Raw genomic sequence first — 221,545 nt, 5'->3', positions numbered from 1 at the left:
GGCGCATGCCGACTGGCCCGACAAGGAGGTCGCGTCCACGGTCCAGGTGGCCTTCTACGACGCGACCAACCCGGAGGCCCGGGAGTTCGTGTGGTCGAAGGTGAAGGAGAACTACCTCGACCCGTACGGCATCACGGCGTTCTGGCTGGACGCCTGCGAGCCGGAGCTGAAGCCGGGCTTCCAGGAGAACCTGCGCTACTGGGCGGGCCCGGGCCTCGAGGTCGGCAACGCCTACCCGGCGGAGAACGCCCGCACCTTCTACGAGGGGTTGGCGGCCACCGGCGAGGAGGAGATCGTCACCCTCAACCGCTCGGCGTGGGCGGGCAGCCAGCGCTACGGCGCCGCCCTGTGGTCCGGTGACATCGGCACGGACTTCCCGACCCTGCGCCGGCAGATCGCGGCCGGTCTCAACACGGCCCTGTCGGGCATCCCGTGGTGGAACACCGACATCGGCGGTTTCCACGGCGGCGACCCGGACGACCCGGCCTACCGGGAGGTGATGGTCCGCTGGTTCCAGTTCGGCGCGCTGTCCCCGCTGATGCGCCTGCACGGCTTCCGCGACCCGGGCATGCCGCTGGGCCCGGAGATGACCGGCGGCCCGAACGAGGTGTGGTCGTACGGCGAGGAGGCCGGGGCGATCCTGGAGCGGTATCTGCGGCTGCGCGAGCGGCTGAAGCCGTATGTGCTGGATGTCATGCGGGCAGCCCACGAGGAGGGGCTGCCGGTGATGCGGCCGCTGTTCCTGGAGTTCCCGGACGACGAGGCGGCCTGGTCGGTGGACGACTCGTACCTGTTCGGCCCGGACCTCCTGGTCGCCCCGGTGCTGACGCCCGGCGCCACCGCCCGCACGGCTTACCTGCCGGCCGGGGCGTCGTGGACGGACGCGTGGACGGGTGAGACGTACGAGGGCGGCCGGGCCGTGACGGTCGACGCCCCGCTGGACCGCATCCCGCTGTTCCTGCGGGACGGGGCACGGCTGCCTGTAGCGGAGTAGCCGTGTCGAAGGGGATGGCCGGATCGATGGAGGTCTTCCGGCCATCCCCCGTTCGCCCGTCCGTCCAACCTCCCTCCAGCGCAATTGAGTTCAAGGGAGTAGGTTTCCCGCGTGTCCTCGTCTCCGCTCGCCCTCACCCTCGCCAACCTGGCGCTGCGGCCTGCCTTCGGCTCCCGCCGGGACCCCGGCCGGATCTTCGACCGCATCGTGGTGGAGGCCGGGGAGGCGCCGGGAGACCGGGACTTCGTCGACGACTTCCGGGCCCTGCTGGGCTGGTGGGCGAAGGCCGAGCACCTCACCCCGGTCGGCTGGCAGGCCGCGCAGGGGCACGTCCGGCGGCATCTCGCCAACCGGGCGCGGGTGCGGCGGCTGATCGCCGAGCACCCGGAGATCGAGCGGGAGCCGATCGAGAAGCCGGTGTTCGTCGTGGGGCTGCCCCGCACCGCGACCACGGTCACGCACTCGGTTCTGTCGATATCGGACGAGCACCGCTGCCCCCTGCTGTGGGAACTGCTCGCGCCCGACCTGGAGTTGCCGTCCCGGCAGCGGCGCAGGGCGATCACCGCAGGGCGCCGGATGGTGCAGGGCACGGACCTGTTCGCGCCGCGCTTCCGCGACATCCACGCGATGGCCGCCGAGGGCCCCGAGGAGTGCACGTTCGCCCTGCCGCACGCCCTGATGCCGTTCTCCCAGGCCCGTATCCCCGAGTACCTGGCGTGGCACTGCGCGCGGGACTTCACCGCCGACTACCGGTACCTCAAGCAGGTCTACCAGGTGCTCCAGTACGGCCGTCCACGGCGGCGCTGGATGCTGAAGTCCCCCATGCACCTGGAGAACCTGGACGCGCTGCTGACGGTGTTCCCCGACGCCACGATCGTGTGGTGCCACCGCGACCCGGTCACCGTCGTGGCGTCCTTCTGCTCCCTGATCGAGCACGGCATGGCCGTCAGCACCCGCCCCGTCGACCTGACCGGCATCGGCGCCACCTGGCTGGGCCTGCTGAGCCGTGCCATGACACGCGGTCTCGCGGCCCGGGCCGCCATCCCCGCGCAGCAGCTGGTGGACGCCCCTTACTCCTGGCTGGGCTCCCATCCCGCCACCGGCGCCCCGAAGCTCTACGCGGCCGTCGGCGCCCCCTGGACCGACGCCGACGCGGCCCGGCTCCCCGCGGCCGTCGCCCGCCCCAAGGGCACCCGCAAGCACACCTACGACCTGTCCCGCTACGGCCTGAGCCGTGACGAGGTCGAGTCGGCCTTCGCCGGGTACAACGCGCTGCGGGCCGAGGTCGACCGCGCCTGACGGCACGGCCGGGCCCCGGCCCCTCGACGATCAGCTGCTGCTGACCGTCAGGTTGTTGGTGGTGAAGTTCAGCCCGCCGGACGACGAGGTGACCTCGTAGCCGAACTGCACGTCACCGATGGTCTCGTTGCCCATCCACTTCTTGGTGTCCTTGATCCACTTCAGGATCGGCAGGATGTTCACGGTGCCGGAGCTGGAGTTGGAGGTGCGGATGAACGAGAACACCTCGTTGGCGCCGTTGGTGCCCTTGAAGACGTTCCAGGAGTGGCCGCCGAGGCTGACGCTGCCCTGCGACGTGCCGATCGGGCCGACGGGTCCGGTCTTGTTGACCCAGAGCATGATCTCGTAGTCGTGGTCGGTGTCCCAGATGTCGTACGACGTGTTGTACGCGCCGGACGACGGGACGCTGACGTTGTAGCTGCTGGAGAGCGAGCCCAGCGAGGTGATCGACTTGTTGATCGCCTTCGTCTGGTTCGGGTAGGACTTGATGCCGCCGGTGTTGGGGTGGTTGGCCCAGACACCCCAGTTGGTGCCGGAGTTGGCCCAGATGCACTGGCTGCCGGCGCCGCCGCCCCAGATGTTGTTGTAGAGCGTGTAGCCGTTCAGGTTGGTCTGGCCCCACTGGGCGCAGGAGTTCCAGACGGCGGCGGAGGCGGGTGCGGAGGCGAGGCCGACGGTGGCGCCGAGTGCCAGGGCGGGGGCCAGCAGGGCCTTGGTGACCCTGCTCAGCGTGCGTGCTGCCATGGTGTCCCTTCCATGGGTGGGGGGGTGGGGGGAACTACCACGTCCTCAGGGTGAGGACGTGGTCTTCTCCGGCGACCAGGTGGAGGGATTCTGTGCCGGAGGAAGTCCGCAGTTCGACGCGGTGGGTGCGGCCGGGTCTGATGACGGCGGTGGCGCCGTCCCGCGTCCAGGCGAGGTCGAGCTCGGCCCCGAACCGGGTGCGCACCCCGCGCAGCGCGCCGCTGGGGTACGCGGGAGGCAGCGCGGGCAGCAGGACCAGCCGGTCGGGGGTCGACTGGACGAGCATCTCGATCAGCACGGCGGGCAGGGTGTGCGCGGCGTCGGCGTTGTAGACGTCGCGCTTCGGGTAGTGGGCGCTCATCAGGGAGGCGTGGAAGAAGTCGCCGTCCAGGACCTGGCCGAGGGCGTGGGCGACCCGGTCGCCGTCCCGGAGCCGGGCCGCGACGAGGGCGTGGTGGAGATGGCCGTGCGCGGAGTCGTTCTCGGCGCCGCGCAGTTCGAGGGCGCGCTGGGCGGCGGCTGCGAGTTCGGGGGTGTCGTAGGGGGTGATCTCGTCGAGCGGCCAGACGCCGTAGAGGTGGCTGAGGTGGCGGTGGTCGTAGGAGTCGTCGAGGCCGGGCCAGGCCCATTCGGCCAGGGCTCCGTCCTCGTTGATCCGGTGCGGCGGCAGCCGGTCGGCGAGGGCGTTCCAGCGTTCGGCGCCGGGGCCCGGGTGGTAGGCGGCGGCCGTGCGCAGGGCGTGGCGCGCCGCGGAGAGGTCCATGGCGGCGTTGATCGTGCCCCAGCTCGCGTTGGCCGGCCGGTTCTCGGGTGAGTAGGAGGGGACGACGACGAGGTGGCCGTGCTCGTCCGTCCTCGTGAGGAAGTCCTCGTAGAACAGGGCGACTTCGGCGAGTGCGGCGGCGGTGCGCGGGTCACGGATGCCGTGCGTCTCGTCGTGGTCGACGAGCGGCTTGAGCAGCCAGTCGGCGCCGGCGGTCCACAGGTGCAGCGGGTACTCGCGGTTGTAGTGGTAGGAGTGGCCGGACTCGCCGTCGGTGTGGGCGGGGGCGACGACGCCCCGGGCGCCGAAGATCGCACGGGCGTTGTCGCGCCAGTCGGGGCGCTGGCGGTGGATCAGGTTCGCGTGGGCCTCGGTGACCTCGGGGAGGGCGGCGGCTGCGGCCGAGGCGGTCTGGAGGTTGAGGTTGGCGTCGTTGGTGAACGCGCCCGACCACGCGGTGTTCCAGTCGCCGGTCCACAGTCCGGTCAGGCGGGGCGGGAAGAGGCCGCTCGCGCTGAGCAGGTGGTAGCGCCCGGCGGCGAAGAGACGCTCCAGCAGGGCGGCGCTGCGCGGCTGCTCGAGCAGCTCCGAGCCCGGCAGGGCCCGTTCGGCGGGGTCGGCGGCCAGGTCGAGGGTGACGCGCTCGTAGGCGGTGCGGTGCAGGGCGGTGTGGCGGTCGAGGAGGTCGTCGTACTCGCCGGGCAGGCCGCGCAGGGCACGGCCCTCGGCGACCACGTCGAGTTCGCCGGGGTGCCGGTGCACCCGGGTGAGGAGCAGCACGGACCGGGCGCCCTCGATGTGCACGCCCGGCGGCACCAGGGTGGTCGTGCCGCCGGTGACGGTGACCTGGGTGACCCCGGTGCAGGCCAGGTCGCTGTCCGGGTAGCGGGCGCGCAGGCTGAGCAGGGCGCCCTCGGGGGTGAGGACGGCTCCGTGACCGATGCCCAGTCCGGCGGGGGCGCCGGGCAGCCGGGGGTCCAGGTCGATGTCGAGGGTGAGTCCGGGTCCGCTGACGTGCTGGACGATCACGTCGTCGGCGCGGGAGACGAAGACGCGGCCGGCCCACCCGGCACAGGTCGTGCTCACCACTCCCGTGGTGAAGTCGACGTCCCGGCGGTAGTCGTGGCAGTCGCCCGGCGGCCGGCGCAGCCGAACCTGGAAGGCGGGGTGGAAGGGCTGCACCCACTGGTGCGGGCGGCCGTCCGTGAAGTCCTCGGCGGCTCTCGTGTCGCCCGCCAGGAGGCGGTCCCGGAGCCCGGGCAGGTCACCGGCGAGCCGCGGGGGGCGGCTGTCCCGGCCGCCCGGCCGCACCAGGGTGTGATGCGTGACGACGACCCGCTCGGCGTGCGGATCACCGAACACCAGGGCGCCGTGCCGCCCGTTGCCGCTGAGGAAGGCGTCCTCCCAGCGGGCGGCCGGGTGCGGCTCCCAGGTGCCGTGGAGGGGGGCGGAGGCGGTCATGGCCGGAGCACCGCCGCCTCGTAGCGGCCGAGGGTGACCCGGTCGGTGACGTCCTCCCCGGTCAGCAGGTCGCGGTGGGTGCCGGGCACCTCGACGGTCACCGGCTCGCGGCCGTGGTTGAGCACGAACAGCAGCTCGCCCCGGCGGACGGCCTCGACCTGCTCGGGCAGGCCGTCCAGTACCGGACGGGCACCCGCGCCCTCGGCGATCGAGGCCAGCAGGTCGCGCAGCGGCTCAGGCTCCGGAAGGGTGGAGACGTACCAGGCCCGGCCCTTGCGCAGGACGGCGGGCATTCCGTCGAGCTCGCCGCCCTTGTAGGGGACGGTCTCCTCGGCGGTGCCGTCGCCCTCCAGTTCCTCGGACCACAGCGTGCCGCTGAAACCCTCGCAGGCGACGGTCTCCCCCGCGTCCAGCGGCCACCACTCGTGCAGCGTGCGGATGCCGAACAGCTCGCGCAGCCGGGCGTCCATGCCGCCCGGGCGCACACGGTCGTCCTCGTCGGCGACGCCGGTCTGGAAACCGCAGACGAGGGTGCCGCCCTGCCGTACGTAGGCGAGGAGGTTGTCGATCGCGGCGTCGGAGAGCGCGTACAGCTGGGGCACGACGACCACCGAGTACGGCGTGAGGTCGTGCTCGGGATGGGCGAAGTCGGTGGTGAGGTGCGCCTGCCACAGGGCCCGGTGCCAGGCGCGCAGGACCTCCGGGTACTCCACCCGGCTGGACAGGCGGCCGTCCTGGGCGCCGGCCCACCAGGCGTGCCAGTCGTGCAGGACGGCGACGTTCGCGGTGATGTGCCGGCCGGTCACCTGCGGAGCGATCCGCTCCAGGTCGGCACCGAGCCGCTTGACCTCCTGGTACGTGCGGCCCTCCGCCCCGGCGTGGCTGACCATGCCGGAGTGGAACTTCTCCGCGCCCTGCCGCGACTGCCGCCACTGGAAGTAGCAGACGGCGTCGGCTCCCCGGGCGACGGCCTGGAGGGACCACAGCCGGTTGAGGCCGCGCGGCTTGGGGTGGTTCACGCCGCGCCAGTTGACCGGCCCGGCCGCCTGCTCCATCAGCATCCAGGGCCCGCGCGCCTGGGAGCGGGTCATGTCCTGGACCAAGGCGCCGCTCTGGGCGCCGAGCGGGTCGCGCGGGTCGGGGTAGAGGTCGACGGAGACGACGTCCTCCTCCTCGGCCCAGCGCCAGGCGTCCTGCCCGAACCACAGCGGCATGAAGTTGCTCGTGACCGGCAGGTGCGGGGTGTGGCGGCGGACGATGTCCCGCTCGGCGACGAAACACTCCAGGAGCATGTCGGAGGTGAAACGCCGGAAGTCCAGGACCTGGGCCGGGTTCTTCATGTAGTGGGGCTGCCGGGGAGGCAGGATGCCGTCCCAGGTGTCGTAGCCCTGGCTCCAGAAGGCGGTGCCCCAGGCCTCGTTGAGGGCGTCGAGCGTGCGGTACTTCTCACGCAGCCAGCGGCGGAAGGCGGCCGCGGCCTCGTCGCCGTAGTCGAAGGTGCAGTACTCGTTGTTGATGTGCCACATGGTGAGGGCCGGGTGGCCGCCGTAGCGGGCGGCCAGGTCCTCGGTGATGGCGGCGGCGTAGCGCCGGTAGGTGGCGCTGGAGTGCGAGAAGTGCTGCCGGCCGCCCCACCACTCGGTGCGGCCGTCCTCGGTGACGGGCAGCGTGTCGGGGTGCAGCCGGCCCATCCAGGGCGGGGGCGCTGAGGTCGGGGTGGCGAGGACGACGCCGATGCCGTTCTCGTGCATCAGGTCCATCAGCGTGTCGAGCCAGCCGAACTCGCGTGCCCCGGGCTCCGGTTCGAGCGTTGACCAGGAGAAGACGCCGAGGGTGACCGAGTTGACTCCGGCGGCCTTCATCAGCCGGACGTCCTCGTGCCAGGTCTCCTTCGGCCACTGCTCCGGGTTGTAGTCCCCGCCGAAGAGGAGACGGCCCCGGGTGGCGTCGCTCAGGGCAGGCCCTTTCCGCTCCGCCATCAGACGGGTTCCCCGTACTGCACGCCGCGTCCGTTGGTGGCGATGTACACACGGCCGTAGACACGCGGGTCGCCGGTGATGGCCGCGCCGATCCAGCCCCACTGGTGCCCGTCGTCGTTGATCCGCGTCCAGGTCTTCGCCTCGTCGTCGGAGCGGTACACGGCGGTGATGGTCTCGGTTGAGCCGACCAGGTAGATCGCCGGGTAGGAGGCGCCCCGGGCGGCCTTGCCGAAGCCGAGGGTGTACGAGGCCCGGCAGCCGGGGACCTTGGTGAAGGTCGCGCCGCCGTCGGTCGAGCGGTACAGCCCGTTCCCCTTCAGGCTCAGCCACAGGTCACCGGTGCGGCCCGGGGCAGCCGTCAACTGGAACTCGCTGTCGCCCGAGTTCAGGCCGGTGGCGCGCACCGTGAAGGTCTCGCCGCTGTCGGTGCTGGCGAACAGCGTGCCGGTCGTGGTGTCGAAGGCGTAGAAGCGGGCCGGGTCGACTGGGTCCGCGACCGGGGCGGCGCCCTTCGGGAAGGAGGCGACCTCGGACCACGTGGCGCCGTTGTCCGCCGAGCGGTAGCCCGGGTTGGCCGTGCCGAAGGACCACAGCAGCACACTGCCGTCGGCGTTGGTGGCGATCGGCCCCGGCGCGGACCTGGCCACGTCCGGCTGGGCCTCGAAGGGGGCCCAGGTCCTGCCGCCGTCGTTCGAGAAGGCGCCGTTGCCGTGGTCGCCCCAGCCGGCCCGGACCACGTACGACGGCTTGGCCGCGGCCAGCGACAGACCCGTCGCCGTGCCGAACACGGGGTTCGACGCCATGCCGCGCGAGGGCGATGCCGTGAGCCGCTCGTGGTACATCACACCGATGTCCCCGGACCCGCTGAGCAGGTGCGCCTCGCCGGTCGGGGGCGAGATCAGCTGGCGTATGGACGCCTCCTCCACACCGCGGATCTGCGGGGCCCAGCGCTTGAGGTCGCGGGTGCCGTAGAGGGTGGCGCCGGTGCCGAAGACGACATGCCGGGAGTCGAACGGGTCGAGGCCGACGGCCTGGATCCACCAGCCGAACTTGGGGGCGTCGCCGCCCCACTTGAGGTACGGCGTCTCGGAGACGTCGAGGACGGCCTTGTCCTTCAGGGACGTCCAGGTGCGGCCGCCGTCGGTGGTCCGGTACAGGGTGTCGATCAGCGACCAGCGGTTGTTGGTGGAGACGACGACGGTGCCGGGGTGGCGGGCGTCGACGGCGACGCCGCCGTAGCCGAAGGAGTCGGTCCCGCCGTCGGTCGTGGCCCCGCCGGGCTTGACGGGCGTGACCTCGGTCCACTTCCCGGTCGTCGTCCGCAGCTTGTGCACGCTGCCGTCGGACTGGCCGTTCGGGCCGGGGGCGTCGGCGTACGTCACGTACAGCTCGCGGGTGTGCCGGTCGTAAGCGGCCCGGACCGGGACCTTGGCGGCGGCGCCGGCGGGCTGCCCGGGAACGGCCTGCCAGGTCGTGCCGTCGGACGTCCGGTACAGGTTGGGCTTCCCGGCGGTGCCGTCGGAGTCGCCCCAGCCGGCGTAGACGCTGCGGCCGACGGCGACCAGGAGGGTGACGCCCTGGCCGGTGGCGCTCGGCGTGGCCGGGAAGCTGACGGCCTTCCATGTGGCGCCCCGGTCGGTGGACTTGAGCAGCCCGTCGTGCCGGGTGCCGAGCCACAGCGTGTCGCTGTCCCGCGGGTCGACGAGCAGCCGCTCACCGCAGCCGCGGCCGTCCTCGTTGGCTCCGAGCTTCACGGTGAGGTCGGTGCGCCGCCAGGTCGCGCCCCGGTCCTCCGACCGCAGCACGGCCCCGTTGCCGGCCCAGGACTGCGCGTAGGTGCCGAGGGCGAGGTACACCCGGTTCGGATGCGCCGGGTCGACGGCCATGGCCTCCACGCCGAGCAGGTTCCAGTCGTCCCAGCCGAGGTGGTCGGTGAGCGGGATCCACCGGTCGGTCCGGTCGTCCCACCGGTAGGCACCGCCGATGTCCGTACGGAGGTAGGCGAGTCCGCGCACGGAGGGGTGGAACAGCACTCCGGTGATGAATCCGGTGCCGCCCTGGACGGCGTTGCGCCAGCGGTATCCGCGCTTCGCGGGAGTGGCGGCGGCTTGCGCCCGCCCCTGGGTCATCGGAAGGGAGACGGCCGCGGCGGCGACAGCGGTCCCGGCGAGAACGGAACGTCTGGAGAGGCTGGACGCATGCATGACACATACCTCGTCGTTCTGAAAAGGAGGGGGGGAGCGCCCCGGAAGGGGCGCGGGGAACGGCGCGAACAGTGACGAGCCGGCCGCAGTCGCGGAACAACGGGAGCACCCCACCGAGTGGGCGTCGCTCAGCCCTTGACGGCCCCGGTGAGCATGCCCTTCTTGAAGTGCTTCTGGACGAAGGGCGACAGCACGGCGACGGGAAGCAGAGCCATGACCATCACCGCCATCTGGATGGAGAGGGCCGAGATCTGGCCGGTGTTGATCTGCGCGGCGAGCCCGACCGGACGCTCCTGCTTCTGCACGAGCTGGATCATGACGTTCTGCAGCGGCATCATGTCCTGGTCGGTGAGGTAGATGGAGGCGTTGAACCAGGCGCTCCAGTAGCCCACCGCGTAGAACAGGGAGATCACCGCGATCACGGCACGCGAGAGTGGCATGACGATCTGCCACAGGATCCGGAAGTCCCCGGCCCCGTCGATCCGTGCACTGTCGGTGAGTTCCTGCGAGATGTTCATGAAGAACGCCCGCAGGACCAGGATGTTGAAGACGCTGACCGCGCTGGGCAGGATCAGCGCCAGATAGGTGTCGGTCAGCCCGAGCGCCTGCACCAGCAGGTAGGTCGGGATCAGCCCGGCGCCGAAGAACATCGTCGCGAGCAAGGTCATCAGGATCCAGCGGTGGCCGAGCGAGCCGGAGCGCGAGAGCCCGTAGGCGCACAGCACCGACACCGTCATGCTGAACAGCGTGCCCACGAGGGTGACGCCGAGGCTGACAAGCGCCGCGCGCTGGACCTGGCCACCGCTGAGCAGTTCCTGATAGGCGATGAAGGTGATGTCCTTGGGGATCACCACCAGCCCGCCGGCCGCGTCGATGGTCTTCTTCGAGGACAGGCTGGTGACGATCACGATCCACAGGGGGAACAGGATCGCGAAGCAGGCGAAGGCGAGGACGATGCCCTTGGCCGCGAGTCCGGCCTTGGCGGGCTCCTCCTCCCAGGACGGGCGGGGCGGGGCGGCCCAGGGACTGGGCTTCTTGGCCACCTCGGTCAGCGACGGCCGGTCGACGACTGTGCTCACTTCTTGTACACCCCCTGCTCGCCCATGAGGTGGGCGACCTTGTTCGCCACCAGGACGAGGGTCAGGCCGACGATGCCCTTGATCAGTCCGGCGGCGGCCGCGTAACTGAAGTCCTGGTTACGGATGCCGTTCCACCACACGTACGTGTCGAGCACGTCCGACGCCTCCGGCCCGACCGCGTCGCGTTGCAGCAGCAGCTGCTCGAAGCCGACGGTGAGGGCGTCGCCCACCCGCAGGACCAGCAGCAGGGCGATGACCGGCCGCAGCGCGGGGAGCGTGATGTGCCACATGCGGCGCCAGCGCCCGGCACCGTCCATCGCGGAGGCTTCGTACAGGTCGTTGCTGACGGAGGCGAGGGCCGCGAGGAAGACGATGACGCCCCAGCCCGCGTCCTTCCAGATGCCCTCGACCGTGACCAGGTACTTGAAGATCTCCGGGTCGGTCATGATGTCGAACCCGCCACGCCCGTGATCGCGCAGGGTCTGCGCGATGATGCCCGCGCCGCCGAAGATCTGCTGGAAGACCGTGACCACCAGGACCCACGAGAAGAAGTGGGGGAGGTACAGGACCGCCTGGGCGACGGCCCGGACCCGGGGCCTGATCACGCTGTTGATGAGCAGCGCGAGCAGGATCGGCACCGGGAAGAAGAGCACGAGCTGGAGGAAGAACAGCACGAAGGTGTTCTGCACCGCGTGCCAGAACTCGGAGTCGGAGAAGACCCGTTCGAACTGCTCCAGGCCGACCCATGGACTCTCGAACATGGCGACGAAGCCGTTTTCGCTGAGATACGGGTCGTAGTCCTGGAAGGCGACGACGTTGCCGAGGATCGGCACGTAGTTGAAGACGAGCACCAGCAGCACGGCCGGCACGGTCATCAGGACGAGCGTCCGGTCACGCCGGAAGCGGATCCGCAGGCTCAGCTTTCCCGCACGTCTCCCCTTGCGCTCTCCGGCCGGCCGGCCCCGCCCGGGGGACCCGTCCGCCTTCGTCGTACCGTCCGTCGTCTGCGCCTCGGCCCTGCTGCGAGGCACCGTGCTGTGCGACACGGCCTTCTCCTTGCCTCAGCGCCGGGTTACTTCGCGGAACCGTTGTCGTCGAGGAGCTTCTTGTACCAGGCCCGCAGGTCGTCGCCGCCCTGCTTCTTCCAGTCCGAGACCGCCTGCTGCACGTCGCTGATCTTCTTGCGCCCGCGCACGACGTCGTCCTCGAGCTGCTCGAAGTCGTCGGCCAGGTTGGTCCACCGGTTGGGCTCGGTGATGGTCATGCCGTGGAAGGAGGACTTCTTGGTGAAGGCGCCCATCCGCTGCTGCCACTCGACCTGCTGCCTGGCTATCTCGGGCAGGTCCGGGTGGGCGATGTAGGCGGCGGGGTCGCCGGTGTAGTCGAAGGCGCCGTTGACCTCGTTGACGCCCCTGGTCGTCTTCGTCGGCACCCCGTCCTTCACCGTGTAGTCGGTGCCCTCGACGCCGTAGACGGTGAGCATGTACTCCTTGGTGCCGTAAGGCGACGCACAGTAGTTGGCGAGGGCGAGGAAGTCCTGGACGACCTGCTTGGACGCCTTCTTGTTGACGAAGGTGAAGATGTTCGCGGGCTGGACCGCCCACAAGGTCGGGTCACCGCCGTCGTGACCGAAGATGTCCATCACACCCATGCCGAAGTCCTTGTTCTGGGTGCGCTGTTCGGCCGTCTTGCCCCACAGGGCGGAGAGGTCGTCGTTGTAGACGAGGGACTGGCCGGCGGTGAACCGGTTGCCCGCCAGGCCCTGGTTGGCCGCCTTGGCATCGGGGTGGACCACGCCGGCCGCGTAGAGCTTGCGGGTCCACTCCAGGGCTTCGAGATACGCCTCGGTCTCGATCCGGTTGATCAGCTTGTCGCCCTCGAGGTTCCACCACAGCGCCTTGTCGGCCCCGCTCAGCACGCCGAACACACTGAACGCGGTCCACTTCATGTCGTCGCAGGCCCACACCTTCGCCTTGGCGTTGGTGGCCTCCTTCGCCCAGGCCAGGAACTCGTCCGCCGACGTGGGGAGCGTGTAGCCCTCCTTGTCGAAGACGTCCTTGCGGTAGAAGGGGGCGACGTTCACGACGGGCGAGGCGGGCATCGGGATCGCGCGCAGCTGGCCGCCGAAGATGGAGCGCTGCCAGGCGTCGGTGGGGACGGCCGCGAGGTTCGGGTAGTCCTTGACCTTGTCGCCGGAGAGGTACTCGCCGAGGTCCGCGAACTTGGCGTTGATGGCGCTCGGTATCTTGCCGTTCAGGTTCCAGCCCGGGACGACCACCACGTCCGGGATGTCGCTGGAGGCGAGGATGGCCCCCAGCTTCTCGTCGTAGGTGTTGCCGTCCTGGTTCTGCCAGCTGACCTCGACCCCGATGGCCTGGTTCATGGCCTTGTAGTACGGGTTGTTGTTCGACGGGGGCGTGCCCCAGAACGGGGCCATGATCTTGATCTTGCTGCCCTTGCCGAGCTTCTCCGGCACCGCGGTCTTCAGGGTGCTGAGGTCCAGCGGCCGGGTGAACCCCGCGGCCGAGCCGTTCTTCGAGGGGATGTCGGGGCTGACGACGTTCCGCGCCACGAAGGCCGGAAGGAGCTTCTTGGCGTCCTTCCCGGAGGTGGTTCCCTCCTTGCGCCCTTCTTGCGACCCCCCGCAGGCGGCAAGCAACGGCATCCCGCCCGCCACCGCGGCGGTGGCGACCGCCGTGGAGGCGAGGAAACTTCTCCGGCTCGGTCCGGAGGAAGCGGAGGCGGCGTTCGGCGTCATTGCGTCAACCCTTCATGGCGCACCAGGACACCCGGCGGAGGCCGTCGGCTGCGGTGTCTCGAGTGGAACTGGCTGAGCCGAAGCGATACTCCGACGCGTGACGCGGAATGCGCACCGCCGGGCGGCGGACCTCACAGTCGAAGCGCTTCGATGTTGCTGCGAGGTTAAGTGAACACCCAGGGGTGCACAAGGGGCGATTCCAAGATTCCTCCGAGGTGTTCACCAGCGCGTGCAGCTCTCGTGGGGCGTTGTAATGCCGCCCGAAGCTCGGAGATGTTGCACCGGGGTGTCTTGACACCCACCCCTGCGCCGATCGAGCATCGAAGCGCTTCGAAAGGGCCTCGCCGCTCCATCGCAAAGGGATTCCCACGTGACCGCACTCACGCCGCCCATGCCGCCGTTCCGCGATCCGCGTCTGCCGTTCGCGAAGCGGATCGACGACCTCCTGTCGCGGCTCACCATCGAGGAGAAGACCGCGTTCCTGCATCAGTTCGCGCCCCCCGTGGAGCGGCTCGGCGTCGCCGCGTTCCGCACCGGCCAGGAGGCCCTGCACGGTGTGGCGTGGATGGGCCCGGCCACCGTCTTCCCGCAGGCGGTCGGTCTCGGCGCCACCTGGAACCCGGAGCTGGTGCGGCGCGTCGGAGACGCGGTGTCCAAGGAGATCCGCGCGATGCGCGCCAAGGACGACCGGGTCGGCCTCAACGTCTGGGCCCCGACGGTCAACCTGCTGCGCCATCCCTTGTGGGGCCGCAACGAGGAGGGCTACTCGGAGGACCCGAAGCTCACCTCGGCGATCGCCACGGCCTACACGCACGGCCTGCGCGGCGACCACCCCGTCTACTGGCGCACCGCGCCCGTGCTGAAGCACTGGCTGGCCCACAACAACGAGACGGACCGCTCCACGACGTCGAGCTCGGTGCGACCGCGTGTGCTGCACGAGTACGACCTGCGGGCCTTCCGCGAGACGGTCGAGGCGGGCGCGGTGGCCGGGGTGATGCCGGCGTACAACCTGGTCAACGGCCGCCCCAACCACGTCTCCCCGTACCTGTCCGAGCACCTGCGGACCTGGACCGAAGAGGACCTGCTGGTCTGCTCGGACGCGGGGGCGCCGAGCAACCTGGTGGACTCCGAGCACTACTTCGACACCCACGAGGAGGCCACCGCCGCCTCCCTCGTCGCGGGCGTCGACAGCTTCACCGACCACGGCACGGACTCCTCGCAGATGACCGGGCGGCTGCGCGGCGCCCTGGAGCGCGGCCTGCTGACCGAGGCCGATGTCGACACCGCCGTCCGCCGCCAGCTCTCGGTCCGTTTCCGGCTCGGGGAGTTCGACCCGCAGTACGACCCGCACGACGCGACCGGCGAGTTCGACACCCCGGCGCACCGTGCCCTCGCCCAGGAGGCCGCCGAGCAGGCCGTGGTGCTGCTGAAGAACGACGGCGTGCTGCCGCTCGCCCCGGACACCCGCGTCGCGGTGGTCGGGCTGCTCGCCGACGAGTGCAAGCTCGACTGGTACAGCGGCACGCTCCTGCACCGCTCGACCCCGCTGGAGGGCCTGTACGAGCGGTTCGGCGCGGATCGGGTGGAGTTCGCGGAGGGCGTGGACCGGGTCCGGCTGAAGACCTCCGCCGGTGCGTTCCTGCGCGTGCCGGCGGCCGAGGGCGCCGCCGACGAGGTGCGCGGCGCCGAGGGCGCGCTCGACCCGGCGTTGCTCGCGGGCCGCACCGACCTGCCCGCCCTCACGGCCGACGCCGAGGGCACCGAACTGGCGCTCGCGGACTGGGGCGAGGGCGTCCTGACCCTGCGCGCCCCCGACGGCCGCTACCTCTCGGTCGCCGACGACGGCTACCTCCGCGCCTCCGCCGACCAGCCGGGCGGCTGGTTCGTGCAGGAGACGTTCCGCCTCGAACCACACGGGAACGGGCACCTCCTGAAGCACCTGGGGACGGGTCGCCATGTGTGTGTCTCCGCCGACGGCGTGAAGGTTGCCGAGAAAGATCCCGAGGTCTTCGAGCTGGTCGTCGCCGAGCGCGGCGAGGAGGCGGTGGCGCGTGCCGCGGCGGCGGCCGACGTGGTCGTGGTGGTCGCGGGCAACGACCCGCACATCAACGGCCGCGAGACCGAGGACCGTACGACCCTGCGTCTGCCGGAGCACCAGGAGCGGCTGCTGCGGTCGGCCCGCGCGGCGAACCCGGCCACCGTGCTCGCGCTGGTCTCCGCCTACCCCTACGCCGTCGACCCGTCCGATCTCCCGGCCGTGCTGTGGACCGCGCACGGCGGCCAGGCGGGCGGCACCGCCCTGGCCCGCGTCCTGGCCGGTGACGTCTCCCCCGCCGGCCGTCTCCCGCAGACCTGGTACGCCGACGACACCGACCTGCCCGACCTCCTCGACTACGACGTGATCGGCGCCCGTCAGACGTACCTGTACTTCGAGGGGACGCCCCTGTTCCCCTTCGGGCACGGCCTGTCGTACGCGTCGTTCGCGTACGGCGACCTGACGGCCCGGGTCGAGGATGCGACGGTGCGGGTCTCCTTCTCCGTCACGAACACCGGTGCCGTCACGGCCGACGAGGTGGCCCAGCTCTACACCCGGGCCGTCGACGCGTCCGTGCCGCGTCCGCGCCGCGAGCTGCTGGATCACCGCCGCGTCACCCTCGCCCCGGGGGCGACGGCCGAGCTGAGCCTCGAAGTCCCGCTGACCGCGTTCGCCTTCTGGGACGTGGCCCAGGACCGGTGGCGCGTGGAACCGGGCGGGTACGAGCTGCTGGCCGGGGCGTCCAGCGAGGACGTCCGGCTGCGGACGACCGTCACGCTCGACGGCGACCCGACCCTGCCGCGCGCGGTCGTCGCGGACGGTCTCGCCGCGGCCGGGTTCGACGAGCAGAGCGGCATCGAGATCGTCGACCGGACGAAGGTCTCGGGCGACGCGGTGACACCGTCGGGCACGGAGCCCGGCGAACTGGTCTTCCGCTCCTGCGACTTCGGACGGGGCGTCTCCGAGGTGACGGTGCAGGTGGCCGGCGAGGGCACGGTCGAGCTGTCCCTCGACGGCGGCCCGGTCCTCGCGGTGCTGTCGCCCGGCACACCGACCTCGGGCCCGTACGACTACGTCACCCTGGGCGCGTCCGCGGTCGCCGCGGGCGTCCACGACGTGCACCTCAGGCTGCGCGGCCCGCTGCGGCTCGCGCACGTCGGCTTCTCCGGTTGAGGGTCCGGAGCAGGCCGGCACAGAGAAGGGGCCCGGCACCGGAAGGCATCGGTGCCGGGCCCCTTCGCAGAGCCTATATGGAAATGGTTTCCATAAGCTAGAGCGTGAGCTAGAGAGTGATGCCGGTGAGGACCAGCACACGCTCGTACGTGTAGTCCTCCATGGCGAACCGCACGCCCTCGCGGCCCACGCCGGACTGCTTGACGCCGCCGTACGGCATCTGGTCGGCGCGGTAGGACGGCACGTCGCCGATGACGACGCCGCCGACCTCGAGGGCCCGGTGGGCCCGGAAGGCGGTCTGGAGGTCGTGGGTGAACACGCCCGCCTGGAGACCGTACTTGGAGTCGTTGACGGCGGCGAAGGCCTCGGCCTCGCCGTCCACCTTCTGCACGGTGAGGACCGGCCCGAAGACCTCCTCGCAAGAGATCGTGACGTCGGCCGGGACCTCGGCCAGGACGGTCGGCGCGTAGGAGGCGCCGTCGCGCTTGCCGCCGGTGAGCAGCTGCGCCCCTGCGTCCACGGCCTCCTGGACCCACGTCTCGACGCGCCGGGCGGCGTCCTCGCTGACCAGCGGGCCGACGTCGGTCCTGTCGTCGCTCGGGTCACCGGTGACCTGGGCCTCGACGGCGGCGACGACACGCGGCAGCAGCCGGTCGTACACCGAGGCGTCGGCGATGACCCGCTGCACGGAGATGCAGGACTGGCCGCCCTGGTAGTTGGAGAAGGTGGCGATGCGGTTCGCCGCCCATTCCAGGTCCTCGTCGCTCGCCCAGTCGGCGAGGACGACGGCCGCGCCGTTGCCGCCCAGCTCCAGGGTGCAGTGCTTGCGCGGCACCGAGTCCATGATCGCGTAGCCGACCTTCTCGGAACCGGTGAAGGAGATGACGGGCAGGCGCTCGTCCTGCACGAGGGCGGGCATCTTGTCGTTGGCGACCGGCAGGATGCTCCAGGAGCCCGCGGGCAGCTCGGTCTCGGCCAGCAGGTCGCCGATGATCAGGCCGGACAGCGGGGTCGCCGGGGCCGGCTTCAGGATGATCGGGGCGCCGGCGGCGATGGCCGGGGCGATCTTGTGGGCGCAGAGGTTCAGCGGGAAGTTGAAGGGCGCGATGCCGAGCACGACGCCCTTGGGGAAACGGCGGGTGAGGGCGAGCCGGCCCTGGCCGCCGAGGTCGGTGTCGAGGCGCTGGGCGTCGCCGCCGTTGAACCGCCGGGCCTCCTCGGCCGCGAACCGGAACACGGACACCGCCCGCCCGACCTCGCCGCGCGCCCACTTCAGGGGCTTGCCGTTCTCGGCGGAGATCAGCTGCGCGATCTCCTCGGTGCGCTCGGCGAGGCGCTTGCTGACGTGGTCGAGGGCGGCGGCCCGGACATGGGCGGGGGTGGCGGCGAACTCGTCCAGAACGGCGTACGCGGCGGCCACGGCCTCCTCGACCTGCGCGTCCGTCGGCACGCTCACCGTGCCGACGAGCCGCCCGTCCCACGAGGACGTGACGTCGAAGGTGTCCTCGCCGGTGGCCTGGCGGCCGGCGAGCCAGAAGGCGTGGGTGGAGGTCATGTGGGTTCCGGCCCTTCGGCGTCGGGGGTGATCCTGTGCTGCTGCGGGATCAACGGTAGGCGCGAGGCGGCCGAAGGGCGTTTGTCCGAGCCGTAGCAGTGGGGGACGTGGACACTCCGGTTTGGCTATTCGGTGGTGGCGGCCTTCAGGGCCAGCCACAGCTCCATCCGGACGTCCGGGTCGTCCAGGGAGCGGCCGAGGATCTCCTCGACCCGGCGCATGCGGTAGCGCAGGGTGTGCCGGTGGACGCCGAGGTCGGCCGCCGCCGCGTCCCACTGGCCGTGCTTCGACAGCCAGGCGCGCAGCGAGGCCACGAGGTCGCCGCGGCCCGTGGCGTCGTGCTCGTACAGCGGCCGCAGCATGCCGTCGGCGAAGGCCCGTACCGCGTCGTCCGCCAGCAGCGGCAGCACGGATCCGGCCGCCATCTGCTCGTGCTCCACGAGGACGCGCCCGCGCCGCCGCGCCACCGACAGCGCCTGCTCGGCCTGCTTGTACGCGGAGGACGCGGCGATGGGCCCGGCCGGTGCCGACAGGCCCACGACCAGTTCGTCCTCCTCGCCGCCGGGCACCTTCTCGCGTATGCCGGTCCGGGTCGTCTCCAGGGCGGCCGCGTACTCCCCGCAGGCCGCCGCGGCCGCACCACCGTCCGCGGCCAGCACCACCAGTCGCTCCCCCTCCGGCACCACCAGCACGGCCTCACCGGCGCGGGCCGCAGCGGACTCCACGACGTCGGCGAGCGCCGCCAGGGGGTCCACGCCGGTGTCGGCCGCGGCGAGCGCGGCGGCCGAGGGCCGCTCGACGGGCGGCGCGCCCTTGCGCGCCTCGGCACGGGCCAGCGCGGCCGACGCCGACACCGGCACCCGCTCCGCGACCATCATCCGGAACGGCGCGTCCAGCAGTTCGCCGTACAGGTCCCCGGCGACCGCGCGCGCGTGGTCGGGCTCCCCGGCCAGCAGCATGCGCAGCACCGCCGCACCGACCCGCTGCTCGGCCGCCTGGAGGGACCGGGAGCGTTCCGTGGTCAGCGTCAGCAGCGCGATGGCCGAGTGGACGGCGTAGCGCTCGGCGGTGCCCGGGGCGGCGGCGGTGCCCACGGCGAGGGCCGCCCGGGGGCGCCGGCCGGTGCCGATGGTGTGCAGCTCGACCCGGTCCTCGTTCTCCGGCCCGCCCACCACGGAGGAGGCGGGCGCGGGGCGGTCGCGCAGCTTCTGCACGTCACCGGTGAGCCGCGCGGCGCGCCGCCCCGCCCACTCCGGCGCCGTGGCGACGACCGCGCCCGAGGCGTCGTACAGCGCCGCCCATCCGTCGACCTGCGAGGCCAGCGCGGCCAGCAGCCCCTCCGGCCCGCCGGCCTGGGCCTGCCGGGTCAGCTCGCGCTGGGCGGCGAACCCGGCGGTGACGGCCCGGTACTGGTCGGCGGCGATCGCGGCGGACACGGCCTTGCTGATGGCGAGGAACGGCGTGCGCCGCGGCACCTCCAGCAGCGGCAGACCCTCCTCCTCGGCCGCGTCGACGAGCGCCTCGGGGATCTCCTCGTAGTGGACGCCGACGGCGAAGCCGAGCCCGACCACACCGGCCCCGGCCAGCCGCCGGACGTAGCGGCGCATGGCATCCCGGTCCTCGGCGTCCAGTTTGAGTGCGGTGATCAGCAGCAGTTCCCCGCCCTCCATGTAGGGCACGGGGTCGGCGAGCTCGCTGCCGTGCGCCCAGCGGACCGGCACGTCGAGGCGGTCTTCGCCCGCCCGCACGGTCAGTTTCAGCGCGGAGTGGTGGACGAGCGAGGCGAGCGTCAGGGGCATGAGGCCTTCTGCGTCAGGGCGGTGTGATCGGTGTGGTGTTTTGGCCGCCGCGTATGAACGACCTGTGACGATTCTGCCTCACCGTACGATCCCCGCGTACCCGCACGGGCCCTGCGGGGTCAGCCCCGCAGATCGACCAGCAGCGGTGGCGCGTGCTCGCCCTTGACGTCGGTCAGCGACAGCACCGCGTGCCCCGCCGGAACGCCGTGCGCCAGCTCGGAGGCGGACCAGCGCTCCCGCTCGACCTGCCGTACGGTCACAGCCCGTGCGGTCGGGGCCTTGCCGGTGATCACCCGGCGCAGCATGTGCACGGCCTTGCCCGCCGGGGTCTCCGCGATGATCTGCCGGTCGGTGACGTCCCGGGCCTCGGTCCACTCCTTGCCCCACACCTCGGCGAAGTCCTGCCCGTCCCAGGGCGTGAGCCCCGACAGGGCCATCCGGCATCCGGTGGCGCCGAGCAGCGGTCCGCGCAGCGGCCGGGCCACGTCGTCCAGCGTCCGCAGGGTGAGCACGACCCCGGCGTTGCCGGACCGCAGCCGCTGGATGCCGCGCACGGCCTCGGGCGTCACCACCCCGGTCGCGTCGTCCAGCAGCAGGCAGGCGAACAGCGACCGGTCCTCCCGTACGGCGACACTGGCCGTGAACTGCGCGAGCACCAGCCGCGCCAGCATCCGGGAGGCGTCGGCGTGCCCGCGCTGGGGCAGGTCGATGCGCACCCGCACCGGGTGGTCGAGGGCCTTGAGCGTGAAGGGCCGGGACTGCCCGGAGGTGTCGAAGAACCCGGCGAAGGCGGGCCGGTCGAGCAGCGCGACGCGATCGCCCAGCACCCCGCCGACGTCCCCGGGCTGCCCCATCTGCCGCTCCCGGGCGTCCAGTTCCCGCAGCAGCGAGTCCTGTCCGGCCTCCTGAAGCCCCTGCCGCAGCGCGGCGAACGGCCCCGGCGCGCCGTCGAGCAGCTGCCGCAGCTCCGGTACGGAGGGGAAACGCCCGTGGACGGCCCGGAACGGCCCGAGCAGCTGGGCGAGGACGGTGGTCGAGCGCCGGCTGTCGCTGCCGGGATGCGGATCGGCGAGATCCCCGACGAGCGCCTCGGCGAGCACGGCCGCGGCCTCGTCCGGGTCGGTGGTGCCGCCGTACAGGTCGAGGTCGTACTCGGACTCCTGGTTCCCGATCCGCACGACGACGTCGTACGCGTCGGCGGGCCCGAGTCCCGCCCCGGCCGCCCCGACGACGACCACGGCGGCCCGCCCGGCGAGGGCGTGCAGACACAGCGACTCGGCGAGGGGCCGCACGACGGTCCCGGTCTTGCCGGAGCCGGCGGGTCCGACGGCCACCAGCGAGGTGCCGAGCAGGTCGGGCCCGAGGGCCAGTCCGGTGCCGCGGTAGGTGTACGGGTTGCGGGCGTCGTCCACGGTGGTCCCGAGCCGCACCTGCCCGGTGACCAGGTCGTGCCGGGCGAGCCGGGCGGGCAGGTCGCGCTCCCCGGAGGGATGGAGGCACGCGGCGGCGCCGTCCTTGAGCACGGCGCCGCTGAAGGTGGCGAGGCTGTGCCGTCCGGTGCGCACGCCCTGCCAGGCACGGAGGATCCGGGCATGGTCGACGTCCCGCATCAGCCCGGAGCGGGCCTCGGCGGCGAGCCGCTCGGCGGCGTCGACGGCCCCGGCGGCGCGCAGCTCGTTCCACTGGGCCGGGTCGTCCTCGGGAGTCGCACGAGTCTCCGGGGCCTCCGGCCGGCGGAAGCGGGGGGTGACGAAGCGACGCCACACCTCGCCCCAGCGGCCGAGCCGGGCCGCCCCCACCATGATCGCCAAGGCGACGAGCAGTTCGTACCCCTGGTAGACGATGAACGTCCCGGTCTCGCCGAGGTCGCTGTCGCCGCCCCGCCAGGCGTCGGGAACGATCAGGTCGAACGGCACCCACCACCAGGTGCCGAGGTAGCCGTTCTGGAGCAGCGACCAGATCAGCCAGCCCACGAGGAAGGCGATCAGTGCCCCGCTCAGCAGCTGCCGGGTGGGGACCTCCTCGGGTTCCTCCGCGGGCCGCGGCCGGTGCCCGAACCGCCACACGCCCGGCGCGGCGTCGGGCCGTGGCGTGCGCAGCCAGGCGAGGAAGGCCGACCCGTCCGGCAGCGGCGGTGTCGCCGGCGCCCGGGGCGGCCGGGGAGGCATCGCGGGCACCTCCGGCGGTCCCGCCGGGCGCGGCACGGGACTCGCATGCGTACCCCGCGCGTCCTGCGTCCCGTCGCTGTCCATCGCCCTTGCCCCCTGACCAGCCGCTCCGTCCACCATCAGCGAGCCAATCTAACGCCCTCCCCTGGGGAGTTCACCGCTTACGCGGCCGGGTCGTGGGCACCGGCCCACGAGACTGCCATGTCCACCCCGGACAAGCCGTCCCACCGACAACGCCCACATGGAGCATGCCCACCCCCCTTCCCCCGCCCTAGCCTGCGAGAAAAGAACCCGAGCGTCCGTAACAGACCATCCGCACCACCCAGGAGCCCCGCATGACCGCACTTCCGCAGGAGCGCCGCGTCGTCACCGCCATTCCCGGTCCGAAGTCGCAGGAGTTGCAGGCCCGCCGCACCGCCGCGGTCGCGCAGGGCGTGGGGTCCGTGCTGCCCGTGTTCACGGCGCGGGCGGGCGGCGGGATCATCGAGGACGTCGACGGCAACCGTCTGATCGACTTCGGGTCGGGCATCGCCGTGACGTCCGTGGGCGCCTCCGCCGAGGCCGTCGTACGGCGGGCGTCGGCGCAGCTGGCCGACTTCACCCACACCTGTTTCATGGTCACGCCGTACGAGGGGTACGTCGAGGTCGCCGAGGCGCTCGCCGAGCTGACCCCCGGTGACCACGCCAAGAAGAGCGCCCTGTTCAACTCCGGCGCCGAGGCCGTCGAGAACGCCGTGAAGATCGCGCGGGCGTACACCAAGCGACAGGCCGTCGTGGTGTTCGACCACGGCTACCACGGGCGCACCAACCTGACGATGGCGCTGACCGCGAAGAACATGCCGTACAAGCACGGCTTCGGCCCGTTCGCCCCCGAGGTGTACCGGGTGCCGGTGGCGTACGGCTACCGCTGGCCGACCGGGCCTGAGAACGCCGGCCCCGAGGCCGCCGCGCAGGCCATCGACCAGATCAGCAAGCAGGTAGGCGCGGAGAACGTCGCCGCGATCATCATCGAGCCGGTGCTCGGCGAGGGCGGCTTCATCGAGCCGGCCAAGGGCTTCCTGCCGGCGATCAGCACGTTCGCGCAGGACAACGGCATCGTCTTCGTCGCCGACGAGATCCAGTCCGGCTTCTGCCGTACGGGCCAGTGGTTCGCGTGCGAGGACGAGGGCATCGTCCCGGACCTCATCACGACGGCGAAGGGCATCGCCGGTGGTCTGCCGCTCGCGGCCGTCACCGGGCGCGCCGAGATCATGGACGCCGCGCACGCCGGCGGCCTGGGAGGCACCTACGGCGGCAACCCGGTCGCCTGCGCGGGTGCGCTCGGCTCCATCGAGACGATGAAGGAGCTCGACCTCAACGCCAAGGCCAAGAACATCGAGGCGATCATGAAAGCCCGCCTCACCGCCATGGCCGACAAGTTCGACGCCATCGGGGACATCCGTGGCCGCGGCGCGATGATCGCCATCGAGCTGGTCAAGGACCGCGCCACCAAGGAGCCGAACCCGGAGGCGACCGCCGCGCTCGCCAAGGCCTGCCACGCCGAGGGCCTGCTGGTCCTGACCTGTGGCACCTACGGCAACGTGCTCCGCTTCCTGCCCCCGCTGGTGATCGGCGAGAGCCTGCTGAACGAGGGCCTCGACATCATCGAGCAGGCGTTCTCCCGCATCTGAACCTTCGGCGCGCGCATCTGAGCCGCCGTCCGGGCAGGTGAGCCGCCTCGGTTCCGCTACCGGGGCGGCGAGCGGAAGAGCGTGTGAAGAAGGTGTGCGAGGTGGATGACAGGGGGCCCTACGGCCTGTCCTGCGCCCTGCCCCTGTCGTAGGTTCTACCCAGATGAGAGATACACCCCGCCCACAGGGGACTGTGGGTGACATCAGGCCGGGGCCTCCCCAGCTTCGACCTGGTCGTGCCCTCGCGCACACAAACGGAGCCTGAGGCTCTGGATCTCCTCACCGATCGGACAGTCGCCCGCCCCAAACCCCCCGGGGCGCGCGACGTTCCGGTCCGGACGGCCGCCCCGGAACCACCCCCCCTGTTCCGGGGCGGCCGACCTCCATTTCTGCCCCCCTTGTGCGGCATCGCGCCTCTTGGTCAGGCCTTCTCGGCCGGCGCGGGCTCAGGGCGATGGATCCCCCGTGGGCGGTAGCCCAGGATGTCGGAGAGGCCCAGGACGTCCGCGAGCAGCCAGATGATCGCGAGCCACATCTCCGTGCCCTGGAGGCCGGGTTCACGTCCCGGGCCGGTGCCGTCGGGCGTCGGGCCGAAGCCGAAGCCCTGGCCGGGGTGCCAGCGGCGCAGGGCGGCGGTGAGCTGGTTCGCTGCCCAGGAACGGGCCTCTTCAAAGCGGTAGGTGGTCTGCCGGGCGCAGAGCCACAGGGGGTGGATCACGTCCAGGACGTTGCATGCGTTCTCGCGGCCGGGTGCGAAGTGGCGGGGGTCGCGCGCGTGGTCCAGCACCGTGTCGATCACCCGCTCCGCGTGCGGTACGGGCAGGCCGAACTGGGCGAAGGAACCGCGGGTGAGCCGGTAGTAGCCGTTGACCATCTGCAGGCGTCCGGCCTCCCGGGTGGGTGAGCCCCACATCCCGGTCCACGGGTCGGCGTGGGTGTGCAGCCAGCCGAACAGCGCCTCCAGCGCGCCCGGCGCGGCCGCCTCGCCACCGGCGCGCAGGTTCCAGTGCGCGGCGGTGGCCCAGGAGTCGATCCATGCCCCGGCGTGCCAGGCACGGTCGGCCCAGGGCAGTTCGGCCAGGTGCCGGACCAGCCGGTCGGCCGTCGTGGTCCGCACCGCGTGGACCGGGTGGGCGAAGGAACCGCCGAGCAGGTCCAGCGCGTAGCCGACGCACAGCACGTGATAGGCCGCGGCCCCGTCGTCCTCCGGCAGTCCGGCCGGGCCGGGGAGCGGCGGGGCCGCGCCGTACTCGGGGACCAGGCCGGTGGCGGGGTCCTGCAACGCCCTGAGCCGCTCGACGTGTTCGGCGGCCGGCAGGTGCGACGGTACGTGTCCCAGGAGCAGGTCGGCGATCTCGACGGCGTCGCAGTGCGCCCGCACGGTCGGCTCGGTGCCGGGCCGGTCGGCATAGCGGCCGGTGTCCGGACGCCAGGAGCGGTCCAGCAGGCCGGCCGCCTCAGCCCGGGCGGTCCCGGCGACGTCCGCCAGTCGCTCCGCGAGGGCCTCGGCGCCGGCGGGGCGCTTGACTCCCCGCGGCTCTCGCCGGTCCCGGATCCGGCGCGCCGGGTTGCCCGCCGCCACCGTCCACGCGGGCAGGTCCTTCGTCACGACGGCCCCCGCGCCGATGACGCAGTGGTCGCCGATGGTGACACCGTCCACGACGATCACCTGCGAGCCGATCCACACGTCGTCACCCACCGTGATCCCCCGGCTGGTGACCGGCTGCTGATGGACCGGCAGGCCGGGCGCGGAGCCGTGGTCGAAGCCGAGCAGCGAGCTGTGGGCGCCGATGCGCACCCCGTCCCCGAGGGTGACGGTGCCCCGCACCACCGTGAAGAGGTTGAGCATGCAGTCGGCGCCCGTGCGTATGTCGCCGGTGACGTAGGCGTGGGCCGCGATGTACGAGCGGTCGCCCAGGTGCAGGACGTCCGGGTGCACGGCCGCCGTCTCGGCCACGAAACAGCCCTCGCCCAGGCGCACCTCCCCGGGCCCCGCGAGCAGCCGCTCCCGCCGCTGTTCCTGTGCCGCGCGCTGCCCGTCGGAGGCCTGCTCCGCGAAGAGCCAGGGGCAGTGGTCGAAGAGGCCGGCGTCGTTCGACGGCTGGTTCACGTGATCCTCCGCGAGGGCGGCGAGTGGGCGTTCGTGCTCGTGCCAAGCTGTGCCCCATGCCGATCTCCGCGAACCGGGAACGCGCCGCGCTCCCGGGCTCTACGGGCTCTGCCGCCCTCCTGCTCGCCCTTCCGGCTCTCCTCTTCGCCCTGATCACCTGGCAGGTCGTCGCCCACGGCCCGCTCGTCCGGCTCGACGAGCGCCTCAGCCGCCTTCTGGTGAACCCGGACCGCTGCTCCGAACTCCTCGCCGACCTGGGCAACGTCCAGGTCGCGGTCCCGGTCCTCGCCGTCGCGCTGGGGTACGTCGCCGTACGCGACCGGCGCGCCGGCACGGACCGCTGGTGGCTGCCCGTCGCCACCGCGGCCCTGCTCATGGCCCTGGTTCCGGCGCTGGTCGTTCCGTTGAAGGAACTCACGGCCCGCCCGGGCACCCCGGCCGAACCGCCCGGCACCGGCTACTACCCGTCCGGGCACACCGCCACGGCCGCCATCGCCTACGGCTCCGCGACCCTGCTCCTGCTTCGCCGGCTCCGCACGGACCTCGCCCGCCGCACCCTGATCACCCTGTGCGTCGCGCTGGTCCTCGGCGTGAGCTACGGCCTGGTCCGCCGCGGCTATCACTGGCCACTGGACGTGGTGGCCAGCTGGTGTCTGTGCGCGGTGCTGCTGTCGTCGCTGTGGCTCTTCGTCCGGGCGGTGACGACGCCCGGCGGGTCTCAACCACCTGGGCCCTGACCGTCGTTCTGCGTCGCCGGCCCGGCCGCCGCCTCGTGCATCGCCAGTTCCAGCAGGGCCGGGTCCGTGAGCATGCCCGAGCCGTCCGGGGGGACCAGCCAGCGGACACCGCCGGGTGAGGAACGGCCCGGGTACGGCACGACGATCCAGGTGCCGGCGCCCGCCGTGCGGATGCCCGTTCCGAGCCATCGGGCCGCGGTGCCCGGCGGCACGAAGAACCCCATGCGGGCGTCGCCGAAGTCGACGAGCACGGGGCCCGGCCGGTCGAGGACGCGGGTGAGTACGTCGAGCGTGGCGTAGCCGAGTTCGCCGGGCAGGATGAGCACGTCCCAGGCGCTGCCGGCCGGCAGCAGAGCGACCCCGAGCGGGTTGCGCTCCCACTCCCAGCGGCAGGCCTCGGGATCGGGTGCGACGGATGCGAGCCACTCGACCGCCGTCTTCGCACCGGTCATCGGAAAGACCCCCTTTACTCTCGCGGACCTCGCGGACGCGCGGGGCGTCCGGAGGGCATCACGAGGGAGAAGGGGGTGTCCCCCCGGTCATTACGCGGGTTCCGGCACCCCGTTGGAGTGAACCGGATCACACCCGGTCGATCAGCTGTCGAATCCCAGTCCCAGCCGGTCCATCGTGCGCAGCCACAGGTTGCGGCGGCCACCTTGGGCGTCGGCGCGGGCCAGGGACCACTTGGTGAGGGCGATGCCGGTCCAGGCGAACGGCTCGGGCGGGAACGGCAGCGGCTTCTTGCGGACCATCTCGAGTTCGGTGCGCTCCGTGGGCTCTCCCGCCAGCAGGTCCAGCATCACGTCGGCGCCGAACCGGGTGGCGCCGACCCCGAGGCCGGTGTACCCGGCGGCGTAGGCCACCTTGCCCTGGTGGGCGGTGCCGAAGAACGCCGAGAAGCGGGAGCAGGTGTCGATCGCGCCGCCCCAGGCGTGGCTGAAGCGGACGCCCTCCAGCTGCGGGAAGCAGGTGAAGAAGTGCCCGGCGAGCTTTGCGTAGGTCTCGGGGCGGTCGTCGTACTCGGCGCGGACGCGGCCGCCGTAGGGGTAGATCGCGTCGTAGCCGCCCCACAGGATGCGGTTGTCGGCGGACAGGCGGAAGTAGTGGAACTGGTTGGCGCTGTCGCCGAGGCCCTGGCGGTTCTTCCAGCCGATCGAGTCGAGCTGCTCGGCGGTGAGCGGCTCGGTCATCAGGGCGTAGTCGTAGACCGGGACGGTGTACGAGCGGACGCGTCTGACCAGGTTCGGGAAGATGTTGGTGCCGAGGGCGACCCGGCGGGCGCGGATCCGGCCGTAGGGGGTGCGTACGGCCATGCCGGGGCCGTACGGCTTCAGGGTCAGGGCAGGGGTGTGCTCGTAGACGCGCACGCCCAGCTCCACGCACGCCCGCTTCAGGCCCCAGGCGAGCTTCGCCGGGTTCAGCATGGCGACGCCCCTGCGGTCCCACAGGCCCGCCTGGAAGGTGGGTGAGTCCACCTGCTCCCGTACGGCGTCGGCGTCCAGGTACTCGACGCCCTCGGCCAGGCCCCGGCGGGCCGTCTCCTCGTGCCACTCGCGCAGCTCCCGCGCCTGGTAGGGCTCGGTGGCGACGTCGATCTCGCCGGTGCGTTCGAAGTCGCAGTCGAGACAGTGCCGGGCGACCGCCGCCTCGATCTCGTCGAGGTTGCGGGCGCCCAGCTCCTGGAGCTTGTGGATCTCGTCGGGCCAGCGGGTGAGGCCGTTGGGCAGGCCGTGGGTGAGGGATGCGGCACAGAATCCGCCGTTGCGGCCGGAGGCGGCCCAGCCCACCTCGCGGCCCTCCACCAGCACCACGTCCCGCTGCGGGTCGCGCTCCTTGGCGATCAGCGCCGTCCACAGCCCGCTGTAGCCGCCCCCGACGACCAGCAGGTCGCAGGTCTCGGAGGTGGTGAGGGCGGGTTCGGGGCGGGGCCGGCCGGGGTCGTCCAGCCAGTACGGGACCGGCTGGGCGTCCGAGAGCGAACGGATCCACTGATTCATGGCGCTCGGGGCCATGATGTCAACTCCCTACGGTTATGCCTTTTGTCTGTTGCGGCGGTTTCCGGCAATCATGGAAACCAGGACGAACAGTACGGCGACGACGAACATGGTCGTCCCGATGACATTGATCTGAACGGGCGTTCCGCGCTGCGCCGAGCCCCAGACGAACATGGGGAACGTGACGGTCGAGCCGGCGTTGAAATTCGTGATGATGAAGTCGTCGAAGGAGAGCGCGAAAGCGAGCAGTGCGCCCGCCGCGATTCCGGGTGCCGCGATCGGCAGCGTGACCCGGACGAAGGTCTGGAACGGGCCCGCGTACAGGTCCCGTGCCGCCTCCTCCAATTTCGGGTCCATCGACATCACACGCGCCTTGACGGCTGTCACCACGAAACTCAGGCAGAACATGATGTGGGCGATGAGAATCGTCCAGAAGCCGAGCTGGGCGCCCATGTTGAGGAACAGGGTGAGCAGCGAGGCGGCCATGACCACCTCGGGCATCGCCATCGGCAGGAAGATCAGCGAGTTCACGGCGCCGCGGGCGCGGAACCGGTAGCGGACCAGGGCGAACGCGATCAGGGTGCCCAGGAGGGTGGCGCCGAGTGTCGCCCAGAACGCTAGTTGGAGGCTGAGGGACAGCGAGCCGCACAGCCCGGAGACGCCGCACGGGTCCTTCCAGGCGTCGAGGGAGAATCGCTGCCATTCGTAGTTGAAGCGCCCCTTCGGTTTGTTGAAGGAGAACACCGTGACGATGACGTTCGGCAGGAGCAGATAGCCGAGGGTCAGCAGTCCCGCCAGGACGACGAGATTTCTCTTGAGCCAGTTGACGAAGGGCATTTAGACCAGATCCTCCGTCCCGGACCTGCGGATGTAGAGGGTGACCATGAGCAGGATGGCCGCCATGAGAATGAAGGAGAGTGCCGCGGCCGTCGGATAGTCGAGCACTCTCAGGAACTGCGTCTGGATGACGTTTCCGACCATGCGGGTGTCGGTGGAGCCGAGCAGGTCGGCGTTCACGTAGTCACCGGCCGCCGGAATGAAGGTGAGCAGCGTGCCGGAGACGACACCCGGCATCGACAGCGGGAAGGTGACCTTGCGGAAGGTCGTCGAGGGGCGTGCGTACAGGTCGCCGGCGGCCTCGTGGAGCCGGCCGTCGATGCGCTCCAGCGAGGTGTAGAGCGGCAGGATCATGAACGGCAGGAAGTTGTACGTCAGACCGCACACCACCGCGAGCGGGGTGGCGAGGACGCGGTCGCCGGCGGTCCAGCCGAGCCAGCTGGTGACGTCCAGGACGTGCAGCGTGTTGAGCGCGCCGACGACCGGGCCGCCGTCCGCGAGGATCGTCTTCCAGGCCAGGGTGCGGATCAGGAAGCTGGTGAAGAACGGCGCGATCACCAGGATCATGATCAGGTTCCGCCAGCGGCCGGCCCGGAAGGCGATCAGATACGCCAGCGGGTAGCCGAGCAGCAGGCACAGGATCGTCGCCGTGCCCGCGTAGAGCACCGAGCGGACGAACTGCGGCCAGTAGGCGGACAGCGCGTCCCAGTAGGTCGCGAAGTGCCAGGTGACCTTGTAGCCCTGCTCCAGGGAGCCCGTCTGCACGGACGTGGAGGCCTGGTAGATCATCGGCAGCGCGAAGAAGACGACCAGCCACAGGATGCCGGGCAGCAGCAGCCAGTACGGCGTCCAGCGGCCCCGGCGCTTCGGGGGCTTCGGCCCGGGTGCTTCCGGTGCGAGGGGCGGTGGCGCCTCGGTGAGTGTCGACATCAGGCCGCCTCTTCCACTCCGGCGTCGGCGTCCTGGGCGGCGTCCAGACCGAAGGTGTGGGCCGGGTTCCAGTGCAGGACGACCTCGGCGCCGGGCACCAGTCGGGGGTCGCGGTCGATGTTCTGGGCGTAGACCTCGAAGTCGGAGCAGACCGGGCTGTCGACGACGTACTGCGTGGAGACGCCGATGAAGCTGGAGTCGGCGATCCGGCCCGTGATGCGGTTGCGGCCCTCCGGGATCTCCCCGGCGTCGTCCGCGTGGCTGAGGGAGATCTTCTCCGGGCGGACGCCGACCAGCACCTTGCCGCCGGTGGAAGCGGGCGCGGAACAGCGCGCCCCGGGCAGGACGAGCTTGCCGCCGCCCGCCTTCAGCACGATCTCCTCGCCGCTCTTGGAGTCGACCTCGGCCTCGATGAAGTTCGAGGTGCCGAGGAAGTTCGCGACGAACGTGGTGCGCGGGTTCTCGTAGAGGTCGGCCGGTGAGCCCAGCTGTTCGACGCGGCCCCCGTTCATCACGGCGACCGTGTCGGCCATGGTCATGGCCTCCTCCTGGTCGTGCGTGACGTGGATGAAGGTGATGCCGACCTCGGTCTGGATGCGCTTGAGCTCCAGCTGCATCTGGCGGCGCAGCTTCAGGTCGAGGGCGCCGAGCGGCTCGTCGAGGAGCAGCACCTTGGGGTGATTGATCAGGGCGCGGGCCACGGCGACGCGCTGCTGCTGGCCGCCGGACAGCTGGTGCGGCTTCTTGCGGGCCTGCTCGCCGAGCTGCACGAGCTCCAGCATCTCCTCGACCTGCTTCTTCACCGACTTCAGACCGCGCCGGCGCAGGCCGAAGGCGACGTTCTCGAAGATGTCGAGGTGCGGGAAGAGGGCGTACGACTGGAAGACCGTGTTGACCGGCCGCTTGTACGGGGGCAGCGCGGTCACGTCCTGGTCGCCCAGGAAGACGGTGCCGGCGGAAGGTTCCTCCAGGCCGGCGATCATGCGCAGGGTGGTGGTCTTGCCGCAGCCGGAGGCGCCGAGCAGGGCGAAGAAGGAGCCCTGAGGCACGGTCAGGTCGAGCGGGTGGACGGCGGTGAAGGCGCCGTAGGTCTTGGCGATGCCCGTGAGGCGGACGTCGCCGCTGGGGTCGGTCTTGTTCGTCATGGTGGTCACGCCCCCGTCAGCTTCGCGAACTTCGCTTCGAACTCGGTCTCTTCCTTCGAGCTCAGCGAGCGGAAGGCGTGAGACTTGGCGGCCATGGCCTTGTCGGGAATGATCAGCGGGTTGTTCGCCGCGTCCTCGTCGATCTTCTGCAGCTCGGCCTTCACGCCGTCGACGGGACACACGTAGTTGATGTACGCGGCGAGTTCGGCGGCCGCCTTCGGCTCGTAGTAGAAGTCGATGAGCCGTTCGGCGTTGGTCTTGTGCCGGGCCTTGTTGGGGATCAGCAGGTTGTCGGTCGACGTCACGTAGCCGCTGTCCGGGATGAGGAAGTCGATGTCGGGGCTGTCCGCCTTGAGCTGGACGACGTCACCGGCCCAGGCGACACAGGCCGCGAAGTCGCCGCTGGTCAGGTCCGAGGTGTAGTCGTTGCCGGTGAAGCGGCGGATCTGACCCTTGTCGACGGCCTTCTGGAGGCGGGCGATGGCCGCGTCGTAGTCGTCGGCGGTGAAGTCCGCCGGGTCCTTGCCCATGTCGAGCAGCGTCATGCCGATGCTGTCGCGCATCTCCGACAGGAAGCCGACCCGGCCCTTGAGTCTGGGGTTGTCGAGCAGGTCGGATATCGACGTCACCTCGACGCCGTCGAGGGCCTTCTTGTTGTACGCGATGACGGTGGAGATGCCCTGCCAGACGTACGAGTAGGCGCGGCCCGGGTCCCAGTCAGGGCTGCGGAACTGGGCCGACAGGTTGGCGTAGGCGTGCGGCAGGTTGGCCGGGTCGAGCTTCTGCACCCAGCCGAGGCGGATGAGGCGGGCGGCCAGCCAGTCGGTGAGGACGATCAGGTCGCGGCCGGTGTCCTGGCCCGCGGCCAGCTGCGGCTTGATCTTGCCGAAGAACTCGTTGTTGTCGTTGATGTCCTCGGTGTACTTGACCTTGATGCCGGTGCGCTGGGCGAACTGGTCCAAGGTCGGGTGGTGCTTGCCGCTGTCGTCGACGTCCATGTACTCGGTCCAGTTGGAGAAGCTCACCGTCTTCTCCTTGGCCGAGTGGTCCTCGGCCGAGACGCCGCCCTGCGACTTGCCGGCCGCCGGGATGCCGCAGGCGCTCAGCGTCCCCAGTCCGCCGGCCGCGAGCGCCCCGCCCGCGGAGGCGCGCAGCAGCGACCGCCGGGTGAGGGCGGCCCTGCCGTTCTTGAAACTGCGCCGCATGGCGGCCACTTGGGCCGCGGACAGGCGGTCGGGCTCGTACTGCTCCATGCGCGTGGTGCCCTTTCGGAGGGTGGACGGCCGTTGGTCAGGCGGCCTGATGCGGCTATCGATCCCCGAAGACGGTGCGGTGCCAGTCCTTGGCCGCTACCGCGGTGTTGTCGAACATGACGTGCTTGATCTGGGTGTACTCCTCGAACGAGTACGCGGACATGTCCTTGCCGTAGCCGGAGGACTTGTAGCCGCCGTGCGGCATCTCGCTGATGATCGGGATGTGGTCGTTGATCCAGACGCAGCCGGCCTTGATCTCGCGCGTGGCCCGGTTCGCGCGGTACACGTCCCGGCTCCAGGCGGAGGCGGCCAGGCCGTACGGGGTGTCGTTGGCGAGTGCGAGGCCCTCGTCGTCGGTGTCGAACGGCAGCACGACCAGGACCGGGCCGAAGATCTCCGACTGGACGACCTCGCTGTCCTGGGCCGCGTCGGCGATCAGGGTGGGACGGTAGTAGGCGCCCTTGGCGAGCTCCCCCTCGGGTGCCTCGCCGCCGGTCACCACGCGCGCGTAGGCCCGTGCCCGGTCCACGAAACCGGCGACCCTGTCCCGCTGGACGTGCGAGATCAGGGGGCCGAGGTCGGTGCCGGCGGTGAAGGGGTCGCCGAGCCGGACCGTCTCCATGAGTTCCGCGGTCCGCTCCACGAAGGCGTCGTACAGCGGCCGCTGGACGTACGCGCGCGTGGCGGCCGTGCAGTCCTGCCCGGTGTTGATGAGGGAGCCCGCGACCGCGCCGTGGGCGGCGGCCTCCAGGTCGGCGTCGTCGAACACCACGAAGGGCGCCTTGCCGCCGAGCTCCAGGTGGAGGCGCTTGACGGTGGCGGTGGCGACCTCGGCGACGCGCTTGCCGACGGCGGTGGAGCCGGTGAAGGACGTCATGGCCACGTCCGCGTGGCCGACGAGGTGCTCTCCGGCCTCCCTGCCGGTGCCGGTGACGATGTTGATCACTCCGTCCGGGATCCCGGCGTCCGTGGCCGCCTGGGCGAAGAGCAGCGAGGTCAGCGGGGTGAGCTCGGCGGGCTTCAGGACGATGGTGTTGCCCGCGGCGATCGCCGGGAGGATCTTCCACGCGGCCATCTGGAGGGGGTAGTTCCAGGGCGCGATCGACCCGACGACCCCGATGGGCTCGCGCCGGACGTACGAGGTGTGGTCGCCGGAGTACTCACCGGCTGACTGCCCCTGGAGGTGCCGTGCGGCACCGGCGAAGTAGGCGGTGTTGTCGATGGTCCCGGGGACGTCGAACTCGCGGGTCAGCTTGAGCGGCTTGCCGCATTGGAGCGACTCGGCGCGGGCGAAGTCCTCGGCCCGGTCGGCGAGGACCGCGGCGAACCGGTGCAGGGCGTCGGACCGCTCGCCCGGGGTCGTCCCCGCCCAGCCCGGGAAGGCCGCGCGGGCGGCGGCGACGGCCCGGTCGACGTCGGCCCTGCCGGCCAGCTCGTAGGTGAGGACCTCCTCGCCCGACGCCGGATCGACGACCGCGTGCGTGCGGCCGGAGGTGCCCCTGGTCAGACGGCCCGCGATGTACTGCGCGCCCTCCGCGAAGCGCTCCTCGGCCGGAAATCGGTCCGGGGTGGCAGTGCCCGGGTAGTGCATGTCGCTCTCCTCCGTGTCCCCTGATGGGGCCGGCGTGGCTCAGGCTCGATTTGAGTGCCGATCCTGACAGAGGTATGCCACTCCAACAAGGGATTCCGTTGTTGATTTTTGGTTACGCGACGGAATCTGTCGACCAGGTGTCGAGTCCCCCGCGAAAAGCAGGACGCTGTGTCAGTGGTGCGTGCCAGACTCGCGTGCATGGAGAAGATCACGGGGGCGGTCGGCTCGCAGGAGGCTCTGATCAGGGCGGTCCGCGCGGGGGCGAAGATCAAGTATCTGCACTTCTGGGGGCACCGCCCGCGGCCGGACGGCCGGATCGGGGCGAGCTGTCTGAGCCAGTGGTGGCCGGCGCCGTTCGCGGTGGACGGCGTGGTCTACGCGACGGCCGAGCACTGGATGATGGCGGAGAAGGCCCGGCTCTTCGAGGACGCCGCGGCGGAGCGTGCCGCGCTGGCCGCGGGGCATCCCGCCGAGGCGAAGAAGGCCGGACGACTGGTGCGCGGCTTCGACGAGGCGACCTGGCGGCGGGAGCGGTTCCGGATCGTCGTGGAGGGCAGCGTCCACAAGTTCGGCGCGCATCCCGAGCTGCTGGCGTACCTGCTGGGCACGGGCGACCGGGTGCTGGTGGAGGCGAGCCCCGTGGACCGGGTGTGGGGCATCGGTCTTGCCGCGGACGACGAGGCGGCGGCCGATCCGCAGCGGTGGCGAGGGCCCAATCTGCTGGGCTTCGCGCTGATGGAGGCGCGGGAGCGGCTGCGGGCGACCGGAGCATGAGTGAGGGGCCGGTCCCGTGGACCGGCCCCTCCCGCACTCCGGGAGCTCCGCTCAGGCAGCCGCGCCGAGCCCGCCCATGATGCCGGCGAACAGCAGGAAGCCCAGCAGCGGCAGGATCACGGTGGCGATGATGCCGCAGACCAGGCCCGCGGTCGCCGCGCCCTTGTTGGTGGCCTCACCGCGGGTGGCCTTGCCGCGGCCGATGGCGCCGAAGATGATCGCGAGAATGCCCAGGATCACGCCGAAGAACCACAGCAGGAAGGTCAGGCTGCACACCACGCCGATGATGCCCAGCACCAGTCCCGTGGTTCCCATGCCGTTGCTCGGCTGCGCGGGCATCCCGTAGCCGGGCGCCTGCGGGTAGCCCACGGGCGGCGCGGCCGGGTAGCCGGGGCTGCCCTGGGGGTAGCCGTAGCCCGGGCCGGGCTGCTGCGGATAGCCGTACCCCGGGGCCGGCTGCTGCGGCGGCTGGGCCGGCGGGCCGAAACCACCCGGGGGCGGGTTGGTGTTGGACATGGACGATCTCCCCTCCGTTGTCAGACCAGGGCATCGTAGTGGCCAAGTCGGCCGTGGAGGGCGGCAGTTTCAGCGGTGCGACGGGGCGGTGGCCACCGGGCCGAGGCTGCCGTAGTACGGGTCGTCGTCGGAGCTGTCGCTGTTGATCGCGGCCGTGATGCCGACGGCGATCAGGACGATCACCGTGATGCCGAGGATGATCCCGATGATGCCCATGATCAGACCGGCCTGGGCCTGACCGTGGTTGGTGGCCACTCCGGCTTCGGCGCGCTTGCGGCCCTTGATGCCGAAGACGACGGCGAGGATGCCGGTGACCAGGGAGACCACGCCGTAGAGGCAGAAGAGGGTGCAGGAGATGATGCCGAGCACCATCGCGGCGACGCCCATGCCGTTCTGGGGGGCCGGGGGCATGCCGGGCCAGCCGTAGCCGGCCTGGGGGTAGCCGGGGTATCCGTAGCCGCCGGTCGCTCCGGGGCCGGTGGGAGCCACGGGCGGGGGCGGGACGGCACCGGTGCCGGCACCGGACGGGTCGAACTGCGGTGTGCCGGTGGGCGGGGTGAATCCCGGCATGGAGGTGACCGTGGCCTGGTCGTGCACGGACGGTGGCTGCGGCGCCGGGTTCTTGTCGAGCGAGGGCGTGCTCTCCGGCGGCGCCCACGGGTCGTGGCTGCCGCCGTCTGGCTGCGTCGCGTCCGTCATCGTGCATCCCCCCTGGGTGGATCGTGCCGCCATGCTACGGGGCCGTTCGTGCGGGCCACAGTGCGGGTGCGGGGCCGGCCGCGCCCTCGCGGCGCGGCCGCGGATCGCTACGGCCCCGCCCCCGGGAAGCGGCATCGCCCCACCGCATACGATGAATCCGAGTCATCGATCAGCCGATCACCCGCGCCCGCCAGCCCTGTGCCGGCCGGGGCGCCGTTCCGGGGAGGAACCTTGACCCAGCATCTCGTCGACCCCCACGCCCCGCGCGATCTCACGGACTTCATCGCCGAACTGCCCAAGGCCGAACTGCATGTGCACCACGTGGGCTCCGCCTCTCCCCGGATCGTCTCCGAACTGGCCGCGCGACACCCCGACTCGAAGGTGCCGACCGACCCCGAGGCGCTGGTGGACTACTTCACGTTCACCGACTTCGCGCACTTCATCGACGTGTACCTGTCGGTCGTCGACCTGATCCGCACCCCGGAGGACGTCCGGCTGCTGACGTACGAGGTGGCCCGTGACATGGCCCGGCAGCAGGTGCGGTACGCCGAACTGACCATCACTCCCTTCTCGTCCACCCGCCGCGGCATCGACGAGCGCGCCTTCATGGACGCGATCGAGGACGCCCGCAAGGCCGCCGAGGCCGAGTTCGGGACCGTGCTGCGCTGGTGCTTCGACATTCCCGGCGAGGCGGGCCTGGAGGCCGCCGAGGAGACGACCCGGCTCGCCACCGACGACCGGCTGCGCCCGGAGGGCCTGGTCTCCTTCGGTCTCGGCGGACCCGAGGTCGGCGTGGAGCGGCCGCAGTTCAAGCCGTACTTCGACCGGGCGATCGCCGCCGGCCTGCACTCCGTACCGCACGCCGGCGAGACGACCGGCCCGCAGACGGTGTGGGACGCGCTGACCCATCTGCGCGCCGAGCGCATCGGGCACGGCACCAGCTCCGCGCAGGACCCGAAGCTGCTCGCGCACCTCGCCGAGCACCGGATCCCGCTGGAGGTCTGCCCCACCTCGAACATCGCCACCCGCGCGGTCCGCACCCTCGACGAGCACCCGATCAAGGAGTTCGTGCGGGCCGGGGTCGTCGTCACCATCAACTCCGACGACCCGCCGATGTTCGGCACCGACCTCGACAACGAGTACGCGGTCGCCGCCCGGCTGCTCGACCTCGACGAGCGGGGCCTGGCCGAGCTGGCGAAGAACGCCGTCGGGGCGTCCTTCCTGGACGCGGCGGGCAAGGCCCGGATCACCGGCGAGATCGAGACGTACACCGCGCAGTGGCTCTCCCGGTGACGCCCGCCCCGGTCGCCGTGGCCCACCGGGGCGACCCCTACCGCGTCCGCGAGAACACCGTCGCCTCGCTGCGTTCCGCGCTGCGCCGGGGCGCGGACGCGGTGGAGGTCGACGTACGGCTCACCCGTGACGGCGTGCCGGTGCTGCTGCACGACGCGACGCTGAAGCGGCTCTGGGAGCACGAGCGGCCGGTGCTCGCCCTGTCCTGGGAGGAGGTGCGCGGGCTGACCGGCGGCGGGGTGCCCACCCTGGCCGAGGCACTGGCCGCGACCGTGGGGCACCGGGTGATGATCGACCTGCCCGGCTCGCCCGGCGTGCGGGCGGTGCGCCGGATCACGGGAGTCGTGGCGGAGGCCGGGGCGGCGGACCGGGTCTACTACTGCGCGGGCGCCGACGCCATGCTCGCCGTGCGCGCGGCGGACCCGGCCGCCGAGATCGCGCTCACCTGGACGACGCTGGCCCCGCCCCGGCCCGTCCTGCTGGAGGCGATCCGCCCGCGCTGGCTCAACTACCGCTTCTCGCTGGTGGACCGCCCCCTCGCCGAGCGCGTGCACCGCGACGGCTACCTGTTGTCCGTCTGGACCCCCGACACCCGCCGCTCCATGCGACGGCTGCTCGAGGCGGGCGTGGACTCGATCACGACGAACCGCGTCGACGTGCTGTGCGCTACACGCGCGAGCGCTGCGGCACCGTCGCCGGATCGGACGGGGTCGAGCGCGTGACGTACTGCGGCACCGGCGCACTGTCCGTGCCGGTGTCGCGGACGAGCCCGTAGCGGAGGGCGCCCTGGCCGGGCCCCTCGTTGACGTCCTCGTCCACGGCCTCCCAGCTCGACGGGAAGACGGTCAGGCCGTAGTCGCAGCCCCGTTCGTTCTGGGTGAGGGTGACGGTGCCGTCGAGGTAGAAGTACTCGTTCTGCCACATCTGGCCAGCTCGGTCAGGGCGGATTGTGCGGTTGCCGGGCCCTTGCCGCTCTGGCCTGCTGCCTTTCAATACCTTTGAGTTCCCGCAAGTGCCTTTGAGTTCAACTTCTAGCCCTCCCCATACGCTCCCCTGCGGTCTCGGCTCCCCAGATCCTCCCCAGGAGTCCGCCCTCAGCGGGGTCCGGACCTGCGGCTATGCCCTACAAGTCGCACTCGCCGATGTGCCCCGGCTCGTACTTGCTCCCCGCCCGGGCGGCGGCCTCACGCCTTATGTCTTCCATACCGATGACGCAGTCTCCGCAGGCGCGCACTTGGTGCTGGCCGACGCCGCGGGGGTGGAGAACCTTGACGCAGGCGGTGGGGATCGTGCCTCGGTTGGGGTGGCGGAAGCAGACGCCGTCGTCCCACTCGTACAGGTCGAGGATCTGCTGGCGCTCCATCGCGTCTCCTAGGTAGTGCTGGTGCGGGGTGCGTGGGGGGCGCATAGCGCTGGTTCCCGCTGCCCGGGGTGAAACACCCTGCTCACTGGACGTTCACTCGATCAGGTGAACACACGTTCGAATCATGCACACTACAGCGAGCCCTGCGACATATGCCAGATAGCCGCAGGGCTGAGGGTGCGATGAGGGGTCAGAAGCGACAGTTTAGGTACTGACACATGATCGACTTCCCTCAACGGTTTGTCGAGTGCCAGCCCGCCGCAACCCTCGCCCCGACTGGGTCCGCTCTGAACAGCTCGCCCTCGGCGACCGCATCGCCGAACGCCGACGTGCCCTCGGCCTGTCGCAAGACCAGTTAGCCGACCGGATGGGGGTCGAGCGGCGCACCGTCCAGCGGTACGAGCGGGCCGTCAGCGACCCGCGGTATGCGGACCTGCTGCTCCTCGCGCGGGCGCTGGAGATACAGCCGGCGGCTCTTCTGCCTCCGGGTGAGTGACGTTGCTCAGCTGCCGCCGGGCGGTCTCGTCGACCTCTCGGTAGGCGCGGTGCAGCCCCTCGCCCACGCCGCATCGCTCGTCGATGGCGCGACATGTCCAGCAGCGGGTGGCGTGCCCTGTGTAGCGGCCGTAGGCCTCCTGCACCTTGCTGAGGCGGACGCCGGCCGCCGCTATGGGCGGCCCGCTTCCGCCAGCTGGTGGATGCTCTCTACCCTCGTCCACGTCGACGCACCACCTTGTGCTCGTCGGCCATGCCCCCGGGCCGTGTCCGCGGCCGCGGGGGTCCTGCATTGCAGGGTACCGCTGCGAGATAGGCGGTATAGGTCGTATGGGTCGTCTGATCTCGCGTGTCCGGGTAGGTCGTCCTAGCTTCGGGATCATGAAGTGGGAGCCGGAGATTCCGAGGTGGCGGCAGGTGTACGCCGTGATGTCGGAGCGCATCCTCGACGGCACGTATCCGCCCGAGGGCCGGCTGCCGTCGGCGATGGGGATCTGTGACGAGTTCGGGATCAGCCAGGTGACCGCGAAGCGCGTGTTGACCGAGCTGCGGAAGGCCGGCCTGGCGGAGATGCAGCCAGGGATCGGCACGTTCGTCACGGAACTGCCCCAGCCGCCGAAGTCATAGCCCGCTGTCAGAGGGGAGCACTACCCTGATCGGCATGCCCACCACTCCCCCGCCTTCGGGCCCCGCGCGCTCTGTCGAGGAGCTGAACGCGGCGATCCGTGCGCTGTTCTCGCACCGGGATGCCCGGCTGAGCGATGAGCAGCGGGAGGAGTACCGGCGGCTGCTGGCCGAGCTGAGGCAGGTCGAGCGCGGGGATGTTACGACCGCCGCTTAAGATCCGCTCGTGAGCGACATAGAGTTCCCCGACGATCTGATAGCCCTGGAGCGCGCCGCCTGGGAGGAGCACCGGGCTGGGCGGCTCACCGTCGCCACCGCCAACGCCGTCCAGGACGCCATCACCGCGCACGCCGAGGCGGTTGGGATGTCGCGCTACGACGTGGAGATGGCGCTGAAGAAGGCCGTGCGGCACGCGGAGGCCGACGCCTGAGCTGCGGCAGGGGGATAGCGTCTCAGACAAGCCGCCGATCCTGTGTCACCGTCAGGACATGAGCGATCAGAGTGAGATGCCCTTGTCAGAAGCCCTACTGCTGAAGCCTCGCCGCTGCACCGAATGCGGCGGCACCGAGAAGCCTCGTAGGGCGGACGCATCCGGCGCCTTCGATACCGATCCGGACCCGAAGGTCGTCGTCAGCTATGTGTGTACGAACAGGCAGTGCGGCAACAGCTCGGGCTGGTGACAGCAGCAAGCCCCGCCTCGGTGCATCACGCCGCGGCGGGGCCAGAGCAACCCGGCTTGTTCGTCGGGATGTTCCTTGCAGCTTAAGCGCCGCCACTGACAACGCTGAGGCGTCGCGTCGACAGGCGGTACTCGCCGGCAGGCCCCTGTAGCGGGCGGGCGGCGGGCAGCAGGTGCGGCGGGAGTTCGTTTCGGTGCCGGCGCATGATCTGCCGCAGGGCGCGCTCGGGGACCGGGTATGGGCGATGGGCCATGATCCCCAGCATGCCAGCAGATCACGCCTCGTCCGGCCAGGTCGTCAACACCGTGCCGGTGCCCTCGTCGACAAGGGTGATGCGCGCCCCGGGGCGGCCCCACTGCCCGATCCAGCCGGTGACCTTGCCGCGGGCGACGACCTCGCTTCCCCACCAGCCGTGCATGGCGGGGTGGCCGTCGGAGGTGAGGGTGAGGTGGTAGCGGCCGGGGTTCATGCGAGCCGGATCCCTCTGTGCCGGTTCGGCTCGCGGACGATCGCGCCCTTCGTCTCCAGCTCGACCAGCTGGTAGTGCACGGACGACGGCTGCATGCTCATGGCGGCGGCGAGCTCGGCGACGGTGGGAGCTTCGCCCTGGTCGGTGATGGCCGTGCGGATGTGGCGGAGGAGCTGCTCCTGCCTGTCGGTGAGGTACTCGACCCGGTGTCTACCCATGACCACAGTAGAAACCTTGTTCGATTTTTGGTGCAAGCTGGAGACGTGACCGACCTGCCGCCCGACCTGCCCCGCCTCCGCACCCTGGAGACGTGGCTCCAGCTCACCCTCGACCAGGTACGGCGGGCCATCGCGGCGGCCGAGACGCGGGAGCAGGAGCGGCAGACCGGCATCGAACGGCGGCCGGCACCACCGGACTGGCTGATCGAGCTCGGCCTCAACCGCGACAGCCCGCCCGTGCAGGTGCACGTCGGCGACTGCTGGAACAGCGGCAAGCGGGTCAAGGGCATCCGGCGGGACGAGGCGCTGCGGGCCCTCGCCGACGGGGTCAAAGCCTGCGGGGCGTGCCGGCCAGACAGTGAGCTCGGGTTCCTCGACTAGGCGCTGCGCGGCTCAGGTCACAGTCCACTGGCCGATGCTCCTAGCAAAGCCGCTAGCCAGCGCGAACTGGATCCTGGCGATCTCTGAACCGGTCGGGACCTCGAAGGTGACGAACCCCAGCCCGGTATCGCCAGGGGTAAGCGTCAGGCTTCCCCCGAAACCCGGACCAGCTGCCGTGTCGTCAACCGTCGAATTGAACTGCTGACCCTGACGGTCCCGGAGCTTCGCGCCATTGTCAGGCGCTTCGTCAAGCACCTGGGTGCCGATGTTCTTCAGTCGGAACTGCACGGCCACGAACCGCATCCCCGAGTCGGGGCTGGAAAATTCGTTCTCGGGCTGCGCTGGATCGACCACCTTCACGACGGTGACGGCGACTCTCTCGCCTTCCTCCGTGCCGGTCAGGTTGATTGTGTCGCCCACCGAAGCGACCGATGGCGTGTCGCTCGGGGCCGGGCTCGGCTGCTGAGGCACTGTCGTCGTTGTGTCAGCCGTGCGAGTCTCCGGTGTGGTGGCGACCTCCTTGTCGCCGCAGGCCGCCACCACGGCGGCGATCAGCATCGCCACCACGAGGTAAACCAGGCGATACATCTCTACTCCTCGACTCAGGCGCTCCGCGGCCGGCGCCCAGATTCCTTCTTCGCCGCGGCCTTCTTCGCTGGCTGCTTCTTCGGCGTCTTCTTGGCCGCGGTCTTCTTCTTGGGCATCTCGTGCACGTCGGCGTCCTCGCCGCGGCCCGCCCGCGCCTTCTGCACGGACTCGTTCAGGGCGGCCATGAGGTCGACGATCTGGCCCGGCTTCTGCTCCGGCTCCGGCACGGCGGGCGGCTCTTGGCCCTCCCGCTTGGCCTCGATGATCTGCTCCAAGGCCTCCGTGTAGGTGTCGCGGAACTCAGGATCCTCCAGGTCCTCGCGCGTCATGGAGTCCATGAGGGCGAGCGCGCCTTCGACCTCGTCGTCGGACAGCTCGACCGGCTCCGGCAGGAGCTCGGTGGGGTCGCGGATTTCGTCGGGCCAGCGCATGGCGTGCAGCACGATCACGTGGTCGCGTACCCGGAGCAGGCCGAGGCGCTCGCGTCCGGACCAGGCGTATTTTGCGACGGCGACTTTGGAGGAGCGGGCGAGGGCCATGGCGAGGAGCTTGTACGGCTTGGCCGCGACCTGGCCGGACGGCTGGAGGTAGTAGCCCTCGCCGATCCGGATCGGGTCGACCGACTCCAGCGGTACGAACGCGGCGATCTCGATCGCCTTCGCGGTCGGCAGGGGCAGGTCGCGCAGCTCCTCGTCGCTGATGGGGATGACCTGCTCCTTGGTGAGCTGGTAGCCCTTGCCGATCTCGTCGCTGGTGACCTCGCGGTCCTCGACCTCGCAGTACTTGCGGACGCGGACGCGTCCCATGTCCTCCAGGTGGTACTGGTGGAAGCGGACGGAGTGGTCTTCGGTGGCGCTTTGGACGTTGATCGGCACGGTTACGAGGCCGAACGAAATGGCACCTGACCACACGGTTCGGGGCATGGGGCACCTCCGCAGTAGCCCCGAGCAGCACCAGCCTACGAGCGGTCACGAGCATCCGCACGGCCACGCCACTCCCGCGTAGCGCAGACGCGCATCAAGCTGGGCATCGTGACTGAAGCATGGGGCGCCGTCATCGCTGGCATAGCCGCCGCCCTTGGGGCGGCCATCGGCTCGTGGGCAACCGCTCGCGCAGCGGTCAAGCAAGCCCTCACTCAAGGGCGCGAACAGCAACGCAACTGGCTCCTCGACCAGCGCCTAGCCGCCTACACCGAAATGCTGGTTGCCTACGACTCCATCAGGGAGGGCCTTACCAGGCTGGTCGAAGCCCAGGCCGACCCCTTTCACGATGCTGGCGATCCACCAACCATGGACATGCTCCAAGCCACAGGAAGACTTCACGAAAGCCGTGAGGTCCTGGCGCGGGCTCTACAGCGCATCGACCTGGTTGGACCGCGATCCATCATGCGCCCAGCCGTCGAAGCGGTCACGCAGGCAGTGGAAGAAGTGTTCCGCGCACGCATCGGCTACAGCCCAACCGATCATTCCGCCGAGGAGCGGACAGAGTGGCACCGAGCAGTAGGTGAGTTCAATGCCGCTCAGATCCTCTTCGTCGACCTGGCGAACGAGGCTCTCCACTCAAATGAGCTGTAGCGCCCGCCGAGACGGGGGGATGCTCGGCGGGCGCTGCGCTCAGTGTGGCACCCCGAGCGCAGGAAGGCCGGTATTCGGCTGCCGAGTTACCGCAGATAGCGGCACACTATCTGCGGTAGCAGCGGAGGCGACCTGGAGAAACGGGCGCACCGGAGGCTGCCGACTCGGGAAACTATCTGCGATAGACGAGGAGTGTCCTTGGGAACCGTCCACGCCCTGCCCGCGCGCAGCGCCACCCCGGCGCTGCGGAATGCCGCCGCCACCTACCTGGCGACCATCGCCGACGCCGGAACCGCCCGCACGTACCGCGTCGTCCTCGACCGGCTCGAGCAGCACTACGGTCCGGACGCCGACCTCGATACGCTCGCCGACCCTGACCGGCTCGCCGCCTGGTTCACCGCACAGTGGGGCGGATCGGCGCCGCGCACCTGGAACACGCGAATGAACGCGCTGCACTCGGCGACCGGCTACTGGCGCGAGCAGGGCTGGCTCACCGGCGACCCGACCATCCGCCTGCGCATGCGGCCCACGCCCGCCGACCGCGACCGCGCGCTCGGGCGCGACCAGGTGCAGGCCCTGCTCGGCGACAAGACCCCGGCCCTGCGCGACCGCGTGCTGTGGAGCCTCCTATACGAGACCGCGGCGCGAGCCGAAGAGGCCCTTCGTCTCGACGTGCCCGACCTCGACATGCCCGCCCGGACCGCCCGGACCCGTCGCAAGGGCGGCGCCCGGGACGTCATCGCCTGGCAGACCGGGACGGCTCGGCTTCTCCCCCGACTGCTGTCCGGCCGCCGCTCGGGCCCGGTGTTCCTCACCGACCGGCGGGCCCGGCCGTCTGTGGCCGTCGCCGACGTCGATCCGACAACCGGCTGCGCGCGGCTCTCCTACCGGCGCGCGGCCGAGCTGTTCGAGAACCACAGCGTGCGGGTGCTCGGCGAGAAGGCCACCCTGCACCAGTTGCGCCACTCGGCTCTGACCCACGCGGCGGAAGACGGGGCGAGTACGCCGATGCTGATGGCGTTGTCCGGCCACACGTCGGTGCGCTCGCTCGCGAAGTACGCACGGCCGTCCGCCGAGGCGCTCGCGCGGTGGCAGGCTGAGCGAGACCCAGCCCGGCGGTAGGGCATGTTATCGAGAGCCGCACTGCCGAACTCGGCACCGCTCTGCCCCCTTTGAGGTGAGCCTGCTGAGCAAGCCACCCGCCAAAGGCGCCCCAAAGACGAAGCGCCCCGCTCCCCTGCCGAAGCAGAGGGGCGGGGCGCTGTCGTTCACGCGGGTTCGTCGTCCGGCGGCCAGTCCGGCGCCAGGAACGGGTTGGTGGCCGGCGCGGGGATCGGCTGGGGCTCAGCCTCCCCCAGCTGCACGAGGGACCGCATGTCGGCGGCGGTGTCGTCCCGGCGCGGCCGGAGCGGGATCGGATCAGGCATGGCTCAGACTCCAGTTCGGTAGTAGTTCTCCACGTCGTCCGGTGTCTGCCGTGGCGTGCCGCCCAGCTCCAGCACCTGATCCCGTAGTGCGAGCGCCCAGCGGGACACCGAGTACAGCACCCCGCGCACCCGCACGATCTCCTGCTTCGTCGAGGCGAGATCCTCGCGAAGCTCCTTCTTGATGGCCTCGAACGCCGCCCGGTCCTCCGCCCGCTGGTTCGGTTCGGCCTGCGCCTGCGCCGCCGCCCGGGTGGCTTCCGCCGTTGCGGCGGCGGCCTGTCTCGTGGCCCGGGCCGCGAACAGCCCGGCGACCACCATTCCGACCGTGCCGAACGCGGTCACGATCCCCGCCCAGATACTCACCCGGGCCTGCCTTTCCGGGCAGGCCGCGGCACGTGGGGGACCGAATGCTCGGGCACCGTGGCCGCCCACATGATGACCCCGACATGCGAGGTGAGATACCAGACGGCGAGGAACCCTCCGCGGGTGAATTCGCCGGTGACGACAGCGGATGTGTAGGAGATCGCCCACACGGTGGGGGGAATCAGGGCGGCGACGAAGCCTGCCCAGTCGCGGCCGACGCGGAGGAACGCGGACGCGGTGGTGATGAGCCCGCAGGTGATCCACAACCAGGCCCAGGAGCTGAGGGGGCACATCTCCAGCAGGAGCCGGAGGCCTTGTGGTGCGGGCTGCGGGGCGACGATCATGCCGATGCCCCAGCAGGTTTTGCCGGTGCCGAGGATCGCGAGGAAGGCGCCGCGGCGGCCCAGCGTCGTCTGCAGCCGCCGGACCACCCGGCGCGGCACCTACACGCTCCGGACGGATGCGCCGCCGCCGAGGGCGGACTGTGCCTTGTTGCTGACACCGGCCGGCTTCCACAGGCCGAAGTGCATGAGGACGCCGGTGGCGAAGGAGACGAGCGACAGGACGACGGCTGTGCCGAGGTCGTAGTCGGGGCCCGGGTGGGCGAGCTCGGTGAGGAAGCCGGTGAGGGTGCTGAGGGCGAGGAGGAGGGTGGCCTTCACGCCGGGGTGGGTGACGTGCTTGGTGACCAGGCCGACGAGGACCGGGAGTACGACGGAGATGGCGAGGCCGATCCAGTAGGCCTTGTCGAGGGACGCGTTCATGGAGTTCTCGTTTCAAACGGGCTGCGCGAGGGAGCGGCAGCCGATGACGGTCCCGGAGGCGTTGCGCACCTCGCGGTAGGGGACGAGCAGGTCGCTGCGACGGTCGGCGAGCGCGAGGGCGACGACGAGGGAGACGATGTACTGCACGCCGTCGCGCTTCGGTGGGAGGTTCTGGGCGTGCCCGAACTCGACCAGCACGGGCCACATGCCGCTGCTGACTTCGAACGTGGCTAGCCGTGCGGGGGTCGCCTCAGGCGGGATGACCTCCCGCAGGTGCGGTTCGAGGTCGTCTATGCCGTCCTCGCGCTCGTTCGAGTAGAGGCGGATCGGGTGCGGGGTGAGGTTGAGGATCATTCCGCGAGCCGTTCGGCGAGCTTGATGGCGACCTTCTCCGCGATCTGCTCGGCGAGTGCCGGGTTCGAGGCGACGGCGGAGGCGAGGGCGGAGATGTCCGCGTCGCTCATGTCGACCGCGCGTGCAGAGCCCTCCAGGTTCCGCAGGCGGGCGACCGCCTCACGCACACCCTCAACGGTCGTCTGCAGGGTGTACTTCGCGGTCCACGTGTCGTTCGCGACGGTCTTCCCGTCCGCCCCGTAGTAATCGGGGTTGTTGTACGGCGGCCGGGCGGCCGGGATCACGTCCCGGGTCCAGACGCGGTCCAGGTCGCTGTTCTCCAGCGCGCCGCCGCCCGCGATGAGCTTCGCCACCACGGCGTCGGCGACCTTCCGCACGTCGCTGTCGGTCAGGGCCATGTCGTCGTTTCCTTCCCACTGTCCCGCCGGGAGCGCCAGGCACGCGGCCAGGTCGCGGCGGAAGTCGGTCATGTCGAACCCGCGCGGGTCGACCTTCCAGTCGGACCACTCCAGATGTCCGATGCCGCTCTTCGCGCTCCAGCCGTGCTCACGGCAGATCGCGGCCGTGGCCTTGACGATGGCGGCGTACTGGACGCGGGGCCACGGGTCCTTGCCGTCGCCCTCGTTCTCGCACTCCCAGCCGTAGAAGCGGGCGTTGCCGTCGACCGCGCCAGGCGATCCGTCGTGCTTGTGTGTCGCCGGTGGGCGGTCGGCGTAGGACTCGTTGATGACGGCGTCGAGCACGTCGCCGTCGCCGCCTCCGGCGTGGTTGGCGCGGCCGTTGCTGGTGAGGTGGACGACGCCGTCTTTGGTGATGCAGCCGGTGGAGAGTGGGCCGGGTAGTGCGCTGTGACCGTCGTAGATGAGGTTGACGACATCAGTGCCCGGGCCGGTGACGGTGTGATGGATCATCACGCCGTGCACGGGCCCCCACGCTCCGCGGTGGTTACGGTTGTGGGTGCGCCAGCTGCGGACCTCGTGCACGGTTACGCCCTCGGCACGGAGGACTTCCACCAGCCTCGCCGCGGACAGAGGTGTGGCCATGAGGCCTCCGGTCGTGAAAGGCCCCGGTCCGGGGCGCGGGTTTGGGGTGGCGGCTACAGGCTGACGGTGACGCCGTTGAAGCCGATCCACGGGGGTTTCGTCGTGCTGCTGAATCCGAACACCTCGAGGTAGCCGTCGGTGCGGACGTCGAGCTTGAGGGAGATGCGGTCGCTGGAGACGTCGGAGCAGGGGATCAGCACGGTGCGCAGCGTCGACGGCCGCACGATGCTCGGCAGGGCCGTGTTGTTGACGACATAGCTGCCCGCCGGTGACGTCGGGTACGAGGCCCGGGCCAGCGCCCCGCGGAACTGCAGGGACTCCTCGCCAGAGATGTTGAGGAGCCGGTACTGGAAGGTGCCGTTGTCGTTGCCGTTCTGCGTCCACGGCGACGCCGGTGTGATGGTCGTCCACGAGGAGCGGCCCACCGACACGGCGACCCATGCGGTGCTGTCCCACACGTCGAGGCGGTTGACGTCCTGCAGCCACGTCAGCATGCCCTCGGTCGGTGCGGTGAGGGTGGCGCCCCGCGCGGAGGCGGAGGCGAAGCGCAGTACGCCGCGCGGGATGACGCCGTCGGCGAGGGCCTTGATGGCGTCGGGGATGGACGGGGGATCGGTCATCTGCCAGAGGGCGATGCCCTGGCCCCACTGGTCCGGCGCGGTCACAGGCCCTCCTAGATGGTGTAGCTGATGCCGTCGAGGGACACCCACTGCGGCAGGTTGATGGACTGGAAGGTGCGCAGCGCACCGGCCGCGGTGATCTCCAGGCGGCACACGGACGGCATGGTCGACGCGTCGCGGGCCACCGCCCACGCCGCGGCCACGCCCGGGCGGATCGCGGTGGGGATGGTGGCGAGGGTGTCGCCGTCGGGGATCGTGCCCGAGGTGGGTCCGATGCGGCCCCGCATCCAGATGCGACGTCCTTCCCGCAGGTAGGAGGCGGTGTAGCCGTGGCCCGGGTTGGTGTAGCCGGCCGAGAGGGTGAGCGGCACCCAGTCCGGATCGACCGTGGTGGTCCGCCCCAGGGCGAGCCAGTTGCCGCTGCTGGACTGGGTGATGACGATGACGTCACCTACGGCGGGCTGGCTGTAGGTGTCCATGCAGCGGATGTCGTCGATGCCGTCAGCGTCGACGGTGCCGTTGCCGTTCTCCGCGGTGACCGTGGCGGTTCGCCAGTCGGCGCCGCGCACCGATGGGGCGCGTTCGCCGACTCGCTGCGCCTTGCGGGAGATCGCGGCGCTCAGGTCGCGGTGAGCGCTCGGCGCGGGCTTGCTCACGCGTCCTCCTTGGCGCTGATGGTGGAGATCGGGAAGTCGCCGGCCTCGCTGAGGGGCACGGTGAACGCGGCGGCCTGGTGCAGTTCGCGGGTGCCGTCCTCGTGCGTCACCCGCAGCACATCGCCGGGTTCGAGCGCCGGGTTCGGCAGGGAGCTGATATCGCCGGAGGCGTTCGGCGCCCGGCTCTTGGCGAGCTCTGCGTTCGCGGCCTGGGCGCATGCGCTGAGAGTGGTGTAGGCGCTGGAGGAGACGAACTTCGGGCGGCGGCCGAACGGTCCGCCCCAGTACGTCGGCGATCCCGGATCGTCATCGACAGCCAGGTAGCTGATCGGCGGGACGTTCTCGCTCGTGTTCTCACCCCTGGCCAGGACGCCGTTGCGGACGCCATCGCTGCTCATGGCCCGGTTGGCGGAGATGTAGACGCCGCCCTCGACAGCTTCGATCGCCCACACCGGCGGCGTGGTCAGCGGGTTGGGCAGCTGGCTGATGACGAACACGCCGTCGGCGTTGCAGTAGACCTCGGCTCCGGCTGCGGCGGCGATCTCCTGCGCACCGGCCCACGGGTCGCCCTCCACGTCGAAGACGCGGGAGCCGATCGGGGTGTCGGCAATGAGGCTGATGACGTCGGCGGTGGGGATGCTGCGCTGGATGAGCGCCGTGACCGCGCCGACCACGGTGCCGGACACCTTGTACGGCTCCGTGAATTGGTCGTCGGTGACGATCGCGGACAAATCCTTGCCCTGCAGACTGACGGGACCTTCGGAGACGTCACCGTCGGCAGTGTCGAGCCTGAACAGGCCCAGCGGCACCAGCTCCTGCGTGCCGTCGCCGTAGTCGATGCCGCGGGAGATCCGCAGCCTGGCCCCGTAGGTGGCGAGCTGGTCCGTGGGCGTGCGCGGGATCAGGGACGGGTCGGCGACGGTGACGGTGCAGGTGCGGCGGATCGCCTGGGCCCGGTCGACGGTGACGCTGCCGCCCGTGTGCTCCAGGTTGAGCACGCGGCCGTCGGTGAGGAACAGCTGCACGCTGGTGGCCACCCGGTGCGGCTCGGCGAGCCGCCGCAGGAAACGCTCCGACACCGGATACACCGCATCACCCCCGGCGGTCGAGCAGCAGGTCCTCGCTGGTGGCGTACACGTCAAGCAGGTCGGCGCACGTCGCGAACTCGGTGACGACGTCCTGCCACGTCCTGCCGGCGGCGCCGTTGACGCCGGTGGTGATGGGCATGTCGGCCTCGGTGAGCGGCAGGGTCCAGGCCCGCCACTGCTCCTGAGCGAGCGCGCCGACCCGGGCTTCGGTGACCTGGCCGACGGACACATACATGTCGGCCACGCCCATGCCGGGTGCGGCCTGCCAGAGCAGGGTGTTGCCGGAGTCGAGCAGCAGGTGCAGGGCTGCCCGCTCCTCGTCCGAGCGGGTCCAGATGGCAAGCTCCCCTTCGAGGCCCTGCCTCCGGCCGCTGAGCACGACCTTGTTGCGGCGGCCCCGCACCACGAACGCGGCCTGTTCGATGGGGCGCTGCCAGTCCGGTGCGCGCTGCATGACGACCAGGCAGCTGCGCTGCGGGTTGCCCGGGTCCTTCAGCCAGGCCGTGTTGGCGTCGGCAAGCGTGAGCGAGACGGTCTCCGACGTCCTGCTGGAGGCGGTGGTGCCGTCGGCGTTGCGGATCGCGGCCTGGTAGTAGACCGGCACCCCGAGGGGCGCCTCGTGGTCCTCGACGATGAGCAGGTCGGAGGTGATGGGCTGCATGTCGATGAGCCCGGATGGCCCGCGCACCAGGGTGCGGGCGCCGTCCGGGGTGACCCGGTGCAGCGACAGGTAGAAGTCGAGCGGCAGTTCCCGCAGTGTGAGCGTGATGTAGCCGTCGTCGGAGTGCTCTTCGACATCGGTCTGCGGCAGCACCTCCCACAGGGTGACCAGGTCCACGTGCAGCACGCTCGCCGTGGCCGTCGCGGTGACGACCAGTTCGATCGCCGCCTGCGTCGCCCCGGCCGGGGCGTCCCCGTCCGACGGCATGGCGTACCAGGACGTTCCCGGGACCACGTAGTTCACGCCGACGCTGGCGCCTAGATCGGCGTTGGCCGCGTCGTACCAGCGGATGCGGACCAGGACGTGGGACCACGTGCCCGCGTCCGGGTGGGTGACGACCTGGGCCCGCCAGTTCACGCCCTCCGTCACTGGAAAGCGTGCGGAGCGAATCGTCGACGCGGACGCGGTGCTGCTGGTTACGGCCAGCGCGTAGGCGCCCTCGAAGAAGCTGTCGCCCCACGGGCTGGTGCGAGCGATTGTCGCCACGCCGGAGGCCACGGTCCATCCGGCGACGCCCTGCTCGAACGAGCCGTCGGCGTAGGGCACGACGGTGCCGGCCTGCAGCGCGGGCGCGGCTGCGATGACGATGGTCTCCAGCCGCAGCACCTGCCCGGCGCTCGCCCCGTCCAGGCCGGCGGCCAGCGAGCAGGAGGCGGCGTTGGCGGGCGCCTTGTCGGACACGCGCTGGCGGTACATGCCGGTCGCCGGGGTGGGCGGTGCCAGCGTCGAGCGGGTGGCCTGGATCTGGTTGCCGTTGACGTCGTAGAACCTGAGCTCGATCCACGCCGTCGATGCGACCGTCGGCGGCTGCAGGTAGGCGTAGGCCAGATACTCCTGGCCCGGGGTGACCGTGGGCCGGTCCACCGCCAGGATGCTGGCGTTGCCCGCGGCCACGGCGGTCACCGCCAGGGTCTGCCCGCCGGCCAGGTAGTTGTCGACCGCCCAGCCCATCACAGGCGTCTGCCGGCTGATCGACGCGTTGACCACCGGCGCCCAGCCGCTGGCGTCCACCTCGGACGACTCGGTGTTGAACGGGAAGAGGTTGCCGACGGTCCTGATCGGGAGGCCGAGGTAGATGTTCTCCCAGAAGTGGGAGACGGCCCCCGCAGTTTCCGTCGACGACAGCAGCACCTGCGCCTGCGTCGCTCCGGACGGAGCTACCCCGGCGACGGATACGCGGTGCCATGACGAGGAGGAACCGGTCGTTGGCACCGACCAGGTGATGCCGAGCTGGATCGCCCCGTACATCCAGCGGATGCCGATCCGCTCCCCCACCACCCCGGCGGTGTCGGCGAACGCGTAGTACGTCGTTCCGGCGGTGATCGGGTAGGAGGAGACGGTGCGGGCCTGCATCTCCCCTGCGGCCACCGACCGGGCAGCCAGGCAGCCGCCACCGCCCGTCCGGCCACCCGCACCCATGTTGATCGTGCAGTTGAGGTGGGACGTCCAGCCCGACGTGTTCGGGTCGATGGTCTCCGTGGTCGGGCTGAGGAGGTTCCCGGGGATCGGCAAGAGGTCCTCCTCAGCTCGCGTTCAGTACCTGGATGAGCTCGCCCTGTGCGGTTCGGACCTCTGCACGGGCGATGTCGGTGATCTGCTCGTTGCCGACGTACACCGCCACCTGCAGGTCGCCGAGCTGCTGCTGCCCCGACCGTGCCGCCAAGGAGGTGAGCGCGTTGGCCTGTGCCGTCGTGAAGACCGGCTCGGGCCGCCCGGTGCCGTTGTAGGCGAGGTTCATGCCGGGCTGGAGGTAGCCGCCGCTGTCATAGCTGCCGGGCTTGAAGCCGTACCAGTCGGTGAACAGTGGGCTGTTGTATCCGCGAGCCCGCGGTCCCACAACGACGCCTTCACCGCCTCGAGACTCCACCTTGGTCTTACCGAGGGTTCCTGCCGTATGGCCGACGCCCGCGTTCGTGATGCCAACACGGAATGGGCTGCTGCCGTTCTTCACCCAGCCGGGAGGCGCGGTGCGGCCGGAGAACGCCCCGGTCGCCCAGCGGCGCCGGTTGGGCTTCTGGCCGCGGATGACGTTCTCGATCGCTCCCATGAAGCCGGAGCAGTCGAAGCCCTTTGGGCCGACTCCACCCCAGATGTACGGCTTGCCGGCCTGAGCCTTTGCCCACCGCAGCGCCGCCTGGATACGAGGGCCGCCGATACCTCCGCCTCCTCGTTTGTCGGCCTCCTTGCTGTAGCCGAACAGGGCGTCGATGATGCGCGTCGGGATGCGGCGGATCATCTGGCCGAAGCCGGTATCCATGCCGGGGAAGTTCTTCAGCAGCGGGTTGACGATGTTGCTGACACCGGCCCGGGCCGATGCCTCAAGCGTGTCCTTCAGCCACGAAGCGCCCTCCTTGACCTTGTTCCAGGCTGCGGATCCGGCGCCGAGCGCGGCCGACGCCTTGTCCTTGATCCAGCCGAAGATGCCGCCGTCCGCGTAGCGCAGCGTCGTATCGGTCGGCGTCGCAGGATTGCCGCCGAGCATCGGCGCCAAGGCCGCCTTGACGCCCTGAGCACCGCGAGACTTGGCGATCGAGTTCATTGCCCCGACGAAGCCCGAGCCCACGGCTCGCGTGAACTCCGGCCTCATGATGGCCTCGCCACCGCTGAGCTCCAGCCGTCCACCCGTCGGAGAGACGAAGCGGTGCACGTCCTTACCCGGCGTGTAGCCGGGCATGACGCCGCCGGACGCGAACTTATAGGTGGACAGCTTGGGCGCACCGAACGCGGAAGCGACCTTGTTCCAGACCGCGACGATGCCCTTGTTGTAGACGGTGTCGACGACGAACTGGACGGGCTTCTTCGAAATGGACTTGATCTTGTCCCAGGCCGTCCGGATGCCGCCGACCGCGGTGTCGAAGGCGCTCTTCAGGCTCTTGACGATGTCCTTGAAGCGATCGAAGACGGGCTTGATGCCCTTCTCCCAGGCCCACTTCCCCGCTGAGACGATGCCGTTCCAGGCAGGCTTGATGGCGTTTTGCCACAGCCACTTGCCCCAGCGGCCGACCTCCTGCATGCCCTCCCAGATGAAGCGGAAGACCGGCCGGAGGACCTTCTCCCACATCCACTTGGCGCCGGTCTGGATCCCGGCCCAGGCCGGTTTTATGGCGTTGTTCCAGAGCCATTTCGCCTTGTCGCCGATCCACTGGAACGTGGGTCGGAAGACGTTGTTCCACAGCCATTTGGCGAGCCAGGCGATGCCCTCGAACGCAGGCTTGATCGCGTTCTTCCACAGCCACATCGCGACCCAGGCGATCAGCTTGAACGCCGCGTACAGCGGCAGGAAGACGATCGTAACCAGGGCGGTTAGCAGAATCTTCCCGATGAGGACGATGCCGTTGAAGGCGGGCTTGATGGCGTTGTTCCAGAGCCACATGGCCCAGCGGCCAACGGTCTGCAGGCCACCCCAGATGGCGGTGAACGCCGGCTTGAGGGCGTTGTTCCACAGCCACAGGGCGCCCGTCTTGATTGCCGACCAGACGGCCTGTACGGCCGCCCGGAACCACGCGAAGCGCCGGTACAGGTAGATGACCGCGAGCACCACGCCCGCGATGGCGAGGGCGATCCAGCCCCACGGGCCGGCCATCGAGATCAGGTTGAAGGCGGCCATGGCACCGTTGACGAGGACCATGGCCAGCCGCCACGCCCGCGTGGCCGCCCACAGCCCCCACAGGCCGATGACCAGCTCAGGCACGTGGGTGGCCAGCCAACTGACCCCGTCGGCCATCTTCCCGAGCAGCTCGAGCAGCGGACCGGACACTGGCGACAAGGCTTGCCCGAGGTCGATGAACGCCTTGGAGATCTTGCCGAGCGTCTCGGCGACGAGCGGGCCGTGCTCCGAGGAGTACGACAGGAACCGCTCGAACGCCGGGCTGCCCTTCAGGCTGGTACCCCAGTTCGCGAAGCGCTTCGTCACCCGCTGCATGCGCTCCGAGATGGAGTCCATGTGCGGGAAGAAGGCCTGCAGCACGCCGGCCATGCCCTTGAAGACGTTGCCGAAGGAGACGCCAAGCCCGGTGATGGCGGGCTTGATCGAGCCCTGCAGGTCGGCCTTGAAGGTCTTCCACCAGGGCGACTTGAACCCGGCGGAGGCCCGGTCCTGGAGCCCCTTGATGGCGTCCGCCGCCTCCTTCACGAACGGCGTCAGGCCGGGCAGGGAGTTCTTGAGGCCCTCCAGGGCCCGCGTGAAGATCGGCATCACGGCTGGCTGGAGGGCACGGGACCAGTCCGAGAAGGCGGACTTCAGGTCGAGGAACGCGTCGAACGTCTCCCGCGCTGCCGGGGTCAGCTTCGCCAGCTCAGCCTGGTACTTGGCCTGCGCGATGGCAGCCTGATCCACGCCCCCGGCCGCCTGAAGCGACGCGGAGGCAATCCCACGCTGGGCTGATGCGATCGAATCCGCAGCCGACTGCTGCGCCTCGGCAAGCTGCTCCTGGGCGCGGGCCACGGAGCGGGCCCCGTCTTCCTGGGTGCGGGCAACGTTGCGCTGCGCCTCGGCGACCGCCTGCTGGGCTTCGATCTGCTGGCGAGCCGCGTCCTGCCGCGCTTGGGTGAGCTCCTTCTGCTGGTCAGCGACCGCCTTGTCGGCCTGCCGGAGACGCTCCTGCGCGTCCTGCACGGTCTTGGAGCCTTCGACGCCAGCCTTGTCGGCGGCCTTCTTCTGCTTGGTCAGGCTCTTCGTCTCGGCCTGCTGCTCCGCCAGGCGCTGCAGGGCCTGATCGTAGGCGAGCTGCGCACGCTGCTGCTCCAGCAGGGACGCCTTCGACCCGGACGCCTGCACTGCGGCCAGCCGCTGCCGGGCCTCCTCAACCGACAGGACCGCGTCCCTCTCGGACAGCTGCGCGTTGGTGAGGCGGGTCTCCAGGTCGGCGAGCTCCTGGGCTGCGTCACGACGGGCCTGGTTCAGGTCCTGCTGCGCCTGCCGCGCAGCACGCTGCGCATCCGCGAGCGAGTCCTCCGCCCGGGCTACCTGCTCGGCGGCCTGCCGCTGACGGTCCGCAGCCTGCTGTACCGCGTCCGCCAACTGCTGCTTGGCCCGAAGGTTCGCCTCCGACGCGGACCGCACCGCGTCCGCGACGCCTTGCTCGGCCTGCCGGATTTGCCGTGCCGCGTTCCGGTGAGCGGAAGCCAGAGACTGCTGCGCGGAGGCCATCTGCAGCGCCCGCTGAGCACCCTGAGACGCGGCCTGGCCGCCCCGCATCGTGGCGTTCGTGGCCGCATCCTGGGCGGCCTTCTGTGCCTGCATGACCTTGCCCATCTGGACGAAGGCAGGCACCGCGACCAGAGCGATGGATCCGATGCCGACGGCGGCAGCCGACGCCGCGGCGGCGATCGCTCCCAGCCCAGCGGCGACCACCGGCAGGGCGGGGATAATGGCCGGGCCGAACGTGATCGCGGCCGTCGACAGCAGATTCAGGTTCGCCGCCGCCGAGCGGGTGTCGACATCGACGTTGGCTGTACGGCCGTCCAGACGGTTGATCTCCGTCCGCAGCGCCTCCAACTCAGCGATGGCTTGGCCCGTGTCGACGCGGACGTTGATGTCAGGGTGGTTTGCGCCAAGGCGGCGCAACTGCTCCTGGAGCCGCTCGACCTCGGCCAGCGCAGTGGCCGCATCGACGTCCACGCCGATCCGCTTGTTCGACAAGGCTTCCAGCCGCGCCCGAAGGCGTGCCATGTCAGCATCGAAGCCGGTCGTCGACAGGCGAACGTCCGCTCGCGGCAGGTTCTGCATGGCGGCCTGGAGGCGGCTCCGGAACGCGCGGCCGAACGCACCGCCCGTCTGCTCACCCGCCCGAGTTGCCGGGGCCTGCGCGGTCCGCCCACCGGTGGTCACACCGTTGCGGATGGCCTGCGCCACCTGAGTGGAGACGTGCCGGCCGATGATGCGGCCGACCTCCTCGCCCACCTCGTCAGCCGCAGGGACGAGAGCGCCCTGAAGGCGGGCCCTGATTCCCTGAGTGTTGGGGACGACATCGACCTCGACGGAACCCACGCTGATGGCGGCCACGGAGCCTCCCTCCGCGGCGCTACTCGGCGCCCCCCTGGATGAGCTGGAACAGTCGGTTGGCGCTGTTCTCGTTCAGCTTCGGTTTCGCCTTGCGTGGCGAGGCGCCGGGACGGCGGATCGGCTCAGGCGGATCCGGGCGCTTGCTCTTCTTGTCGATGTTCACGCAGAGCAGCACCCACTCCAGGCGGGCCACCCGGTCCGCGACGACGGCGACGAGCTGCTCCAGCTGGGACCAGCGGGCCTTCTCCGGCTCGCCGCCTTCGGCCTGCTTGGCGAGCTCCTCTGCGGGCGTGTCGTTCCGCATCGCCGTCATCGTCCGGGAGTGAGGCGGCAGGCCCTCGATGAGGATGCGTAGACGCCGCCAGGACAGCCGCCCCCTGTGCAGGTCAAGCAGATCCACCTTGGGCAGCAGGTCGTCCTCTAGCTCCTCCGCGTACCGCTCCCAGACCTGGAACGTCCACTGGACTTTCCCAGTGCCTCACCGCTGATGCGGCTGACGTCGGCGACGAACTTGCCGAAGCCGTCCATGGTCGGATCGAGTTCCTCGTAGACGTCGAAGTCGTCCGGGTGGAGGTTCGTCTCCATGAACGTGTCGACGTCGCCGGAGTTGAGGGCGCGGATCGTCGAGGCGCGCCACCGCCCTGAGGGGATGCAGCGGACTTCCTTGGTGACGCCGTCGTGCCCGGCGAGCGGCACGGTGACGTACTCCAGGTCGTCGGCCTCGGCTTCCTGGGCACGAGCGGCTTCGATCTGGTCTTTGGTGGCGGGCATGGCGCGGGCCTCCTTCTACTGGTGGCGCGGGCGGATGGGGAAGGTGGACGGGCCGGGCCCGCGCCAGGGTGGCGGCCCGTCCACCAGCTCAGGACCCGGTGTATGCCTCGGTCTCCGGGACGCGGTCGAAGTGGTAGACCGTGTTGCCGGCGGTGTCCGGGTAGGCGGTGATCGTCCACTCGAAGCCGGCGATCTCGTCCTGCTTGTGGGTGACGTCCGAGCGCTCCGTGATCTCACCCTCGGGGACGTAGAACCCACGCTGGAAGTTGTCGCCGTCGAGGACGACGAACCAGAACGCGCGCCGGTCCGGGACGGGGCTGGCGGTCTCGGCGAACGTCGTCAGTCCGCTGGTCGGGGCCAGGTCGGCGGCGTCGATGCGGTATTGCAGCGACTGCACCGTGGTGCGGCCGGTCTCCCACACCGTCAGCCCGAACGTGCGCAGGGACGACGTGATGGTGGTGCGGATCGGGGCGGTGTATCCCCAGGGGGTGAAGGACTGGGTGTCTTCCTCGAAGCCCTGCACCAGGCCGTCGTCAGAGATGGCGCCGAGGGGCAGCCACGGCGACGCCGGCTGAATGGCCGGGTCTCCGGGCGAGGTGCTTCCGAGGGGGGCGACCCAGCCGCCGCCGTTCGCGCCGACTTCCAGGAGGTCCGCCGCGCGGGTGATGTTGACCATGAGGGTCTCCAGACATGCGAAGACCCCGCGTGCGGCGGGGTCGGATGACAGGGTCCGGCGCGGGCCCAGCCGGTCAGGAGACCGGGTGACTGTAGATCTCGTAGACCGCCCCGACGCGTCGCAGAGCGGTGTTCTCGTAGGGGCGGACGCCAGGCGCGCTGATCGTGCCTACCCGGCTGACCACGGCCGCCTGCGTAGAGGTGCCGCGCAGCTCGGCGAGTAGCAGACCGCGGATCGTCGCCGACAGGGCGATTGCCTCAGCGCGCGTCGCGGCGTACACGTCGATGTCGATGAAGGCCCGGTCGAGGCGGATCCCGTCATCACCGCCCGACGGGATCCGCTGCACCTGCACGGTGGGAAGCTCGTTGAGGAGGTTGTTGTCCGTCTCGTCGCGGACGACGACATCGGGGTCGAGGTGGGCGCGGAGCCACACGATGACCTCCAGCTCGACGTCGACGGAGCCGACGGCAGCCATCAGTCGCCACCCGCGGCGGCAGCCCGCAGCAGGACGTGATGCGCGGGGACCCGTTCAGTTCCGTACTCCACCCACCGGGCGTAGTACGTCGGGTTCCGCACGTAGGCGACGGCTCGGTCACGGCGTCGGCCGCCGCGGCGCGTGCTGTCAACTTCCCAGGCGCCCTTGTACTGGCCCGGGTGCGGGTCGCCTGAGCTGCCGACCGGGGAGAGGGCGACGGCGGAGGCTCGGATGTCCTCGGCGCGGCGCACCAGGTCGGCCCGGATCATCTCCGACTTGAGCAGCTGGCCCACGCCTTTCCGCTTCATCTTGAACCGCGCTGCCATACCCTCAACTCCTCACACTCAAGGGGGGCGTATGGACGTCAAAGGCGTGCTCGGCCGCATCAGCTTCGATGGTGAATGGGTCACCATCACGAAGACGCCGATCGGGCCGAAGCCGGCACCGGTGCGGATCAGAGCCGCGGACGTGACCGGCAGCCGCTTCAAGCCGGGCAACCGGCTGTTCCACGGCTACGTGCAGTTCGTCCTGCCGGACAGCCAGCCCGCCCCGGAGAAGCCCACCGGCTCCTTCGGTGGCGGCCGGCCACCGTATGAGGACCCCTACAGCCTGTCCATCCCGCGCAAGAGCAACGACGCCGCCGAGAAGCTGATCGCCGCGGTCGAGCAGGCCCGCGGCTAGCCGGTCACCCGGTCCGCAGCGAACTGCACCACGCCACGGAGCCCGGTGAAGGGGTTGCGGCCCCAGTCGCCGGGCTCACCCGTGATCTCGCAGACCACACCGCGGATGCGAGCCTTGTCGGTGGTTCGGATCTGCGTCCCGGCAGGGGCGTACACGGTCCAGCCGACGATGACCGTGTCCCGGCCCTGCTGCTCCGAGCCGCCCACCGTCGGTGCCGACTCCCGAGGGGCGACGACGCAGCCCGGGACATCGAACGACTCATCCGGGCCTGGCAGCGGCTGCCCACGGGGATCCCGCCCGGGCGAGGGGCCGGTGCGCAGGATCCGCACCGTCTCCCCGAACGGATACGGGGCAGGCACCTACACCCACCCCCAGCCCGGCTCGTACTCCAGCGGCGGCCCGTAGCCGTCGTCGACCGGGTAGGTCGGCGACGGATCCGCCGTGGTCGGCGTCGGGTCCACAGTGAACGCCCCGCCTCGGCCAGCCGCGCTCTTCAGGGCGGCCTTGTCGGCCCGCGTCAGATACAGGCCGCCCGAACCGGACGGACGCTGCACCGACATGGGGCCGATCGTCTCGTAGGACACCTGCTGCGGATTGACGTAGGCCCGGCCCGCCGCCGACAGCACCACCGCGGTGGCCTGCTCCGGCAACGGTTTCACCACCGTCTCGCACAGCGCAACAGCCTGTTCGATCAGCAAGTCTGCCCGGGTACCGTCGATCTCAGCGAGGCCGAGGTACAGGCCGAGCTGCTCCGCTGTCGGTGCCACGAACGCCACAGTGCCCTCCTAGGCCACGGCCTCCACGGCGTCACACCAGGCGGCCAGTTCAGCGGTCGGATCCAGCTCAGCAGACCGGGCCTTGGCCCGCTTCGACGCTAGCCGGTACTCCGCCGGCGTGAGCAGCTTGCGCAGCACCGCCTCGTAGCCGGTCACGTCGTTGCGGTCCACGAACACCCCGGCCTCGCCCAGCGACTCACACAGCCCCGGCGTGGGGTGGGCCACGACGGGGATACCGGAGGCGAGCGCCTCGACGCCGGTCCGCCCCCAGGATTCGTAGGAGGACGGCATCAGCAGCACCTTCGTGCGGCCGTACACCCGATCCCGCATGTCCTCGCCGCGGACGTGCTCGACGATCTCGACGTTCGGCAGATCGGGGAGGATCTGCTCGCCATAGGCGCCCTTCACGGCAAGGAACTGCTGGTCCGGCATGCGACGGGCCAGAGCCTCGAGCACCTTTCCGCCCTTCTCCGGGTTGCAGTTGACCAGCGCGATCGCCTTGCCCGGCCTGGTCGCGTACTCGTCTGAGAACACCGGCGGGCGCACGATCAGACTGGCGGCCGGCCGGACCGCCTTCGGGTATTCGGCGAAGAACAGCTCCGCCTCCCGCCCCATCCACTGGCTGTTGTAGACCGCCAGCGCGGTGCCGCCCGCCGCAACGTCCCGGAAGGTCGGCCGGTGCGTGTTGTGGCAGAGGACCACCACCGGCTTGCTGTAGCCGCGCGCCAGGGCGGTCGCGTGAGGCACGCACTCCAGGTGCGAGATGAGCACATGCGCCTTGCGGACCGCCGTGGGAAAGTCGAGGCGGGCCTCCAGCGGCACCACACGGATACCCCGATACTCGTAGACCTTGCTGGCCTTGCCGTACCGGGACAGCCACACAGACACGTCGTGCCCGCGCTCCACCAGCGGTCGAAGCATGGACACGAGCATGTGCTCGGCGCCCGCGTTGTGCTCCGGCGGCATCGCATGCACGCGGGCCACGATGCTGAGCGGCGCGGTCCCGCCCGGCGCGGAAGCCGGGACCGCCCCCATCAGGAACCGCTCGGGGTGCCGGTGAACTTGACGAACGCCTCGGCGTCGCCCAGAACGAAGCCGTAGTACGCCTCCGCCAGGAGCAGCACCAGGTTCTCCTGGAACGCCGAGTGGACGCCGCCGTCCTCGTCGATGTACGTCGCCTCACGCGACAGCTTGACGGAGATGTCCATGCCCACGCCGTAAGCAGCCTGCGAGAAGTCGCCGCCGATCGCGCGCAGCCCCGAGTCCGCGGAGGTGGACTGGCGGCGCAGCTTGCCCGAGACGCTGCGGGAGTAGGCGATCGGCTCGCCGATCAGCTCACCCTGCAGAGCCGCACCGGTGCCGGCGCCAGGCTGGCGGGTCGCCACGAACAGCGGCTCACCCGTGGTGGACGTGGCGGCGAGGAGCTTCGGCTTCAGCCGGTTGTCGGCGACGGTACCGGTGTAGTCCCAGTCGTCGTCGATGATCTCCTCCATGCCGGCGACGAAGTCGCCCCAGATGCCACCCTGGTTCTGCGCCGTAGTGCCCAGAGACACGCTCTTGGACGTGTCGGCCAGGAAGTCGGCGAAGGGGCCGGTGCCGCCCTTCATGTTCTTGCCGTGGATCGTGGCCATGTCGAAGGCCCGGGCGAACGCCGTCGGGAGATCCCGCTGGAGCTGCGTCCACAGGCCGGCCGCGTTGGACTGGGCGACCTCCATCGACACCGGGATGAGAACGGCGATCTTCTTGCCGCTCATCTGCTTGACCTCGACACCGCCGGAGCTCAGCGGCTTGCGGCCACCCTCAGACACCCAGTCTGCGGTCGGCACATCCAGCGGCACCGGCACTGCGGTGTTCGCCGTCATCGACAGCGGCACCCGCCGGGCCAGGCTCATGACCGCGGAGCCCTCGACGGACTTCTCGAAGATGGGGCCGACCAGCGTCTCCGGAAGGAAGATCGGGTCGATGGTGGACAGCTTGATCGGATTCGTGGCTGCCATCGGGGGCTACCTTTCTCAGTGGCCCCGTGCGAGGCCCTGGGTCATGAAGTCGGCGAACACGGCCGCCGGATCGTTGGGGGTTCGGTTGCCGTTGCCCGAGGAGCCCTGCGTGCGGTCCGCCTTCGGGGCCCGCGGCGAGGTGTCGGCCGGCTTGGCAAGGTGCGGCTTGCGCTTCAGCAGGTCCTTCAGGTCCTGCTGGATCGCCGCCGTGTCGACGTCGCCGTCGTCGTCCACGTAGGTGGTGAGGTCGAGGAACGCGTGTGCGTCTTCCGGGTCGGCGAAATCGGCAGCCGCCAGGGCCTTCACCTCGGATCGGACCGCGCGCTGCCGGAAGGACTGGATGCGCTGCTCGGCGACGCTGAGCTGCTCGGTGAGCCGCTCCTGCTCCGTCTTTTTGGCATCCTCCAGCTCCTGCGCCTTCTGTGCGAGGGGCTTGGTCTCCTGGTACTTCGTGCGCCAGCCGGCGGACTCCTTGCGGAGCTTCTCGATCTCCTTGCGGGCCTTGGCGGGATCCGCCCACGGATCCGTCGAGTCCTGCTCCGCCTCCGGGGCGGCCTCGGACTGCTGGGGCTCCGTCTCGACCTGCTCGGCCGTCTCCTCGTTCTCGGGCATGGCTAGTTGGCCCTCCAGGGGCTGAGAAAGGCCGCCACCAGGGCAGCCAGAGGGTTTGGTCAGTGCGAGCCCGGCAGCGGATTGCTGTCGTGCTCGGCGAGAGCCCGCCTGAACAGGCGAAGCTGGTCGCCGGAGTGGCCCTGCGCGTACTCGCGGTAGATGCGCTCCCACTCGCGGGCGTGTGGGGACAGCTCGAAACGCTGCCCCTTGAACACCGGGACCACGCCGCAGTGACAGCCGTCGTGCGCCCGGAAATCGGATGTGTCCTTCTCGTAGAGGGCGCCGCGCAGGGCGAGCATCTTGCAGAAGGCGCACGCCCCGCGAGCCGCCGAGCGCGCCCAGGCGGTGGCCTGCTGGTCCTGCCGCACCGCCTCCCGGACAGTGCCGCGGCCCGTATCGGCCACCAGCTTCTGGGCGACCTGCTCGGCCTTCTTCTCCGCCTGCGCCAGCCGCACGTCCAACGGCTGCAGCTGCGCCGGGGTGGCCTCCTCCGGGGCCCGGGGCCACAGATCCTTCGTCGCCCAGCGCAGCGAAGTCTCCGTCTGCTCGGGCGGAGGCGGATCCGCAACGGGCACCGTGAACGGGCCTGACACGCCGGCCGCTTCCCGCTGGGCGTCGTAGAAGTCCGCTGCCAGGGCGGCCGAGGCCCGTGCGTACTGGGCGACGATGGTGTTCATCGCGGTCAGCCAGTCCGGGACACTCTCACGCAGTCGCGACGGCAGGATCAACCGCCGCACACCGCGCACGTCCCGCACCAGAAGCCGCGTAAGGCCGACCTGCGCCGCCCGATAGCGGCGGGCCTCGTCGCCGCTATCCGAAACCGTCGTCGCCACCGGTCACCTCTGCTGCGGGAGGCGGCTCGTTGCCTCCGCCCAGGGACGCCAGGCGCTCCATGAGCTGCCGGCTGGCCGCGTTGCTGGTGCTGCGGCGGCGCTCGGCCGCCACTCGGCGCCGCTGATCCTCCGACAGACCCGCCATCTCCAGCACGACGTCCCCGTCGGCCGGCAGAATGCCCGCCTGGACCATCTTCACCGCGGCGTCCGTCTGGGCGGCGATCGTGGGCGTGGCCGGGTTGCGCCACACGCACTCGATTCGGCGCTCCTTCGGCGGCGGCTCCCCGTCTCGAAACCACAACGCGAGGCGCATGTAGTCCCGGTGCGTCGCCCCAAATCGGCGAATACGCCGCTCGGCCTTCTTCACCAGCATCGCCTCAGACGAACGGATCGCATCCGCCGACGCCGGGTTGTCGCTGGTATAGCCGAGCATGTGCGGCGGCAGGCCCAACTGGGTGGCCATGATCCGCGCATACAGGTCGATGATCTTCGTCTGCCCGGACGGATCGTGAGCAGTGAACGCACCCACCGTCGGGACCTGGCCGTCCTCATCCCGCTCCAACGCCAGCACACGGCCGATGTACGTCTCCCACGCCGACTTGGCGTTACCCTCCGCGTCCTGAAAGGCCGACTCGGACGCGCCAAGGATGTACCGCTGCGGGGCCCCGAAGAACTCTGCGGCTACCTCAATGCCCATCAGCCGCCGGCACGCCGCATCCGTGATGGACATGACCTCGGGCGTTATCTCCGACCTGCCCACCCGATCCGCAGTGCGCTGCCTGTTCGCCATCCGCAACACCGGCACGATCCCCAGGCGGTGCTCATCCCGGTCGAAGACTTCCCAGCCACCCTCCACCTGCGCCGCGTACACCGTCTGGTCCGGCAGGTACAGGGTCGCGATCTGCACCCCGTCCTCGACGGACTCGCGCAGCGCCGCAGTGGCCAATCGAAGGCGCGCGTCCCAGATCATCGTCATGTCGAGCGGTGACTCGAACGTGATCAGCGGTGGGTCGTCGCCCTCGCCCGAGCCGACCGCCACATACTCGCGGCCGTAGGTCAGAGCATCGAGGTGCGCCAGGCTCGCCTCGTCGTACAGGTCGTTCGACTCGGCGATCTCCTCCAAGTCCGATGCGCCAGAGCCGTCCGCCCAGCGAAACGCCTCCAGGTCGAGCCGTTGCTCCAGGGCCTCCACACCGATACGCGGCCAGCCGATCACCGTGTGCAGGGTCTTCAGCTGCGGCGGGATGCTGATACCAAGGTCGCGAATGACCTGCTCGCCGTTGAAATAGGAGTCGAGAAGCTCCAGCTTGAACCGCTGCGACAGCAAGTCCGTGCGCAGGGCGGTGAGTAGATCCAGTTCTTCCGGCGAGAGCGACAGCAGCGGCAACTCAGGGATGACAGCGGTCATCGCAGCACCACCACCCTCCCCGATCGGGCCCTCTTCTTCTTGCCCAACCCCTTGGCGACCGCGTCTACACGGCACTGCCACGCCAGAACCGCCGCCACCGCTGCGTCAATCTTGCGAGGCGACTCCGGGTGCTCCTTGGCGATCTGGATGCCCGACCGTGACTCACGCCTCCGGGCATTCAGGATGTGCCTGGTCAGTACGCTCGAACCGTCGTGCGTCAGCTCACCGTCCACGACCGACGACCGGAACTTCTCCAGAGCCCGCACGATCAGATTCGACCGGCCACCCGTCATCCACCACTCGATCGGATGCTGCGCCGTCGCCTTCACCTTCAACCGGCGCCCATGCTTGGCCTCCCACGTGGCCACGTGGGACTCCCACTTCGCGGGGTCCGCGTACATGCCCACCACGCGGTACGCCTTGAACGCGTCCTCCACCGCGGCCAGCACTTCCACTGTCGGCACCTGCCACTCCACGCCGAACGGGCCGTCCGGCTGCTCCCAGCAACCCAGCAGGAAGAGGTGACCATCGCTGACGCGGCAGCCGACGAGCGCTGTCGCATCCGTGACGCCGTGAGAGCGGCGCCGCGAACCGTCGAAGCCGAGCACGATCTCCTCGCCATCGGTCACCACCTTGTCGGCTGCCGCGACCCCAGCCCACTCCGGCTGCGAGATCCACGAGTCCGAGGCGTGAGTGATCTGGTTGAGATAGAAGCGCCTGGCGTCCTGTGGGTGGGTCGCTGGGTCCCACACCTCTGAGGCGATGCGCTCCAGATCCACCCAGCCGCCAGCCACGTCGGCTGAATCCCCGTACACGTACCGCAGGCCGGCCAGGAGCGACTCGCGGTCCGCCATATCGGTACCGGCGTCAGCCTCGCGGTGGTCGTACAGCAGGCCGTCGTCCTTGGCCCGGCCTTCGACGATCCGCTTCCAGTACTCCGCCGAGTCCTCCGCCACACTGCCCTCGCCCGGAAGGTAGGCGTTCGGCGACTCGATGGAGCTGCCGTTTGTCTTGCCGAGGTTGCGGCGCAGGGTGGCGGCCAGCTTCACCCCGCCGTTCGACGGCCGCCACTCCTCCGTCTGGTCCAGCACACAGAACACAGGCCGGTTGCCCTCACGGGACGTGGCCGCCGAGGTGACGAACTCGATCCGCCCCTTCGGCAAGTTCACGAAGGTATCCAGAGGCTCCAGGCCCGGATACTCATCGATCGCCGGCCCCTCACGGAGCATCTCCAGCAGCGGAGCCCACGCGTTCCGCGTCTGGTCCTCGCTCACCGCCGCCAACTGGACCCATGGCGTGCGCAGATCACCCCACGGACGCCCTACAGGCTCGCCGTCCGCATCCCAGCCGTCCGGGACGACCGGGGCCAGCGCCTCAGCGCAGGCAATGGCGGCGAGCACCGGGCTTTTCCCCACCCCTTCGGGCGAGACAAGACCCCTCGCCGGTACCTCCTCCGCCCCATCCGAGGATCGATCGCGTAGAAGTTCAAGATGAACTGCGCCTGCTCACGCGTCAGAACCAGCGGCTCGTACTCCGTCCGGTCCGGCGCCGCGAGCATGTCGCCCATCCAGTCCAGCACCGCATAGCCCAGGGTCGGCAGCTCACCCGGGTAGCTAGGACCCCGCCACGGCATCGCCACCCCCAGGAAGAACCTTCAGGTCCGCATACCGCTGCTTCGACGAGCTCGACGCCGGCCGCTTCGAGTCCGCCTCGTCGGCCTGGGCGAACTGCATGCGCAGCCGGGCCCGGTCCTCCGGGGTGGCACCGAACTTCGCCACCCGCAGCCGCAACTCGGCTGCCGCGGACATTTCCCCCGACCAGAGACGGGCGTGCACCACGGCAGTATCCAGCAGGAAGTCCCAGTCAGTCGACGAGAAGTGCTCCGCCTGAGGCGACGCCTTCCACATCTCCCACCAGTCCAACGTCCGCGCCGGCCACTGATGCTCGACGAGCTCGCCGTCCTTCATCACCTGCAGCGTCGGCAACTCCGGCGGCTCGGCCTGCTCGAAACGCAGCAGCGTCTGCGGGTGCGGATCTTTGTTGGCGCGCGCCCGGCGCCCCGGGTCCTTCGGCTGCGGGCCGCGGCCGGCCATACGGACCACCACCCTTCAAGATCCAAAGTTCCCAGTCCCGTAGCCACAGACGGCGCGTACACGGCTCCGATCCGGAAAGATCACCGGGAGGGATCTTCCCCCAGGTCAGGCTGCCGCAGACCAGCCGTCGGCAAGATCACGCTTGACGCTGTTGCAGTAGAAGTGGGCCGTCTTGAGGTTGCCCTCGTCGTGCGTTCCACCTCGCGCCAGCGGCACAACGTGATCAAGGACTGGTGCTGCAAGGTCAGGTACGACAGCATCACGGTCTACAGGGTCACCGCATATGTGGCATGTCCAGCCGTCACGCTGGTAGATGGCGATGCGTGACACCGTGCCCGCATCCAGGTCGTGCTGTAGCGCACGTCGTAGCGTCAGCCTCTCCCTGCGTCGGCATGCAGTAGAGCAGTACGCAACTGGCGTGCCGAACGAGTGACGCATGAACCCAGCGCCGCATGAACCGCACCTGCCTACGGTCCATACGCCCTTGCCCCGCACGCCGGCCGCCGCTCGCTCAAGGCGTGCGAGAACCCTGGTGCGTCGCCTCAACCGTCCAGCTTCTCGGGCATTCTCACGAGGCCGCTGATCTCCGTAGCGTGCGTCGTAGAAGCACGCGTGCGAGCAGTACTTGGCCTCGGCCTTGGTGACTGTTGCCGCGTTGCCGCACTGTGCGCACGTGATCGGATACGCCTTGACGCGGGGTCGGTCGTACTGACGGGTGTGGTAGGCGCCGTGCTCTTCCTTGTACCGGAGCTGGAAGTCGCGCTGCCGATCGTTGCGGTACTGCCTCTTACATTCGGGCGCCCCGCATTGAACGCGGCGGGGGTTGGTCATCGGGGCGCTGCAGTATGGGCAGGCGCGTGTAGCCTCGGGCATGTCGGTCCTGTCGTCTCAGGGTCGGCCGTGACCCCGGGAGTGTTAGCGCACTCGCCGGGGTTCTATCGTCTCAACTGCCACTGACAGTGGCCGGGTTCACCGACGCCGGCCGACGTTGCGGCGGTCGCCGGGCCAGACGCCGGTTCGTTCGCGGTGGAGGCGGGCGCAGTAGCCCTTCGCCCGGGCGCCGAGGTACTTGTGCAACTGCTCCGTACACCTGGTGTAGTCGCCGGGCGAGCCCCACCTGATCTTGGCCGCACCTCGGCCTTGGCCCCAGTACCGCTTGAGCGTGGAGGCGTTGCCGCCTTTGCTCCTTGCCACAGTGGATCACTCCTCGTGCGGCGCGGGCTCCTGTACGTCTACCCGCTCAATGTGGGCTTCTTGCCCAGACGGGACGGCGAAGCAGACGCCTTCCTCGTCCCGGAAGACAGCCCACCCGGATTCGAAGGAGAGGGTCAGTGCGGGGTCTTCGAGACGGACGTCGTCCTTGTGCTGATCCCGAGGGTGCACGATGACGTAGACGGCCATGTGTCACCTCAGTCCAGGATGCGGCTCGCTCGGTCGCGTCCGACCCTGCCGGCTGGCTGCAGCGGCTGTGCCCCCTTCACTGCTGCTCTTCCTCTTGTGGCACGGGTAGCAGACGCCTTGCAGGTGGCTGTGGTCATCCGTCTTGGGTTTGACGTGATCGACCTGGGTCGAGGGGCGCTGGCCGCAAATCTTGCACGTGGGATCCCGTTCGAGCACGGCAGCGCGTATGCGGTCCCATCCGCTCGGCAGGCGCCGCTTCCGATCAGACCCGACCCATCCCCCGCTCATGCGCGTCGGCTCCACCACCACACGCCGAGCGTGTCGCCACGCATCGGCTGGACGTTCCCGCCGAGTTCGGCGAGGACGGAGTCCATGTCGTCGGCGTCCCAGTGGTGGACGTGCTCCTCGTGCGGGTTGCCGTCGACTTCACCTTGCGGCGCTTCGACGATCGGCAGGCTGACGAGGATGTTCCACGCCCCGGCCGCCTCGGCCTTGCGCAGGAGGTCGCCCGCGTCTCCCCAGGCCATGTGCTCCAGGACGTCGCCGAAGATGACGAGGTCCCGGTGGAAGAGGTGGTCGGGTGCGACGCGGGCGTCGAGGGTGTGGACCTCGTCGTACATTTCCTTGCGCTTGGCCGTGTTCTTCAGTCCGTAGCGCCGGATGTACGGCTTGTAGATCTCGATGGCGGTCCACCACACGCCGTGATGTGCGGGCCGGAACAGCTTGGCGTAGGTGCCTTCGCCCGGGCCGACGTCGCACACGGTGTCCGGCTGGTGCTGCACGAAGAGGCGGAGGGACCAGTCCTTGCCCTCGGCAATGCTGGTGGGCATGGCGGTCTCCTACATCGGGACGATGGTGATCTGCGGTTGCGTGATCTGCAGCTTGCGCCCGTACTTGGCGAGCACGGCTTCGAGTTCGGCGCGGCAGGCTTCGTCCTGCTGCCGCTCGTGCTCAGCGAGGAGGCTGCGGGCTTCGGCGAGCGGGTCGGTCTCGGGCTGCTGGTCCTCGGTGTGCGGGTAGCCGGGGCACGGAACGACGTTGCCCTCGCCGTCGGTGTGGAGCGCGGCGCAGGCGGTGGTGACGTGCGAGGTGAAGCGGTCGGTCTCAGGCTCGTCGCTCACGGCGACACCTCGTTGGCCGGGATCGTGACGGTCTCCTCGAAGATGAGGATCGCCCTGGCGCCGAGGCGCTCTCGCGTGGCCTCCCAGTCGGCGGCCTTCATCATCACTTGCCCGTCCGGGTCAGTGTCGACTTCGTCGATGACGAGGACAAACGGCGTGATCATGTCGTCGCCGTGATGCTCGGTGGGCAGTTCGAGGATCTGCAAGCGGGCCATGGGCGCGGGCCTTTCGGGATGCGGGTTAGGTGGTGCTGTCGGTGATGAGCCCGATCGTGGCGAGCTGCGTGAGGAGCGAAGCCAGAGCGGCGTTGCCGCCTCGGCTGCCGGTCACGGTGCGCCGCGTGGTGTCGAAGACCACGCCGGCCGCCGAGCGGACCTTAAACACACCGCCCTGCGAGTAGGCGATGACCCCGCCGGTCGGGTTCGTCGTGGGCGCCGTGGTGGCGTCCTTCATGCTGATGACCGAGCCCCCCGAACCGCCAAGGTCGCTGCTCGTCGAGCCGAGCTGGAGGCTGTTGGTGTAGAAGCTGACGGCCCGGTGCACGATCGCCCCGCTGCTGCCGACCTCCAGCGTCGCGGTGCCTGCCGACGTCTTCGTCTGGAACAGCGGCGAGGTGGTGGACGCGATACCAGTGACGACGAGACCGGGCGTGGTGGTGTCGGGCTGCTTCACCTCGAGTGACGCTTCGGGCGCTTCGCCGATGTCCATGCCGACGCCCGCGCGGCCGGTGCCTTTGACGACGAAGTCGTCGCGGCCGTTGTTGCGGAGCACGATGAGGTTGCCGGTGGTGGCGCCTTCGGTCGCGGTGACGAAGATGCCCTGCGCGGCCGTGCCGCCCTTGCCGTTGCGCTTCAGGTCCAGGCTGAGGGCCGCTGCGCCCGCGTCGGAGGTGGCGTCGGGGCCCGGGTTCAAATGGCTGATCTTCGCAGTGCCGAGCGCGGTCTCCGTGCCGGACAGCTGGAACGCCGAGCCTTGCGGATTGTCGGAGACGACGTTGAGCGCGGACACGTGCGCGCCCGACGTGCCCGCCTGGTAGAAGGTCCCGGCATGCTGCGTGGTCGAGGTGGTCTTCGCGAAGAGGACCCGGACACCAAGGTCGGCGAACAGGCCCCCGGCGAGCGTGCCGCCGGCGAGGGGAAGGAATGTGGCGGCGGCGTAGGCGCGATCACCGTGCGGGTCGGTGGCGGCAATGTGCGCGTCGACCTTGGCGGTGGCGTCGGCCGCCGCTGTGCTGATGGCCGCTGCCTGCGCGGTTGCTGCGGAGCCTGCCGGGTCGGCGCCGACGATCTCCGCGGTGAGCTCAACACCACCGGTGCGGCCGTTGACAGACGAGACGAGCCCGGCGGACACCTCAACAATACGGGCCTGCTGGCCGGTGGTGACCTCGATGGCGTCGTCGAAGGCTTCGCCGGTGACTTCGATCCTCACCGGGTCACCTCCAGCGACATGACCACGCGGCCCTGCAGCAGCCGCACGACGGTGCCGCCGCTGACCATCTCTAGGTCCCACAGGCCGTTGCGGGTGAGGGGTTCGGTGACGCTGGCCGGGATGGCGAGCCGCACCGTGTCCCCGATGATCGCCAGGTAGGGGGTGAGGTCGAGCAGCAGGTCCCCGTTGTCGGAGGCTGCCGCTGATCGGATCTGGGAGCGCGCCGTCCAGCCGTCCCAGGTGAAGCCGGGGCCGTCGACCGCGCGGAAGTTCTGTACGTAGGTGGCGCCTTGTTCGATGTGGAGGTCGAAGATGCCTGCGGCCAAGCCAGCCACCTCCGGGATTTCACTGGACGCGGCGTCGGCGGTGAGTGTCGCCTCGCCGGACAGGGCGGCTGCTGCGTGCGTGGACAGGACGGGCGCCGCGGTGAGGCTGCCGTCGGCGCTCAGTGCGGCTGCGGCGCTGGCCGAGACGAGCGCGACGGATCCGAGCGTGGTCTGCGCGGACAGGTCCGCCGATGCGGTCCACACGGCCCCGTTGGAGAGCGTGTTGACCAGGTCGAATTCGGCGTAGTCGGCGGTTCCGGAGTCGCGGTGGGCGCTCATGTCGAGCGCGCACGCTTCCGCATCGGTGTCGATCCACGCGGGGGTGGCGAGGGTGCGCCTGGTCGTCCACGTCGTGCCGTCCGGGCTGGTCGCCCACGTGAGGTTGGTGCCGTCCTCGGCGAGCCGCAGGAACAGGTGCGCGACCGGATCGTAAGTGAGCTCGACGGCTGCATCGTCCCAGTAGTCCGTCTCGGACACGCAGCGCAGGAGGCCGCTGACGGCGTTCATGCTGAAGCCGACCCTCGTGCCCGCGGTGGCGCCTTGGACGGTGACCGCAAAGTACGCCTCGACGGCCGCCCCGCCCGCTGCTGGTGCGGTCGGCACCTGCACGAAGAGGGAGGCGCCGGCCAGGGTCCACGCGTATGCGGTCTGGCAGCCCGCGTATCCGGTGGTGCACGGCACCCGGGCCCGCCCACTGACGACCGCCGTGCCGCCGTAGGAGTTTCCCCACTCGGGGCCCAACGACCCCGCGTTGAAATTATCGATCAAGGTCGAGAGGCTCGGCATGCGGGCCTCCGATCAGGCCAGGGCGAGCGTCAGGGATCCTGCGGTGAGCACCAGTTCATCCCCCGCCGAGACGGTGCGCGAAGCGGTGAGCGGCCCGTACCAGAGCCGCACCGGGGTGCCCGCCGAGTCCCAGATCTCCACGCCAACCACCGTTGCGGCTGGCATGCCTGTGAAGACCAGGTCGGCCGAGTTGCTGGTGGCCCCGCCGACCGCGGCGGCCACCGCGAGGTTCTGCCGTGCGTAGGAACCGCCGGTGACCTCTGTACCCGCCGCCGTGTCCGTGCCGTTCGCCGTGACGAGCGCGACCTTCAGCGGGGTGGTGGGCCGGGTCGGTGTGCCGACGCCGAGGACCCAGTCGAGCGCCAGGTTCTCCGCGGTGTTGCTGAGGTTGTCGGCCATGGCGCCTCCGTCAGTCGTAGCGGTAGATGTCGGAGACCGGGAGGACCTTGATGCCGCGGGTCTGGATCCCGTCCATGATCGAGTTGAAGTCCGTCACGCTGCACTGGTTCGTCGTGGCCGCAGTGCCGCTGACGATCTCGTGGAAGGTAAGGAGCGTCCACGCCCCGGTCGACGCCGTCCGATCCAGCGCCCCGCCAGCGGCGAGCATCGTGGTCGGGTTAGCGGGACTGGCCCCGCCAGCCAGCGAGCCGATACCGCTGATCGACCGCATGCGGAACGCCTGCCCGGGCGGATGCGTCTCGGACGCGTTGTCGGCCGAGCTGATACCGCGGCCCGTCGAGAAGTAGCGGGCCACCAGCTGGTCGATCGGATCCCCGTCGGTGGTGGGGCCGAACCAGCCGCCCGGATAAGCGAAGTGCTCGGACGGGAAGCCGCGGGCGACCATCCAGGCGCGGAGGTTCCGCAGCTCATCCAGCACGGCCTGCGTGCTCAAGGTCGTGTATTTGGCGTTGTGCGCGGCCACCGTGTAAGCGTGCCCGGCAATGTCCCAGCCGGCGTCCTGCATGGCCCGCAGGTTGGCGGTAGTGAGGTAGGTGCCGCTGCTGTCGATGACGTCGGCGATCGTGTAGATCGTGCCGCGGTAGCCGAGCGCGTCCATCTTGGGCCGGGCGAGGGCGTACTGCGACGAGTAGCAGTCATCGAACGTGATCGACACGGCCCCGTTGGGGAAGGTCGCGACGGTGCCGTCGATGATCTCGACACTCTGCAGGTTCACGGTGGCCGGTGCGCTGCCGCCCTTGTCGACGACCTGGAACGCCATGTCGGTCAGCGAACCCGTGTTGGACGGCACGCCGGTCGGGCCGACGGTGAACGTGCCGGTCGGCGAGCGGACGCCGGACCACTGGAGGGTGACGGTCACCCACTCCCCCGATTGCACTTGGTTCTGCGCCGTCGTGGCGTGCGTAAAGACGCGCCAGCTGTACGAGTTGGCGAGCGACGAAGTGCCGACCAAGAAGTTGATCTGGTTGATGCGGCTCACGTCCGCGACGCGGAACGTCAACCGGATCGCCTTGCCGGTCAGGTCGAACGCTGTCGCGCCGTAGCGGCGGATGTTCGCGACCGCCCCAGTGCCCGTCGTGACCATCTGGAACGACTGCGAGCCTCGGATGAACGTCGCCGTGTCGTTGACGTTCGACGACGCCACACCGGAGCCGGATGCCGTCCAGCCGTGCCCCGACGCGAAGATCTGCCGCCAGGTCGCCTCGCGGTGACGCGGCGCCCGGGTCGCACGCGGCAGCATCGGCAGCGTGAACCCGTCGGCCGTCAGCCGACCGGACACCTGCGCGTGGCCCGACACATTCAGCCCGGACAGCCAAGCGGTGCCCAATTCGATCGCCGAGACCCGGTTGAGGGCGTCGTTCAGGTAGCCGTCGATCGCCGCGACCGTGCTGCCGAGCGCGAACTTACTGTCTGCCCAGGAGCGGTCACCGTGCGGATCGGCTGCGGCCACGTGCGCGGAGACGGCGGTCGTAGCCGTCCCGGCCGGGTCGGCGTCGACGTCGGCGGCGCTGAGCGACACTGCGCCCTGCTCGCCGTTGACGGACTGGACCAGGTTCGTCGCCGGATCGCCCGGGTCACCCTTCGGGCCTTGCGCTCCAGCGGGTCCAGCCGGGCCGGTGACGACGACGTACTCGCCCTCGGCCGGCGCGGTCGGCACCACATCGGCGATGTCCACGGTCGGAGCCGCGGCTGGCAGAGACAGCGGGTAGGAGCGGCCCGGCGTGTCGTACCAGCGTTCCGTCACCCGGTACGTCCACCCGGCCGGCGTCACATCTGGATCGTCCGTGGCGAGCAGGCTGACGGTGAAATGGCCGTTGTTGTCGAGGACGACCTCGACGTCGCCGATGACGAGCGTGCCGTGCACCGCCGACGTGAGCACCTCCGGCTCGGGCCGGAACACCAGCCGGCCGGAGTAGGCCGTGCCGTCGGGGTGGAGGTAGGTGCCGGTGACCGTGACGGTGGAGAGTCCGGGAGGCAGCGGCATCGACAACCTCCCAGACGGTTGGGCCCCGCCGTCCGCGGGACCGGCACGAACTGCGGGACGATCAGGCGGCGCGGGCGGCTTCGCGTTCGGCGAGGATCCGCTTCACCTCGTCGAGGTCGGGCCGGTTGTACAGCGTCGGCGCCCCTCTGCCCTCGCCGCGCATGGCGGGTTCGAGGAGGCCGCGGTGCACCCATTGCCGGATGGTCGAGGGGGCGACCCCCGCGTATTCGGCGGCCTGCTTGTTGTCGAGTAGGTCGCGCGGGTAGAGGTCGTGAAGGCTCGTCATGACACCCCCTGACATGCGGAAACCCCCGCCGAGACGACGGGGGTTCACGTGGTTTCTGAGGCATAGAGGTTCTGCCTGCACTCAGTGTTACAGCAGGTCAGAGAGTTTTGCAAGTAGATCCCTAAGTGGCGCTCTCAGCATGGCGCTGCTTGCCGAGCGCTATGGCCCGGTCTGCTTCGGCGTCGGTGAGCTCGTCGGGCTTCTTACCGAGTTCGGCGGCCACCTCGTCGGCGGCCCGCATGATCTCCTCGAAGGCGGGGCTCCACAGGCCGCCGGGCCCGAGGCGCCGCACGATCGCATGCTGGCTCGCCGACGGCTCCGACACCTGGCCGGGGACGTAGGGGCGGGAGACCATCGGCTTGCCCTTGCGCGGCTTCATGCGTCCATTCTCCTACTACTGCTGGTTGGTGACGTTGGCCCGGCCGAGCCACTTCTGTGTGACGTGGGTGTGGGCCTCGTTGTGGATGTTGGTGATGCTGCGGCCTCGCATGCTGGCGGCGGCGAGGAGGAGCCCGGCGAGGATGGCGACTCCGGCGGTGCCCATGAGGGCGATGCCAGCGGCGAGTTGGCCGAGGCCCCAGCCGACGCCCGCGCCGGCAGCTCCGACTCCGACTCCTGCGCCGAGCCAGCGCTGCGCGACCGGGTCGAGGAGCGGCTGCGGCGTGAGGTCGCGCGGCGGGGCGGGCTCAGAGCGCTGGATGAGGCGGGCGTCGACGGCGACGGAGCGGGCCGGGTTATAGGGGTCGGCGACCCAGGCGATCGGCGGACGCTCCTCGTAGCGGTCGATGGGCTGCGGCTGGTAGATGGCGGTGGGCTGGTGCGGCTGCCCGGCGGCCTGGTTGGCGTAGGGGCGGTACCGCTCGGGCAGGGCGGACATGGCGTGGTCTCCTAGTCGATTTCGCCGGTGCCGAGGCACACGGAGCAGCGGACGGTCGTGGTCTCGTGAAGGCGGCTTTCGATTTCGACGCGGCCGTCGATGCAGACCGGGCACGCGTTGATCGGCTCGGGCGTGTAGTCGGGGTCGGTCTCGTAGCCGCCGGCTTGTGCGGTCCATGCGGCTTCGAGCGCTCCGGCCTTGGCGGCGGCCACGCTGTTGCGCGCTGCCTTCTCGATCGGCCGGGTAATGGCGCGCTTGGCCCGGGTCTTCTGCTTGCGGATGGCTGGCTTGAGGAGGCGGCCCCAGTAGACGCGCTTCCACGCCTGCTTGAGGTCGTCGAGGGTGACGTCGGGGTGAAGCACGCCGGCGAGAACCGCGCCGCCGATGACGATCTCGAACGTGTCGTCGTCCTCGGCGCGTTCGCGGCCGGTGGACGCCTCGTTGATCCGCTTGAGATCGCCGAGGGTGATCACCGGCTCTTCCCAGCTGTGCGACTGCCAGCAGTTGCCCTGGACGGGCATCGCGTCGATCCATCCGGCGCCGTCGAGCGTGAACGCCTCAGAGAGGCACTCAGGGCAGGTGTAGGGGTGCCCGTCGACGGTCATCTGCTGGATCTTCAGGGTGAGCATCGGATACGGACCTTCCTCGCATATAGGTCGGACAGAGGTTGGACGGGGAGAGGAGACGTGCAGGTGGGGGGTTGGACAGAGGTTGGACAGCGGCGGCCAGTCGACGGGTCAGCTGTCCGCGCCTGTCCGACCCGTGCCCAACCTCCGACCTGCTGCTTTGCGGCCGGTGTCCGACCTCTGTCCGACGTCAGGGCCGGGCATTTCGGGCGTCGAGGATGTCCGTGAGGGTGTAGCCGAGGGTTCGCTCTCCGTCCGGTCCGGTGACCTTCTTCGCCTCCAGAGCGGCGCCGAGCGTCTCAAGCTCGTCCTTCAGGAGCTTGCCGACCCGGGACGACCAAGCCCGATCCGTCTCCCCGTCACGCTGCCCGTACTTGGCGGCCTGCGATGCGGCGAGCGCCCGGAACACTTCGGCGTTCGTCGCGCAGTCACGGCCAGTCCCGCGGGCCACGATCTCCAGCTGCTCCAGCAGGGTGACGCGCGTGATCCGACCGTTGCCGCGCTCGCCGCCAGCCGCCGACGAGACGCCAGTCCAGGCGGTGAGCTTCTCCTCGATCGGGTCTCGCCACTGGCCGGGCAGCCTGCCCGCGGCCTTTCGCAGCTCGTAGGCGTCGGCGAGGATCGGCGGCTTGTCGTCGTCCTCGACGAGGAACGAACGAGTGCCGATCGTGCCGGTGTCGGGGGTGGCCATCCAGTTGCGGCCAGGCTGGTTGAGCGGGATCTGCGAAGCGTCGTAGCCCTGCCCGGCCATACCGTCACCCATGATCGTGTTGGAGGCGCCGGGCGACTCCGTGTTCATCGCGACGCGAGCGATCAGGTTCTGCCGGAGCCGGCCGCGCACGACATCGACCTCGGGGACCTGGGTGGCGCACACAAGGAGCACGCCGAGGCCAGCGCCGACGGCGGCGATCTGGCACAGGTTCTCCACGATCTCGTCGACGAACCTGCTGGTGCCCCTCGCGGTGTAGGTGGCGAGCTCGTCGATTTCGATCAGCTCGATACCGCCGATCTCCTCGATGAGGTCCTCCGTCAGCTTGGCCTTGCCGCGCTCGTCGAGGAAGTCGGAGCGCCGGTCAAGGTCTTCGAGCACGGCCCGCAGGAACAGGGCGAGCCGCTCCGGGTCCTTCTTGACGAACGTGGCGAGGATCCGGCCGAAGGCGTTGTGCTCGCCGGACGCCTTGCCATCGAATAGCCGCAGGTTGACGCGGACGTCCTTGGCCGCGGCCAGGTTGAGGTTGGCGATGAGCATGCCCTTGCCTCGGCGGGTTGCCCCTCCGACCAGCATCATCGTGTCCCGCACGCGGATGGAGACGGTGTTGCCGCGCTTGCCGAACACGATCGGCGCGCCGTCGTTCCACAGGTCGAGGGCTCCCTTGTGGCCGACGAGCGGGGACCGGCGGACGACGGAGAACGGGTCCTCGCTGGACACCCAGATCGACAGGCGGGAGGCGTTGGAGCCTGCGCTGCGGTCGAGTTCGAGGTCCATCCAGTCCTGGTGAACACCGAGCGCGGATGCGATCTGTTCGCGCTTGCCGAGGGCGGTGGAGGCAGGGATGCCGGAGGGCAGGTCGACGGTGTAGGCGATGCCGGGCCCGTCGGTGTGGGGGATGCCGACGCCGCGGATCTCGGTCGCGCGCCGCTCGGGCACGACACCAGCTTCGACGAGGACGCGCCGCATGGTGTCCTCGCCCAGGTGGCTGGTGCGGGTCGGGGCCTGTACCGGGGCGACGACGGGCTCTTCGGGCCGGCCGAACCAGGCTCCGGTGAGGATGACGGCGAGCGCCATGAGGATCTGCACCCAGAGCCCGCCGGCCAGCACACCGGCAGTGCCGGTGCCGCCCAGGATCAGACCGCTGATGCCGGTGCGGATCCAGTGCCGCTTCTTGTGCGCCTTGAACTCGGCCCGGCGTACCTCCAGCAGGGCGCGGGCCTTCGACTCGGAAGCCGCGCGCACCTCGCCGCGCGGGAGTTCCTTCGCCTGGCGCAGCATCAGCTTCGCCGTGGCGATCTGCTGCCGGTAGTCGTCGTGCCGGGCTGCCCACCACCTGAGGCACAGGCGCCGGTAGCCGCGCACCGACCAACCCAGGTAGTAGGGCGAGTGCGTGACGTGGAAGCGGACCGCGTCGACCGTGTTGTCCTTCGCGTACACGGCCCACTGCTTGAGCTGCTCGCCGGACATCATCCACGCCGGCCGGGGGCGCTTCTCGAACTCGTAGACGCGGGCGGTTTCGGGGGTGTCCTTGACGAGCGTCAGCGGCGCGCGCTCGTCGCTCAGCGGGGTGGCCATGGCGGGTCAGTCCTTCTTCTCGGCGCGGACTGCGTCGCGCAGTCGGAGGGCGTATTCGTTGCGGCAGCCGATGGCTTCGCGGACGTTGCGGGCGGACAGGCGCTCGGTTCCGCCGAGCGCACCGGCGAGCTTCCTGACGGCTTCCAGATCCGCCTCGGCAAGGGGCTTCTGCGGCTCCGTCTCGGCCGTACTCCGATCGGGCCGCTTCCCTTTACCCCCAAGGGCTGTACGCCCCTTGGAGGCACCGTCACGCGGCCCGCCACTGGGCTTACCGCTGAGCGCTCCGGTTGAGCCGCCGTCGCCACCCTCGGGACCGAACACGTCGGCGAGGAAGAGCTCCACGGCGAGCCGCTCCGGGGTCTTCTCCGCGTAGGCGAGGACGGCGGACACGTCGGCCTCGGCGTCGAGCCGGTCGGCGATCACGTCAGCGGTAACACTGACGGGCGCGCCCTTCACGTCCCACCACGCGCGGGCCCACGCGTCTTCCGGCTTGAGCGTTCCGAAGGGGGCCGCGAGCAACAGCTGCTCCTGCCGGGTCGCGACGTCCTTGAACTTCCTCCCGCGCTGCTTCTCGTGCTTGGCGCGGGCCTTCGCCTCAGCCTGCTTCTTCGGGTCTGCCGTCGACGCGGTCAGCGTCAGTACCCACTGGCGCACTTCGAAGAACAGCGGACCACCGAGGGTGACCGCGGCCAGACCGAGGCCGGCCACCTGAGCGTTGCCGGGGCTGACGCCGTGCTCGGTGAGACTGAGCCCGTACTTGTAGTTGATGTTCGCGGCGAACGCGGCGGCGGCCAGGGACAGACCACGCAGCAGCCACCGCACCCAGACGGGGAGCTTCCGCTCGTCGGCGTAGGCGACACCGGCCGCCATCACCCACGCCGCGCCCTCGACGGCGGGGCCGATGGGGAACAGCATCCAGTGGATTGCGACGAAGTGCAGCACCTGCGCGGGCAGGGAAGCCAGCGCGGACAGGGCGACCAGGAACAGGGTGCCCTTGCGGTACACGTTGCCGGGGGTGAGGGTCTTCTCCCGGCGGGCGGCGCGAGCCTGACGGCGGGCTGCACGGTCGCGGCGGGCCTGCGCCTTGTCGTCGCGGCGTTCCTTCTTCAGCTCGCGGCGTTCATCGCGACGCAGCTTCGCGTCGAACGCCTTGTTGTTGCGGCGCTCCTCGGCCTCGGCGGCGTTGTCACGCCGACGCTCTTCTCGCCAGCTGCTCACGGTGATCTAGTCCTCTCTGGGTTCAGCTCGCGGTGACGCGGGCGCGTCGGTACAGGCGGACGTCTTCGCCCTCGCGGGCGGACGGCTGGGGGGTAAGGCCGTTGAAGTTCGACCCGCCGGGCCCGGTCGACTGCCAGGCATGGCCGGGCTTGGGGCCTCGGTTGTCGTCGGTGCGAGCCGAGCCGCCCTCGGTCTCGTTACGCCAGGCCATCAGGCGGCCCTCACTGGGGCGGGCCGGCGCGCCAGCCAGGCGATGCCGACGGCCAGCGCCCACACGGAGCCGGGCACGGCGGCGAGAACGGTGGCCGTGCCGGCGAGCGCCAGCACGATCGGGGCCGCGGCCGACGCCCACAGGCCGATGACGATCAGATACGTCGCGAGGAGCGACCACAGCAGGACACGACGGAACATGACGACCTCTTTGGTCGGAACGGACGGGGTGGGGGTGGTGCTGCGCCAGTTCTCCTTGGCGCCCGAGCGGGGCCGGGCGCCGCGGACAGCCGGTCAGCGGCCGGAGATGCGGTCCCGGAAGCCGCGGAGCGTCTGCGGGTGGGCGTTGAGCTCGGTCAGCAGTTGCTCGTGCTCCGCGACCTTGCCCTCGCGGACGGCGCGGTCAGCGCGGTCCTTGCCGCTGCGGTAAGCGGCCTCTTCGTTGCTCTTGCGGCTGAACATCAGTGGTGCTCCTCGGGTTGGTGGCGGAACGCTGAGCGGTTCCCCTCACCGCCCGGCACGTGTCCGGGCGGATCGGGCAGCCGGTCAGCGGCGGTGGCTGGCCTTGTGCTGGCGCAGCAGGCCCTTGCAGGGCTGGCACTTCCGCTCCGGGCCGGTGCCGACGATGGCGGGCGGGATGATCTCGCCGCAGATGGCCGGCGTAACGCCGCGCTTGAGCTGCGGATGGCAGTCGGGGCAGTGGAAGTGCGTCATCGGGACCGAGGCGCTCACGACCCGTCCCCGTCCTCGACGCAGTGACCGAGAATCCGCATCGCCGTCTCCTGCCGGTAGTCACCGGAGTGAGCGGCAAGGTCGTAGGCGGCGTGGTGGCTGCCCGCGTTCAACTGGGCGGCAGCGGACTTCACCTCGGCCTCGGTGGGGCGGTAGCCCTTCGGCTCGGGAGTGCGGCGGAACAGGGCCACGGTGGGCTCCTCTCAGGGTTGGGAAACCGGGCGGGGCAGGGGGATGAACCCCGCCCGGCGGATCAGGGGGTCAGCGGGCGAAGATCGCGACCAAGATGATGGCCAGACCGATCAGCCCCGGAACCACGAAGCTGAGGACCTCCCACGTGGACTCGCGCATCAGGCGGCGGCCGGGTAGTCGAAGCCGTCCAGCTCGGCGACGAGGGAGTCGTCGAGGCCGGCCGCGTACTCGCGGACGGCGGCCATACGAGCCGGGTCACCGGAGCGGCGCGCCTCGGCGTACTCGGCGAACACCTCCGAGATCGACATGGTCAGCGCCTCAGCCACGGTGATCGCGGTACGGAACCGGCGGCCCAGGTCGGAGTGAGCGTGGTCAGCGGAGAACAGGAACGGAGACATGACGGTGGTTCCTCACTGGTCAGGTGGAGCGGAAAAGGGGATGGGGGTCAGGCGGTGGGCAGTTCGGTGAACGTGAACTCGACGAACGTCACCTGCTCGGGGCGGCAGCCACGCTGCTCGGCGACCTGGCCAGCGATCGCACGGCGCAGACCCTCCTCGGTGGCGGGCAGGTTCGAGTCGATGCGGCCGTAGCGCGTGGCCCGGGCGGTGGTGCCGCTGACCGGAAACTCGACGAGGGCGTTCACGGCGTAGCAGTGCTGAGGCATGGCTGATCTCCTCGGTTGGTCATGCCGGGATGAAGTGGGAAGCCGCGGGAGGCGGGACGGGGGCGGACACCGCCACCCGCGGCGGATCAGGGGCCCTACTTGGGCCGGGACTCGCTGCGCTTGTTGGCCTCAGCGACTTTGCGGGACAGCTCCGCGCGCTCGGCGTCCGTCACGACGCGTCCTTGACGAGTCGCAGCGACGGGCGGTCGATCTCGTAGCCCGCGAAGGCCGTAACGAGACGCGTGTTCGTCACCGGGTCGATCACCGCGACCAGCAGCCGCGGCGCATCGCTGCCGTCGTGGTCGGCGACCTGCGAGGCGATCGCATCCGCCTTCTTCTGCGCCGCATCGAGACGAGCCAGCTCGGCGCTCACCGGGTCTCACCGGCCGGGACGACGATGAACCGGTCGGACTCCAAATCCATGCGGACCGTGGCCGGAGTGCCGGAAGCGGTCAGCTCAGCCGCCTTCTCCTCCGCCGGCCACGAGCCGCGCGGATGCGAGGCCGGGAAGTGGTCGAGGATCTCGCTCACGCCGCCACCCCGATCAGGTCCAGGCGGCCGGCCTTCTCCAGCTGGCAGCGGCACATCGCCATCTCGTCCTGCGCGGCCAGACAGCCATCGAAATCCGAGGCGGCAGACGCGGCCTGGCAGCGAGACGACGCGTTCTCGAAGCGGATCACTGCGCGCCGCACCTCCGGCGTCATCCGCGAGTACGAGTGCATGTCGTGCACCGGAGCGAACGCACGCTCCAGACGAGCCAGCGCCACGGCGGCGGCCGAGGGCAGCGGGGCGGTGAGGATCGTCGTCACCGGAACCACCGCCGCTTCGGCATCGCAGCCGGCTCCCGCAGGGCGAGGAGATCGGCGTGGAAGCCCTCGTGCAGGCCACCCCAGAACTGCTCCAGCTCTGCCGTTGGCGCCTGAACCGCCAGCGTCAGCGTCTCGTCCGCCAGCTCGGCGAACAACTTCACCCGGGACTCGCGGTCCGTCGCCGACACCAGAGCGGCAGCCAGAGACGCACAGTGAGACGTGGTCGGGGTGGGGGGCGGGGTCGAGTTGGTCATCAGGCCACCTCCGAGGGGGCGATGAGCGAGTCGGCGAGGTAGGCCTCGACGGCGGACTCGGCCACGCGAACGCCACGGGGGCGGACCTTGCCGCCTCCGTTGCGGTGAGCGGCCAGTCGGCCGGAGGCGATCAGGTTGTAGACGGTAGAGCGGGAGACGCGAAGGCGCTGAGCAACCTCGATCGCGTTCAGGAACTTGGGGGCTGCGGCCACGGTGTCCGCGGCCGGGGCGTCGTGGCTCAAGGGAGCTCCCGGTGGGTAGGCAGGTTGGGTCATCCGCTTCAACTTCCACGTGGAAGTTCCGCGTGCTCCAAGAGTGCTCCTACTTCCACGTGGAAGTCAACGCCCAACACGCCCCCGAGACGCAAAAAGGCCCCCGCCGCAAGGGCGAGGGCCAAGACTCCGCAGGTCAGGAGGGGATGACGTACTCCAGGACATAGCTAGAGGAGTCCAAAACCATCTCATTCACCTCGACGATGCGACCAGACTCGTCCGCGGCATAGCGCACGATCTCGATGACCGGCGTACCGCGCTGAATGTCGAGCCACTCCTTCTCGGCCTTTGTCGGCATGCGCGACTTGACCTCCTCCCGGAAGACAGTCGGCGCATGGCCGACGTCTGCGAGTCGGGCGTAGGTGCCACCCGGACCGGTGTCCTCCTCCGCGATTGACGTACCGTCCGCGAGATCGGCCGGGATGTGGGACACGGCGCGCATCACCGGCTTCGGGCCGATCGCGTAGCGCCTGCTGCGACGCCATGCCGGCTCACCCTCTCCCGCACCCAGCAGTCGAGCGACCCGGGCGTCGAGCTCCACCCGCTCCACCTCGATATCCAGCGCGGTCGGCTGCTTGTCGACCACATCCACAGACCACATGGACTTTCCCTCACCCCAGATTTGGCGGGAGAGGCGGCGGTTGGCCGGCCGGACGATGCGCTCGAACTGGCGGACCTTCGTCGGCGCACCCTGCCGACTCTCGGTCAGGCCCTGGTCGCGCAGAACCTGAAGCGCCTTCCATGCCGTGTCACGGCTGACCCCATAGGTCGTGATGAGCTCCTTCTCGCCGGGAACTCTGTCGCCGGGAGCGAGCTCACCGCTGTCGATCTTGGCGCGCAGTTCATCGGCGATCGCCTCGTAGCCGATGCTGCTGTCGCGCTTCTTGCCTGCCAAGGACACCTCCTGGACGAGCGTGTGCGCGCTCGGCGACGCCAGATTCGACGAGCCGCTTGACTTCCACGTGGAAGTCGGCAACCGTCTATTCCAGTAGTTCCACGTGTACGCACAGCCACTGACACCTTTGGTGCAGGTCAGGGGCCACTCCTGCCCTGCATATGGCACCACTGTACGCACAACGTCCACGTGGAACACCACTCGCCGACTAGGCGGCGAACGCAAACGGCCGGACGGTCGCCACCGTCCGGCCGAGAAGCAGCGGGTCGCCACCCGCTACAGCAACTCAATCCTGTGAGATTGGAGCTCTGCCCATGAGCGTAGCAACTTCCGAGTCGTCCGTCTCTGCACAGCCCCTCACCTGGTCGTTCATCGACCGTCGCACCGGCGAGACCGTCGAGTACACGTGCATGCAGGGTTGCACCCTCGACCACACCCACGAGATCGGCAACCGCGTGTTCCGCGAGGACGTGTGGTGCTGGGTCTACGCCGAGCCGCTGTCGCTGCCGGTCAACAGCAACGGGGCCCCGGAGGAGCTCCGGGTGCTGGACACGCTCATCAAGGTCGAGCCGTGGTCGCCCAAGGTCGCCGAGCGTCTACCGTTCGCCGTCATCGAGCTGGTCGACGACCACTACATCGACGGTCTCGACCCCGACGGCCTGGAGACGGTCATCAACACGCTCGCCGGCCGCCTAAAGCAAATGCGGGCAACACACCGCCAGCTCGTGGAGGTCCGCGAGGAGTACCGCAGGCGGGTAAGTAACCAGCATGACTGAGCTTGAGCAGCACTCGTGCTCCGAATGCGGCAAACCCCCTAAGAGGCGACTTGTTCGCGGCCTGTGCAACACCTGCTTGCAACGACTCATCAGGACGCAGCGCAAGGTTGGCACATTTGAGCGACGCACGACGAAACGCCCCCTCATGGAGCGAGTCGAAGAGAAGACGTCACGCCAGGTCAACGGCTGCATCCTCTGGACGGGGTACTTGACCGAGTACGGCTACGGACGTCTGGCAGTCGACGGTAAATCGGTCTTCGTTCACAGAGCGGTCTACGAGGCGACTTTCGGTCAGATCGCAAAGGGGGCTCAGATAGACCACACCTGCCACAATGGAGACTTGAGTTGTGCCGGTGGGCGGGAATGCCTGCACCGACGTTGCGTGAATCCTGACCACTTGGAGCAAGTGACAGCTGAAGAGAACCAGCGCCGATCACACCTCACGAATGGCGGGAAGGAGAAGTGCGCGAAGGGTCACCTCCTCCCACCTCGCAGCCAGGCTCCACAGGTGGGAGGAGCACGACGTCGCTGCCCTGAATGCCAGCGCGAGTACCGAGAGAAGGACGTGCGCAGTGCGCCTACGAAGCCGCTGCGTAAGTTCTGCCGCAACGGACACGAGATGACTGAGTCCAATACCCTTATCCACGGCTACAGGGCGGCCTGCCGCGCCTGCGCCCGGGAACGGATGCAGAGGTTCAGGCGCAAGTCCTAGTCATAGATCCGTATGCCCCCGCATCCTCCTGGGTGCGGGGGCATACGCGTTGCGCCTCTTGCGCGCCCTTGTGGTCACACTGCGCTGCCCTGACCGTTATGTGTAGGTGTAGTTGCGCGTCGACGACTTGGGGGCTTGGGTGCGACGAGAGCTAAACAACATGCTGGGCCGGTTACTCCTCACGCTGGCCGCGGTTCTGGAGCGTGGGGTGGCGAGCAAGACCGCGGTGAAGGGCTGGAAGCTGCGCCGGAATGAGGTGTTGCGGGCGGCGCACCGGCGAGGGGTGCCGGTTGAGGTGTTGGCGTCGCGGCTGGGGTTGACGCAGTCGTGGGTGCGGTACGTGATCAAAAACCCGAAGAAGGCGGCACTCGAAGAAGCCGCGTAGGCGGACATGCGTGAAGGCGCCCGCCGCGGGTTGCGGCGGGCGCCTTCGTCATACCTGATGGCTAAGGGGCCAGTCGGCGGCTGGGATGGGGGCAAGGCCGCGTGCGTCGCGGACGGCTTCGTCTTCGCCGCAGGCGGCACAGATGATGATTCTGCGGTCGAGGGTGGTGCGGGATCGGGCGCCAGGGTCGCGCGGAAAGCACTGAAGGGGGCCGCGGCAGCGTGGGCAGCACTTCGGGACTTCCGTCATGCTGCCACTTCAGCCTCACGAACGATCTTTGCTAGTTCCGAGTAGTGCTCGGAGTCGACGTCAACCGCTTCGGCGGGTGCCCAGATCTCGGTGTTCTCTGGTCCGATGCCTTCGATGGATAGCGCGCCGACCTTGACCTGGGTGCGCCAGCGTTTCCACATCGGGACTCGTACCCGGATCCAGAATTGGTCGCTGGGGCGGATTTCCACGGCGACGAGTGCGCCTTGGATCTCGCCGCCGAGGCCGGGGAGGCGCACCGTTGCGTCGATGGGGTCGTCGAACTCGACGACCAGGGGTTCGCTTTGCATGGCGTAGGAATACCGGTCAGACGGTGTCGCGGCGGGCGCAGCAGCCGCGTGTCTGAGGCTGTGCGCCCGATCGCGTGAACCTACGCCGCCCGCCTCTCCGCGACCGTCAGCCTGAGCGCCTCCGAATGCCCGTACTCCGTCCCGCAGCCGCTGCATTGGAATCCGTCGGTGTCGAGGGTGACCGTGCGGACGGTGCCGCAGGGGCAGGTGACGGGGATGCGTCGGGGTGCCCGTTCGCCGCTGATGATCGTCTCCGCCTGAGCCCTGATCTTGTAGACCTCTTTGCTGAAGTCGTCCAGGGCGGGGTGGCGCGAGGCTGCGTGCGGCAGGTTGAGCCGCAGCGTGGTGATGGCTTGGTCGACGCGGTGCTGAAGGCGGCCGCCGGTGCCGATGGTGGCGAGCCCGTAGGTGGCCCAGTCCCGCACCCAAGTCTCCAGGTCGGAGACGATGCCGCCGTTGGCGGTGAGGTTGAGCGGCTCACCGCCGGGGAGTTGGCGCCCCGGCGTGCCGCTGACGACGGGCCCGTCGCTGCCGCCGCGGCCGGGCTGGATGCGCAAGCAGAGCCGGGCGTACAGACCGGCGGGCCCGGCGAGCTTCCGCAGGTCCTGGTCGATGCGGTGCTCGCACGGCAGGCAGATGTACCGGCCGGTCTCGTGGTCGAGCAGCTGGCGCGGGCAGATCACGCAGCGGGGCGACGGGGCGTCGTTCACGGAGGGCTCCTTGGTGCGGGCGGTGCGGGTTATCGGCGGGGCTGGTTGGCGCGTGCTGCTCGCCGCCGCTTCCGGGCCTGCCGGTCGTGGCGGGCGAGGAGCGGCCAGGCGGTGAGGGCGGCGCCGAACGCGGCGGCGAGCACGGGCCAGGTCATGGGCGGTACCTCGGGTCCCAGGCGAGGTGCGGGGCGAGGATGTCGAGGGCGCGCTGGACGTCGGTGTACTGGGGCGGCTGGGGCGGTAGTCCTTCGAGGGCCGCGGCGAAGGCCGTCTCAGCGAGGGCGGCGGCCTGGTGGGCGCGGGTGAACAGCTTCCAGTTGGCGCGGAGCATGTCGCCGAGGACTTGGTCACGGAAGCGGATCCACTCGTCGGCTTCGTCGCAGGTCTGGCCCGGGTGCGGCTGGTTGTGCCGTCCGGTCTCACAGCCGGGGATCCAGTGGCCGATGACTCTGATCTCGGTCGGCTGCTCGCGCTGGATGGGGTGCTGTCGGGAGAGCTGGACGGCTTCGGCGTATTCGCCTTGGCAGAGGGCGCAGCCGTCGGTGAGGGCGTCGTGTCCGTGGGCCCACCGTTCGGCGAGCGCGGCGTACTGCTGGGCGAGGTTGGGGTCCATCACTCGCCTGCCTTCTCGCCGTTCCCGGAGGGCCGCCCGGACGACCCGCCACACCGCCGCGGCGATGTCGTCGGTGTAGCGGGCGGGGGTGTCGCGGATGGCGGCGGTGATGCGCTGCTGAAGGTCGCTGGCCGCGGGCTGCGTCTCGCGTTGGTCGGCGTAGTGGCGGGCCCAGTCGACGGGGCCGCGGGGCTGCTGGTCGGTCATGGATGCCTCTTCTCGGTGTCTGGTGCGGCCTCTGACGGCCTTTCGGGGGCGAAGTGGGGTTGCGGGCCGGGGCGGGTCTCCTGGGCGCTCCTGTGGCCGCCCGTCACGCCGCCGCCTCCCCCGGATCGGCCCTGTGCCCGCCTGAGCGCCTCGCGGACCCTCGACCCTCCCGAGCCCCACCCGCGCCCTTCCGGCGCCCCTGCGGCCCGTCCAGCGCCTCTCGTGGCCCCGGGAAGGTCGCCTCGGGCAGGTCGAGTTCGTCGAAGCGAATAGCGGCCCGCCTGAGCGCGATCACCACGGCGTGGGTGCGGGAGCGAGCCCCCAACCGCACCTGGGCCTCCTTCAACCGGAGATGCACGGCCTGCTCGGTGGTGCCGAGGCGGGTGGCGATCTGCCGGCTCGTGAAGCCCGACGCGGCCAGGCGCAGCGCGGCGAGCTGGCCAGGGCTGAGGGGCTGGCCCTCAACGCCGGGGCGCCTCACGGCCGCCTCCCCTGCCGGGGTACGCGTCCGCGGATGTCGAGGACCCCGTCGGCGCGGGCGAGGAGCAGCAGGGCGCGGCGCAGCACCTTCCCCGCGGGTTCGCCGCGGCGGGCGTAGGCGGAGAGGATCGCGGCGGAGGCGTCGTCCGGCTGCCACTGCAGGCGCGGGCGGGTCACGGCCGGGCCCCGTCCTGCTGCGCCTCGTCGGCCATGCGGCGCGGCTCGGCTTGCACGGCCATCCCGCGAAGGAACGTCGCGACCTTCGGCGCCTCCAGCCCGTCGGCCACGTCGGCGGCTTCCCGCAGCACGGCGGCCCGGTCGGTGGGCGCGGGCAGAACGGCGGCGAGTGCGGCGACGGCGATGCTCCGCGGGTCGTCGATGACCAGCCCGCTGTCGTGGCGCTCGCAGCGTTCCCACACCGCGGCGGCGATGGACTCCAGCTGCGGGTGGCCGTCGATCCACTCGGCGGGCTGAGGGGCGGTCTGGTCGGTCACTGGTCCTCCAGGGGTGGGGCCGGCCGCGCGCGAGACGGCCGGCGATACGGTGGGTGCCAGGCCCGGGGCGGTTCGAGCGCCCCGGGCCGTCTACGGTCACGGGGCAGGGGTGGCGGTCGCGGCGAGGCATGCGGCGACGATCACGACGGTCGGGGTGCTGCCGGGGAACTCGATGACGGTTCCGTTCGGGCAGTCGAGGCCGGAGTCGTCGGACTCGTTGATCACGGCGAAGGTAGCGCCGGATGGATGCCGCAGGATGCTCAGCGGCATGTCGGCGTCGCCAGTCCAGCCCGCGGCTTCCAGGGCTTCGACGACGTCGAGGCGGCCGAGCCACTCCCCAGGCTCCGGCTCGTTGATGATCAGGTGCAGGCGGCGGTCGGTGCTCACGGTGTCTCCTCGTGTGGGCGGTCAGGCGGGCGTCAACGCGCGGCGGGCATCAGGCGGCTGGGCGGTGTTCGGCGGGCAGGTCGGCGTCGCAGTAGAAGCCGATGCTCAGGTGCAGGCCGTGGTCCTCGACGACCTTCCAGACGGCCGTCGCGGTGCACGGCGGGCGGCCGCCCTGCTCGCGGTGGAAGTTGGTGGTGCAGTCCGCCAGGTCGCTGTAGTCGGGCAGCACCCAGCCGCCGGGGCGGTGGCCGACGCGAACGGTGGGCTTGTGGCGGGTCATGCGGCGTCTCCGATCTGGCGGTGGGTGGTGTGGCTGTTGGGGTTGCCGCCGCACTTGGCGCAGGTGCACTGGCCGGGCGGCGGGGTCGGGCCGGTAGCTGCGGTGCCGAGGGGCCAGCCGCCGGTGTGGGTGATCCGGTAGCCGGGGTCGGGGGCAACGGCGAGCGGGGCCGGCTCGGGTTCGGATCGGACTTCGCGGCCGGTGATGTGGCGCAGGTAGTCGCGGAAGCTCGCAGGGTCTTTGCGGAGCTCGGCGATCTCTTCGACGCTGAGTTCGGTCACGATGCCAACAGCCCTTCGCCTGCCGGGAGCAGGCCGATGAGGTGGCTTATCGCGACGTGCCAGGCCTCTTCTGACTCAAGGTGCGGGTGGGCGCCGGTGTCGCGGTCCCAGCCGACGAGGGGGCGGATGGCGGGGCGAAGCGTCCGGGACCAGTAGATCGAGAACGACCATGAAGGGTCGGCCTCTGCCTTCTCCGCCTCGACTCGAACCTCCTTCTCGAGGTCGAGGAGCCGCGGCTCGGTGTCCGCGAGTTCGGGCCAGGTGATCACGTGTTTCTCCTTGTCAGTAGCCGCGGTCCATGGACTGCAGACGGCCGTAGTGGCCTTGGAAGACGAGCGGGATGATCCGGCCGGAGATGCCGTTGCGGTTCTTCGCGACGATCAGGTCGATCTCGCCGGTGCGGTCCGGGAGGTCTTTCGTCTCCGGGTTGTCCGGGTCGGGCTGGGGCGGCCGGTGCATCAGGACGATCACGTTGGAGTCCTGCTCGATCGCCGACGAGTCCTTGAAGTCGGTGACGAGCGGGGGCCGGCCAGCAGCGTTTCGGTTGAACTGGGCGAGGGCGATGACGGGGATCTCGAACTCCATCGCCATGAGCTTCAGGCCGCGGCTGATGGTGGCCACCTCCTGTGCCCGGTTGGCGTTGCTGCTCGAGCCTTCTGGGGTCATGAGCTGGAGGTAGTCGGCGACGACCATGGCGGCGGGCTGGCCGTGGCTGGCCATCCAGCGGAGCCGGGCCCGGATCTTCGACAGGGTGAGGTTCGGGGAGTCGTCGAGGATGAAGTTGCTGGCGTTCTGCATCCGGTCGGAGACCTTGATGACCTTGGCCCAGTCGTGGTCGGTGAGCTTGCGCCGGATGAGCCGGTCGAGGTCGACGCTGGCCTCGGCCGCAGTGAGGCGGGCCATGAGCTCGCTGCCGCCCATCTCCATGGAGGCGACGAGGACGGGGCGGCATCGCGTGAGGGCGACGTGCGTGGCGAGGTTCATGCCGAACAGGGACTTGCCGCCGCCGGTCGCGGCGCCCACGGTGACGAGCTGGCCGGGCTTCAGCTCGACGACGTCGTTGAGGTCGTGCCAGGGGGTGTCGAGGGCGTTGGGGTCCTTGCCAGCTTCGAGTTCGTCGACGAAGGCGGCCCAGCGGTCGCCGACGGACAGCTTGACCTCGAGGGGTGAGGCTCCGGTGGCCGCGCCTTGGAGCTCGGCCATGGCGTCGTCGAGGATTTCGGTGGCGGCGTCTTGCTGCGTGTAGGCGCGGGCGGCAGCTCGGGTGGCGGCTTCGATGACGGCGCGGAGCATGGCCTTGTCGCGGACGATCTCGGCGTACTTCTCGGCGTGGGCGGTGGAGGGTACGGCGGCAACGATGTGGTGGAGGTAGGCCGTTCCGCCGATCTTGTTGAGGTCGCCGGTGCGGCCGAGTTCTTCGCCGACGGTGATGGGGTCGACCTTGGGGGTGCGGCTGCGCCCGTACAGGTCGGTGATCGCCGTGTAGATGGTCTGGTGTGCGGGCCGGTAGAAGGCGGTCGGCTCGACGGTGGCGATGATCCGGTCGATGCAGTGCTGTGACAGGAGCATGCTGCCGAGCACGGCCTGCTCTGCTTCAACGTCGTGTGGCGGGGTGCGGGAGAAGTCGTCGTCCTGGTCGAAGTCGTTCATGCAGCGGAGTCCTTACGGTTCGGGTGGCATTCGGGGCAGGGGCGCAGGGAGCGGAGGCCGTTGCCGTCCTCGACCTGGCGCATGCGGGTGATCTCGTCGCAGTCGGGGTCCTTGCACCAGTCGGGCAGGACTCGGAGGTGCTTGGGCTGCGGAGCGGGCTTGGTGCTCTTGGGCGGGAGGCCCAGCCAGCCGGCGCGGAGGTAGAACTTCGCGAAGCGGATGGGGGTGCGAGATTTGGCGCCGAGGGCGAACTTGACCATCTGCTCGACGCCGGCCCGCTGCTGGATGCGGGCGACGGTCTGCCAGTCCTCGGCGGTCATCTGCCAGGAGACGACTAGCCCGGCGTCGGTCATGGCTTTGATGAGGGGCTGGCAGTAGGCGAAGGCGTCCGGGATCCGTTCCTCGTTGCCTGCCTGCTCTCCGTCTCCGGTAGGTGAGGAGGAAGTACTAGAGGAAGGAAAGACTCTTGTGGTCGCCTGGCGACCTAGGTTCGATCCGGACTTAGTACCTTTCGCCCCTTTAGGCTGGGTCGTCTCGCGACCTAGGTCTAGGTCGTCTCCCGACCTAGGTTCGCGTCGCTTACCGCGCCTCTTGTCCGTTTTAGCTAGGTCGCCTGCCGACCCAGCCTTACCGTCCGGAATATGGATGGAGTAGACATTCTGGGCGTGCTCCTTCTGAGCCTTGATCCGTTCCGGCGACAGGCACTGCAGCCAGCCCTCTTCCAGCAGCGTCTTGCGGTGCGCGAGAAAGGCAGACTTCGAAAGCCCGGTCGCCTCGAGCAGCACCGACTGCGCCGGCTGATAGCGGGCGGCGATGCGGCCGGTCTCGGTGTCGGCCCAGGTGGCCACGGTCAGGGCAAGCAGTCGCGCCAGAGGCGGCAGACCGCTGCGCCTGATCGCGCGCTCGAACTCGAACCGAGATGGCATCGGGCTTCTTCTTCCTGACAGTCACGGATGGGTGTGGTCGGTGCTGGCGGGTCAGGGTCCGGCGCGCGGCCGGCGGACCGCGGTCACGCGGCAGCTGCGAGGCTGTGAGTGGCGCGGGCGTAAAGCAGGCGGAGGGCGTGGGCGCCTTGCTGCCAGACGACGCCGTTGCCGATGGCGCGCAGCTGATCCTCACGGCTGAGGCCCGGCACGGCGGTGATGTGGCCGCGGGGGGCGCCCATCATCCATTCGCTGAAGACCGGGTTGAGGCGCCGGTTGCCCTTGCTGCCGGGCTCGGTCGGTTCGGGTGCGGGGCGGCCTACGACCTGCTCCCAGCGGCGGATGGCGGGCCCGTAGTCGATTCCGTTGGTGCCGATCCAGTCGCCGCGGCGAGGTAGCCAGTTGACGGCGAACTCGTTGAGCGGCCTGGAGTTGGCGTCCATGAGGTTGGAGGCGCCGGACTTCCAGTCCCGCGCCGCCGGCGTCGGCAGCAGGGTCACGTTTCCTGCGGCGGCAGCAGCGTGACCGCGGTCCGCAGGTTCATTCCGCCCTTGCGTTTCGGCGAGGTGCCCGGTCCGCCCGTCCCGTCGGAGGTCGTGGGGGTCGGCATCAGCGCGCCAGGCGAGGAGGATGACGCGCCAGCGTTCGTGACACGCTCCGACGGCGGGATGGCTGGCGGGTAGACCGATCCATTCCGCATCGAGCCCGAGGTCGGCCAGGTCGCCGAGTACGGCTCCGAGTGCCCGCAGAAGATGCTCGCGATCGGCGTCTCCCATACACCACGGGCAGGGTTCCACGTCGCAATGAGCTGGGCGGGAGAGGAGGCCGCGGACATTTTCGATCACCACGTATCGGGGGTTGAGGGCGTCGATGGCGGTGGCACAGTGCAGCCACAGGCCGGAGCGGGTGCCGGGGGCGATGCCCGCGCCGAGGCCGGCGAGGGACAAGTCGGTGCAGGGGAAGCCCATGGCGGCGATGTCGATCGGCCCGTACTGGCGGACCGTGCGGGCCCAGTGGACGAACCGGATGTCGCCGAGGTTCGGCACCTTCGGCCAGTGGTGGGCGAGGATCTTCGAGGCGCCCGGGTCTGGGTCGGCGTGGAAGACGGTGTGCCCGCCGAACGCGGCCTGCACAGCCATTTCCAGGCCGCCGAAGCCCGAGCACAGGGAGCCGATGCGGAGGGTCATGCCGCCACCCCCATCTCGGCCCGGCGGCGTGCGCGGACGACGCTGCGCTTGTGGCAGCCGATCTCCTGGGCGATCTGGCCAGCGGACAGGCCCTGCGCGGTGAGGCGGGCGACGCGGGCCGGGTCGGCTCGCACGATGCGGCGCCGCGATGCCGAGCTGCCGTCGCGACCACTGGTCTCCGGCTTGGCCGCAGGGTCGTCGATGTCGTCCCAGGCGAGTGGCCCGTGCCAGCCCTTGTTGCGGGCGGCCGTGGCGATCTGCTTCATCCGGCCGGGTGTCGTGGAGAGCGCTCGGTAGGTGGCGGCGATCTTGCGGGCCTCTTCGGGGCGGATGGCGTCGACGACGCCGCGGGCGATCACACCGAGACGGTCCTCCGTCATGCCGGTGCGGTCGCCGACATCCCTCCACGAGTGGCCGAGCCAGGCGAGGCCCCGAAGCCGCCGGACGGCACCGGTGGCGTCGACGCGGCGCCCCCGGTTGGTGCGAGCTACGGGAGTAACGGGGATGGACAGGATGGCGAGAGCGGTCCGCCTGTTCGTCTGCGGCTGACCGTTGACGATGACGCTGACGTTGGACCTGGGCACCTCGGCCACTCGGGCGATCTCCGCTTGCCACCATCCGTTGGCGAGCAGGCGTTCGATGTGGGCGCGAACCTGGTCCGCGGGGTGCATTCGGCGCGTCCCGCGGACGTGCTCCACGGCCAGCTGCTTGCCGTATCGGTAGTTGGCTTGGCGGCACTCCGGGAGGCGGCATCCGCGCAGATAGCAGGCGCGAGACGGCGCGTGGTCGGTGGTCACGGCTGCGGGTTCTCCTTCCGGCTGGCGGTGGGCAGTGCGTTGATGCGGCGGCAGGTGAGGTAGGCGTCGATGTCGGCGGGCGGCAGGTTGTCGGGGGCAGCGGGGAGGTGGCGGCGCTGGCGCCAGGCGGTGCGGGCGGCCATCACGGCGCTGGCGGCGTACCAGGTGATGGGAATCCAGACGAGGTTCCTCATGCCGCCCTCCGCTGCTGTTCGGCGCGGGCGGTCTGCCGGTCCTGGATGTACTTCCGGCCGGCGCGGGTCAGCAGGTAGACGTTGACCTTCTTGCCGTGGGCCTTCGGGTTGATCGACGGCTCCTCGCCGACCTTGCGCAGGAGCTGCGGCTCGTCGGGGTGGAGGGCGTCGTGGCCGGTGAGGGCGGCGAAGTACAGTCCGGCTTTGCGGCAGTCGTCCTCGGGGGCGAGCAGCCGTATGTCGTTCATGCCGAACGGGCGGCCGGTGTCGGCGAGGTGGAGGACGGCCTGGTCGAGGACGGCGGTGGTCCACTGGGTGACGGTGGGCTGCAGTTCGGCGAGGATCTGCGCGGCGCGGGCCTTCGCCTCGGCGGGAGTCAGCTGCATGTGGTGTCCTTGGGGTGAGAGGCCGCCCGCACTGCCCGCGGGCGGCCGTTCGCGTCTGCGGGCTACTGCTCGTTCTCGGGCTGCCAGTCGACGGAGTCGTCGGCGGCGTCGGTGTCCCAGTCGCCGTTGCCGATCTGCACGCTGTAGGCGCTGTCGGCGGCCGGTGCGGGCTCGGGCTGCGGCGTCGGAGCGATGAGGGCGGCGACCGACAGGGGCGCCTTGGCCGGGACGACCTCAGCGTGGACGGTGCCCTCCAGCTCCTCGGAGACGTAGGGCATGCCGTGCAGAGCGTCGGAGGCGATGAGGCGGCACAGCTCCCCGGTGGCGCGGGCGACGAGCATGTTCTGCGGCTGCTTCTTCCACTCGCCCTTGTCGGTGAGCTTCATCTGCGCGGCGCGCTGGATGGTCCACTCGACGGTCTGCCAGTTCTCGGAGCCCTTGCGCCGGCCGCGCATCACGCAGTGCGCGGGGTCGGAGGCGACGAGTTCGATCTCGTGGCCCTGCTTCTGGACGACGGCCCGCATGGCGTGCGCCCGCAGCGCGGGGGTGCCCTGGATGACGTCGATGCTCTTGAGCGTCGCCATGGGCTTCAGCCCGAGTTCGGCGCCGGCGAGGATGGCGGCGGTGATGTCGCCGGGCTTGCCGCGCAGGGACTGCGGGACGAAGGAGGTGGCGGCGAGTTTCTGCGCCATCTGGTAGGCGAGGTCGGCTTCCTGCGCCCACTGCATGAGCGCGGTGCTGCCGGCGGTCGGCTCGGGCTCATGCTGGGCGACGGCCTGCTGTTCGTCGCGTGGGGCGATCTCGTTGCTGGTCACTTCAGGTACTCCTCGGCCTGGCGGAGGGTGGCCCAGGTCGGCAGTCCGATCTGGGGGATGGTGTCGATGGGCCCGGTCCAGTCGGGCCACTCGTTGCGGGCGACGCAGTCGGCGTAGATCCGCAGGGCGCGCTCGTTGCGGGCGCGGCCGATGTCCTGGTCCTGGTCCTTCAGCTCGCGGACCGTCACCAGGTAGGGCGGCTTCTTGCTCTGGAAGATGAAGAAGAACCGGGCGCCTTCGGGGGCGAGCCCCACGGCCTGAACGCCGTCGACGTAGAGGGCGCCCGCCTGGTGGTAGCTGTACGACTCGATGGCCTTGCTGCAGGCGTCGGGGTTGGCGTCGGTGGTGGTCTTCAGGTCGACGATGGCCGTGACGTCGGGCCGGATCATGAGCCAGTCCGGGCGGCACCGGCAGCGCACCACGGTCGCCGGGTCGGTCCAGTAGATCGACCGTTCGGCGACGCCCATGCCCGGCGCGAGCAGCGCCCCGGCCTGCGGGTGCTTGCGCACCGCCTCGGCCATCGCCTGGACCTGCTCCCACTCGTGGCGGAGGAGCGGCACGACGCCCATGTCCCGGGCCTCGTCGCGCGCCTCCTTCGCCGCCTTGGTGAGGTAGTTGTCGAAGGGCAGCACGTCCACCTCCGGGCCCTCGCCGAGCACCTCGGTGTGGACGACGTGGCCGAGGTCGAACTCGCGCTTTGGGGCGGGCGGGTTGTCGCGGTCGTACTTGAACTGGGCGGGGCAGCCCGGCGGCAGCAGGGCGCGCAGCCCGGACGAGGAGATCGTGGTGCGGTCGGCGTGGTAGTCGTCGGCGGAGAGGTCGTCGACCCAGCCAGGGTGGCCGTCTTCGCAGTTCTCGCAGAGGCCGTCCCGGGTGAACGGCCCGTCGGTAGCGCCGCACTGGCGGCAGGCGAGGGGGCTCATCAGAACGGGTACTCCTTCGCGGGGTTGCGGCGGGGCCAGAGGCGGAGGCTCCAGGTGCGGAGCCAGGCGAGGCAGTGGCAGTCCTCCCAGTCGCCGTCGCCGGCCGGGGTGACGTAGCCGTGGCCTCCGCGGCCGTGGCAGGACTGGCAGTTCAGGTCGGGCTTCGGGTGCGTGGTGAGGTAGATCGCCCGCTGGTGCAGTTCGATCTGCCAGCGTCCGAAGGTGCGGGTGAGGTACATGAGGCCCCGTTTCTGGGTGTCGTGAAGGAGGGCCGCCGCCTGTTGGCGGGGGGTGCCGCGAGGCGGCGGCCCTGGGTGCCGCGGAGCACTGGGGGTTGCTCGACGCGGCCGTCTTCGGTTGCGGATCAGGCGGCGGCCGGCGTGGCGGCCTCGGGCTCCTCGCGCTTGGCGGCCAGCCAGGCGTCCATCTCGCGGCGCAGGGTGAGGTCGTCGCCGTCGCGGCGGACCGGCATCTGCATGCCGACGAAGTCGGCGGCGACGATCACGGTGGGGCGGCCCTCCCCGGTGGACCACATGCGGACCGGTCCGGGCAGGTCCTTCCAGGCGCCGAAGTACTTCGGGGTCATCGCCATGTCCGACTCGGCCGCGGGCTTCTCCAGCGCGTCAAGGAGCGGCTTGCGCCAGTCGAGCGGGTCCTTGTCCGGCTGGGTGAGGTCGATGGCGATGCGGCTGCCGCGCTCCCCAGACAACACCAGCTGGGTGTCGGTGCGCTCGAGGTTGACCTTGGCCGTGTCGAGGAGGCGGATGGCGGCGCCGAGCTCGGCGACCTGGGTCCGGTGGATGATGGCGGTCCATCGCTCGTCAGTGCCGCCCATGATCTGAGTGCGGGACACGGCGAGGGTGTACCGGTTGGTGGCCATGGCGTACAGGTAGCGGCCGTCGTGGTCGAAGCAGATCGACTGAAGGGTCTCGGGGTCGTACTTCCCCGCTATATGCGGCTTGGTCTGAGCGACGAGGCGGCTGAGGGTGTGGTCAGCGATGGTGATCACGTCTGGGTCTCCTGGCTACTTGAGGCGGACGGGCATGCACACGGCCCGGTAGGTGTCGTCGTCGACCGGCTGGATCAGCACCGGCTTGTTGGGGGTGAACAGCCAGATCCGCACTGCTCCCTCGATGGGGGCGATCAGCGAAGCCAGATAGTCCGGGTTGAAGGCCATCTCGAAGTCGGTGACGTCGCAGTCGGCGTCGAGTTCGCTGCTTCCGCGCTGCCCGTCGACCCCGCCCCGCACGGTCACCTTGCCGTCGTCGAACGCCGCCGTGACGGGGACCTTCTCCTCGATGACCAGTGCCGCCCGCTTCACGGCGGCCAGCAGTTCGGCCGCCTCGACCAGCGCCGAGCCGGCCGCCGTGTCTGGGTCCGGGAAGAAGCGGTCGATCGCCGGGAACCCATTGGCGATGGTTCGGCCGGTCACCGTCAGCTTGTCGGTGGCCAGCGAGGCGACGGCCCCACTTGTGTCAGCGAAGCCGATGCGCACGGCGCCCCCGGCCGTCTGCTTGACGGTGGCAGCGAACTCGTTGGCCGGGATGAGCAGTTCGCCATCTCCTTCTCCGTCGGGCTGCCACGGCAGGGTGCGGCGGACGATGCGGTAGCGGTCAGTGGCAGACACCACGAGCCGGTCACCGCTGGCCTCAACGTGAACGCCCATGAAGCCGGCGAGGGAGCCAGCCGCCTCCTTGACGGGCAGCGCGCACTGGGCAGCGTGGCCCACTGCGGCTGCCAGCGCGTCACCGTCGACAGTGCCGGCCGGTCCGGGGGGCGTCGGCAGGGCCGGGTAGTCGCCGGTCGCCATCGTCGGCAGGGTGAACGTGGTGCCCGGGGCCGACACGGTCATCTCGCGCTCGTCGGCGACCACGTCCACGGGGCCGGTCGGGAGGGCGGACGCGACGTCGGCGAGCAGTCGTCCCGACACCAGGGTCAGTCCGGGCTCCAGCGGCTCGGCGTCCAGAAGGGCGCGGGTGCTGGTCTCGTAGTCGAACCCGGACAGGGTCACGGCATCCTCGGTCGCTTCGATGAGAACGCCGGCCAGGATGGGCATGGACGGATTGTTGGGCAGGCGGCGGTGTGCGCGACGCGCGGCTTCCGCGAGCTGCTTCTGGTCGATGCGGAGTTTCACGCCGCCTCCGCCACGGTCTGGTCGTCGGCGACGGTGTCGTCCTCGCGCGGCTCGGGCTGGGCGTAGCCGCGGGTCTGCAGGTCGGTGACGGGGAACAGTTCGGGCTGGATGAAGTTCACGGTGTCCTCCGTGGGATGCTGATGGTTGACCCCCGCCGACTTGACCTCGGCGGGGTCTTTGCGTGAGGTCAGGCGGCCTGCTCGGTGGGCACGTCGCCCACGGCCCGGATCGGATCGATCGGCCGCGCGTCGACGAGCTCGGCTGGTACCGCGAAGTTGCGGATGACCAGCAGCTTGCGCGCGATTCGGCGAACGTCGGCGTCCTGTGGCAGCTCGCGCCACTCGGCGCGGCTGCGGGCCGGCGACAGCGTCGCCCACACGAACATGTAGGCCTCGAAAGCCTCTTGGGTGAATCGACCCTGCTGGTATCGGCCCTCGACTTGACCGAGGTTGAGCCGGGCCAGCCGCCGCGCGTCGCAGTCCTCGCAGTGCACTTCGAAGTGGAGGTTGCCGGGCTCGGCGAAGATGGGGCAGGTGATCAGTTCATCGGTGTGAAGCATGGGTGCTCCTTGCGGTGGTTGTGCGCCGGCCCGGTGTTCATCCGGCGGGCGGCGAGATCAGTCGGTCTTCGCCCAGCTGGGCGTCTTGGCCTGCGGCGACTGGTGCAGCGGCACGACGGGGGTGATGGCGGGCATCTCCTGTGTGCGTTCGGCCGCGGTCTCGGCGAGTTTGCGGATGTCGAGGCGGCGTTCGGCGTCGGCGAGGCGCCCTTCGAGATCGGCGACCCACCGGTTGCGCACGTCCAGGTCGGCCCGGGTGGCGGCGTGGGCGCGCTTCTCCTGGGCGAGTTCGGCCTCCAGGTCGGTGGCGTACTGGTCCTGGATCACGAAGAAGTCGTCGGCGGCGGCCTGCCGGTTGAGGAGGACGACGTTCTCCTCGCGCAGCTGGCCGACGAGCTCCTCCAGTTCGGCGATGCGGTCGTGGGCCCGGTGGCTGCCGGTGCCCTTCAGGCCGGGGATGCGGTCGACGATGCTCACTGCCCCTCCCGGAGGCGTTCGTTGATGGCCGTGGCGGCGGCGAGCCGGGCTTCGAGCTCGGTCGCGCGGCCCTGCAGCCGTCGGATCTCGGCGCGCACCCGGGCGTCGGCTGGCTGCTGGCTGATGCGGTCGCAGAACTCCTCGAACGACTCAAGGAGCCCGGCGTCGATGGAGGCCTGGTAGTTGGCCCGGCCGAGCCAGCCGGCGATCCCGGGCACGACCACCGACGGGGGCAGTGCGGCCAGGTCGACGGCGGTCTCGGGGGCGGGTGCTGTCATGACACGGCCTCCTCGGTCGGAGCGGGGGCCAGTTCGAGTGCCTGCCGGATGGCGCCGACCCACTCGGGGACCGGCAGCGGGTTCTCCCAGCGGAGGGCCTGCTGCTCTGCCTTGTCGCAGGCGTCGGCCACGGCCTGGACGCTGCGGCTGAGGTAGGCCATCTCCTCGACGACGGTGGGCTCCTGGCCGATGTACTTCGCCAGTGCCGCCTCCAGCTCGGTGATGCGGTCCCGCTGCCCGCGCAGCGCCTGCACTGCGTCGTCGAGGGCCTCGTTCGTGGTGTGCCGCTCCACCTCCAGCTCGGCGACACGGGTCCGCAGTGCGTCCGCCTCACGCTTCGTTGTGCGGGTCTCGTTCTCCGCCCGGGGAGTCAGACGCTCGCTCATGCGGCACCTCCGGCGGTGTCTGCGGGGATGTGGGTGCCGCCGTCGCGCCAGGCGTAGGCGCGGATGGCGTTGGGCGTGTACGGCTGGCGGACGATCGCCATCACGTCGTCGTCCCAGTAGCCGAGGAAGATGTCGTCGACGTCCGCGACCAGCTCCGGGGACGGGGTGGGGGCGGTCATGACGCCTCCTCGCTGACGCAGGTGCAGCGGGTGGTCATGCCAGAGACGTATGCGCAGGTGGCGTCGTGGCCGCCGCGGGGCGGGAAGGGCTCCTCCGTGCGGGCCGCGTACAGGGCCTCGCGGTGGTCATCCATCGCGGCCTCGCGGTTGCCCGCCTTCTTCGACGAGCGGTTGATGACGTAGCCGCCCAGGAAGAACCCGGCGTGCCGCTTGTCTTCGCTCTCGTCGAAAATGACGGTGTCGTAGTAGCCGCCGCCGATGCGGACGGTCGACACGAGCAGGTTCTTGGTGTCGGACTTGACGGGCGTCTGCCGGACGATCTTCGGTGAGCGGAGCTGTGGAATCATGGACACGGCGGTCCCTTTCGTTGCGTGCTCTGGATGGGGACTGCGAGGTCGCCCGGACTTGGCCGTTGGGGCGGCCTCTTTGCCGCTCAGGCGGCGGCGCGGGCCGGCTTGCGCGACATGCGCGGCTCCGGCGGGCGGGACTCGTGGGCGCGGCCGGTGTCGGGCTCGCCGTCGATCTCGGTCTGCAGGAACTCGTCCAGCTCGGTGATCTTGTAGGCGAGCTTGCGGCCGATTCGGACCGGCTTGGGCCCCTTGCCGAGGTGGGCGTAGTTCCAGAGGGTCTTGACGCTGCGGCCGATGCGGCGGGCCGCGTCGGGGGTCCAGAGGTAGCCGGCGGGCGGGGGCGTGGGGACCTTGGCGGGCCTGGGCACGTCCTCTCCTTCCTATGTGGGGGTCATTCCGATGTCAGCATGTCCCTGTTCTGGGGACGACGGAGGCATGAAAAGCACCAGCACGGCGACACCGAGGGCCTCCGCGACTGCGTGAGCGTCGTTGACGTCGAGATTGTCGAGCTCTCCGGCGAGCAGGCGGTGCACCTGAGAGCGGGATACGCCACTCGCTTCCGCAAGAGAGCGGACGGTGTATGGGACCCCCCGACCTGGGCTTTTCATTATCTTTCTGAAGGTGTCCAGGTCTCTCAGGACGTAGCGCACACTCATGGATCTCCCCGTTGCAGAGGTGCCTTTCACTGCCCTTGAGTTAACCGCCACAGGGACGATCTGTCAACAGAATCGGGACAGACTACCGGCGAGTATCGGCAAAGTTCCCGTCTGGATAGCATCGTCCCGTGGACGATCTGTCCCAGATCCGAGATGGTTGTAGGGACTGAGCTGGTACTTTTCCCGCGCTATCCGATACCTAGAGAGACAGCCGGTGTGACAGTGACGCGAGAGGAAGACGACATGACGGCAGCGGCCACCGCCCCTGACCAAGGCGCGGCCCAGCCCAACCCTGCGACAGGAGCGCTCTCACGGCTCATCCTGGAGGCCAACAAGTCCGGCATCACCTACCAGGAGATGGCCGACCGTGGCATCGACCCGGACGGCAAGAAGCTCCCGAAGCAGTGGTACCAGAAGCTCGTCAGCACGCCCCCCGTGAACCCGCCGTCCCCGAACCAAATGCGGGCGATCGCGGCTGCCATCAGCAAGCCTTTCCGGCGAGTCCAGGAGGCTACCGCCGAACAGTGGCTCCTCTACGAGGCCACCGAACTGGCCGGCTATGACGAGGAGGTCCGCCTCATCGTCGGCCACCTCGCAGGCAAGCCGAAGGCCGAGTTGATGAAGTGGCGCTACATGATCGAGGCCGAGGAGCGCGCGAAGCGCGAGTCGGGCGAGTAGCTGGCGGCGCCCCACCGGGCGCCACCTGATCACTCTTGTCTCTATGTAGACATTTCTTCAACGGATTGTCGACGACTCTCAGTAGACGTACCCTTCACCAACCGTGCAGTTTCGGCCGTTCTGGCTCAGAGTGCATCGCTGTCCCTGGGGAGGGCTCATGCTTCACGTCACCTACGAGGCCGTCAACGACCTACCACCCGGCAGGCTAGTCCACGTCGACGAAGACCGAGGAAGAGTCGCGATCCGCTTCGACGAAGACGCACCCCTGCAAGACGTCGTCCGCGACTTCAACATAGAGGTCGACCGCATGGTGCGGTCCGCACGCTGGTTCCAGCTGTGGGACGACGAGATCGTGTCCTCCAACAGCCCCAGACACCCCCTCCGGATCGAATTCATCCTGGAGAAGAGGGAGCGCCGAGGGGTGCTCTTCGAGGAACGCAAGGGAGATCTCAAGGCGTTCGTCGACCCAGACATCGACGTGACCCGCTTCGCCGCCGTCATGAACACCCTCACCGCGCAGCACCTCTCCGGAGGGCGCTGGTTCCAGCTGTACGGTGGCGAGATCCACGACGCTTCGCCGGGGTCGATGAGCAAGGTCTGAACGAACGGGGGCCACGTTGCCCGGATACATTGAAGACCGCTGGTACAAGAAGGGGCCCGACGGCAAGCGCAACGTCCCAACCGAGCGGCACGGGCAGGGGAAGCGGTACAAGGTCACCGGCATCCCGGGGGTGCGCTCGCGCTCCTTCCCGGACGGCAAGCTCGCCGCGGCCAAGAAGTGGCTCGCCGAGGCTCAGACCGACAGCGGCCGAGGTGACTGGTACGACCCGCGGGACGGGTCCATCACCCTCGACGACTACGTCCGCAACCACTGGTGGCCGCACACCCGTTACCCGCCCACCAGCAAGGTGGCGGTGCGGTCGAAGGTGTTCAACCACATCCTCCCGCACATCGGCACGCTGCCGCTGAGCCGCATCGGTTATGAGGAGATCCTGGCCTGGCAGGCGCGGGCCGAGCAGAGCATCGATACTCGCACGCTCGTTGTGGCCTGGGCGCACTTCTCGTCCATTTTGCAAGCCGCGCACAAGGCGAAGAGGATCCCGAACAACCCCTTCCGGGACCCCGACCTTCGGGCTCCCCGTCTGCCCAAGTCGAAGGCGCTCGCCTGGGATCAGCAGACGGTCAGCGCTGTACGTGCCGCCATGCCGGAGCGCTACCAGATCCTGGTGAACCTGGCCGTTGGCGCCGGCCACCGGCAGGGCGAGGCGCTGGGCTTCTCACCTGACGATGTGGACGGCGAGAACATTCACGTCGTGCGGCAGATCGTGAAAGTGAACGGCAAGTTCGGGTTCGCGCCGCCGAAGGGTAACAAGGAGCGCGTCGCGCCGTGCAGCCCCGAATTGGCGGAGGCGATCAAGGAGCACGCCAACCGCTTCCCGACCCTGGAGGTGACGCTCCCCTGGGTGGATCCGGACCGGCCGAACCTGGCATGGGGGGATCGGCCGAAGAGGACTGTGCGGCTCTTGGTCACCACTGAGTTCACTGCGGGCCTGCGTGGTGGGGCGATTAACAAGGACGCCTTCAATGACGGCATCTGGAAGCCTGCCCTGGCTGACGCCGGCCTCATCTCGCCGGGCGAGGTGACCTACGTGCAGCCCAAGAGCGGCAAGACGGCGTGGCGCAAGCGGGTGTGGGAGATGCCGCGGGAGTTCGGCTTCCACGTCCTGCGGCACACGTTCGCTAGCGTGGTCCTGGCCGAAGGTGAGACCATCACTCAGCTGGCCGCGTGGCTGGGCCACAGCGACCCAGCGTTCACGCTCCGGACTTACGTGCACTTCATGCCGAAGTCCGGCAGCCGCGGCAGGGCGGCGCTCGGGCGTTTCATCTCTCAGCCCCCTACTAATGGATCTCCCCAGATCCTCCCCAGTGCTGATTGATCATGAAGCGATAGGCCTGCAGCACCTCACAGGCGCGAGCGCTGAGGGACGGTAGCCGGGTCCGCTGGGGTGCTTCGGGTCGCGTATTGAGGGACGGGCGCGGCATCGGTCCCTGTGTCTCTGACCAGCCCATATCTCAGGGCGCCCTGGCCGGGCCCCTCGTTGACGTCCTCGTCCACGGCCTCCCAGCTCGACGGGAAGACGGTCAGGCCGTAGTCGCAGCCCCGTTCGTTCTGGGTGAGGGTGACGGAGCCGTCGAGGTAGAAGTACTCGTTCTGCCACATCTGCTGGGTGCCGGGCGGGAGGACGGCGTAGCCGATGCCGGGGCCGCCCATGCCGGTGGCGTAGCCGTTCGGGGCGCCGGGCAGCGGGTCGTCCATCCGCCGCCAGCCGCCGGACGCCACGTGGAACAGCTCGCCCTTCAGACCGGTCCAGGACGGCATGACCAGCGCGCCGGGCCGGGATTTGGGCGAGATCTGCCAGCGGACCAGGACGTAGCCCCGGCCGCTGAGCGTCACGCTGTCGCCGCGGTGCTGCATGACCGCCTTCGGGCCGCCGGTGCTGGTGATGCCGGACTCGGGACGGCGCGGCAGGGCGGCGGGCCGGGTGTCCGGGTCGGGGGCGCGGTCGACGGCGTCGACGACGGTGCCGTACGGGTCGGCCTTCTTCGTCGCCGACGGCGAGGACGTGGGGGTGGGGGCGGGCGGTGCGGACGACCGCGGCGGTTCGGAAGTGGCCGCGGCCGTGGGCGCGATGGCGGCCCGGGGCGGCGGGGCGTCCGGCGGCTGGGTGACGACGTAGGCGCCGCCCGCGACGATCGTCGCGCCCGCCGTCACCGCGAGGGCCGGCTTGGTGAGCGCGCCGAGCAGCTTGGCGGACCACCCGGCGGAGGTGGCGGCCACGGCCGTCTTGCCTCCGAAGGCGAGCGACAGGGTGAACCCGACGGGCAGCGGGACGAGGGCGATGCCGGCCAGGAGGCGTTCGGCCGGGACGACGGACTCGCGGGTGCCGCCGCAGTAGCCGCAGCCGCGGATGTGCCGGGCCAGCCGCTTGCGCCACACCGAGTCGGGCCGGCCGTTCCAGCGGCCGGTCAGCTCGCGCAGGTCGGGGCAGGCTCCGTCGAGGGCGCGCACGATGCCTCGCGAGGTCTCCAGGCGCTCCTTCATCCGCTGGACGCGCACGGCGGCGTGCTGCCGGGTGATGCCTACGGCGGCGGCCATCTCGCGCCGGGTCAGTTCGCCCGCGACCTCCAGCCACCACAGCGACAGCAGCTGCCGGTCCTCGTCGTCGAGCCACCGCACCGCCTCGGCGACCTCGCGCCGCTGCCCCTCCAGCTGGAGCCGCAGCACGGTCAGTTCGGCGAAGTCGGCGGCCACCGCCTCCTCCAGCCGGACCGGGGTCCTGCGCCGGGCGCGGTCCCGTATCTGCCGCATGGCGATCGCCACCAGCCAGGACCGGAAGCTGTCGGGGTCGCGCAGCGAACCCAGGTTGCCGACGGCGCGCAGCATGGTCTCCTGGACGACGTCGTCCACGTCGGCGTGCCCGTTCAGGGCCCGGCCCACGATGTTGTAGACCAGCGGCAGCCAGCCCGCGACCAGCTCGTCCAGCGCCCGCCGGTCACCGGCCTGCGCGGCCGTGATGACGGCGCGCCAGTGCTCACTGTCCACGGGAGCCTCTCGCCGGCTGAGATCGGTACTTCTCCGCACGCACCCTCTCAGGCAGGACGGGGGTCTTGGCTATGTGGGGGATCACATGCGGGGAGACGGCGTGAAGGTTCTCGGGATAACAGTTTTTGTCAGCGGCCGAACGCCGGGGCGGCCGTCGGCTCGGTCAGCGCCTCCAGCCGCTTGATCCGCTGCCGGACGACGTACAGCGGGATCACCCCGAACATCCCGAAGGCCATGTCGATCACCGACCACCAGAAGGGGATCCCGCGGAGCGGTCCGCAGATCAGGGCGAGCGGGACGATCCCCGCGCAGGCGATCATGCCGAACTCGACGACCCAGATGTTGCGGACCGGGTCACGGTAGGGCCCGTAGAAGGCGACCGCGATCACCAGGTGCGCAAACGCCAGCCAGTCCGTGCCGTAGAGGAGGAAGGGGTATTCGGCGTCGGCCTGGTCCAGGCCGGCCCGGACCCGCTCGATCCAGTCCGTCAGCCCGGGCAGGTACTCGCCGACGGAGAGCGCGCGCAACAGGTCCTCGGTCCACCGCAGTTCGTGGACCAGGGGAAAGGCCGTGGCGCCGCTGAGCACCAGGCACACGACGAAGAAGACCAGCCAGGCACGGATGCCCTTCACCAGGGCGGCTCTGTCGTTCATGGAGGCACTCTACGCCCGTGTTGAACGCGTTCAAAAATGGGGTCCGGGCAACGGAACGGCCCCGGGCGGCAGCGCCCGGGGCCGTTCACGACCGAACCGCGTGACTACGCGTCCAGCGACGTCATCACGTGCTTGATCCGCGTGTAGTCGTCGAAGCCGTACCCCGAGAGGTCCTTGCCGTAGCCGGACTTCTTGAAGCCGCCGTGCGGCATCTCGGCGACCAGCGGGATGTGCGTGTTGATCCACACACAGCCGAAGTCGAGCTTCTTGGACATCCGCATGGCACGGCCGTGGTCCTTGGTCCACACCGAGGAGGCCAGCGCGTACTCGACGCCGTTGGCCCACTCCACCGCCTGCTCCTCGTCGGAGAAGGACTGCACGGTGATGACCGGGCCGAAGACCTCGTTCTGGATGATCTCGTCGGTCTGCTTCAGGCCCGAGACGACGGTCGGCGCGTAGAAGTAGCCCTTGTCGCCGACCCGCTTGCCGCCGGCCTCCACGCGCGCGTGCGCGGGCAGCCGGTCGATGAAGCCCTCGACCTGCTTGAGCTGGTTGGGGTTGTTGAGCGGGCCGTACAGCACGTCCTCGTCGTCCGGCTGCCCGGTCTTCGTCTCGGAGGCGGCCTTCGCCAGTGCGGAGACGAACTCGTCGTGGATGGACTCGTGGACGAGCACGCGGGTGGCGGCGGTGCAGTCCTGGCCGGCGTTGAAGTAACCCGCGACCGAGATGTCCTCGACGGCCTTGGCGATGTCGGTGTCCTCGAAGACCAGGACCGGCGCCTTGCCGCCCAGCTCCAGGTGGACCCGCTTGACGTCCTTGGCGGCGGACTCGGCGACCTGGATGCCGGCGCGCACGGAACCGGTGATGGAGGCCATCGCCGGAGTCTCGTGCTCCACCATCAGGCGGCCGGTCTCGCGGTCGCCGCAGATGACGTTGAAGACGCCCTTGGGGACGATCGAGCCGATGATCTCGGCGATGAGGACCGTCGAGGCCGGCGTGGTGTCGGACGGCTTCAGCACGACGGTGTTGCCCGCCGCGATCGCCGGGGCGAACTTCCACACGGCCATCATCATCGGGTAGTTCCACGGCGCGACCTGCGCGCAGACACCGACCGGCTCCCGGCGCACGATGGAGGTCAGGCCCTCCATGTACTCACCGGCCGAGCGGCCCTCCAGCATCCGCGCCGCGCCCGCGAAGAAGCGGATCTGGTCGACCATCGGCGGGATCTCCTCGGAGCGGGTCAGCCCGACCGGCTTGCCCGTGTTCTCCACCTCGGCCGCGATCAGCTCCTCGGCGCGCTCCTCGAAGGCGTCCGCGATCTTCAGCAGGGCCTTCTGACGCTCGGCGGGCGTGGTGTCGCGCCAGCCGGGAAAGGCCTCGGCGGCCGCCGCCATCGCGGCGTCCACGTCCGCCTGCCCGGACAGCGGAGCGGTCGCGTACGCCTCGCCCGTCGCGGGATTGACCACCTCGGTGGTCCGTCCGTCGGCGGCGTCCCGGAACTCACCGCCGATGTAGTTGCGCAGACGACGCAGCTCGGTGCTCACTGCCGGCCCTCCAGTTCGGATGTCCAGTACTTGAGACACCCACCCTAGTCGGCCGACCCACGTTTTCAACACCCCCACTCCCTTCGATCGTGCGGAATCCGCAGGAGTCGGGGACTCAAACAACGGATTTCATCGATCTAGGCTTGCGGAAGTGTCGAGACCTCGTGCACAGTGACCTCGTGGCCAGTCGAAGCGCAGACCAGAAGGGCTCGCGGGAGCACCGCGAGTCCTCCCGCGAGTCCAGGAACGGCAGCTCGCCGCAGCTGGACGCCGTCTCCCTCGCCATCATCGAACAGCTCCAGGAGGACGGCCGCCGGCCGTACGCCGCCATCGGCAAGGCCGTGGGCCTGTCGGAGGCGGCCGTGCGCCAGCGCGTCCAGAAGCTGCTCGACCAGGGCGTGATGCAGATCGTCGCCGTCACGGACCCGCTCACCGTGGGCTTCCGCAGACAGGCGATGGTCGGCGTCAACGTCGAGGGCGACGTGGAGTCGGTCGCGGACGCGCTGTCGGCCATGTCCGAATGCGAGTACGTGGTGATGACCGCGGGTTCCTTCGACCTGATGGTGGAGATCGTCTGCGAGGACGACGACCACCTCCTGGACGTCATCAACAAACGCATTCGGGCCGTGCCCGGAGTGCGCTCCACCGAGAGCTTCGTCTACCTCAAGCTCAAGAAGCAGACCTACATGTGGGGAACCCGATAACCGTGAGGACCCGATAGCCGTGAGCAAGGACCTCTCCCAGACCGCGTACGACCACCTGTGGATGCACTTCACGCGCATGTCGTCGTACGAGAAGGCCCCCGTCCCCACCATCGTCCGGGGCGAGGGCACGTACATCTACGACGACAAGGGCAAGCGCTACCTGGACGGCCTCGCCGGTCTCTTCGTGGTGCAGGCCGGGCACGGCCGGGTCGAACTCGCCGAGACCGCCTTCAAGCAGGCGCAGGAACTGGCGTTCTTCCCGGTGTGGTCCTACGCCCACCCCAAGGCCGTCGAGCTGGCCGAGCGCCTCGCCGGGCACGCGCCGGGCGACCTGAACAAGGTCTTCTTCACCACCGGCGGCGGTGAGGCGGTGGAGACCGCCTGGAAGCTCGCCAAGCAGTACTTCAAGCTGGTCGGCAAGCCCACCAAGCACAAGGTCATCTCCCGTGCGGTCGCCTACCACGGCACCCCGCAGGGCGCCCTGTCCATCACCGGCCTGCCGGCTCTGAAGGCCCCCTTCGAGCCGCTGGTCCCGGGCGCCCACAAGGTCCCGAACACCAACATCTACCGCGCCCCGATCCACGGCGACGACCCCGAGGCCTACGGCCGCTGGGCCGCCGACCAGATCGAGCAGCAGATCCTCTTCGAGGGCCCGGACACGGTCGCGGCGGTCTTCCTGGAGCCGGTGCAGAACGCGGGCGGCTGCTTCCCGCCCCCGCCCGGCTACTTCCAGCGGGTCCGCGAGATCTGCGACCAGTACGACGTGCTGCTCGTCTCGGACGAGGTCATCTGTGCCTTCGGCCGTCTGGGCACCTACTTCGCCTGCGACAAGTTCGACTACGTGCCGGACATGATCACCTGCGCCAAGGGCATGACCTCGGGCTACTCCCCCATCGGCGCGTGCATCATCTCCGACCGCCTGGCCGAGCCGTTCTACAAGGGCGACAACACCTTCCTGCACGGCTACACCTTCGGCGGCCACCCGGTCTCCGCGGCCGTGGGCCTGGCCAACCTCGACCTGTTCGAGCGCGAGAACCTCAACCAGCACGTCCTGGACAACGAGGGCAACTTCCGCGCCACCCTGGAGAAGCTCCACGACCTGCCGATCGTCGGCGACGTCCGCGGCAACGGGTTCTTCTACGGCATCGAACTGGTGAAGGACAAGCACACCAAGGAGTCCTTCAACGACGAGGAGACCGAGCGCGTCCTGTACGGCTTCCTCTCCAAGGCGCTGTACGACAACGGCCTGTACTGCCGCGCCGACGACCGCGGCGACCCGGTCGTCCAGCTCGCCCCGCCGCTGATCTCCGACCAGTCGACGTTCGACGAGATCGAGCAGATCCTCCGCGCCACCCTTTCGGAGGCGTGGACCAAGCTCTGATCGTCCGTCGCTCCGATCGTCTGCCTGGATGATCAACACCGGCCCCGGTGCCGCCCGTCCGAGTGAGAAACGGCGGCCCGGGGCCGCGTGCTGTCCGGCGTCCCGCCGCCTTCTGCCTAGCGTGCCCAGTGACCGATCGGCCCTGCCTTCGTTCCCCCGCACGGGGGATGGCACGGGAACTACGGATCTGAACCGAGGTGTACGCGCATGGAGGCCCCGCCGGACAACGACGTGCTCTGGGCACGCGCCCTGCACTTCCAGCACGAAGACGGCTCGCCCGCGCTCTGCGGCGTCTCGCTCGGCGTGCGGGAGGGCGAGATCCTCGCCCTGAGCGGCCCGCGCGGCAGCGGCAAGACGACCCTGCTGCGGTGCCTGTCCGGCCTGGTGCCCGTCCGGCGCGGCGAGGTCTGGTTCAACAGCGTGCCCGTGCACACCATGGGCCCGCTCACCCGGGAGCGGCTGCGCCGCGACCGCTTCGGCTGGATCGACCCGGCGCCCTCCCTGGTCCCGGAGCTCAACGCCTGGGAGAACACCGCCCTGCCGCTGATGCTGCGCGGCACCAGCCGGCGCCGCGCCAAGAAGGCGGCCCTGGAGTGGCTGGAGCGCCTGGACATCGGCGACAGCGCCCGCAAACGCCCGCATCAACTGGTGCAGGCGGAGCGTCAGCGGGTCTGCATCGCCCGTGCCCTGGCCCCCGCGCCGTCGGTCCTGTTCGCCGACGAGCCCACGGCGCCCCTGCACCGGGCCGACCGGACGCATGTGCTGCGCACCCTCACCACGGCGGCCCGCTCCCACCGCATCACCGTCGTCCTGGCCACCCACGACGCGGAGACCGCGGCGCTCGCCGACCGCACGGTGTCCCTGCTCGACGGGCGGCGCGTGCAGACCGTGCACCTGCCTCCGGTCAGCGACAACGCCGAGCCGGAAGGCCGGGCAGCGTGCTCGCTCTCCGTCTGACCCGCGGCGCCCACCCCGCCGTCCAGCTGCGCCGCCTCCTGGTCGCGGCCGCCTCGGCGGGCACCGGCTTCCTGTTGCTCTGCGCCCTCGGCTACGCGCTGGGCCACCCCGGCTCCCCCGGCTCCGCCGTGCTGCGGCTGGCCTGGTGCACCGCTCCGATGGCCGCCACGGTGTACTTCGCGGTCGCGGTGGCCCGTACCGACCCGGGCACCAAGCCCCGCCCCGGTCTCTCGGCGATCGGTCTCGGGCCGGTGCGCCTGATGGCCGTCTCGGCGACGACGACAGCCCTGTCCTGCACCCTCGGCTCGATGCTGGCCCTGCTCGTCTTCCTGCACCTGCGGGGCGACCTGACGGGCATGCCCTTCGACGGCGCCGCCGCCGAGTGGCTCGCCGCCGGCCAGCCCCTGCCGCTGCCGGGCGCCCTGACCCTGCTGGCGCTCGTGCCCCTCGGCGCGTCGGTGGCCGTGGCGCTGACCCTGCGGCCGCGCGAGGCGGTGCCGGCCGGGCCCCGGGCCTCCCGGATGTACGGCCGCTTCGGCGCGTACCGGCGCACCAGCAACCGCGAGACCTTCGGGGCGTACGGCCGGTTCGGCCGGCAGATCGTCCGGCCCCCGCACGGCCGTACCGCCGTGCCCGCCGCGAAGAAGGGCGGCCCCCCGCCCGCCCGGACGGGCCAAGCGGCCTCCGCGGCGACGGTCGCGGGCCCCGGCGGGACGGTGAGCGCGGTCGCGGACCCCGCGCAACCGCCCGCGGCACACCCGGGCACCGTCGACCCGGCCGGGGACCTCCCTCCCGGCGCCCCGCACCCGGCCTCGGCGGAAGCGACGGGCAAGGGCCCGGCCGGTGATCCCGCCCAGTGGCTCAGCCCGCGTGCGGCGGCGCCGGACGCGGCCGGCGCCATCAGCCCCGCCGGGGCCCTGGCAAGACACGCCGACCCGAGCGTCGCCGCACCCGAGGCCGCCGACGACCCCGCAGCGCCCGACGCGGTCCTGCCGGACACCACCGCCGCCCCCTCCGGTCTCCCCTGGGGCATCACCGTGCTGGCCGCGGGCCTCGCCGTGGTGAGCTACACGAGCCGCACCGCCCCCACGCCACCCGACCTGTCCTTCTCCGGCGCCTCCCCCGGCGTGATGGCGGGCTGGGCGCTGGCCGCCGCCGGGCTGGCCCTGGCCGGTCCGGGCCTGACCCACCTGTGCGGACGGCTGCTCCAGTCGGCCCGCCCCGGCGCCCTGCGGCTCCTGGCCGGCCGCATCCTCATGGCGGAGGCCCTCCGTATCGGGCGCCCCCTGGGCGTCGTCAGCGCGGTCGCGTCCGCCGCGTGGGCCATGGCGCTGCTGCACGCCCCGGACGGGCTCTCGCTCGGCCCGCTCACCACCCTCGGCGTGCTCCTCGTGGCCGGCTGCACCGTGGCGACGCTCCTCACGGCCGCCGTCGAGGCCCGCCAGGCGCGCGCCGGCACCACCGCCGCACTGGTGCGCCTCGGCGCCCCGGCCACGATGCTGCGCAGCGCCGCCGCCCTCCGCGCGGGCGCGCTGCTCGCCCTGTTCGGCCCGCTCACCCTGACGGTCGCGGAACTGGCGGCGCTCCCCCTGGCACACTGAGCCCCGCGAACAGCCGCTGGAAAAGTCGTACGAAAAAAATCTCCGTACGGCGATGAGTTCCGGACCGGCACCCGGTCTATCCCCGCGTAACGGCACGGACTTGATGGGAGAGACCTCGCATGTACCAGCAGATGATCTTCGTGAACCTGTGCACCGGCGACCTGGACACCTCGAAGAAGTTCTTCACGGAGCTGGGCTTCACGATCAACGAGCAGTTCAGCGACGACACGACCGCCTCGGTCGTGATCAGCGAGACCATCGTGGTCATGGTGCACACCAAGGAGAAGTACTCCCAGTTCACCAAGAAGGAGATCGCGAACTCGACGACGACCAGCGAGGTGCTGCTCGCGCTGAGCGCCGAGAGCCGCGAGAAGGTCGACGAGCTGGTCGAGAAGGCGGTCGCGGCGGGCGGTTCCGTCTCGGGCGAGACCCAGGACCACGGCTTCATGTACGGCCGCGCTTTCGACGACGTGGACGGCCACACCTTCGAGGTCGTGTGGATGGACCCGGCGGCCGTCGAGGGCTGAGAGTCGCTGTGCCAGCATGGGCGGGTGCAGACGATGCCCGCCCATGCGGCCCACCATGACGACCGTGAGATAGAGACCCTCGAGGAGTTCGACGCGACGGTCTCGGCGCGCGGCACACTCGCCGGATACCGCGTCCAGGCCGTCGACCTGACGGACCGCACCCGCGAACTGCTCGGCACGGACACGGCGGGCGCGGTCTTCCTCGGCTGCGCGATGCGCGAGGAGGCGGCGGCGAAGGTCCGCGGCGACGGCGCCCTGGTCTTCCCGCCGGTCCCGGGTCTGCCCTTCGACCCGTACCGCGGCCTGGTCTACTCGCCGGACGAACTCTTCGCGTCACTGGCCGACGGTTACGAGGCCACGCCCGACGCCCTCGCCTACGCCTGGTTCCAGCGCACGAAGGCGGATCGCGACATCTACGCGTCCATGCTGCGCGCGGTCCACGACGACTCCGTGTCCGACGCGCTCGACGAACTCCTGTCCGGTGCCCGGGTGGTGGGCGTGATGGGCGGTCACGCGATGGCCCGCGGCACCGAGGAGTACGCCGGCGCCGCCCGGCTCGGCCGGGAACTGGCCCGCGCCGGCTTCACGATCGCCACCGGCGGCGGACCGGGCGCGATGGAGGCGGCGAACCTCGGCGCGTACGCGGCACCGTTCGGCGACGAGATGCTCACCGAGTCGCTCGAACTCCTCGCCAAGGCACCGCACTTCACTCCGTCCATCACCCAGTGGGCCTCGGCCGCCTTCGAGGTACGCACCCGCTGGCCCCAGGGCGGCCGTTCGGTCGGCATCCCGACCTGGTTCTACGGCCACGAGCCGCCGAACGCCTTCGCCTCCCACATCGCCAAGTACTTCGCCAACGCCACCCGCGAGGACGGCCTGCTGGCCCGGTCCGACGCGGGTGTGGTGTTCCTGCCGGGCGCCGCCGGGACCGTACAGGAGATCTTCGACAACGCGACGCCCAACTACTACGAGTCGCGCGGCGAGCCGACGCCGATGGTGCTGGTGAACCGCGCGCACTGGACGGAGAAGCTGCCCGCGTGGCCGCTGCTCCGGTCACTGGCCCGGGAGCGTTCGATGGAGGCGCGCATCGCGCTGGTGGAGCGGATCGAGGAGGCGCCGGAGGCGTTGAAACGTCTCGGCGGTTAATAAGAAGGCAAAGCAAGTGCTTGCAAGCTGCATATGCGTTGACACTACTTATGCAGCGCTTATAGACCTGTGAGCCTCCCGGTAGTGCTGATGCTCAGTCACGCTGCCTCAACCCCCCGCTTTAGCAATCCTGTAAAGGACAAACGTGGCAGTTCTGTCCGTATCCCGCCGCGCACGCGCCGTGCGCATCCTCGGTGTCGTCTCCGCCTCGGCCGCGCTCGCGCTCGGCACCGCCGGCAACGCGCTCGCCTGCAACATCAACGAGTTCTCCGCCGAGGCGAAGTGCGACGGCGACAAGGGCGTCATCACCGTCACCGACGTGGACCCCGCCGGTGTCCCGGCGACGGTCACGGTGTACCTGGAGAACAACGGCGCCGACGTGAAGAAGATCGGCGAGCAGGAGGTGAAGGGCTCGCGCGAAGGCACCACCATCACCTTCGCCGAGGACTGGAAGCCGAACGCCGAGTACCGCATCCACGTCAAGGCCGCTCCGTACGTCGACGAGGACATCAAGCCGAACCTCGTCACCCCTGCCACGGCCTGCAAGAAGGAGGAGGAGCCCCCGGCTTCGACTCCCCCTGCGACGCCCACCCCCTCGGCCTCCCCCTCCCAGCCGGCCGAGGAGACCGAGACCCCGGCTCCGGAGCCGTCGGAGAGCCAGAGCACCTCCCCGGCGGGCAACGCGCCCGCCCCGGCCGGTGACTCCAACCTCGCCGAGACCGGCGCCGACTCCAACACCGGCCTCATCGCCGGCATCGCGGCGGCCCTGGTCGTCGTCGGTGGCGGTGCGGTGTTCCTCGGCATGCGCCGTCGTGGGGCCGACAGCGACAGCTGACGCCCGCTCACACCGTGACGTGGCCCGTCCCCGATCCGGGGGCGGGCCACGTCCCGTTCACCCGAAAGTCGCCCGCTCCAGCCAGAACTCCAGCAGTTCCCGGTCGCCCAGCACCTCCAACTGCCGGGCATTCAACGGTAGTCGGCGGTAAAAGGCCAGCAACACGGAGGTCAGGGGCCCGCGCAGGGCGACCGTGGCCTTTTCATGGCCCCGGCGCCAGCGGACACCGTCCTCGGTGAGTTCGACGACCCACTCGGCGTTCAGGTCGGGTCCGGTGTCGGTGGCGTGCAGATGGATGCTGCGGCCCGGGCCGACCAGCTCCCCCACCACGTCGTGCGGTTCCGTCCGCTGCACGTACTCCACGATCTGGAGCCATTCGTCGATCGCGTCGGCGGCGACATCGGGCGCGACCTCGTAGGGCAGCCCGGCGGCGAGTGCGGCGTCGGCGCGGTGCACGGTGATCTCGTGCGTCATCCTTCGGGCCCAGAACCCGGAGCTCGCGATCCCCGCCCAGCCCCACACCTTCGTGTCCGGTCCGGCCTCCCGCAGCGTGGCGACGACCTGCTCGCCGGTCTGCGCCAGCCAGGCGTCCAGCGCGGCGGCGTCGCCGACGGCCTCGGGACCGGCCGCGCCCGGCACCTGCTCTTCGGGCACCTCCTCCTCGGCCCGGGTCCGCACCATCAGCTCCGCCCAGCGCAGGGCGCCGCCTGTGTGCCGGACGAGTTCCTCCAGCGACCAGTCGGGGCAGGTCGGCACGGTGCCGGACAGGTCGGCCCCGGAGATCACCACCTTCCTCAACAGGCCGATCTGGTGGGCGATCTCGTCGCAATAGCGGTCGTGTGCGAGTGGCGTCATGCCCCGCACCCTAGGGCGCGGACGATCAGGCGAGCACCACGATTTCCATCGCGTCGAACTCCACCCCGACCCGGTCCCCCACCTCGGGAGCGGCCCGCAGCGCGCACGCCGCCTCCAGACGGGGGGCGTCCTCCGGCTGGAGGCGGACGGCGACATGGGTGCCCTTGAAGGTGCGAGCGGTCACCGTGCAGCGCAGCCCCGAGTCGGCGGGCACCAAGCGCACTCCGGCGGGTCGCACGAGCAGCGTGCGCGTGCCCTGCGGGGCTCCCTCCGGCACCGGCACCTTGCCCCACGGCGTGTCCGCGGCCTCCGTCCCGACCGTCGCCTCGACCACGTTCTCGAAGCCGAGGAAGCGAGCGACGAACGCGTCGGCGGGCCGCTGCCACACCTCAAGGGGCGTACCGGACTGGGCGATCCGCCCGTCCCGCATCACCACGACCCGGTCGGCCAGCGCGAACGCCTCCCCTTGGTCGTGTGTCACGGCGAGCACGGTCGTGCCCAACCGGCCGAACAGTTCCCTCAGTTCGACGACCAGCCGTTCCCGCAGCGACCGGTCGAGCTGTCCCAGCGGCTCGTCCAGCATCAGCAGCCGGGGGCTCGGCGCCAGCGCCCGGGCCAGCGCCACCCGCTGCTGCTCCCCGCCGGACAGCGCGGCGACGGCCCGGCGGCCCGCGCCCGGCAGCCCCACGAGGTCCAGCAACTCCCGCACTCGTTCAGCCTGTTGTCGCTTCGACTCGCCGTGCATCCGCAGCCCGAAGGCCACGTTTCCGCCCACGTCCCGCTGCGGGAACAGCTGGTGGTCCTGGAACATCAGCCCGACCCCGCGCTTGTGCGCCGGCACGCCTGCCTGGTCGCGCCCGTCGAGCACCACCCGCCCGGAGTCGAGCGGCTGGAGCCCGGCCACCGCCCGCAGCAGGGTCGACTTGCCGCTGCCGCTGGGTCCGAGCACGCACACGATCTCGTGGTCGGCGACCTCCAGATCGACGGCGTCCAGCACGGCACGCCCGCCGAAGCGGACCGTCGCACCCTGCAGAGCCAGCAGCATCAGAACTCCCCCGTCCGGTCCGTGCGGAGCCTCTCCAGCACCAGCAGGGCCACGGCGCACACCACCATCAGAATCGTCGAAAGGGCCATCGCCTGGCCGTAGTTGAGGTCCCCGGGCCGCCCCAGCAGCCGGGCCACGGCCACCGGCAGCGTCGGCCGGTCGGGCCGTGCGATGAACACCGTCGCGCCGAACTCCCCGAGGGACACGGCGAAGGCGAACCCGGCCGCGATCAGCAGCGCCCGCCGCACCATCGGCAGGTCCACCTCCCGCCACACCCGCCAGGGCGAGGCACCCAGCACCGAGGCCGCCTCCCGCAGTCGTACGTCCACCGCCCGCAGCACGGGCAGCATGGTCCGCACCACGAACGGCACTCCGACCAGCGCCTGCGCGAGCGGCACCAGGATCCAGGAGGACCTGAGGTCCAGCGGCGGCTCGTCGAGGGAGATCAGGAACCCGAAGCCGACGGTCACCGCGGACACCCCGAGCGGCAGCATCAGCAGCGCGTCGAAGCCGCGCACGAACCGCCCGGCGTCCCGGCGGGTGAGCGCGACCGCGGCGAGCCCTCCGATCGCCACGGCGATGAGCGTGGCGGCGACGGCGTACGCCAGCGAGTTGCCGATCGCCTCGATCGGCGGGACCAGGAACACTCCCCCGTCCTCGCTGGTCAGCGCCCGGTAGTAGCCAAAGCCCGGCGCACCGAGGGACCGCTGCACCAGCACGGCCGGCGGCAGCACGAGCAGCACGGCGACGGTGACGAGAACCCCGCCCAGCAGCGCCCACTGCCCCGCGCCGCGCGGCCGGCGCGCGGTCACGGACGCGTCCACCAGCCGCAGCGCGGTCTCCCGCCGCCGCACGGTCCAGGCGTGCAGGGCGAGGATCGCGCCCACCGCGACGAACTGGATCAGCGTCAGCACGGCGGCCGTGGACAGGTCGAAGATCTCGGACGTCTGCCGGTAGATCTCCACCTCCAGGGTGGAGAAGGTGGGCCCGCCGAGGATCTGCACGACGCCGAAGGAGGTGAAGGTGAACAGGAAGACCATGAGTGCGGCGGCGGCCACGGCCGGGGCGAGCGCGGGCAGGGTGACCTGCCGCCAGGCCTTCAGCGGGGACGCCCCGAGCATCCGGGCGGCCTCCTCCTGCCGCGGGTCCAGCTGCCCCCAGAGCCCGCCGACCGTCCGGACGACGACCGCGTAGTTGAAGAAGACGTGCGCGAGCAGGATCGCCCACACGGTGGTGTCCAGCCGTACGCCCCACAGCTCGTCGAGCAGCCCGCCCCGCCCGACCAGCGCCAGGAACGCCGTACCGACGACGACCGTCGGCAGCACGAACGGCACGGTCACCACCGCCCGCAGGACCTGCTTGCCCGGGAAGTCGAAGCGCGCGAAGACGTACGCGCCGGGCAGCGCGACGAGCAGGGTGAGCGCGGTGGAGACCAGCGCCTGCCAGGTGGTGAACCACAGGACGTGCCGGACGTCGGACTGCGCCAGCACCTCCCCGATCCGTGCGAGGTGCCAGGTCCCGTCGGCCTTCAGACCGCGCGCGACGATCGCGGCGACGGGGTAGGCGAAGAAGACGGCGAAGAACGCGACCGGCACGGCCAGCAGACCGAACCGCGCCGCCGCGCCCCGCCTCCGAACGGCTACTTCAGTACGAGTGAGGTCCACGACTTGACCCACTGGTCGCGATGGTCGGCGATCTTCGCCGGGTCCATGGTCTCGGGGTCCTTCGCCTGCGGCCCGTACTGCACGAACTCCGGCGGCACCTGGGCGCCCTCGCGCACCGGGTACACGAACATGTTGAGCGGCATGTCCTGCTGGAACCGCTCGCTGATCAGGAAGTCCAGGAACGCCTTGCCGCCCTTGGTGTTCTTCGCGTTGCTGAGCAGCCCCGCGTACTCGACCTGCCGGAAGCAGGTGCCCTCGGCGACCCCGGTCGGCGCCGTGCTCGGCTTCGGGTCGGCGAAGACGACCTCGGCGGGCGGCGAGGAGGCGTACGACACGACGAGCGGCCGGTCGCCCTTGGCCTTCTTGCCGCCGGCCGAGCCGGAGAACTCCTCGTTGTAGGCCTGCTCCCAGCCGTCGACGACCTTCACGCCGTTGGCCTTGAGCTTCTTCCAGTAGCCCTCCCAGCCGGCGTCCCCGTACTTCGCGGCGGTGCCGAGCAGGAAGCCGAGCCCGGGCGAGGAGGCGGAGGCGTTCTCGGTCACGAGCAGGTTCCTGTACTGCGGCTTGACGAGATCGTCGAAGCTCCGCGGCGGTTCCAGCTTGTGATCGGCGAAGTACTTCTTGTCGTAGTTCACGCAGATGTCGCCGGTGTCGACGGGCGTGACGCGATGCTGTTCCTGATCGACCCGGTACTCGGCCTTGATCCGGTCGGAGCCCTTCGCCTCGTACGGCTGGAAGAGGCCGTTGTCGAGGGCGCGGGACAGCAGGGTGTTGTCGACGCCGAAGAAGACGTCACCCTGCGGGTTGTCCTTGGTCAGGATGGCCTTGTTCACGGCCTGCCCGGCATCGCCGTCCTTCAGGACGTCGACCTTGTAGCCGGACTGCTTCTCGAAGGCCGCGATGACGTCCTTGGACGCGGCCCACGAGTCGTGGCTGACGAGCGTCACGGTCTTGGAGTCACCGGACCCCTGACCGCCGTCGGACGACCCGCACGCGGCGAGCGTGCCGGCCATGCCGAGTCCGACGACCGCCGCCGTCAGCCGCTTTGCGTTGATGTTCACTGGATTCCTCCTGGAGTGACCAGGAGAAGACGCGGTCCTGCCCGGGACTTCCGGGGTCCCGGGCAGGACGCAACAGCTCGAGTGGTGACCGATCTCCCTACCCAGAATGACCTGGGCCAGGTTCGGAGGGTCTGCGGCCGTGTGCCGCACTCTCAGCGCTGTGGCGCTCCCCTGTCGGAATATGCAGATGTTCTTACGGCGGTCAGACTACCGTTCGGTGGCGGCGAGCTGACCACACGCCCCGTCGATCTCCTGACCACGAGTGTCCCGGATCGTCACCGGCACACCATGCGCGGCGATGGCCTCCACGAACGCCTTCTCGTCCTCCGGCCGGGAGGCCGTCCACTTCGACCCGGGCGTCGGATTCAGCGGAATGAGGTTGACGTGCACCGGCCTGCCCTTGAGCATCCGGCCGAGCCGGTCACCGCGCCACGCCTGGTCGTTGATGTCCCGGATCAGCGCGTACTCGATGGACAGCCGCCGCCCGGACTTGGCGCTGTACTCGAAGCCGGCGTCCAGCACCTCGCGGACCTTCCAGCGCGTGTTCACGGGGACGAGGGTGTCGCGCAGCTCGTCGTCGGGGGCGTGCAGCGAGATGGCGAGGCGGCACTTGAAGCCCTCGTCGGAGAACCGGTGAATGGCCGGGACGAGCCCGACGGTGGAGACGGTGATGCCGCGCTGGGACAGGCCGAGGCCATCGGGCTCAGGATCGGTGAGCCGCCGGATGGATCCGATGACCCGGTTGTAGTTGGCGAGCGGCTCACCCATGCCCATGAAGACGATGTTGCTGAGCCGCGCGGGACCGCCGGGCACCTCCCCGTCCCGCAGGGCCCGCATGCCGTCCACGATCTGGTGCACGATCTCGGCTGTGGACAGATTGCGGTCCAGCCCGGCCTGCCCGGTCGCGCAGAACGGGCAGTTCATACCGCATCCGGCCTGCGAGCTGATGCACATGGTCACCCGGTCCGGGTAGCGCATCAGCACCGACTCGACGAGCGTCCCGTCGAACAGCCGCCACAGCGTCTTACGAGTGGTGCCCTGGTCGGTCGACAGATGCCGCACGACGGTCATCAGCTCGGGCAGCAGCGCCTCCTGCAGCCGCCCGCGAGCACCGGCCGGAATGTCGGTCCACTGCTCCGGATCATGCGCGTACCGCGCGAAGTAGTGCTGCGAGAGCTGCTTGGCACGAAACGGCTTCTCCCCGACAGCGGCGACGGCCTCCTTGCGCTCGGCAGGAGTGAGATCGGCGAGATGCCGCGGCGGCTTCTTGGCTCCGCGGGGGGCGACGAAAGTGAGTTCTCCGGGTGCAGGCATAACCCTCCCAGTGTCGCAGATCAACTCCGGTTGCCCAGGCCGGAGTGGGGTGGGGGCGGTCACCCGTGGGTGCCACCTGTCAGCGTTGGTCGGCTTCGCACGGCTCAGGACCGCCCGACGTGCTCGGTTGCCGCGATCACCGCTGCTGAACGCTCGCGTCACTTCGAGGTCGTGCCGGGTCCGGCGCTCGGTCGACAGCCAGTGGATCGCCGCGTTCGTGGGACCGAAAGCGGTCCAGACGCACGGCAGACAGGAACCGAGGATTCGCTCAGCCTCGCGGAACCGAGTGTTCCTGCGCATGACGCCGGGCACGCGCGAGCAATGATGTCCTTCTACACGGCTTCGATGCACCTGGCGGAAAAGTGGCAAGGCCCCCCGTGGTTCAAGTGGGCCTTCCTCGGGGTGTGGGCCCTGTGCGGGGTGTTCGTCGTCTTCAAGCTGCGCCGGAACGGCTGGAGGTTCCCCCGGCGGCGCTCAGCCGAGCCGTCGGAGCCGCCGGGGGCGGGGCGCTCTACTCGCCCGTGTGCTCGAGCCGGTCCTTGAGGAGTTGCTCGTTGCGCGGGAGTTCCTTGCGGACCTGGGGGCGTACGACGAGCGGGACCAGGACCTTGCCCATGCCGTGGCCCTCGAAGTCGATGTCGATCGTGACGCGCGAGCGGCGGCCCTCGTCGTAGGGCTCGACCTCGCCGTGCACCTGAGCCCGGACCGGCCCGTCGACGCCGCGCATGCCCCAGCTGTGCGGCGGATCGTACTCGGTGACCTCCATGGTCATCGGCATGACGCGGCGGCCGATGTGCCGGGTCACCCGGACCTTGGTGCCGACGCCGACGGGCCCCTCGTTTAGGCGCTCCGCGGACACGGCGCTCAACTGCCACTCCGGCATGCGCGGAGCGTCCATGACGTACTGGTAGACCTCCTCGGGACGGCGGTCGACGTCGATACTCTCTCGGATGATGGCCATGATGGCCTCCTTTGGGAGGTACATCTGCATCGTCCCACTTCAGGCCCTCGGGCGTCTCCCCGAGACGACGGCGAGCCCCTGCCCGGCGGGGCAGGGGCTCGCCGTCGAAGGTCGCTTCAGCCGGACCCGACGAACAGCACGAGCAGCAGCCACACCACCGGAGCCGTGGGCAGCAGCGAGTCGAGCCGGTCCATGATGCCGCCGTGGCCCGGCAGCAGCGTGCCCATGTCCTTGATGCCGAGGTCCCGCTTGATCATGGACTCGCCGAGGTCGCCGAGCGTGGCGGTGACCGCGACCGCGAGGCCCAGCACCAAGCCCTGCCACCAGGCACCGTCGTCGATGAGGAACTGCATGCACAGTGCCCCCGCGACCATGGCGAAGGAGACCGCGCCGAGCAGGCCCTCGCGGGTCTTGCCGGGGCTGATGCGCGGGGCGAGCTTGTGCCGGCCGAACCGCCAGCCGACGGCGTAGGCCCCGGTGTCGCTGACGACCGTGAGCAGCAGGAAGGTGAGCACCCGCTGCGGCCCGTCGTCCGCGGTCAGCATCATCGCGACGAAGGTCGCGAGGAACGGCACGTAGAACGCCGCGAAGACGCCCGCCGTGACGTCCCTCAGGTAGCCCTCGGGCGGTTCGGTCATGCGCCAGGCCAGGACGGCCAGTGCGGTGAGCGCCATCGCCACCCACGCGCCCTCGGCGCCCCGCACGTACCCGGCGATGACCATGGCGGCACCGCCGAGCGCGAGCGGCACGAGGGGCGCCCGGATGCCCTTGCGTTCCTCCAGCCGCTTGGTCAGCTCCCACAGGCCCACCACCACGGCCACCGCGACGACGCCGACGAACACGGCCTTGACGACGAACAGCGACGCGACGATCACCGCACCGAGCCCGACGCCGACCCCTATCGCGGCACTCAGATCGCGACCCGCGCTCTTCTTCGGCGGCTTGGGCGCCGGCTGCGAGGCGTCGGGCATGGGCTCCGGATTCGTGTCGTTTCGGACCGGGCGGCCGCTCAGCCGAGCAGCCCCCCGGTCGTCATCCTGGTTACCGCCGAATGCGGTCACGTCGGGCACGATGGGCATGGGGCGAGTCTGAGGCGCTTCATACGCATCGTATGCGGGACCCGCCGGAGCGGCCCTCTGGACGTGCCCGTGGCCTGGACCCTGGACGTGCCCATGACCATGCCCTTGGTCGGTGGGCCCCCAGTACCCGGCCTGTGGCGGCGCCCCCCAGGAAGAGTCGTTCATCAGACCTCGAGCAGCTCCGCTTCCTTGTGCTTCAGGAGCTCGTCCACCTGCGCGACGTACTTCGCGGTGGTGTCGTCGAGCTCCTTCTCCGCACGGCGGCCCTCGTCCTCGCCGACCTCGCCGTCCTTGATCAGCTTGTCGATGGCCTCCTTGGCCTTGCGGCGCACGGAGCGAATCGAGATCTTCGCGTCCTCGCCCTTGCCCTTGGCGACCTTGATGTACTCGCGGCGGCGCTCCTCGGTCAGCTCGGGGAACACCACACGGATGATGTTGCCGTCGTTGCTCGGGTTGACGCCCAGGTCGGAGTCGCGGATCGCCTGCTCGATGTTGCGCAGCGCGCTCTTGTCGAAGGGGGTCACCACGGCCATACGCGGCTCGGGCACGGAGAACGAGGCCAGCTGGTTGATCGGCGTCGGCGCGCCGTAATAGTCGGCCACGATCTTGTTGAACATCGCCGGGTGCGCACGGCCGGTGCGGATCGCGGCGAAGTCCTCCTTGGCGACCACGACGGCCTTCTCCATCTTCTCCTCGGCCTCGAGGAGGGTCTCTTCGATCACCACTTGCTCCTGCGTGTCTTGAGTAGGCCCGGCTGCGGTTCCATGTGGGGCGGCGGCCGGCTGCGTCGCGTCTTCTTCCTGCACGGTTCCCGACCGGCAGGACATTGTCCATCCCCCGGCCCGGCTCCGTCCCGTCCGTCCCCCGGACGGGGTTGTTCCCGGGGTGTCAGTCCCGGCTGCCGGGGTCCCCCACCAGCGTGCCGATCTTCTCACCCTTGACGGCGCGTCCGATGTTGCCCTCCGCCAGCAGCTCGAAGACCACGATCGGGAGCTTGTTGTCGCGGCACAGCGTCACGGCCGTGGCGTCGGCGACCTTCAGATCGCGCGTGATGACCTCGCCGTAGCCGAGGTGATCGAACTTCACCGCGTCGGGGTTGGTCTTGGGGTCGGAGTCGTAGACCCCGTCCACGCCGTTCTTGCCCATCAGCAGCGCCTCGGCGTCGATCTCCAGGGCGCGCTGGGCGGCGGTGGTGTCGGTGGAGAAGTACGGCATGCCCATCCCGGCACCGAAGATGACCACACGGCCCTTCTCCAGGTGCCGCACGGCGCGCAGCGGGATGTACGGCTCGGCGACCTGGCCCATGGTGATGGCGGTCTGCACCCGGCAGTCCACGCCCACCTTCTCCAGGAAGTCCTGGAGGGCGAGGCAGTTCATGACGGTACCGAGCATGCCCATGTAGTCGGAGCGGGCCCGGTCCATGCCGCGCTGCTGGAGTTCGGCACCGCGGAAGAAGTTGCCGCCGCCGATGACGATCGCGATCTCCGCACCGTCGCGCACGACGGCCGCGATCTCACGGGCGATCTTGTGCACCACGTCGGGGTCGACGCCAAGGCCGCCGCCACCGGAGAAGGCCTCTCCGGACAGCTTCAGCAGAAACCGGCCGCGTACTTTGCCGTCGTCGCTCTTCTGGGCCTTGGTGGTCATGGGGGATCCCGCCTCTTTCACGTGTTGCACATACCAAGAAGGCCATTGCCGGTGGGGCGTGTTTCGCATCCCATACGGCAATGGCCTCCTCGTCAGATCTGCTGTCGTCCGCCACTCATGTGACGGCGTACGCGGACGACTGCTGTCGACCCTATCGGGGTCGGGCGTCGAGCGCGGTACGGACTCAGATGCCGACCTTGATGCGCGTGAAGCGCTTCAGGGTGACACCGGCCTCGTCCAGGACCTTCTGGACGGACTTCTTGTTGTCGAGCGCGTACGGCTGGCCGAGCAGCGTGGCGTCCTTGAAGAAGCCGTTGAGGCGACCCTCGACGATCTTCGGCAGGGCGGCCTCGGGCTTGCCCTCGGCGCGGGTGGTCTCCTCGGCGACGCGGCGCTCGGACTCGACGACCTCGGCCGGCACGTCCTCCTTGGAGAGGTACTTCGGCGCGAAGGCGGCGATGTGCTGGGCGACGCCCTTGGCGATCTCCGCGTTCGGCTTGTCCAGCTCGACGAGGACACCGATCTGCGGGGGCAGGTCGGGCATCGTGCGGTGCATGTACGCCGTCACGAAGCCGTCGGCGTACTGCGCGAAGCGGTCCAGGACGATCTTCTCGCCCAGGTTGGCGTTGGCCTCGTCGACGAACGCCTGGACGGTCTTGCCGGCCTCGATCTCGGAGGCGAGCAGAGCCTCGAGGTCGGCCGGGGAGGTCTTGGCGACGTGCTCGGCGATGGTCTTCGCCACGGCCTGGAACTTGTCACCCTTGGCGACGAAGTCCGTCTCGCACTTCAGCTCGACCAGGACACCGGAGGAGTTGTCGTCGGCGATGATCGAGACGACGGCGCCGTTCTCGGCGGACCGGCCCTCGCGCTTGGCGACGCCCTTCTGGCCCTTGATGCGGAGCGCCTCGACGGCCTTCTCGACGTTGCCCTCGGCCTCGTCCAGCGCCTTCTTGCAGTCCATCATGCCGGCGCCCGTGAGCTCACGGAGCTTCTTGACGTCGGCGGCGGTGTAGTTCGCCATGAGTCTGTGAATCTCTCTCGAAGTCTGGAAGATCGAAGATCTGCGGATCCTGCGGTTGCGCCCCCATGGAGCCGGAGGGCGCTGTCCTTCCGCTGACCTACGGGTGAACGGCGGGAGCGGACTTCACCGCGCCGGAGGCGCTGGTGCGGTGCCGCTCCCGCCGTCAACTCGGACTGACGGGTCAGGCCTGCTCGGCCTCGGCCGGCTTCTCGCCCTCGGCCGGCGCCTCGGCCTCAGCGGCCGGAGCAGCCTCGGCGGCCGGAGCGGCCTCGGCGGCGGGGGCGGCCTCGTCGGCCGGAGCGGCCTCGGCGGCGGGGGCGGCCTCGTCGGCCTTCTTCTCGCCCTCGAGCAGGTCGCGCTCCCACTCGGCCAGCGGCTCGCCCGCGGCCTTCTCGCCCTTGCCCTCGGTGGCGACACCGCTGCGGGAGATGAGGCCCTCGGCGACGGCGTCGGCGATGACGCGGGTGAGCAGGGTGACGGAGCGGATCGCGTCGTCGTTGCCCGGGATCTTGTAGTCGACCTCGTCGGGGTCGCAGTTGGTGTCGAGGATCGCGACGACCGGGATGTTCAGCTTCCGGGCCTCACCAACGGCGATGTGCTCCTTCTTGGTGTCCACGATCCAGACGGCGCTGGGCACCTTCTGCATCTCGCGGATACCGCCGAGGGTCTTCTCCAGCTTGGCCTTCTCGCGCGAGAGCACGAGAAGCTCCTTCTTGGTCAGACCGGACGCGGCGACGTCCTCGAAGTCGATCTGCTCGAGCTCCTTGAGGCGCTGCAGACGCTTGTAGACGGTCGAGAAGTTGGTGAGCATGCCGCCCAGCCAGCGCTGGTTGACGTAGGGCATGCCGACGCGGGTGGCCTGCTCGGCGATGGCCTCCTGCGCCTGCTTCTTCGTGCCGACGAACATGACCGTGCCGCCGTGGGCGACGGTCTCCTTGACGAACTCGTAGGCGCGGTCGATGTACGACAGCGACTGGAGCAGGTCGATGATGTAGATGCCGTTGCGCTCCGTGAAGATGAAGCGCTTCATCTTCGGGTTCCAACGACGGGTCTGGTGACCGAAGTGGACGCCGCTCTCCAGCAGCTCCCGCATCGTGACGACGGCCATGGCCGTATCTCCTTGAATTTCTCGGTTGTGCCGCGGATGCCGGACGGCTTCCGCGCCTGACGCCCACTGCGCGCCGTTCCACGAGGGACCGAGGGGCGCTGATACGGGCCCGTTGCCGGGGTTCATATCGGGGCGTGCGAAGTCGACCCGATGACTCGGGTCGCCACCAGAAGTGTACGGGACCCTCGGGGTGCCGGGTGACGCCGTTGTCCACAACCGGGCGGCGGCCCACAGCCGCCAGCGGCGATGCCGGTACTCCGGGACGCTCTTCGCATGCGAGCGAACCGATGTGCGCGTGTCTGTGCACGCCTGATCCTGCTGCTGATCGTCACGACCACGGCCCTGCTGGCCCCACCGCCACCGCTGTTCGCGGCGGATGCGCCCCGGGCGGACGCCACCGTGCCGGCGATCGGCCGCACCTGGCCCGTCGGCTTGCGCCCCCGGGTCCTGCGGGGCTGGCAGCCCCCGGCGACGGCATACGGCCCGGGCCACCGGGGCGTGGACCTGGCAGCACCCCCTGGAACATCCGTTCGTGCGGTGACTCCTGGCAGGGTCTCCTTCGCGGGCCGGGTGGCGGGCAAGGGAGTCGTCTCGGTTGACCTCACGGGGACGGGCGACCCACCCCTGCGCACGACCTACGAACCGGTGACGGCCTCGGTCGAGGAGGGCGAGGAGGTGGAACCGGGCGAGGTGATCGGCACGGTGGACGCGAGCGGCTCCCACTGCACGGCCACATGCGTGCACTGGGGCCTGCGCCGCGACGAGACGTACCTGAACCCGCTTTCGCTCCTGCCGCCCTGGCTCCTGCACAGGGGCCCGTCGAGGCTGCTGCCGGTACTGGGCACCCAGCCGCCCCACTGAAGGCGATCCACCCCGGGCCCCCAGCTACGGCGCCGTCAGCCCCGCACACCCCGCAGAGCCATGGAAACGGCCGCCTCGGTGATGGCGGCCGGCTCCTCCGCGGCCCCCAGCTCGATCCTCCGCACGGCCGCGTCCACAACGCCCTGCACCAACATCGCCGCCATCCGGGGCTGCGCGTGCCCCAGCTCGCCCAGCGCCTCGACGATCATCGCGACCAGCCCGCCGTGCGCCGCCCGGATCTTCTCCCTGGCCCCCGCGTCGAGCTCACTCGCGGAGATCGCGACCACGGCGCGGTGCCGCCGGTCGCCGACCAGCTCCAGCTGCTGCCGCACGTACGCCTCGACCTTGGCCTCGGCCGTCCCGGCCCGCTCCATCGCCGCCGACACATCCGCCGCCCAGAGCGGGAAGTCGACCTCGCACAGCTCCTCGACCACGGCCGCCCGTGAGCGGAAGTACTCGTAGACGGACGATCGCGCGAGGCCCGTCCGCTCGGCGAGGGCCGGGAAGGTCAGCGCCTCCGTACCGCCCTCGGACAACAAGGAACGAGCCGCGTCCAGCAGGGCGGCTCGCTGCATCGACCGGTGCTCGGCCACGGAGGCCGCTCGAATCCTTGGCACGTCAACACTCTACGGACGCGTCCCGCCGGACGGGAGTGGTTGATGCCGGCCCGAGGGCATCCGGCCTGGTCAGCGGCCGAAGCTCGCCAGTTTCGCTCTCAGTTGCAGCACCGACTTGGTGTGGATCTGACTGACCCGGCTCTCGGTCACGCCCAGCACGTTCCCGATCTCCGCCAAGGTGAGGCCCTCGTAGTAGTACAGCGTGACCACGGTCTTCTCCCGGTCCGGCAGGGTGCTGATCGCCCGCGCCAGGAACCTCCGCAGTTCCCGGTCCTCGGCGACCTCGACGGGGTTGTCGGCTGCGGTGTCCTCCAGCGTGTCCATCACGCTGAGCCCGTCGCCGCCCTCGCCGCCCCCGTGCAGCAGCTCCTCCAGGGCCACCACGTTGGCCAGCGACAACTGGCTGAACACCGCGTGGAGGTCCTCGACGGCGATGCCCATCTCCGAGGCCACCTCGCCCTCGGTCGGCGTCCGCCGCAGCCGCGCCTCCAGCGTGGCGTACGCCCGCTCCACGTTGCGCGCCTTCTGCCGCACCGAACGGGGGATCCAGTCCAGGGCCCGCAACTCGTCGATCATCGCGCCGCGGATCCGGGTGATCGCGTACGTCTCGAACTTGATCTCCCGGTCGATGTCGAACTTCTCGATCGCGTCGATCAGCCCGAACACCCCGGACGAGACGAAGTCCGCCTGCTCGACGTTGGACGGCAGGCCCACGCTGACCCGTCCCGCGACGTACTTCACGAGCGGCGAGTAGTGCAGGATCAGCTGCTCCCGCAGCCGCTCGTCCCCCGTCGCCTTGTACGACCGCCACAGCTCGTCGAGCGTCGAGGGAGCGGGCGGCCGCACGCTGCCACCGTCACGGGCGGCTGGGGGGATCGCCGCCCGGTCGGACCCGGAGGTGTGCTGGGGCATTCGTCGCCTTGTGCCGTTCTGCTGCGGAGTGGTGCTGCTGGGAGGAGCTGTCTGTCTGATGTCGAGTTGCCTGTCCGTGTCGGGATCCTCGTGAGCGTAGCGTGACTGCGGTGTCGCGGTGCGCGAAGGACGGAGGCCGAGGCGGGCGGAGATACGTTCCGGAAGACGTCCCGCCGGGGCGGCGCGGTCGCTCGGTGTGATCACCGGAGAAGCCCAACTGGGCGGATTTCCAAGGGATGTCGGGGTTCCCCCGGACGGCCGAACACAGACGGTCAGCACGGCCCGCGGCCGTCGCGGACCGACATCACCGCCTGGCGTGTCAACTTCCAGCCATCGCCGTGTCGTTCGACGTAACCGAGTGCCCGGAGTTCGTACAGTCTCGCGATCGCGTCGTCCTGTGTGGTCTGGGCCGAGCGGGCGATCTCGTCCGGCCGGGCCGCCCCGCGCCCCGGCAGTGCGGCGAGCACCTGCCGGGTGGCCGGTTCCAGGAGGTCCCGGGGCAGGACCGGGCCGCGCCGGTCGGGCGCCAGCTCTCCCATGTCACCGACCAGTTCGACGACGTCCGTGACGTCGGTGACCAGGGCGGCCTCCCCGCGCAGCAGATCGTGCACTCCGGCGGAGAGCCCGCTGGTGGCAGGGCCCGGCACGCCCATCGTGTGCCGGCCGAGGCGCTGCGCCGCCCGCGCGGTGACCAGGGAGCCGCTGCGGTGGGCGGCCTCGACGACCACCGTGCCGCGGGTGAGCGCCGCGATCACTCGGTTCCGCAGGAGGAACCGGCTCGGCGTCGGGTGATCGCCGGGCGGCAACTCGCCGATCACCAGCCCCTGCTCCGCGATTCTGCTGATCAGCTGGGTGTGGCCGCGGGGGTAGGGCCGGTCGACGCCGCAGGCGAGGACGGCGACGGTGGCGCCGCCGGCACCGAGCGCTCCGCGGTGGGCGGCGCCGTCGACTCCGTAGGCGCCGCCGGACACCACGACCCAGCCCTGCTCGGCGAGGCCGGCGGCGAGGGTCGCGGCCATGTGGGCCCCGTACTCCGTGCAGGCCCGGGCGCCGACCACGGCGACCGACTTCAGCGCCCACATGCGCAGACTGGGCCGCCCGCGCACCCACAGGCCCAGGGGCCGGGTGTCCCCGAGATCGTCGAGCTGCCCCGGCCACTCCGCGCCCCCGGGACTCACGAACCGCACCCCGGCGGCCCGGGCGGCCTCGAGGTCCCGGCGCGGCCGGGCGGCCTCGGCCCTGGCCACCAGCCCGGCCCACCGCTTCCCGCTCACGCCTGGCAGCGCGACCCCGCCCTCCCGCAGTCGCCGCACCACTTCCCCGACCCCGAACTGCCGCACCCACCGCCCGCCGACCTCGTCGCCGGGCTCGATGACACGGGTGAGCAGGACGCGGCCGAGCAGTTCGCCGTCCGGTTCGTCGACGACGTTCACGTCAGGGCCCCGATGGCCATGGGGACGCCTCGCGGCACTCCGGTGCGCAGCTGGAGCGCGAGGGCGACGTCCGTCGCGTCGGGCCGGTCGTGGCCGACGAGGTCGGCGACGGTCCAGGCCACGCGCAGGACGCGGTCGAGTCCGCGGGCGGTCAGGACGCCCCGCTCCAGGTTCCGCTCGGCCTCGTCCATCGCGCCGGGCACGGCGTACCAGCGGCTGCGCAGCTCACGGCCGGGCACCTCGCTGTTCGTGCACCAGGGCGTGCCGGCAAGGCGCTCCGCAGCCCGCCCCCGGGCCGCCCGCACCCGGTCGGCGACGGTCGCGGTCGACTCGCCCCTGGCCCCGGCGGCGGTCAGCTCGGTGCGGGTGACGCGGTCCACCTCGACGCGCAGGTCGACCCGGTCGAGCAGCGGGCCGGAGAGCCTGGCCTGGTAGCGGCGGATCGCCGAGGGCGGGCACTCGCACAGGTCGTCCCGCTGCGAGAACCGGCCGCACGGGCAGGGGTTGGCCGCGAGCACCATCAGGAACTTCGCCGGGAAGCGCACCACCCCCGCACTGCGCGCGATCACGACATGCCCCGCCTCCAGCGGCTGTCGCAGCGCGTCCAGGGCCCGGCTGGCGAATTCCGGCGTTTCGTCAAGGAACAGCACCCCGCGATGGGACAGCGACACCGCCCCGGGCCGCGCGATGCCCGGGCCGCCGCCGACGAGTGCCTGCATCGTGGCCGAGTGGTGCGGGGCGCAGTAGGGGGCGACGTCGATCAACGGCTTGCCCGGGGGCAGCAGGCCCGCCACCGAGTGGACCGCGGTGACCTCCAGCGACGCCTGCCGGCCGAGCCGGGGCAGGAGGGACGGCAGCCGCTCCGCGAGCATCGTCTTGCCGGCGCCGGGCGGCCCTACGAGGAACAGGTGGTGCCCGCCCGCCGCCGCCACCTCCACGGCCGTGCGCGCCGAGGTCTGCCCGACGACGTCCGCCAGGTCGTGACCGTGGTCGTGCTGGGCGGCGCCGACGCTGTGCATGCCCGTGGCCGCGCCCGTGCCCGGCATGCGCAGGCCGGCGAGGAGCGGGTCCGGGCGGCCCTGTTCGTCCTGTTCCTCGTCGGGCACGGGTTCGTCGGCCAGGACGGCGATCAGCTGCCGCAGACTGCGGACGCCCAGCACCGACACCCCGGGCACGAGGGAGGCCTCGGCGGCGGCGCACTCCGGCACCACCACCTGCTCATAGCCCGCATCGGCCGCCGCGAGCACTGCCGGCAGCACGCCCCGCACCGGCCGCACCCGCCCGTCCAGCCCCAGTTCCCCGATCATCACGATGTCGGCGAGGACCCGCGGGTCGATGCGTTCCGCCGCGCCGAGGACGGCCGCGGCGACGGCCAGGTCGAAGCCGCTGCCGGACTTCGGTACCGAGGCCGGGCTCAGGCCGACCGTGAGCTTCTTCTGGGGCCAGGCCGCGCCCGAGTTGACGACCGCGGCGCGCACCCGGTCCCGGCTCTCCGTGAGGCTCTTGTCGGGCAGTCCCACCAGGGTGAACGCCGCGACCCCGGGTTCGAGGTCGGCCTGGACCTCGACGACCACGCCCTCGACGCCCACCAGCGCCACCGAACACGTACGGGCGAACGCCATTCAGGCCACCCCCCGCACATGCTCGACCACGGCGGCGCCGCGGGCCGGCAGCAGCACCCCGACCACGTCGATGCGGACCCCGCCGGGCGGTGCGCCCCCGTGTGACTGGATCCACCGCTCGGCCAGGTCCCGCAGCCGCTCCGCCTTCTGCGGGGTCACGGCCGCCATCGGATGCTCGAAGGGACCCTCCCTGCGGGTCTTCACCTCGCAGACGACCAGGACGTCCCCGTCTCTGGCCACGATGTCGATCTCGCCGGCACGGCCGGAGCGCCAGTTGCGCTCCAGGACCGTCAGACCGGCCTCGGCCAGCCGTCGTGCGGCCAGGCTCTCCCCGTACTTGCCCATGGCACTGCGGGCCAGATGTGCGTTCATGTCGGCACCACCTCCGGCGCCAACGATCACGCACCCGCCGCCGCCAAGTGGATCTTGGTGGACAGCTCAGCGGCTGTGGACAACCTCGCCACCCTCTCGGGTGACGGGGAACGTCACCCGCTCGGCAGCTCCAGATCGCTCTTGTTCAGCTCCTCGATGTTCACGTCCTTGAACGTGAGCACCCGGACCTGCTTCACGAAACGCGCCGGCCGGTACATGTCCCACACCCAGGCATCCGCCATGGACACCTCGAAGAACACCTCACCCTGGACCGAGTGCACCTGCATCTCGTAGTCATTGGTGAGGTAGAAGCGCCGTTCGGTCTCGATCACGTATTTGAACAGACCGACGACATCGCGGTACTCCCGGTAGAGCTTCAGCTCCATCTCGGTCTCGTACTTCTCGAGGTCCTCGGCGCTCATGGCATGTTCCCCTTCAGCCGTGCGATCCCCCCATTGTGCGCCAGTCCCGTGAGCCCTCAGACGATTTCCGGGTCAAGGATCACGGGCCTGGCCGGGGGACCCTCGTCGAGCAGCGTGTGCAGCAGCCCGGCGAGTCTGGTCGGATACACCGTCTCATGTGCCCGGCTCAGTTCCGGACACGTCCACCAGCGCGCTCCGGCGACACTGCGCCGTTCCAGCTCGGTCAGCCCCGCGGCGGCGACGGCCGTGCGGTCCGTGCGAGCCAGGTAGTACCACTCGTCCTGGTCCCACCGTCGGCCCGCGAACGGGAAGGAGCACATCCGGCGCCACAGCACCGGGCCGAGTTCGACCTCGGTGATGCCCGTCTCCTCGGCGAGTTCCCGCAGGGCGGCCTGTTCACGGGTCTCGTCGCCCTCGACTCCCCCGCCGGGCGTGAACCACCAGTCGTCGGCCGGATCGTCCGGCTCGTGCCCGTGCAGCAGGAGGATGCGGTCCTGCGGGTCGAGCAGCACGACCCGGGCGACCTTGCGCAGTCCGCCCTCGTAGGTGTCCTGGCCCGGCGTCACGGCCTCAGCGGGCACCTGCGGGCTCCGTACCGGCCCGTCGGGCCCGGGCGGCTCCGGCGCGCTTGGCGATGGGCCCGTAGGCGCCTCCGCCGAGGACGAGCACGGCGCCGGCGATCACGAGGAGGATGATCGTCCGCAGCGGGCCGGGCGAGGAGAGGGTGCTGAGCGCCTCGAAGCCGGTGGGGCGCTCCAGCATGCCCTTCATGGGCCAGACGACGGCGTCGACGCGGGCGTCCACGGCGGAACGCGCCACCGTGCCGCTGGCGGCGTCGGTCAGGTGGGCGGTGGAGTCCACGGAGTTGCCGCGCTCGTCGCCGAGCAGGAAGAGACGGCCCTTGGGGACGGTCACGGTCGGGAAGTTGCTCATCTCGGCCGGTGTGCCCTTGGGCAGGTACGTCTCGTCGATCTCCTTGCCGTTGACCTTCAGCTTGCCGTCCTGGCAGCAGGAGACCGTGTCACCGCCGACGGCGACCACCCGCTTGACCATCGGCGCGTTGGCCCAGGTCGCGTCCTTGAAGACGACGACGTCCCCGCGGTGCACCTCGGCGCCGTCGACACGCTGCGCCAGGATCCGGTCGCCCGCGTCGATCGTCGGTGTCATCGAGCTGGTGGGGACCGTGTACGGCCGGTAGACCACCGCTCCCCAGGCGAAACCGCCGAGGAACAGCACAAGGCCCAGTGCGACGGCCAGCCCGGACATCCGCTGTCCGGTCCGGCTGCCCACCGGGCCCGTGCTCGAGCCACCGCTGCGCGGGGCCGTGTGCGTCGTGCTCTCGCCACCCATGGGTCCGCACCCTACCCGGGGGTACCGGCCGGGGTCAGCCCATGGTCGGGATCACTGCTTCCGGCGACGCCACCACACCACCGGCACCACACCGGCGAGCGCCAGACCCTGCGGCGCGACGGTCCAGCCGGCGGCGGCCGGCTGGGCGTTCAGACCGGACTGGTCGAAGGTGTCCGGCACCGGCAGGGTGTCCCAGCGGTTGATCGGCCAGGCGACGACGACGGCGCGTCCGACGACGTCCTTCACCGGGACCATGCCGTGGTTCTTGTCGGACTGGTTGTAGCGGGAGTCCCGCGAGTTCTGCCGGTGGTCGCCCATGACCCAGATGTAGCCCTCGGGGACCTTCACCTTGAACTGGCCGCCCTGGTCGTCGACGCTGCACGGCGTGTTGCCGGCGTAGACGTACGACCGCTCGTCCAGCGCCTTGCCGTTGACCGTGAGCGGGCCGGTGCCCTTGCACTGGATCGTGTCGCCGCCGACGCCGATGACGCGCTTGATGAGGTCCTTCTCCTCCGCGGACGGCATGAGGCCGATCCAGCTGAGGAAGGTCTGCAGGGCGTTCGGATCCGTGGTCGGCTCGCCCGCCAGCCAGTTGTCCGGGTCGTGGAAGACGACGACCTCGCCGCGCTCGGGCTCGGAGCCGAACCAGGGGGTGAGTTTGTCGACCAGGACGCGGTCACCCTGCTGGAGGGTGTTCTGCATCGAGTCGGAGGGGATGGAGAAGGCCTGTACCAGGAAGGTCTTGATCAGCAGCGCAAGTACCAGCGCGATGCCGATCAGGATGGGCAGCTCCTTCCAGAAGGAGCGCGGCTTCTTCGGCGTCCGGGCCGGTCCGCCCGGCCCCTGGTCCTCGGCTGTCGTGTGTTCGCCCGTCACCCTGTCGTCCTCGGCTGCCCCGGAGTCACTCCCGGAGGTCACGGCGCTGTCCGCGGCCGGGACGGCGGATTCCGCGGGGCGTCCGCGATGCTCCTCGCCGTCGTGTCCGGACCGTGCGCCAACCGCCACATCCCCCACGCCAACTCCTCACTCTGTGCCGCCGCCTGCCCCATACACGGCGCAGGCCCACCACTCCCATAACGAGCGGGAGTTCCGCAGGGGTCGGGAGCTGGATCGTTCCGTTCGGATCGTAGGGGGCAACCCTATGCGACAGTTCGGGAGCAGCGGTCGACCCGGTGGCCGAGTCGGACACGGAGGCGTAGGTATTCGGTTCCTCCAGCATGGTCCAGTGCCCGAAGGGCCAGGCGATGACCATGGCGCGCCCGACCACCTCGTCCTCGGAGACCGTGCCCCCGTAGTCGGTGTCCTGATGGGCGCGGGAGTCCGCGGAGTTGTTCCGGTGGTCGCCCATCACCCACAGCCGCCCCTGGGGGACGGTGATGTCGAACGGCGTGTCGGACGGGGCGATACCGGGATACAGGTAGTCCTCGTTCAGCGGGACGCCGTTGACGGTCACGCGCCCCTGCGTGTCGCAGCACTGGACGCGGTCGCCGCCGACGCCGACGACCCGCTTGATGAGATCCTTCTCGTTCTCCGACGGCAGCAGGCCGATGAAGGTGAGCCCTTCCTTGACCTGCTTGATGACGACGGGGTCCGTCTTCTGCGTGGTGGGCTGTTCGTCCTTGAGCCAGCCGCCGGGGTCCTTGAAGACGACGACGTCCCCGCGCTGCGGCTTCGAACCGAACCACGGGGTGAGCTTGTCGACCAGAACGCGGTCGCCGATCTGGATCGTCTGCTCCATGGAGCCGGACGGGATGACGAAGGCCTGGACGAGGAACGTCTTCAGCACGAGCGCTATCAGGACGGCGACGCCCACGAGGAGCGGTATCTCCTTGACCGCGCCCCGCCTGCGGCGCCGCTTGACCTTGCGCTGGAGCTTGCGGCGCTCCGCGCGCGTACGGCCGCCGCCCGACGGGCCTGCGGCGCGCCGGGCGCCGGTGGGCAGCAGGTTCTCCGCGGGGCTGGCGGGGACGCCGCGCGGTTTGCCGCGGTTACCCATGGGCGCCCGCCCTTGCGGCGGCGGGCACGCGCGCGTAGGCGTCGGGCCGGTGCAGCCGGGTGGCGTGAGCGAAGGGCCAGATGATCCAGTCGGCGCGGCCGATCACCTCGCCGACGGGGATCATGCCGCCGCCCGGCGAGCCGAGGTGATCGCGGGAATCGCTGGAGTCGCTGCGGTGATCACCGAGGACGAACAGGGTGCCGCCGGGCACGACGAGGTCGAAGGGCACCGTGGACGGGGTGTCGCCGGGGAACAGGAAGCGTGACTCGTCGACCGGCCGGCCGTTCACCTGGATCCTCCCCTCCCTGTCGCAGCAGACCACGTGGTCTCCCCCCACGCCGACAACGCGTTTGATGTAGTCCGCGTGCCCGAAGTACCCGGTCCCGTCGAACACGACGATGTCTCCCCGCTGCGGCGCGGCACCGAAACGGTACGCCAACCTATTTACGAGAACCCGGTCCCCGATCCTCAATCCCTGCTCCATCGATCCGCTGGGGATCTGGAACGGCCGCAGCACGAACGTGCTGACCATCAGCAGGGACGCCAGGAAGACCAGCAGGGTGAGAGTGATCCGGCCGCCCGGGACCAAGGAGGCGATCCGCGCCGGCAACGCGAAACGCGACCGGTCCTCCGGCCCTGCGGCTTCCGAGGTCGTTCCCTCGGATCCGGAAGGGCGGGAGGAGCGGTCGCGCTCCGTCTGCTGTGCTTCGGTGTCCATCGGAGCCAGATGCTATCCGGCCCCGACGCGAACCCCGGAGAGCGCTCAGTTCTCGCGCTTCTCCTTGATCTTCGCGGCCTTGCCGCGCAGCTCGCGCAGGTAGTACAGCTTGGCGCGACGGACGTCACCCTTGGTGACGAGCTCGATCTTCTCGACGATCGGGGTGTGCACCGGGAAGGTGCGCTCGACGCCGACCGAGAAGGAGACCTTGCGGACCGTGAAGGTCTCGCGCACGCCGGAGCCCTGGCGGCGGATCACGACGCCCTTGAACTGCTGCACACGGGAGCGGTTGCCCTCGATGACGCGGACGTGGACGTTGACGGTGTCGCCCGGGCGGAAGGCGGGGACGTCGCTGCGCAGCGACGCGGCGTCGACGGTGTCGAGCAGGTGAGACATTTCGTCTGCTTTCCTCGCTGATGCCACAGGTCATCAACGGAAACTAGGTGTTTCGGGATCAGGTGTGTGCGGGTCGGGGCGGACGTCGTCTCCCCCTGTGGCAGGGGCGCACGCCGGACGGACGCACAACAGCTGGCTATTCTTCCACGCCCTCGGTCCTGCGCCAAAATCGGCCGTACGGCTCCCCCGCCGGGTCCGGTGCCCAGCCGAGGATGGAGAGCATCTCGCGGTCCTTCTTGTCGAAGGCCTTGGGCTCGCACCGCTCGATGAGGTCGGGCCGGTGGGCGGTCGTGCGCTTGAGGGCCTCGTCGCGCCGCCAGCGGGCGATCTTCCCGTGGTGGCCGCTGAGCAGCACGTCGGGGATGTCCCGGCCGCGCCACTCGGGCGGCTTGGTGTAGACGGGCCCCTCCAGCAGGCTCGCCATGGCGCCGGGCGCGAAGGAGTCGTCCCGGTGGGACTCGGCGTTGCCCAGGACGCCGGGCAGCAGCCGCGCCACGGCCTCCGTGACGACGAGGACGGCCGCCTCGCCGCCGGCCAGGACGTAGTCGCCGATGGACACCTCGTAGACCGGCATCCGTGTCGCGTACTCGTCGACGACGCGGCGGTCGATGCCCTCGTAGCGGGCCGGCGTGAAGATCAGCCAGGGGCGCTCGGAGAGGTGGACGGCGAGTTCCTGGGTGAAGGGGCGGCCGCTGGGCGTGGGCACGATGAGGGCGGGCGTGCGGGAACCCGTCTCGTAGCCGTCGGCCAGGACGGAGTCCAGTGCCTCCCCCCAGGGTTCGGTCTTCATGACCATGCCGGGGCCGCCGCCGTACGGGGTGTCGTCGACGGTGTTGTGGCGGTCGTAGGTCCAGGAGCGCAGATCGTGGACGTGCACGTCGAGCTGTCCACGCGCGCGTGCCTTCCCGACGAGGGAGACGTTCAGCGGTTCGAGGTACTCGGGGAAGATCGTGACGACGTCGAGACGCATTACGACTCGTCCCGGCTGGAGGCGATCTCGGCGCGATCGTCGATCAGGCCCGGCGGCGGGGTGATGACGGCCTTCTGCTCCTCCAGGTCGATCTCGGCGACGATCTCCTCGACGAAGGGGATCATCACCTCGCTGCCGTCGGGACGCTCCACGATGAACAGGTCCTGGGTGGGCAGGTGTGAGATCTCCGTGATCCGGCCGACCTCCGTGCCGTCCGCGGTGACCACGTCGAGGTCGATGAGCTGGTGGTCGTAGTACTCGTCCTCGCCCTCCGGCAGCTCCTCCGGGTCGACCTCGGCGATCAGGAGGATGTTGCGCAGGGCCTCGGCGCCGCTGCGGTCGCTGACGCCCTCGAAGCGCAGCAGGAGGCGGCCGCTGTGGACGCGGCCCGTCTCGATGGTGAGCGGTCCCGCGGTGGCGGGATCGGTGGTGAGCACGGCACCGGGGGCCAGCCTCAGCTCCGGCTCGTCGGTCCGTACCTCGACGGTGACCTCACCCTTGATGCCATGGGCGCGGCCGATCCGTGCGACTACCAGCTGCACGTGTCCATTCTCCTGTCATACGACTGCGGGCCGGGGACGGCCCTCAGGCCGTCCCCGGCCCGAGCCGGTTGCGCGATAAGCGTCAGCGGACGTGGTCCACGTCGACGAGGTCGACGCGGACGCCGCGACCGCCGATGGCGCCCACGACGGTGCGCAGGGCGCGTGCGGTGCGGCCGTTGCGGCCGATCACCTTGCCGAGGTCGTCCGGGTGGACCCGGACCTCGAGCACGCGACCGCGGCGCAGGTTGCGCGAGGCGACCTGCACATCGTCAGGGTTGTCGACGATGCCCTTCACGAGGTGCTCGAGAGCCTCCTCGAGCATGCTCAGGCCTCGGTCGAAGCGGACTCAGCGGCGGCCTCGTCCTTCTTCTCAGCCTTCTTCTTCTGGGTGATCGCCTCACCCTTGCCCTCGTCGTCGCCGCCGATGGCCTCGAACGACGGGCGCGCGGCCTTCTCGGGCTGCGTCAGCAGCGGAGCCGGGGCGGGCTCGCCCTTGAACTTCTGCCAGTCGCCGGTCTTCTTGAGGATGGCCATCACGGGCTCGGTCGGCTGAGCGCCGACACCGAGCCAGTACGCCACGCGCTCGGCGTCGACCTCGATCACCGACGGGTTGTACGTCGGGTGGTACTTGCCGATCTCCTCGATGGCCCGGCCGTCACGGCGGGTACGGGAGTCGGCGACGACGATGCGGTAGTGAGGCGAACGGATCTTGCCCAGACGCTTCAGCTTGATCTTGACTGCCACGGGAGTGGGTTCTCCTGGTTTTGACGTGGTTGGGCACGGCGGAGATGCCGCGTGGGGTTGCGGTACCCGAGTGCCCGATGGACGCGTCAGCCGGAGGCGAGAGGGTTCCTGTGCGGCTGTCGAGTACAGCTAGCCATTGTGCCACACCCTGTGGGTCGCTCCGGGCCGGGGGCAGGAGCCGCCGTGCGGGCATGCCGTCGGCGCACCCGGCGTGGATGAGGCACGTCGGGTGCGCGTCACGGCCCGAGCCCTGCGCCGCAGACCGGCAGCCACGAGATGCCGGTGCAGGGCGTCAGCTCGCTACCGCTCCCACGACGTCCGGGATCCGGAACGGCTTGCCGCAGCCGCCGCAGACGATCGGGGCCTGGGCGAGGACGGACGGGACGACCCGGACGTTGCGGCCGCAGTCGCAGACCGCCTTGACGCGTACGCCACCGCCGGAGGAGCCGTGGCGGGCGGCCGGGCCCCGAAAGGTGCGGGAGGTGTCGGAGGAGGTCGCGGCGGTGTGGGCCTTCAGGGCGCGCTGGAGACGCTCCATGGTCGGGCGGTAACGGCGCTTCGCCTCGGGGGTGAGCGTGACCAGGGAGAAGCCGCTGCTGGGATGCGGTTCCTCGGGGTGGTCCAGGCCCATCTCCTCGGCGATGGCGAGGAATCTGCGGTTGTGGTAGCGGCCGGCACGGGAGGTGTCGCGGACGCCGCGGGCGGCGGCGATGCCATGGACTGCCTCATGGAGCAGTCGCTCGAAGGAGAGCTCGTGACCGCACGCGGACGACGACTCCCCGATCAGGGACTCTGGCGCGGCAAGGTCGGGCAGCTCGGGGTGGTACCGCTGAATGTCGGCCCACGCCTGTGCCAGCTCTGCGGCGAGTACAGGTGGTGTCTGTGTCGTGCTCACGTAATGACAACGAGCCGGGGTGCCCCAGTGTTCCGATTCCGGGCCATCCCAAATAATTTGCACGTACCCGTCAGTTGCCTCTGATGCGTCCTGACGAGGGCGGGTGCGCTGATCTGTGGAGAAGCCTCACAGCTCACCACAAGGTGGTGCGTAGTCACGCGTACGCGCCGGCGCGTAGAGCCTGTCCGCGCGCCGGGGCGACAGGGATCCGCCGGTTCGCAAGAGGTGTTTCGGTCGCCTTGCACCCCACTCGGTAAGCGCGTGCACACCTCAGTAAGCGCGTGCGACGACCGCGACGTTACCCGGTGCGCCGCCGGCGTCCGGCACCGCCCCGTCCTCGACGACCGGACACCGTACGGTCGCCCTGCCGGGGGCCGGACGGGGCGGGTCATGGTTGCCGGAATGTGAAATCTCGCCATAGGCACATGACAACTCTCGAAGCGGGGCGCATTCCACTGGACGACAGGTCGAGGGGGGAGTTTCCTGGCATACGGGGGTAGTGCGAGCGCACTGTCACGGGGGCCATGGAATCGGGCAAGAGGCAACTCTCGGCGGATTGGGGCGCTTACTTATGACACCTACGCTCGTGCGGCAGCACCTGCCTCACGCGGGGGCCGCACCCCGCGTGGATTTGCGTGCACGCGCGCGTGACTGGTCCGAGATCCAGGAGCGGATGCTCGTACCGCTCTACGAGGCCGTCTACGAGCGACTGGAAGTGGGTCCCGCCACGCGGCTGCTCGGCCTCGGCTGCGGTTCCGGGCTCTCCCTGCTGATGGCCGCCGCCCGGGGAGCGGCGGTCACCGGTGTCGACGCTTCCCCCGAAAGAATGACCCTGGCGCGGGAGCGGCTGCTGCCCGAGACGCCGGGCACGCATCCGCGTCCCAACGCCCGGCTGGTCGACGGTTCGCCCCGGGACACCGCGGAGCCGGGCGCTCCGGGGTACACCCTGGTGACCGCCTTCGAGCCGATCGGGTGCCTGGCGGGCGACTCGGAGGGGCTGGGCGGACTGCTCGCGGAGGCGACGCCGCTCGCCCGGCGCGGAGCGGCCGTGGTGCTGGCCGGCTGGGGTCCGCCGGAGCGCTGCGCGACGGCGTCCGTGATGCGGGTGGCCACGAAGCTGGCGGAGCCGCTGCGCAACTCGGGCAGCTGGCGCCCCGCCTGCCGGGACGACCTGGAGGACGTCGCCCAGCGGGCCGGGCTCGAGCCGGACGGGTCGGGGCGGGTGGCGTGCCCCTTCGGCTACGCCGACGTGGACAGCGCGGTACGCGGCCTGAAGTCGACGGGGCTGTTCGACGCGGCGATGACGGCGACGGACCAGGTGCAGGTGGACAAGGAGCTGACCGAGGCCCTGCATCCGCACCAGCGGCAGGACGGGACGGTGTGGATGCCGAACGTGTTCCGGTACCTGATCGCCCGGACGCCCTGACGCCTTGACGAACGAGTTTCCGATGCAGGTGTGAATGGTGTGAAGATGCACCATGGGGTGCTTTCGGTTTCACCAAGTGGATCATGAACGCTTGATGTGATCCACCGCTCGGGGGACCTACACATCTGCATACAGGAGCTGCTGTGCCGCACCACCAGACCGCGCTGCGTCTCGTCGCGCCCGTCGCCGTCCTCGCCCTCACGCTCACCGCCTGCGGTGGCGGCGACGACACGGCCGACACGAAGAGCACGGGCACCGCCCAGGCCAAGGCCTCACCGTCGCCGGAGCCGAGCTCCGGCGGTGAGATGGGGGCCGGCGAGAGCGCCACGGGCAAGGTCGCGGAGGACCCGGGCGAGGTCACCTACGAAGTCCTGGCACAGAAGGTCGGCGTGGGCACCGAGGCGGAGGCGGCGAAGGCCGTCTCGGAACCCGACAAGGTCAAGGGCATGGTGCTGGCCGTCGCGCACCTGAAGTACACGCACAAGAGCGGGCCTGCCCTCACCGACGGTTCCGATGTGCACGACGGCACCACGGTCTTCGCCGACGGACAGCGCGGCACCGTCCTCATCGGCGCGTCCGAGGACGCCGCGGGCTGCGAGGACCCGTACGACGTCGAGAGCTGGAAGCAGGGCGAGAGTCATGTCTTCTGCGAGACGTACGTGATCCCGGCGAACGCCAAGAGCGTCGAGGTCCACTGGTCCGAGGAGGACGGCGAGCCGTTCATCTGGAAGTTCCCGAACAGCTGACCGGCGGGCTGCGGAGAAGCCGCTGAGGGCGCCCCCTTCCGGAAGGGGGCGCCCTCACTGCGGTTCGAGACGGGCCGTCAGCCCATGAACTTCTTGAACTCGTCGGGGAGTTCGAAGTCCTTGCCGCCCTGCTGGGGCAGTCCGAAGGCGCCGCCGGCCTCGGCCGCGGCGGCCCGGCGGGCGGCCTCCTCCTGCTCCTGCTGCTTGCGCTTCATCGGGTTGCCGGAGCGCTGCTTGCCCTTGGCCTGCTTCTGCTTCTTCTTCGTCCGGCCGGGGCCGCCGCCCATGCCGGGCATCCCCGGCATCCCGGGCATGCCGCCGCCCTGGGCCATGCGGGACATCATCTTGCGGGCCTCGAAGAACCGCTCGACCAGGTTCTTGACCGCGCTGACCTCGACGCCGGAGCCCTTGGCGATACGGGCGCGGCGCGAGCCGTTGATGATCGTCGGCTCCTGGCGCTCGGCCGGGGTCATCGACTTGATGATGGCGGCCGTGCGGTCGACGTCGCGCTCGTCGAGGTTGTTGATCTGGTCCTTCATCTGGCCCATGCCCGGGAGCATGCCGAGCAGCTTGGAGATGGAGCCCATCTTCCGGACCTGCTCCATCTGGGCCAGGAAGTCGTCCAGGGTGAAGTCCTGGCCCTTCTTGGACGCCAGCTTGGAGGCCATCTTCTCGGCCTCTTCCTGGCTGAACGTCTTCTCCGCCTGCTCGATCAGGGTGAGCAGGTCACCCATGTCGAGGATGCGGGAGGCCATCCGGTCAGGGTGGAACGCGTCGAAGTCGTCGAGCTTCTCGCCGTTCGACGCGAACATGATCGGCTTGCCGGTGATCTGCCGGATCGACAGGGCGGCACCACCGCGGGCGTCGCCGTCGAGCTTGGAGAGCACCACGCCGTCGAAGCCGACGCCGTCGCGGAAGGCCTCGGCGGTGTTGACGGCGTCCTGGCCGATCATCGCGTCGACGACGAACAGGATCTCGTCCGGGGAGACGGCGTCGCGGATGTCCGCGGCCTGCTGCATCATCTCCTGGTCGATGCCGAGGCGGCCGGCGGTGTCCACGATCACGATGTCGTGGACCTTGGACTTGGCGAAGTCGATGGAGTCCCTGGCGACCTTGACCGGGTCACCGACGCCGTTGCCCGGCTCGGGGGCGTAGACCGCGACACCGGCGCGCTCGGCGACGACGCTGAGCTGGTTGACGGCGTTGGGGCGCTGGAGGTCACAGGCGACGAGCAGCGGCGAGTGGCCCTGCTCCTTCAGCCAGCGGCCGAGCTTGCCCGCGAGGGTGGTCTTACCGGCACCCTGCAGACCCGCCAGCATGATCACGGTGGGCGGCTGCTTGGCGAAGCGCAGGCGCCGGGTCTCGCCGCCGAGGATGGTGACCAGTTCCTCGTTGACGATCTTGAGGACCTGCTGGGCGGGGTTCAGCGCCTTGCTGACCTCGGCGCCGAGGGCACGCTCCTTGACGTTCTTGATGAACGTCCGGACGACGGGAAGCGCCACGTCCGCCTCGAGGAGCGCGATCCTGATCTCGCGCGCCGTGGCGTCGATGTCCGCCTCGGAGAGCCGTCCCTTGCCGCGCAGGTTCTTGAAGGTCGCTGAGAGGCGATCGGAGAGAGTATCGAACACGGCGCTCGCGGTCCTCGGGGTCGGTGGCTACAGGGAATCGCCCTCCAGGGTATCCCGGCGCGACAAGTCGCCGGGTCGGCCTCACCCCCGCAGTGTCTCCTCCAGCTTCCGCGCCACCGATGCCGCCTCGTCCCCGGGCAGGGGCGCGCCCTCCGGCCCGGTCACGTAGAAGGCGTCGACGGCGTTGGCGCCGAGCGTGGAGACATGCGCGCTGCGCACCCGCACGCTCGCGTCCTCCAGGGCGCGGCCGATGCGGAACAGCAGGCCCGGGGCGTCCTGGGAGCGGACCTCGATGACCGTGGCCAGCCGGGAGGCGGCCGGGTGGACCGACACCCGGGCCGCGGGGGCGATCACGCCCCGGCGGCGCGGATAGGCCGCGTCCCGTTCGGCGAGGCGGCCGGCGATGTCCAGGGAGCCGTCCAGGGCCCGGACGAGGTCCGCGCGCAGGCGGGCGGCCTGCGGCAGCGAGCCGTACTCGGCGGCGACCCGCCAGTCCAGCAGCAGGACGGAGCCGTCGACACCGTCCGGGAGGTGCAGGGAGCGCAGTTCCGCGGTCCGGACGGTCAGCCGGTGCATGGCGAGGACGCCGGCCACCGCGGGCAGCACCCCGGGCTGGTCGGGTACGGCGATGAGCAGCTCCACGCCGAGCGGCTCGGGGTCGCCGGACGGCTCCTGCCCGGCGGGCGGCTCGGTCTGGGCCCGCAGTGAGAGCACCGGGCTGCCCGTCGCGGCCGCCTCCAGGGCGAGCCGCTCCTGCTCGGCGGTGGGCGCGGCCTCCTCGGGGTCGCCCGGGGCATCCCCGGCGAGCACCGCCGAGACCCGTTTGACCAGGTCGGCGACGAGCGAGCCGCGCCAGGACGACCAGGCGGCCGGGCCGGTCGCGAGGGCGTCGGCCTCGGTGAGCGCGTGCAGCAGCTCCAGGGTTCCCTGGGAGCCGACGGCCTCGGCGACGGAGCGCACGGTGGCCGGGTCCTCCAGGTCGCGCCGGGTGGCGGTGTCGATGAGCAGCAGGTGGTGGCGTACGAGGGTGGCGATGACGGTCACGTCGTGGCGGTCGAAGCCGATGCGGGCGGCCACGTCCTTGGCGATGATCTCGCCGGCGACCGAGTGGTCACCGGGCCAGCCCTTGCCGATGTCGTGCAGCAGCGCGGCGACCAGCAGCAGGTCGGGGCGGCTGACCCGGCGGGTGAACTCGGAGGCGCGCACCGCGGTCTCGATCAGGTGCCGGTCGACGGTCCACAGGTGCACGGCGTTGCGCTGCGGGCGGCAGCGGACCCGCTCCCAGTCGGGCAGCAGCTGGGTGATCAGCCCCTCCGCCTCCAGTGCCTCCCAGACCTCGATGGTGGGGCGGCCGGAGCCGAGCAGGGTGACGAGCTGTTCGCGGGCCTCGGCGGGCCAGGGGGTGGGCACCGGGCGCACGGTGGCCGCCAGGCGCCGTACGGCGTGCAGGGAGAGCGGGAGTCCGGCCTGCGCGGCGGCGGCCGCGGCGCGCAGCGGCAGCACGGGGTCGCGCTCGGGGCGCGCGGCGCGGGCGAGCACCACCTCGCCGTCCTGCTCCACCACGCCCTCGGCCAGTGGAGACCGTTCGGCGGTCGGCTTGCCGCCGCCCAGCATGGCGCGCAGCCGGGGCCGCACGGCGCGCGAGCGCAGGACGCGCCCCACCTCGCGCCAGGTGACGTCACTGGCGTACGAGACGAGCCGCGCCGCCTCGTACACCTGCCGCAGCAGCGTGTCCGCGTCGAGCAGGCCGAGCTCGGCGGCCACCTGGTCCTGCTCCTGGAGGGCCAGCCGGTCGGTGGCGCGCCCGGTGGCCAGGTGCAGGGCGTCGCGGACGTCGAGGAGCCGGCGCCGGGCGTCGGCGAGGCCCTCGCGCGGGGCGTCGGCGAGCCAGGAGGCGGCGACGGCCCGCAGCGCGGTGGCGTCCCGCAGGCCGCCGCGGGCCTCCTTCAGGTCGGGCTCCAGCAGGTACTGCAGCTCGCCCTGGCGCTCGGCACGCTCGGCGCACAGTTCCTGGAGTTCGGGGAGGCGTTTGGGCGCCTGGTTGCGCCAGTCGGCGAGAACGGCGGTGCGCAGTCCCGCCGTGAGGCCGAGGTCGCCGGCGATGTGCCGGGCGTCCAGCAGGCCGAGCTGCACCTTGAGGTCCTCGCCCGCGGTCTTGCGGGCCTCGGCGGGTGTGCGGACCGAGTGGTCGAGGTCCAGTCCCAGGTCCCAGACGGGGTACCAGAGCCGGTCGGCGAGGGCGGCGACCGCCTTGGTGTCGCTGCCGTCGTGCAGCAGGAGCAGGTCGAGGTCGCTGCGCGGGGACAGCTCACCGCGCCCGTAGCCGCCGACGGCGACCAGCGAGGCCCCGCGCAGCCCCTCGGCGCCCGCGCTGAACAGACCGGTCAGCCAGTCGTCCGTCAGTTCGGCGAGGGCCGCACGGCGCGGCGGCCCGGACCGCGCCTCCTCGGTGAGGAGACGCAGCCGGGCCGCCGCGTAGCCGCTGGGTCCCGAGTCCTCTGCTTCCTTGTGCACGTCCGTACCCGTCACCCAGTGGCTCCTGTTCCGTTCGCCTGCCTCGAGGGCCTTCAGAGCGCGTCGGGTCCGCGTTCGCCGGTCCTGACCCGTACGGCTGTCTCGACCGGGATGGACCAGACCTTGCCGTCACCGATCTTGCCGGTGCGGGCCGCCTTGACCACCACGTCGATCAGCTGCTCGGCGTCGTCGTCCTCGACCAGAACCTCGATGCGGATCTTGGGGACCAGGTCGACGGTGTACTCGGCACCGCGGTAGACCTCGGTGTGGCCCCGCTGACGACCGTAGCCGCTGGCCTCGGTGACCGTCAGGCCGTGTACTCCGAAGGCCTGGAGGGCCTCCTTGATCTCGTCGAGCCGGTGCGGCTTCACGACGGCGGTGATGAGCTTCATGCGTCCACCTTCTTGCTCGCGGCTGCGGCGACCGGGGCCGTGACGGCCGTCTTGGCGGCACCGCCACCGGCGCCGCTGAAGTCGTATGCGGTCTCGGCGTGCTCGGCCTGGTCGATGCCGGCGACCTCGTCGTCCTCGGAGACCCGCATGCCGATGGTCTTGTCGAGGATGAAGGCGAGGATCGCGGAGACGATCAGGGAGTAGGCGAGCACCGCGAAGACACCGGCGCACTGCTTCCAGAACTGGGTCAGGCCGCCGCCGTAGAAGAGGCCCTCGACCTCGGACTGGCCCTTGCCGCTGGCGAAGAAGCCGATCAGCAGGGAGCCGAGGACACCACCGACCAGGTGGACGCCGACGACGTCGAGGGAGTCGTCGTAGCCGAACCTGTACTTCAGGCCGACGGCCATGGCGCACAGCACACCGGCGATGGCGCCGACGGCGATCGCGCCGAGCGGGGTGACCGCGCCGCCGGCGGGGGTGATGGCGACCAGGCCCGCGACCGCGCCGGAGGCGGCGCCCAGCGTGGTGAACGCGCCGTGGCGGATCTTCTCGTAGATGAGCCAGGCCAGCATGGCGGCGGCGGTGGCGACCTGGGTGTTGACGAACATCAGCGCGCCCACGCCGTCGTCGTTGCCGAGCCAGGAGCCGGCGTTGAATCCGAACCAGCCGAACCACAGCAGACCGGCGCCGAGCATGACCAGCGGCAGGCTGTGCGGACGCATCGGGTCCTTCTTGAAGCCGACGCGCTTGCCGATGACGAGGATCACGCCGAGCGCCGCGGCACCCGCGTTGATGTGCACCGCCGTACCACCGGCGAAGTCGATGACGCCCAGCTCGAAGGCCCAGCCGCCGGTGCCCCAGACCCAGTGCGCGACCGGGAAGTAGACGACCGTGGCCCACAGGGCGATGAACAGCGCCCACGCGCTGAACTTGACGCGGTCCGCGAGGGCACCGCTGATCAGGGCGGGCGTGATGATCGCGAACATCAGCTGGAAGACCAGGAACACGAACACCGGGATGGTGTAGCCGGGCCACAGCTCCGTCAGGCCGATGTTGCTCAGGCCGACCCAGTCGGAGTTCCAGCCGATGAGGCTGCCGGAGTCGGTGCCGAACGCCATGGAGAAGCCGTACAGCACCCACAGGATGGTGACGATCCCGAGGCTGATGAAGCTCATCATCAGCATGTTCAGGGTGCTCTTGACGCGGACCATGCCTCCGTAGAAGAAGGCCAGACCCGGCGTCATGAGCATCACCAGGGCGGAACAGATGAGCATGAACCCTGTGTTCGCGGCAGAGAGCTTGGGCGCTTCTGCGGCAAGGGTGATGGCTGGTGCCATCGGCGTCTCCTCGTCATTGGTACGGCCCCGTGCGGGCGAAGCCTCGAGCGGAATGAGGGGTGGGCCGGTTATGCGCCACGAGATTGGCGCAGCGCGGTTTCGGTGGAAGCCCCTCGTTGTTTCGCGGCCGTGACGAAGGCGCCTGCTGTGTTACGCGTCGATGAACTGCCGGATTACGGGCCCGCCGATCGTTATCGTGGCGCAACCTTCGGTTTCAGGCAGCCGTGGGAACACGGACCGGCCGCGGTCGGCCTTCCGATGACCTGGCATGGGGGAGCCGAGTCGGGCAGTTCGGGAGGGCCGGCCGCGGCCGGGGTTCTGAGGGTCGTGCGGCTTCTCAGACCGCCTCGGCGGTCTCGGGCAGTTCAGCGGCGAGCCGCTCGGTGAGGTCGACGACTTCACCGAGGTCACCGAAGTCGCGGGCGGCGGTGTCGACGGTCTTGCGGATACGGGTGTTGACACGCTCGGAGCGGACCTTCTTGGCGACCTGCATGGCCTCGGTGGCGAAGACCGTGCTCTGCTCGGGCTCACGCCGGAGGAGGTGCACCGTGGCCATGCCGATCAGATTCAGTGCGTACGACCGCTGGTGCTCGCCGTCCGCGGCGAAGAGCTCCACCGCCCGCTGCATCAGCGGCTCGGCCAGCGAGGCGTACGTGGGGCTGCGGCCGGCGACGTAGGCGAGGTCGCGGTACGAGTGGCTGTTCTCCCCGTAGAGCTCGGCCTCGGAGAAGAAGCGGATCCAGTCGGGGTCCGGCTCGTCCCACTCGTCGGCCTCGGAGAAGGTGTCCTCGGCCATCCGGACCGCCCGCTTGCACTTGCCGGGCTGCCCCATGTTGGCGTAAGCGCGGGCCTCCATCGCATACAGCATCGACTGGGTGCGCGGGCTCGCGCAGTCCCGGCTGCCGTACTGCGCGAGGTGGATCAGCTCCAGCGCGTCGTCGGGCCTGCCGAGGTGGATCATCTGGCGGCTCATGCTGGACAGCACATAGGACCCCAGGGGCCGGTCACCGGCCTCCTTGGCGGCGTGCAGCGCGAGGACGAAGTACTTCTGCGCGGTCGGCTGGAGCCCGATGTCGTACGACATCCAGCCGGCCAGCTCGGCGAGCTCGGCGGCGACCTTGAACAGCCGCCGGGTGGTGGATTCGGGCTGGGGCTCCTGGAGCAGGTCCGTCACCTCGTGCAGCTGCCCGACGACCGCCTTGCGGCGCAGGCCGCCGCCGCACTGGGCGTCCCACTGGCGGAACATCACCGTGGTGGACTCCAGCAGGTCGAGCTCCGGCTTGGAGAGGCGGCCGCGGGCCCGCCCGGAAGCGGCCGCGGGGTCGGGCTCGGAGCGCGGGGCCGGGGGCGAGGGGACGAGCCAGCGCTGCATGGGCTCGATGAGGGCCGGGCCCGCGGACAGGACCAGCGAGCTCCCGAGGAAGCCGCGCCGCGCCAGCATCAGGTCGCTGCGCGAGAACTCGCTGAGCAGGGCCACGGTCTGCGGGCCCGTCCAGGGCAGATCGACGCCGGTCGCGGAGGGCGCCCGGCGCGCCGTGCGCAGCCCCAGGTCCTCGACGGAGACGACGACGCCGAAGCGCTCCGAGAACAACTCGGACAGGATTTTGGGGATCGGCTCCCGGGGGTTCTCGCCGTCGAGCCAGCGGCGCACGCGGGAAGTGTCCGTGGAGATGTGGTTGGCGCCCAACTGCCGTGCCCTGCGGTTGACCTGGCGGGCGAGCTCGCCCTTGGACCAGCCGCTGCGCACGAACCAGGAGGTGAGCAGCTCGTTCGGGCGCTTGTCAGCGTGGTTCGCGCCCGCAGCGTCCGTTCCGCCTCCGCCGTTGCCGCTCACTGGAACGCCCCCATCCCTGAGACCACTTGTCGCCGAGTGCGCCAAGCCCTATCAGCATGCCGGTCCGTAGGGCCGTCCGTCCGGCCCTTGTCACCCTTCGAACGGAATGACGACTTGCCTCCGGCATACCCACGAGCGCATGTGCCCCCAGGACTCATGCACACAGAGTAATCCTACGATCACCCGTCCAGCCACGGCTCACACGGAAACGCCACCATTCGCCACCCCATCGAATGAACTCCTGTACGCCTGGGCGCGATTCACTTGACACAGCACAACCAGGAGCGGGTGCAGCGATGCATTCGGGGGCGCGCGTCGCCGGGCACGCCACCCCGGGCACATCCGGGCGCTGAATGAACCGACCGCCGCCGGGAAGCCGGAAACAGAGAGTCACGCATCGCGTCCGCAGCGTAACCACCGGTGCGTCGGACCCGTTGGAGGGGGCATGGGCTTCACGATCGGCATCAGCCGGGGCATGCGCGACATCCGGTCCGGCTCACGCCGCCGCCGCACGTCGGACGGCACGGCCGTGGCCGAGTACACGGGACTGTGGGGCTGGGACGTGGTGCCGGGTGCCCGGGCCTCCGCCGGCGCCTGCTCCTGCGGCCGCGGTGACTGCCCGGCGCCGGGCGCGCACCCGCTGGACTTCGCGCCGGTGCTCCCCGCCGGGGCGACGCTGGACGACGTGACCGAGACGTGGGGCGAGTTCCCCGGCGCCTCGGTGATGCTGCCGGTGGGCCGGGCGTTCGACGTCATCGAGGTGGCGGAGCCCGCCGGCTGCCGTGCGCTGGCCCGGCTGGAGCGCATGGGCCTGCCCGTCGGCCCGGTCGCGGCGACGCCCGACGGCCGCGCCCACTTCTTCGTCGCCCCCGGCGCCGCCGCCGACCTGCCCGGTCTGCTCTACCGCATGGGCTGGGACGACCCGGACTCCCTCGACCTGCGCGGCCTCGGCCCGGGCGCGCACATCACGGCGCCGCCGTCCGACCGCGGCGGCCTGGGCCCGGTGCGCTGGCTGCGCTCCCCCGCCCTGGACTCGGCGTCCCGTCCACCGGAGGCCCGCCTGGTGCTGGGCACGCTGGCGTACGTGGCGCACCGATCACGCGCCTGACCGCCGCAGGGACACACAGCGAAGCGCCCGGCCCCGACTGCACCTCGGGGGCGGGCGCTTCTTGTGCACGTACGGATGTCCGGAGGTCTTCCTCGGCAGGTGCCGAGCTCACTCTCCGATAAGGGCGTCAACGAACGCCTCCGGCTCGAACGGCGCCAGGTCGTCCGGACCCTCGCCGAGCCCGACGAGCTTGACCGGGACACCCAGCTCGCGCTGCACCGCGACCACGATGCCGCCCTTGGCCGTGCCGTCGAGCTTGGTGAGCACGATGCCGGTGATGTCCACGACCTCGGCAAAGACCCGAGCCTGGACCAGGCCGTTCTGGCCGGTGGTGGCGTCCAGGACGAGCAGCACCTCGTCGACCGGGGCCTGCTTCTCCACGACCCGCTTGACCTTGCCGAGCTCGTCCATGAGGCCGGTCTTGGTGTGCAGGCGGCCGGCGGTGTCGATGAGCACGACGTTCGCGCCCATCTCCTTGCCCTCCTTGACCGCGTCGAAGGCGACGGAGGCGGGGTCGCCGGCCTCCGGTCCGCGCACGGTGTGGGCGCCGACGCGCTCGCCCCAGGTCTGGAGCTGGTCGGCGGCGGCGGCCCGGAAGGTGTCGGCCGCGCCGAGGACGACGCTCTGGCCGTCGGCCACCAGGACGCGGGCGAGCTTGCCGGTGGTGGTGGTCTTGCCGGTGCCGTTGACACCGACGACCATCACGATGCCCGGCTTGCGGTCCTCCGGCTCGGTCTTGACCACGCGGTCCATGTCGCGGCCGACCAGGGTGAGCAGTTCCTCGCGCAGCAGGGTGCGCAGTTCCTCGGGGGTGCGGGTGCCGAGCACCTTCACGCGCTCGCGCAGACGCTCGACCAGTTCCTGGGTGGGCTGTACGCCGACGTCGGCGGTGAGCAGCGTGTCCTCGATCTCCTCCCAGGTGTCCTCGTCGAGGTGCTCGCGCGACAGCAGGGTGAGCAGCCCCTTGCCGAGGGCGTTCTGCGAGCGGGAGAGCCGGGTCCGCAGCCGGACCAGGCGGCCGGCGGTGGGTTCCGGGATCTCGATCGGGGGAGCTTCTGCGGGCGGCTCCTCGACTACGACCGGAGCCGAGCCGTCCGGGAGATCCACCTCCTCTATCGTGCGCCGCGGTTCCTCCCGCGGCGTCTCGGCCTCGTCGCCGACGTGCGGCTCGGCCGGTGGGGCGGTGATGTCGGGCGCTGCGGGCGGGGGCGGGGGCAGCTGCTTCTTGCGCCGGCTGCCGACGATGAGCCCGCCGAGCGCGCCGAGCACGACCACGGCGATGACTACAGCAAGGATGACGATGTCCATAACGCGTCCAGTATCAGTCATGGGGCCCCGGGTCACCTTGCTCGCACCGCCCCGGAAGGCCGCGGGCCGCCGGATCTCCACACCTCTGGATGTCTGACGCCTCGTCAGCTAACGTCCCCCGGACACCCGCCCGGTGGAGGGAGACGCCCCCATGCCCGTCACGGTCGTACGCTTCAACCTCGTCGCTCCCGGGGCCGTCCCCGCCGAGCTCGGTGCCCGGTACCGGGCGGCCCTGGAGATGGCCGCCTACGCCGACGACCGGGGCGTCACCACCGTCCAGACGGAGGAGCACCACGGGGCCGCCGACAACTGGCTGCCGTCGCCGTTCGCCTTCGCGGGGGCCGTCTTCGGCGCCACCCGGCGTGTCGCGGTCACCGTCTCGGCGATCATCGGCCCGCTGCACGATCCGCTGCGGCTGGCCGAGGAGATCGCCGTGCTGGACCTGCTGAGCAACGGCCGGCTGGTGACGGTCGCCGGGATCGGCTACCGGCCGCAGGAGTATGACCTATTCGGCGTGGACTTCGCCCGGCGCGGCAAGCTCCAGGACGAGCTGCTGGAGACGCTGCTCGCGGCGTGGACCGGCGAGCCCTTCCCCCACCGGGGCCGCACGGTCCGCATCACCCCGCGCCCGTTCACCGACCCGCACCCGTTGCTCCTGGTCGGCGGCTCCTCCCGGGCCGCCGCGCGCCGCGCCGCCCGGCTCGGTCTGCCCTTCTTCCCCAGCGCGCATCTGCCGGAGCTGGAGGCGTACTACAAGGAGCTGCTCGTCGAGTACGGCACCGAGGGCTGGGTCATGATGCCCGCCGCCGAGACGCCCCTGCTGCACGTGGCCGAGGACCCGGACCGGGCCTGGGCGCGGTACGGCCGGCACTTCCTGCACGAGGCCCGGACGTACGCCTCCTGGCAGTCGGGCGGGGTGCGCTCGGCGGTGAGGTCGGCCGCGACGACGGTGGCGGACCTGCGCGCGGAGGGCGTCTACCGGATCCTCACGCCGGACGCGTGCGTGGCGCTGGGGCTGGATTCCTATGTCCTTCATCCGCTGGCGGGCGGTATGCCGGTGGAGGAGGGGTGGCGGAGTCTGCAGCTGTTCTGCGAGCAGGTGCTGCCGCGGCTGGAGAGCTGACGCTCATGGATATCCGGTGGTCGGCCGCGGCTCCATGGTGATCCACTGGCGCCATGAGCCTCTCGGTCGATGGGTTCCTGCGCGAGCCGGACGGACAGCGGCGGATCCTCGACGTGCCCGAAGGGCGCGACCACTCGGGCGGGTTCGAGTCCTGGCGCCGGACGGTATGGGGATCGGAGCCGGTGCGCGCCCTGGGCGCCCGGTTCCTGCCGGTGCCGGCCGACGACGACCTGGACATCGAGACCGAGGAGGTCGCGGAGTTCCTGCGCGAGGTGGCGCTGGAACCTGGAGGTGGCCGCCCTGCACGCCCGGGTGATCCAGGGCGGCGTGCTGATCTGGTGAGACGACACACCGCCGCCCCGGCTCGGGCAGTGGCCGGACCGGGGCGGCGGCGGGTTACGGGGAGAGGGGCAGCGGGGACTTTGGCCCTTCTCCCCGAGTGCGCGGGACGGGCCTAGCCCATCTCCTCCAGGGCCTTGCCCTTCGTCTCCTTGACGAACTTCAGGACGAACGGGATCGAGAGCGCGGCGAACGCGGTGTAGATCACGTAGGTCAAGGAGAGGTTCCAGTCGGCCAGCGACGGGAAGCTCGCGGTGATGGCCCAGTTGGCGATCCACTGCGCGGCGGCGGCCACGCCCAGCGCGGCGGCCCGGAGCCGGTTCGGGAACATCTCGCCGAGCATGACCCAGACGACGACGCCCCAGGACAGGGCGAAGAAGAGGACGAAGATGTGCGCGGCGATCAGGGCGATCCAGCCCTGCGTGGCCGGCAGCTTGCCGTCGACGAGGTGGTGGGAGAACGCCCAGGCCTCCAGCGCCAGGCCGACGACCATGCCGACCGAGCCGATGATCGCGAGCGGCCTGCGTCCGATGCGGTCGACGAAGATCATCGCGATGACGGTGCCGAGGATGTTGATGATCGACGTGGTGAAGGAGTAGAAGAACGAGTCCGTCGGGTCGACGCCGACCGACTGCCACAGCGTCGAGGAGTAGTAGAACGCGACGTTGATGCCGACGAACTGCTGGAAGACCGACAGGCCGATGCCGATCCAGACGATCGGCTTGAAGAAGAAGCTGCCGCCGAGCAGGTCCTTGAAGCTCGACCTGTGCTCGCTCTTCATGGCGCCCTCGATCTCGGCGACACGGGCGTCGAGGTCCACGTCCTTGCCCTCGACCTCGGTGAGGATCTCCCGGGCGCGCTCGTGCTTGCCGACGGAGATGAGGAAGCGCGGGGACTCGGGGATGGCGAAGGAGAGCAGCCCGTAGAGGACGGCCGGGACGACCATGACGCCGAGCATGACCTGCCAGGCCTCCAGGCCCATCAGCTTGCCGCGCTGGTCACCGTCGGCGGCGTTCAGCAGACCCCAGTTGACCAGCTGCGACACGGCGATGCCGATGACGATCGCGGCCTGCTGGAAGGAGCCGAGCCGGCCGCGGTAGGCGGGCGGGGCCACCTCGGCGATGTAGGCCGGGCCGATCACGGAGGCCATGCCGATGGCGAAGCCGCCGACGACCCGCCAGAAGGCGAGGTCCCACAGCGCGAAGGGCAGCGCGGAGCCGACGGCGCTGATCGTGAAGAGGACCGCGGCGATCTGCATGCACCGGATGCGGCCGATGCGGTCGGCTATCCGGCCGGCGGTCGCGGCGCCGATGGCGCAGCCGATGAGGGCGATGGCGATGACCTGGGCCAGGGCCGCGGAGCCGACGTCGTAGCGGTCACGGATTGCCTCGACGGCTCCGTTGATCACGGAGCTGTCGTAGCCGAAGAGGAAACCGCCCATCGCGGCCGCCGCCGCGATGAAGATGACGTGCCCGAGATGATCGGGGTGAGCCGTCCTGGCTCCTGACTTGGGTGCCTGCGCTGTGCTGGTCACGTGTACTCCTCGGGCCACCGGCAACGCTGCCGGAGGGGATCAGCCCTTCGAGGTGCCACCTGAAGGTACCTGAAGGTAAAAGGAACGTTGCCGAGACTATGCCTTCAAGTTTCGAAGTCAATACAGGGCTGCTGTGAATCTGCGGCAGGGGTGTGTCGGTGATGTGTTCAAGAAATGAAGCCACTTAGAGGCGCAGGTGAGACCGGTGTAGGGCGCACCTATTCAGCGGAGACGCTGGGAGATGACCTTCGACACACCGTCGCCCTGCATGGAGACGCCGTAGAGCGCGTCGGCGACCTCCATGGTGCGCTTCTGGTGCGTGATCACGATCAGCTGGGAGGCTTCCTGGAGCTCCTGCATGATCCGGATGAGCCGCTGGAGGTTGGTGTCGTCGAGAGCGGCCTCGACCTCGTCCATGACGTAGAACGGGCTGGGTCGCGCCTTGAAGATCGACACGAGCATCGCCACCGCCGTCAGCGACCGCTCCCCGCCCGAGAGCAGTGACAGCCGCTTGACCTTCTTGCCCGGCGGACGCGCCTCGACGTCCACGCCCGTGGTGAGCATGTTGCCGGGGTCCGTCAGCACCAGCCGCCCCTCACCACCGGGGAACAACCGGCTGAAGACGCCCTCGAACTCCCGGGCCGTGTCGCGGTAGGCCTCGGTGAAGACCTGCTCGACGCGCTCGTCGACCTCCTTCACCACCTGGAGGAGGTCCGCACGCGTCTTCTTCAGGTCCTCGAGCTGCTCGCTGAGGAACTGGTGGCGTTCCTCAAGCGCAGCGAACTCCTCCAAGGCGAGCGGGTTCACCTTGCCGAGCTGCTGGTAGGCACGCTCGGCGGCCTTGAGGCGCTTCTCCTGCTCGGCCCGGACGAACGGCCTGGGCCGGTTGCGCGGGTGCTCCGGGTCCTCCGGCAGTTCCTCGCCCTCGGCGGGGGGCGAGGGCGGCACGAGCTGACGCGGACCGTACTCCGCCACCAGCCCGGCCGGTTCGACACCCAGCTCCTCCAGCGCCTTGGTCTCCAACTGCTCGATGCGCAGCCGCTTCTCGGCGCCGAGTACCTCGCCCCGGTGAACCGAATCCGTCAACTTGTCGAGCTCTGCCTTGAGATCGCGTCCCTCTGTGCGGGCGCGGACGAGTTCCTGCTCCCGGCGGGCCTTGGCGGCCTCGGCGGCGGTGCGCTCCTCGTCGGCGCGGCCGACGGACACCTCGACATGTGTGAGCAGCTGCCGGGCACCGGCGCCGACGGCCTCGGCGACGGCCGCCTCGTGCCGCAGCCGGGCCCGCCGCTGCTCGGCACGCGCGCGTGCCTCGCGTTCCGCGCGGGCGGCCCGGTCCAGCGAGTCGGCCCGTCCGGCCAGCGCCTTGACCCGTTCCTCGTGCGTACGGACCTGGAGGCGGGCCTCCATCTCGGTCTGGCGTGCGTTGGCACCGTCGGCTGCGAGCCGGTCCCGTGCGGAGGTGTCGGGCTCCTCCTCGATCGGCATCTCCTCGGCGACGGCGAGCCGCTCGGCGAGTTCCTCCACCTCTTGGAGCGCCTTGTCGAGGGCGTCCTGGGCACGGGCCGCGGCGGCGGTGGACCGCTCGGCCTCCCCCGCCGCTCCGCGTGCCTGCCCGGCGAGGCGGCCGAGCTGCTGGGCGACGGCCGACTTCTCCCGGTCGGCGGCCCGGCGCCGCTCCCCCAGCTCCTCGACCAGCGCGGCGCACTCCTTGCGCCGCGCCACGGCCGAGGCCTGGGCCTCGGTGAGCTCCTCGCAGCGGTCGGCCAGCTCTTCCAGCTCCGCGGCGGCCTCGTCGACGGAGGCCTGTACTTCGAGGAGGCTGGGGGCGCCGGCGGAGCCGCCGTGGGCGAAGTGTGCGCCGAGGAGGTCGCCTTCGGCGGTCACGGCGGTGAGGTGGGGGTGGGAGTAGACGAGGTCTTCGGCGTCCTCCAGGGTGCTGACCACGACGATGTCGTGGAGCAGCCGTCGGACGGCGGGCATCAGGTCCGACGGGCCGCGGACCAGGTCCGCGGCGAACGTGTGTCGTGCGTCTGCGGGTCCGTGGTGGCTGTTCGCGCGGTTCCCCGCGCCCCCGGGGTGAGGATCTCCTGCCAGGAGCAGAGTGGCCCGGCCTCCGTCCTGTTTGCGCAGGAGTCTGATCGCGTCGGCGGCCGATGCCGGGCTCGTCACCGCGATCGCGTCCGCGGCTGCTCCGAAGGCGGCGGCGAGGGCGACCTCGTGGCCCGGGGTCACCGTCAGGAGTTCCGCCGCCGGACCGAGGAGACCGGTGAGGCGGTCCTTCGCGGCGAGCAGTGTCCCGGTGCCGTCCTTACGGCGCAGGCCGAGGGCGAGTGCCTCGTGACGCGCCTGGGTGGCGGCGCGCCTGCGTTCCGCCGCGGTGAGCTCCTCGCGGGCGGCCGTGAGAGCGGCCTCGGCGTCGGTGAGCTGCTGCTTGGCTGACTCGTGCTGCTCGGCGAGGTCAGCGTCACCGGCGTCGAGGCCGTCGACCTCGGCCTTGAGCGCCTCGTACTCCTCCTGCGCGGCGACGGCACGTTCCTGCGCCTCGTCGCGGGAGGCGGCCAGGCGTTCGATCTCGGCCTGGGCGGAGGCCGCGCGGGAGCGGGCGGCGTTGACCTGGCCGCTGAGCCGGGCCAGGCCCTCACGCCGGTCGGCGATGGCACGGGCGGCGTCCTTCAGGCGCCGTTCCTCCTGTGTGAGCGCGCGTTCCAGCTCGGCGCGGTGGGCGACCGTGTCCTCCAGGGCGCGTTGGGCCGCCTCCAGGGCCGCTTCCAGCTCGGCCTCCTGCTCGCGGATGCGGGCGGCCTCGCGCTCCATGTCCTCGGGGTCGCGGCCGCGCCGCTCCTCGGGGGGCGCGGAGCCGGCGCTCTTCACGCGGGCGTCGGCCAGCGAGATCGTGCCGCGCACCCGCTCGGCGAGCTGGGAGAGCTCGTACCAGGTCTGCTGGGCGCGCTGGAGCCGCGGCGTGAGCTGCCGTACCTCGTCCTCCAGGAGGGCCTCGCGCTGGAGCGCCTTGCGCAGCTCCTGCTCGGCGGCTTCCTTGCGCTCCTTCAGCGCGGCCTCGTCGGCGACCTCGGCGTCGAGGGCTTCGCGGAGCCGCACGAGGTCGTCGGCGAGGAGGCGCAGGCGGGCGTCGCGCAGGTCGGCCTGGATGACGGCGGCCCTGCGGGCGACGGCGGCCTGGCGGCCGAGCGGCTTGAGCTGGCGTCTGAGTTCGTCGGTGAGGTCCTGCACGCGCGCGAGGTTGGCCTGCATCGCGTCCAGCTTCCGCAGCGCCTTCTCCTTGCGCTTGCGGTGCTTGAGGACCCCGGCGGCCTCCTCGATGAAGGCGCGGCGGCCCATGGGGTCGGCGTGCAGCACGGAGTCGAGCTGGCCCTGCCCGACGATCACGTGCATCTCCCGGCCGATTCCGGAGTCGGAGAGGAGCTCCTGGATGTCGAGGAGGCGGCAGGTGTCGCCGTTGATCTGGTACTCGCTGCCGCCGTTGCGGAACATGATCCGCGTGATGGTGACCTCGGCGTACTCGATGGGCAGGGCCCCGTCGGAGTTGTCGATGGTCAGGGACACCTCGGCACGGCCCAGCGGGGGGCGGCCGGTGGTGCCGGCGAAGATGACGTCCTCCATCTTGCCGCCGCGCAGGGACTTGGCGCCCTGCTCGCCCATGACCCAGCTGAGCGCGTCGACGACGTTGGACTTGCCCGAGCCGTTCGGTCCGACGACGCACGTGATCCCCGGCTCGAACCGGAGGGTGGTCGCCGAGGCGAACGACTTGAACCCGCGGAGGGTCAGGGCCTTGAGGTGCACGCCGCCGGACTCTACCGCCCGGGTTGGTCTCACTCCATGAACCCGCGGTTTCGCCGTTGAACGCGCAGGGCACATCAGACGTTAAGACGGTGAAAGGATGCGGGGGCAAGAAAGAAGGGACGCCGACAGGGCGTCCCTTGCACTTCTGACAACTAGGCGGTTGTGACGGGCGGCCCAACCACTGCTGTGCTGTTGTGGAGCGTGCAGTGATCAGGTGAGCGCAGGCTCCGCCTGGTGTGCGTCAACGCTCTCCATGATCCTGTCGTGAGAAGCGGCAGCCGTCAGCGCTTCGTTCTCCGCCTGGATTCGTCCGAGCTCGGATTCCAGGTCCTGGACGCGCTGCTGGAGCCGTCGCATCTCGGCGAGGAGTCGAGGGTCGGAGCCGCCGACGTAACCGAGAAGCGCCTTTGCCATGATGGATGGTCCTCCACAATGAGTGACCGACCGCTGCGGTGTGGGTCGTGAGGGATTCGCACCCGCGGTTATGGCAGGGCCTGGAGTTGTGCTGCCGTTCAGCCATGCCAAACAGCTAAGGTGCGCGGGGCTTTCAGCGTCTCACCAAAAAGTTTGACGGTCAACACGATCACGCCCCGTATTGGGGGCGACCCGGGCACGCGCGGCCTGGAACGGCCGTACTGCGGCTTCTGCGGGGCCCTCGGGCCGTGGCGATCATCCTTGCGTGTGGAGCCTGCCAAGGCAAGCGGTTCTCGGCAATCACCAGCATGTTTCCGTCCGGGGCGGCAGTCCGTGACCCGTCCGCGGGCGGCCTCGGGGCCGCCCGGCGGGGGGTGCTCAGCGGATGGCGAAGCCGTCGTAGCCGCCGCGAGGTGTGTCCCAGATCTCGGTGACACCGTCGACGCGGCCGGGCGTGTCGTCACTCCGGAGCCACTCCAGCAGGCCCTCGCAGCCCTCACGACCACCCTCGGCGACGACTTGGACCCGCCCGTCGCCCAAATTGAGAGCAAAGCCACTCAGGCCGCCGATCTCCAAAGCCTTGGCCCGCGTGAACCAGCGGAAACCCACACCTTGGACGCGCCCACGCACCCAGGCGACCAGTCGCACATCCTCGCTCATGACTGCAACCTAACCGCCCGATCTCCCTCCGGGCACTTCCTCCACTTGCGCCATGCGGTACCGTCCCCCCTCAACGAATCTCATATGAAACTCACACGATCGAGTGAGTTTGGTGTTGATCTCGAGGACGAGTCGACCGCCAGGACGAGGAAGGCCAGGACATGGGACGCCACCGACGCTCCGACGCCGGCCGCGCCGCCACGGGCCGCGCCACGGGGAACACCCACGCCGACGGCTTCACGGAGGGCCACGATCCGCTCTACTCCAGCGCGGACGACGCCCCGACGATGGGTATCGCGCCCTATCTGAACCCGGAGGCGTACGCCGACAGCTACGCCAGGAGCGAGGCCTACCTGTTCGGGGCGCAGGCGTCCGCCGCGGGTGACCGCTACGACGACGCGGCCGTCTTCGCGAGCGACGGCTTCACGCCCGACGGCGGCGCCCGGCGCGCGGGTTCGCACCGCCGCCGCAAGAAGACCGCCCGACCGATGCGCACCGGACTGCTCGGTGTCTCCGCCGCCGTCGCCCTCGGCACGGTCGCCGTCGCCACGGGCGCCGTGCCCGGCCTGGACAACTACCAGCTCGGCGGTAACGGCGGGGCCGACAAGGTCCAGGCCGGGGACACGCCGACGAACACCCCGATCGAGCAGGGCGGCACCTCCGGCAGCGCCGAGAGCCGGGACGAGGCGCCCACCAGCCGGGACGCCCAGCGTTCCGTCTCGCCGTCGCCGTCCGCCTCGAAATCGTCGGCCTCGCCGACCAAGACGCCGGAGAAGCCGGAGAAGACGCGGGAGAAGACCCCGGAGAAGAAGAAGCCGGCGGCCACTCCGAGCGAGAAGCCGGACACCACGCCCTCGCGCACGGCCACGAAGGCGCCCAAGGCGCCCAGCGCCTCCGCGGCCCTGTCCGGGGAGTCCGCCGCCGCGGCACAGGTGCTCAGCCTCGTGAACGAGGAGCGGGCCAAGGTGGGCTGCAGCCCGGTCGCCGCCAACAGCGCCCTGACCGACCTGGCCCAGAGCTACAGCGAGGACATGGCAGCCCGGGGCTTCTTCGACCACACCGACCCGGACGGCCGCACGCCCTGGGACCGGGCCGAGAAGGCCGGGATATCCAACCTCGGCGGCGAGAACATAGCCCGCGGCCAGGCCGACGCCGCGGCCGTGATGGACGCCTGGATGAACAGCCCCGGCCACCGCGCCAACATACTGAACTGCGACTTCAAGACGCTGGGCGTCGGTGTCGAGCTGGGCTCCGGCGGTCCCTGGTGGACACAGAACTTCGGCTACTGACGCCCGTCGCGAGCCTCAGGCGGCGGCCAGGCCCTTGAGGAAGACCCTGGCCGTCTCCGTCACGCGGCGGCCCAGCTGCTCGGCCGTGGCGATGTCGGCCTTGTGGACGGCGTCCGGGCCCTCGTCGGCGTTGGTCTGGGCGGCCGCGCCCAGGAAGACGCCGAGACGGTTCAGGTCGTGCTCGGAGCCCGTGCTGCTGTTCCAGCCCGGGAGCAGACCGAGGCTGACCCAGTGCATGCCGAGCTGCGCGGCGAGGATCTGGAAGTACTGCAGGGTGTGCAGCTTGTCGCCGCTCTTGGAAGCGGAGTTGGTGAAGCCCGCGGCCAGCTTGTCCTTCCAGGCCTGGGTGGCCCAGCGCTTGGAGGTGGCCTCCGCGAAGCCGTGGAAGGCGCCGGACGCGGTGCCCATGTAGGTCGGCGAGCCGAACACGATGGCGTCCGAGCGGTCGAGGATCGCCCACTGCTCCTCGGTGATCTCGTCGACCTTGATCAGATGCACCTCGGCACCGGCCTCGACGGCACCGGCGCGGACGGCCTCGGCGATGACGGCGGTGTGGCCGTAGCTGGAGTGGTAGGCGAGAGAGACGACAGGGGTGGTCACGTGAGTACTCCTGAAATAGGCAGGTCGCTGAGGATGACCAAAGGAAAGCACTAACTTCTGGTTAGTGCAACCTGTCGGTTAGCGCTGCGCTGGCGTAGGCTGGGCCTATGACCACCACCCAGGAGCTCACGGAGGGGCTGGACGACCTCCCGTACAACGTGTTCGCCAAGGCCTGTCCGTCGCGCGGCACGCTGGAGCACGTCACGGGTCGCTGGGGCGGCCTCACGCTCGGCGCCCTGTACGAGGGCTCGCTGCGCTTCAACGAGCTGCGCCGCCGCGTCGACGGGGTGAGCGAGAAGATGCTGTCCCAGACCTTGCACGCCCTGGAGCGCGACGGCTTGGTCCACCGCGAGGCCCAGCCGACCAATCCGCCCCGGGTGGACTACGAACTGACGCCGCTGGGGCGCGACGTGGCCCAGCGTCTGCTCGCGCTGATCCACTTCGTGGAGGGCAACATGGACGAGGTCCTGGCCGCGCGCGAGCGGTACGACTCCGCTAGGGCGTGATCCGCGGCGGACGCTGGCACTTCGGGCAGTAGTAGCTCGACCGGTTCATCCAGGGCCGCCGCCGCATGGGCGTGCCGCAGCGCCGGCAGGGCAGGCCCTCGCGGCCGTACGCGTCGAGCGACCGGTCGAAGTAGCCCGACTCTCCGTTGACGTTGACGTACAGGCTGTCGAAGCTGGTGCCGCCCACCGCGAGGGCGGCGTTCATCACGTCCCGCACATGGCCCAGGAGCAGCAGGGCGCGCGGGCGCGTGAAGGTCGCGGTCGGGCGCTCGTAGTGGATGCGGGCGCGCCACAGGGCCTCGTCCGCGTAGATGTTGCCGACACCGCTGATCAGCGACTGGTCGAGCAGGGCCCGCTTGATCGTGGACCGCTTGCGGCGCAGTGCCCGGTGGAAGGCCTCGTCGTCGAAGAGCGGGTCCAGGGGGTCGCGGGCGATGTGCGCGATGACGTCGGGCAGGCCGTCGGGGGTGTTGTCGTGCAGCGAGAGGCCGCCGAAGGTGCGCTGGTCGACGAAGCGGAGTTCGATGGCCAGGGCGTCGGTGAAACGGACGCGGATGCGCAGGTGCTTCTCGTCCGGGGCCGTGTGCGGCTGGACCAGCAGCTGGCCGCTCATGCCGAGGTGGGCCAGGATCGACTGGTCCGTGTCCTCCAGGGGCAACCACAGGTACTTGCCGCGGCGGCTCGGGACGCCGATGCGATGGCCCTTCAGTCGGTGCGCGAAGTCGTCGGCGCCCGCGAGGTGGCGGCGCACCGCACGCGGGTGCAGCACCTCGGCCTCGGCGACCGTCCGGTGGGCGACCCACCGCTCGAGACCGCGCCGTACGACCTCGACCTCGGGCAACTCAGGCATGCCGTCCCCCGTCACGAACCTGTGGATGACGCGAGCGCCCGCCCCGGGCAGGGGCGGGCGCTCGGGTGCGCTGTGCATGCCGACGCCCGGTGAGGGCGGCGGCGGTCAGCCGTCGACGCTGCCGTCGACGGCCGTGTGGGCGGCCTGAACAGCTGCCGCCTGCGTCGCCTCGGCGGCCTGGGCCGCCTTGGCACGCTCGTCCGCCGCGGCCCGGATGGACCGCCATGCGGACTCGGCGGCCTGCTGCTCCGCCTCCTTCTTGCTGCGGCCGGTGCCGGTGCCGTACGAGACGCCTCCGACGCGGGCGGCAGCAGTGAAGGTCTTCTCGTGATCGGGGCCGGTCTCCGTGACCAGGTACTCGGGCACGCCGAGCCCCTCGGTCGCGGTGAGCTCCTGGAGACTGGTCTTCCAGTCCAGGCCGGCTCCGAGGTTCGAAGACTTCTCGATCAGGGGGTCGAACAGGCGGTGCACGAGCTCCGCCGCCGAGTCCAGGCCCTGGTCGAGATAGACCGCGCCGATCACCGCTTCCAGGGTGTCGGCGAGGATGGACGCCTTGTCCCGGCCGCCCGTGCCCTCTTCACCGCGGCCCAGCCGGATGAAGGAGCCCAGGTCGAGCCCGCGGCCCACCTCGGCGAGCGCACGCGAGTTCACCACCGCGGCCCGCAGCTTGGCCAACTGGCCTTCTGGCAGGTCGGGGTGGGTGCGGTACAGCGTGTCCGTGACCACGAGGCCGAGGACGGAGTCCCCGAGGAACTCCAGACGCTCGTTGGTCGGCAGACCGCCGTTCTCGTATGCGTACGACCGGTGGGTCAGTGCGCGCACCAGAAGGGCGGACTCGAGCTTGTAGCCGAGCCGCCCTTCCAGAAGCGTGTGGGACGAGGCCTGGTTGTCCGCCGGAGCACTCCCGCTCACACGGGAAGACTTGTTCTTAGGCGTGGACACAGTGCCTCTCACCAGCCGCTCAGACCTCGAGGACCTGGCGCTTGTTGTAGGTGCCGCACGACGGGCACGCGATGTGCTGCTGCTTGGGCTCGTGGCAGCGCTCGCACGCAACCAGGGTGGGGACCGCAGCCTTCCACTGCGACCGGCGGTGGCGCGTGTTGCTGCGCGACATCTTCCGCTTCGGAACAGCCACGGCTACTTCTCCTGCTTCTCGTCGACGCCCGCTTCCGCTTCGGCGCCGCTCATCTCGTCCTTCTCGCCGTCCTTCATGGTGCCGGCGAGTCCCTGCAATGCCGCCCAACGGATGTCGACGGCGTCGTGGTGGTGGCCGGGGTCGTCCGCCAGCCGCGCGCCGCACTCGGCACACAGACCAGGGCAGTCTTCCCGGCACACCGGCTGCATCGGCAGTGCGAGCACCACCGCATCACGCAGCACGGGCTCGAGGTCGAACAAGCCGTCCTCGAGGAAGAGCCTGTCCTCGTCGTCCTCGGCGTCGTCGCCCGGTTCCGCGATCACGCGGCCCCGGTCGTCGGCGTCAGGGTACGAGAACATCTCCTGGAACTCCGCTTCGAGCTCCTGCTCGAGCGGCTCCAGACACCTTACGCACTCCCCCTCGGCCGCGGCACGGGCGGTGCCTGTGACGAGCACCCCTTCCATGACCGACTCCAGGCGGAGTTCGAGCTCCACCGGGGCGCCTTCCGGCACTCCGATGACTCCCTTGATACCGAGGTCCTTGGGAGCGTCGACCGTGCGGGTCAGGCGCTGCAGCGCACCAGGCCGCCGACCCAGCTCGTGCGTGTCGAACACGAGGGGGTTGCGGTGGTCGAGGCGGGCGTTCAGAACCATTCCTGCTTTCGATCTGCTGAGCTCGGGGGTACGCCGCCCTTCGGTGTTCCGGGCAGCGTTGATCACGGACGTACGCGCGACCGAAGAGCCAGGATACTGGACCTTTCGCCGTCGGCCCAATCCGGTGCTCAGCCCTGGCCGCGGCCCTGCTCGTAGGCCCGCAACTGCTCGGCGCTGATCATGCCGGTGTCGAAGAGACTGGTCTCGTCCAGGGCGTACCCCTGCTGGGCCTGCTGCTGGGCCTGCTGCGGGTCGTAGGCGGCCTGCTGGGGGTCGTAGCCCTGGAAGGGGGCACCTCCGGCCGGAGCGTAGCCGGAGGCGGGGGAGTAGGGACCGGCCTGCGGGTAGCCGTACTGGTCCTGGTGGGCGGCGTAGGCCTGCTGCGGGTAACCCGCGTACGGGTCGGTCTGCTGCTGGTAGCCGTACGCCGGCTCCGGCTGCGCGTAGTCCTCCTGCGGCGCGGGCCGCTCGGCCGGGGGCTTTTCCGCGAGGGCGGCCAGGTCGGCGAGGTAGTCGGCGTCGCTGGAGTGCTGGACGGTGCTCGCGTCGTCCGCGAGGGCGCCGAGGTCGTCGGTGGCGATCCGGCCGTGCAGCTTCTGCCGGCCGCGGCCCACGGCCTCCAGGGTCTTGGCGAGGACCGCCTCGAAGGCGCCGAGCTTGACGTCGACGTACTCGTCGGCGCTGCGGCGCTGGGTCTCCGGGTCGTGGCTGCGCTCGGGGGCGTCCTCGTCCTCGTAGCCCTGTTCGTCGGTGCCGGGGCCGGTGCCCAGGAGCTTCTCGCGGCCGCGGCCGACGGAGCCCAGGGTCTTGGTGAGGACGACCTCGAAGTTCGCGAGCTTGGAGTCGACGTACTCGTCGGCCTCGGCGCGGATCTCCTCGGCCTCCTGGCGGGCCTCGGCGAGGATCCGGTCGGCCTCGGCCTGGGAGCGGCGGGCGACTTCGGTGCCGGAGATCAGCGAGCCGCGCTCGGCGTGCGCGCTCTCGATGATCCGCTGGGCCTCCTGGCGGGCCTGCTCGACCATCTGCTCACGGCCGCCGATCAGCTCCTGGGCCTGGGCGAGGGAGTCGGGCAGCGCCGCACGCACCTCTTCCAGCATCGCGAGCAGGTCGGCGCGGTTGACCACGCACGAGGCCGACATGGGCATGGACCGGGCGCCGGAGACCGCGGAGACGATCTCGTCGAGCTTCTTCTGCACGTCCACCGTGTGCTCGCCACTCTCTACAGATGCGTTGGAGACGGACGGGACGACTGTACGGCCATGGGGTCGCCGCGGGACACCGGATGACGGGCAGTCAGGCCCCGGCGGGACGCCCGGGGCGGGTTCAGTCCCTGCGCAGGCGCTCGGTGAGCTCCTGGAGGACCTCCGCCGGGACCAGGTGGGAGACGTCGCCGCCCCAGGTCGCGACCTCCTTGACCAGGGAGGACGACAGGAAGCTGTAGGTGGGGTTGGTGGGGATGAAGAGGGTCTCCACGCCCGAGAGGCCGTTGTTCATCTGGGCCATCTGCAGCTCGTAGTCGAAGTCGCTGACCGCGCGCAGGCCCTTGACGATGGCGGGGATGTCGCGCTGCTTGCAGAAGTCGACGAGCAGGCCGTGGAAGGCCTCCACGCGGACGTTGCCGTACTCGGCGGTGACCCGGCGGATCAGGTCGATCCGCTCCTCGATCTCGAACAGGCCCTTCTTCGCCTGGTTGATCATCACCGCGACGTAGACCTCGTCGTACAGCCTGGAGGCGCGGGAGATGATGTCGAGGTGTCCGTTGGTGATCGGGTCGAACGACCCGGGACAGACGGCGCGGCGCACTTGTGATCCCTCGCTCTCCGGTCCGGTCATCGTGCGTCTTCGCACGTAGAGGCGGCGCGACCGTACCAAAACGTTCCCTCGCCGTAGCGACGGGCCCGGAGGGGTTCGAAACCCTCGGGCCACCGGAATTCACCGCCTCTGGTGCTGCGCTCCACGGTGACGAGGGCTTCTTCGGTGAGCCAGCCCTCCGTGCGGAGTGTGAGGAGGATCTCCCGAAGATCGTCGTCCGTGACGGCGTAGGGAGGGTCGAGGAAGACGAGGTCGTACGGCTCGCCGGGGGGTGCGGAGCGGATGATCTGTTCCGCTTTGCCCGATCTGACCTCGGCGCCGGGGAGTCCGAGGTTCTTCACGTTCTCGCGGACCGTGCGGACGGCTTTGGCGTCGGCCTCGACGAGGAGGGTGTGGCCGGCGCCTCGGGAGAGGGCCTCCAGGCCCACGGCGCCCGAGCCGGCGTAGAGGTCGAGGACGCGTTCGCCTTCCAGGGGGCCGCCGAGGAGGGACTGCCAGGTGGAGAAGAGACCTTCGCGTGCGCGGTCGGAGGTGGGGCGGGTGCCGGTGCCGGGGGGCACGGCGAGTCGACGTCCGCCGGCTGTGCCGGCGATCACGCGGGTCATCTTCGGTCCTTGCTCGTGGGCGGCTTTCAGTATCAGTGTGGCTGGTCGCGCGGTTCCCCGCGCCCCTGAAAAGAGGTCAGTCCCCCTCATCCCTTCTCCAGGTACTGCTCCCTCTCCTCGTCCAGGAGGGCGTCCAGTGCCGTGCGCAGGGCCGGGAGGCGAGTCAGCTCCGGGTCCTGGGCCACGACGGCTGTCGCCTCCTGTCTGGCCTCCGCGATGATCTCCTCGTCCTCGATGACCGCGAGCATCCGCAAGGAGGTCCGGGCGCCCGACTGGGCCTGGCCGAGGACGTCGCCCTCGCGGCGTTGTTCCAGGTCGATGCGCGAGAGTTCGAAGCCGTCGAGCGTGGAGGCGACCGCGTTCAGACGCTGGCGGGCCGGGCTCGCCTCCGGCATCTCGGTGACCAGGAGGCACAGGCCGGGGGCCGAGCCACGGCCCACGCGGCCGCGCAGCTGGTGGAGCTGGGAGACGCCGAAGCGGTCCGCGTCCATGATCACCATGGCGGTGGCGTTGGGGACGTTGACGCCGACCTCGATGACCGTCGTGGCGACGAGGACATGGGTCTCACCGGCGGCGAAGCGGCGCATGACGGCGTCCTTGTCGTCGGGATGCATCCTGCCGTGCAGCACCTCTACCTTGAGGCCCTGGAGAGGTCCCTTGGTCAAGTGCTCGGCCACGTCGAGGACCGCGAGCGGCGGGCGCTTCTCGGCGGCGTCCTCGGGGGACTCCGGGGGCTTCTTCCGGCCCGCCTTGTTCGGCTCGTCCTCCTCGTCGCCGATGCGGGGGCAGACGACGTACGCCTGGTGGCCGTTCTCCACCTCCTCACGGACCCTCTCCCACGCGCGGGACAGGAAGTGAGGCTTGTCGGCGGCCGGGACCACATGGCTGGCGATCGGCGAGCGGCCGGCCGGCAGCTGGTCCAGGACGGAGGTCTCCAGGTCGCCGAAGACGGTCATGGCGACGGTGCGCGGGATGGGCGTGGCCGTCATGACCAGCAGGTGCGGAGGCTGTTTGCCCTTGCCTCGCAGGGCGTCGCGCTGCTCGACGCCGAAGCGGTGCTGTTCGTCGACCACGACCAGGCCGAGGTCGTGGAACTGCACCTTGTCCTCGATCAGCGCGTGCGTGCCGATGACGATGCCGGCCTCGCCGGTGGTGAGGTCGAGCAGGGCGTGGCGGCGGGCGGCGGCGCCCATGGAACCGGTCAGCAGCACGACCTTGGTGCCCTGCTCGGCCCCGCCCAGCATGCCGCCCTCGGCCAGCTCGCCCATCATCTCGACGATGGACCGGTGGTGCTGCTGCGCGAGCACTTCGGTGGGCGCGAGCATGGCGGCCTGGCCGCCCGCGTCGACCACGGCGAGCATGGCGCGCAGGGCGACCATGGTGTTGTGGGTGACGGTGAAGTTGTCGGTGATGTAGGCATGGCTCGGGTGGGCGACGCTGATGCACTGGACAGGCTTCCGGCCCACGTACTCGACGGCCCGGATGCCACGTCCGAACGTGTCGTACGTCGGCCGGGGACGCATGCGAGCGGCCTTGCGAGTGAGCCGGAACGGGGCGTACTCGTCGGGCAGGGCCACTGACACGGTGTAGGCGGCTCTCTTCGGGAGCACCCGTGCCCGGCCGCCGAGGGAACGTACGAGCCAGGCGGCATCCTCCGCGAGCCGGCGTGAAGCGGAGCAGAGGGAGATGCTCATGCCGTCGGCGTGGACGGTGCCGTCCGTGTCCATGAGTCCTTGCAGCAGGGCGAGACGGTCCTTGATCGACGCGTTCTTGAACTGGTCCGGGACGTACGCGCCCTGGGATGTCGCTCCCCAGAGGCCCAGGTCACGCAACGCCTCGATCACAGGGTTCCGGATGCCTCCGGCCCGCTCCGCGAGCTGGATCGTGTAGTCGCAGTGTGCTCCGGTCACCGGTACCAGCCGGCATGCTGGCGCCACCGCCGCTGCCACCGCGTCGTGAATCTCCGCGTCGATGGTGGACAGCCGGAGTTCGTGACGGCACGAACCGTCTCCCAGCAGCACACCGAGGACGTACGGGTCGAGGGGCAGCCCCGCGTCGCCGCCCAGGTCGACCGGCTTGGCCGCTGGGATGTACCACTTCGAGGAACCGTCGGCGTTGAACGTGTCGCGACGGATTTCCCGAGTCGTCATGACCTTCGGTGCCTGACCGCGCCGCCGCCCGCATCCGGTGCCGACGATCCAGAGGTGCTCGTCATCGCACTCGACGGAACTTCCGTCGGACAGAGCGATGCGCCACACGTCGCGTTCCCCCTGCGGGAAGACGCCGTCGATCAGTGCGATCTCCCCGTCCGGCACCACCACCTCCTCCCCGACCCGCAGGTCGCCCATGCGACGAAATCCCGTGGGGGTGAGGACCAGGGAGTCGAGGGGCTGTGCCTTGCCCGAACCGACCTCTCCCTGCAACAGCCGGTGCATCGGGTGGTCCGTGGCCAGGTCGTCGAAGATCTCCCGGGAGACGCGCTGCTGGCCGTCGGTGAGGGTGAAGGGGAGGCGGGCGTCGAAGGCGGTGAGGAGGCCGTCGGGGGCGGGCTTGCGGGGGACGGCGGGGAGTTGGGCGTCCGCGTGGCGGCGGCGGGCCAGGGCGACCTGGAGGACGAAGGCCTCGTCCCACTTGAGGCGGGAGCGGGCGTCCTCGATGTCCGCCTTGGTGTGCGGGCGGTGGATCTTGAGGAGGGCCTCGGGGAGGGGCACCAGGCCGCGGCCCTGGCGCAGGGTGTCCGGGAGCGGGTCGACGGCCTCCTGGGCGGTGGGCAGGACCGTCTGGATCGCCTTGCCGATCTTCCAGGACTCGAGCTTGGCGGTGGCGGGGTAGATCGGGATCAGGGCGCCCGCCCAGGTCTCGACGGACTCCTCCGGGTCACCGCGCAGCAACTCGTAGGCCGGGTGCGCGAGTTGAAGACGACGGTTGAAGACGGAGACCTTGCCCGCGAACATCGCGCGGGTGCCCGGCAGGAGTTCCTTGTGGGGCTTGTGGACACCCGCGCCGAAGAAGACGAGTTGGAGCCGGCCGCTGCCGTCCGTGATCGTGACCTCCAGGCGCTGGCCCTTGCCGCGCGGGGCCTTGGCGGAGGCGAAGGTGTGCAGGCGGGCGTCGGCGACCTGCGCGACCACCGTGACGTGCTCGTCCATGGGGAGGTCGGCGAGGTGGGTGAGCTGGCCGCGCTCCTCGTATCTGCGCGGGTAGTGGTGCAGGAGGTCGCCGACGGTGAGCAGGCCGAGGTGCTCGGCCATCACCTTCGCGGTGGCGGGGCCGAGCACCGACTTCAGCGGTTGGCGCAGGGGTTCTTCCAGTGCGGGCACGAGATCCATTGCACACCACCCCACTGACAATGCCGTAGAGGCCGCGGCCCGGATCGCCGTAAAGATCCCGGAAACCCCTGGTCAGGCGGCAGGTTCGGGCCTTAGGATGACGCGCTCCCGGCCCTTCTTCGCGGTCACCGCCTCACCGGGACCGCCCGACCCCGCGCCGTCGCGAGTCCCCCACCGGCGCCGTGATGATGGACTCCCAGACCTCACAGGCATCCCAAGCATCCCATCCGCCCCAGTCACCTCATACGTTCCAGGTCGACCTGCGTGGTCTGGTGGACCTGCTCTCCCACCACCTCTACTCCAGTCCGAAGGTGTATCTGCGCGAGTTGCTGCAGAACGCCGTGGACGCCATCACGGCCAGACGCGCGGACGAGCCCGGCGCCCCTGCCCGGGTCCGGCTGTACGCGGAGGGCGGCGCCCTGCGTGTCGAGGACACCGGCGTGGGGCTCACCGAGGCGGACGTGCACAGCCTGCTGGCCACCATCGGACGCAGTTCCAAGCGGGCCGAGGGGCTTCAGGAGGTTCGGTCCGACTTCCTCGGGCAGTTCGGCATCGGGCTGCTGGCCTGTTTCGTCGTCGCCGAGCGGATCCGGGTCGTCAGCCGCAGCGCCCGCACGCCCGGGGCGCCCCCGGTGGAGTGGACGGCGTCCGACGACGGTTCGTACACCGTGCGGACGCTGCCGGACGCCGAGCGGCCCGAACCGGGCACCACCGTGCATCTGGTGGCCCGGGCGGGTGCCGCGGAGTGGCTCACGCCCGGGCGGGTCGAGGCGCTGGCCCGGGACTTCGGGTCGCTGCTGCCCTACGACGTCCGGGTCGGCGACGAGGCGGTCACCGACCTTCCGGCGCCCTGGGACCGTCCGCACCCGGGCCCGTCCGCCCGCCGCGTCGCCCTCGCCCGGCACTGCCACGACCTGTTCGGTTTCACTCCGCTGGACACGATCGACCTGTCCGTGCCGCTGGCCGGCATCCGCGGGGTGGCGTACGTGCTGCCGTCGGCGGTGAGCCCGGCCCAGCGCGCGGGTCACCGGGTGCACCTGAAGGGCATGCTGCTGACCGAGCGGGCCGAACAGCTGCTGCCCGACTGGGCGTTCTTCGTGCGCTGCGTGCTCGACACGGACAGCCTGCGGCCCACGGCGTCACGTGAGGCACTGTACGAGGACGAGACGCTGGCCGGTGTTCGGGAGGCGCTGGGCGAGCGGATCCGCGCCTGGCTGACGGGGCTGGCGGCCGGTGATCCGGAGCGACTGGCCGCGTTCCTGTCGGTGCACCACCTGGGTGTGAAGGCCCTGGCGCGGCACGACCGGGAGATGCTGCGCACGATGCTGCCGTGGCTGCCCTTCGAGACGACCGACGGGCGGCTGTCCCTGGAGGAGTTCGCGCAGCGGCACCCGGTGCTGCACTTCACGCGGACCGTCGAGGAGTACCGGCAGGTCGCGCCGATCGCGTCCGCGCAGGGCATCGGCGTGATCAACGGCGGCTACACGTACGACAGCGAGCTGGTTCAGGCGCTGCCGTCGGTGCGGCCGGGCACCGTGGTGACCGAGCTGGACGCGGAGACGGTCACCGCGCACCTGGACGCGGTCGACCCGGCCGAGGAGCTGGCCCTGTCCGGCTTCCTGGCGGCGGCCCGCGCCCGGCTCGACCCACTGGGCTGTGACGTCGTACTGCGGGCCTTCCACCCGCTGTCCGTGCCCGCGCTGCACCTCGACGACCGGGACGCGCGGCACGAGCAGGCCCGGGCGGACGCCGAGGCGCAGGCGGACGACCTGTGGGCGGGCATCCTCGGCTCCCTGCGCGGCAGCGCCCCCCGCGCGCGTCTGGTGCTGAACCATCTCAACCCGCTCGTGCGGCGGATCAGCGCGCTGCCCGACCCGGAGCTGATCGGCACCGCCACGGAGTCGCTGTACGGGCAGGCGCTGCTGATGGCGCAGCGGCCGCTCAGGCCGGCCGACTCGGCCCTGCTCAACCGCGCGTTCATCGGTCTTCTGGAGTGGGCCACGCACAGCGAGGACGGTCAGGCATGAGCGAGATCACGGACTTCGACGCGCTGCGCGAGGCGATGGCGGACAACGCCGAGCAGCCGGAGGGGCCGGCCCGCAACGCGCGCGCGGAGGAGCTGCTGACGGCGGCCGAGAAGCTGAACATCCCGCTCGCCGTGATCGAGGCGCTGGGCCACCAGCTGAAGGTCTACAACTACAGCTCCGAGAAGGGGAAGATGTTCGTCCCCTTCGCGCGTCTGCTGCGCCTGTGGGACGAACGGCCCGAGGACTTCGACGAGTACGAGACCCACTCGCTGCACTGGGTCTTCAAGTGGGTCTCGGCCGGCATGCTGGACCAGCCGCACATCCCGCTCGCGTCGATCGAGAAGTGGCTCGGCGAGATGGAGCACCGCTACCGGCTCGCCGGGCACTCCGAACGGGCCGTGCGCAGCGCCGAGCACAGTGTGGCCGCGCATGTCGGGGACGTGGCGCGGGCCGAGCGGGCGTACGCCGCGTGGCTGGCCGCCGACCGGGACGGCATGGCCGACTGCCACGCCTGTGAACTGCACGGGCAGGGCTGCTGGCAGGCGGAGCAGGGGCGGGACGCGCAGGCCCTGGAGCTGTGGCGGCCGGTCCTGGAGGGCGAGTACGCCTGTGCCCACGAGCCGCACTCGGCCCTGGCGTCCTCCCTGGTGCCGCTGCTGCGGCTGGGCCGGCTCGACGAGGCCCGGGCCCACCATCTGCGGGGTTTCCGGCTCGTCCGGGCGATGGAGAGCATGCGCGGCGCGTACGCGGACCACCTGGAGTTCTGCACGCTGACCGGCAACGAGGCGCGGGGCCTGGAGCTGCTCGCGGAGCGGCCTGCGTACTTCACGGACGACGGGCAGCCGCGGAGCAAACTGGACTTCCTGAGCGTGGTGGCCCTGCTCATGGACCGCCTGACCGGGCTCGGGCTGGGCGACCGTCAGGTGCCGGGCCCGGCCGGCCGGGAGTGGACCGCCCGCGAGCTCGCCACCCACGCGCGCGGGGAGGCCCTCGTCCTGGCGGCGCGCTTCGACGAGCGCAACGGCACGACACACGTGAGCGAGCGGGCCCGCGCGCGGATGGCACGGCAACCGCTGGTGGAGCGCCTGCCGCTGGGCGTCCGGTCGGTACGGCCGGCTCCCCCGCCCGCTCCCCCCACGCCTCCGGTCCCCGTCACCGGGCAGCCGGATCTGCCCGCCCTGCTGGCCGAGGCACGGCGGCTCTCGGACACCCTGCGGCCGGGGGCCGTGGAGGCGTGGGCGGCGGTCGCCGAGGCCGCGCAGGGCGTCGAGCTGGACCCGCGCGACCGTGCGGAGATGGCCGACCACGAGGCGATGTCCCTCGGCCCCGAGGGCACCGAGCTCTTCGAACGGGCCGCCGGCCTCTACACGGAGGCGGGCGACCCGGGTGAGGCCCTCGCCGCACGCGCGCGTGGGGCGTACGTCCGCGCGCTCGCCGGCGACGTGGCCGGCGCCGTCACGGCGGTGACGGGCCCGTACGACGAGGTCCTCGCGCTGTACGCCGCCGACGGCACGGGGATGCCGCAGACGGCGGCCGTCCTGATGAGCCGGGCGCGCATATGGACACGGCGGGCGCATGACGGCGAGGGTGACGGGGCGATGCTCGCCGAGGCCGAAGCGGCCGTCCGGGAGGTCCTCGCGCTGGTCGACGGCCGGACCGGGGAGGACGTGCGGCTGGCCGCGCGGGCCGCCGAGGCCCGGGCGATGCTCGGGGAGCTGGCCGGGCTCGCCGGGGATCTGGAGTCGGCGGCGGAGCTGTTCGCGCGGGGGGCGGCGGCGTTCGTCGCGGCGGGGCTGCCGTGGTTCGCGGTGGAGTACGAGGCCCGGCTGGCCTCCCTGGCCCACCACCTCGGTGACATGGCGGAGGCGGAACGGGCATTGCGGGCGGCCCTGGAGCACGGCGGAGCGCACCTGGAGGCGCCCGGGCGGGCCCAGCTGCACCTTCAGCTCGCCGAGGTCGTCGGCGGCCGGGGCGAGGCCGGGGAGGCCGCCCGGCACGCCCTGGAGGCCGCTCACTGGGCCGACGAGGCGGGCGAGGGAGCGACGCTGGGCGCCTGGGCGCGACAGCAGCTCGGCGGCCACCTGCTGCGGCAGGGCAGGTGGGCCGAGGCCGCGGAGGTGCTGGAGTCGGCGCTGCCCGACCTGACCGCCGAGACGCACGGCGACGGGGCGGTCGTACAGACGCAGTGGTGGCTCGGCGACTGCCTGAGCGAGCTGGGCGAGCACCGTGCGGCCGCCGAACGGCGTCTGCAGGCCGCCGAGATCGCCCGTCACTGGCCCGAGCAGCACGACCACGCGACCCTCGCCCACCTGGCCGGGGAGTCCCTCGGGCAGGCCGGGCTGCCCGCCGAGGCGGACCGGGCCTACGCGCGCGCGGGCGGCCTGTGGCGCGAACTCGGCAACACCCAGGGCCTGATCCGCTCCCTGCGCGCCCGCGCCTGGCTGGCGCTGCACGCCGAGGACGGGCTGAGAGAGGCACGGGACCTGATGGCGGAGGCGGTCCGGGAGTGCGAGGAGGCACGGGGGGCAGCGTCCGACGAGGAGGACCGGCAGCAACTCGTCGCCGAACTCGGCCACACTCACGGCCAGTTCGGCGACCTGCTGGCCCGTTCCGTCTCCGAGCACGCCGGAGACGCCTCGGCCCGGGCCGTGTTCGAGGAGGCACTGACCCAAGTGGTGCGGTCGGCCGAGGTGTTCGCCTCCCTCGGGGACGGCGCCCTGCACAGCCGCACCGGAGCGGAACTCGCCGCGGGCCGGCTGGAGGCCGACCTGGGCCGTCCCGCCGACGCGGTGGCACGCGCGCGTGCGGTGCTGGCCGCGTACGACGGACACGGCGAGGGTGAGGGCGATGCGGTGCGGGCCCGCCGGGCGGAGGCGGAGCAGCTGCTCCGTCTGCTGGCGGAGCGGCCGGACTGAGGAGGCCCCGGCCTGCCCGGCCACACCGATGACCGGACCCGGCCCTACTCCACGCCGATGAGGAGCAGGGCCCCCTGCCGTCCGCCCCGGTACAGAACCGTGTCGACGGCGAGGTACCTCTCGCGGACCCGGCCCTCCAGATGCTCGGCGAGGGAGTCGGGGGCCTCGTCGCCGAGGACCAGGGTGACCATCTCACCCCCGGCCGCCAGCATGCGGTCGAGAACGGTCCCGGCGGTCTCGGCGACGTCCGAGCCGATCACGGCCACGTCCCCGTCGATGAGACCCAGGACATCGCCGGCCTGGCAGATGCCGGCCATCGTCCAGGACTGGCGTTCGGCGACGGTGACCTCGGCGTAGCGGGTGGCCCCGGCGGCCGAGGTCATCGACACGACGTCCTCGTCGAAGCGGCGGTCCGGCTCGTGCACGGCCAGCGCCGCGATGCCCTGGACGGCCGAGCGGGTCGGGATCAGCGCCACGCGGATGCCCTCCGTGCGGACCTGCTCGGCGGCCGCAGCGGCCGTGTGGCGCAGGTCGGCGTCGTTGGGCAGCAGCACCACCTCGCGCGCGTGGGCGCGCCGTACGGCCTGGACGAGCTCGCCGCTCGCGGGCGGCTCACCGGGGCGTGCGAGCACGGTCGTCGCACCGGCCTCGGTGTACAGACCGGCCAGACCCTCACCGGGCACGACGGCCACGACGGCCCGCTGGGCGCGTTCCCGGGGCGGCCGCTCGGCGCCGGTGGTGTGCACGTCGCCCGCGCCGAAGTGCGTGATGCGGATCCGGTGGGGCCGCCCGGCCTCGACGCCGGCCTCGACAGCGGCGCCCGCGTCGTCCACATGGACGTGGACGTTCCACAGTCCGTCGCCGCCGACCACGACGAGAGAGTCCCCGAGGGCGTCGAGCCGCTCCCGCAGCCGCTCCACTGCCAGGTCCCCGGCCTCCAGAAGGTAGATCACCTCGAAGGCCGGCCCCTCCTGACCCGGCACGGCAGGGGCGCCGTCGCCGCACTCACCCGAGACGCCGTCGGCCGGTACGGGGTCCGCGGCGGAGTCCACGCGCGCGCGGGGAATCTCTACGGGGCCGGTGTACGCACTTTCCGCCACCCCCCGCGCCCTCTCCCCCGTGAACGTCTCCACCAGCGCCCCGAGCACCGCCACCAGCCCCCGCCCCCCGGCGTCGACCACCCCGGCGCGCTCCAGGACGGGCAGCTGGCCCGGGGTCGCGGCGAGGGCCGCGCGGGCTCCGTCGTAGGCCGCCCGGGCCACGGTCCCGCAGTCGCCCTCCGCACCGTCCGCGGCGTCGGCGGCGGCCGAGGCGACCGTGAGGACGGTGCCCTCCACGGGGTGGGCGACGGCCCGGCGGGCGGAATCGGCCGCCTGCCGCAGGGCGAGCCGCAGGCTCTGGCCGTCCGCGTGGGCGATGTCGTCGTCGGCCAGCACCTGGGCCATGCCGCGCAGCAGCTGGGCGAGGATCGTCCCGGAGTTCCCGCGGGCGCCGATGAGCGCCCCGTGCGCCATCGCCCGGGTGGCGTCGGCGAGCGTCGGCCCGTCCGGGCCGGACCCCGCCGCGTGCCCGGCGAAGACCGCCTCGACCGCCGCGACGGCCGACTCCACGGTCAGATACAGGTTCGTGCCGGTGTCCCCGTCCGCGACCGGATAGACATTGATCGCGTCGATCTCCTCACGCGCCCGCCCCAGGGTCTCGAGCGCGAGACCACACCAGGTGCGCACCGCGAGAGCATCGAAGAATGTCTGCGGCACCTGCGCCACCGCGCCTCCCTGAGCTGCTGGACGTGGCACGCAGCGTAGACCCCGGGGCGGTGTTTCACCGGAAGAGGGAGGGGACCGGGCCCCTGAGCTGCCGTGGTAGTTTCGTTCTACGGGTGCAGCCGTTGTATGCTGCTCCGGTTGCCCGATCTGATCGGGCCTTCCCCCTGGCAACGCCACTCAGATTTCGACCGGCTCCTCAAAGCCCGAGAATCTTGATTCCGGCCTGCCGGGATCAACCGTAAGTGCATCTGAAGTCTTTGGAGTGACCCGTGGCTGCCAACTGCGACGTCTGCGGCAAGGGGCCGGGCTTCGGCAACAACATCTCGCACTCGCACCGCCGTACGTCCCGCCGCTGGAACCCGAACATCCAGCGTGTGCGTACCGTGGTGGGCGGGACGCCGAAGCGCGTGAACGCTTGCACCTCGTGCATCAAGGCCGGCAAGGTCTCGCGCTGACGCTCAGCTAGCGCGCGGCCACTGCTGGTTCGCTGCAAAGCCGGTCCACCTCGGTGGGCCGGCTCTTTGCCGTGCCTGGACATCAGCGCTCGGGCCCCGCCCGGAAGCGCCAGCCGTGATCCACCGGCCCGATCCCCCCACCGCGCGCGAACCCGGCCGCGACGGCCCCCGTGACGTACCGCTTCGCCGCCGCCACCGCCTCCGGCACGGACTGCCCCTTCGCGAGCTGGGAGGCGATCGCGGAGGCGAGCGTGCAGCCGGTGCCGTGGGTGTGGCGGTTGTCGTGCCGCGGCGCCCGCAGCCAGTGCTCCTCGGAACCGTCGGTGAGCAGGTCGACGGCGTCGCCGGGGAGGTGCCCACCCTTGATCAGCGCCCAGCGCGGCCCGTACGCGAGGACGGCCGCCGCGGCCTCCCGCATCTCCCCCTCCGACGCGACCCGTACGCCCGTGATCTGGGTCACCTCGTCGAGGTTCGGTGTGGCGACCGTCGCCACCGGCAGCAGCTTCGTACGGACGGAGTCCAGCGCGGAGGCGGCGAGCAGGGCGTCGCCGTGCTTGGAGACGCCCACCGGGTCGACGACGGCCGGGGCGTCCGTCCCGGCGATCAACTCGGCGACCGCCTCCACGAGTTCCGCGGAGGCCAGCATCCCGGTCTTGACGGCCTGGACGCCGATGTCGTCGACGACGCTGCGGTACTGGGCCCGCACGGCCTCCACGGGCAGTTCCCAAGCCCCCTGCACACCGAGGGAGTTCTGCGCGGTCACCGCCGTGACGACGCTCATGCCGTGCACGCCGAGCGCGAGCATCGTCTTGAGGTCGGCCTGGATGCCCGCTCCGCCGCCGGAGTCGGAGCCCGCCACCGTGAGGACGTTGGGGATCATGACTCTATGTCCCCGAAGTGGTCCCAGCCGCCCTTGCTGGTCCACGGTGCCCCGTCGACCGTCACCTGAGGCAGCGCCGAGGGGTTGAGGACCTCGCCGATGACCTTCCAGCGGGCGGGCAGCTTCACGTCCGGCGGGAACGTCGCCACGATCGCGTGGTCCTCTCCCCCGGTCAGCACCCACTGCATCGGGTCGACCCCGACGGCCTGCCCGATGTCGTTCATCTGGGACGGGATGTCGATCGCCCCGGAGCGGATGTCGATGCGGACCTTGCTCGCCTCGGCGATGTGCCCGAGGTCGGCGATCAGCCCGTCGCTCACGTCGCACATCGCGGTCGCCCCGAGCCCGGCGGCGGCGGGACCCGCGTGGTACGGCGGCTCGGGCCGCCGGTGGGCCTCCACGAACGCCCGCGGCGAGCGGAACCCACGCGACAGCACCGCGTACCCGGCGGCCGACCAGCCCAGCCAGCCGGTCACCGCGACGAGATCGCCGGGCCGGGCGCCCGCCCGTGTCACCGGCTCCTGGTTGCGCAGATCGCCGAGCGCGGTGATCGACACCATGATCGAGTCGCCGCGTACGACATCACCGCCGACCACGGCGGCGCCCGCCACCTGGCATTCGTCGCGCAGGCCGTCCATCAGCTCGCTCGGCCAGGTCACCGGCAGCTCGGCCGGGACGACCAGGCCGAGCAGCAGCGCGGTCGGTACGGCGCCCATGGCGGCGATGTCGGCGAGGTTCTGCGCGGCAGCCTTGCGGCCCACGTCGTAGGCCGTCGACCAGTCCCGCCGGAAGTGCCGGCCCTCCACCAGGATGTCCGTGCTCGCCACGACCCTGCGGTCGGGCGCGGCCACCACGGCGGCGTCGTCGCCGGGGCCGACCCGGACCGCCGGGGTGGTGGTCAGACGGGAGGTGAGCTCCCTGATGAGCCCGAACTCACCGAGCTCACCAACAGTGCCCTTCATTGCCCTTTCTCCCCTTCTGTCCCTGTCCGTTCCCGGTCGCGAGGCATCTCGGTCCTCGCTACGGTCGAAGTGACCGTCCAGTTCTGCCGGACCTGCACCCCGGCACGCAAGACCCGGTCCCCGCAGGTCTCCCCGCGGCGAGCGGCGACGCGATACCGTGGCGTTCCTTTTCCCCACATGATCCTCGTGGCCGCCCTGGAGGTTCCGTGGTACAGGCGTACATCCTGATCCAGACGGAGGTCGGCAAGGCGTCGACCGTCGCCGAGACGATCAGCAAGATCCCTGGCGTCATCCAGGCCGAGGACGTGACGGGACCGTACGACGTGATCGTGCGGGCGCAGGCCGACACCGTCGACGATCTCGGTCGCATGGTGGTCGCCAAGGTTCAGCAGGTGGACGGCATCACCCGCACCCTGACCTGTCCGGTCGTCCATCTGTAGCCCCCGTCTACCCTGTGCCGGTGAACTCTTTCCGTCACCGGCACCGTTGTGTGTTCCGCGTGTTCCGCCTGCCCGCTGTCGCGCTGTTGATCACTGCTGCGGGCTGCTCATCAGCAGACGACAGCGCGGCGGCGGCGGTTCCCAGTCCGGACGCGAAGGTCGCGGAACTGTGCCGGAACCTGGACAAGGTACTGCCCGCGAAGGTGGACGGTGAGCGCCGCGATGATCCCGAGCCCGCGTCGGCGCTGACGGCGGGCTGGGGCAGCCCGGCGATCATACTTCGCTGCGGTGTGCCGCAGCCGCCGAAGATGATCGACCCGAAGGTGGCGGACGGGCGGGATCCGGATGCGGTCGCCGGGGGCGTGAACGGCGTCGACTGGCTGATGGAGAAGCAGGACGGCGGGGGGTACCGGTTCACCACCGCCAACCGCGAGGCGTACGTCGAGGTCCGGGCGCCGCAGGGCGTGGACAGCTCGGGGGTGCTGATCGATCTGGCCGCCGCTGTGAAAAAGGCGATCCCCGAGGGGATCGCCTCCTGAAGCCCGCGTTCCGGGGCCGGTTCACCGCAGGCCGGTCGACCTGCGCAGTGCCGCCTGCACCAGCAGGTCGATCAGCTCCGGGTAGCTCACCCCGCTCGCCTGCCACATCTGCGGATACATCGAGATGGGCGTGAAGCCGGGCATCGTGTTGATCTCGTTGATCACGAACTCGCCGTCCTCGGTGAGGAAGAAGTCCGCGCGGACCAGGCCCTCGCAGGACGCCGCCTCGAACGCGTCGACCGCCAGGCGCTGGACCTCGGCCGTCTCCTGAGGGGTGAGGGGCGCCGGGACGAGACCCGGTGTGGAGTCGATGTACTTGGCTTCGAAGTCGTAGTAGGCGTGCGTCTCGGGCGAGGGGATCTCCGCCGGGAGGGAGGCCCGGGGGCCGTCCTCGAACTCCAGGACGCCGCACTCGATCTCACGGCCGCGCAGCGCGGCCTCCACCAGGATCTTCGGGTCGTGCCGCTGGGCCTCGGCGATGGCCTCGTCGAGCCCGGAGAGGTCGTCGACCTTGGTGATGCCGATCGAGGAACCGGCCCGCGAGGGCTTCACGAACAGCGGCCAGCCGTGCTCGCCGGCGAAGTCGACGATCTTCTTGCGGGCGGCGGCCTGATCCCGATGCCACTCGCGCGGGCGCACCACCACGTACGGGCCCACCTTCAGCCCGAAGGAGGTGAACACCCGCTTCATGTACTCCTTGTCCTGGCCCACGGCCGAGGCGAGCACACCCGAACCCACGTACGGGACTCCGGAGAGCTCCAGGAGGCCCTGGAGGGTGCCGTCCTCGCCGTACGGGCCGTGCAGCACCGGGAAGACCACGTCGACCTCGCCGAGGGCCTTGGGGACCGAACCCGGCTCGCTGTAGACGACTTCGCGGCTGGCGGGGTCGACCGGGAGGATCACCGCGCCCTCGGCGGACTCGGCGAGCAGGTCGACACTCGGCGGGCGCCTGTCGACGATCGCCATCCGCTCCGGTTCGTCCGCCGTGAGCGCCCAACGCCCGTCCTGGGTGATGCCGATCGGCAGGACGTCGTACTTCGTCCGGTCGATGGCCTTGAGGACGGCGCCGGCGGTGACCACGGAGATCCCGTGTTCGGAGCTGCGCCCGCCGAACACGACGGCCACACGCGGCTTGCGAGGCGGCTGCTCGGGGCTCTGGGGGAGGTTCTCGGTGCTCATATCGCGTCGAGAGTACCCGCCCGTAGGGCGGTGAGTAAGCGCGTGCGGCCTCGCGTCGCTCAGCGTCGTTCGGGCTTCGCGCTGCGCGACATCAGCTCCTTGAGGGCCACCACCGGAGCCTTGCCCTCGTGCACGATGCCGACGACCGTCTCCGTGATGGGCATGTCGACGCCGTGCCGCCGGGCCAGATCCAGCACCGACTCGCAGGACTTGACGCCCTCGGCGGTCTGCTTGGTGACCGCGATGGTCTCCTGGAGGGTCATGCCCTTGCCGAGGTTGGTGCCGAAGGTGTGGTTGCGCGACAGCGGCGAGGAGCACGTGGCCACCAGGTCGCCCAGGCCCGCGAGTCCGGAGAAGGTCAGCGGGTCGGCGCCGAGCGCCATGCCGAGCCGGGTGGTCTCGGCGAGGCCGCGGGTGATGAGGGAGCCCTTGGCGTTGTCGCCGAGACCCATGCCGTCCGCGATGCCGACGGCGAGGCCGATGACGTTCTTCACGGCTCCGCCCAGTTCGCAGCCCACCACGTCCGTATTGGTGTACGGGCGGAAGTACGGCGTGTGGCAGGCGGCCTGGAGCCGCTGGGCGACGGCCTCGTCGGTGCAGGCCACCACGGCCGCCGCCGGCATCCGCGCGGCGATCTCCCGGGCCAGGTTGGGCCCGGTGACCACGGCGATCCGGTCCGGGCCGACCTTGGCGACGTCGTCGATGACCTCGCTCATCCGCATCGCGGAGCCGAGTTCGACACCCTTCATCAGCGACACGAGGACCGTGCCGGGGGCCAGCAGGGGGCTCCACTCGGCGAGGTTGCCGCGCAGGGTCTGCGAGGGGACCGACAGGACCGTGAAGTCGGCGTCCGCGGCGGCCTGCGCGGGATCGGTGGTGGCCCGCACGTTCTCCGGGAGCTCGACGCCCGGGAAGTAGTCGGGATTGGTCCGCGTGGAGTTGATCGCCTCCACGACCTCCGGGCGGCGCGCCCACAGGGTGACCTCGCACCCCGCGTCGGCGAGCACCATACCGAAGGCCGTACCCCACGAACCGGCGCTCAGCACCGCCGCCTTGACCGCCTTGCTCACTTGCCCAGCCCCTCTTCCTGCACGGTCTGTCCGGACTTCGTCTGCGTCTGCGCCTGCGTGCGGCGCCGCTGCTCGATCCGCTCCCGGCGCGGGTCGTACGGCGTCTCGGGCGCCTTCTCGCCGCGGATCAGCTCCAGCTGGGCGGTGACGGCGGCCATGATGACCTCCGTGGCCTCCTTCAGCAGGTCCGCGGTCATCTCCCGGTCGTAGAACCGCGCGAGGTCCACGGGCGGCCCGGCGAGCACGCGGTGCGTCTTGCGCGGCAGCAGATGCGGCTTCTTCGCGTACGGCGGCAGCAGCTCGTTGCAGCCCCACTGGGCGACGGGAATCACCGGGCACTTGGTCTGCAGGGCGACGCGCGCGGCACCGGTCTTGCCGGTCATGGGCCAGCCGTCCGGGTCGCGGGTGAGAGTGCCCTCGGGATAGAAGGCGACGCATTCCCCGCGGTCCACGGCGTCGATCGCGGCCCGGAAGGCGCTCAGCGCATCCGTGCTCTCGCGGTAGACGGGAATCTGTCCGGTACCGCGCATCGCGGCTCCGACGAATCCCTTCTTGAAAAGCCCGCTCTTCGCGAGGAATCGCGGGACGCGCCCGGTGTTGTACTGAAAGTGCGCGTAAGCGAAGGGGTCGATGTGCGAATTATGGTTCACCGCGGTGATAAATCCACCCTCGGCCGGAATGTGCTCCATTCCACGCCAGTCCCGCCTGAGCAGAACCACCAGCGGCGGTTTGCAGATCACCGCGGCGAAGCGGTACCAGAAGCCGATTCTGCGGCGGGGCACGCGGACACCTTCCTCTAGGGCGTGAAGCCGGGGCCACGGGGGGCCGCACAAGTGTCGCCCCGGGCCGCCGGTCTGTCGAGAACACCGTACGCCCCGACACACCGCCCGCCCGATGCCCCGGGTGACAATGACCGCGACAAGAGGAGGACGGAACACCCGTGCAGTGGACCCTGGTCGTACCCCTGAAGCCCCTGGCCCAGGCCAAGAGCAGGCTTGCGGACACCGCGGACGACGGGCTGCGGCCGGACCTGGCACTGGCCTTCGCCCAGGACACGGTGGCGGCCGCGCTGGCCTGCCCCGCGGTACGTGATGTGGCAGTCGTCACGGACGACGCCCGGGCGGGCCGTGAGCTGGCCGCACTGGGCGCCGCGATCATCCCCGACGAGCCGGGCGGCGGCCTCAACGCCGCCCTCGCACACGCGACGGGGGCCGTACGGTCCGCCCGCCCGGCCGGTGCGGTGGCCGCACTGAACGCCGATCTGCCGGCCCTGCGCCCCGCGGAATTGTCCCGGGTACTGGAAGCCGCCGCTGAATTCCCGCGCGCATTTCTTCCGGACGCGGCCGCAATCGGCACCACCTTGCTGGCCGCCGCCCCGGGCCGTGAATTGCACCCGGCCTTCGGGCCGGATTCCCGGACCCGGCACCGTGCCTCCGGGGCCGTGGAACTGCCCCTCACCGCAGTGGATTCCGTACGCCAGGACGTCGACACCGGCGACGACCTGCGCAGCGCGCTGGCCCTGGGGGTCGGTCCTCATACGGCCGCGGCCGCCGCGCGGTTGCTGATCCCCGGGCAGTAGGCTGCGGCCATGCAGGCGACCGCGTACACGTACGACCCCGAAAGCCGCAGCGGGCAGGTGCTCCTGGACGACGGCACCCCGGTGCCCTTCGACGCGGCCGCGTTCGACGCGGGGGGTCTCAGACTGCTGCGCCCGGGCCAGCGGGTCCGTATCGAGGTGGAGGGCGCGAAAGACGCCCCGCGGATCACTCTGGTGACCCTGCAGACCCTCTGATCACTTGCTGAACACGCCGCGGGCCGGACTCCATGCGGAGTCCGGCCCGGCGCGTGAGTGCCCCAGCGCCCTTACTTCTTGCGGGCGGTGGTCTTCTTGGCGGTGGTCTTGCGCGCCGTCGACTTCTTGGCGGGCGCCTTCTTGGCGGTGGCCTTCTTCGCCGGGGCCTTCTTCGCGGTGGTCTTCTTCGCGGCGGTGGTCTTGGACGTCGCCGTGGTCTTCTTGGCGGGCGCCTTCTTCGCGGTGGTCTTCTTCGCGGCCGCCGTCTTCGTGGTGGCCTTCTTCGCCGTCGTCTTCTTGGCGGTGGTCTTCTTCGCGGCGGCCGACTTCGTGGTCGCCTTCTTCGCGGCGGCCTTCTTGACCGTCGCGCCGGCGCCTCCGGTCAGACTGCCCTTCGGCGCCTTCTTGACGGAGACCTCGCCGCCGCGCGGCAGCTTCTTCGAGCCGCTGACCAGGTCCTTGAAGCCCTGACCTGCACGGAAGCGCGGAACGGAGGTCTTCTTGACCCGAACCCGCTCGCCGGTCTGGGGGTTACGGGCGTACCGCGCCGGACGGTCGACCTTCTCGAACGAACCGAAGCCGGTGACCGAAACCCGCTCACCCGAGACGACCGCGCGGACGATGGCGTCCAGTACATGGTCGACAGCGTCGGCGGCCTGCTGGCGGCCGCCCATCTTGTCGGCAATCGCTTCTACGAGCTGCGCCTTGTTCACGTCTTCCCCTTCGGAGACATCGCCAGAACGAAAGTGTTCAAGCTTTTCGCACGTTAGGCAGATATATACCGCAAATCAAACACGAAACGGGCTTATCACCCTTGTGCCGCAACGAACTCGACGGTGTCGAGGGGTTCAGCTTTCCTCGTCGGGGAGACGTCCCTCGTCGAGGTCCGCGGTGAACCGCTCCAGCCGCCTTGCCGCGTCGGCGAGATCGTGCTTGGCCGCGGCCGTAATGACCAGCAGCTTCCGGGTCAGCGCCATCCGTACGCCCTCCGGGACTTGCAGTGCGCGCACCCTTGTGTGCGCTTCCTTGAGTTGGTCCGCGACTGCCGCATAGAGCTCGAGTTGGCCGTCGTGTTCCATGCACAGATTGTGCCATCTGGGGCGAGTTGTCGCCTGCGCAGGGGACAACTGCCGCGTCGAACGGCCTTCCCGGCACACGTGGAAGTCACGGCTGTACCACTCACGTACCCCGACAACCACCGGCATAACGCGGGAAGTTGGCAGCTGAACAGGGGGTGGGCAGGGCCGTTCGGGTGCAGACACGGCTGTACCCCCGATCGGGCTGATCGGGGGTACAGAGGGGGTGTTGCGGTGGCCGAAAGTCGCCTTGTCAGGGGCGGCGGATCGTGCCCGGGGTCAGACCGGGAGCGTCCTCGGCTTGAACGCCGGGCGCTTCGCCTCGTAGGCGGCGATGTCGGCCTCGTTCTGCAGGGTGATCGAGATGTCGTCGAGGCCGTTCAGCAGCCGCCAGCGGGAGTTCTCGTCCAGCTCGAAGGAGGCGGTGATGCCCTCGGCCCGCACCTGGCGGCTCTCCAGGTCGACGGTGATCTCGGCCTGCGGGTCCTTCTCGGTGAGCTCCCACAGCGCGTCCACGGTCTTCTGCTCCAGAACGACCGTGAGCAGGCCGTTCTTGAGCGAGTTGCCGCGGAAGATGTCGGCGAAGCGGGAGGAGATCACGGCCTTGAAGCCGTAGTTCTGCAACGCCCAGACGGCGTGCTCACGCGAGGAGCCGGTGCCGAAGTCGGGGCCGGCGACCAGGACGGTCGCGCCCTGCCGCTCGGGCCGGTTGAGCACGAACTCGGGGTCCTTGCGCCAGGCCTCGAACAGCCCGTCCTCGAACCCGTCGCGCGTGACCTTCTTGAGCCAGTGGGCGGGGATGATCTGGTCGGTGTCGACGTTGGAGCGGCGCAGCGGGACGGCCCGGCCGGTGTGGGTGGTGAAGGCTTCCATGACTGATCAGACTCCAGCGGGCGTGACGGCGTCGGCGGACAGGTCGGCCGGGGAGGCCAGGTGGCCCAGGACGGCGGTGGCGGCCGCGACCTGCGGCGACACCAGATGCGTCCGGCCGCCCTTGCCCTGCCGGCCCTCGAAGTTGCGGTTGGAGGTGGACGCGGAGCGCTCACCGGGGGCCAGCTGGTCGGGGTTCATGCCCAGACACATCGAGCAGCCCGCGTGCCGCCACTCGGCGCCGGCCTCCTTGAAGACCACGTCCAGCCCCTCGGAGACGGCCTGCAGACCCACCCGTGCGGAGCCCGGAACGACCAGCATCCGTACGCCGTCGGCGACTTTGCGGTCCTTCAGCAGCTCGGCCGCGGCGCGCAGGTCCTCGATGCGGCCGTTGGTGCACGAGCCTACGAAGACGGTGTCCACCTTGATGGAACGAAGCGGCTGCCCGGCCTCCAACCCCATGTACTCCAGGGCCTTTTCGGCGGCGTAGCGCTCCGATGCGTCTTCGTACGAAGCGGGATCGGGGACGGACGCCGAAAGCGGCGCGCCCTGCCCGGGGTTGGTGCCCCAGGTGACGAACGGCGACAACGCGGAGGCGTCGATGACGACCTCGGCGTCGAACTCGGCGTCCTCGTCCGTCCTCAGTGTCTTCCAGTACGCGACGGCCGCGTCCCAGTCCTCGCCCTCGGGGGCGTGCGGGCGGCCCTTGAGGTAGGCGAAGGTGGTCTCGTCCGGGGCGATCATGCCCGCGCGGGCGCCGGCCTCGATCGACATGTTGCAGATGGTCATCCGGGCTTCCATCGAGAGCTTCTCGATGGCCTCGCCGCGGTACTCCAGGACGTAGCCCTGGCCGCCGCCCGTGCCGATCTTCGCGATGATCGCCAGGATCAGGTCCTTGGCCGTGACGCCGTCGGGCAGTTCACCGTCGACCGTGATCGCCATGGTCTTCGGGCGGGACATCGGCAGCGTCTGGGTGGCCAGCACGTGCTCCACCTGGGAGGTGCCGATGCCGAACGCCAGCGCGCCGAAAGCACCGTGCGTGGAGGTGTGCGAGTCACCGCACACGACGGTCGTGCCCGGCTGGGTCAGGCCCAGCTGCGGGCCCACGACGTGCACGACACCCTGCTCGACGTCGCCCAGCGGGTGCAGGCGCACGCCGAACTCGGCGGCGTTCTTGCGCAGCGTCTCCAGCTGCACCCGGGAGACCGGGTCCGCGATCGGCTTGTCGATGTCGAGGGTCGGGGTGTTGTGGTCCTCGGTGGCGATGGTGAGGTCCAGGCGCCGCACGCCGCGGCCGCTCTTGCGGAGGCCGTCGAAGGCCTGCGGGCTGGTCACCTCGTGCAGCAGGTGCAGATCGATGAAGAGAAGGTCGGGCTCGCCCTCCGCGCGCCGGACGACATGGTCGTCCCAGACTTTCTCCGCGAGTGTCCTACCCATCGCTGTTCCCTCCGGCCGACGACGATCCGCCGGCCCAACTAGAGATCTTGAGGAAGCGGTGCCCGTACCCCTGATCCCGGGCACACACCACCAGGCCCTTACGTCACGGGCCGTTGTGACTTCGTGATTCCAGGGTGGCGCGTTCCACGGAAATTTGAACTTGCGTTTCACAGAGTGAGACGCAAGTATCGTTTCATGGACAACAGTAGCGGCGTCGGCGTTCTGGACAAGGCGGCCCTCGTCCTGAGCGCTCTGGAGTCCGGTCCGGCCACCCTCGCGGGTCTGGTCGGTGCCACCGGACTGGCACGACCCACGGCCCACCGCCTGGCCGTGGCCCTGGAACACCACCGCATGGTGGCGCGCGACATGCAGGGTCGTTTCATTCTCGGCCCTCGCCTGGCAGAGCTTGCCGCGGCCGCGGGTGAGGACCGTCTCCTCGCGACCGCCGGCCCGGTGCTCACACATCTGCGTGACATCACGGGCGAGAGCGCGCAGCTCTATCGCCGCCAGGGCGACATGCGCATCTGCGTCGCCGCGGCGGAGCGCCTGTCCGGCCTGCGGGACACGGTCCCGGTCGGTTCGACGCTCACGATGAAGGCCGGTTCCTCGGCGCAGATCCTGATGGCCTGGGAGGAGCCGGAGCGGCTGCACCGCGGGCTCCAGGGGGCGCGCTTCACGGCGACGGCGCTGTCAGGTGTGCGGCGGCGGGGCTGGGCGCAGTCGATCGGCGAGCGGGAGCCGGGCGTCGCGTCCGTCTCCGCGCCGGTGCGGGGGCCGTCGAACCGGGTGGTGGCTGCGGTGTCCGTGTCCGGGCCGATCGAGCGTCTGACGCGGCACCCGGGGCGGATGCATGCGCAGGCTGTGATCGATGCCGCGGGGCGCCTCTCCGAGGCACTTCGGCGGACCGGCTGAGCGTTTCGGGGAAGGCCGGCCTCAACGCCGCGGCAGGCTTTCCCCGAACAGGCGCCATGACAGCTTGGGGTTCGTGTCGGCTGACGGCCGGCCGTGGTTGATCGCGCAGTTCCCCGCGCCCCTGAGCACATACGAAAAAGGCCCCCCACAGAAGTGGAGAGCCTCTCTCTTACGTACCCCCGACCGGATTCGAACCGGCGCTACCGCCTTGAGAGGGCGGCGTGCTAGGCCGCTACACAACGGGGGCCTGGACACTGCGTTTCCGCAGGTCCGAGCTGGTCTACCTGGACTCGAACCAAGACTAACTGAACCAGAATCAGTCGTGCTGCCAATTACACCATAGACCAATGTGGTTTAGACCAGTCAGTACCCCCGACCGGATTCGAACCGGCGCTACCGCCTTGAGAGGGCGGCGTGCTAGGCCGCTACACAACGGGGGCCCCTAGCGGTCCCGAGATGATCGCCGATCACCTGGAACCAGTACCCCCGACCGGATTCGAACCGGCGCTACTGCCTTGAGAGGGCAGCGTGCTAGGCCGCTACACAACGGGGGCGATGCAGATGAGCTCTGCGAGCTGGCCTACCTGGACTCGAACCAAGACTAACTGAACCAGAATCAGTCGTGCTGCCAATTACACCATAGGCCACTGGAACGCAAGCCCCGGAGGGTTCGTGTTCTAGCTGTGCGCCTGGGATTCCGGCCTTCCGGCCCGCTCCCCGCGGCGCAGGAAGAACATTACCCGAAGGTGGACGGGGCTCCAAAACGACTATCCGAGCCGAGCAGAGACGGCAGTTCGCCCAGGGACGCGATGCGGTGCGGCCCGACGGGCGGGTCGATCGTGGCGTAGAGGCCGCTGCGGTCGATCCACACCGACAGCAGTCCGGCGTCGGCGGCACCCCGCCCGTCGATCTCCGGGTGGTCGCCGACGTAGGCGACCTGGTGCGGCGGCAGCCCGAGGAAATCGCAGGCCGCGAGGAACGCCCCGGCCTCGGGCTTGGAGACGCCGAGCTCGGCCGCGCACAGGATGGTCTCGAAGCGGTCGTGGACGCCGAGGGCGCGCAGCTTGCGGTCCTGGACGTGGAGGCTGGAGTTGGAGAGCACGGCGTGCCGGTGGCTGGTGGAGAGGGCGTCGAGGACGGGCAGGACGTCGGGGAAGAGCGCCCAGACCGCCTCGTAGTGGGTGACGTACCGCTGGAACCACGCGTCGGCCTGGGCGTCGGTGAGGTCCTGGTCCAGGAACACCCGTACGCGGTCGCGCCGCTGGTCCTCGAAGGTGGCCTCGCCGGCCGAGAAGCGGGCCCACTGCAGGTGGGTGATCTCCCGCCAGTGGTCGATGGCCTGCTCGACGCTGTCGTAGCGGTCGAGCAGGCCCTCGGCCGTGAGGTGGGCGCGCATGCCGAGGCGGTCGGCGGTGGTGTAGTCGAAGAGGGTGTCGTCGACGTCCCAGACCACGGCTTGGATGCTCATGCTCCGACCGTACCCACCGCGGTGTGCTCTCAGCCCAGGGTCATGGTGCCGGAGAGCGTGAGGTCCGGGCCATGGCCGTCGCGGGGGTGTGCGGTGAGCTTCCAGGTGTGGGCGCCGCCGGTGGCGCCGCCGCTGTCGGTGGTGCCGTCCCAGGCGGGGCGTACGGCGGCCCCCGTGGAGCTGCCGGTCAGAGTGCGGATGAGCTTGCCGGAGGCGTCGGTGAGGGTCAGGGTCCACGTGGAGGGCTTGTTCAGCTGCCACACCGGGGTCCAGGGGAACGCCTTGCCGATCACGGACGGCGAGGGGACCTGGGCCTCCATCTGCGCCAGGGGCGAGGTGGGGACGCCGCTGGGGACGATCGACACCTCGCCGTACGTGCCGTTGAGGTAGGCGATGTGGCCGCCGAAGCGGTCGACGGCCCAGCGGCCGTTGCTGCCGCCGGTGTTCTGGTCGGTGGCGGGCAGCTTGACCAGGGTGCGGGTGGTGGCCGTGCCGGTGTGGAAGTCGGTGAGCAGCAGTTCGTGGGTGGTGCGGTTCTCGCGGAGCAGGAAGCCGTCGGCGAGGCGGGCCGGGCCGGTGTCGGCCGGGACCGTGATCCTGCGGTGGGTGGCGCGGTCGTAGACGCCCGCCGAGCTGCCGCAGGACCAGTACAGCCAGGTGTTGACGGCCTGGATGTCGGTGGGGGTGCAGGGGGCGCCGGTGGCGATGGTGGTGGCCGTGCCGGTCTTGAGGTTGCGGCCGGTGACCGCGCCCGGGGTGCTGCCCGGGGCCCACAGGGTCTGCCCCCAGACCGCGGCGGCGGTGCGGTCGCGGGTGAGGGCGGTCTCGCCGGCGGTCGCGGCGCGCGGGAAGTCGACCACCCGCTGCTTGCCGGAGCCGCCGTTGTAGAGCACGTACCGGCCGGTGCCGCCGCCGATGCGGCCGGTGGAGTCGCCGTCCGTGGGCCCGCTGAGGACGGTGGTGGTGTCGAGACCCACGGTGACGACGGACTCCTCGCCCGTCTCGCTGGTCCACAGGTGGCTGACCCGGCCGTCGCCGAGGGCCTCCAGCTGGGGGCAGGCGGCGTCGCCGGTGAGGCAGGCGGACGGGCTCATGGCGGGGCTGCGGCGCGTCTGGGGGCCGTCGGGCCGGCCGGTGGCGTCCAGCTGGAAGCTGTTGTAGCGCAGTGAGGCGCCCGGCGTCGCGCCGTGGAGGAACAACTCACCGCCGGCGACGGCCAGTCCCTGCACGCCGGTCGCGGCGGCGGGGACCCGGGCCACCTCGGCGGTGGTGAGGCCACCGCTGCCGGTGGGAGTGATGCGGTGGATGTTCCAGTCGAGGCTGGTGGGACCCGCGGTGGCCAGGGCGCCGCCGTCCAGGGTCGGGCCGATACCTCCGAACGACGAGCTGAGCACGGTGCTGGAGGCGCCGGTGACCAGGGAACGGGCGGTCAGTGCGGCCTCGGTGCCGCCCAGGACGAACGTCGGGTTGCCGAGCAGGAGTTGGTCGCCCACGACGGCTTCGAGCTGGGCGTCGGTGCGGGTGAGGGCGGTGGGCTCGGTGCCGGGTTCGGCGTCCACCCGGATCGCCTTCCAGTCGGCGACCAGCCAGCGGTCGTTGAAGGCGAGCTGCGGGGTCGCCGTGTCGCCGGTGACGTAGGTGCGGAAGGCGCCGTCGGAGAGGTCGACCAGGCCCACGGACGTCTTGCCGTCGAGCGTGTAGACGATCGCGAGACGGCCGACCGAGCCGCCGGTGCGGTAGAGGACGGGCCGGGCGCCCGCGGGGAAGCCGGTGACCGGGGTGTCCACGGTGAGGGTGCCCTCGACGGTGCGCAGCACGTGCAGGGCGCCGATGCCGTCCATGGTCAGCGCGCTCCAGCCCGCGGCGGCCCGGAAGGCGTGGCCGGAGGGGATCGTGACGGTGGCGGTGACGCCGGTCGAGCGGTGCCGCTGCGTGACGGTCTGCCCGGTGTGGGTGTTCACGACGTCGGTGCCGCTGGCCAGGTCGTCCGGGCCGGCGTGGGCGGGCGGGACCGTGTCGGGGTAGTCCACCGTGGTGACCGCACTGGTCCCCGGCCGGTACTGGAAGCCGGACGCGCCGGCCCACGGGTAGTCGACGGTCACGCGCTTCTCGGTGACGAGCCGCACCGTGCCGGCCGGCTCGTCGGCCTGCGGCACCGCCTGCGCGGGTGCGGTCAGCACGGTGCAGGACAGGGCCACCACCCCGCCGACGGCCGCGTGGACGAGTCTTCGCGAACGGATCATGCTCTCTCCCCCGGTACCAGGGCGCACAGGCGCACCGTGCGCACAGAGGGCATCCAACGTCCATACGGGGGACGAGAGTTGGCCGGAAGGGTGAACTCCGGGTGACGGCTGGACGGACACGGCCGAGGGCGGCGCCCGAACCGGACGCCGCCCTTGCCGTGTGGGTGCTTCGCGTTACGCGGCCAGCTTCGCCAGCGCCGCGTCGATCCGGGCCAGGGTGGTCTCCTTGCCCAGGACCTCCAGGGACTCGAACAGCGGCAGCCCGACCGTGCGGCCCGTGACGGCGACGCGGACGGGGGCCTGGGCCTTGCCGAGCTTGAGGCCGTGGGCCTCGCCGGCGGCCAGGACGGCCTCCTTGAGCGACTCGGCGGAGGTCCAGTCGGCGGCCTGAAGCTTCTCGCGGGCCGTGCGCAGCAGGGCGTCCGAGCCCTCCTTCATCGCCTTCGTCCAGCTGGCCTCGTCCGCGACCGGCTCCGGCAGGAACAGGAAGTCGACGTTGTCGGTGATCTCGGAGAGGACCTTGAGGCGGGTCTGCGCGTGCGGGGCGATGGCCTGCCACTTCGCCTCGTCGAAGGCCTCCGGGGCCCAGGGTGCGAACGGGGCCTGGAGCCACGGGCGGCAACGCTCCGTGAAGTCCTTCACGTCCAGCAGGCGGATGTGGTCGCTGTTGATGGCCTCGCACTTCTTCAGGTCGAAGCGGGCCGGGTTCGGGTTCACGTCGGAGATCTCGAACGCGGCGATCATCTCGTCGGTCGAGAAGATGTCCTGGTCGGCCGAGAGGGACCAGCCGAGCAACGAGAGGTAGTTGAGCAGGCCCTCGGGGAGGAAGCCGCGCTCCCGGTAGAGGTTGAGGGAGGACTGCGGGTCGCGCTTGGAGAGCTTCTTGTTGCCCTCGCCCATCACGTACGGCAGGTGGCCGAAGGACGGGATCTCCTTGGCGATGCCCAGCTCGATCAGCGCCTTGTACAGGGCGATCTGGCGCGGAGTGGAGGAGAGCAGGTCCTCGCCGCGCAGGACGTGGGTGATCTCCATCAGGGCGTCGTCGACCGGGTTGACCAGGGTGTACAGCGGGGCGCCGTTGGCGCGGACGATGCCGTAGTCCGGGACGTTCTCCGGGGTGAAGGTCAGCTCGCCGCGGACCAGGTCGGTGAAGGTGATCGTCTCGTCGGGCATCCGGAAGCGGACGATCGGCTCGCGGCCCTGGGCCTTGTACTCCTCGACCTGGGCGTCGGTCAGCTCACGGCAGTGGCCGTCGTAGCCGGACGGCTTGCCGGCGGCGCGAGCGGCCTCGCGGCGGGTGTCCAGCTCCTCCTGGGAGCAGTAGCAGTGGTAGGCGTGCCCGGCGTCGAGCAGCTTGGCGGCGACGTCCTTGTACAGGTCCATGCGCTGCGACTGGCGGTACGGCGCGTGCGGACCGCCGACCTCGGGGCCCTCGTCCCAGTCGAAGCCCAGCCAGCGCATCGAGTCGAGCAGCTGGGTGTACGACTCCTCGGAGTCGCGGGCCGCGTCGGTGTCCTCGATGCGGAACACCAGGGTGCCCTGGTGGTGCTTGGCGAACGCCCAGTTGAACAGGGCGGTGCGCACCAGGCCCACGTGGGGGTTACCGGTGGGCGACGGGCAGAAACGGACACGGACTGCTGGGGCGGATGCGCTAGCCACGCTTGACAACCTTGTTGGTGAGAGTGCCGATGCCTTCGATGGTGACGGCGACCTCGTCGCCGACGTTCAGGGGGCCGACCCCAGCCGGGGTGCCGGTGAGGATCACGTCGCCGGGGAGCAGCGTCATGGCCTCGGAGATGTTGACGATCAGGTCCTCGACGGAGTGGATCATCTCGCTGGTCCGGCCGAGCTGGCGCTGCTGGCCGTTGACCGTGAGCTGGATGGTGAGGTCACTCGCGTCCAGGTCCGTCTCCACCCAGGGGCCGAGCGGGCAGGAGCTGTCGAAGCCCTTGGCCCGGGCCCACTGCTTCTCGCGCTTCTGCACGTCGCGGGCGGTGATGTCGTTGGCGCAGGTGTAGCCGAAGATGACGTCCTTGACGCGCTCGCGCGGGACTTCGCGGCACATCCGGCCGATCACGACGGCCAGCTCGGCCTCGTGGTGCACCTCCTCGGAGAAGGAGGGGTACTGGATCTCGTCGCCCGGGCCGATCACCGAGGTGGACGGCTTGAAGAACGCGAAGGGGGCGTCGGGGACCTCGTTGCCCAGCTCGCGGGCGTGCTCCGCGTAGTTGCGGCCGAAGGCCACGACCTTGTTGGGGAGCACCGGCGGCAGCAGCCTGACCTTGCTCACCGGCACCTTCGTACCGGAGAGCTCGAAGTCCGCGAACGGGATGCCCTTGATGATGTCCAGGACGAGTTCGTCCTGCTTGTCGCCCTCGATGGCGCCGAAGGCGACGTTCCCGTCGATGGAGAACCTGGCGATGCGCACGGGATGCTTGGCCCCTTGACTGAAGCGGCTGGAGTCTGACGGTCCAGGCTAACGCGGGGAGGTCCCCCAGCCCCGCGCATTACGAAGGGGCGCCCCGTCACGGGGGGCGCCCCTCGGAAATCCGTGTCCTTCCGCCGTGAGCATCCGGCGGCCGGCACGCGTACTTGCTGGTGTCACTCCGCGGCCGCGGCGGCCGCGACGGGGATCTCCATGAGGACGGTGCGCTTGGGGTTTGCGGTCTGGGCCGGGAGGTCGACGGGGTGCTCCGGCTGCTCCGGCGTCCGCAGTTCGTCGGCGTCGTCCAGGTGCGCCAGCGTCGTGCGTCGCGGGTTGGCGATCTTGTGGAACATCGTCGTCGTCTTCACTGTTTACTTGACCCTGTCCTGTGACGGGCGCCGGGAGGGTGGTGAACCCCCACCCGGGCGCGGGTTGTCGGTTGTGCCATCGCTGTAAAGCGTCAGGCTAAACATGCGATTCCCCGGCGCAGTCGCCCGGAGGCCATGATCAGCATGTGAGTTTTCTCACGAATCAGAGGGCAAATCGGTCAATTCAGGCTCGCGCCCCACCCCAACGAAACGGACATTGGCTCACTGAAGCCATCATTCCGCTCCTGATCATGGCGACTGGGACACCTGACAGGTCTCGGCGACTCGCGGGCATACGCCCGGAATGGGCGAACTCGCTTTCTACGTCCGGTGATCCGGCACTCACGTGGTGTCACCTAGGTCACGGCTCGGCCTACGGGCCTTGTTGGAGATCCTGTGCTGTGCTGGAATCTCACGGACCGCCGCAGGATCGAGCCGGCGCACAGGGGGCGCACAGACGCGCCGAGCGGCGGTGAGAAGGGGGAACCAGCGCCGGTCACCCACGACCACCACGGGGGCGTTTTTCAGGGCGTCCCCAGTACGCCGACACCGTGCCCTGCCGTTCAGGCGACGGGGTGCCTGGTCCAGAGGTTGCGACGCTAGTGCAGGGACGTTTCAAGAGGGATGGCAGCGCTTCGGCGGAGCCGGAGCCGCACGGCGGGACTGGCCCCGTGAAAGGCGGCCCCGCGCCCCAGCACGCCCAGAACCAGGGCCCGGCCGGTGACGGCGGTGAGCGCTCCGGGTCGGCCTCCGCGGGGTCCACGAGCCCGTCCACGGGCCTCAAGCCGCCGACCGGCCCGGTGGGCCCCGGCCCGCGAATAGCCCTGCGCAACTGGCGCATCTCCACCCGCTTGGTCTCGCTGCTCGCACTCCCCGTGGTCGCCGCCACGTCGCTGGGCGCACTGCGCATCAACGACTCCATGGACAACATCCAGCAGCTGGACAACATGAAGCTGCTGACCGATCTGACCAAGCAGGCCACCGAGCTGTCGGCCGCGCTCCAGGAGGAGCGCGACCAGTCGGCCGGTCCGCTCGCGCACGGCGGCAAGGCGACCGACTTCACGGTCAAGGGCCTGCGCGAGAAGACGGACCGGGCGAGGAAGAACTTCCTCGACAGCTCCGAGGAGATCGACAGCACCAGCAAGGACGGCAACCTCAAGGGCGTCCGCGAGTACCTCGTCCAGCTCGCCGGCGAACTGGGCGACCTGGAGCAGATCCGCAAGGGCGCCTACGCCGCCGACGGCAACTCCACCCAGACGATCGAGGCGTACCACCGCCTGATCGAGAACCTGATCGACCTCTCCCAGGACATGGCCGAGGCGACCAGCAACCCGGACATGATCCAGCGCACGCGTGCGCTCGCGGCGTTCTCCTCCGCCAAGGAGTACTCCTCGATCCAGCGCGCGGCCCTGGCGGCGGCGCTGCCCGCGAGCAACACCACCACCGGCAAGCTCTCGCCGAACGACCGGCTCTACGCCGAGTCGGCCCTGGAGAGCCAGAATTCCGAGATCCGCAGCTTCAAGAGCATCTACGGCGAGGACGCCGCCGCCGAGCTGCTGAAGCCGATCGAGGACGGCGGCAACTCCACGATCAAGGCGACCGACACCTACGCGGGCCGCGTGCTGGTCTCCGCGAGCGGTCTCGCCCAGCAGGACAAGCGGTCCTACCGCGACTGGCTGGACGACAGCTCCACCAAGATCCAGCAGATGAAGAACATCGAGCACACGCTGCTCGAGGAGATGGAACAGAAGGCCCGCGAGCTGCGCAGCGCCACCGAGCGCGACGCGATCATCTCCGGTGCCCTGATCCTGATCGTGCTCGGTGTGTCGCTGGTCGGCGCCTTCGTCGTGGCGCGGTCCATGATCCGCTCGCTGCGCCGCCTGGAGGACACCGCGACCAAGGTCGCCTCCGACCGTCTGCCCGAGCTGGTCAAGCAGCTGTCCGAGTCCGACCCGCAGGACGTCGACACGTCCGTGGAGTCGGTCGGTGTGCACTCCCGGGACGAGATCGGCCGGGTGGCCGCGGCCTTCGACGACGTGCACCGCGAGGCGGTCCGTCTCGCCGCCGAGCAGGCACTGCTGCGGGGCAACGTCAACGCGATGTTCACCAACCTCTCGCGCCGCTCCCAGGGCCTGATCCAGCGCCAGCTGTCGCTGATCTCCGAGCTGGAGTCCCGCGAGGCCGACCCGGACCAGCTGTCCTCGCTGTTCAAGCTCGACCACCTCGCCACGCGTATGCGCCGTAACGGTGAGAACCTCCTCGTCCTCGCGGGTGAGGAGCCGGGCCGCCGCTGGACCCGTCCGGTGCCGCTGGTCGACGTGTTGCGTGCCGCCGCGTCCGAGGTGGAGCAGTACGAGCGCATCGAGCTGGCCTCCGTGCCGACCACCGAAGTGGCCGGCCGTGTGGTCAACGACCTCGTGCACCTGCTCGCCGAGCTGCTGGAGAACGCGACCTCGTTCTCCTCGCCGCAGACCAAGGTCAAGGTCACCGGTCACGCGCTGCCCGACGGCCGTGTGCTGATCGAGATCCACGACACCGGTATCGGCCTGTCGCCGGAGGACCTGGCGGCGATCAACGAGCGGCTCGCCTCTCCCCCGACGGTGGACGTCTCCGTCTCCCGCCGCATGGGTCTGTTCGTGGTCGGCCGGCTGTCACAGCGGCACGGCATCCGCATCCAGCTGCGCCCGTCCGACTCCGGTGGTACGACCGCGCTGGTCATGCTGCCCGTCGACGTCGCCCAGGGCGGCAGGAAGCCCCAGCCCAAGCAGCCCGGTCAGCCGCCGGTCGGCGGCGGTCCCGCCGCCGCGCAGGCCGCCGCCGGTGCGGCCGCGGCCCGGCGTGCCGCCGGTGCCGGCCAGAACGCCGGTGCCCTCGGGGCCGGTGCGTCCGGCGGTGCCTTCGGCGGCGGTGCGTCCGGCGGTGGCCGGCTCGCTCCGGGCCAGGGCCCGCGGGCCGCGCTGCCCGGACGGGACGCGGACGGTGGCCGCCCGGGAGCGCCGGGTGGAGCACGCGGACCGCAGGGTCCCGACACCTCGGCGTTCGACCAGGGTGGTCCCTCACAGGGCCGTCAGGCTCCGGCCGGTGCCGGTGCCGGGTTCGGCCAGCAGGCGCCGGGTGCCCCGCAGGGTCTTCAGGCCGCGGGAACCAACGGGCCGCAGCAGGGCCAGGACGCCTTCGGCGGTGGCCGGGGCCGCGGCCGGGGCCGGAAGAAGCAGGGCGACAACGCCGAGCAGGGCAAGGGCCGTCGGCCGCAGCTGCCGCCGCGCGGCGGTCCGCGGGCCGAGCTGCCCGGTGGCGATGCGCAGCCTCGCGTGCCGAGCTGGGGCGACGAGAACGCCCAGCCGCCGGTGCCGCGTGCCTCGCTGGACGCCCCGCGCGGCCACGAGGAGCCGGACGGCCCGGGCGCGACGGCGCAGATGCCGGCCGTCCCGCGCGACAACGACCGGCAGGGCCTCGGCTCCCCGGCCGACTTCGGTGCTCCTCAGCACGCGGACCCGTTCGGCCCCGGCGCGAACGCGCCGCAGGGCCCGGGTCAGTTCGTCCGCCCGGACGTCTTCGGCACCTCGGGCGGTCGCCCCGACCCGTCGTCCACGCCGAGTCAGTACCCGGCGCCGCAGTCGTACGACAACGGCTCCACGGGCCAGTACCCGGCCCCGCGGCAGGACAACGGCTCGACCGGCCAGTACCCGGCGCCCCGCCAGGACAGCAACTCGACCGGCCAGTACCCCGCGCCGCGGCAGGACAACGGCTCCACGGGTCAGTACCCGGCGCCCCGCCAGGACAACGGCTCCGGCCGGCCCACCCTCCCGGGTCCGGCCACGCCGGCCGACCCCGCGGGCACGGGCCGGTTCGAGCGGCCGCAGGTGAACGGTGGCCGGGGCCCGGCCGACTTCGGTGCCCCGCGTCCGCCCGCCCCGCAGGCCCGGCCCGTCCGGCAGGAGCCCGAGGCCCTGCCGCCGGCGTCCGGTCCGGGCGACGGTCGTACGCCGCTGTACGACACGCTGGAGACCAACTGGTTCCACGGCCAGCAGGAGCAGCAGCAGCCGCAGAACAACGGCTCCGCTCCGGCCGCCACGCAGCAACCGCAGGGACCCACCGGTCCGCAGCGGCCCGCCGCCTCCACCGGCTGGCGCACCTCGCCGAACGACGACCTCGTCCGCCAGGCCGAGCGAGTCCGCCAGCCCGCCGCGGGTGGTGTCACCACCTCCGGCCTGCCGCGCCGGGTGCCCCGGGCGAACCTCGTCCCGGGCACGGCTCAGCAGCAAACCCACCAGAGCGGTCCGCAGGTCTCGCGCGCGCCGGATGACGTGCGCGGCCGGCTGACCAATCTCCGTCGGGGAATCGCACAGGGTCGTCAGGCCGGGTCCACCCAGACCGGCAGCCACCCACGGCCCACTCACCAGCAGGAGCGTTAGTTGAGTCCGATGAGCCAGGCGGCACAGAATCTCAACTGGTTGATCACCAACTTCGTGGACAACACCCCCGGGGTGTCCCACACCGTCGTCGTGTCCGCCGACGGTCTCCTCCTGGCGCTGTCGGAGGGCTTCCCGCGCGACCGCGCGGACCAGCTCGCGGCCGTCGCCTCGGGCCTGACGTCCCTGACGGCAGGCGCCTCCCGGATCTTCGAGGGCGGTGAGGTGGCGCAGACGGTCGTGGAGATGGAGCGAGGATTCCTCTTCCTCATGTCCGTCTCGGACGGCTCGTCCCTGGCCGTTCTCGCCCACCCCGAGTGCGACATCGGCCTCGTCGGCTACGAGATGGCGCTCCTGGTCGACCGCGCGGGCGCGGTCCTCACCCCCGACCTGCGAGCTGAGCTCCAAGGCAGTCTGCTCCACTGATCGGCCCCGGCACCACCCGTCTCACCACATCACCGTCCGGCCGCCACACACCCCGCACAGGCCCCGTCAGACGGCTTGCTGACCGACTTGCTGTCCCGCCCGGAGGACCCATGACCCCGCCCCCCGCCTCTCATGATCCGTACGCGGAGCCGTACGAGGACGAGGGCGACCAGCCGCTGGTACGGCCGTACGCCATGACCGGCGGCCGGACCCGGCCGCGCTATCAGCTGGCCATCGAGGCACTGATCAGCACGACCGCGGACCCCGCCGCGCTCATGGGGCTGCTCCCGGAGCACCAGCGGATCTGCCACCTGTGCCGCGAGGTGAAGTCGGTGGCCGAGGTCTCGGCGCTGCTCAACATGCCGTTGGGGGTGGCCCGGATCCTGGTCGCGGACCTCGCCGAAGCCGGTCTCGTCGCGATCCACCAGCCGGGCGGCGACGACGCCAGCGGCGCGCCGGACGTGACACTGCTCGAAAGGGTGCTCAGTGGACTTCGCAAGCTCTGACGCGGGGCGGTCCACCACCTCCGCGAAGATCGTGGTGGCGGGCGGCTTCGGCGTGGGCAAGACCACGTTCGTGGGTGCCGTCTCGGAGATCAACCCGCTGCGCACCGAGGCCGTCATGACCTCCGCCAGCGCGGGCATCGACGACCTGACCCACACCGGGGACAAGACCACCACCACGGTGGCCATGGACTTCGGCCGCATCACCCTGGACCAGGACCTGATCCTGTACCTCTTCGGTACGCCGGGCCAGGACCGCTTCTGGTTCATGTGGGACGACCTGGTGCGCGGCGCCATCGGCGCGGTGGTGCTCGTGGACACCCGGCGCCTGGCCGACTGCTTCCCGGCCGTCGACTACTTCGAGAACTCGGGTCTGCCGTTCGTCGTGGCGCTGAACGGCTTCGACGGACAGCAGCCCTACCAGCCCGAAGAGGTGCGCGAGGCGCTGCAGATCGGTCCGGACACCCCGATCATCACGACCGACGCCCGGCACCGGGCCGATGCGAAGAGTGCCCTGATCACGCTGGTCGAGCACGCTCTGATGGCACGGCTGAGGTAGCACCCAATTCTGAAGTGCCATACGGCAGTTGTCGTAGATACACCGGCGCCGACTGTGTCCTTTGACACGGTCGGCCAAGGTGTTCATAACGTTTCGGCAGAGGAATCTGGTGGTACGGCCACGCGTCGCGCACATCCGGTCTCGCTGCGCGCACAATCGCCCCGCCTTTTGGCGGGGCTCGCTCTTTATGACCGTTTTATCTGGGGCTTACATCACATGGAATCCCCACCTCGGACTGTTTGGAAGAGCGCAGGTCGTCGTGCTGGAATGCCTGAACTGCCCAATAGTCAATGACGTACCCGTCCATCGAGGTCGTGTTGGGCTCTGAACACTGCGGCACAACGTTGGTGCCGACCGCCGAGAGGTTGTTGGTCGAGTGAGGCGAAGCAAGAACAGTCCCGAGCCGTCGGCCCGGGGCAACTTCACCCCGCCGCCGCGCACAGCGGCGCCCGCCCCCGTGCCCGGTTCGGAGCAGACGGCCCCGCCCGCCGAGAGCGGCGGCCGTCTCTCCCCGCGCAACTGGCGCGTGGCGACCAGGCTCAACGCGATCCTGCTCATACCCGTGGTGGTCGGCCTCGTCATGGGCGGCTTCCAGGTGAAGAGCTCGATCGACACCTGGCAGGAGGCCGAGGACGCCGAGAACACCGCGCGCCTGGTCCGCGCCTCGCTGCTCTACGCCAACGCCCTCTACAACGAACGTGACGCCTCGGCGGCGCCCCTGCTGAAGGGCAGCGCCCAGACCGCCCAGGACAAGGCGACCGTCACCCAGGTCCGCAAGGCCACCGACGAGGCGGCCGACGCCTTCGACGCCGCCGCCCAGAACATGCCGGCGAAGCCCGGCCTGGAGCGCCGGCTGGACCTGTTCCGCAAGGCGGAGCCGAAGCTCGCCACCCTGCGCCAGGTCGCGTACACCTCCAAACTCAAGGGCGTACAGACCGAAGAGGGCTATGTCGAGGTCGCCCACCCGCTGACGGAGTTCGCCAACGAGCTCGGCCTGGGCACCGGCAACATCACCAGCTACGGCCGGACCGTGTACGCCATCGAGCTCACCAAGGCGGCCCTGTCGCTGCAGCGGTCCATCGGCATGCACATCCTCGTCAAGCCCGGCCCGGACGCCGGCAACCTGGCCAGCCAGCGCATCGCCCTGTCCTCGTACGCCTACCTCGAGCGCATCGCCGTGCAGGAGTACATCGGCGGCGGCACCGAGCAGGACGCGGCCAAGCTCGATGCGGCCGAAAGCAAGATCAAGGCCGACGCTGCCGTGATGGCCCGGGAAGCCAAGGCCAAGAACCCGGACTACGTCCCGCCGCCGTCCAACCCGACGTCGATGATCTCCGCCGTCGCGACGCTGCAGAGCACGGACCCGAGCGCCCGCGCCGCCCTCGCCGAGAAGGGCATCACCGCCGAGAACTGGTGGGCGGTCAACACGCTCAAGTTCAACGCGTACGAGAAGATCGAGACCGACATGGCCGACAAGGCCGTGAGCGAGGCCTCGGACATCGCCGACGCCGCCCAGCGTGACGCCTACATCACCGGTGCCGCCGTCGTGGTCGCGCTGCTCCTGGCCTTCATCCTGGCCGGTGCGGTCGCCCGCCAGATGAGCCGCTCGATGCGCCAGCTGCGCAACGCCGCCTTCGGCATCGCCGAGCAGCGCCTGCCGATGCTGGTCGACCAGCTCTCCCGCACCGACCCGGGCCGCGTCGACACCCGTGTGCAGGCCATCCCGATCACCACCACGGACGAGATCGGCGAGGTCGCCCGCGCCTTCGACCAAGTCCACCGCGAGGCGGTCCGGCTCGCCGCCGAGCAGGCCCTGCTGCGGGGCAACATCAACGCGATCTTCACCAACCTGTCGCGCCGCAACCAGTCGCTGATCGAGGGCCAGCTGACCCTGATCACCGACCTGGAGAACAACGAGGCCGACCCGGACCAGCTGGAGAACCTCTTCCGCCTGGACCACCTCGCGACCCGTATGCGCCGCAACGGCGAGAACCTCCTCGTCCTCGCCGGCGAGGAGCCCGGCCGCCGCTGGGACCAGCCGGTCCCGCTGGTCGACGTGCTGCGCGCCGCCTCCTCCGAGGTGGAGCAGTACGAGCGCATCGAGCTGTCCGGTGTCCCGGAGGCCGAGATCCACGGCCGCGCCGTGACCGACCTCGTGCACCTGCTCGCCGAGCTGCTGGAGAACGCGACGACGTTCTCCTCCCCGCAGACCAAGGTCCGCGTGACCGCCACCCGTCTGCCCGACGGCCGGGTCATGATCGAGATCCACGACAAGGGCATCGGCCTCACCGCCGAGGACTTCGCGGACATCAACCACAAGCTGGCCAACCCGCCGACCGTGGACGCCGCGATCTCGCAGCGCATGGGCCTGTTCGTGGTCGGCCGGCTGTCGGACCGCCACGGCATCCGCGTCCAGCTGCGCCCCTCGGGCGAGCAGGCCGGCACGACCTCGCTGGTCATGCTGCCGGACGCGATCACCCACGGTGGTGGCGGCGAGCAGCACGTGGACCGCGACGAGTTCACCGTCTCGCAGATCATCCCGGAGCAGAACTTCGGCGGCGAGAACTTCGGCCAGCCCATGCGCACGGCCGCGGAGCTCGGCTTCGACGACAGCCGCTACGCCGAAGTCCCCGACGACATACGGGAGCTGGACCCCGTCGGCCGCTCCCTGATGCGCGAGGAGCGCCGGGCGGCCCTGGAAGCCCAGTCGCACGAGCAGCCCGCGCTGCCCGGGCAGAGCGACCGGCAGTCCGCCGAGGCGACCGGGTACCGCGACGAGTACGCCAACGGGCAGCAGGGCTACGACGCCGGGCAGGCCTACGACACCGGCCAGAGCGGCTACCCGGAGCAGCAGCCGTCCGCGTACGACCGTCAGGCGCCGTACGAGGAGCAGCAGGCGTCGTACGAGGAGCAGCGGCACACGGGGTACGAGGAGCCGCAGCGGTCCGCGTACGACGAGCAGTACTACGCGGCGGGCGGCGGCCTGCCGCAGAACGACACCTTCTCGCCGAACGGCGGCTACCCGGAGCCCTCCTATGCGGAGCCGGCCCAGGAGGAGCCCTCGGCGCCGGGCGCGGGCGGGCCGGGTGGTTTCGCCGCGTTCGAGCAGCGTCGTCACCAGGATGACTGGCCGCAGCAGGACGGTTACCAGAACGGCTACCCGAGCCAGTACCCTTCTCAGGCCCAGGAAACGGAATCTGCGCAGGCCGCTGACGCGAGTGAGCAGGACCGCGTAGGCTTCGACCGTCCGGGATCGGGCCCCTCCGCCGCTCACACGATGACCGACGCCGGGCTTCCCCGCCGTGGATCCACCGCGAGCGGTGCGAACGGTACGGGTGGCGGCGCACGGCACGCGAGCCAGGAGCCGCCGGCCTCCGCTCCGGAGAACAACGGCGACGACTGGCGCTCGGCGAACGACGAGCGGTGGCAGCAGGCCTCGCAGCTCCGGAAGCCCAAGGCGGGCGGGGTCACCTCCTCCGGCCTGCCGAGGCGGGTGCCCAAGGCCAACCTGATCGAGGGTGCCGCCGAAAGCACCCATCAGGGAGGCCCACAGGTCTCCCGCGCCCCGGAGGACGTCCGGGGCAGGCTGAGCAACCTGCGTCGGGGCGTCCAGCGCGGGCGCAGCGCAGGCAGTGAAACGAACGGCCAGGGCTTCGGTCCTGACAGCACCTACAACCAGGAGCGTTAGTGTGAGCCCGATGAGCCAGGCGGCACAGAACCTGAACTGGTTGATCACCAACTTCGTGGACAACACCCCGGGGGTGTCCCACACGGTGGTGGTCTCCGCCGACGGACTCCTTCTGGCGATGTCCGAAGGCTTCCCCCGCGACCGCGCCGACCAGCTCGCGGCCGTCGCCTCCGGTCTGACGTCTCTGACGGCAGGCGCCTCCCGGATCTTCGAGGGTGGCAGCGTGAACCAGACGGTTGTGGAGATGGAGCGGGGGTTCCTGTTCATCATGTCCATCTCCGACGGCTCGTCGCTCGCGGTTCTCGCACATCCGGAGGCGGACATCGGCCTCGTCGGGTACGAGATGGCGCTGCTGGTGGACCGAGCCGGTACGGTCCTGACACCGGACCTTCGTGCAGAGCTCCAGGGGAGCCTGCTCAACTAACAGACGGACGGTGCGTTTTGGCGTCCCATGGCCGTAAGGTCTTGGGACGCGGCTCCACAGCGATGGGTGCCAGGCACAGTCGGAGGAGGAGAAAGTGGCAACACCCCCAGGCGGTTCGTCTTCAGGCAACTGGTCGTACGGCCCTGCCCAGGGTCAGGGCGACGGTGGTCAGAACCCGAACCGTTACAACTTCCCCTCCGCACCGAGCCACCGGCAGCCGTACGCGCCACAGGGCCCCGGCCCGTCGCCGTACGACCAGCCGCCGGCCCCGCGTATCCAGCCTGTGCAGCCGCAGCGCCGCACCCCGGAGCCGGCGCCCGGCGGGGCGTCGAACAACCACAACCCGTTGGTGCGTCCGTACGCCATGACCGGCGGCCGGACCCGCCCGCGCTACCAGCTCGCCATCGAGGCGCTGGTGCACACCACTGCGCAGCCGCACCAGATGCAGGGCCAGTTGCCCGAGCATCAGCGGATCTGCAACCTCTGCCGGGAAATCAAGTCGGTCGCCGAGATCTCGGCGCTCCTCACGATCCCTCTCGGCGTGGCCAGGATCCTCGTCGCCGACTTGGCGGAGGCGGGACTGGTCGCCATCCATCAGCCCGGCGGCGACGAGAACGCCGGCGGCCAGCCAGACGTGACACTGCTCGAAAGGGTGCTCAGTGGACTTCGCAAGCTCTAGCGGAGGGCCTTCCCGCTCCACCACGTCCGCGAAGATCGTGGTGGCTGGCGGCTTCGGCGTGGGCAAGACCACGTTCGTGGGTGCCGTCTCGGAGATCAACCCGCTGCGCACCGAGGCCGTCATGACGTCCGCTTCGGCCGGCATCGACGACCTCACCCACACCGGGGACAAGACGACCACGACGGTCGCCATGGACTTCGGCCGCATCACCCTGGACCAGGACCTGATCCTGTACCTCTTCGGTACGCCGGGCCAGGACCGCTTCTGGTTCATGTGGGACGACCTGGTGCGCGGCGCCATCGGCGCGATCGTGCTGGTCGACACGAGGAGGCTCGCCGACTGCTTCCCCGCCGTCGACTACTTCGAGAACAGCGGCCTGCCGTTCGTCATCGCGCTGAACGGCTTCGACGGCCAGCAGCCGTACACGCCGGACGAGGTGCGGGAAGCCCTGCAGATCGGTCCTGACACCCCGATCATCACGACCGACGCCCGGCATCGGGCCGATGCGAAGTCGGCGCTGATCACGCTGGTGGAGCACGCGCTGATGGCGCGCCTGCGGTAGTCGCCACCTCTGTCTTGCGGCCCTCGTTCCTCCCGTGGAGGAGTGAGGGCCGCAGTGTTGTGTCCTGGGAGGGGCGGCGCGGCCGGCGCGGAGGCGGCGGCGTTACGGCTGGGCACGACGGTGGCGCAGACGGCGGCCGACATCTGGCTGGGCGGCAGACGTCGTCAGCAGGAACGGCACCTGTCGCTGCCGGAGCTGGTACGGCTACGGGTGCCCGGGCTGCGGCTCCAGCGGAGTGCGGAGCGGCAGTTCGGGCAGATCACCGACGCGGTGTGCGACACGTTCGCGCGGGCCGACCTGTCGGACGAGGACGTGCTCGCCGCGGACGCCGATCCGGCGGAGCTGATCCGCCGCACACCCGCTCGGTGCCCGCCCCGGTGGGGTTGAGCGAGGCTTAGTCCTCACCGGACTGCAGCCGTTGGAGGAGCTCACTCGCTGATCCAGCCGGCTCTCCTGGAGCGCTCGACTTCCCCGGTGTCCACGTCGTCACCGACCAGCACCGCACAACAGCCCCGCCCTCCCGAGGGAGAACGGGGCCGTGGGGGCGTGAAGGGTCAGCGCCAGCTGTGCGGGGCGCGGAAGCCCGGCTCGCGCTCCAGGCGGCGCCAGCCGGCCTTGATGCGGCCGCGGTGGGCCGGGGTCGGGTCCGTGGGGCGGGCGGCGGCGCGGGCCAGGAGGATGGCCGTGATGGCGGCGACTTCCTCGGGCTCGGCGTGGCCCCTCTCGACGCGGATGTCAGGGGATTCCATGGGTGTCAGTCTCCGTGGGGAAGATGTCCGCCGGGTTACTGCGGCGGGTTGCCGTGCTTGCGGGACGGCAGGTCCGCGTGCTTGGTCTGGAGCATGGCGAGGGACTTGATGAGCACCTCGCGGGTCTCGGCGGGGTCGATGACGTCGTCGACCAGGCCGCGCTCGGCCGCGTAGTAGGGGTGCATCAGCTCGGACTTGTACTCCTTGACCATGCGGGCCCGCATGGCCTCGGGGTCCTCGGCCTCGGCGATCTGGCGGCGGAAGATGACGTTGGCCGCGCCTTCCGCGCCCATGACGGCGATCTCGTTCGTCGGCCAGGCGTAGGTGAGGTCGGCACCGATGGACTGGCTGTCCATGACGATGTAGGCACCTCCGTAGGCCTTCCGCAGGATCAGGGAGATCCTCGGGACGGTCGCGTTGCAGTAGGCGTAGAGGAGCTTCGCGCCGTGGCGGATGATGCCACCGTGCTCCTGGTCGACGCCCGGGAGGAAGCCGGGGACGTCCAGAAGAGTGATGATCGGGATGTTGAAGGCGTCGCACATCTGGACGAAGCGGGCCGCCTTCTCGGAGGCCTCGATGTCCAGTACGCCCGCCAGCGCCTGGGGCTGGTTCGCCACGATGCCGACCACCTGGCCGTCCATCCGGCCCAGCGCGCAGATGATGTTGCGGGCCCAGCGCTCGTGGACCTCGAGGTACTCGCCGTCGTCGACGATCTCCTCGATGACCTTGGCCATGTCGTAGGGCCGGTTGCCGTCCGCCGGGACCAGGTCCAGGAGGACGTCCGAGCGGCGGTCGGCCGCGTCCGAGGACTCCGTGCGGGGCGGGTTCTCGCGGTTGTTCTGCGGGAGCAGGGAGAGGAGGTAGCGAACCTCGGCGATGCAGGTCTCTTCGTCGTCGTAGGCGAAGTGGCAGACGCCGGACGTCTCGGCGTGGACGTCCGCGCCGCCCAGGCCGTTCTGCGTGATCTCCTCGCCGGTGACCGCCTTGACGACGTCGGGGCCGGTGATGAACATCTGCGAGGTCTCGCGGACCATGAAGACGAAGTCGGTGAGGGCCGGGCTGTAGGCGGCGCCGCCGGCGCACGGGCCGAGCATCACCGAGATCTGCGGGATCACGCCCGAGGCCTTGGTGTTGCGCTGGAAGATGCCGCCGTAACCGGCGAGCGCCGAGACGCCCTCCTGGATACGGGCGCCGGCGCCGTCGTTCAGCGACACGAGCGGGGCGCCGGCCGCGATGGCCATGTCCATGATCTTGTGGATCTTCGTGGCGTGGGCCTCGCCCAGGGCGCCGCCGAAGACGCGGAAGTCGTGCGCGTAGACGAAGACCGTGCGGCCCTCCACCGTGCCCCAGCCGGTGATCACACCGTCGGTGTACGGCTTCTTGGCCTCCAGGCCGAAGCCGGTGGCCCGGTGCCGGCGCAACTGCTCGACCTCCCGGAAGGACTCCGGGTCGAGGAGAAGTTCGATGCGCTCCCGCGCGGTCAGCTTGCCCTTGGCGTGCTGCGCCTCGGTCGCCTTCTCGCTCGGTCCGGCCATCGCCTGCGCACGGATCTCGTGCAGTTCGGCCACGCGTCCGCGCGCGTCGGTCGGCTCACCCGGCGCCTCATCCAAAACGGTCATGTAGCGACCTTACGAAGCCGAGCGAGGAATGCGGGCCGTCGACTCCTCACAGTGTCCGGCGTGTTTTCCTGGTACCCCTGAACAGAACCATGGCTGCGTTGAGCCTTTCCGACTGCTCATGGGGCGTGTCGCTTGTAGGAGTCGCACAAAGCGGTCAGGTGAGAGTCACCTCACAGACGTGGGTGGCACATGCCTCCCCCGGAGTGACGCGCACGCGCAGTCGCCCGCCTGTGGAGAGCACCTCGACCGTCTCGTCCGCGCGGACGACCCGGCGGACCGGACGGTCCCAGGTGATCTCGAGGGGCTCGCCGGTGCGGGGCGGTTCGCTCACGCAGAGGGTAGCGCCACGGCCCCGGCGGACGATCAGCACGCTCGCGGCCGCGGAGGCGGTGAGCGGGCCAGCCGTGCCGGACTGCCAGAAGTTCGCGGCCGTGCAGCCGAGGGAGGGCACGGTGACCGCCTGGCGGGCGGCGTCGTTGGCGAGCACCGACATCCAGTGGCGGTCGGCGGCTCGGCGGGCGACCGCCCGGCGGGACGCCCCGGGCATCAGGACGTAGGCGTACGTGGCGTCCTCGGGGTCGGTGCCGTGGTCGAGCCAGAGGGTCTGCCAGCGGCGGGTGCACCGCTGCTGTGTGCCACCGGTGTTGATGTCGGACCAGGCTCCGGCGCGGTCCTCGCGCAGCGCCTTCGACTCACGGCCGAGCAGGACCCAGCCGCCGTGGTCCTCCAAGTGGGCCCAGTCCGGGCCCTTGACGAAGCGTTGGGTGCCGGATGCGCCGAGGTTGCGGTTGTCGACGATCGTCTCGACCGGGACGCCGTCGGCACAGGTGATCCCGGCGCCCAGGCAGATCACCGCGTCCGCGACGCAGAACCAGGACTTGCGGGCTTCGAGGGTGGAGCCGAGGCCCTTGAGGTGCTGGCCGAGGGCCGCGTACGTGCCGTCGGTGGTGCCGCCGGCCCAGCGCGCGTCCGGGCGGGCCGTGCCCCACTCGCCGCCTTCACGGTCCGCGAGCCGCTTGGTGGAGACGGTGGTGCCGGGCAGGCGGTACCAGTCGACGGTCGGCCAGAACCAGTCCGTGTACTGGTCGCTCGCGCCCGCCCACCAGCTGACCATGCCCGCGCCGGTGTGCCAGCCGCGGGGGTTCTCCCCGTTGCCGCACTCGTAGTGGGCGATGCGGTCGCTGGCCATGGCGATGTTCACGGTGAAGCCGGGGCCGCGGTGCACGGCACGGTCCATGGCGGCGAAGAGGTGGTGCCCGGTGGGCTCGGGCGCGGCCGGGACGGGCGAGGCGTCGACGGTGTGCAGCCGGGCCAGGTCGGCCACTCCGAACTGGGGTGCCGTCAGGATCGGGGTCACCGTGTCCCGTTCGATCCAGCCCTTGATACGGGCGTGCCAGCGGTCGCGTTCCGCCGGGCTCGCGCCGGCCGCGAGGAGGGCGATGGCGGCGATGAGCCGGTGGCCGTGGTAGTGGTCGCTGCGCAGTACCTTGCGGTCGTCGGTGGTGAGGTGACCACGGCTGATGGCACGCCCGTTGACGCTGTCCATGACCAGCCCGTCGTGGATGAGCGGTGCGTAGGCGCGCTCCACGCTGTCGAGGACGATCTGCCGGTTCGGGTCGGTGACCTCCCAGTCGGATCCGGAGAGCAGGGCGAAGAGCCGGCCGAGGCCGTCGAGCACGACCTGGCCGTAGGTGCCCGAGTAGGCGACCCAGGTGTGCTGGACGAACGAGCCGTCGGCGTAGAGGCCGTCGCCCCGGGTGACGTACGGGAAGACCGGGGAGAGCGCGTCACGGGCGAGGGCGATCTTGGCGGGGTCGCGGCCGAGGATGCCGCGCAGGGCGACGGAGCGGCACAGGTCGACGCGGTTGGCGCCGGTGGAGGTGCCGGTGTAGTCGCCGAGGGCCGAGTCGGGGACGAAGTGGTCGACGGCGGCGCAGGCGGCGCTGACCCGGGTCTGCCCCAGTTCCTCGTACAGGGCGGCCGTGATGTCCATCAGCAGGCGGGGGCTGCCGATCTGCCATTCCCACCAGTTGCCGTAGCGGGTGGTGGAGGGGTTGTAGACGGTGGCGGAGAGGTGGTCGAGGCCGCGCAGGACGCCGGCGAGGAGGCGGGGGTCGGCGGTCGAGCCGGTGCCCTGCCGGACGTAGGCCTGGGTCATGGTCCACAGGCGGCCGTAGCCGAGGGTGATGCCGGCCGGCGGGTCGAAGGGGTGGCTCGGCCAGAGGGAGTCCGCCGCGGGGGCCATGCTCGCGAGCAGGTCGCGGGCGAGTGCGCCGGTCTCGGCGAGCCGGGCGGCGTAGGGCTCGGCCGCCGGGTCGTAGCCGGTGCCGAGGGAGATGCCGAGCCAGCGCCGGCGGAGGGTGTCGTACGGATCGCCCGGAGCGTCGGCGCCCCGTCCGGCGGGCGCCGCGCCCCCGGTCGCCGCGAGGGCCGCGGCCGCCAGCAGCAGGGCGCGGCGGCTGGGCCGGAGCAGGTGGGCGGCGGCCTCGGCCGTACGGCGGGGGAAGAGGCGACGCTGGGGAGTCATGCTCATGCCCTACCACGGGGGACGGTCACCTGAACGGTGGATCCCCGGAGTGACCGGAACGAGGGAACGGCGGCCGGGGGCATGGCGGGGAAACGGCCAGTGGGACCCGAACCAGGAACGGCCAAGGGGACCGGAACCCGTGGAACGGCCAGGGAGCCCGACCCGGAAGAGGCGGTGCGGGTCAGCCGAAGCGGTTCAGCAGGCGGCGGTAGAGGCCCGGCGCGAGGCCGCGGACCCGGCCCGGGACGGTGAGCCAGGTGGGGACATAGGCCTCGTCGCGGTTGTGCCGTACTGCCTCCCAGATCGTGCCCGCGACGCAGCCGGGCGACAGGAGACCGGTGCGGGTGCCGTCGTAGGGCCTGCCGCGGCGGCTGTGGAAGGCCGTGTCGACGGCGCCGGGCACGACGAAGGTCACGCCCACGCCCGTGCCGCGCAGTTCCTGGCGCAGCGCCTCGGCGAAAGCGGCCAGGCCCGCCTTGGCGGCGGAGTACACCGCCTCCTCCCGCAGGCCCACGCAGCCCGCGACCGAGCCGAGCAGCACCACGCGGCCCCGCCCGGCCGCGATCATGGACGGCAGCACCTCCCGCACGAGGTGGAGTGTGGCGTTGAGGTCCAGGGTCAGCACCCGGTCGATGTCGGTGTGCGGCATGGCGGTGAACGGGCCCGTCCAGCCGAGGCCCGCCCCGGCGACCAGGACGTCGATCCGGCCGGTGGTGTGCAGCGCGGACTGGGCCAGCAGGCGCGGACCGCCCGGGGCGGCGAGGTCGGCGGGCAGCACGACGGCCGACGTGCCGGACGCCGTCCGCTCCAGGCGGTGCCGGTCGCGTCCGTTGAGGATCAGCTGCCAGCCGTCCATGGCGAAGCGCCGCGCCGTGGCCGCGCCGATGCCCGAGGAGGCCCCGGTGACCAGGGCGACGCGCCGGTCGAGACGCCGCGGCGGCCCGTACTGGTTCACCCGGGCGGGGACGGGGGCCGTGGGGCTGCTCCGGGCGGGGTCCGCCGGTGGGTCGTGGGCCGAACCGGAGCCGGTGAGTGTCACGAGTCGCTCTCCCCTGCTCTGTGCGTCCGCCGTGGTCTCGTCTGTCTCCATACGGTCTCTGGAAACGGAACCCCGTCTCGCCGGACACCGCCACCGCAGGGTGTGCCGACGGGGCCCGGCCGCCCGGGCATCGGCAGGCCGCCGGGCCGTGGGGCGACCGCGTGCCGGGGCGCCGTGCGTCGCATCCGGCAGGACCACCCCTGCGGGCCGGGCGATTCCGCCAAGCGGGGGAACGGGGGGCGCGGTGAACGCGTTGCGGACACCCCCGTCGAAGATGTTGAACATTGAACGGAATAGGTCTACGGTGGGTCGCGTTGGAGTAGTTAAAGATTCAACGAATCACCATCACACGCAGGAGGCGTACACCCCATGAGCATCTTCAGCCGCAACGACGCCCGGACCGCCACCGCCGCCGCCGTGAGCCCCGAGCCGGCCGCCCTGACCGGCGACTACACGATCGACCCCGCGCACTCGACGATCGGCTTCGTCGCCCGGCACGCCATGGTCACCAACGTCAAGGGCAGCTTCCAGGACTTCACCGGCACGCTCCGCCTCGACGGCACCGACCCGTCGCGGTCGACGGCCTCCATCGACGTCGTGATGGACAGCATCAGCACGGGCAACGCCGACCGCGACGGCCACCTCAAGAGCGCGGACTTCTTCAAGGCGGACGAGTTCCCGGCCATGACCTTCCGCTCCACCGAGGCGGAGGCGCTCGGCGGTGACGACTACCGGATCACCGGCGACCTGACGATCCTCGGCACCACCCGCCCCCTCACCATCGACCTCGAGTTCAACGGCGCCGCGAAGGACCCCTTCGGCAACGAGCGCGTCGGCTTCGAGGGCAAGGCGGAGATCCTGCGCTCCGAGTGGGGTCTGACCTGGAACGCCGCGCTGGAGACCGGCGGCGTCCTGGTCTCCGACAAGATCAAGCTCAACTTCGACATCTCGGCCGTCAGGAACGCGTGAGCCCCGCGCGGCCGGCCCGGTGACACTCCACCGGGCCGGTCTGGCCGGTTCCCGCCCCTTGTGCAAAGACTGTCGGCGTTCTCATAATCCAGCAGCAGTATTTTGACCAGTCCATGCCAGCACATGGACGTTCTTTTTGCCCTCGCTGCTGTCATGTGCTCGTCAATCTGATGCTTCGGTTGCACGTCTCCCCGGTCAACCCCCCACGGAAGGCATCACGTTGAAGAGACTCCTCACGGCCCTCAAGAGATGCGCGGTCCTCGGCGCCGCCGCGCTCGCGATCGCCAGTCTCCAGCCCGTCTCCGCCGCGCAGGCCGCCCCGTCGCCCGTCGTCGGCGGGACCCGGGCCGCGCAGGGCGAGTTCCCGTTCATGGTCCGGCTCTCCATGGGCTGTGGCGGCGCGCTCTACACCCAGCAGATCGTGCTCACGGCCGCGCACTGCGTGAGCCGGTCCGGCAACAACACGAGCATCACCGCCACCGCGGGGGTCGTCGACCTCCAGTCCACCAGCGGCCGCGTCCAGGTCCGCTCCACCAAGGTGCTGCGCGCCCCCGGCTACAACGGCACCGGCAAGGACTGGGCGCTCATCAAGCTCGCCCAGCCCATCAACCTGCCGACCCTGAAGATCGCCACCACCGCGCAGTACAACACCGGTGACTTCACCGTCGCCGGCTGGGGCGCGAACCGTGAGGGCGGCTCCCAGCAGCGCTACCTCCTGAAGGCGACCGTGCCGTTCGTCAGCGACGCCGCGTGCAAGGCCTACGGCGGTCTCTACAGCGGCCTCGTCGCGAACGAGGAGATCTGCGCCGGCTTCGACGCGGGCGGCGTCGACACCTGCCAGGGCGACTCCGGCGGTCCGATGTTCCGCAAGGACAACGCCGGCGACTGGATCCAGGTCGGCATCGTCAGCTGGGGTGAGGGCTGCGCCCGGCCCGAGGCCCCCGGCGTCTACACGGAGGTCTCCACGTTCGCCTCCGCCATCGCTTCGGCGGCGTCGACCCTCTGACCCACGGCACGAGGGCCCGACACCGAGGGGTGTCGGGCCCGTCCCGTACGGCCGACGGACCCCGCTGCCTCACCGCGCTCGCGTCGGCCTGCCCCGCGGTACCGCCACGCCCGTCGCGCCGGGCCGCCCGTGGGGCCCCTCCCTCACGGCCGATGGAGCGCACCTGCCGCATCACCACCCTCCACGCCCGCCCGGCGCGGGCTCAGCTGTCCGCGGCCCGTGACTCCAGTTTTTCCACCGCCGCCGCCACCTGCGCAGCCCGGCTTCCCGCTGTCCTGGCCCGGAGGACGCCGAGCATCGCCAGGTACCGGTCCGTCCGTCCGAGCGCCTCGAAGGCCGCCGCGGCCCGGGGGCTCCGTTCCAGGGCCGCCGCCAGGTCCTCGGGGACCTCGGCCTCCTTCTGCGACGCGTACGCCGCCTCCCACCGGCCGTCCGCCCGCGCGGCCGCCACTTCGGTGAGTCCGCCGGGTCGCATCCGTCCGGCGGCCGTCAGCTCCTCGATGCGCCGGACGTTGACCATGGACCAGAGGCTGCCGGGGCGCCGCGGGGTGATCCGCTGGAGGTAGGACGACTCGTCGAGTCCCTTGCGCTGCCCGGTGATCCAGCCGTGGCACAGCGCCACGTCGTTGACGTCGGCGGCGCTGACGGAGGGAATGCCGGAGCCCTTCTTCGCGACCCTGACCCACAGGCCGGGATGCGGGGCCGGGTGGGCGGTGAGCCAGGAGTCCAGGTCGGCCGTGGTCTCGAAGGAGAGCGGACCCGAGTCGTCGGACGTCGTCATGGCGCCACCATAGGGCGGCAATAGGACAGCTGCTGTCCGCTACCCGAGCAACGCGGCGGCCTGGTCGCGGGCCTGGGCGATGGCCTCCGGGAAGACACCGAGGCCATGGGCGACGAGGGCGCCCTCGTGCAGCAGCATCAGCGATCGGGCCGTCGAATCCGCCTCCTCGGGCGCGATCTGCGCCGCGAGACCCTTGAACAGGGCGAGCATCCACTGTTTCTGCCCGGTGATGATCGGGTGGGCCGGATGCGCGGGGTCGCTGATCTCCGCGTGGGCGTTGACCATGCTGCATCCCTTGGGGCTGAACTCGGCCGCCCATGCGCGCGAGGCGTCGAACACCGCCAGGACGCGCTCGCGCGGGTCCGGTCCGGCCGCGTCGAGACGCTCGGCGAGGAAGGCCCGCCAGCGCTCGTCCCGGTCCGCGAGGTACTCCACGACGATCTGCTCCTTGGAGCCGAAGCGATCGTAGAGCGTCTTCTTCGTGACCCCGGCCTCGGCGGAGATGAGGTCGACGCCGACGGCGTGGATACCGCGCTCGTAGAACAGCCGGGCGGCGGCATCCAGGGCGCGGCGGGCGGCGGGCGTCATCGTGATCCGGCGCGGATTCGGCGCGGTGGTACCCATGGCACCCAACTATACAGATCTGTATAGTGAGCGAGGAACGGGTAAACCGATCTGTCTACTGGTTGTGATGTCGTGAACATCCTTCTCTCCCTCGCCTTCGTCCTGTGCTGGAGTTCCGGCTTCATCGGGGCCAAGCTCGGCGCCGGCAGCGCGTCCGCGCTCACGATCCTCATGTGGCGGTTCCTGCCGCTGGCCGTCGTCCTCGTCGCCGTCGCCGCCGTCACGCGATCGGCCTGGCGGGGCCTCACCACCCGGGACGTGACCCGGCAGGCCCTGGTGGGCGTGCTGTCGCAGAGCGGCTATCTGCTCAGCGTCTACCACGCCATCCAGCTCGGCGTCTCCAGCGGCACGACGGCCCTGATCGACGGGGTCCAGCCCCTGGTCGCCGGGGCCCTCGCGGGGCCGCTGCTGGGGCAGTACGTCTCGGGCCGGCAGTGGATCGGTCTGGGTCTGGGGCTGAGCGGCGTCGCCGTGGTGACGCTGGCCGACGCGGCGGCGGGCACCGGTGTGGCCTGGTGGGCGTACACCGTCCCGCTGCTCGGCATGCTGTCCCTGGTCGCGGCGACGTTCCTGGAAAGCCGGTCCCGCTCGCGGGTCGCCCCATCGGTGTCGCTGACCGTCCACTGCGCCACCAGCGCGGTCCTCTTCTCTCTGCTGGCCCTGGCCACGGGGGCCGCCGCACCGCCCGCCCGGACGGACTTCTGGGTGGCGGTGGCCTGGCTCGTGGGTCTGTCCACGTTCGGCGGGTACGGGCTCTACTGGCTCATCCTGAAGCGCTCCGGCGTGACCGAGGTCAACACCCTGATGTTCCTGATGGCCCCGGTCACAGCGGTCTGGGGCGCGCTGATGTTCGGTGAGCCGTTCGGCGTGCAGACCGCCCTGGGCCTGGCCGTCTGCCTCGCGGCGGTCGTCATCGTCCATCGCGGTGACGGCCGGAGGGACTCGGCCCGGACCGCCGCCCGGGCCGAGCCGGAGGAGGACCGGTGGACCCGCTCCCCCGGGCCCGCCTAGCCTCCGCGGCCCGTGGCGGTCCTCGCCGGCGGAGGTATCGCGCCGGGGGCCGTGGGCTGGTCCGCCCTGGCCCTCGGGGGCGGGCACCCGGTGGCGCGGCGGTGGGCCTGGGCCGGAACCCGCCCCCCGGGTGCCGTCGAGGTCGGGCTCGGGTCAGAACCCGCCCCCCGGGTGCCGTCGAGGTCGGGCTCGGGTCAGAACCCTCCCCCGAAGTCACCGCCACCGCCGAAGTCCCCACCACCGCCGTAGTCTCCGCCACCGAAGTCGCCCCCGAAGTCGCCGGTGTCGAAGTCCGCGCCGGAGACGTCGCCGCCTTCGTGGCCGCCGAAGTCGCCGTAGCCGGAGCCGTAGTCGGCCGCGTAGGCGGGGCCGGCCATCATGCTGCCGAGCATGGTGCCGACGAGTAGGCCGGGCAGAAGGCCGCCGCCGAAGTAGCCGCCGGCCCAGGGGCCGTACGCCGGTCCGGCCTCCCAGTAGGGGCGGCGGCCGTATTCGGTGTCTACCTCGCGGATCACCGGGTCGCGGCCCTCGGCGAGACGCGTCCGGTCGGCCGCGCAGACCGGGACCTCGCGGGTGGTGCCGCCCGCGGGCGTCCAGGTCGCGTCGACGACCGAGGGGCCGTGGCGCGGGTCGAAGAAGCAGGGCGGGCGGCGCTCCGGCAGCGGGCCGCCCGCACGGCGGGCCGCGAGCCGGGCCAGGGAGAACCGGCCGTCCTCGACGGCCTCGGTGACGGCTTTGACGTCCTCTGGTCTCGTCGCGGCCGCCATCAGGGACTTCGACTGCTCGTAGGCGTCCAGGGCACGCTCGTAGTCGGCGCGCATCGCGTCGTCGGCGCCCGGTTCTCCGGGGTGGAAGTCGAGCCGGTCCAGCTCCTCGCCGAAGGCCGTGATGTCCTCGTCGACCACCACCCGCAGCTTGTCCAGCGCGGCCCGCTGCTCCTCCTCGTGGCGGCGCCGGTTGCGGCGGACCAGGGCGTAGGCGCCCGCGCCGCCGGCCGCGACCAGGGCGCCGACCGTGATCAGGCCGCCGACCGGCACGTCGGTGCCCGAGCCGTCGCTCCAGCTGCTCGGCGCCGAACCGCCCACGTTGCGCAGGGCGTCGTCGACGAAGTCGTTCAGCTGGGCCTTGGTGTCACCTGCGTCCTGCACCGCCGTGACGAGGTTGGACACCGCCTGCCGGCTCATCACGGAGCTGTCGGCGCGGGCGTCGAAACGGTCGCCGAGGCGGATGCCGTACAGGCCGGTGACGCCGGTCTCGGTGCGGAGGTTCCGGAAGAGGTCCTGCGTGGGGTAGCCGGCCGGGAGGACCGCCACGAAGACGGGCTTGTCCGCGTCCTTGATCTTGTCGGCGAGGGCCTCCGCGTCCGAAGCCGCCAGTTGCCCGGAGGCGGCCGGATCGACGTAGACCGGGTTCTCGCGCAGTTCCTGGGCGACTTCGGACAGGTCGGTGGCCGCGTGCGCACCGGGCGCACCGGCCAGCAGCACCGCCAGCAGGGCGGCGAACGGCACGATCAGCAGACGTACGACGGTACGCACCAGCGCGGCCTTCATATGTTCGAAGCTACCCGAAACGGCACAAGAAGGGTTATCCGTCGAGGCAGGGATTTTCTGACGCGGCTGCGCCTAGGATGCCCCCTGGCTATCCAGAAGGGGCGGGAACAGGCGCATGTTCGGACGACGCAGGGCTGCGGACATGACGGTGTCCGAACTGACCGAGCTGGACCGGTCCCGTACGCGGGCCGACCTGCTGTGGGAGCTGTTCCGGCATGCCGAGGCGGAGGTGACGTCGGCGATCGGCTGGTACCTGGCCCGGCGCCGGGGACCGTCGCTGTGGTCGCGTTCACTGCGGGCGCTCGCCACGGTGCTGGGCATCGTCGGCACGATCACGCCGCTGGTGCACGCGGCCGCGCCGACGGCCGTGCAGCCCGAGTGGGGTTTCGTGTTCCTGGCCGGCGGCGCGGGCTGCGTCCTGTTCGACCGGATCTTCGGGTTCTCGGCGTCCTGGACCCGTTACATCCGCGCCGAACTGGCGTTGCAGCAGATCCTCAAGAAAGCGCAGTCCGACTGGGCGCAGGCGTTCCTGAGGACCACCGACTCCCCCAGCGACAAGGAGCAGGCCGCCCTGCTCGGCGTGATCGAGCGGCTGCGGACCGACGCCCAGCGGATCATCGAGGACGAGGGCACGGCGTGGGTCGGCTATCTGGCCGACGGCGTCGAGGAGCTGACCCGCTCCACCACGACCGCCACCGGCCAGCGCTCCCACACGGCGGGACTCTTCCGCCTCGACCGGACCCCCGGCCGCGACCGGGGCGGCGAGGTCCCGGTGCCGCGGTCCCGGGACACGGCGATGTGACACGTGCCCCGGTCACCCGGCCCGGGGCTATTCCGCCGGGGCCACCCCCGCGCGCAGCAGCCCGTACGTGTACGCGTCCTCCAGGGCCTGCCAGCTCGCGGCGATGACGTTCTCGGCGACGCCGACCGTCGACCACTCGCCCGTGCCGTCGGACGTGGAGATCAGCACGCGGGTCGTGGAGTTGGTGCCGTGCTTGCCCTCCAGGATGCGGACCTTGTAGTCCACCAGTTCCAGCTTGGCGAGCTGCGGGTAGATCTTCTCCAGGCCGACGCGCAGGGACCGGTCCAGGGCGTTGACCGGGCCGTTGCCCTCGGCCGTGGCGACGATGCGCTCGCCCTTGGCCCACAGCTTGACCGTGGCCTCGTTGGCGTGGGAGCCGTCGGGCCGGTCCTCGACGATGGCCCGCCAGGACTCGACCTCGAAGTAGCGCAGCGGCATGCCCTGGACCTCGGCACGCAGGAGGAGTTCGAAGCTCGCGTCGGCCGCCTCGTACGTGTAGCCCTTGAGCTCGCGCTCCTTCACCCGCTCGACCACCCGGCCGACCAGTTCGCGGTCGCCGCCGAGGTCGACTCCGAGCTCCTTGCCCTTGAGCTCGATGGACGCGCGTCCGGCCATGTCGGAGACGAGCATCCGCATGGTGTTGCCGACCAGTTCGGGGTCGATGTGCTGGTAGAGGTCCGGGTCGACCTTGATCGC

The 221,545-nt window shown here is 70.6% G+C and carries 241 protein-coding genes, 5 tRNA genes, 1 pseudogene and 1 riboswitch (1 of these 248 cut by a window edge); of the genes and pseudogenes, 58 read left to right on the top strand and 189 right to left on the bottom strand.

The features are described 5' to 3' along the window. On the top strand, positions 1 to 994 hold the 3' end of the coding sequence (locus ACIRDU_RS27050; RefSeq protein ID WP_403583743.1) for a TIM-barrel domain-containing protein. It extends 1,049 nt beyond the left edge of the window; the window shows 994 of its 2,043 coding nt (coding positions 1,050–2,043); the start codon falls outside the window, past its left edge; it ends in the stop codon at positions 992 to 994. Between the two features lie 111 nt (positions 995 to 1,105). Next, positions 1,106 to 2,293 (top strand): sulfotransferase family protein, encoded by a 1,188-nt coding sequence (locus ACIRDU_RS27045; RefSeq protein WP_403583740.1) that lies wholly within the window; start codon positions 1,106 to 1,108, stop codon positions 2,291 to 2,293. A gap of 30 nt (positions 2,294 to 2,323) precedes the next feature. Here the strand turns inward: ACIRDU_RS27045 and ACIRDU_RS27040 are convergent, their stop codons facing one another. The 7 genes from ACIRDU_RS27040 to ACIRDU_RS27010 form a co-directional block, all read right to left on the bottom strand. Next, on the bottom strand, positions 2,324 to 3,037 hold the full coding sequence (locus tag ACIRDU_RS27040; protein ID WP_403583738.1) for a hypothetical protein: 714 nt from the start codon (positions 3,035 to 3,037) through the stop codon (positions 2,324 to 2,326). 34 nt (positions 3,038 to 3,071) lie between these two features. After that, on the bottom strand, positions 3,072 to 5,261 hold the full coding sequence (locus ACIRDU_RS27035; protein WP_403583736.1) for a glycosyl hydrolase family 95 catalytic domain-containing protein: 2,190 nt from the start codon (positions 5,259 to 5,261) through the stop codon (positions 3,072 to 3,074). Further along, positions 5,258 to 7,240, bottom strand: coding sequence for a beta-galactosidase (locus ACIRDU_RS27030; protein ID WP_403583734.1), 1,983 nt, complete (start codon positions 7,238 to 7,240; stop codon positions 5,258 to 5,260). The genes ACIRDU_RS27035 and ACIRDU_RS27030 overlap by 4 nt, the downstream gene beginning before the upstream one ends. Next, entirely contained in the window at positions 7,240 to 9,444 is a 2,205-nt protein-coding gene (locus ACIRDU_RS27025; RefSeq protein ID WP_403583732.1) for a WD40/YVTN/BNR-like repeat-containing protein, read from the bottom strand. The genes ACIRDU_RS27030 and ACIRDU_RS27025 overlap by 1 nt, the downstream gene beginning before the upstream one ends. Before the next feature lie 128 nt (positions 9,445 to 9,572). After that, positions 9,573 to 10,523 (bottom strand): carbohydrate ABC transporter permease, encoded by a 951-nt coding sequence (locus tag ACIRDU_RS27020; protein WP_386637159.1) that lies wholly within the window; start codon positions 10,521 to 10,523, stop codon positions 9,573 to 9,575. Continuing rightward, positions 10,520 to 11,569 (bottom strand): ABC transporter permease, encoded by a 1,050-nt coding sequence (locus tag ACIRDU_RS27015; protein ID WP_403583729.1) that lies wholly within the window; start codon positions 11,567 to 11,569, stop codon positions 10,520 to 10,522. Before ACIRDU_RS27015 ends, ACIRDU_RS27020 begins: the two co-directional genes overlap by 4 nt. A gap of 26 nt (positions 11,570 to 11,595) precedes the next feature. Next, the gene (locus ACIRDU_RS27010; protein WP_403583727.1) at positions 11,596 to 13,281 is read right to left on the bottom strand and encodes an extracellular solute-binding protein; all 1,686 of its coding nucleotides are present in this window, start codon (positions 13,279 to 13,281) and stop codon (positions 11,596 to 11,598) included. Positions 13,282 to 13,651: 370 nt separating this feature from the next. On the opposite strand from ACIRDU_RS27010, the gene ACIRDU_RS27005 reads away from it, so the two are divergent. Further along, a complete protein-coding gene (locus ACIRDU_RS27005) occupies positions 13,652 to 16,489 on the top strand; it encodes a glycoside hydrolase family 3 C-terminal domain-containing protein (protein WP_403583725.1) in 2,838 nt (945 codons plus the stop codon). A gap of 109 nt (positions 16,490 to 16,598) precedes the next feature. On the opposite strand, the gene ACIRDU_RS27000 is transcribed toward ACIRDU_RS27005, so the two are convergent. From ACIRDU_RS27000 to ACIRDU_RS26990, 3 genes are all read right to left on the bottom strand, one after another. Beyond that, positions 16,599 to 18,044, bottom strand: a complete 1,446-nt coding sequence (locus ACIRDU_RS27000) for an aldehyde dehydrogenase family protein (protein ID WP_403583723.1) — start codon at positions 18,042 to 18,044, stop codon at positions 16,599 to 16,601. Between the two features lie 125 nt (positions 18,045 to 18,169). Then, positions 18,170 to 19,843, bottom strand: a complete 1,674-nt coding sequence (locus tag ACIRDU_RS26995; protein WP_403583720.1) for a PucR family transcriptional regulator — start codon at positions 19,841 to 19,843, stop codon at positions 18,170 to 18,172. 119 nt (positions 19,844 to 19,962) lie between these two features. Further along, entirely contained in the window at positions 19,963 to 22,095 is a 2,133-nt protein-coding gene (locus tag ACIRDU_RS26990; protein WP_403583718.1) for an ATP-binding protein, read from the bottom strand. A gap of 251 nt (positions 22,096 to 22,346) precedes the next feature. On the opposite strand from ACIRDU_RS26990, the gene gabT reads away from it, so the two are divergent. Together gabT and ACIRDU_RS26980 are read left to right on the top strand one after the other, a co-directional pair. Next, positions 22,347 to 23,681, top strand: coding sequence for a 4-aminobutyrate--2-oxoglutarate transaminase (gene gabT, locus ACIRDU_RS26985; protein WP_403583716.1), 1,335 nt, complete (start codon positions 22,347 to 22,349; stop codon positions 23,679 to 23,681). A 163-nt stretch (positions 23,682 to 23,844) separates the two neighbouring features. After that, positions 23,845 to 24,066 (top strand): annotated as a pseudogene (locus ACIRDU_RS26980) (phosphoesterase); the annotation flags it as partial. Between the two features lie 36 nt (positions 24,067 to 24,102). On the opposite strand, the gene ACIRDU_RS26975 reads toward ACIRDU_RS26980, so the two are convergent. Further along, positions 24,103 to 25,791, bottom strand: a complete 1,689-nt coding sequence (locus tag ACIRDU_RS26975; protein WP_403583714.1) for an acyltransferase — start codon at positions 25,789 to 25,791, stop codon at positions 24,103 to 24,105. Positions 25,792 to 25,847: 56 nt separating this feature from the next. On the opposite strand from ACIRDU_RS26975, the gene ACIRDU_RS26970 reads away from it, so the two are divergent. After that, on the top strand, positions 25,848 to 26,528 hold the full coding sequence (locus tag ACIRDU_RS26970; RefSeq protein WP_403583712.1) for a phosphatase PAP2 family protein: 681 nt from the start codon (positions 25,848 to 25,850) through the stop codon (positions 26,526 to 26,528). On the opposite strand, the gene ACIRDU_RS26965 is transcribed toward ACIRDU_RS26970, so the two are convergent. The 7 genes from ACIRDU_RS26965 to ACIRDU_RS26935 all read right to left on the bottom strand — a co-directional run bounded on the left by ACIRDU_RS26965 (position 26,510) and on the right by ACIRDU_RS26935 (position 34,278). Beyond that, on the bottom strand, positions 26,510 to 26,980 hold the full coding sequence (locus ACIRDU_RS26965) for a hypothetical protein (RefSeq protein WP_403583709.1): 471 nt from the start codon (positions 26,978 to 26,980) through the stop codon (positions 26,510 to 26,512). The genes ACIRDU_RS26970 and ACIRDU_RS26965 overlap by 19 nt on opposite strands. A gap of 141 nt (positions 26,981 to 27,121) precedes the next feature. Next, positions 27,122 to 28,540 carry an NAD(P)/FAD-dependent oxidoreductase gene (locus tag ACIRDU_RS26960; protein ID WP_403583706.1) on the bottom strand — a complete coding sequence of 473 codons (1,419 nt, stop codon included), beginning with the start codon at positions 28,538 to 28,540 and terminating at the stop codon, positions 27,122 to 27,124. 18 nt (positions 28,541 to 28,558) lie between these two features. Then, on the bottom strand, positions 28,559 to 29,359 hold the full coding sequence (locus tag ACIRDU_RS26955; RefSeq protein WP_403583703.1) for an ABC transporter permease: 801 nt from the start codon (positions 29,357 to 29,359) through the stop codon (positions 28,559 to 28,561). Then, a complete protein-coding gene (locus ACIRDU_RS26950) occupies positions 29,360 to 30,289 on the bottom strand; it encodes an ABC transporter permease (RefSeq protein WP_403583700.1) in 930 nt (309 codons plus the stop codon). Beyond that, on the bottom strand, positions 30,289 to 31,434 hold the full coding sequence (locus ACIRDU_RS26945; protein WP_403583836.1) for an ABC transporter ATP-binding protein: 1,146 nt from the start codon (positions 31,432 to 31,434) through the stop codon (positions 30,289 to 30,291). The genes ACIRDU_RS26950 and ACIRDU_RS26945 overlap by 1 nt, the downstream gene beginning before the upstream one ends. A gap of 5 nt (positions 31,435 to 31,439) precedes the next feature. Further along, positions 31,440 to 32,687 carry a spermidine/putrescine ABC transporter substrate-binding protein gene (locus ACIRDU_RS26940; RefSeq protein ID WP_403583697.1) on the bottom strand — a complete coding sequence of 416 codons (1,248 nt, stop codon included), beginning with the start codon at positions 32,685 to 32,687 and terminating at the stop codon, positions 31,440 to 31,442. 55 nt (positions 32,688 to 32,742) lie between these two features. Continuing rightward, the gene (locus tag ACIRDU_RS26935) at positions 32,743 to 34,278 is read right to left on the bottom strand and encodes a gamma-aminobutyraldehyde dehydrogenase (protein WP_403583695.1); all 1,536 of its coding nucleotides are present in this window, start codon (positions 34,276 to 34,278) and stop codon (positions 32,743 to 32,745) included. Between the two features lie 198 nt (positions 34,279 to 34,476). On the opposite strand from ACIRDU_RS26935, the gene ACIRDU_RS26930 reads away from it, so the two are divergent. Continuing rightward, entirely contained in the window at positions 34,477 to 35,052 is a 576-nt protein-coding gene (locus ACIRDU_RS26930; RefSeq protein ID WP_403583692.1) for an NADAR family protein, read from the top strand. A gap of 51 nt (positions 35,053 to 35,103) precedes the next feature. On the opposite strand, the gene ACIRDU_RS26925 is transcribed toward ACIRDU_RS26930, so the two are convergent. Both ACIRDU_RS26925 and ACIRDU_RS26920 read right to left on the bottom strand, forming a co-directional pair. Next, positions 35,104 to 35,568, bottom strand: coding sequence for a DUF4190 domain-containing protein (locus ACIRDU_RS26925; RefSeq protein ID WP_403583689.1), 465 nt, complete (start codon positions 35,566 to 35,568; stop codon positions 35,104 to 35,106). 69 nt (positions 35,569 to 35,637) lie between these two features. Continuing rightward, a complete protein-coding gene (locus tag ACIRDU_RS26920) occupies positions 35,638 to 36,267 on the bottom strand; it encodes a DUF4190 domain-containing protein (RefSeq protein ID WP_403583686.1) in 630 nt (209 codons plus the stop codon). A gap of 231 nt (positions 36,268 to 36,498) precedes the next feature. Here ACIRDU_RS26920 and ACIRDU_RS26915 point away from each other — a divergent pair, with 231 nt between their 5' ends. Both ACIRDU_RS26915 and ACIRDU_RS26910 read left to right on the top strand, forming a co-directional pair. Next, positions 36,499 to 37,560, top strand: coding sequence for an adenosine deaminase (locus tag ACIRDU_RS26915; protein WP_403583684.1), 1,062 nt, complete (start codon positions 36,499 to 36,501; stop codon positions 37,558 to 37,560). Continuing rightward, entirely contained in the window at positions 37,545 to 38,282 is a 738-nt protein-coding gene (locus tag ACIRDU_RS26910) for a glycerophosphodiester phosphodiesterase (protein ID WP_403583682.1), read from the top strand. The genes ACIRDU_RS26915 and ACIRDU_RS26910 overlap by 16 nt, the downstream gene beginning before the upstream one ends. On the opposite strand, the gene ACIRDU_RS26905 is transcribed toward ACIRDU_RS26910, so the two are convergent. After that, a complete protein-coding gene (locus ACIRDU_RS26905) occupies positions 38,227 to 38,484 on the bottom strand; it encodes a hypothetical protein (protein ID WP_403583680.1) in 258 nt (85 codons plus the stop codon). The two genes, ACIRDU_RS26910 and ACIRDU_RS26905, sit on opposite strands and share 56 nt — an antisense overlap. A gap of 199 nt (positions 38,485 to 38,683) precedes the next feature. Then, positions 38,684 to 38,923 carry a hypothetical protein gene (locus ACIRDU_RS26900; RefSeq protein ID WP_403583677.1) on the bottom strand — a complete coding sequence of 80 codons (240 nt, stop codon included), beginning with the start codon at positions 38,921 to 38,923 and terminating at the stop codon, positions 38,684 to 38,686. Positions 38,924 to 39,170: 247 nt separating this feature from the next. On the opposite strand from ACIRDU_RS26900, the gene ACIRDU_RS26895 reads away from it, so the two are divergent. From ACIRDU_RS26895 to ACIRDU_RS26880, 4 genes are all read left to right on the top strand, one after another. Then, entirely contained in the window at positions 39,171 to 39,419 is a 249-nt protein-coding gene (locus ACIRDU_RS26895; RefSeq protein ID WP_403583675.1) for a helix-turn-helix transcriptional regulator, read from the top strand. A 380-nt stretch (positions 39,420 to 39,799) separates the two neighbouring features. Beyond that, complete coding sequence (locus ACIRDU_RS26890; RefSeq protein WP_403583672.1) at positions 39,800 to 40,045, top strand: winged helix-turn-helix domain-containing protein; 246 nt, start codon at positions 39,800 to 39,802, stop codon at positions 40,043 to 40,045. 34 nt (positions 40,046 to 40,079) lie between these two features. Continuing rightward, positions 40,080 to 40,259 carry a hypothetical protein gene (locus ACIRDU_RS26885; protein ID WP_403583669.1) on the top strand — a complete coding sequence of 60 codons (180 nt, stop codon included), beginning with the start codon at positions 40,080 to 40,082 and terminating at the stop codon, positions 40,257 to 40,259. Between the two features lie 9 nt (positions 40,260 to 40,268). Beyond that, on the top strand, positions 40,269 to 40,472 hold the full coding sequence (locus ACIRDU_RS26880; RefSeq protein ID WP_403583667.1) for a hypothetical protein: 204 nt from the start codon (positions 40,269 to 40,271) through the stop codon (positions 40,470 to 40,472). A gap of 524 nt (positions 40,473 to 40,996) precedes the next feature. Here ACIRDU_RS26880 and ACIRDU_RS26875 read toward each other — a convergent pair. Together ACIRDU_RS26875 and ACIRDU_RS26870 are read right to left on the bottom strand one after the other, a co-directional pair. Next, a complete protein-coding gene (locus ACIRDU_RS26875; protein WP_403583664.1) occupies positions 40,997 to 41,191 on the bottom strand; it encodes a hypothetical protein in 195 nt (64 codons plus the stop codon). Next, positions 41,188 to 41,409 (bottom strand): LexA family protein, encoded by a 222-nt coding sequence (locus ACIRDU_RS26870; RefSeq protein WP_403583661.1) that lies wholly within the window; start codon positions 41,407 to 41,409, stop codon positions 41,188 to 41,190. Before ACIRDU_RS26870 ends, ACIRDU_RS26875 begins: the two co-directional genes overlap by 4 nt. A gap of 45 nt (positions 41,410 to 41,454) precedes the next feature. On the opposite strand from ACIRDU_RS26870, the gene ACIRDU_RS26865 reads away from it, so the two are divergent. Beyond that, positions 41,455 to 41,790 (top strand): DUF6233 domain-containing protein, encoded by a 336-nt coding sequence (locus tag ACIRDU_RS26865; protein WP_403583659.1) that lies wholly within the window; start codon positions 41,455 to 41,457, stop codon positions 41,788 to 41,790. Between the two features lie 12 nt (positions 41,791 to 41,802). Here ACIRDU_RS26865 and ACIRDU_RS26860 read toward each other — a convergent pair whose 3' ends face one another. Both ACIRDU_RS26860 and ACIRDU_RS26855 read right to left on the bottom strand, forming a co-directional pair. Then, positions 41,803 to 42,378: a DUF4352 domain-containing protein gene (locus tag ACIRDU_RS26860; RefSeq protein ID WP_403583656.1), complete on the bottom strand. Its 576-nt coding sequence runs from the start codon at positions 42,376 to 42,378 to the stop codon at positions 41,803 to 41,805. A gap of 14 nt (positions 42,379 to 42,392) precedes the next feature. Beyond that, positions 42,393 to 43,301 (bottom strand): Ku protein, encoded by a 909-nt coding sequence (locus ACIRDU_RS26855; protein ID WP_403583654.1) that lies wholly within the window; start codon positions 43,299 to 43,301, stop codon positions 42,393 to 42,395. A 108-nt stretch (positions 43,302 to 43,409) separates the two neighbouring features. Between ACIRDU_RS26855 and ACIRDU_RS26850 the strand changes: the two genes are divergently transcribed. After that, on the top strand, positions 43,410 to 43,952 hold the full coding sequence (locus ACIRDU_RS26850; RefSeq protein ID WP_403583653.1) for a hypothetical protein: 543 nt from the start codon (positions 43,410 to 43,412) through the stop codon (positions 43,950 to 43,952). Between the two features lie 198 nt (positions 43,953 to 44,150). Beyond that, the gene (locus ACIRDU_RS26845) at positions 44,151 to 45,074 is read left to right on the top strand and encodes a tyrosine-type recombinase/integrase (RefSeq protein ID WP_403583650.1); all 924 of its coding nucleotides are present in this window, start codon (positions 44,151 to 44,153) and stop codon (positions 45,072 to 45,074) included. A 146-nt stretch (positions 45,075 to 45,220) separates the two neighbouring features. On the opposite strand, the gene ACIRDU_RS26840 is transcribed toward ACIRDU_RS26845, so the two are convergent. From ACIRDU_RS26840 to ACIRDU_RS26765, 16 genes are all read right to left on the bottom strand, one after another. Continuing rightward, positions 45,221 to 45,379 (bottom strand): hypothetical protein, encoded by a 159-nt coding sequence (locus ACIRDU_RS26840; RefSeq protein WP_391098347.1) that lies wholly within the window; start codon positions 45,377 to 45,379, stop codon positions 45,221 to 45,223. A gap of 3 nt (positions 45,380 to 45,382) precedes the next feature. Beyond that, on the bottom strand, positions 45,383 to 45,742 hold the full coding sequence (locus ACIRDU_RS26835) for a hypothetical protein (protein ID WP_403583647.1): 360 nt from the start codon (positions 45,740 to 45,742) through the stop codon (positions 45,383 to 45,385). Continuing rightward, positions 45,739 to 46,185, bottom strand: coding sequence for a hypothetical protein (locus ACIRDU_RS26830; protein ID WP_403583645.1), 447 nt, complete (start codon positions 46,183 to 46,185; stop codon positions 45,739 to 45,741). Before ACIRDU_RS26830 ends, ACIRDU_RS26835 begins: the two co-directional genes overlap by 4 nt. Beyond that, positions 46,186 to 46,506, bottom strand: a complete 321-nt coding sequence (locus ACIRDU_RS26825) for a hypothetical protein (protein ID WP_403583643.1) — start codon at positions 46,504 to 46,506, stop codon at positions 46,186 to 46,188. Between the two features lie 12 nt (positions 46,507 to 46,518). Continuing rightward, on the bottom strand, positions 46,519 to 46,860 hold the full coding sequence (locus tag ACIRDU_RS26820; protein ID WP_403583639.1) for a hypothetical protein: 342 nt from the start codon (positions 46,858 to 46,860) through the stop codon (positions 46,519 to 46,521). Beyond that, a complete protein-coding gene (locus tag ACIRDU_RS26815) occupies positions 46,857 to 47,903 on the bottom strand; it encodes an N-acetylmuramoyl-L-alanine amidase (RefSeq protein ID WP_403583636.1) in 1,047 nt (348 codons plus the stop codon). Before ACIRDU_RS26815 ends, ACIRDU_RS26820 begins: the two co-directional genes overlap by 4 nt. Positions 47,904 to 47,956: 53 nt before the next feature. Continuing rightward, a complete protein-coding gene (locus ACIRDU_RS26810) occupies positions 47,957 to 48,568 on the bottom strand; it encodes a hypothetical protein (protein WP_403583634.1) in 612 nt (203 codons plus the stop codon). 8 nt (positions 48,569 to 48,576) lie between these two features. Continuing rightward, positions 48,577 to 49,179 (bottom strand): hypothetical protein, encoded by a 603-nt coding sequence (locus ACIRDU_RS26805; protein WP_403583631.1) that lies wholly within the window; start codon positions 49,177 to 49,179, stop codon positions 48,577 to 48,579. Continuing rightward, positions 49,176 to 50,258, bottom strand: coding sequence for a DUF5047 domain-containing protein (locus ACIRDU_RS26800; protein WP_403583628.1), 1,083 nt, complete (start codon positions 50,256 to 50,258; stop codon positions 49,176 to 49,178). Before ACIRDU_RS26800 ends, ACIRDU_RS26805 begins: the two co-directional genes overlap by 4 nt. Positions 50,259 to 50,271: 13 nt before the next feature. Next, positions 50,272 to 52,500: a hypothetical protein gene (locus ACIRDU_RS26795; protein WP_403583626.1), complete on the bottom strand. Its 2,229-nt coding sequence runs from the start codon at positions 52,498 to 52,500 to the stop codon at positions 50,272 to 50,274. A 10-nt stretch (positions 52,501 to 52,510) separates the two neighbouring features. Beyond that, on the bottom strand, positions 52,511 to 56,992 hold the full coding sequence (locus ACIRDU_RS26790; protein ID WP_403583623.1) for a hypothetical protein: 4,482 nt from the start codon (positions 56,990 to 56,992) through the stop codon (positions 52,511 to 52,513). A gap of 19 nt (positions 56,993 to 57,011) precedes the next feature. Continuing rightward, positions 57,012 to 57,392: a hypothetical protein gene (locus ACIRDU_RS26785; RefSeq protein ID WP_403583620.1), complete on the bottom strand. Its 381-nt coding sequence runs from the start codon at positions 57,390 to 57,392 to the stop codon at positions 57,012 to 57,014. A gap of 20 nt (positions 57,393 to 57,412) precedes the next feature. Next, positions 57,413 to 57,763, bottom strand: a complete 351-nt coding sequence (locus tag ACIRDU_RS26780) for a hypothetical protein (RefSeq protein WP_403583618.1) — start codon at positions 57,761 to 57,763, stop codon at positions 57,413 to 57,415. A gap of 88 nt (positions 57,764 to 57,851) precedes the next feature. Then, a complete protein-coding gene (locus ACIRDU_RS26775; RefSeq protein WP_403583615.1) occupies positions 57,852 to 58,439 on the bottom strand; it encodes a phage tail protein in 588 nt (195 codons plus the stop codon). 73 nt (positions 58,440 to 58,512) lie between these two features. Beyond that, on the bottom strand, positions 58,513 to 58,914 hold the full coding sequence (locus tag ACIRDU_RS26770; RefSeq protein WP_403583613.1) for a hypothetical protein: 402 nt from the start codon (positions 58,912 to 58,914) through the stop codon (positions 58,513 to 58,515). After that, a complete protein-coding gene (locus tag ACIRDU_RS26765; protein WP_403583610.1) occupies positions 58,914 to 59,240 on the bottom strand; it encodes an HK97 gp10 family phage protein in 327 nt (108 codons plus the stop codon). Before ACIRDU_RS26765 ends, ACIRDU_RS26770 begins: the two co-directional genes overlap by 1 nt. Before the next feature lie 31 nt (positions 59,241 to 59,271). On the opposite strand from ACIRDU_RS26765, the gene ACIRDU_RS26760 reads away from it, so the two are divergent. Continuing rightward, positions 59,272 to 59,595: a DUF4429 domain-containing protein gene (locus tag ACIRDU_RS26760; RefSeq protein WP_403583607.1), complete on the top strand. Its 324-nt coding sequence runs from the start codon at positions 59,272 to 59,274 to the stop codon at positions 59,593 to 59,595. Here the strand turns inward: ACIRDU_RS26760 and ACIRDU_RS26755 are convergent. From ACIRDU_RS26755 to ACIRDU_RS26570, 38 genes are all read right to left on the bottom strand, one after another. Next, complete coding sequence (locus ACIRDU_RS26755) at positions 59,592 to 59,954, bottom strand: hypothetical protein (protein WP_403583604.1); 363 nt, start codon at positions 59,952 to 59,954, stop codon at positions 59,592 to 59,594. The genes ACIRDU_RS26760 and ACIRDU_RS26755 overlap by 4 nt on opposite strands. Continuing rightward, positions 59,955 to 60,371, bottom strand: coding sequence for a hypothetical protein (locus tag ACIRDU_RS26750; RefSeq protein WP_403583601.1), 417 nt, complete (start codon positions 60,369 to 60,371; stop codon positions 59,955 to 59,957). It lies immediately after the preceding gene. A 9-nt stretch (positions 60,372 to 60,380) separates the two neighbouring features. Continuing rightward, positions 60,381 to 61,337, bottom strand: a complete 957-nt coding sequence (locus tag ACIRDU_RS26745; protein WP_403583833.1) for a glycosyltransferase family 4 protein — start codon at positions 61,335 to 61,337, stop codon at positions 60,381 to 60,383. A gap of 68 nt (positions 61,338 to 61,405) precedes the next feature. Further along, positions 61,406 to 62,368 (bottom strand): phage major capsid protein, encoded by a 963-nt coding sequence (locus ACIRDU_RS26740; RefSeq protein WP_403583598.1) that lies wholly within the window; start codon positions 62,366 to 62,368, stop codon positions 61,406 to 61,408. Between the two features lie 15 nt (positions 62,369 to 62,383). Then, positions 62,384 to 62,980 (bottom strand): hypothetical protein, encoded by a 597-nt coding sequence (locus tag ACIRDU_RS26735; RefSeq protein ID WP_403583596.1) that lies wholly within the window; start codon positions 62,978 to 62,980, stop codon positions 62,384 to 62,386. A 59-nt stretch (positions 62,981 to 63,039) separates the two neighbouring features. After that, positions 63,040 to 63,813 (bottom strand): hypothetical protein, encoded by a 774-nt coding sequence (locus ACIRDU_RS26730; protein ID WP_403583593.1) that lies wholly within the window; start codon positions 63,811 to 63,813, stop codon positions 63,040 to 63,042. Then, entirely contained in the window at positions 63,791 to 65,221 is a 1,431-nt protein-coding gene (locus ACIRDU_RS26725) for a phage portal protein (RefSeq protein ID WP_403583590.1), read from the bottom strand. The genes ACIRDU_RS26730 and ACIRDU_RS26725 overlap by 23 nt, the downstream gene beginning before the upstream one ends. Next, complete coding sequence (locus ACIRDU_RS26720) at positions 65,218 to 66,621, bottom strand: terminase TerL endonuclease subunit (RefSeq protein ID WP_403583589.1); 1,404 nt, start codon at positions 66,619 to 66,621, stop codon at positions 65,218 to 65,220. The genes ACIRDU_RS26725 and ACIRDU_RS26720 overlap by 4 nt, the downstream gene beginning before the upstream one ends. A gap of 213 nt (positions 66,622 to 66,834) precedes the next feature. Then, entirely contained in the window at positions 66,835 to 67,314 is a 480-nt protein-coding gene (locus ACIRDU_RS26715) for a hypothetical protein (RefSeq protein ID WP_356615666.1), read from the bottom strand. Positions 67,315 to 67,419: 105 nt separating this feature from the next. Further along, positions 67,420 to 67,752 (bottom strand): HNH endonuclease, encoded by a 333-nt coding sequence (locus tag ACIRDU_RS26710; RefSeq protein ID WP_403583830.1) that lies wholly within the window; start codon positions 67,750 to 67,752, stop codon positions 67,420 to 67,422. Positions 67,753 to 68,283: 531 nt separating this feature from the next. Next, positions 68,284 to 68,508 carry a hypothetical protein gene (locus ACIRDU_RS26705; protein WP_403583586.1) on the bottom strand — a complete coding sequence of 75 codons (225 nt, stop codon included), beginning with the start codon at positions 68,506 to 68,508 and terminating at the stop codon, positions 68,284 to 68,286. A 6-nt stretch (positions 68,509 to 68,514) separates the two neighbouring features. Continuing rightward, the gene (locus ACIRDU_RS26700; RefSeq protein WP_403583584.1) at positions 68,515 to 68,715 is read right to left on the bottom strand and encodes a hypothetical protein; all 201 of its coding nucleotides are present in this window, start codon (positions 68,713 to 68,715) and stop codon (positions 68,515 to 68,517) included. Between the two features lie 284 nt (positions 68,716 to 68,999). Continuing rightward, positions 69,000 to 69,545 (bottom strand): class I SAM-dependent methyltransferase, encoded by a 546-nt coding sequence (locus ACIRDU_RS26695; protein WP_403583581.1) that lies wholly within the window; start codon positions 69,543 to 69,545, stop codon positions 69,000 to 69,002. A gap of 9 nt (positions 69,546 to 69,554) precedes the next feature. Then, complete coding sequence (locus ACIRDU_RS26690; RefSeq protein WP_403583579.1) at positions 69,555 to 69,836, bottom strand: hypothetical protein; 282 nt, start codon at positions 69,834 to 69,836, stop codon at positions 69,555 to 69,557. Beyond that, positions 69,833 to 70,042, bottom strand: coding sequence for a hypothetical protein (locus tag ACIRDU_RS26685; protein ID WP_403583576.1), 210 nt, complete (start codon positions 70,040 to 70,042; stop codon positions 69,833 to 69,835). The genes ACIRDU_RS26690 and ACIRDU_RS26685 overlap by 4 nt, the downstream gene beginning before the upstream one ends. A 34-nt stretch (positions 70,043 to 70,076) precedes the next feature. After that, entirely contained in the window at positions 70,077 to 71,264 is a 1,188-nt protein-coding gene (locus ACIRDU_RS26680) for a hypothetical protein (protein ID WP_403583574.1), read from the bottom strand. After that, the gene (locus tag ACIRDU_RS26675) at positions 71,261 to 72,376 is read right to left on the bottom strand and encodes a hypothetical protein (RefSeq protein WP_403583573.1); all 1,116 of its coding nucleotides are present in this window, start codon (positions 72,374 to 72,376) and stop codon (positions 71,261 to 71,263) included. The genes ACIRDU_RS26680 and ACIRDU_RS26675 overlap by 4 nt, the downstream gene beginning before the upstream one ends. 12 nt (positions 72,377 to 72,388) lie before the next feature. Beyond that, a complete protein-coding gene (locus ACIRDU_RS26670; protein WP_403583570.1) occupies positions 72,389 to 72,775 on the bottom strand; it encodes a hypothetical protein in 387 nt (128 codons plus the stop codon). Positions 72,776 to 72,785: 10 nt separating this feature from the next. Then, positions 72,786 to 74,735 (bottom strand): polysaccharide deacetylase family protein, encoded by a 1,950-nt coding sequence (locus tag ACIRDU_RS26665; protein WP_403583567.1) that lies wholly within the window; start codon positions 74,733 to 74,735, stop codon positions 72,786 to 72,788. A gap of 145 nt (positions 74,736 to 74,880) precedes the next feature. Next, positions 74,881 to 75,105 carry a helix-turn-helix domain-containing protein gene (locus ACIRDU_RS26660; protein WP_403583565.1) on the bottom strand — a complete coding sequence of 75 codons (225 nt, stop codon included), beginning with the start codon at positions 75,103 to 75,105 and terminating at the stop codon, positions 74,881 to 74,883. 121 nt (positions 75,106 to 75,226) lie between these two features. Beyond that, the gene (locus ACIRDU_RS26655; RefSeq protein ID WP_403583563.1) at positions 75,227 to 75,484 is read right to left on the bottom strand and encodes a hypothetical protein; all 258 of its coding nucleotides are present in this window, start codon (positions 75,482 to 75,484) and stop codon (positions 75,227 to 75,229) included. A 15-nt stretch (positions 75,485 to 75,499) separates the two neighbouring features. Further along, positions 75,500 to 75,982, bottom strand: a complete 483-nt coding sequence (locus ACIRDU_RS26650) for a hypothetical protein (protein ID WP_403583561.1) — start codon at positions 75,980 to 75,982, stop codon at positions 75,500 to 75,502. 11 nt (positions 75,983 to 75,993) lie between these two features. Then, the gene (locus ACIRDU_RS26645) at positions 75,994 to 76,611 is read right to left on the bottom strand and encodes a hypothetical protein (protein WP_403583560.1); all 618 of its coding nucleotides are present in this window, start codon (positions 76,609 to 76,611) and stop codon (positions 75,994 to 75,996) included. 187 nt (positions 76,612 to 76,798) lie between these two features. Further along, a complete protein-coding gene (locus ACIRDU_RS26640) occupies positions 76,799 to 78,895 on the bottom strand; it encodes a hypothetical protein (protein WP_403583557.1) in 2,097 nt (698 codons plus the stop codon). A gap of 6 nt (positions 78,896 to 78,901) precedes the next feature. Then, a complete protein-coding gene (locus tag ACIRDU_RS26635; RefSeq protein WP_403583554.1) occupies positions 78,902 to 80,113 on the bottom strand; it encodes a hypothetical protein in 1,212 nt (403 codons plus the stop codon). Between the two features lie 22 nt (positions 80,114 to 80,135). After that, positions 80,136 to 80,324, bottom strand: coding sequence for a hypothetical protein (locus ACIRDU_RS26630; protein ID WP_403583553.1), 189 nt, complete (start codon positions 80,322 to 80,324; stop codon positions 80,136 to 80,138). Next, complete coding sequence (locus ACIRDU_RS26625; RefSeq protein ID WP_403583550.1) at positions 80,324 to 80,524, bottom strand: hypothetical protein; 201 nt, start codon at positions 80,522 to 80,524, stop codon at positions 80,324 to 80,326. Before ACIRDU_RS26625 ends, ACIRDU_RS26630 begins: the two co-directional genes overlap by 1 nt. A 93-nt stretch (positions 80,525 to 80,617) precedes the next feature. Then, a complete protein-coding gene (locus ACIRDU_RS26620; RefSeq protein WP_401034197.1) occupies positions 80,618 to 80,785 on the bottom strand; it encodes a hypothetical protein in 168 nt (55 codons plus the stop codon). An 84-nt stretch (positions 80,786 to 80,869) separates the two neighbouring features. Beyond that, on the bottom strand, positions 80,870 to 81,055 hold the full coding sequence (locus ACIRDU_RS26615; RefSeq protein WP_403583546.1) for a hypothetical protein: 186 nt from the start codon (positions 81,053 to 81,055) through the stop codon (positions 80,870 to 80,872). Further along, the gene (locus ACIRDU_RS26610) at positions 81,052 to 81,246 is read right to left on the bottom strand and encodes a hypothetical protein (protein ID WP_403583543.1); all 195 of its coding nucleotides are present in this window, start codon (positions 81,244 to 81,246) and stop codon (positions 81,052 to 81,054) included. The genes ACIRDU_RS26615 and ACIRDU_RS26610 overlap by 4 nt, the downstream gene beginning before the upstream one ends. Before the next feature lie 159 nt (positions 81,247 to 81,405). Next, positions 81,406 to 81,645, bottom strand: a complete 240-nt coding sequence (locus ACIRDU_RS26605) for a hypothetical protein (RefSeq protein ID WP_403583542.1) — start codon at positions 81,643 to 81,645, stop codon at positions 81,406 to 81,408. A 47-nt stretch (positions 81,646 to 81,692) separates the two neighbouring features. After that, a complete protein-coding gene (locus ACIRDU_RS26600; protein ID WP_403583538.1) occupies positions 81,693 to 81,911 on the bottom strand; it encodes a hypothetical protein in 219 nt (72 codons plus the stop codon). Positions 81,912 to 82,080: 169 nt separating this feature from the next. Then, positions 82,081 to 82,284 (bottom strand): hypothetical protein, encoded by a 204-nt coding sequence (locus tag ACIRDU_RS26595; protein ID WP_403583536.1) that lies wholly within the window; start codon positions 82,282 to 82,284, stop codon positions 82,081 to 82,083. Then, the gene (locus ACIRDU_RS26590; RefSeq protein WP_403583534.1) at positions 82,281 to 82,442 is read right to left on the bottom strand and encodes a hypothetical protein; all 162 of its coding nucleotides are present in this window, start codon (positions 82,440 to 82,442) and stop codon (positions 82,281 to 82,283) included. The genes ACIRDU_RS26595 and ACIRDU_RS26590 overlap by 4 nt, the downstream gene beginning before the upstream one ends. Then, complete coding sequence (locus ACIRDU_RS26585; RefSeq protein WP_403583531.1) at positions 82,439 to 82,720, bottom strand: hypothetical protein; 282 nt, start codon at positions 82,718 to 82,720, stop codon at positions 82,439 to 82,441. The genes ACIRDU_RS26590 and ACIRDU_RS26585 overlap by 4 nt, the downstream gene beginning before the upstream one ends. After that, entirely contained in the window at positions 82,717 to 82,974 is a 258-nt protein-coding gene (locus ACIRDU_RS26580) for a hypothetical protein (RefSeq protein WP_403583529.1), read from the bottom strand. Before ACIRDU_RS26580 ends, ACIRDU_RS26585 begins: the two co-directional genes overlap by 4 nt. Beyond that, positions 82,974 to 83,216, bottom strand: a complete 243-nt coding sequence (locus ACIRDU_RS26575) for a helix-turn-helix transcriptional regulator (RefSeq protein ID WP_403583527.1) — start codon at positions 83,214 to 83,216, stop codon at positions 82,974 to 82,976. The genes ACIRDU_RS26580 and ACIRDU_RS26575 overlap by 1 nt, the downstream gene beginning before the upstream one ends. Before the next feature lie 166 nt (positions 83,217 to 83,382). Beyond that, the gene (locus ACIRDU_RS26570; protein ID WP_403583524.1) at positions 83,383 to 84,141 is read right to left on the bottom strand and encodes a GntR family transcriptional regulator; all 759 of its coding nucleotides are present in this window, start codon (positions 84,139 to 84,141) and stop codon (positions 83,383 to 83,385) included. 314 nt (positions 84,142 to 84,455) lie between these two features. Between ACIRDU_RS26570 and ACIRDU_RS26565 the strand changes: the two genes are divergently transcribed. Together ACIRDU_RS26565 and ACIRDU_RS26560 are read left to right on the top strand one after the other, a co-directional pair. Continuing rightward, a complete protein-coding gene (locus tag ACIRDU_RS26565) occupies positions 84,456 to 84,917 on the top strand; it encodes a DUF6907 domain-containing protein (RefSeq protein ID WP_403583522.1) in 462 nt (153 codons plus the stop codon). An 824-nt stretch (positions 84,918 to 85,741) separates the two neighbouring features. Further along, entirely contained in the window at positions 85,742 to 86,014 is a 273-nt protein-coding gene (locus ACIRDU_RS26560; RefSeq protein ID WP_403583519.1) for a hypothetical protein, read from the top strand. 245 nt (positions 86,015 to 86,259) lie between these two features. On the opposite strand, the gene ACIRDU_RS26555 is transcribed toward ACIRDU_RS26560, so the two are convergent. From ACIRDU_RS26555 to ACIRDU_RS26405, 31 genes are all read right to left on the bottom strand, one after another. Then, complete coding sequence (locus tag ACIRDU_RS26555) at positions 86,260 to 86,571, bottom strand: hypothetical protein (RefSeq protein WP_403583517.1); 312 nt, start codon at positions 86,569 to 86,571, stop codon at positions 86,260 to 86,262. An 80-nt stretch (positions 86,572 to 86,651) separates the two neighbouring features. Then, positions 86,652 to 87,281 carry a hypothetical protein gene (locus ACIRDU_RS26550; protein WP_403583516.1) on the bottom strand — a complete coding sequence of 210 codons (630 nt, stop codon included), beginning with the start codon at positions 87,279 to 87,281 and terminating at the stop codon, positions 86,652 to 86,654. Between the two features lie 29 nt (positions 87,282 to 87,310). After that, on the bottom strand, positions 87,311 to 87,436 hold the full coding sequence (locus ACIRDU_RS26545) for a hypothetical protein (RefSeq protein ID WP_403583514.1): 126 nt from the start codon (positions 87,434 to 87,436) through the stop codon (positions 87,311 to 87,313). Then, the gene (locus tag ACIRDU_RS26540) at positions 87,433 to 88,101 is read right to left on the bottom strand and encodes a hypothetical protein (protein ID WP_403583511.1); all 669 of its coding nucleotides are present in this window, start codon (positions 88,099 to 88,101) and stop codon (positions 87,433 to 87,435) included. The genes ACIRDU_RS26545 and ACIRDU_RS26540 overlap by 4 nt, the downstream gene beginning before the upstream one ends. A 103-nt stretch (positions 88,102 to 88,204) precedes the next feature. Further along, positions 88,205 to 88,582, bottom strand: coding sequence for a helix-turn-helix domain-containing protein (locus tag ACIRDU_RS26535; protein ID WP_403583509.1), 378 nt, complete (start codon positions 88,580 to 88,582; stop codon positions 88,205 to 88,207). Next, entirely contained in the window at positions 88,579 to 88,758 is a 180-nt protein-coding gene (locus ACIRDU_RS26530; RefSeq protein WP_403583508.1) for a hypothetical protein, read from the bottom strand. Before ACIRDU_RS26530 ends, ACIRDU_RS26535 begins: the two co-directional genes overlap by 4 nt. Then, positions 88,755 to 89,075: a hypothetical protein gene (locus tag ACIRDU_RS26525; RefSeq protein WP_403583506.1), complete on the bottom strand. Its 321-nt coding sequence runs from the start codon at positions 89,073 to 89,075 to the stop codon at positions 88,755 to 88,757. The genes ACIRDU_RS26530 and ACIRDU_RS26525 overlap by 4 nt, the downstream gene beginning before the upstream one ends. Before the next feature lie 96 nt (positions 89,076 to 89,171). Continuing rightward, positions 89,172 to 89,462, bottom strand: coding sequence for a hypothetical protein (locus tag ACIRDU_RS26520; RefSeq protein WP_403583504.1), 291 nt, complete (start codon positions 89,460 to 89,462; stop codon positions 89,172 to 89,174). A gap of 49 nt (positions 89,463 to 89,511) precedes the next feature. Next, positions 89,512 to 89,742, bottom strand: a complete 231-nt coding sequence (locus ACIRDU_RS26515) for a hypothetical protein (protein ID WP_403583501.1) — start codon at positions 89,740 to 89,742, stop codon at positions 89,512 to 89,514. Beyond that, complete coding sequence (locus ACIRDU_RS26510; protein ID WP_403583499.1) at positions 89,739 to 90,023, bottom strand: hypothetical protein; 285 nt, start codon at positions 90,021 to 90,023, stop codon at positions 89,739 to 89,741. The genes ACIRDU_RS26515 and ACIRDU_RS26510 overlap by 4 nt, the downstream gene beginning before the upstream one ends. Next, on the bottom strand, positions 90,020 to 90,292 hold the full coding sequence (locus ACIRDU_RS26505) for a hypothetical protein (RefSeq protein ID WP_403583496.1): 273 nt from the start codon (positions 90,290 to 90,292) through the stop codon (positions 90,020 to 90,022). Before ACIRDU_RS26505 ends, ACIRDU_RS26510 begins: the two co-directional genes overlap by 4 nt. 13 nt (positions 90,293 to 90,305) lie before the next feature. Continuing rightward, on the bottom strand, positions 90,306 to 91,673 hold the full coding sequence (locus ACIRDU_RS26500; protein ID WP_403583494.1) for a replicative DNA helicase: 1,368 nt from the start codon (positions 91,671 to 91,673) through the stop codon (positions 90,306 to 90,308). Continuing rightward, positions 91,670 to 92,599, bottom strand: a complete 930-nt coding sequence (locus tag ACIRDU_RS26495; protein WP_403583491.1) for a hypothetical protein — start codon at positions 92,597 to 92,599, stop codon at positions 91,670 to 91,672. Before ACIRDU_RS26495 ends, ACIRDU_RS26500 begins: the two co-directional genes overlap by 4 nt. An 83-nt stretch (positions 92,600 to 92,682) precedes the next feature. Continuing rightward, positions 92,683 to 93,783 carry a DNA cytosine methyltransferase gene (locus ACIRDU_RS26490; RefSeq protein WP_403583488.1) on the bottom strand — a complete coding sequence of 367 codons (1,101 nt, stop codon included), beginning with the start codon at positions 93,781 to 93,783 and terminating at the stop codon, positions 92,683 to 92,685. Next, positions 93,780 to 94,580, bottom strand: coding sequence for a helix-turn-helix domain-containing protein (locus tag ACIRDU_RS26485; protein ID WP_403583486.1), 801 nt, complete (start codon positions 94,578 to 94,580; stop codon positions 93,780 to 93,782). Before ACIRDU_RS26485 ends, ACIRDU_RS26490 begins: the two co-directional genes overlap by 4 nt. Next, positions 94,577 to 94,774 carry a hypothetical protein gene (locus ACIRDU_RS26480; protein ID WP_403583483.1) on the bottom strand — a complete coding sequence of 66 codons (198 nt, stop codon included), beginning with the start codon at positions 94,772 to 94,774 and terminating at the stop codon, positions 94,577 to 94,579. The genes ACIRDU_RS26485 and ACIRDU_RS26480 overlap by 4 nt, the downstream gene beginning before the upstream one ends. Beyond that, positions 94,771 to 95,160 carry a hypothetical protein gene (locus ACIRDU_RS26475; protein WP_403583480.1) on the bottom strand — a complete coding sequence of 130 codons (390 nt, stop codon included), beginning with the start codon at positions 95,158 to 95,160 and terminating at the stop codon, positions 94,771 to 94,773. Before ACIRDU_RS26475 ends, ACIRDU_RS26480 begins: the two co-directional genes overlap by 4 nt. A gap of 62 nt (positions 95,161 to 95,222) precedes the next feature. Beyond that, positions 95,223 to 95,975, bottom strand: coding sequence for a hypothetical protein (locus ACIRDU_RS26470; RefSeq protein WP_403583478.1), 753 nt, complete (start codon positions 95,973 to 95,975; stop codon positions 95,223 to 95,225). Further along, on the bottom strand, positions 95,972 to 96,898 hold the full coding sequence (locus ACIRDU_RS26465; RefSeq protein ID WP_403583475.1) for a PD-(D/E)XK nuclease-like domain-containing protein: 927 nt from the start codon (positions 96,896 to 96,898) through the stop codon (positions 95,972 to 95,974). The genes ACIRDU_RS26470 and ACIRDU_RS26465 overlap by 4 nt, the downstream gene beginning before the upstream one ends. Further along, entirely contained in the window at positions 96,898 to 97,137 is a 240-nt protein-coding gene (locus tag ACIRDU_RS26460) for a hypothetical protein (protein ID WP_403583473.1), read from the bottom strand. Before ACIRDU_RS26460 ends, ACIRDU_RS26465 begins: the two co-directional genes overlap by 1 nt. 125 nt (positions 97,138 to 97,262) lie before the next feature. Further along, the gene (locus ACIRDU_RS26455; protein WP_403583471.1) at positions 97,263 to 97,907 is read right to left on the bottom strand and encodes a hypothetical protein; all 645 of its coding nucleotides are present in this window, start codon (positions 97,905 to 97,907) and stop codon (positions 97,263 to 97,265) included. Positions 97,908 to 97,922: 15 nt separating this feature from the next. Then, positions 97,923 to 99,032, bottom strand: a complete 1,110-nt coding sequence (gene dnaN / locus ACIRDU_RS26450) for a DNA polymerase III subunit beta (RefSeq protein ID WP_403583468.1) — start codon at positions 99,030 to 99,032, stop codon at positions 97,923 to 97,925. Next, on the bottom strand, positions 99,029 to 99,151 hold the full coding sequence (locus tag ACIRDU_RS26445; protein WP_403583466.1) for a hypothetical protein: 123 nt from the start codon (positions 99,149 to 99,151) through the stop codon (positions 99,029 to 99,031). Before ACIRDU_RS26445 ends, dnaN begins: the two co-directional genes overlap by 4 nt. Before the next feature lie 68 nt (positions 99,152 to 99,219). Further along, positions 99,220 to 99,591 carry a hypothetical protein gene (locus tag ACIRDU_RS26440; protein WP_403583464.1) on the bottom strand — a complete coding sequence of 124 codons (372 nt, stop codon included), beginning with the start codon at positions 99,589 to 99,591 and terminating at the stop codon, positions 99,220 to 99,222. 57 nt (positions 99,592 to 99,648) lie between these two features. Further along, positions 99,649 to 100,068 carry a hypothetical protein gene (locus tag ACIRDU_RS26435; protein ID WP_403583461.1) on the bottom strand — a complete coding sequence of 140 codons (420 nt, stop codon included), beginning with the start codon at positions 100,066 to 100,068 and terminating at the stop codon, positions 99,649 to 99,651. Then, positions 100,065 to 100,346, bottom strand: a complete 282-nt coding sequence (locus ACIRDU_RS26430; protein ID WP_403583459.1) for a hypothetical protein — start codon at positions 100,344 to 100,346, stop codon at positions 100,065 to 100,067. Before ACIRDU_RS26430 ends, ACIRDU_RS26435 begins: the two co-directional genes overlap by 4 nt. Further along, complete coding sequence (locus tag ACIRDU_RS26425) at positions 100,343 to 100,732, bottom strand: hypothetical protein (protein ID WP_403583457.1); 390 nt, start codon at positions 100,730 to 100,732, stop codon at positions 100,343 to 100,345. Before ACIRDU_RS26425 ends, ACIRDU_RS26430 begins: the two co-directional genes overlap by 4 nt. Further along, a complete protein-coding gene (locus ACIRDU_RS26420; RefSeq protein ID WP_403583455.1) occupies positions 100,729 to 100,911 on the bottom strand; it encodes a hypothetical protein in 183 nt (60 codons plus the stop codon). Before ACIRDU_RS26420 ends, ACIRDU_RS26425 begins: the two co-directional genes overlap by 4 nt. Further along, positions 100,908 to 101,258, bottom strand: coding sequence for a hypothetical protein (locus tag ACIRDU_RS26415; RefSeq protein WP_403583453.1), 351 nt, complete (start codon positions 101,256 to 101,258; stop codon positions 100,908 to 100,910). Before ACIRDU_RS26415 ends, ACIRDU_RS26420 begins: the two co-directional genes overlap by 4 nt. A gap of 86 nt (positions 101,259 to 101,344) precedes the next feature. After that, positions 101,345 to 101,629 carry a helix-turn-helix transcriptional regulator gene (locus ACIRDU_RS26410; protein WP_403583450.1) on the bottom strand — a complete coding sequence of 95 codons (285 nt, stop codon included), beginning with the start codon at positions 101,627 to 101,629 and terminating at the stop codon, positions 101,345 to 101,347. 12 nt (positions 101,630 to 101,641) lie between these two features. After that, a complete protein-coding gene (locus tag ACIRDU_RS26405; RefSeq protein WP_403583827.1) occupies positions 101,642 to 101,869 on the bottom strand; it encodes a helix-turn-helix domain-containing protein in 228 nt (75 codons plus the stop codon). Positions 101,870 to 102,160: 291 nt separating this feature from the next. On the opposite strand from ACIRDU_RS26405, the gene ACIRDU_RS26400 reads away from it, so the two are divergent. From ACIRDU_RS26400 to ACIRDU_RS26390, 3 genes are all read left to right on the top strand, one after another. Continuing rightward, positions 102,161 to 102,595: a hypothetical protein gene (locus ACIRDU_RS26400; protein ID WP_403583448.1), complete on the top strand. Its 435-nt coding sequence runs from the start codon at positions 102,161 to 102,163 to the stop codon at positions 102,593 to 102,595. A gap of 157 nt (positions 102,596 to 102,752) precedes the next feature. Next, positions 102,753 to 103,196, top strand: a complete 444-nt coding sequence (locus ACIRDU_RS26395) for a hypothetical protein (RefSeq protein WP_403583445.1) — start codon at positions 102,753 to 102,755, stop codon at positions 103,194 to 103,196. 16 nt (positions 103,197 to 103,212) lie between these two features. Beyond that, entirely contained in the window at positions 103,213 to 104,532 is a 1,320-nt protein-coding gene (locus tag ACIRDU_RS26390; protein WP_403583442.1) for a tyrosine-type recombinase/integrase, read from the top strand. Positions 104,533 to 104,558: 26 nt separating this feature from the next. On the opposite strand, the gene ACIRDU_RS26385 is transcribed toward ACIRDU_RS26390, so the two are convergent. The 3 genes from ACIRDU_RS26385 to ACIRDU_RS26375 form a co-directional block, all read right to left on the bottom strand. Further along, on the bottom strand, positions 104,559 to 106,199 hold the full coding sequence (locus ACIRDU_RS26385) for an RNA polymerase sigma factor (protein ID WP_403583439.1): 1,641 nt from the start codon (positions 106,197 to 106,199) through the stop codon (positions 104,559 to 104,561). A gap of 128 nt (positions 106,200 to 106,327) precedes the next feature. After that, positions 106,328 to 106,852 (bottom strand): hypothetical protein, encoded by a 525-nt coding sequence (locus tag ACIRDU_RS26380; protein ID WP_403583437.1) that lies wholly within the window; start codon positions 106,850 to 106,852, stop codon positions 106,328 to 106,330. Positions 106,853 to 106,956: 104 nt separating this feature from the next. Further along, positions 106,957 to 108,396, bottom strand: coding sequence for a gamma-aminobutyraldehyde dehydrogenase (locus ACIRDU_RS26375; RefSeq protein WP_403583435.1), 1,440 nt, complete (start codon positions 108,394 to 108,396; stop codon positions 106,957 to 106,959). 164 nt (positions 108,397 to 108,560) lie between these two features. Between ACIRDU_RS26375 and ACIRDU_RS26370 the strand changes: the two genes are divergently transcribed. From ACIRDU_RS26370 to ACIRDU_RS26340, 7 genes are all read left to right on the top strand, one after another. Further along, the gene (locus ACIRDU_RS26370; protein ID WP_283970295.1) at positions 108,561 to 109,100 is read left to right on the top strand and encodes an Lrp/AsnC family transcriptional regulator; all 540 of its coding nucleotides are present in this window, start codon (positions 108,561 to 108,563) and stop codon (positions 109,098 to 109,100) included. 19 nt (positions 109,101 to 109,119) lie between these two features. Then, positions 109,120 to 110,481 carry an aspartate aminotransferase family protein gene (locus ACIRDU_RS26365; RefSeq protein WP_390989306.1) on the top strand — a complete coding sequence of 454 codons (1,362 nt, stop codon included), beginning with the start codon at positions 109,120 to 109,122 and terminating at the stop codon, positions 110,479 to 110,481. A gap of 207 nt (positions 110,482 to 110,688) precedes the next feature. After that, positions 110,689 to 111,438: an ABC transporter ATP-binding protein gene (locus ACIRDU_RS26360; protein WP_403583432.1), complete on the top strand. Its 750-nt coding sequence runs from the start codon at positions 110,689 to 110,691 to the stop codon at positions 111,436 to 111,438. After that, on the top strand, positions 111,420 to 113,039 hold the full coding sequence (locus ACIRDU_RS26355; RefSeq protein WP_403583430.1) for a hypothetical protein: 1,620 nt from the start codon (positions 111,420 to 111,422) through the stop codon (positions 113,037 to 113,039). The genes ACIRDU_RS26360 and ACIRDU_RS26355 overlap by 19 nt, the downstream gene beginning before the upstream one ends. Before the next feature lie 119 nt (positions 113,040 to 113,158). Then, positions 113,159 to 113,566 (top strand): VOC family protein, encoded by a 408-nt coding sequence (locus ACIRDU_RS26350; RefSeq protein ID WP_403583427.1) that lies wholly within the window; start codon positions 113,159 to 113,161, stop codon positions 113,564 to 113,566. 24 nt (positions 113,567 to 113,590) lie between these two features. Next, on the top strand, positions 113,591 to 114,712 hold the full coding sequence (locus ACIRDU_RS26345; protein ID WP_403583424.1) for an LOG family protein: 1,122 nt from the start codon (positions 113,591 to 113,593) through the stop codon (positions 114,710 to 114,712). 145 nt (positions 114,713 to 114,857) lie between these two features. After that, positions 114,858 to 115,547, top strand: a complete 690-nt coding sequence (locus ACIRDU_RS26340; protein ID WP_403583422.1) for an LAETG motif-containing sortase-dependent surface protein — start codon at positions 114,858 to 114,860, stop codon at positions 115,545 to 115,547. Positions 115,548 to 115,604: 57 nt separating this feature from the next. Here the strand turns inward: ACIRDU_RS26340 and ACIRDU_RS26335 are convergent, their stop codons facing one another. The 11 genes from ACIRDU_RS26335 to rpsB all read right to left on the bottom strand — a co-directional run bounded on the left by ACIRDU_RS26335 (position 115,605) and on the right by rpsB (position 127,302). Beyond that, positions 115,605 to 116,402: a maleylpyruvate isomerase family mycothiol-dependent enzyme gene (locus tag ACIRDU_RS26335; protein ID WP_403583419.1), complete on the bottom strand. Its 798-nt coding sequence runs from the start codon at positions 116,400 to 116,402 to the stop codon at positions 115,605 to 115,607. Positions 116,403 to 116,427: 25 nt separating this feature from the next. After that, positions 116,428 to 117,447, bottom strand: coding sequence for an ABC transporter ATP-binding protein (locus ACIRDU_RS26330; protein ID WP_403583416.1), 1,020 nt, complete (start codon positions 117,445 to 117,447; stop codon positions 116,428 to 116,430). After that, on the bottom strand, positions 117,447 to 119,048 hold the full coding sequence (locus tag ACIRDU_RS26325) for an ABC transporter permease (protein WP_403583823.1): 1,602 nt from the start codon (positions 119,046 to 119,048) through the stop codon (positions 117,447 to 117,449). The genes ACIRDU_RS26330 and ACIRDU_RS26325 overlap by 1 nt, the downstream gene beginning before the upstream one ends. 38 nt (positions 119,049 to 119,086) lie before the next feature. Next, positions 119,087 to 120,124, bottom strand: coding sequence for a thiamine ABC transporter substrate binding subunit (locus ACIRDU_RS26320; RefSeq protein ID WP_403583820.1), 1,038 nt, complete (start codon positions 120,122 to 120,124; stop codon positions 119,087 to 119,089). A gap of 124 nt (positions 120,125 to 120,248) precedes the next feature. Continuing rightward, positions 120,249 to 120,355: riboswitch (TPP riboswitch) on the bottom strand. A 24-nt stretch (positions 120,356 to 120,379) separates the two neighbouring features. Beyond that, a complete protein-coding gene (gene rlmN, locus ACIRDU_RS26315; protein WP_403583413.1) occupies positions 120,380 to 121,486 on the bottom strand; it encodes a 23S rRNA (adenine(2503)-C(2))-methyltransferase RlmN in 1,107 nt (368 codons plus the stop codon). A 511-nt stretch (positions 121,487 to 121,997) separates the two neighbouring features. Continuing rightward, the gene (locus ACIRDU_RS26310; protein ID WP_403583410.1) at positions 121,998 to 122,447 is read right to left on the bottom strand and encodes an SRPBCC family protein; all 450 of its coding nucleotides are present in this window, start codon (positions 122,445 to 122,447) and stop codon (positions 121,998 to 122,000) included. 116 nt (positions 122,448 to 122,563) lie between these two features. After that, positions 122,564 to 123,691 (bottom strand): phosphatidate cytidylyltransferase, encoded by a 1,128-nt coding sequence (locus ACIRDU_RS26305; protein WP_403583408.1) that lies wholly within the window; start codon positions 123,689 to 123,691, stop codon positions 122,564 to 122,566. Then, entirely contained in the window at positions 123,691 to 124,248 is a 558-nt protein-coding gene (gene frr / locus ACIRDU_RS26300) for a ribosome recycling factor (RefSeq protein ID WP_006136598.1), read from the bottom strand. Before frr ends, ACIRDU_RS26305 begins: the two co-directional genes overlap by 1 nt. A gap of 166 nt (positions 124,249 to 124,414) precedes the next feature. Next, complete coding sequence (gene pyrH, locus ACIRDU_RS26295; RefSeq protein ID WP_030852122.1) at positions 124,415 to 125,173, bottom strand: UMP kinase; 759 nt, start codon at positions 125,171 to 125,173, stop codon at positions 124,415 to 124,417. Positions 125,174 to 125,357: 184 nt separating this feature from the next. Continuing rightward, complete coding sequence (tsf, locus tag ACIRDU_RS26290) at positions 125,358 to 126,194, bottom strand: translation elongation factor Ts (RefSeq protein WP_031103424.1); 837 nt, start codon at positions 126,192 to 126,194, stop codon at positions 125,358 to 125,360. A gap of 181 nt (positions 126,195 to 126,375) precedes the next feature. Continuing rightward, positions 126,376 to 127,302, bottom strand: coding sequence for a 30S ribosomal protein S2 (rpsB, locus tag ACIRDU_RS26285; RefSeq protein WP_403583406.1), 927 nt, complete (start codon positions 127,300 to 127,302; stop codon positions 126,376 to 126,378). Between the two features lie 273 nt (positions 127,303 to 127,575). Here rpsB and ACIRDU_RS26280 point away from each other — a divergent pair, with 273 nt between their 5' ends. Then, on the top strand, positions 127,576 to 128,163 hold the full coding sequence (locus tag ACIRDU_RS26280; protein ID WP_403583403.1) for a peptidoglycan DD-metalloendopeptidase family protein: 588 nt from the start codon (positions 127,576 to 127,578) through the stop codon (positions 128,161 to 128,163). Between the two features lie 35 nt (positions 128,164 to 128,198). Here ACIRDU_RS26280 and ACIRDU_RS26275 read toward each other — a convergent pair whose 3' ends face one another. From ACIRDU_RS26275 to ACIRDU_RS26195, 17 genes are all read right to left on the bottom strand, one after another. Next, entirely contained in the window at positions 128,199 to 128,756 is a 558-nt protein-coding gene (locus ACIRDU_RS26275; protein WP_403583818.1) for a TetR/AcrR family transcriptional regulator, read from the bottom strand. A 93-nt stretch (positions 128,757 to 128,849) separates the two neighbouring features. Next, entirely contained in the window at positions 128,850 to 129,692 is an 843-nt protein-coding gene (gene whiG, locus ACIRDU_RS26270; RefSeq protein ID WP_403583400.1) for an RNA polymerase sigma factor WhiG, read from the bottom strand. Positions 129,693 to 129,964: 272 nt separating this feature from the next. Next, a complete protein-coding gene (gene dprA, locus ACIRDU_RS26265; RefSeq protein ID WP_403583397.1) occupies positions 129,965 to 131,125 on the bottom strand; it encodes a DNA-processing protein DprA in 1,161 nt (386 codons plus the stop codon). Beyond that, on the bottom strand, positions 131,122 to 132,747 hold the full coding sequence (locus ACIRDU_RS26260) for a YifB family Mg chelatase-like AAA ATPase (protein ID WP_403583395.1): 1,626 nt from the start codon (positions 132,745 to 132,747) through the stop codon (positions 131,122 to 131,124). Before ACIRDU_RS26260 ends, dprA begins: the two co-directional genes overlap by 4 nt. Further along, positions 132,748 to 133,149, bottom strand: a complete 402-nt coding sequence (locus ACIRDU_RS26255; protein WP_403583392.1) for a YraN family protein — start codon at positions 133,147 to 133,149, stop codon at positions 132,748 to 132,750. 83 nt (positions 133,150 to 133,232) lie between these two features. After that, positions 133,233 to 133,541, bottom strand: coding sequence for a DUF2469 domain-containing protein (locus ACIRDU_RS26250; protein WP_003993268.1), 309 nt, complete (start codon positions 133,539 to 133,541; stop codon positions 133,233 to 133,235). Positions 133,542 to 133,597: 56 nt separating this feature from the next. Then, the gene (locus tag ACIRDU_RS26245) at positions 133,598 to 134,122 is read right to left on the bottom strand and encodes an NUDIX hydrolase (protein ID WP_403583389.1); all 525 of its coding nucleotides are present in this window, start codon (positions 134,120 to 134,122) and stop codon (positions 133,598 to 133,600) included. Further along, positions 134,112 to 134,891: a signal peptidase I gene (lepB, locus tag ACIRDU_RS26240; protein ID WP_403583387.1), complete on the bottom strand. Its 780-nt coding sequence runs from the start codon at positions 134,889 to 134,891 to the stop codon at positions 134,112 to 134,114. Before lepB (ACIRDU_RS26240) ends, ACIRDU_RS26245 begins: the two co-directional genes overlap by 11 nt. Before the next feature lie 51 nt (positions 134,892 to 134,942). Further along, a complete protein-coding gene (gene lepB, locus ACIRDU_RS26235) occupies positions 134,943 to 135,905 on the bottom strand; it encodes a signal peptidase I (protein ID WP_403583384.1) in 963 nt (320 codons plus the stop codon). After that, complete coding sequence (gene lepB / locus ACIRDU_RS26230; protein ID WP_403583382.1) at positions 135,793 to 136,887, bottom strand: signal peptidase I; 1,095 nt, start codon at positions 136,885 to 136,887, stop codon at positions 135,793 to 135,795. Before lepB (ACIRDU_RS26230) ends, lepB (ACIRDU_RS26235) begins: the two co-directional genes overlap by 113 nt. Next, positions 136,880 to 137,605: a signal peptidase I gene (gene lepB / locus ACIRDU_RS26225; protein WP_403583380.1), complete on the bottom strand. Its 726-nt coding sequence runs from the start codon at positions 137,603 to 137,605 to the stop codon at positions 136,880 to 136,882. Before lepB (ACIRDU_RS26225) ends, lepB (ACIRDU_RS26230) begins: the two co-directional genes overlap by 8 nt. A 45-nt stretch (positions 137,606 to 137,650) precedes the next feature. Continuing rightward, positions 137,651 to 138,001, bottom strand: coding sequence for a 50S ribosomal protein L19 (gene rplS / locus ACIRDU_RS26220; RefSeq protein WP_289940158.1), 351 nt, complete (start codon positions 137,999 to 138,001; stop codon positions 137,651 to 137,653). A gap of 136 nt (positions 138,002 to 138,137) precedes the next feature. Then, on the bottom strand, positions 138,138 to 138,971 hold the full coding sequence (trmD, locus tag ACIRDU_RS26215; RefSeq protein WP_403583377.1) for a tRNA (guanosine(37)-N1)-methyltransferase TrmD: 834 nt from the start codon (positions 138,969 to 138,971) through the stop codon (positions 138,138 to 138,140). Continuing rightward, positions 138,971 to 139,513 carry a ribosome maturation factor RimM gene (rimM, locus tag ACIRDU_RS26210; RefSeq protein ID WP_403583375.1) on the bottom strand — a complete coding sequence of 181 codons (543 nt, stop codon included), beginning with the start codon at positions 139,511 to 139,513 and terminating at the stop codon, positions 138,971 to 138,973. Before rimM ends, trmD begins: the two co-directional genes overlap by 1 nt. An 82-nt stretch (positions 139,514 to 139,595) precedes the next feature. Next, on the bottom strand, positions 139,596 to 139,835 hold the full coding sequence (locus ACIRDU_RS26205) for an RNA-binding protein (RefSeq protein ID WP_003973401.1): 240 nt from the start codon (positions 139,833 to 139,835) through the stop codon (positions 139,596 to 139,598). A gap of 2 nt (positions 139,836 to 139,837) precedes the next feature. After that, positions 139,838 to 140,257: a 30S ribosomal protein S16 gene (gene rpsP, locus ACIRDU_RS26200; protein WP_010044494.1), complete on the bottom strand. Its 420-nt coding sequence runs from the start codon at positions 140,255 to 140,257 to the stop codon at positions 139,838 to 139,840. A 292-nt stretch (positions 140,258 to 140,549) separates the two neighbouring features. Continuing rightward, complete coding sequence (locus tag ACIRDU_RS26195; protein ID WP_403583372.1) at positions 140,550 to 141,152, bottom strand: hypothetical protein; 603 nt, start codon at positions 141,150 to 141,152, stop codon at positions 140,550 to 140,552. A 571-nt stretch (positions 141,153 to 141,723) separates the two neighbouring features. Between ACIRDU_RS26195 and ACIRDU_RS26190 the strand changes: the two genes are divergently transcribed. Next, positions 141,724 to 142,578 carry a methyltransferase domain-containing protein gene (locus ACIRDU_RS26190; protein ID WP_403583370.1) on the top strand — a complete coding sequence of 285 codons (855 nt, stop codon included), beginning with the start codon at positions 141,724 to 141,726 and terminating at the stop codon, positions 142,576 to 142,578. Positions 142,579 to 142,721: 143 nt separating this feature from the next. Further along, a complete protein-coding gene (locus tag ACIRDU_RS26185) occupies positions 142,722 to 143,324 on the top strand; it encodes a hypothetical protein (protein ID WP_403583368.1) in 603 nt (200 codons plus the stop codon). A 77-nt stretch (positions 143,325 to 143,401) separates the two neighbouring features. Here ACIRDU_RS26185 and ffh read toward each other — a convergent pair whose 3' ends face one another. From ffh to ACIRDU_RS26160, 5 genes are all read right to left on the bottom strand, one after another. Further along, positions 143,402 to 144,952, bottom strand: a complete 1,551-nt coding sequence (gene ffh, locus ACIRDU_RS26180; protein WP_403583366.1) for a signal recognition particle protein — start codon at positions 144,950 to 144,952, stop codon at positions 143,402 to 143,404. Between the two features lie 81 nt (positions 144,953 to 145,033). After that, complete coding sequence (locus ACIRDU_RS26175) at positions 145,034 to 147,481, bottom strand: [protein-PII] uridylyltransferase (RefSeq protein WP_403583364.1); 2,448 nt, start codon at positions 147,479 to 147,481, stop codon at positions 145,034 to 145,036. A 38-nt stretch (positions 147,482 to 147,519) separates the two neighbouring features. Further along, positions 147,520 to 147,858, bottom strand: a complete 339-nt coding sequence (locus ACIRDU_RS26170) for a P-II family nitrogen regulator (protein ID WP_030231663.1) — start codon at positions 147,856 to 147,858, stop codon at positions 147,520 to 147,522. Beyond that, the gene (locus ACIRDU_RS26165) at positions 147,855 to 149,195 is read right to left on the bottom strand and encodes an ammonium transporter (protein ID WP_403583361.1); all 1,341 of its coding nucleotides are present in this window, start codon (positions 149,193 to 149,195) and stop codon (positions 147,855 to 147,857) included. The genes ACIRDU_RS26170 and ACIRDU_RS26165 overlap by 4 nt, the downstream gene beginning before the upstream one ends. Before the next feature lie 337 nt (positions 149,196 to 149,532). Further along, a complete protein-coding gene (locus ACIRDU_RS26160) occupies positions 149,533 to 151,029 on the bottom strand; it encodes a hypothetical protein (protein WP_403583359.1) in 1,497 nt (498 codons plus the stop codon). A 445-nt stretch (positions 151,030 to 151,474) separates the two neighbouring features. Here ACIRDU_RS26160 and ACIRDU_RS26155 point away from each other — a divergent pair, with 445 nt between their 5' ends. Continuing rightward, positions 151,475 to 152,137, top strand: coding sequence for a bifunctional DNA primase/polymerase (locus tag ACIRDU_RS26155; protein ID WP_403583358.1), 663 nt, complete (start codon positions 151,475 to 151,477; stop codon positions 152,135 to 152,137). Positions 152,138 to 152,245: 108 nt separating this feature from the next. Here the strand turns inward: ACIRDU_RS26155 and ftsY are convergent, their stop codons facing one another. Further along, a complete protein-coding gene (gene ftsY, locus ACIRDU_RS26150) occupies positions 152,246 to 153,445 on the bottom strand; it encodes a signal recognition particle-docking protein FtsY (RefSeq protein ID WP_403583816.1) in 1,200 nt (399 codons plus the stop codon). A gap of 151 nt (positions 153,446 to 153,596) precedes the next feature. On the opposite strand from ftsY, the gene ACIRDU_RS26145 reads away from it, so the two are divergent. Then, positions 153,597 to 154,568 carry an LLM class flavin-dependent oxidoreductase gene (locus ACIRDU_RS26145; RefSeq protein WP_403583355.1) on the top strand — a complete coding sequence of 324 codons (972 nt, stop codon included), beginning with the start codon at positions 153,597 to 153,599 and terminating at the stop codon, positions 154,566 to 154,568. A gap of 53 nt (positions 154,569 to 154,621) precedes the next feature. Then, complete coding sequence (locus tag ACIRDU_RS26140) at positions 154,622 to 155,026, top strand: hypothetical protein (protein ID WP_403583353.1); 405 nt, start codon at positions 154,622 to 154,624, stop codon at positions 155,024 to 155,026. On the opposite strand, the gene ACIRDU_RS26135 is transcribed toward ACIRDU_RS26140, so the two are convergent. The 4 genes from ACIRDU_RS26135 to ACIRDU_RS26120 form a co-directional block, all read right to left on the bottom strand. Beyond that, the gene (locus ACIRDU_RS26135; protein WP_403583351.1) at positions 155,023 to 156,441 is read right to left on the bottom strand and encodes a sugar porter family MFS transporter; all 1,419 of its coding nucleotides are present in this window, start codon (positions 156,439 to 156,441) and stop codon (positions 155,023 to 155,025) included. The two genes, ACIRDU_RS26140 and ACIRDU_RS26135, sit on opposite strands and share 4 nt — an antisense overlap. 222 nt (positions 156,442 to 156,663) lie before the next feature. Continuing rightward, positions 156,664 to 160,242, bottom strand: coding sequence for a chromosome segregation protein SMC (smc, locus tag ACIRDU_RS26130; RefSeq protein WP_403583349.1), 3,579 nt, complete (start codon positions 160,240 to 160,242; stop codon positions 156,664 to 156,666). A gap of 210 nt (positions 160,243 to 160,452) precedes the next feature. After that, positions 160,453 to 160,656 carry a hypothetical protein gene (locus ACIRDU_RS26125; protein ID WP_030852030.1) on the bottom strand — a complete coding sequence of 68 codons (204 nt, stop codon included), beginning with the start codon at positions 160,654 to 160,656 and terminating at the stop codon, positions 160,453 to 160,455. 378 nt (positions 160,657 to 161,034) lie between these two features. Then, the gene (locus ACIRDU_RS26120) at positions 161,035 to 161,316 is read right to left on the bottom strand and encodes an acylphosphatase (protein WP_283970225.1); all 282 of its coding nucleotides are present in this window, start codon (positions 161,314 to 161,316) and stop codon (positions 161,035 to 161,037) included. 161 nt (positions 161,317 to 161,477) lie between these two features. On the opposite strand from ACIRDU_RS26120, the gene ACIRDU_RS26115 reads away from it, so the two are divergent. Next, entirely contained in the window at positions 161,478 to 162,605 is a 1,128-nt protein-coding gene (locus tag ACIRDU_RS26115; protein WP_403583346.1) for a CAP domain-containing protein, read from the top strand. A gap of 15 nt (positions 162,606 to 162,620) precedes the next feature. Here the strand turns inward: ACIRDU_RS26115 and ACIRDU_RS26110 are convergent, their stop codons facing one another. Beyond that, a complete protein-coding gene (locus ACIRDU_RS26110) occupies positions 162,621 to 163,205 on the bottom strand; it encodes a flavodoxin family protein (protein ID WP_403583344.1) in 585 nt (194 codons plus the stop codon). 107 nt (positions 163,206 to 163,312) lie between these two features. On the opposite strand from ACIRDU_RS26110, the gene ACIRDU_RS26105 reads away from it, so the two are divergent. Continuing rightward, entirely contained in the window at positions 163,313 to 163,711 is a 399-nt protein-coding gene (locus ACIRDU_RS26105; protein ID WP_403583341.1) for a winged helix-turn-helix transcriptional regulator, read from the top strand. Here ACIRDU_RS26105 and mutM read toward each other — a convergent pair. The 8 genes from mutM to ACIRDU_RS26065 form a co-directional block, all read right to left on the bottom strand. Continuing rightward, entirely contained in the window at positions 163,701 to 164,561 is an 861-nt protein-coding gene (mutM, locus tag ACIRDU_RS26100; RefSeq protein ID WP_403583339.1) for a bifunctional DNA-formamidopyrimidine glycosylase/DNA-(apurinic or apyrimidinic site) lyase, read from the bottom strand. The genes ACIRDU_RS26105 and mutM overlap by 11 nt on opposite strands. Positions 164,562 to 164,666: 105 nt before the next feature. Continuing rightward, positions 164,667 to 165,515 (bottom strand): ribonuclease III, encoded by an 849-nt coding sequence (rnc, locus tag ACIRDU_RS26095; RefSeq protein WP_403583337.1) that lies wholly within the window; start codon positions 165,513 to 165,515, stop codon positions 164,667 to 164,669. Between the two features lie 7 nt (positions 165,516 to 165,522). Beyond that, positions 165,523 to 165,696 (bottom strand): 50S ribosomal protein L32, encoded by a 174-nt coding sequence (rpmF, locus tag ACIRDU_RS26090; protein ID WP_003951102.1) that lies wholly within the window; start codon positions 165,694 to 165,696, stop codon positions 165,523 to 165,525. A 2-nt stretch (positions 165,697 to 165,698) separates the two neighbouring features. Then, entirely contained in the window at positions 165,699 to 166,349 is a 651-nt protein-coding gene (locus ACIRDU_RS26085; protein ID WP_403583335.1) for a YceD family protein, read from the bottom strand. A gap of 128 nt (positions 166,350 to 166,477) precedes the next feature. After that, the gene (locus ACIRDU_RS26080) at positions 166,478 to 167,551 is read right to left on the bottom strand and encodes an ATP synthase F0 subunit B (protein ID WP_403583332.1); all 1,074 of its coding nucleotides are present in this window, start codon (positions 167,549 to 167,551) and stop codon (positions 166,478 to 166,480) included. Positions 167,552 to 167,672: 121 nt separating this feature from the next. Continuing rightward, positions 167,673 to 168,152 carry a pantetheine-phosphate adenylyltransferase gene (gene coaD / locus ACIRDU_RS26075; RefSeq protein WP_403583813.1) on the bottom strand — a complete coding sequence of 160 codons (480 nt, stop codon included), beginning with the start codon at positions 168,150 to 168,152 and terminating at the stop codon, positions 167,673 to 167,675. A 26-nt stretch (positions 168,153 to 168,178) separates the two neighbouring features. After that, entirely contained in the window at positions 168,179 to 168,766 is a 588-nt protein-coding gene (gene rsmD / locus ACIRDU_RS26070) for a 16S rRNA (guanine(966)-N(2))-methyltransferase RsmD (RefSeq protein WP_403583329.1), read from the bottom strand. An 86-nt stretch (positions 168,767 to 168,852) separates the two neighbouring features. Beyond that, the gene (locus ACIRDU_RS26065; RefSeq protein ID WP_403583326.1) at positions 168,853 to 172,095 is read right to left on the bottom strand and encodes a helicase-related protein; all 3,243 of its coding nucleotides are present in this window, start codon (positions 172,093 to 172,095) and stop codon (positions 168,853 to 168,855) included. A gap of 188 nt (positions 172,096 to 172,283) precedes the next feature. Here ACIRDU_RS26065 and ACIRDU_RS26060 point away from each other — a divergent pair, with 188 nt between their 5' ends. Together ACIRDU_RS26060 and ACIRDU_RS26055 are read left to right on the top strand one after the other, a co-directional pair. Further along, complete coding sequence (locus tag ACIRDU_RS26060; RefSeq protein WP_403583812.1) at positions 172,284 to 174,122, top strand: HSP90 family protein; 1,839 nt, start codon at positions 172,284 to 172,286, stop codon at positions 174,120 to 174,122. After that, positions 174,119 to 177,037, top strand: a complete 2,919-nt coding sequence (locus ACIRDU_RS26055) for a tetratricopeptide repeat protein (protein WP_403583324.1) — start codon at positions 174,119 to 174,121, stop codon at positions 177,035 to 177,037. Before ACIRDU_RS26060 ends, ACIRDU_RS26055 begins: the two co-directional genes overlap by 4 nt. 44 nt (positions 177,038 to 177,081) lie before the next feature. On the opposite strand, the gene ACIRDU_RS26050 is transcribed toward ACIRDU_RS26055, so the two are convergent. Then, on the bottom strand, positions 177,082 to 178,803 hold the full coding sequence (locus tag ACIRDU_RS26050; protein ID WP_403583322.1) for a DAK2 domain-containing protein: 1,722 nt from the start codon (positions 178,801 to 178,803) through the stop codon (positions 177,082 to 177,084). Positions 178,804 to 179,072: 269 nt separating this feature from the next. On the opposite strand from ACIRDU_RS26050, the gene rpmB reads away from it, so the two are divergent. Continuing rightward, positions 179,073 to 179,258, top strand: coding sequence for a 50S ribosomal protein L28 (gene rpmB, locus ACIRDU_RS26045; RefSeq protein ID WP_003993230.1), 186 nt, complete (start codon positions 179,073 to 179,075; stop codon positions 179,256 to 179,258). Positions 179,259 to 179,340: 82 nt separating this feature from the next. Here rpmB and thiD read toward each other — a convergent pair whose 3' ends face one another. Together thiD and ACIRDU_RS26035 are read right to left on the bottom strand one after the other, a co-directional pair. Further along, on the bottom strand, positions 179,341 to 180,138 hold the full coding sequence (gene thiD / locus ACIRDU_RS26040; RefSeq protein ID WP_403583320.1) for a bifunctional hydroxymethylpyrimidine kinase/phosphomethylpyrimidine kinase: 798 nt from the start codon (positions 180,136 to 180,138) through the stop codon (positions 179,341 to 179,343). After that, positions 180,135 to 181,100, bottom strand: a complete 966-nt coding sequence (locus tag ACIRDU_RS26035; protein ID WP_403583318.1) for a thiamine-phosphate kinase — start codon at positions 181,098 to 181,100, stop codon at positions 180,135 to 180,137. Before ACIRDU_RS26035 ends, thiD begins: the two co-directional genes overlap by 4 nt. 206 nt (positions 181,101 to 181,306) lie before the next feature. Between ACIRDU_RS26035 and ACIRDU_RS26030 the strand changes: the two genes are divergently transcribed. Both ACIRDU_RS26030 and ACIRDU_RS26025 read left to right on the top strand, forming a co-directional pair. Then, a complete protein-coding gene (locus tag ACIRDU_RS26030; protein ID WP_003997603.1) occupies positions 181,307 to 181,540 on the top strand; it encodes an Lrp/AsnC family transcriptional regulator in 234 nt (77 codons plus the stop codon). A 20-nt stretch (positions 181,541 to 181,560) separates the two neighbouring features. Further along, a complete protein-coding gene (locus tag ACIRDU_RS26025; protein WP_403583316.1) occupies positions 181,561 to 182,079 on the top strand; it encodes a DUF3515 domain-containing protein in 519 nt (172 codons plus the stop codon). 21 nt (positions 182,080 to 182,100) lie between these two features. Here ACIRDU_RS26025 and ACIRDU_RS26020 read toward each other — a convergent pair whose 3' ends face one another. The 3 genes from ACIRDU_RS26020 to ACIRDU_RS26010 are packed head-to-tail and all read right to left on the bottom strand — an operon-like array spanning position 182,101 to position 185,110. Beyond that, positions 182,101 to 183,258 (bottom strand): D-alanine--D-alanine ligase family protein, encoded by a 1,158-nt coding sequence (locus ACIRDU_RS26020; RefSeq protein WP_403583314.1) that lies wholly within the window; start codon positions 183,256 to 183,258, stop codon positions 182,101 to 182,103. 59 nt (positions 183,259 to 183,317) lie between these two features. Beyond that, entirely contained in the window at positions 183,318 to 184,328 is a 1,011-nt protein-coding gene (locus ACIRDU_RS26015) for an NAD(P)H-dependent glycerol-3-phosphate dehydrogenase (protein WP_403583312.1), read from the bottom strand. Beyond that, entirely contained in the window at positions 184,325 to 185,110 is a 786-nt protein-coding gene (locus ACIRDU_RS26010) for a lysophospholipid acyltransferase family protein (protein WP_403583310.1), read from the bottom strand. The genes ACIRDU_RS26015 and ACIRDU_RS26010 overlap by 4 nt, the downstream gene beginning before the upstream one ends. 158 nt (positions 185,111 to 185,268) lie before the next feature. On the opposite strand from ACIRDU_RS26010, the gene cofC reads away from it, so the two are divergent. Together cofC and ACIRDU_RS26000 are read left to right on the top strand one after the other, a co-directional pair. Further along, positions 185,269 to 185,907 (top strand): 2-phospho-L-lactate guanylyltransferase, encoded by a 639-nt coding sequence (gene cofC, locus ACIRDU_RS26005; protein WP_403583308.1) that lies wholly within the window; start codon positions 185,269 to 185,271, stop codon positions 185,905 to 185,907. A 9-nt stretch (positions 185,908 to 185,916) separates the two neighbouring features. Continuing rightward, the gene (locus ACIRDU_RS26000; protein ID WP_033313194.1) at positions 185,917 to 186,120 is read left to right on the top strand and encodes a hypothetical protein; all 204 of its coding nucleotides are present in this window, start codon (positions 185,917 to 185,919) and stop codon (positions 186,118 to 186,120) included. A gap of 71 nt (positions 186,121 to 186,191) precedes the next feature. Here the strand turns inward: ACIRDU_RS26000 and ACIRDU_RS25995 are convergent, their stop codons facing one another. The 4 genes from ACIRDU_RS25995 to leuC form a co-directional block, all read right to left on the bottom strand. Further along, positions 186,192 to 186,833: an HU family DNA-binding protein gene (locus ACIRDU_RS25995; protein ID WP_030851950.1), complete on the bottom strand. Its 642-nt coding sequence runs from the start codon at positions 186,831 to 186,833 to the stop codon at positions 186,192 to 186,194. Between the two features lie 135 nt (positions 186,834 to 186,968). Next, positions 186,969 to 187,199 carry a hypothetical protein gene (locus ACIRDU_RS25990; RefSeq protein WP_403583306.1) on the bottom strand — a complete coding sequence of 77 codons (231 nt, stop codon included), beginning with the start codon at positions 187,197 to 187,199 and terminating at the stop codon, positions 186,969 to 186,971. A 276-nt stretch (positions 187,200 to 187,475) separates the two neighbouring features. After that, complete coding sequence (leuD, locus tag ACIRDU_RS25985) at positions 187,476 to 188,069, bottom strand: 3-isopropylmalate dehydratase small subunit (protein ID WP_403583303.1); 594 nt, start codon at positions 188,067 to 188,069, stop codon at positions 187,476 to 187,478. Positions 188,070 to 188,075: 6 nt separating this feature from the next. Beyond that, positions 188,076 to 189,503, bottom strand: a complete 1,428-nt coding sequence (leuC, locus tag ACIRDU_RS25980; protein WP_403583300.1) for a 3-isopropylmalate dehydratase large subunit — start codon at positions 189,501 to 189,503, stop codon at positions 188,076 to 188,078. A gap of 195 nt (positions 189,504 to 189,698) precedes the next feature. Here leuC and ndgR point away from each other — a divergent pair, with 195 nt between their 5' ends. Further along, positions 189,699 to 190,415, top strand: a complete 717-nt coding sequence (ndgR, locus tag ACIRDU_RS25975; RefSeq protein WP_003993203.1) for an IclR family transcriptional regulator NdgR — start codon at positions 189,699 to 189,701, stop codon at positions 190,413 to 190,415. A gap of 174 nt (positions 190,416 to 190,589) precedes the next feature. Here ndgR and ACIRDU_RS25970 read toward each other — a convergent pair. The 10 genes from ACIRDU_RS25970 to ACIRDU_RS25925 all read right to left on the bottom strand — a co-directional run bounded on the left by ACIRDU_RS25970 (position 190,590) and on the right by ACIRDU_RS25925 (position 196,919). After that, a tRNA-Glu gene (locus ACIRDU_RS25970) sits at positions 190,590 to 190,662 on the bottom strand. A gap of 28 nt (positions 190,663 to 190,690) precedes the next feature. Next, positions 190,691 to 190,762 (bottom strand) — tRNA-Gln (locus tag ACIRDU_RS25965). Between the two features lie 20 nt (positions 190,763 to 190,782). Continuing rightward, positions 190,783 to 190,855: transfer RNA gene (locus tag ACIRDU_RS25960), tRNA-Glu, on the bottom strand. 41 nt (positions 190,856 to 190,896) lie between these two features. After that, positions 190,897 to 190,969 (bottom strand) — tRNA-Glu (locus ACIRDU_RS25955). A 21-nt stretch (positions 190,970 to 190,990) separates the two neighbouring features. Continuing rightward, a tRNA-Gln gene (locus ACIRDU_RS25950) sits at positions 190,991 to 191,062 on the bottom strand. An 89-nt stretch (positions 191,063 to 191,151) separates the two neighbouring features. Continuing rightward, positions 191,152 to 191,883, bottom strand: coding sequence for an HAD family hydrolase (locus ACIRDU_RS25945; RefSeq protein WP_403583298.1), 732 nt, complete (start codon positions 191,881 to 191,883; stop codon positions 191,152 to 191,154). A gap of 29 nt (positions 191,884 to 191,912) precedes the next feature. Then, positions 191,913 to 194,126 (bottom strand): hypothetical protein, encoded by a 2,214-nt coding sequence (locus ACIRDU_RS25940; protein ID WP_403583295.1) that lies wholly within the window; start codon positions 194,124 to 194,126, stop codon positions 191,913 to 191,915. Between the two features lie 174 nt (positions 194,127 to 194,300). Further along, on the bottom strand, positions 194,301 to 195,785 hold the full coding sequence (gene gltX, locus ACIRDU_RS25935) for a glutamate--tRNA ligase (protein ID WP_403583293.1): 1,485 nt from the start codon (positions 195,783 to 195,785) through the stop codon (positions 194,301 to 194,303). Beyond that, positions 195,778 to 196,554, bottom strand: a complete 777-nt coding sequence (locus tag ACIRDU_RS25930; protein WP_403583290.1) for a fumarylacetoacetate hydrolase family protein — start codon at positions 196,552 to 196,554, stop codon at positions 195,778 to 195,780. Before ACIRDU_RS25930 ends, gltX begins: the two co-directional genes overlap by 8 nt. A 173-nt stretch (positions 196,555 to 196,727) precedes the next feature. Continuing rightward, positions 196,728 to 196,919: a hypothetical protein gene (locus ACIRDU_RS25925; protein ID WP_359637408.1), complete on the bottom strand. Its 192-nt coding sequence runs from the start codon at positions 196,917 to 196,919 to the stop codon at positions 196,728 to 196,730. Positions 196,920 to 197,521: 602 nt separating this feature from the next. Here ACIRDU_RS25925 and ACIRDU_RS25920 point away from each other — a divergent pair. From ACIRDU_RS25920 to ACIRDU_RS25880, 9 genes are all read left to right on the top strand, one after another. Then, positions 197,522 to 201,334, top strand: coding sequence for a nitrate- and nitrite sensing domain-containing protein (locus tag ACIRDU_RS25920; RefSeq protein WP_403583287.1), 3,813 nt, complete (start codon positions 197,522 to 197,524; stop codon positions 201,332 to 201,334). A 9-nt stretch (positions 201,335 to 201,343) separates the two neighbouring features. Then, positions 201,344 to 201,757, top strand: coding sequence for a roadblock/LC7 domain-containing protein (locus tag ACIRDU_RS25915; RefSeq protein ID WP_031138073.1), 414 nt, complete (start codon positions 201,344 to 201,346; stop codon positions 201,755 to 201,757). Between the two features lie 110 nt (positions 201,758 to 201,867). Further along, positions 201,868 to 202,263 (top strand): DUF742 domain-containing protein, encoded by a 396-nt coding sequence (locus ACIRDU_RS25910; protein ID WP_359196792.1) that lies wholly within the window; start codon positions 201,868 to 201,870, stop codon positions 202,261 to 202,263. Beyond that, a complete protein-coding gene (locus ACIRDU_RS25905) occupies positions 202,244 to 202,819 on the top strand; it encodes an ATP/GTP-binding protein (RefSeq protein ID WP_104781463.1) in 576 nt (191 codons plus the stop codon). Before ACIRDU_RS25910 ends, ACIRDU_RS25905 begins: the two co-directional genes overlap by 20 nt. Before the next feature lie 376 nt (positions 202,820 to 203,195). Then, positions 203,196 to 206,507 carry a nitrate- and nitrite sensing domain-containing protein gene (locus ACIRDU_RS25900; protein WP_403583283.1) on the top strand — a complete coding sequence of 1,104 codons (3,312 nt, stop codon included), beginning with the start codon at positions 203,196 to 203,198 and terminating at the stop codon, positions 206,505 to 206,507. Between the two features lie 10 nt (positions 206,508 to 206,517). After that, entirely contained in the window at positions 206,518 to 206,931 is a 414-nt protein-coding gene (locus ACIRDU_RS25895) for a roadblock/LC7 domain-containing protein (RefSeq protein WP_033321188.1), read from the top strand. Between the two features lie 94 nt (positions 206,932 to 207,025). Then, on the top strand, positions 207,026 to 207,610 hold the full coding sequence (locus ACIRDU_RS25890; protein ID WP_045297456.1) for a DUF742 domain-containing protein: 585 nt from the start codon (positions 207,026 to 207,028) through the stop codon (positions 207,608 to 207,610). After that, complete coding sequence (locus ACIRDU_RS25885; RefSeq protein ID WP_014675207.1) at positions 207,591 to 208,172, top strand: ATP/GTP-binding protein; 582 nt, start codon at positions 207,591 to 207,593, stop codon at positions 208,170 to 208,172. Before ACIRDU_RS25890 ends, ACIRDU_RS25885 begins: the two co-directional genes overlap by 20 nt. Before the next feature lie 54 nt (positions 208,173 to 208,226). Beyond that, the gene (locus ACIRDU_RS25880) at positions 208,227 to 208,559 is read left to right on the top strand and encodes a hypothetical protein (RefSeq protein ID WP_403583280.1); all 333 of its coding nucleotides are present in this window, start codon (positions 208,227 to 208,229) and stop codon (positions 208,557 to 208,559) included. 167 nt (positions 208,560 to 208,726) lie between these two features. Here the strand turns inward: ACIRDU_RS25880 and ACIRDU_RS25875 are convergent, their stop codons facing one another. The 4 genes from ACIRDU_RS25875 to ACIRDU_RS25860 form a co-directional block, all read right to left on the bottom strand. Continuing rightward, on the bottom strand, positions 208,727 to 208,921 hold the full coding sequence (locus ACIRDU_RS25875; RefSeq protein ID WP_403583277.1) for an acyl-CoA carboxylase subunit epsilon: 195 nt from the start codon (positions 208,919 to 208,921) through the stop codon (positions 208,727 to 208,729). A gap of 35 nt (positions 208,922 to 208,956) precedes the next feature. Next, entirely contained in the window at positions 208,957 to 210,540 is a 1,584-nt protein-coding gene (locus tag ACIRDU_RS25870; RefSeq protein WP_403583274.1) for an acyl-CoA carboxylase subunit beta, read from the bottom strand. A 154-nt stretch (positions 210,541 to 210,694) separates the two neighbouring features. Further along, complete coding sequence (locus ACIRDU_RS25865) at positions 210,695 to 213,067, bottom strand: polysaccharide lyase 8 family protein (protein WP_403583272.1); 2,373 nt, start codon at positions 213,065 to 213,067, stop codon at positions 210,695 to 210,697. Between the two features lie 181 nt (positions 213,068 to 213,248). Continuing rightward, positions 213,249 to 214,106 carry an SDR family NAD(P)-dependent oxidoreductase gene (locus ACIRDU_RS25860; protein ID WP_403583269.1) on the bottom strand — a complete coding sequence of 286 codons (858 nt, stop codon included), beginning with the start codon at positions 214,104 to 214,106 and terminating at the stop codon, positions 213,249 to 213,251. A gap of 369 nt (positions 214,107 to 214,475) precedes the next feature. Here ACIRDU_RS25860 and ACIRDU_RS25855 point away from each other — a divergent pair, with 369 nt between their 5' ends. Beyond that, entirely contained in the window at positions 214,476 to 215,075 is a 600-nt protein-coding gene (locus tag ACIRDU_RS25855) for a YceI family protein (RefSeq protein WP_403583267.1), read from the top strand. 220 nt (positions 215,076 to 215,295) lie between these two features. Further along, entirely contained in the window at positions 215,296 to 216,081 is a 786-nt protein-coding gene (locus ACIRDU_RS25850; protein ID WP_403583264.1) for a S1 family peptidase, read from the top strand. A gap of 202 nt (positions 216,082 to 216,283) precedes the next feature. Here the strand turns inward: ACIRDU_RS25850 and ACIRDU_RS25845 are convergent, their stop codons facing one another. Continuing rightward, positions 216,284 to 216,862, bottom strand: a complete 579-nt coding sequence (locus ACIRDU_RS25845; protein ID WP_403583262.1) for a YdeI family protein — start codon at positions 216,860 to 216,862, stop codon at positions 216,284 to 216,286. A 39-nt stretch (positions 216,863 to 216,901) separates the two neighbouring features. After that, positions 216,902 to 217,486: a TetR/AcrR family transcriptional regulator gene (locus tag ACIRDU_RS25840; protein ID WP_403583259.1), complete on the bottom strand. Its 585-nt coding sequence runs from the start codon at positions 217,484 to 217,486 to the stop codon at positions 216,902 to 216,904. A 72-nt stretch (positions 217,487 to 217,558) separates the two neighbouring features. On the opposite strand from ACIRDU_RS25840, the gene ACIRDU_RS25835 reads away from it, so the two are divergent. After that, the gene (locus ACIRDU_RS25835) at positions 217,559 to 218,497 is read left to right on the top strand and encodes a DMT family transporter (RefSeq protein ID WP_403583256.1); all 939 of its coding nucleotides are present in this window, start codon (positions 217,559 to 217,561) and stop codon (positions 218,495 to 218,497) included. A gap of 194 nt (positions 218,498 to 218,691) precedes the next feature. Here ACIRDU_RS25835 and ACIRDU_RS25830 read toward each other — a convergent pair whose 3' ends face one another. Beyond that, complete coding sequence (locus ACIRDU_RS25830) at positions 218,692 to 220,047, bottom strand: hypothetical protein (protein WP_403583253.1); 1,356 nt, start codon at positions 220,045 to 220,047, stop codon at positions 218,692 to 218,694. A gap of 115 nt (positions 220,048 to 220,162) precedes the next feature. Here ACIRDU_RS25830 and ACIRDU_RS25825 point away from each other — a divergent pair, with 115 nt between their 5' ends. Continuing rightward, positions 220,163 to 220,849: an SLATT domain-containing protein gene (locus tag ACIRDU_RS25825; RefSeq protein WP_403583250.1), complete on the top strand. Its 687-nt coding sequence runs from the start codon at positions 220,163 to 220,165 to the stop codon at positions 220,847 to 220,849. Between the two features lie 27 nt (positions 220,850 to 220,876). On the opposite strand, the gene ACIRDU_RS25820 is transcribed toward ACIRDU_RS25825, so the two are convergent. Further along, the coding region (locus ACIRDU_RS25820; protein WP_403583247.1) for an alpha-isopropylmalate synthase regulatory domain-containing protein at positions 220,877 to 221,545 on the bottom strand (669 nt) is incomplete at its 5' end.

The sequence above is a fragment of the Streptomyces sp. NPDC093598 genome, from assembly GCF_044764825.1.
In the GTDB taxonomy this organism is placed as follows: domain Bacteria; phylum Actinomycetota; class Actinomycetes; order Streptomycetales; family Streptomycetaceae; genus Streptomyces.
Note: the sequence above shows the minus strand (reverse complement) of the source record. Positions and strands in the feature narration are given on the sequence as shown.

Coding starts and splice junctions, on each gene's coding strand:
- ACIRDU_RS26605 (WP_403583542.1), bottom strand. CDS start 81,645: ATGTCTCCGTTCCTGTTCTCCGCTGACCACGCTCACTCCGACCTGGGC.
- ACIRDU_RS26630 (WP_403583553.1), bottom strand. CDS start 80,324: ATGGCCTGGCGTAACGAGACCGAGGGCGGCTCGGCTCGCACCGACGAC.
- ACIRDU_RS27040 (WP_403583738.1), bottom strand. CDS start 3,037: ATGGCAGCACGCACGCTGAGCAGGGTCACCAAGGCCCTGCTGGCCCCC.
- ACIRDU_RS26495 (WP_403583491.1), bottom strand. CDS start 92,599: ATGCCATCTCGGTTCGAGTTCGAGCGCGCGATCAGGCGCAGCGGTCTG.
- ACIRDU_RS26000 (WP_033313194.1), top strand. CDS start 185,917: ATGCAGGCGACCGCGTACACGTACGACCCCGAAAGCCGCAGCGGGCAG.
- ACIRDU_RS26565 (WP_403583522.1), top strand. CDS start 84,456: ATGAGCGTAGCAACTTCCGAGTCGTCCGTCTCTGCACAGCCCCTCACC.
- ACIRDU_RS26695 (WP_403583581.1), bottom strand. CDS start 69,545: ATGCCCACCAGCATTGCCGAGGGCAAGGACTGGTCCCTCCGCCTCTTC.
- lepB (WP_403583380.1), bottom strand. CDS start 137,605: ATGGACACCGAAGCACAGCAGACGGAGCGCGACCGCTCCTCCCGCCCT.
- ACIRDU_RS26155 (WP_403583358.1), top strand. CDS start 151,475: ATGGGCTTCACGATCGGCATCAGCCGGGGCATGCGCGACATCCGGTCC.
- ACIRDU_RS26600 (WP_403583538.1), bottom strand. CDS start 81,911: ATGCCTCAGCACTGCTACGCCGTGAACGCCCTCGTCGAGTTTCCGGTC.
- ACIRDU_RS25940 (WP_403583295.1), bottom strand. CDS start 194,126: ATGATCCGTTCGCGAAGACTCGTCCACGCGGCCGTCGGCGGGGTGGTG.
- pyrH (WP_030852122.1), bottom strand. CDS start 125,173: ATGACCACCAAGGCCCAGAAGAGCGACGACGGCAAAGTACGCGGCCGG.
- ACIRDU_RS25870 (WP_403583274.1), bottom strand. CDS start 210,540: ATGACCGTTTTGGATGAGGCGCCGGGTGAGCCGACCGACGCGCGCGGA.
- ACIRDU_RS26395 (WP_403583445.1), top strand. CDS start 102,753: ATGCTTCACGTCACCTACGAGGCCGTCAACGACCTACCACCCGGCAGG.
- ACIRDU_RS25875 (WP_403583277.1), bottom strand. CDS start 208,921: ATGGAATCCCCTGACATCCGCGTCGAGAGGGGCCACGCCGAGCCCGAG.
- ACIRDU_RS26855 (WP_403583654.1), bottom strand. CDS start 43,301: ATGCCCCGAACCGTGTGGTCAGGTGCCATTTCGTTCGGCCTCGTAACC.
- ACIRDU_RS26715 (WP_356615666.1), bottom strand. CDS start 67,314: ATGGCCGGCCGCGGCCCGCAGCCGAAGGACCCGGGGCGCCGGGCGCGC.
- ACIRDU_RS26990 (WP_403583718.1), bottom strand. CDS start 22,095: ATGGACAGCGACGGGACGCAGGACGCGCGGGGTACGCATGCGAGTCCC.
- ACIRDU_RS26170 (WP_030231663.1), bottom strand. CDS start 147,858: ATGAAGCTCATCACCGCCGTCGTGAAGCCGCACCGGCTCGACGAGATC.
- ndgR (WP_003993203.1), top strand. CDS start 189,699: ATGGACAACAGTAGCGGCGTCGGCGTTCTGGACAAGGCGGCCCTCGTC.
- gabT (WP_403583716.1), top strand. CDS start 22,347: ATGACCGCACTTCCGCAGGAGCGCCGCGTCGTCACCGCCATTCCCGGT.
- ACIRDU_RS26360 (WP_403583432.1), top strand. CDS start 110,689: ATGGAGGCCCCGCCGGACAACGACGTGCTCTGGGCACGCGCCCTGCAC.
- ACIRDU_RS26825 (WP_403583643.1), bottom strand. CDS start 46,506: ATGAACGCGTCCCTCGACAAGGCCTACTGGATCGGCCTCGCCATCTCC.
- ACIRDU_RS26675 (WP_403583573.1), bottom strand. CDS start 72,376: ATGCCGAGCCTCTCGACCTTGATCGATAATTTCAACGCGGGGTCGTTG.
- ACIRDU_RS26500 (WP_403583494.1), bottom strand. CDS start 91,673: ATGAACGACTTCGACCAGGACGACGACTTCTCCCGCACCCCGCCACAC.
- ACIRDU_RS26555 (WP_403583517.1), bottom strand. CDS start 86,571: ATGCAAAGCGAACCCCTGGTCGTCGAGTTCGACGACCCCATCGACGCA.
- ACIRDU_RS26280 (WP_403583403.1), top strand. CDS start 127,576: ATGCGAGCGAACCGATGTGCGCGTGTCTGTGCACGCCTGATCCTGCTG.
- ACIRDU_RS26305 (WP_403583408.1), bottom strand. CDS start 123,691: ATGAACGACTCTTCCTGGGGGGCGCCGCCACAGGCCGGGTACTGGGGG.
- rpsB (WP_403583406.1), bottom strand. CDS start 127,302: ATGGCCGTCGTCACGATGCGGGAGCTGCTGGAGAGCGGCGTCCACTTC.
- ACIRDU_RS26260 (WP_403583395.1), bottom strand. CDS start 132,747: ATGGCGTTCGCCCGTACGTGTTCGGTGGCGCTGGTGGGCGTCGAGGGC.
- ACIRDU_RS26415 (WP_403583453.1), bottom strand. CDS start 101,258: ATGATTCCACAGCTCCGCTCACCGAAGATCGTCCGGCAGACGCCCGTC.
- ACIRDU_RS26400 (WP_403583448.1), top strand. CDS start 102,161: ATGACGGCAGCGGCCACCGCCCCTGACCAAGGCGCGGCCCAGCCCAAC.
- ACIRDU_RS26885 (WP_403583669.1), top strand. CDS start 40,080: ATGCCCACCACTCCCCCGCCTTCGGGCCCCGCGCGCTCTGTCGAGGAG.
- ACIRDU_RS26645 (WP_403583560.1), bottom strand. CDS start 76,611: ATGCTCACCCTGAAGATCCAGCAGATGACCGTCGACGGGCACCCCTAC.
- ACIRDU_RS27010 (WP_403583727.1), bottom strand. CDS start 13,281: ATGACGCCGAACGCCGCCTCCGCTTCCTCCGGACCGAGCCGGAGAAGT.
- ACIRDU_RS26745 (WP_403583833.1), bottom strand. CDS start 61,337: ATGCCGCCGGAGCACAACGCGGGCGCCGAGCACATGCTCGTGTCCATG.
- ACIRDU_RS26425 (WP_403583457.1), bottom strand. CDS start 100,732: ATGAGCGAGCGTCTGACTCCCCGGGCGGAGAACGAGACCCGCACAACG.
- ftsY (WP_403583816.1), bottom strand. CDS start 153,445: ATGGACATCGTCATCCTTGCTGTAGTCATCGCCGTGGTCGTGCTCGGC.
- ACIRDU_RS25830 (WP_403583253.1), bottom strand. CDS start 220,047: ATGAAGGCCGCGCTGGTGCGTACCGTCGTACGTCTGCTGATCGTGCCG.
- ACIRDU_RS27025 (WP_403583732.1), bottom strand. CDS start 9,444: ATGCATGCGTCCAGCCTCTCCAGACGTTCCGTTCTCGCCGGGACCGCT.
- ACIRDU_RS26140 (WP_403583353.1), top strand. CDS start 154,622: ATGAGCCTCTCGGTCGATGGGTTCCTGCGCGAGCCGGACGGACAGCGG.
- ACIRDU_RS27000 (WP_403583723.1), bottom strand. CDS start 18,044: ATGACCTCCACCCACGCCTTCTGGCTCGCCGGCCGCCAGGCCACCGGC.
- ACIRDU_RS26940 (WP_403583697.1), bottom strand. CDS start 32,687: ATGGAGCAGTACGAGCCCGACCGCCTGTCCGCGGCCCAAGTGGCCGCC.
- ACIRDU_RS26840 (WP_391098347.1), bottom strand. CDS start 45,379: ATGCCTGATCCGATCCCGCTCCGGCCGCGCCGGGACGACACCGCCGCC.
- leuD (WP_403583303.1), bottom strand. CDS start 188,069: ATGGAAGCCTTCACCACCCACACCGGCCGGGCCGTCCCGCTGCGCCGC.
- ACIRDU_RS26735 (WP_403583596.1), bottom strand. CDS start 62,980: ATGCCCGAGAACGAGGAGACGGCCGAGCAGGTCGAGACGGAGCCCCAG.
- ACIRDU_RS26995 (WP_403583720.1), bottom strand. CDS start 19,843: ATGCCCCTGACGCTCGCCTCGCTCGTCCACCACTCCGCGCTGAAACTG.
- ACIRDU_RS26035 (WP_403583318.1), bottom strand. CDS start 181,100: ATGAAGGGCACTGTTGGTGAGCTCGGTGAGTTCGGGCTCATCAGGGAG.
- tsf (WP_031103424.1), bottom strand. CDS start 126,194: ATGGCGAACTACACCGCCGCCGACGTCAAGAAGCTCCGTGAGCTCACG.
- ACIRDU_RS25915 (WP_031138073.1), top strand. CDS start 201,344: ATGAGCCAGGCGGCACAGAATCTCAACTGGTTGATCACCAACTTCGTG.
- mutM (WP_403583339.1), bottom strand. CDS start 164,561: ATGCCTGAGTTGCCCGAGGTCGAGGTCGTACGGCGCGGTCTCGAGCGG.
- ACIRDU_RS25840 (WP_403583259.1), bottom strand. CDS start 217,486: ATGGGTACCACCGCGCCGAATCCGCGCCGGATCACGATGACGCCCGCC.
- ACIRDU_RS26020 (WP_403583314.1), bottom strand. CDS start 183,258: ATGAGCACCGAGAACCTCCCCCAGAGCCCCGAGCAGCCGCCTCGCAAG.
- ACIRDU_RS26405 (WP_403583827.1), bottom strand. CDS start 101,869: ATGAAAAGCCCAGGTCGGGGGGTCCCATACACCGTCCGCTCTCTTGCG.
- ACIRDU_RS26935 (WP_403583695.1), bottom strand. CDS start 34,278: ATGCACTACCCGGGCACTGCCACCCCGGACCGATTTCCGGCCGAGGAG.
- ACIRDU_RS26065 (WP_403583326.1), bottom strand. CDS start 172,095: ATGGATCTCGTGCCCGCACTGGAAGAACCCCTGCGCCAACCGCTGAAG.
- ACIRDU_RS26475 (WP_403583480.1), bottom strand. CDS start 95,160: ATGCAGCTGACTCCCGCCGAGGCGAAGGCCCGCGCCGCGCAGATCCTC.
- ACIRDU_RS26955 (WP_403583703.1), bottom strand. CDS start 29,359: ATGCCCTTCGTCAACTGGCTCAAGAGAAATCTCGTCGTCCTGGCGGGA.
- ACIRDU_RS26950 (WP_403583700.1), bottom strand. CDS start 30,289: ATGTCGACACTCACCGAGGCGCCACCGCCCCTCGCACCGGAAGCACCC.
- ACIRDU_RS26770 (WP_403583613.1), bottom strand. CDS start 58,914: ATGGCTGCCGTCGGCTCCGTCGACGTCGAGCTGGAGGTCATCGTGTGG.
- ACIRDU_RS26085 (WP_403583335.1), bottom strand. CDS start 166,349: ATGGTTCTGAACGCCCGCCTCGACCACCGCAACCCCCTCGTGTTCGAC.
- ACIRDU_RS26650 (WP_403583561.1), bottom strand. CDS start 75,982: ATGTCCGCCCTGCCCGAGCGGTACCGCCCCTACGCCAACCAGGCCGCC.
- ACIRDU_RS26775 (WP_403583615.1), bottom strand. CDS start 58,439: ATGGTCAACATCACCCGCGCGGCGGACCTCCTGGAAGTCGGCGCGAAC.
- ACIRDU_RS26870 (WP_403583661.1), bottom strand. CDS start 41,409: ATGGGTAGACACCGGGTCGAGTACCTCACCGACAGGCAGGAGCAGCTC.
- ACIRDU_RS25990 (WP_403583306.1), bottom strand. CDS start 187,199: ATGGAACACGACGGCCAACTCGAGCTCTATGCGGCAGTCGCGGACCAA.
- thiD (WP_403583320.1), bottom strand. CDS start 180,138: ATGATCCCCAACGTCCTCACGGTGGCGGGCTCCGACTCCGGCGGCGGA.
- ACIRDU_RS26890 (WP_403583672.1), top strand. CDS start 39,800: ATGAAGTGGGAGCCGGAGATTCCGAGGTGGCGGCAGGTGTACGCCGTG.
- ACIRDU_RS26125 (WP_030852030.1), bottom strand. CDS start 160,656: ATGGCAAAGGCGCTTCTCGGTTACGTCGGCGGCTCCGACCCTCGACTC.
- ACIRDU_RS26905 (WP_403583680.1), bottom strand. CDS start 38,484: ATGTGGCAGAACGAGTACTTCTACCTCGACGGCACCGTCACCCTCACC.
- ACIRDU_RS26765 (WP_403583610.1), bottom strand. CDS start 59,240: ATGGCAGCGCGGTTCAAGATGAAGCGGAAAGGCGTGGGCCAGCTGCTC.
- ACIRDU_RS26620 (WP_401034197.1), bottom strand. CDS start 80,785: ATGTTCAGCCGCAAGAGCAACGAAGAGGCCGCTTACCGCAGCGGCAAG.
- ACIRDU_RS26970 (WP_403583712.1), top strand. CDS start 25,848: ATGCCGATCTCCGCGAACCGGGAACGCGCCGCGCTCCCGGGCTCTACG.
- ACIRDU_RS26380 (WP_403583437.1), bottom strand. CDS start 106,852: ATGAACGACAGAGCCGCCCTGGTGAAGGGCATCCGTGCCTGGCTGGTC.
- ACIRDU_RS25895 (WP_033321188.1), top strand. CDS start 206,518: ATGAGCCAGGCGGCACAGAACCTGAACTGGTTGATCACCAACTTCGTG.
- ACIRDU_RS26540 (WP_403583511.1), bottom strand. CDS start 88,101: ATGACCGACCAGCAGCCCCGCGGCCCCGTCGACTGGGCCCGCCACTAC.
- ACIRDU_RS26625 (WP_403583550.1), bottom strand. CDS start 80,524: ATGTTCCGTCGTGTCCTGCTGTGGTCGCTCCTCGCGACGTATCTGATC.
- ACIRDU_RS26930 (WP_403583692.1), top strand. CDS start 34,477: ATGGAGAAGATCACGGGGGCGGTCGGCTCGCAGGAGGCTCTGATCAGG.
- ACIRDU_RS26740 (WP_403583598.1), bottom strand. CDS start 62,368: ATGGCAGCCACGAATCCGATCAAGCTGTCCACCATCGACCCGATCTTC.
- ACIRDU_RS26350 (WP_403583427.1), top strand. CDS start 113,159: ATGTACCAGCAGATGATCTTCGTGAACCTGTGCACCGGCGACCTGGAC.
- ACIRDU_RS26875 (WP_403583664.1), bottom strand. CDS start 41,191: ATGAACCCCGGCCGCTACCACCTCACCCTCACCTCCGACGGCCACCCC.
- ACIRDU_RS26205 (WP_003973401.1), bottom strand. CDS start 139,835: ATGCTCGAGGAGGCTCTCGAGCACCTCGTGAAGGGCATCGTCGACAAC.
- ACIRDU_RS25910 (WP_359196792.1), top strand. CDS start 201,868: ATGACCCCGCCCCCCGCCTCTCATGATCCGTACGCGGAGCCGTACGAG.
- ACIRDU_RS26670 (WP_403583570.1), bottom strand. CDS start 72,775: ATGGCCGACAACCTCAGCAACACCGCGGAGAACCTGGCGCTCGACTGG.
- ACIRDU_RS26725 (WP_403583590.1), bottom strand. CDS start 65,221: ATGACCGCTGTCATCCCTGAGTTGCCGCTGCTGTCGCTCTCGCCGGAA.
- ACIRDU_RS26190 (WP_403583370.1), top strand. CDS start 141,724: ATGACACCTACGCTCGTGCGGCAGCACCTGCCTCACGCGGGGGCCGCA.
- ACIRDU_RS26925 (WP_403583689.1), bottom strand. CDS start 35,568: ATGTCCAACACCAACCCGCCCCCGGGTGGTTTCGGCCCGCCGGCCCAG.
- ACIRDU_RS25855 (WP_403583267.1), top strand. CDS start 214,476: ATGAGCATCTTCAGCCGCAACGACGCCCGGACCGCCACCGCCGCCGCC.
- ACIRDU_RS26945 (WP_403583836.1), bottom strand. CDS start 31,434: ATGACGAACAAGACCGACCCCAGCGGCGACGTCCGCCTCACGGGCATC.
- rsmD (WP_403583329.1), bottom strand. CDS start 168,766: ATGACCCGCGTGATCGCCGGCACAGCCGGCGGACGTCGACTCGCCGTG.
- ACIRDU_RS26640 (WP_403583557.1), bottom strand. CDS start 78,895: ATGGCCACCCCGCTGAGCGACGAGCGCGCGCCGCTGACGCTCGTCAAG.
- ACIRDU_RS26960 (WP_403583706.1), bottom strand. CDS start 28,540: ATGGCCCCGAGCGCCATGAATCAGTGGATCCGTTCGCTCTCGGACGCC.
- ACIRDU_RS26780 (WP_403583618.1), bottom strand. CDS start 57,763: ATGCCCGCCACCAAAGACCAGATCGAAGCCGCTCGTGCCCAGGAAGCC.
- ACIRDU_RS26820 (WP_403583639.1), bottom strand. CDS start 46,860: ATGATCCTCAACCTCACCCCGCACCCGATCCGCCTCTACTCGAACGAG.
- ACIRDU_RS26105 (WP_403583341.1), top strand. CDS start 163,313: ATGACCACCACCCAGGAGCTCACGGAGGGGCTGGACGACCTCCCGTAC.
- ACIRDU_RS26335 (WP_403583419.1), bottom strand. CDS start 116,402: ATGACGCCACTCGCACACGACCGCTATTGCGACGAGATCGCCCACCAG.
- ACIRDU_RS26310 (WP_403583410.1), bottom strand. CDS start 122,447: ATGGCCATCATCCGAGAGAGTATCGACGTCGACCGCCGTCCCGAGGAG.
- ACIRDU_RS26900 (WP_403583677.1), bottom strand. CDS start 38,923: ATGGAGCGCCAGCAGATCCTCGACCTGTACGAGTGGGACGACGGCGTC.
- ACIRDU_RS26460 (WP_403583473.1), bottom strand. CDS start 97,137: ATGTACCTCACCCGCACCTTCGGACGCTGGCAGATCGAACTGCACCAG.
- trmD (WP_403583377.1), bottom strand. CDS start 138,971: ATGCGTCTCGACGTCGTCACGATCTTCCCCGAGTACCTCGAACCGCTG.
- ACIRDU_RS26710 (WP_403583830.1), bottom strand. CDS start 67,752: ATGCGTCACTCGTTCGGCACGCCAGTTGCGTACTGCTCTACTGCATGC.
- ACIRDU_RS26330 (WP_403583416.1), bottom strand. CDS start 117,447: ATGCTGCTGGCTCTGCAGGGTGCGACGGTCCGCTTCGGCGGGCGTGCC.
- ACIRDU_RS26145 (WP_403583355.1), top strand. CDS start 153,597: ATGCCCGTCACGGTCGTACGCTTCAACCTCGTCGCTCCCGGGGCCGTC.
- lepB (WP_403583387.1), bottom strand. CDS start 134,891: ATGGGTGGCGAGAGCACGACGCACACGGCCCCGCGCAGCGGTGGCTCG.
- ACIRDU_RS26545 (WP_403583514.1), bottom strand. CDS start 87,436: ATGACCTGGCCCGTGCTCGCCGCCGCGTTCGGCGCCGCCCTCACCGCC.
- rplS (WP_289940158.1), bottom strand. CDS start 138,001: ATGTCTCACCTGCTCGACACCGTCGACGCCGCGTCGCTGCGCAGCGAC.
- ACIRDU_RS26700 (WP_403583584.1), bottom strand. CDS start 68,715: ATGGCCGTCTACGTCATCGTGCACCCTCGGGATCAGCACAAGGACGAC.
- ACIRDU_RS26115 (WP_403583346.1), top strand. CDS start 161,478: ATGGGACGCCACCGACGCTCCGACGCCGGCCGCGCCGCCACGGGCCGC.
- ACIRDU_RS26655 (WP_403583563.1), bottom strand. CDS start 75,484: ATGAAGCCGCGCAAGGGCAAGCCGATGGTCTCCCGCCCCTACGTCCCC.
- ACIRDU_RS25825 (WP_403583250.1), top strand. CDS start 220,163: ATGTTCGGACGACGCAGGGCTGCGGACATGACGGTGTCCGAACTGACC.
- ACIRDU_RS26760 (WP_403583607.1), top strand. CDS start 59,272: ATGGACGTCAAAGGCGTGCTCGGCCGCATCAGCTTCGATGGTGAATGG.
- ACIRDU_RS27030 (WP_403583734.1), bottom strand. CDS start 7,240: ATGGCGGAGCGGAAAGGGCCTGCCCTGAGCGACGCCACCCGGGGCCGT.
- ACIRDU_RS26430 (WP_403583459.1), bottom strand. CDS start 100,346: ATGACAGCACCCGCCCCCGAGACCGCCGTCGACCTGGCCGCACTGCCC.
- ACIRDU_RS26320 (WP_403583820.1), bottom strand. CDS start 120,124: ATGGCCGGCACGCTCGCCGCGTGCGGGTCGTCCGACGGCGGTCAGGGG.
- ACIRDU_RS26815 (WP_403583636.1), bottom strand. CDS start 47,903: ATGGCCACACCTCTGTCCGCGGCGAGGCTGGTGGAAGTCCTCCGTGCC.
- whiG (WP_403583400.1), bottom strand. CDS start 129,692: ATGCCCCAGCACACCTCCGGGTCCGACCGGGCGGCGATCCCCCCAGCC.
- ACIRDU_RS26465 (WP_403583475.1), bottom strand. CDS start 96,898: ATGAGCCCCCTCGCCTGCCGCCAGTGCGGCGCTACCGACGGGCCGTTC.
- rlmN (WP_403583413.1), bottom strand. CDS start 121,486: ATGCCTGCACCCGGAGAACTCACTTTCGTCGCCCCCCGCGGAGCCAAG.
- ACIRDU_RS26965 (WP_403583709.1), bottom strand. CDS start 26,980: ATGACCGGTGCGAAGACGGCGGTCGAGTGGCTCGCATCCGTCGCACCC.
- ACIRDU_RS26055 (WP_403583324.1), top strand. CDS start 174,119: ATGAGCGAGATCACGGACTTCGACGCGCTGCGCGAGGCGATGGCGGAC.
- ACIRDU_RS26860 (WP_403583656.1), bottom strand. CDS start 42,378: ATGTATCGCCTGGTTTACCTCGTGGTGGCGATGCTGATCGCCGCCGTG.
- ACIRDU_RS25865 (WP_403583272.1), bottom strand. CDS start 213,067: ATGACTCCCCAGCGTCGCCTCTTCCCCCGCCGTACGGCCGAGGCCGCC.
- ACIRDU_RS27035 (WP_403583736.1), bottom strand. CDS start 5,261: ATGACCGCCTCCGCCCCCCTCCACGGCACCTGGGAGCCGCACCCGGCC.
- ACIRDU_RS26490 (WP_403583488.1), bottom strand. CDS start 93,783: ATGACCCTCCGCATCGGCTCCCTGTGCTCGGGCTTCGGCGGCCTGGAA.
- ACIRDU_RS26920 (WP_403583686.1), bottom strand. CDS start 36,267: ATGACGGACGCGACGCAGCCAGACGGCGGCAGCCACGACCCGTGGGCG.
- ACIRDU_RS26420 (WP_403583455.1), bottom strand. CDS start 100,911: ATGACCGCCCCCACCCCGTCCCCGGAGCTGGTCGCGGACGTCGACGAC.
- ACIRDU_RS25945 (WP_403583298.1), bottom strand. CDS start 191,883: ATGAGCATCCAAGCCGTGGTCTGGGACGTCGACGACACCCTCTTCGAC.
- ACIRDU_RS26660 (WP_403583565.1), bottom strand. CDS start 75,105: ATGACGAGCCTTCACGACCTCTACCCGCGCGACCTACTCGACAACAAG.
- ACIRDU_RS26250 (WP_003993268.1), bottom strand. CDS start 133,541: ATGAGCGCCGAGGACCTCGAGAAGTACGAGACCGAGATGGAGCTGAAG.
- ACIRDU_RS26120 (WP_283970225.1), bottom strand. CDS start 161,316: ATGAGCGAGGATGTGCGACTGGTCGCCTGGGTGCGTGGGCGCGTCCAA.
- ACIRDU_RS25845 (WP_403583262.1), bottom strand. CDS start 216,862: ATGACGACGTCCGACGACTCGGGTCCGCTCTCCTTCGAGACCACGGCC.
- leuC (WP_403583300.1), bottom strand. CDS start 189,503: ATGGGTAGGACACTCGCGGAGAAAGTCTGGGACGACCATGTCGTCCGG.
- ACIRDU_RS26165 (WP_403583361.1), bottom strand. CDS start 149,195: ATGGCACCAGCCATCACCCTTGCCGCAGAAGCGCCCAAGCTCTCTGCC.
- ACIRDU_RS26060 (WP_403583812.1), top strand. CDS start 172,284: ATGGACTCCCAGACCTCACAGGCATCCCAAGCATCCCATCCGCCCCAG.
- lepB (WP_403583382.1), bottom strand. CDS start 136,887: ATGGGTAACCGCGGCAAACCGCGCGGCGTCCCCGCCAGCCCCGCGGAG.
- ACIRDU_RS26515 (WP_403583501.1), bottom strand. CDS start 89,742: ATGACCCGCCACAAGCCCACCGTTCGCGTCGGCCACCGCCCCGGCGGC.
- ACIRDU_RS26440 (WP_403583464.1), bottom strand. CDS start 99,591: ATGCTTCACACCGATGAACTGATCACCTGCCCCATCTTCGCCGAGCCC.
- ACIRDU_RS26480 (WP_403583483.1), bottom strand. CDS start 94,774: ATGAGGAACCTCGTCTGGATTCCCATCACCTGGTACGCCGCCAGCGCC.
- ACIRDU_RS26580 (WP_403583529.1), bottom strand. CDS start 82,974: ATGACCAACTCGACCCCGCCCCCCACCCCGACCACGTCTCACTGTGCG.